General features: G+C 62.9%; 150 protein-coding genes, 1 tRNA gene, 1 rRNA gene and 1 riboswitch (1 of these 153 running past the window's edge). Of the genes, 82 read left to right on the top strand and 70 right to left on the bottom strand.

Translation table 11 applies throughout. The annotated features are described in order from the left end of the window. Nucleotides 1-3 precede the first annotated feature (3 nt). Nucleotides 4-117: ribosomal RNA gene (gene rrf, locus BWP39_RS07720) — 5S ribosomal RNA — on the top strand. A 271-nt stretch (nucleotides 118-388) separates the two neighbouring features. Here rrf and BWP39_RS07715 read toward each other — a convergent pair. Then, nucleotides 389-1582, bottom strand: a complete 1194-nt coding sequence (locus BWP39_RS07715) for a M20 aminoacylase family protein (RefSeq protein WP_096718655.1) — start codon at nucleotides 1580-1582, stop codon at nucleotides 389-391. 169 nt (nucleotides 1583-1751) lie between these two features. On the opposite strand from BWP39_RS07715, the gene BWP39_RS07710 reads away from it, so the two are divergent. Continuing rightward, nucleotides 1752-3830: a molybdopterin-containing oxidoreductase family protein gene (locus BWP39_RS07710; protein ID WP_096718443.1), complete on the top strand. Its 2079-nt coding sequence runs from the start codon at nucleotides 1752-1754 to the stop codon at nucleotides 3828-3830. Between the two features lie 174 nt (nucleotides 3831-4004). After that, complete coding sequence (locus tag BWP39_RS07705) at nucleotides 4005-5678, top strand: long-chain fatty acid--CoA ligase (protein WP_096718441.1); 1674 nt, start codon at nucleotides 4005-4007, stop codon at nucleotides 5676-5678. Between the two features lie 226 nt (nucleotides 5679-5904). Here BWP39_RS07705 and BWP39_RS07700 read toward each other — a convergent pair whose 3' ends face one another. Then, nucleotides 5905-7062 carry a porin gene (locus tag BWP39_RS07700; protein WP_096718439.1) on the bottom strand — a complete coding sequence of 386 codons (1158 nt, stop codon included), beginning with the start codon at nucleotides 7060-7062 and terminating at the stop codon, nucleotides 5905-5907. 304 nt (nucleotides 7063-7366) lie between these two features. Here BWP39_RS07700 and coq7 point away from each other — a divergent pair, with 304 nt between their 5' ends. The 18 genes from coq7 to lpxC all read left to right on the top strand — a co-directional run bounded on the left by coq7 (nucleotide 7367) and on the right by lpxC (nucleotide 27726). Continuing rightward, the gene (gene coq7 / locus BWP39_RS07695; protein WP_096718653.1) at nucleotides 7367-8005 is read left to right on the top strand and encodes a 2-polyprenyl-3-methyl-6-methoxy-1,4-benzoquinone monooxygenase; all 639 of its coding nucleotides are present in this window, start codon (nucleotides 7367-7369) and stop codon (nucleotides 8003-8005) included. 416 nt (nucleotides 8006-8421) lie between these two features. Beyond that, nucleotides 8422-8850 carry a division/cell wall cluster transcriptional repressor MraZ gene (gene mraZ / locus BWP39_RS07690; RefSeq protein ID WP_091010950.1) on the top strand — a complete coding sequence of 143 codons (429 nt, stop codon included), beginning with the start codon at nucleotides 8422-8424 and terminating at the stop codon, nucleotides 8848-8850. A gap of 27 nt (nucleotides 8851-8877) precedes the next feature. Continuing rightward, nucleotides 8878-9819 carry a 16S rRNA (cytosine(1402)-N(4))-methyltransferase RsmH gene (rsmH, locus tag BWP39_RS07685; protein ID WP_096718651.1) on the top strand — a complete coding sequence of 314 codons (942 nt, stop codon included), beginning with the start codon at nucleotides 8878-8880 and terminating at the stop codon, nucleotides 9817-9819. Further along, nucleotides 9816-10166: a cell division protein FtsL gene (ftsL, locus tag BWP39_RS07680; protein WP_096718437.1), complete on the top strand. Its 351-nt coding sequence runs from the start codon at nucleotides 9816-9818 to the stop codon at nucleotides 10164-10166. The genes rsmH and ftsL overlap by 4 nt, the downstream gene beginning before the upstream one ends. Further along, on the top strand, nucleotides 10163-12043 hold the full coding sequence (locus tag BWP39_RS07675) for a peptidoglycan D,D-transpeptidase FtsI family protein (protein WP_096718435.1): 1881 nt from the start codon (nucleotides 10163-10165) through the stop codon (nucleotides 12041-12043). Before ftsL ends, BWP39_RS07675 begins: the two co-directional genes overlap by 4 nt. Beyond that, nucleotides 12040-13587, top strand: a complete 1548-nt coding sequence (locus tag BWP39_RS07670) for a UDP-N-acetylmuramoyl-L-alanyl-D-glutamate--2,6-diaminopimelate ligase (protein WP_096718433.1) — start codon at nucleotides 12040-12042, stop codon at nucleotides 13585-13587. The genes BWP39_RS07675 and BWP39_RS07670 overlap by 4 nt, the downstream gene beginning before the upstream one ends. Next, complete coding sequence (locus BWP39_RS07665) at nucleotides 13584-14996, top strand: UDP-N-acetylmuramoyl-tripeptide--D-alanyl-D-alanine ligase (RefSeq protein ID WP_096718431.1); 1413 nt, start codon at nucleotides 13584-13586, stop codon at nucleotides 14994-14996. Before BWP39_RS07670 ends, BWP39_RS07665 begins: the two co-directional genes overlap by 4 nt. 18 nt (nucleotides 14997-15014) lie before the next feature. Beyond that, on the top strand, nucleotides 15015-16184 hold the full coding sequence (gene mraY, locus BWP39_RS07660; protein WP_096718429.1) for a phospho-N-acetylmuramoyl-pentapeptide-transferase: 1170 nt from the start codon (nucleotides 15015-15017) through the stop codon (nucleotides 16182-16184). A 30-nt stretch (nucleotides 16185-16214) separates the two neighbouring features. Beyond that, nucleotides 16215-17729 carry a UDP-N-acetylmuramoyl-L-alanine--D-glutamate ligase gene (gene murD, locus BWP39_RS07655; RefSeq protein WP_096718427.1) on the top strand — a complete coding sequence of 505 codons (1515 nt, stop codon included), beginning with the start codon at nucleotides 16215-16217 and terminating at the stop codon, nucleotides 17727-17729. Continuing rightward, nucleotides 17726-19006 (top strand): putative lipid II flippase FtsW, encoded by a 1281-nt coding sequence (gene ftsW / locus BWP39_RS07650; protein WP_096718425.1) that lies wholly within the window; start codon nucleotides 17726-17728, stop codon nucleotides 19004-19006. The genes murD and ftsW overlap by 4 nt, the downstream gene beginning before the upstream one ends. Continuing rightward, nucleotides 19003-20118: an undecaprenyldiphospho-muramoylpentapeptide beta-N-acetylglucosaminyltransferase gene (murG, locus tag BWP39_RS07645; protein WP_096718423.1), complete on the top strand. Its 1116-nt coding sequence runs from the start codon at nucleotides 19003-19005 to the stop codon at nucleotides 20116-20118. The genes ftsW and murG overlap by 4 nt, the downstream gene beginning before the upstream one ends. Beyond that, nucleotides 20115-21524: a UDP-N-acetylmuramate--L-alanine ligase gene (murC, locus tag BWP39_RS07640; RefSeq protein ID WP_096718421.1), complete on the top strand. Its 1410-nt coding sequence runs from the start codon at nucleotides 20115-20117 to the stop codon at nucleotides 21522-21524. The genes murG and murC overlap by 4 nt, the downstream gene beginning before the upstream one ends. Further along, nucleotides 21521-22462: a D-alanine--D-alanine ligase gene (locus BWP39_RS07635; protein ID WP_096718419.1), complete on the top strand. Its 942-nt coding sequence runs from the start codon at nucleotides 21521-21523 to the stop codon at nucleotides 22460-22462. The genes murC and BWP39_RS07635 overlap by 4 nt, the downstream gene beginning before the upstream one ends. Before the next feature lie 9 nt (nucleotides 22463-22471). Beyond that, on the top strand, nucleotides 22472-23224 hold the full coding sequence (locus tag BWP39_RS07630; RefSeq protein WP_096718417.1) for a cell division protein FtsQ/DivIB: 753 nt from the start codon (nucleotides 22472-22474) through the stop codon (nucleotides 23222-23224). Between the two features lie 27 nt (nucleotides 23225-23251). After that, entirely contained in the window at nucleotides 23252-24484 is a 1233-nt protein-coding gene (gene ftsA / locus BWP39_RS07625; RefSeq protein WP_091010963.1) for a cell division protein FtsA, read from the top strand. A gap of 121 nt (nucleotides 24485-24605) precedes the next feature. Next, entirely contained in the window at nucleotides 24606-25802 is a 1197-nt protein-coding gene (ftsZ, locus tag BWP39_RS07620) for a cell division protein FtsZ (RefSeq protein ID WP_091010964.1), read from the top strand. Nucleotides 25803-26038: 236 nt separating this feature from the next. Beyond that, nucleotides 26039-26542, top strand: a complete 504-nt coding sequence (locus BWP39_RS07615) for a peroxiredoxin (protein WP_096718415.1) — start codon at nucleotides 26039-26041, stop codon at nucleotides 26540-26542. Nucleotides 26543-26808: 266 nt separating this feature from the next. Beyond that, complete coding sequence (gene lpxC, locus BWP39_RS07610; protein WP_091010966.1) at nucleotides 26809-27726, top strand: UDP-3-O-acyl-N-acetylglucosamine deacetylase; 918 nt, start codon at nucleotides 26809-26811, stop codon at nucleotides 27724-27726. A gap of 96 nt (nucleotides 27727-27822) precedes the next feature. On the opposite strand, the gene BWP39_RS07605 is transcribed toward lpxC, so the two are convergent. Continuing rightward, nucleotides 27823-28299: a DUF721 domain-containing protein gene (locus BWP39_RS07605; RefSeq protein ID WP_096718306.1), complete on the bottom strand. Its 477-nt coding sequence runs from the start codon at nucleotides 28297-28299 to the stop codon at nucleotides 27823-27825. A gap of 302 nt (nucleotides 28300-28601) precedes the next feature. On the opposite strand from BWP39_RS07605, the gene secA reads away from it, so the two are divergent. The 4 genes from secA (at nucleotide 28602) to BWP39_RS07585 (ending at nucleotide 34045) form a co-directional block, all read left to right on the top strand. Further along, a complete protein-coding gene (secA, locus tag BWP39_RS07600) occupies nucleotides 28602-31406 on the top strand; it encodes a preprotein translocase subunit SecA (RefSeq protein ID WP_096718304.1) in 2805 nt (934 codons plus the stop codon). A 96-nt stretch (nucleotides 31407-31502) separates the two neighbouring features. Continuing rightward, nucleotides 31503-32744, top strand: coding sequence for a bifunctional glutamate N-acetyltransferase/amino-acid acetyltransferase ArgJ (argJ, locus tag BWP39_RS07595; RefSeq protein WP_096718302.1), 1242 nt, complete (start codon nucleotides 31503-31505; stop codon nucleotides 32742-32744). 18 nt (nucleotides 32745-32762) lie between these two features. After that, a complete protein-coding gene (locus BWP39_RS07590) occupies nucleotides 32763-33632 on the top strand; it encodes an ATP-binding protein (RefSeq protein ID WP_096718300.1) in 870 nt (289 codons plus the stop codon). Then, nucleotides 33629-34045 carry an NUDIX domain-containing protein gene (locus BWP39_RS07585; protein WP_096718298.1) on the top strand — a complete coding sequence of 139 codons (417 nt, stop codon included), beginning with the start codon at nucleotides 33629-33631 and terminating at the stop codon, nucleotides 34043-34045. The genes BWP39_RS07590 and BWP39_RS07585 overlap by 4 nt, the downstream gene beginning before the upstream one ends. A gap of 25 nt (nucleotides 34046-34070) precedes the next feature. On the opposite strand, the gene BWP39_RS07580 is transcribed toward BWP39_RS07585, so the two are convergent. The 9 genes from BWP39_RS07580 to BWP39_RS07540 all read right to left on the bottom strand — a co-directional run bounded on the left by BWP39_RS07580 (nucleotide 34071) and on the right by BWP39_RS07540 (nucleotide 42119). Continuing rightward, nucleotides 34071-34268: a DNA gyrase inhibitor YacG gene (locus BWP39_RS07580; protein ID WP_096718296.1), complete on the bottom strand. Its 198-nt coding sequence runs from the start codon at nucleotides 34266-34268 to the stop codon at nucleotides 34071-34073. A gap of 95 nt (nucleotides 34269-34363) precedes the next feature. Next, nucleotides 34364-35119, bottom strand: a complete 756-nt coding sequence (zapD, locus tag BWP39_RS07575) for a cell division protein ZapD (protein WP_096718294.1) — start codon at nucleotides 35117-35119, stop codon at nucleotides 34364-34366. 198 nt (nucleotides 35120-35317) lie between these two features. After that, nucleotides 35318-35923, bottom strand: a complete 606-nt coding sequence (coaE, locus tag BWP39_RS07570; RefSeq protein WP_096718292.1) for a dephospho-CoA kinase — start codon at nucleotides 35921-35923, stop codon at nucleotides 35318-35320. Between the two features lie 4 nt (nucleotides 35924-35927). Beyond that, a complete protein-coding gene (locus tag BWP39_RS07565) occupies nucleotides 35928-36860 on the bottom strand; it encodes a prepilin peptidase (protein WP_096718290.1) in 933 nt (310 codons plus the stop codon). Nucleotides 36861-36888: 28 nt separating this feature from the next. Beyond that, complete coding sequence (locus BWP39_RS07560; protein ID WP_096718288.1) at nucleotides 36889-38100, bottom strand: type II secretion system F family protein; 1212 nt, start codon at nucleotides 38098-38100, stop codon at nucleotides 36889-36891. Then, a complete protein-coding gene (locus BWP39_RS07555) occupies nucleotides 38097-39452 on the bottom strand; it encodes a GspE/PulE family protein (protein WP_096718286.1) in 1356 nt (451 codons plus the stop codon). Before BWP39_RS07555 ends, BWP39_RS07560 begins: the two co-directional genes overlap by 4 nt. A gap of 107 nt (nucleotides 39453-39559) precedes the next feature. Next, nucleotides 39560-40864 carry an HlyC/CorC family transporter gene (locus BWP39_RS07550; protein ID WP_096718284.1) on the bottom strand — a complete coding sequence of 435 codons (1305 nt, stop codon included), beginning with the start codon at nucleotides 40862-40864 and terminating at the stop codon, nucleotides 39560-39562. Between the two features lie 155 nt (nucleotides 40865-41019). After that, nucleotides 41020-41096: transfer RNA gene (locus BWP39_RS07545), tRNA-Pro, on the bottom strand. Between the two features lie 30 nt (nucleotides 41097-41126). Then, nucleotides 41127-42119 carry a polyprenyl synthetase family protein gene (locus BWP39_RS07540; protein WP_096718282.1) on the bottom strand — a complete coding sequence of 331 codons (993 nt, stop codon included), beginning with the start codon at nucleotides 42117-42119 and terminating at the stop codon, nucleotides 41127-41129. A gap of 237 nt (nucleotides 42120-42356) precedes the next feature. Between BWP39_RS07540 and rplU the strand changes: the two genes are divergently transcribed. The 4 genes from rplU to proB all read left to right on the top strand — a co-directional run bounded on the left by rplU (nucleotide 42357) and on the right by proB (nucleotide 45474). Next, the gene (gene rplU, locus BWP39_RS07535; protein ID WP_096718280.1) at nucleotides 42357-42668 is read left to right on the top strand and encodes a 50S ribosomal protein L21; all 312 of its coding nucleotides are present in this window, start codon (nucleotides 42357-42359) and stop codon (nucleotides 42666-42668) included. A 24-nt stretch (nucleotides 42669-42692) separates the two neighbouring features. Then, a complete protein-coding gene (gene rpmA / locus BWP39_RS07530; RefSeq protein WP_091010981.1) occupies nucleotides 42693-42956 on the top strand; it encodes a 50S ribosomal protein L27 in 264 nt (87 codons plus the stop codon). Nucleotides 42957-43133: 177 nt separating this feature from the next. Further along, the gene (gene cgtA / locus BWP39_RS07525; RefSeq protein ID WP_096718649.1) at nucleotides 43134-44249 is read left to right on the top strand and encodes an Obg family GTPase CgtA; all 1116 of its coding nucleotides are present in this window, start codon (nucleotides 43134-43136) and stop codon (nucleotides 44247-44249) included. A gap of 106 nt (nucleotides 44250-44355) precedes the next feature. Continuing rightward, nucleotides 44356-45474, top strand: a complete 1119-nt coding sequence (gene proB, locus BWP39_RS07520; RefSeq protein ID WP_091010983.1) for a glutamate 5-kinase — start codon at nucleotides 44356-44358, stop codon at nucleotides 45472-45474. Nucleotides 45475-45548: 74 nt separating this feature from the next. Here proB and BWP39_RS07515 read toward each other — a convergent pair whose 3' ends face one another. Then, on the bottom strand, nucleotides 45549-46106 hold the full coding sequence (locus BWP39_RS07515; RefSeq protein WP_096718278.1) for a CNP1-like family protein: 558 nt from the start codon (nucleotides 46104-46106) through the stop codon (nucleotides 45549-45551). Nucleotides 46107-46187: 81 nt separating this feature from the next. Next, nucleotides 46188-46844 carry an RNA pyrophosphohydrolase gene (locus tag BWP39_RS07510; protein ID WP_096718276.1) on the bottom strand — a complete coding sequence of 219 codons (657 nt, stop codon included), beginning with the start codon at nucleotides 46842-46844 and terminating at the stop codon, nucleotides 46188-46190. Between the two features lie 259 nt (nucleotides 46845-47103). On the opposite strand from BWP39_RS07510, the gene BWP39_RS07505 reads away from it, so the two are divergent. Both BWP39_RS07505 and BWP39_RS07500 read left to right on the top strand, forming a co-directional pair. Further along, nucleotides 47104-48840, top strand: a complete 1737-nt coding sequence (locus tag BWP39_RS07505; protein ID WP_096718274.1) for a proline--tRNA ligase — start codon at nucleotides 47104-47106, stop codon at nucleotides 48838-48840. An 11-nt stretch (nucleotides 48841-48851) separates the two neighbouring features. Beyond that, a complete protein-coding gene (locus tag BWP39_RS07500; protein ID WP_096718272.1) occupies nucleotides 48852-49451 on the top strand; it encodes a MarC family protein in 600 nt (199 codons plus the stop codon). 89 nt (nucleotides 49452-49540) lie between these two features. On the opposite strand, the gene BWP39_RS07495 is transcribed toward BWP39_RS07500, so the two are convergent. After that, nucleotides 49541-50092, bottom strand: a complete 552-nt coding sequence (locus BWP39_RS07495) for a hypoxanthine-guanine phosphoribosyltransferase (protein ID WP_096718270.1) — start codon at nucleotides 50090-50092, stop codon at nucleotides 49541-49543. Nucleotides 50093-50184: 92 nt separating this feature from the next. Next, on the bottom strand, nucleotides 50185-51552 hold the full coding sequence (gene ffh / locus BWP39_RS07490) for a signal recognition particle protein (RefSeq protein ID WP_096718268.1): 1368 nt from the start codon (nucleotides 51550-51552) through the stop codon (nucleotides 50185-50187). Nucleotides 51553-51633: 81 nt separating this feature from the next. On the opposite strand from ffh, the gene BWP39_RS07485 reads away from it, so the two are divergent. From BWP39_RS07485 to ampD, 3 genes are read left to right on the top strand one after another with little or no spacing between them, the layout of a single operon-like run. Then, nucleotides 51634-52560: a cytochrome C assembly family protein gene (locus BWP39_RS07485; RefSeq protein WP_096718266.1), complete on the top strand. Its 927-nt coding sequence runs from the start codon at nucleotides 51634-51636 to the stop codon at nucleotides 52558-52560. A gap of 7 nt (nucleotides 52561-52567) precedes the next feature. Then, nucleotides 52568-52906 carry a PP0621 family protein gene (locus tag BWP39_RS07480; protein ID WP_096718264.1) on the top strand — a complete coding sequence of 113 codons (339 nt, stop codon included), beginning with the start codon at nucleotides 52568-52570 and terminating at the stop codon, nucleotides 52904-52906. Then, nucleotides 52903-53499: a 1,6-anhydro-N-acetylmuramyl-L-alanine amidase AmpD gene (gene ampD / locus BWP39_RS07475; RefSeq protein WP_096718262.1), complete on the top strand. Its 597-nt coding sequence runs from the start codon at nucleotides 52903-52905 to the stop codon at nucleotides 53497-53499. Before BWP39_RS07480 ends, ampD begins: the two co-directional genes overlap by 4 nt. Nucleotides 53500-53648: 149 nt before the next feature. On the opposite strand, the gene BWP39_RS07470 is transcribed toward ampD, so the two are convergent. After that, nucleotides 53649-53915 carry a hypothetical protein gene (locus BWP39_RS07470; protein ID WP_096718260.1) on the bottom strand — a complete coding sequence of 89 codons (267 nt, stop codon included), beginning with the start codon at nucleotides 53913-53915 and terminating at the stop codon, nucleotides 53649-53651. A gap of 64 nt (nucleotides 53916-53979) precedes the next feature. On the opposite strand from BWP39_RS07470, the gene BWP39_RS07465 reads away from it, so the two are divergent. From BWP39_RS07465 to BWP39_RS07450, 4 genes are all read left to right on the top strand, one after another. Then, nucleotides 53980-57006: a ribonucleoside-diphosphate reductase subunit alpha gene (locus BWP39_RS07465; protein WP_096718258.1), complete on the top strand. Its 3027-nt coding sequence runs from the start codon at nucleotides 53980-53982 to the stop codon at nucleotides 57004-57006. 452 nt (nucleotides 57007-57458) lie between these two features. After that, entirely contained in the window at nucleotides 57459-58694 is a 1236-nt protein-coding gene (locus BWP39_RS07460) for a ribonucleotide-diphosphate reductase subunit beta (protein ID WP_096718256.1), read from the top strand. A 97-nt stretch (nucleotides 58695-58791) separates the two neighbouring features. Beyond that, complete coding sequence (locus BWP39_RS32265) at nucleotides 58792-59106, top strand: hypothetical protein (protein WP_091010994.1); 315 nt, start codon at nucleotides 58792-58794, stop codon at nucleotides 59104-59106. A 30-nt stretch (nucleotides 59107-59136) separates the two neighbouring features. Continuing rightward, entirely contained in the window at nucleotides 59137-59682 is a 546-nt protein-coding gene (locus BWP39_RS07450; protein WP_091010995.1) for a histone H1-like DNA-binding protein, read from the top strand. 224 nt (nucleotides 59683-59906) lie between these two features. Here the strand turns inward: BWP39_RS07450 and BWP39_RS07445 are convergent, their stop codons facing one another. The 10 genes from BWP39_RS07445 to BWP39_RS07400 all read right to left on the bottom strand — a co-directional run bounded on the left by BWP39_RS07445 (nucleotide 59907) and on the right by BWP39_RS07400 (nucleotide 68076). Then, the gene (locus BWP39_RS07445; protein ID WP_096718254.1) at nucleotides 59907-60383 is read right to left on the bottom strand and encodes an outer membrane lipoprotein; all 477 of its coding nucleotides are present in this window, start codon (nucleotides 60381-60383) and stop codon (nucleotides 59907-59909) included. Nucleotides 60384-60432: 49 nt separating this feature from the next. Then, entirely contained in the window at nucleotides 60433-61371 is a 939-nt protein-coding gene (locus tag BWP39_RS07440; protein ID WP_096718252.1) for a carbohydrate kinase family protein, read from the bottom strand. Nucleotides 61372-61461: 90 nt separating this feature from the next. Next, nucleotides 61462-61962, bottom strand: coding sequence for a thiol peroxidase (gene tpx, locus BWP39_RS07435; RefSeq protein ID WP_096718250.1), 501 nt, complete (start codon nucleotides 61960-61962; stop codon nucleotides 61462-61464). Nucleotides 61963-62052: 90 nt separating this feature from the next. Continuing rightward, nucleotides 62053-63210, bottom strand: coding sequence for a zinc-ribbon and DUF3426 domain-containing protein (locus BWP39_RS07430; RefSeq protein WP_096718248.1), 1158 nt, complete (start codon nucleotides 63208-63210; stop codon nucleotides 62053-62055). 50 nt (nucleotides 63211-63260) lie between these two features. Continuing rightward, nucleotides 63261-64163, bottom strand: coding sequence for a 50S ribosomal protein L11 methyltransferase (gene prmA / locus BWP39_RS07425; protein ID WP_096718246.1), 903 nt, complete (start codon nucleotides 64161-64163; stop codon nucleotides 63261-63263). 2 nt (nucleotides 64164-64165) lie between these two features. Continuing rightward, entirely contained in the window at nucleotides 64166-65533 is a 1368-nt protein-coding gene (gene accC, locus BWP39_RS07420) for an acetyl-CoA carboxylase biotin carboxylase subunit (RefSeq protein WP_096718244.1), read from the bottom strand. Nucleotides 65534-65664: 131 nt separating this feature from the next. Then, on the bottom strand, nucleotides 65665-66138 hold the full coding sequence (accB, locus tag BWP39_RS07415) for an acetyl-CoA carboxylase biotin carboxyl carrier protein (protein WP_096718242.1): 474 nt from the start codon (nucleotides 66136-66138) through the stop codon (nucleotides 65665-65667). 72 nt (nucleotides 66139-66210) lie between these two features. Beyond that, nucleotides 66211-66666, bottom strand: a complete 456-nt coding sequence (aroQ, locus tag BWP39_RS07410) for a type II 3-dehydroquinate dehydratase (RefSeq protein ID WP_091011003.1) — start codon at nucleotides 66664-66666, stop codon at nucleotides 66211-66213. A gap of 194 nt (nucleotides 66667-66860) precedes the next feature. Then, entirely contained in the window at nucleotides 66861-67412 is a 552-nt protein-coding gene (locus tag BWP39_RS07405) for a TlpA family protein disulfide reductase (protein ID WP_096718240.1), read from the bottom strand. Between the two features lie 10 nt (nucleotides 67413-67422). Next, nucleotides 67423-68076, bottom strand: a complete 654-nt coding sequence (locus BWP39_RS07400; protein WP_096718238.1) for a UDP-N-acetylmuramate--alanine ligase — start codon at nucleotides 68074-68076, stop codon at nucleotides 67423-67425. Between the two features lie 205 nt (nucleotides 68077-68281). On the opposite strand from BWP39_RS07400, the gene mpl reads away from it, so the two are divergent. The 5 genes from mpl to mtgA all read left to right on the top strand — a co-directional run bounded on the left by mpl (nucleotide 68282) and on the right by mtgA (nucleotide 74196). After that, nucleotides 68282-69691 carry a UDP-N-acetylmuramate:L-alanyl-gamma-D-glutamyl-meso-diaminopimelate ligase gene (gene mpl, locus BWP39_RS07395; protein ID WP_096718236.1) on the top strand — a complete coding sequence of 470 codons (1410 nt, stop codon included), beginning with the start codon at nucleotides 68282-68284 and terminating at the stop codon, nucleotides 69689-69691. After that, on the top strand, nucleotides 69688-70290 hold the full coding sequence (locus tag BWP39_RS07390; protein ID WP_096718234.1) for a YqiA/YcfP family alpha/beta fold hydrolase: 603 nt from the start codon (nucleotides 69688-69690) through the stop codon (nucleotides 70288-70290). The genes mpl and BWP39_RS07390 overlap by 4 nt, the downstream gene beginning before the upstream one ends. A 129-nt stretch (nucleotides 70291-70419) precedes the next feature. Then, nucleotides 70420-72543 carry a ribonuclease catalytic domain-containing protein gene (locus BWP39_RS07385; RefSeq protein ID WP_096718232.1) on the top strand — a complete coding sequence of 708 codons (2124 nt, stop codon included), beginning with the start codon at nucleotides 70420-70422 and terminating at the stop codon, nucleotides 72541-72543. Next, nucleotides 72540-73421, top strand: a complete 882-nt coding sequence (aroE, locus tag BWP39_RS07380; RefSeq protein WP_096718230.1) for a shikimate dehydrogenase — start codon at nucleotides 72540-72542, stop codon at nucleotides 73419-73421. The genes BWP39_RS07385 and aroE overlap by 4 nt, the downstream gene beginning before the upstream one ends. Before the next feature lie 49 nt (nucleotides 73422-73470). Further along, the gene (gene mtgA / locus BWP39_RS07375) at nucleotides 73471-74196 is read left to right on the top strand and encodes a monofunctional biosynthetic peptidoglycan transglycosylase (protein ID WP_096718228.1); all 726 of its coding nucleotides are present in this window, start codon (nucleotides 73471-73473) and stop codon (nucleotides 74194-74196) included. 18 nt (nucleotides 74197-74214) lie between these two features. Here the strand turns inward: mtgA and queF are convergent, their stop codons facing one another. Genes queF through ilvA form a run of 3 tightly spaced genes read right to left on the bottom strand, consistent with a single transcriptional unit; the run spans nucleotide 74215 to nucleotide 77504 of the window. After that, nucleotides 74215-75045 (bottom strand): NADPH-dependent 7-cyano-7-deazaguanine reductase QueF, encoded by an 831-nt coding sequence (gene queF / locus BWP39_RS07370; RefSeq protein WP_096718226.1) that lies wholly within the window; start codon nucleotides 75043-75045, stop codon nucleotides 74215-74217. Continuing rightward, the gene (locus BWP39_RS07365) at nucleotides 75042-75950 is read right to left on the bottom strand and encodes a 5'-nucleotidase (protein WP_096718224.1); all 909 of its coding nucleotides are present in this window, start codon (nucleotides 75948-75950) and stop codon (nucleotides 75042-75044) included. Before BWP39_RS07365 ends, queF begins: the two co-directional genes overlap by 4 nt. A 30-nt stretch (nucleotides 75951-75980) precedes the next feature. After that, nucleotides 75981-77504 (bottom strand): threonine ammonia-lyase, biosynthetic, encoded by a 1524-nt coding sequence (ilvA, locus tag BWP39_RS07360; RefSeq protein WP_096718222.1) that lies wholly within the window; start codon nucleotides 77502-77504, stop codon nucleotides 75981-75983. Nucleotides 77505-78057: 553 nt separating this feature from the next. Here ilvA and BWP39_RS07355 point away from each other — a divergent pair. From BWP39_RS07355 to BWP39_RS07270, 18 genes are all read left to right on the top strand, one after another. Continuing rightward, nucleotides 78058-82164, top strand: a complete 4107-nt coding sequence (locus BWP39_RS07355) for a DUF3683 domain-containing protein (protein WP_096718220.1) — start codon at nucleotides 78058-78060, stop codon at nucleotides 82162-82164. Nucleotides 82165-82197: 33 nt separating this feature from the next. Continuing rightward, nucleotides 82198-82626 (top strand): HIT family protein, encoded by a 429-nt coding sequence (locus BWP39_RS07350; protein WP_091011015.1) that lies wholly within the window; start codon nucleotides 82198-82200, stop codon nucleotides 82624-82626. 97 nt (nucleotides 82627-82723) lie between these two features. Then, nucleotides 82724-83137: a gamma-butyrobetaine hydroxylase-like domain-containing protein gene (locus BWP39_RS07345; protein ID WP_096718218.1), complete on the top strand. Its 414-nt coding sequence runs from the start codon at nucleotides 82724-82726 to the stop codon at nucleotides 83135-83137. A gap of 68 nt (nucleotides 83138-83205) precedes the next feature. Beyond that, nucleotides 83206-83937 (top strand): bifunctional demethylmenaquinone methyltransferase/2-methoxy-6-polyprenyl-1,4-benzoquinol methylase UbiE, encoded by a 732-nt coding sequence (gene ubiE / locus BWP39_RS07340; protein ID WP_091011017.1) that lies wholly within the window; start codon nucleotides 83206-83208, stop codon nucleotides 83935-83937. 35 nt (nucleotides 83938-83972) lie between these two features. After that, a complete protein-coding gene (locus BWP39_RS07335; RefSeq protein WP_096718216.1) occupies nucleotides 83973-84962 on the top strand; it encodes a Tim44 domain-containing protein in 990 nt (329 codons plus the stop codon). 135 nt (nucleotides 84963-85097) lie between these two features. Beyond that, on the top strand, nucleotides 85098-85742 hold the full coding sequence (locus BWP39_RS07330) for a ubiquinone biosynthesis accessory factor UbiJ (protein WP_096718214.1): 645 nt from the start codon (nucleotides 85098-85100) through the stop codon (nucleotides 85740-85742). 14 nt (nucleotides 85743-85756) lie between these two features. Then, entirely contained in the window at nucleotides 85757-87334 is a 1578-nt protein-coding gene (gene ubiB, locus BWP39_RS07325) for a ubiquinone biosynthesis regulatory protein kinase UbiB (RefSeq protein WP_096718212.1), read from the top strand. A 30-nt stretch (nucleotides 87335-87364) separates the two neighbouring features. After that, nucleotides 87365-87997 (top strand): methyltransferase domain-containing protein, encoded by a 633-nt coding sequence (locus tag BWP39_RS07320; RefSeq protein WP_096718210.1) that lies wholly within the window; start codon nucleotides 87365-87367, stop codon nucleotides 87995-87997. A gap of 154 nt (nucleotides 87998-88151) precedes the next feature. Further along, nucleotides 88152-88562, top strand: a complete 411-nt coding sequence (locus tag BWP39_RS07315; protein WP_096718208.1) for an FmdB family zinc ribbon protein — start codon at nucleotides 88152-88154, stop codon at nucleotides 88560-88562. A 69-nt stretch (nucleotides 88563-88631) separates the two neighbouring features. Continuing rightward, nucleotides 88632-89291 carry a DUF502 domain-containing protein gene (locus BWP39_RS07310; RefSeq protein ID WP_096718206.1) on the top strand — a complete coding sequence of 220 codons (660 nt, stop codon included), beginning with the start codon at nucleotides 88632-88634 and terminating at the stop codon, nucleotides 89289-89291. A 63-nt stretch (nucleotides 89292-89354) separates the two neighbouring features. Further along, nucleotides 89355-91157 (top strand): aspartate--tRNA ligase, encoded by a 1803-nt coding sequence (gene aspS, locus BWP39_RS07305; protein WP_096718204.1) that lies wholly within the window; start codon nucleotides 89355-89357, stop codon nucleotides 91155-91157. 101 nt (nucleotides 91158-91258) lie between these two features. After that, a complete protein-coding gene (nudB, locus tag BWP39_RS07300) occupies nucleotides 91259-91783 on the top strand; it encodes a dihydroneopterin triphosphate diphosphatase (RefSeq protein WP_096718202.1) in 525 nt (174 codons plus the stop codon). After that, complete coding sequence (clsB, locus tag BWP39_RS07295) at nucleotides 91780-93051, top strand: cardiolipin synthase ClsB (protein ID WP_096718200.1); 1272 nt, start codon at nucleotides 91780-91782, stop codon at nucleotides 93049-93051. The genes nudB and clsB overlap by 4 nt, the downstream gene beginning before the upstream one ends. Before the next feature lie 207 nt (nucleotides 93052-93258). Continuing rightward, on the top strand, nucleotides 93259-93858 hold the full coding sequence (locus BWP39_RS07290; protein WP_096718198.1) for a TetR/AcrR family transcriptional regulator: 600 nt from the start codon (nucleotides 93259-93261) through the stop codon (nucleotides 93856-93858). Between the two features lie 103 nt (nucleotides 93859-93961). Then, nucleotides 93962-95749 (top strand): acyl-CoA dehydrogenase C-terminal domain-containing protein, encoded by a 1788-nt coding sequence (locus BWP39_RS07285; protein WP_096718196.1) that lies wholly within the window; start codon nucleotides 93962-93964, stop codon nucleotides 95747-95749. 207 nt (nucleotides 95750-95956) lie between these two features. Next, nucleotides 95957-98392: a 3-hydroxyacyl-CoA dehydrogenase/enoyl-CoA hydratase family protein gene (locus BWP39_RS07280; RefSeq protein ID WP_096718194.1), complete on the top strand. Its 2436-nt coding sequence runs from the start codon at nucleotides 95957-95959 to the stop codon at nucleotides 98390-98392. A gap of 89 nt (nucleotides 98393-98481) precedes the next feature. Continuing rightward, a complete protein-coding gene (locus tag BWP39_RS07275) occupies nucleotides 98482-99684 on the top strand; it encodes an acetyl-CoA C-acyltransferase (RefSeq protein WP_096718192.1) in 1203 nt (400 codons plus the stop codon). A 406-nt stretch (nucleotides 99685-100090) separates the two neighbouring features. Continuing rightward, nucleotides 100091-100855 (top strand): enoyl-CoA hydratase, encoded by a 765-nt coding sequence (locus tag BWP39_RS07270; RefSeq protein WP_096718190.1) that lies wholly within the window; start codon nucleotides 100091-100093, stop codon nucleotides 100853-100855. A 47-nt stretch (nucleotides 100856-100902) separates the two neighbouring features. Here BWP39_RS07270 and fdhD read toward each other — a convergent pair whose 3' ends face one another. Next, the gene (fdhD, locus tag BWP39_RS07265) at nucleotides 100903-101724 is read right to left on the bottom strand and encodes a formate dehydrogenase accessory sulfurtransferase FdhD (RefSeq protein ID WP_096718188.1); all 822 of its coding nucleotides are present in this window, start codon (nucleotides 101722-101724) and stop codon (nucleotides 100903-100905) included. 160 nt (nucleotides 101725-101884) lie between these two features. Between fdhD and BWP39_RS07260 the strand changes: the two genes are divergently transcribed. Next, a complete protein-coding gene (locus tag BWP39_RS07260; protein WP_096718186.1) occupies nucleotides 101885-102364 on the top strand; it encodes a nitrate reductase associated protein in 480 nt (159 codons plus the stop codon). Nucleotides 102365-102389: 25 nt separating this feature from the next. Here BWP39_RS07260 and BWP39_RS07255 read toward each other — a convergent pair whose 3' ends face one another. Continuing rightward, nucleotides 102390-102794 carry an acyl-CoA thioesterase gene (locus BWP39_RS07255; RefSeq protein WP_091011034.1) on the bottom strand — a complete coding sequence of 135 codons (405 nt, stop codon included), beginning with the start codon at nucleotides 102792-102794 and terminating at the stop codon, nucleotides 102390-102392. 254 nt (nucleotides 102795-103048) lie between these two features. On the opposite strand from BWP39_RS07255, the gene BWP39_RS07250 reads away from it, so the two are divergent. Next, nucleotides 103049-104941 carry an ABCB family ABC transporter ATP-binding protein/permease gene (locus tag BWP39_RS07250; RefSeq protein ID WP_096718184.1) on the top strand — a complete coding sequence of 631 codons (1893 nt, stop codon included), beginning with the start codon at nucleotides 103049-103051 and terminating at the stop codon, nucleotides 104939-104941. Between the two features lie 49 nt (nucleotides 104942-104990). On the opposite strand, the gene murU is transcribed toward BWP39_RS07250, so the two are convergent. Continuing rightward, the gene (gene murU, locus BWP39_RS07245) at nucleotides 104991-105707 is read right to left on the bottom strand and encodes an N-acetylmuramate alpha-1-phosphate uridylyltransferase MurU (protein ID WP_096718647.1); all 717 of its coding nucleotides are present in this window, start codon (nucleotides 105705-105707) and stop codon (nucleotides 104991-104993) included. Between the two features lie 16 nt (nucleotides 105708-105723). Continuing rightward, nucleotides 105724-106779: an aminoglycoside phosphotransferase family protein gene (locus BWP39_RS07240; protein WP_096718182.1), complete on the bottom strand. Its 1056-nt coding sequence runs from the start codon at nucleotides 106777-106779 to the stop codon at nucleotides 105724-105726. A gap of 220 nt (nucleotides 106780-106999) precedes the next feature. Between BWP39_RS07240 and BWP39_RS07235 the strand changes: the two genes are divergently transcribed. The 4 genes from BWP39_RS07235 (at nucleotide 107000) to rsmA (ending at nucleotide 112690) form a co-directional block, all read left to right on the top strand. Then, a complete protein-coding gene (locus tag BWP39_RS07235; protein WP_096718180.1) occupies nucleotides 107000-109381 on the top strand; it encodes an LPS-assembly protein LptD in 2382 nt (793 codons plus the stop codon). Nucleotides 109382-109448: 67 nt separating this feature from the next. Beyond that, nucleotides 109449-110828 (top strand): peptidylprolyl isomerase, encoded by a 1380-nt coding sequence (locus BWP39_RS07230; RefSeq protein WP_096718178.1) that lies wholly within the window; start codon nucleotides 109449-109451, stop codon nucleotides 110826-110828. Between the two features lie 10 nt (nucleotides 110829-110838). Then, on the top strand, nucleotides 110839-111843 hold the full coding sequence (gene pdxA, locus BWP39_RS07225; protein ID WP_096718176.1) for a 4-hydroxythreonine-4-phosphate dehydrogenase PdxA: 1005 nt from the start codon (nucleotides 110839-110841) through the stop codon (nucleotides 111841-111843). Between the two features lie 22 nt (nucleotides 111844-111865). Then, nucleotides 111866-112690, top strand: coding sequence for a 16S rRNA (adenine(1518)-N(6)/adenine(1519)-N(6))-dimethyltransferase RsmA (rsmA, locus tag BWP39_RS07220; RefSeq protein WP_096718174.1), 825 nt, complete (start codon nucleotides 111866-111868; stop codon nucleotides 112688-112690). A gap of 3 nt (nucleotides 112691-112693) precedes the next feature. Here rsmA and BWP39_RS07215 read toward each other — a convergent pair whose 3' ends face one another. After that, a complete protein-coding gene (locus BWP39_RS07215; protein ID WP_096718172.1) occupies nucleotides 112694-113644 on the bottom strand; it encodes a DMT family transporter in 951 nt (316 codons plus the stop codon). A gap of 330 nt (nucleotides 113645-113974) precedes the next feature. Between BWP39_RS07215 and gloA the strand changes: the two genes are divergently transcribed. Beyond that, a complete protein-coding gene (gene gloA / locus BWP39_RS07210) occupies nucleotides 113975-114364 on the top strand; it encodes a lactoylglutathione lyase (protein ID WP_096718170.1) in 390 nt (129 codons plus the stop codon). Continuing rightward, complete coding sequence (locus BWP39_RS07205; RefSeq protein ID WP_096718168.1) at nucleotides 114361-114777, top strand: nuclear transport factor 2 family protein; 417 nt, start codon at nucleotides 114361-114363, stop codon at nucleotides 114775-114777. Before gloA ends, BWP39_RS07205 begins: the two co-directional genes overlap by 4 nt. A gap of 64 nt (nucleotides 114778-114841) precedes the next feature. Here the strand turns inward: BWP39_RS07205 and BWP39_RS07200 are convergent, their stop codons facing one another. The 12 genes from BWP39_RS07200 to BWP39_RS07145 all read right to left on the bottom strand — a co-directional run bounded on the left by BWP39_RS07200 (nucleotide 114842) and on the right by BWP39_RS07145 (nucleotide 128118). After that, nucleotides 114842-115693 carry a M48 family metallopeptidase gene (locus BWP39_RS07200; protein ID WP_096718166.1) on the bottom strand — a complete coding sequence of 284 codons (852 nt, stop codon included), beginning with the start codon at nucleotides 115691-115693 and terminating at the stop codon, nucleotides 114842-114844. A 44-nt stretch (nucleotides 115694-115737) separates the two neighbouring features. After that, complete coding sequence (locus BWP39_RS07195; RefSeq protein WP_096718164.1) at nucleotides 115738-116496, bottom strand: lysophospholipid acyltransferase family protein; 759 nt, start codon at nucleotides 116494-116496, stop codon at nucleotides 115738-115740. 40 nt (nucleotides 116497-116536) lie between these two features. Next, nucleotides 116537-117097 carry a D-glycero-beta-D-manno-heptose 1,7-bisphosphate 7-phosphatase gene (gene gmhB, locus BWP39_RS07190; protein ID WP_091011047.1) on the bottom strand — a complete coding sequence of 187 codons (561 nt, stop codon included), beginning with the start codon at nucleotides 117095-117097 and terminating at the stop codon, nucleotides 116537-116539. A gap of 9 nt (nucleotides 117098-117106) precedes the next feature. After that, a complete protein-coding gene (glyS, locus tag BWP39_RS07185) occupies nucleotides 117107-119212 on the bottom strand; it encodes a glycine--tRNA ligase subunit beta (RefSeq protein WP_096718162.1) in 2106 nt (701 codons plus the stop codon). A gap of 15 nt (nucleotides 119213-119227) precedes the next feature. Then, nucleotides 119228-120235, bottom strand: coding sequence for a glycine--tRNA ligase subunit alpha (gene glyQ, locus BWP39_RS07180; RefSeq protein ID WP_096718160.1), 1008 nt, complete (start codon nucleotides 120233-120235; stop codon nucleotides 119228-119230). A 140-nt stretch (nucleotides 120236-120375) separates the two neighbouring features. After that, nucleotides 120376-122145 (bottom strand): apolipoprotein N-acyltransferase, encoded by a 1770-nt coding sequence (gene lnt / locus BWP39_RS07175; protein WP_096718158.1) that lies wholly within the window; start codon nucleotides 122143-122145, stop codon nucleotides 120376-120378. Between the two features lie 42 nt (nucleotides 122146-122187). Further along, on the bottom strand, nucleotides 122188-123081 hold the full coding sequence (locus BWP39_RS07170; protein WP_091011617.1) for an HlyC/CorC family transporter: 894 nt from the start codon (nucleotides 123079-123081) through the stop codon (nucleotides 122188-122190). 228 nt (nucleotides 123082-123309) lie between these two features. Continuing rightward, nucleotides 123310-123903 (bottom strand): gamma-glutamylcyclotransferase, encoded by a 594-nt coding sequence (locus tag BWP39_RS07165; protein WP_096718645.1) that lies wholly within the window; start codon nucleotides 123901-123903, stop codon nucleotides 123310-123312. A 147-nt stretch (nucleotides 123904-124050) separates the two neighbouring features. Next, the gene (gene ybeY, locus BWP39_RS07160) at nucleotides 124051-124512 is read right to left on the bottom strand and encodes an rRNA maturation RNase YbeY (RefSeq protein ID WP_096718156.1); all 462 of its coding nucleotides are present in this window, start codon (nucleotides 124510-124512) and stop codon (nucleotides 124051-124053) included. Between the two features lie 14 nt (nucleotides 124513-124526). Then, entirely contained in the window at nucleotides 124527-125609 is a 1083-nt protein-coding gene (locus BWP39_RS07155; protein WP_096718154.1) for a PhoH family protein, read from the bottom strand. A gap of 36 nt (nucleotides 125610-125645) precedes the next feature. Next, a complete protein-coding gene (gene miaB, locus BWP39_RS07150) occupies nucleotides 125646-127019 on the bottom strand; it encodes a tRNA (N6-isopentenyl adenosine(37)-C2)-methylthiotransferase MiaB (protein WP_096718152.1) in 1374 nt (457 codons plus the stop codon). A 151-nt stretch (nucleotides 127020-127170) separates the two neighbouring features. Continuing rightward, nucleotides 127171-128118, bottom strand: coding sequence for a LysR family transcriptional regulator (locus BWP39_RS07145; protein WP_096718150.1), 948 nt, complete (start codon nucleotides 128116-128118; stop codon nucleotides 127171-127173). Between the two features lie 113 nt (nucleotides 128119-128231). On the opposite strand from BWP39_RS07145, the gene BWP39_RS07140 reads away from it, so the two are divergent. From BWP39_RS07140 to ribB, 4 genes are all read left to right on the top strand, one after another. After that, on the top strand, nucleotides 128232-128618 hold the full coding sequence (locus BWP39_RS07140) for a VOC family protein (protein ID WP_096718148.1): 387 nt from the start codon (nucleotides 128232-128234) through the stop codon (nucleotides 128616-128618). 16 nt (nucleotides 128619-128634) lie between these two features. After that, on the top strand, nucleotides 128635-129798 hold the full coding sequence (locus BWP39_RS07135) for an MFS transporter (protein WP_096718146.1): 1164 nt from the start codon (nucleotides 128635-128637) through the stop codon (nucleotides 129796-129798). Between the two features lie 198 nt (nucleotides 129799-129996). After that, the gene (locus BWP39_RS07130; RefSeq protein ID WP_096718144.1) at nucleotides 129997-130734 is read left to right on the top strand and encodes a helix-turn-helix domain-containing protein; all 738 of its coding nucleotides are present in this window, start codon (nucleotides 129997-129999) and stop codon (nucleotides 130732-130734) included. Nucleotides 130735-130858: 124 nt separating this feature from the next. Next, nucleotides 130859-131057, top strand: a riboswitch (FMN riboswitch). Nucleotides 131058-131213: 156 nt separating this feature from the next. After that, on the top strand, nucleotides 131214-131963 hold the full coding sequence (gene ribB, locus BWP39_RS07125) for a 3,4-dihydroxy-2-butanone-4-phosphate synthase (RefSeq protein ID WP_096718142.1): 750 nt from the start codon (nucleotides 131214-131216) through the stop codon (nucleotides 131961-131963). A 112-nt stretch (nucleotides 131964-132075) separates the two neighbouring features. On the opposite strand, the gene BWP39_RS07120 is transcribed toward ribB, so the two are convergent. The 4 genes from BWP39_RS07120 to glpD all read right to left on the bottom strand — a co-directional run bounded on the left by BWP39_RS07120 (nucleotide 132076) and on the right by glpD (nucleotide 136998). Next, nucleotides 132076-132762, bottom strand: a complete 687-nt coding sequence (locus BWP39_RS07120; protein ID WP_096718140.1) for an HAD family hydrolase — start codon at nucleotides 132760-132762, stop codon at nucleotides 132076-132078. Nucleotides 132763-132884: 122 nt separating this feature from the next. Next, nucleotides 132885-133739 (bottom strand): MIP/aquaporin family protein, encoded by an 855-nt coding sequence (locus tag BWP39_RS07115; protein WP_096718138.1) that lies wholly within the window; start codon nucleotides 133737-133739, stop codon nucleotides 132885-132887. 71 nt (nucleotides 133740-133810) lie between these two features. Beyond that, entirely contained in the window at nucleotides 133811-135310 is a 1500-nt protein-coding gene (gene glpK / locus BWP39_RS07110; RefSeq protein WP_096718136.1) for a glycerol kinase GlpK, read from the bottom strand. Between the two features lie 155 nt (nucleotides 135311-135465). Beyond that, a complete protein-coding gene (gene glpD, locus BWP39_RS07105) occupies nucleotides 135466-136998 on the bottom strand; it encodes a glycerol-3-phosphate dehydrogenase (protein WP_096718134.1) in 1533 nt (510 codons plus the stop codon). A gap of 187 nt (nucleotides 136999-137185) precedes the next feature. Here glpD and BWP39_RS07100 point away from each other — a divergent pair, with 187 nt between their 5' ends. Further along, the gene (locus BWP39_RS07100; protein ID WP_207556629.1) at nucleotides 137186-137560 is read left to right on the top strand and encodes a hypothetical protein; all 375 of its coding nucleotides are present in this window, start codon (nucleotides 137186-137188) and stop codon (nucleotides 137558-137560) included. 83 nt (nucleotides 137561-137643) lie between these two features. On the opposite strand, the gene BWP39_RS07095 is transcribed toward BWP39_RS07100, so the two are convergent. Next, nucleotides 137644-137841: a hypothetical protein gene (locus tag BWP39_RS07095; protein ID WP_091011065.1), complete on the bottom strand. Its 198-nt coding sequence runs from the start codon at nucleotides 137839-137841 to the stop codon at nucleotides 137644-137646. Nucleotides 137842-138125: 284 nt separating this feature from the next. Next, nucleotides 138126-138905: a DeoR/GlpR family DNA-binding transcription regulator gene (locus BWP39_RS07090; protein ID WP_096718643.1), complete on the bottom strand. Its 780-nt coding sequence runs from the start codon at nucleotides 138903-138905 to the stop codon at nucleotides 138126-138128. 296 nt (nucleotides 138906-139201) lie between these two features. On the opposite strand from BWP39_RS07090, the gene BWP39_RS07085 reads away from it, so the two are divergent. The 4 genes from BWP39_RS07085 (at nucleotide 139202) to BWP39_RS07070 (ending at nucleotide 144166) form a co-directional block, all read left to right on the top strand. Continuing rightward, nucleotides 139202-140839, top strand: coding sequence for a gamma-glutamyltransferase family protein (locus BWP39_RS07085; RefSeq protein WP_096718130.1), 1638 nt, complete (start codon nucleotides 139202-139204; stop codon nucleotides 140837-140839). 172 nt (nucleotides 140840-141011) lie between these two features. Further along, complete coding sequence (locus BWP39_RS07080) at nucleotides 141012-142364, top strand: MFS transporter (protein ID WP_096718128.1); 1353 nt, start codon at nucleotides 141012-141014, stop codon at nucleotides 142362-142364. 344 nt (nucleotides 142365-142708) lie between these two features. Beyond that, the gene (locus BWP39_RS07075; RefSeq protein WP_096718126.1) at nucleotides 142709-143512 is read left to right on the top strand and encodes a ferritin-like domain-containing protein; all 804 of its coding nucleotides are present in this window, start codon (nucleotides 142709-142711) and stop codon (nucleotides 143510-143512) included. A 114-nt stretch (nucleotides 143513-143626) separates the two neighbouring features. Next, on the top strand, nucleotides 143627-144166 hold the full coding sequence (locus BWP39_RS07070; protein ID WP_096718641.1) for a hypothetical protein: 540 nt from the start codon (nucleotides 143627-143629) through the stop codon (nucleotides 144164-144166). Nucleotides 144167-144238: 72 nt separating this feature from the next. On the opposite strand, the gene BWP39_RS07065 is transcribed toward BWP39_RS07070, so the two are convergent. The 4 genes from BWP39_RS07065 to BWP39_RS07045 all read right to left on the bottom strand — a co-directional run bounded on the left by BWP39_RS07065 (nucleotide 144239) and on the right by BWP39_RS07045 (nucleotide 148809). Then, the gene (locus BWP39_RS07065) at nucleotides 144239-145807 is read right to left on the bottom strand and encodes a DEAD/DEAH box helicase (protein WP_096718124.1); all 1569 of its coding nucleotides are present in this window, start codon (nucleotides 145805-145807) and stop codon (nucleotides 144239-144241) included. A gap of 197 nt (nucleotides 145808-146004) precedes the next feature. Further along, the gene (gene trhA, locus BWP39_RS07055; protein ID WP_096718120.1) at nucleotides 146005-146625 is read right to left on the bottom strand and encodes a PAQR family membrane homeostasis protein TrhA; all 621 of its coding nucleotides are present in this window, start codon (nucleotides 146623-146625) and stop codon (nucleotides 146005-146007) included. Nucleotides 146626-146757: 132 nt separating this feature from the next. Continuing rightward, nucleotides 146758-148056, bottom strand: a complete 1299-nt coding sequence (locus BWP39_RS07050) for a c-type cytochrome (RefSeq protein WP_091011073.1) — start codon at nucleotides 148054-148056, stop codon at nucleotides 146758-146760. A gap of 21 nt (nucleotides 148057-148077) precedes the next feature. Continuing rightward, a complete protein-coding gene (locus BWP39_RS07045) occupies nucleotides 148078-148809 on the bottom strand; it encodes a c-type cytochrome (RefSeq protein WP_096718639.1) in 732 nt (243 codons plus the stop codon). Between the two features lie 453 nt (nucleotides 148810-149262). On the opposite strand from BWP39_RS07045, the gene copC reads away from it, so the two are divergent. Then, a complete protein-coding gene (gene copC / locus BWP39_RS07040; RefSeq protein WP_096718118.1) occupies nucleotides 149263-149643 on the top strand; it encodes a copper homeostasis periplasmic binding protein CopC in 381 nt (126 codons plus the stop codon). Continuing rightward, the gene (locus BWP39_RS07035) at nucleotides 149640-150569 is read left to right on the top strand and encodes a CopD family protein (RefSeq protein WP_096718116.1); all 930 of its coding nucleotides are present in this window, start codon (nucleotides 149640-149642) and stop codon (nucleotides 150567-150569) included. Before copC ends, BWP39_RS07035 begins: the two co-directional genes overlap by 4 nt. Nucleotides 150570-150694: 125 nt before the next feature. Here BWP39_RS07035 and BWP39_RS07030 read toward each other — a convergent pair whose 3' ends face one another. The 5 genes from BWP39_RS07030 to dgoD all read right to left on the bottom strand — a co-directional run bounded on the left by BWP39_RS07030 (nucleotide 150695) and on the right by dgoD (nucleotide 155625). Then, on the bottom strand, nucleotides 150695-151765 hold the full coding sequence (locus BWP39_RS07030; RefSeq protein WP_096718114.1) for a CAP domain-containing protein: 1071 nt from the start codon (nucleotides 151763-151765) through the stop codon (nucleotides 150695-150697). A gap of 600 nt (nucleotides 151766-152365) precedes the next feature. Further along, on the bottom strand, nucleotides 152366-152581 hold the full coding sequence (locus tag BWP39_RS07020) for a YodC family protein (protein ID WP_096718637.1): 216 nt from the start codon (nucleotides 152579-152581) through the stop codon (nucleotides 152366-152368). A gap of 49 nt (nucleotides 152582-152630) precedes the next feature. Continuing rightward, on the bottom strand, nucleotides 152631-152933 hold the full coding sequence (locus BWP39_RS07015) for a hypothetical protein (protein ID WP_096718110.1): 303 nt from the start codon (nucleotides 152931-152933) through the stop codon (nucleotides 152631-152633). Nucleotides 152934-153154: 221 nt separating this feature from the next. Further along, a complete protein-coding gene (locus BWP39_RS07010; RefSeq protein ID WP_096718108.1) occupies nucleotides 153155-154483 on the bottom strand; it encodes an MFS transporter in 1329 nt (442 codons plus the stop codon). After that, the gene (dgoD, locus tag BWP39_RS07005) at nucleotides 154477-155625 is read right to left on the bottom strand and encodes a galactonate dehydratase (protein WP_091011081.1); all 1149 of its coding nucleotides are present in this window, start codon (nucleotides 155623-155625) and stop codon (nucleotides 154477-154479) included. The genes BWP39_RS07010 and dgoD overlap by 7 nt, the downstream gene beginning before the upstream one ends. A 133-nt stretch (nucleotides 155626-155758) precedes the next feature. Between dgoD and BWP39_RS07000 the strand changes: the two genes are divergently transcribed. Next, nucleotides 155759-156472: a FadR/GntR family transcriptional regulator gene (locus BWP39_RS07000; RefSeq protein ID WP_096718635.1), complete on the top strand. Its 714-nt coding sequence runs from the start codon at nucleotides 155759-155761 to the stop codon at nucleotides 156470-156472. Between the two features lie 11 nt (nucleotides 156473-156483). Here BWP39_RS07000 and BWP39_RS06995 read toward each other — a convergent pair whose 3' ends face one another. Next, entirely contained in the window at nucleotides 156484-157869 is a 1386-nt protein-coding gene (locus tag BWP39_RS06995) for a tetratricopeptide repeat protein (RefSeq protein ID WP_157915128.1), read from the bottom strand. A 244-nt stretch (nucleotides 157870-158113) separates the two neighbouring features. Between BWP39_RS06995 and serC the strand changes: the two genes are divergently transcribed. Further along, a complete protein-coding gene (gene serC / locus BWP39_RS06990) occupies nucleotides 158114-159235 on the top strand; it encodes a 3-phosphoserine/phosphohydroxythreonine transaminase (RefSeq protein ID WP_096718633.1) in 1122 nt (373 codons plus the stop codon). Nucleotides 159236-159302: 67 nt separating this feature from the next. Here serC and xylB read toward each other — a convergent pair whose 3' ends face one another. The 7 genes from xylB to BWP39_RS06955 form a co-directional block, all read right to left on the bottom strand. Next, a complete protein-coding gene (gene xylB / locus BWP39_RS06985) occupies nucleotides 159303-160769 on the bottom strand; it encodes a xylulokinase (RefSeq protein WP_096718104.1) in 1467 nt (488 codons plus the stop codon). Between the two features lie 49 nt (nucleotides 160770-160818). After that, the gene (locus BWP39_RS06980) at nucleotides 160819-161697 is read right to left on the bottom strand and encodes an AraC family transcriptional regulator (RefSeq protein WP_096718102.1); all 879 of its coding nucleotides are present in this window, start codon (nucleotides 161695-161697) and stop codon (nucleotides 160819-160821) included. A 62-nt stretch (nucleotides 161698-161759) separates the two neighbouring features. After that, entirely contained in the window at nucleotides 161760-162938 is a 1179-nt protein-coding gene (locus tag BWP39_RS06975) for an ABC transporter ATP-binding protein (RefSeq protein WP_096718100.1), read from the bottom strand. Between the two features lie 2 nt (nucleotides 162939-162940). Beyond that, nucleotides 162941-163975 carry an NAD(P)-dependent alcohol dehydrogenase gene (locus BWP39_RS06970; protein ID WP_096718098.1) on the bottom strand — a complete coding sequence of 345 codons (1035 nt, stop codon included), beginning with the start codon at nucleotides 163973-163975 and terminating at the stop codon, nucleotides 162941-162943. A 10-nt stretch (nucleotides 163976-163985) separates the two neighbouring features. After that, nucleotides 163986-164798, bottom strand: coding sequence for a carbohydrate ABC transporter permease (locus BWP39_RS06965; RefSeq protein WP_096718096.1), 813 nt, complete (start codon nucleotides 164796-164798; stop codon nucleotides 163986-163988). Further along, nucleotides 164786-165664 carry a carbohydrate ABC transporter permease gene (locus tag BWP39_RS06960; protein WP_096718094.1) on the bottom strand — a complete coding sequence of 293 codons (879 nt, stop codon included), beginning with the start codon at nucleotides 165662-165664 and terminating at the stop codon, nucleotides 164786-164788. Before BWP39_RS06960 ends, BWP39_RS06965 begins: the two co-directional genes overlap by 13 nt. A 57-nt stretch (nucleotides 165665-165721) precedes the next feature. Next, on the bottom strand, nucleotides 165722-166915 hold the 3' portion of the coding sequence (locus BWP39_RS06955) for an ABC transporter substrate-binding protein (RefSeq protein WP_096718631.1). 81 nt of this gene lie beyond the right edge of the window; the window shows 1194 of its 1275 coding nt (coding positions 82-1275); the start codon falls outside the window, past its right edge; its stop codon occupies nucleotides 165722-165724.

Genomic DNA, 166915 nt, shown 5'->3' with positions numbered 1-166915 from the left:
ATGCCTGATGACCATAGCGTGTCGGTACCACCCCTTCCCATCCCGAACAGGACCGTGAAACGACTCCACGCCGATGATAGTGCGGATTGCCCGTGTGAAAGTAGGTAATCGTCAGGCTCCTCATGCTCCAAACCTCGCCCCCGCCAGCCTTCCCGCTCGCGGGGGCTTGGCGTTTACAGCGCACGGGTTTACCGTGCGGCCAGACGCGTCTCATACCTTGCCCGACGACGCCCCCAGCACTTCACACCCGGGCGGCCATCGTCCCAAGTTGCCGTTCACTCATCTCGTTACGCATGCAGATGAAATACGCTGCATAGCGCGAACTCTTTCCCGACGACCCCGCTAAATCCCTCAGTAGGCACCGAGCGCGATCGTCGCTATGAAAAGCCTACCGCAGCGACAAAAACTGCTGCGCCAACCGAACCCAATACGTTGCACCGATCGGCAATAGCTCGTCATTGAAGTCATAGCTGGCGTTGTGCAGCATGCATGGTCCCGCTCCGTGGCCTGCATCGCGGTGACCACCTTCGCCGTTGCCGAGGAACGCATAGCAACCCGGCTTCGCCAGCAGCATGAACGAGAAGTCTTCCGCACCCATCGTCGGTTCGACGGCATCGTCGACATTTTCCGCACCGACGATCTCCTTCATCACCGCCGCCGCAAAACGTGCCTCCTTGCTGCTATTGATCGTCGGCGGGTAGTTTCGATGGAACGTCAGTTTCGCCGAGCAATCGTATGCCTCCGCGACCGTCTCAGTGATCTTGCGCATGCGCGCTTCGATCAGATCGAGCGTCGCCGTCGTAAACGTACGCACGGTTCCCGCGATCCATGCATCGTTAGGAACGACGTTCACCGCATCGCCGGCATGGATCTGGGTGATGGACAGCACCGCCGTATCGAGCGGCTTCTTGTTGCGGGTGATGATGCCTTGCAGGCCATTGGCGATCTGTACCGCGGTAAATACCGGATCGTGCCCGTTGTGCGGCATCGCCGCGTGCGACCCCGTACCCTTGATCTCGATCCGGAATTCATTGCTCGAGGCCATGATCGGGCCTTCCGTCACACCGAACTGACCGGCAGGCATGCCGGGCCAGTTGTGAATGCCGAATACCGCATCGACAGGGAATTTCGTAAACAGACCGTCGTCGATCATCGCCTGTGCACCGGCCCCACCTTCTTCGGCCGGTTGAAAAATGAATACGATCGTCCCGTCGAACTCCCCATGTTTAACGAGGTGCCGCGCCGCGCCGAGCAGCATCGCGGTATGCCCATCGTGTCCACACGCATGCATCTTCCCGTCATTGCGCGAACGATGATCGAAGGTGTTGAGTTCCTGGATGGGGAGCGCGTCCATGTCGGCGCGAAGACCGATTGACCGTGTGCTGCTACCGCGCTTCAGGATGCCGACAACTCCGGTCTTACCCAGGCCCCGATGCACTTCGATCCCCCAGTCGGCCAGTGTTTTCGCAACAAGGTCGGCCGTCTGGGTTTCTTCGTAACGAAGCTCGGGATGTGCGTGAATCGTTCGTCGCAGGGTCTGGATTTCGCCGCTCGCGGCCTGAATTTCGGGGATCAGTTTCATGATGGAATCGGGCTTCGATGTACGTGATGTCGTCCGAAGCCACTTGCGTGCTTCGAACATCGAGGCGATCCATTCTACGCCCACCGGAATTTTTGGCAGTGCGGCACGGGCTGGCTCGCTGCGGACGTAATAAAATCGGCATTATTCCGCTCATCAACGACCACCGCCCATGAACGCCCCCGCCGAATTCGCCCGCGCCGTCTGTCCGCACGATTGCCCGGACACCTGCGCCATGCGCGTGACCGTCGAAGATGGACGGGCCATCAAGGTCACCGGAGATCCCGATCACCCGCCCACCCAGGGCGTTCTCTGCACGAAGGTGAGTCGTTACGCGGAGCGCGTACATCATCCGGAGCGTTTGACAACGCCGATGAAACGGGTCGGCAGAAAGGGCGAGGGCCGCTTCGAGCCCATCACCTGGAACGAGGCGCTCGAGATTGCGGGAACGCGCCTGTCGGAGATCGCGAGTCGCGCACCCGAGGCGATCCTGCCGTACAGCTACGCCGGCACAATGGGGCTCGTGCAAAGCGAAAGCATCGCCCAGCGCTTTTTCCACGCAATCGGAGCGTCGCAACTGGATCGCACGATCTGCGCCGCAGCCGGCGCGGCCGGGCTCAAATATACCTATGGCGCGAGCCTCGGCATGTTGACCGAGTTCTTCGAAGAGAGCGAAGTCATTCTGATCTGGGGCGCCAACCCGATCGCATCGAACCTGCACTTCTGGACGCGCGCTCAGGAGGCGAAGCGTCGCGGCGCGAAGCTGATTGCAATCGACCCATATCGCTCGCTGACCGCAGAAAAATGCCACCAGCACATTGCGCTGAAGCCCGGTACTGACGGTGCGCTCGCGCTCGGCATGATGCATGTGCTGATCTCAGACAACCTGCTCGACCTGGCGTATATCGCCGACCACACGCTCGGTTTCGACGACCTCAAAGCGCGCGCGCTGACCTATCCGCCCGCGCGCGTCGCGCAGATCTGCGGCATCGACGAGCAGGTCGTCGTCGATCTGGCGCGTTTGTACGGCAGCACCCGCAAGGCGTCGATCCGTCTGAACTACGGCATGCAGCGCGTGCGCGGCGGGGGCAACGCAACGCGGGCCATCGCGTGTCTGCCGTCGTTGACCGGTGCGTGGCGAGATCGCGCGGGTGGCTTGCTGTTGTCGTCATCCGGCTGGGCGCCGGTCGATTCGCACGCGCTCGGGCGCCCCGATCTGATACCGGGCTGGCCGCAGCGTCAGCCGCGCGTCATCAATATGAACGAAATCGGCAATGCGCTGCTGCATCCGGGCGATGCTACGTTCGGGCCGCCGGTCGAGGCCATCATTGTCTATAACTCGAACCCGGTGGCCGTCGCACCCGATTCAGAACGAGTCGCGGCCGGCTTCGCGCGCGAGGACCTCTTCACGATCGTGCTCGAGCATTTCCGCACCGACACCGCTGATTTCGCCGATCTGCTTCTCCCCGCGACAACGCAACTCGAGCATCTCGATGTGCACAAGTCCTACGGACACACCCACGTGATGGCGAATCTGCCCGCGATCGCGCCGGTTGGCGACGCACGGCCGAACACGGAGATATTTCGGGGTATAGCGCGGGCGATGGGACTGCAAGAACCGGCGTTGTTCGAGAGTGACGAGACAGTTGCTGCGAATGCGCTGCACTGGAGCGATCCAGCGCTTGCCGGAACCGACTGGGAAACCCTAAAACAGACAGGCTGGGCCCGCCTGAATCTGCCGGACGCACCGTTTGCGAACGGTGGCTTCCGCACTCCGTCCGGCAAGTGCGAGTTCTCGAGTCAGCGCCTCGCGCAGCAAGGGCTCGATCCGTTGCCGGATTACCTGCCGCCGTATGAATCGGCGGAAGGTTCGCCGGAGCTCGTCGAACGCTATCCGCTAGCGATGATTTCGCCGCCCGCCCGCAACTTTCTGAACAGTACCTTCGTCAATGTCACGAGCCTGCGGTCGACCGAGGGTCATCCGCATCTCGACATCCATCCTTCAGACGCGCAACTCCGCGGAATCACAGATGGCGATCAGGTGCGCATCTTCAACGACCGTGGTTCGATGCAGGCGCACGCTCGCGTGACGGACAAGGCTAGGGAAGGGCTCGTAGTCGGACTGTCGATCTGGTGGAAAAAACTCTCCCCAGATGGACGCAACGCCAATCAGGTCACGAGCCAGCGACTCACCGATCTGGGTGGTTCCGCAACCTTCTATGACTGTCTCGTCGAAGTCGAACGAGTCTGACGCTTGCCGGAAACGTCCTTCAATGGGCTTCTATTACCCGTTATCTGTGAAAAAATCGCCTTGTTGTTCGAGGGCGTCGTCTAACCATGCTGCTTTTCGCGCTTTGCCGTAGGACCCGCATGCTACGATGCGCTTTTTAGCACGATCATTCGAAAATATAGAGGGAGACGCCGCGTGGAAAAAATCTGGTTGAAGTCTTATCCGTCTGGCGTTCCAGCTGAGATCGATCCAACCCAGTACGCATCGATAGCCGATCTGTTCGAAGAAAGTTTTCAAAAATATCGCGCGAAACCGGCGTTCGCGTGCATGGGCAAACAGATTACCTACGGTGAACTCGACACGCTCTCCGCGAAGCTCGGCGGATGGTTGCAGTCGAAAGGCATTGCGCGTGGCGCCCGCGTCGCGATCATGATGCCGAACGTGTTGCAGTACCCGGTCGCATTGGCCGCGATTCTGCGCGCCGGATACGTCGTCGTGAACGTGAACCCGCTGTACACGCCGCGCGAACTCGAACATCAGTTGAAGGACAGCGGCGCCGAAGCGATCATCCTGCTTGAGAATTTCGCAGTGACGTTGCAGGCGGTTGTCGCCAATACGTCCGTCAAGCACATCGTGGTTGCGTCGCTTGGCGATCTTCTGGGACCGAAGGGGCTCATCGTCAACTTCGTGGTCCGACGCGTCAAAAAGATGGTGCCCGCATGGAATCTGCCGGGACACGTCAAATTCAACGCTGCGCTCGCCGAAGGCGCACGCCACTCATTCAGTGCAGTCAAGCAGGGCCCCGACGATATCGCTTTCCTGCAGTACACGGGCGGCACGACCGGGGTGGCGAAGGGCGCCACGCTGCTGCATAGAAACCTGATCGCCAATGTGCTGCAGTCGGAAGCCTGGCTCCAGCCGGCGCGTGCGAAGCGGCCCGATATCGACCAGTTCATCACGGTCGTGGCACTGCCGCTGTATCACGTGTTTGCACTGACGGTTTGCGGCCTGCTGACCATTCGCACCGGCGGCCTGGGCGTGCTAATTCCGAATCCACGTGACATCGCGGGCATGATCAAGTCGCTGCAAGGCTATCCGATCACGACGATACCGGCGGTGAACACGCTGTATAACGCCATGCTCAATCACCCCGATTTCGACAAGCTCGATTTCTCGAATCTGCTGGTCGCGAACGGTGGCGGGATGGCGGTTCAGGAGGCGGTCGCGAAGCGCTGGTTCGAGAGAACGAACGCGCCGATCATCGAGGGCTATGGCCTTTCGGAAACGTCGCCCTGCGCGACCTGCAACCCGTCGAACACGGCGGAGTACAGCGGGACGATCGGACTGCCTATGCCGTCCACGGAGATTTCGATCCGCGATGACGAGGGCAACGAAGTACCGCTTGGCGAGCCAGGTGAAGTCTGTATTCGCGGCCCCCAGGTGATGGCCGGCTACTGGAAACGCCCCGACGAAACCGCCAAGGTCATGACGGCCGACGGCTTCTTCAAGTCGGGAGACGTCGGTTTCATGAATGAACGCGGTTACACAAAGATCATCGACCGCAAGAAGGACATGATCCTGGTGTCGGGCTTCAACGTGTACCCGAACGAAATCGAAGACGTGGTGGCCAAGCATCCTGGCGTATTCGAAGTGGCGGCCGTTGGCGTGCCGGACGAGCATTCGGGCGAGGCGGTCAAACTGTTCGTGGTGAAGAAGGATCCGGCGCTCACGGACGCGGTGCTGTTCGCGTATTGCAAGGAACAACTGACCGGCTACAAACGGCCGCGGATCATCGAGTTCCGCACCGAACTGCCGAAGAGCAATGTGGGCAAGATCCTGCGCAGGGAATTGCGCGACGGGCGCGCGTAACAGCAAGTAGTCGGGCGCCGAGCAACGTTACGGCGAGCGTGAGGGTGCGATCGGGCAGCAGGTCGCACATGACACGAAGACAACTGGATCTGCAAGATCAAACGGCCTGACAGGTTCGATTCCTGTCGGGCCGTTTTTCATTCTCCATCGGCACAACCCGCAAAAGCAGCAGATAAAAAAAGGCGCCCGAAGGCGCCTTTGAGTTGAACTGCTTTTTTACGACTTATTAGAACTTGTGGCGGATACCGACACGTGCCGTCAGCTGGTTCTGGTTTGCCGAAGGCGTCAGGCCGTTGATCGAAGCATCGGCCTGGATAACATTGCCCTTCGAGTCGAGCGTATTGCCCAAAGCGTGCTGGTAGACACCAATTACATAGACGTCGGTCCGCTTCGACAGGAAGTAATCGGCGCCGATCGAACCTTGGTGATACTGCGCAGCAGAGCCGCCGCTGATCTTGCTGCCGCGCGTGTAGTCATACGCAGCGCCGAGCACGAGTGCCGGGGTCAGCTGATACTTGAAGTTCAGTTCGCCGTTGTTGAACGTGGCGGTCTGGCTCAGGAACGCACCGCTCGAGAAGTTCATGAACTTGATGTTCGAGTACGTCGCGCCGATCGTTGCTGCGCCGAAGGTGTAAGCACCGCCCGCACCGATGACCTGGTACGTATTGGCATTTGCGTAACCAGCATAAACCGGCGTCGTGACGCCGGCCGGCGTGCCGCTCGTCGTGTTGTTGCCGAACAGGCCAGTCGACGACGACGGGTTACGTGAGTTCAAATAGCCGACACCCAACACCAGCGGACCGTTGCTGTAACCAGCACCGACCGAGAACGTTTGATTGCGGCTGAAATCGCCTGCCACGCCACCGAAGCTGTACAGGGCGCCAAACGTCAGGCCGCCGTAGTTCACGCTGGTGAACTTGACCGCGTTGTTCACACGGTAAGCGTTATTGAAGTTGTCGAGGTCGCCCGGGTGAGCAGCGATGTAGCCGCCCCACTGGTCGCCGGCTTCGAGCGGGCCGACGTAGTCGACCACGGAGTCGTACTGACGACCCAGTGTGACCGTACCGAACTGGCTCGACAGACCGACGTAGGCTTGACGGCCGAATTCCAGGCCGCCTTGACCGAGCTTGCCGCTGTTCACGTCGAAACCGTTTTCGAGCACGAAGACTGCCTTCAGGCCACCGCCCAGGTCTTCCGTGCCGCGCAGGCCCCAACGGCTGCCTTGCAGAACACCGCTCGACAGGTTGTACAGGTGCTTGCCGCCTGCGTTCGTATTGATGTTGAAACCTTCGTCAATAATGCCGTACAGCGTGACGCTGCTTTGAGCATGAGCGACGCCAGCGAACGCGCCAAAAGCTGCAAGCGCGAGAAGCGACTTTTTCATCGAATGATCTCCAAGGATGCTACGAATTTTTGTCACAAGGCGAGTAGTTGTCTGTGTGGCGGCCTTGCCATTAACTTCGCGAGAAGTTGCCACGTAATGTAACAAAAGGGTTTATCGAGACAAAGGAAAAGCAGACCGCCTGGTCGGTCCCTGTTTCGTTTACGCAACATGGTCTAAAATCGAAAGTCGGCCACCTGATTTGCCCTGTTCCGTGGCCTTGCTGCGCCCGTTTTTTTGTCCGCATACCTTTGCTGGACGGGCGTCGGCGGGTATTGGTGGCGAATTGAAAAAGCAGGAGAACCAGATGTTGCTGGACGAATGGATTAGCGAGTTCGATCGGGGTTTACGCTCAATGACCGGGGTGTCTCGAATGACGCGCCCGATGCCGGTGCCGGCACCTTTAGAGCCAGCTGAAACCGCTATAGAGCTGTCGCCTGCCGAGCGCACCCACGCGGCCGCACTCATGCGGGTCAACCATGTCGGCGAGGTGTGCGCCCAGGCGCTTTACCAGGCGCAGAAGCTGGCCACGCGTTCGCCGACCCTCAAGAACGCCTTCGATCACGCCGCCCGTGAAGAGGAAGATCACCTCGCGTGGACTGCCCGGCGACTCGATGCGCTCGAGTCCCGTCCCAGCCTGCTGAATCCGCTCTGGTACGCCGGCGCACTCGCGATCGGTCTGGTGGCCGGTCGTCTCGGCGATCGTGTGAGCCTCGGCTTCATGGCGGAAACGGAGCGCCAGGTTGAGCATCATCTGAATGGCCATCTCGATGCGTTGCCAGAAGCCGACCGGGAATCGCGCGCCGTCGTCGAGCAGATGCGTGCCGACGAGGCAGCTCACGGTAAGGCCGCGGTCGACGCAGGCGGCATCGAGTTACCGTTTCCCGCTCGCGCGTTGATGCGTGCAGCGTCGAAGGTGATGACTCGTACTGCGTACTATGTCTGAAGGTTTCGTTTGAAGTGGGACGGCGCGAGTCGCGCCGTCTCAAAAATGCGGTGCCCGTTTTACCTCACGCCGTGATCCCACGCCGGTTATCCCGCCTTATTTCCCCCGCCTAGATCGCTTTTCCGCCCGACGCTTCCCTCCTGCTTTTCACGTATCACCTTCACAAGCTTCAGTAGGCCATTCATTTATAACGATTTTCCAATTTTAAGGGCGACGTGAAGGAGTCGCGCTAAGTCCTTGTTCTAACAAACAAATTTCGTTAAAAAACCGCGCATCTCCCTTGACCCGTCTTTAGCGTTCCTCTAAAGTGGGAGACAGTGTGAGAAAGTGTATTTTTGTGTGATTTCCCGGGCTTTTCCGGGTAGATTTTTGAGATCAGGCGAACGGCGGCGGACGCCGGGCAAGGGGAGAGCGAAGTGTTCCAAGGGGCGTCGGCGCTAACACTCGATGCGAAAGGACGGATGTCGATTCCGTCCCGCTATCGGGATGCGCTGCAAGGACAGGCAGAAGGCCGGGTGACGATTACCAAGCACCCGGACGGCTGCCTGTTGCTGTTTCCACGCCCGGAATGGGAGGTCTTTCGCACCAAGATCGCAGCGCTCCCCATGGACGCTCACTGGTGGCGCCGGATCTTCCTCGGTAACGCATCGGATGTCGATCTGGACACGGCGGGCCGCGTGCTCGTGTCACCGGAATTGCGGCTCGCCGCCGCGCTTGAAAAAGAAGTGATGTTGCTCGGTATGGGCAGTCACTTCGAGTTATGGGACGCGCAAACCTACGCTGCGAAGGAACAGGCAGCGATGGCCCAGGGCATGCCCGATGCGTTGAAGAATTTCACGTTCTGATCGCGGTTCACGAATATGGCACCTGCGATGGGAAACGAGTTGCAGCATCGCACGGTGCTGCTGGAAGAAGCGGTCGATGCGTTGCTGACCCGCGCGGACGGCGTCTATGTGGACGGCACGTTCGGACGCGGTGGTCACAGCCGCGCGGTGTTGGGCAGGCTGGGCGAAGCGGGGCGGCTGATCGCCTTCGACAAGGACCCGCTCGCCATTGCCACGGCGCAGCAGATCGCCGATCCGCGTTTCGAGATCGTGCACGAGAGTTTTGCTTCACTGCGTGACGCGCTGGCGGCGCGCGGAGTAGGGCGTGTGTCGGGAGTGTTGCTGGATCTGGGCGTGTCGTCGCCGCAAATCGACGATCCGGAGCGGGGTTTTAGTTTCCGCGCCGACGGCCCGCTCGACATGCGAATGGACCCGACGCGCGGCGAGTCTGCCGCTGACTGGCTCGCGCGGGCCACGGTGCAGGAACTGACGGAGGTGATACGAGATTATGGGGAAGAACGGTTTGCTTTTCAGATTGCAAAGGCGCTTGTTGCTCGCCGGGCAGAGTCCGACCGTCTTGGGCCTCTCGTCAGCACGGGCGAGCTTGCCGAAATCGTGGCTAACGTCGTCAAAACCCGTGAGAAGGGCAAGGATCCGGCAACCCGCACCTTTCAGGCTATACGGATTCACGTCAATCAAGAGCTTGCGGAGCTGCAAGTCGTTTTAGAAGCTGCATTGTCGTTGCTGGAGCAAGGGGGGCGGCTGGTGGTGATCAGCTTTCATTCGCTCGAGGACCGGATCGTCAAGCGGTTCATGCAGGCGCACGCAAGCGCGCCTGTGCTTGACCGCCGCCTGCCGATCCGTGCCGCTGATCTCCCCAGCCCGCCGCTCAAACTGCGTGGCCGCGTGTTCGCGAGCGACGCGGAAGTCGCCGCGAACCCGCGCGCGCGTTCCGCCGTGATGCGCATCGCCGAGCGGATCGCGCCATGAACCGCCTCAATATCTTCCTGCTGATCGTCGTGATGGGGTGTGCGTTGTCGGTTGTCAACGCGACGAACCAGCAGCGCCAGATCTTCATCCAGTTGCAGCGCGCGCTGTCGCAGGAGCGCCAGTTGCAGCAGGATTATTCGCAGCTTCAATATCAGCAGAGCGCGCTGTCGAAGACGTCGCGCATCGAACAGATCGCCACGGCTTCACTGAAGATGCAGTCCGTCACGACCGGCCGCACGCAATATCTGACGCTCGATTCCGGCGCCGTAAAAGCCGAGGATGCACCGATCCCGACTTCGGCACCCACATCGACGCCTGCCATGACCCATCGCGGAGGCGCACGATGAAGAAGTCGTCGAACCGCAAGAGCGTGGCCTTTTCGGCGAACCCGATCCTCTCGGTGCGTCTGCCGATGTGGCGCTCGAAGCTGGTGGTGTTCATGCTGTTCATGGCGTTCGTCGCGCTGACTGCGCGCGCGTTCTGGATTCAGGGGCCGGGTAACGCGTTCTATCAGAAGCAGGGTGAGAGCCGCTACCAGCGCACGCTCGAACTGCCGGCTACGCGCGGCAAGATTCTCGATCGCAACGGGCTCGTGCTTGCCACGAGTCTGCCGGTGCGCGCGATCTGGGCGATTCCCGAAGCCGTGCCGGACGATCTCGGCGCCGACAAGCTCGCATCGCTGGGCAAGTTGCTCGGCATGACACAAAAGGAATTGCGCACCAAGCTGTCGGAGGACAAGACTTTCGTCTACGTGAAGCGCCAGGTGCCGGTCGACGTTGCCCAGCAAGTCGCGAGTCTCGACATTCCCGGTATCTATCAGCGTGACGAGTACAAGCGCTTCTATCCGGAAGGCGAGATCACCGCGCACTTGATCGGCTTCACCAACGTCGAGGACGAAGGCCAGGAAGGCGTCGAACTCGGCGACCAGAAAGTGCTCTCCGGAACGCCGGGCATTCGTCACGTCATCAAGGACCGGATGGGCCATATCGTCGAGGACGTCGACGAGCAGGTGGTCCCGCACAACGGCGACGACGTGGACCTGTCGATCGACAGCAAGGTCCAGTACATCGCGTATACGAACCTGAAAGCGGCCGTAGAGAAATTCAAGGCCAAGGCCGGTGCGGCGATGGTGATCGACGTGCGGACCGGTGAGGTGCTGGCCCTCGTCAATTACCCGACCTATAACCCGAACGACCGCACGCGCCTGACCGGCGAGCAATTGCGCAACCGCATCCTGACCGACGTGTTCGAACCCGGTTCGATCATGAAGCCGTTCACGATCTCGCTCGCGCTCGATCTGCACCGTGTGTCGCCGACTACCCTGGTGGATACGGGCCCCGGACGTTTCGTACTCGACGGCGCGCCGATCACCGACGATAGCGCGTTCGGTGTGCTGACAGTAGCTGGCGTGATCCAGAAGTCGAGCAACATCGGTGCGACCAAGATCGCGATGCAGCTCAAGCCCGAAGAGATGTGGAACATGTACACCAGCATCGGTCTCGGTCAGGCGCCGAAGGTCGGCTTCCCGGGTGCGGTGGCAGGCCGTCTGCGTCCGTGGAAGAGCTGGCGCCGCATCGAACAGGCGACGATGTCGTACGGCTATGGCCTGTCGGCGTCGCTGTTCCAGCTGGGGCGCGCTTACACGGCGATTGCGCACGACGGCCAGGTGCTGCCGGTGTCTATCTTCCGCACGCAAGGCGATGCTCAGGTGACCGGTCCGCAGGTATTCTCGCCCACCACCGCACGCGAAGTTCGCGCGATGCTCGAAACCGTGGTGGCACCAGGCGGCACATCGCCGGAAGCAGCGGTGCCTGGTTATCGCGTCGGCGGCAAGAGCGGTACGGCGTACAAACACGTCGGCCGCGGCTACGATAAATCGAAGTACCGCGCGTCGTTCGTCGGCATGGGGCCGATGCCGAATCCGCGCATCGTTGTCGCCGTGTCGATCGACGAACCGACGTCCGGCAGCCACTTCGGTGGCTGGGTCTCGGGTCCGGTGTTCTCGTCGATCGTCGGCGATACGTTGCGCTCGCTGAACGTGCCGCCCGACATGCCGGTGAAGCAACTGGTCGTGTCGGACGACAGCGCATCCGCGGCACCGTCGGCAGCCACGCCGAAGCCTGCGCTCGCACCCACCGCTGCGAAGAAGCTTGCGACGAACACCACCGCAAAACACATAACCGTCGCCGATAACGCGAAGAACCGCCCCGGAGTCGTGCGATGAGCGCGTTGCGGTCCTCGCACCCGGCGCACCGGCAAATCGCCGAAGCGCTTGCCTGGCTACGCACACGCGCGCAGCCGACGGCGCATCTGCACGCCGATACGCGCTCGCTTGCCGCGGGCGATGTTTTTCTCGCCTACGCGGTGGACGGTGCGGACAACCGCGCGTTCATCGATAACGCGATCGAGCGCGGTGCCGCCGCGGTGTTGTATCAGCCGGACAATTTCGCAAGTCAGCCGGACCCGGCGGTGGCGCACGCGGTGCCGGCGCTGAACGAACTGGCGGGATCGATTGCGAGCGGCTGGTACGGCAACCCCAGCGATGCGTTGCTCGCGATCGGCGTGACCGGCACGAACGGCAAGACATCGTCCACCCAATGGATATCGGCGGCGCTGAGCGCACTGGGTAAGCCTTGCGCGATCATCGGTACGCTCGGCAGCGGCATGCCGGGGCAACTGGTCCACACGGGCTTCACGACACCCGATGCGCCGCAGCTTCAGCGCAACCTTGCCGAGTTGCGCGACGCGGGTGCGCAGGCGGTGGCGATGGAAGTGTCGTCGCACGCGCTGCATCAGGGACGCGTGAACGGGACTTCGTTCGATATCGCCGTCTTCACGAATCTCACGCAGGACCACCTCGACTATCACGGCACGTTCGCCGCCTACGAAGCGGCGAAAGCGCGTCTCTTCGCGTGGCCCGGCTTGCGCTGCGCGGTGATCAATCGCGATGACGACGCGGGCCGCCGGTTGATCGCCAGTGTGCGAGGCCACGCGCGCGTGATCGCTTACGGTCTCGACACCGCGCCCGACAATAGCGCGACGACAGCCGATGCATTGCTGCTCGCCTCGAGCGTACGCCCCACCGCGACCGGGACCGCGTTCCATCTCGCGTCGGACTGGGGCGATGCCGACGTCGAGGTCGCTACGCTCGGCGCATTCAATGTGAGCAATCTGCTCGGCGTGCTCGGCGCCTTGCTTGCTGCCGACGTGCCGTTCGACGCCGCCCTCGCAGAACTGGCGAAGCTGGAGCCGGTGAACGGCCGGATGCAGCGGCTCGGCGGCCGCTTGCAGAACGACGAACCGCTCGTCGTGATCGACTACGCACACACACCGGATGCACTCGACAAGACGCTGACCGCCCTGCGCCCGATGGCAGAAGCACGCGGTGGCGAACTGATCTGCATGTTCGGCTGCGGCGGCGACCGCGACGCGACCAAACGGCCGTTGATGGGCGCGATTGCCGAGCGGCTCGCCGATGGCGTCGTCGTAACCAGCGACAACCCGCGCAGCGAAGACCCGCAGAGCATCATCGACCAGGTCGTCGCGGGCATGCAGGACGCGTCGAAGGCGCGCCGCATCGAGGATCGCGCGAGCGCGATCCTGCAGGCAATCCGCACGGCCGCGCGCGAAGACGTAATCGTGCTGGCCGGCAAAGGACACGAATCGACACAGGAAATTATGGGCAGGAAGCGCGCATTCTCCGATCAGGATCACGCCCGTCTCGCGCTGGCAGCGCGGGCGACCCAGGCGCGCGGAGGTGGCGAATGACGTTGTTCTCGCTGCGTGAAGCCGCTGAACTGATTCCGGGCGCAACCGTCCTCGGCGATGACAGCGTGACGTTCGAACGCGTGTCGACCGACAGCCGCACGGCCGGCCCCGGCGATCTGTTTGTCGCGCTGAAGGGCGATCGCTTCGATGCGCACGACTTCCTTGCCGACGTTGCGGCACGCAAGGTATCGGCGGCGCTGGCTGCACGCAATCCCGACGGCTGGCAAGTGCCGACGCTAAAAGTAACGGATACGCGCGTCGCACTCGGCGCTCTCGCGCGTGGCTGGCGGCGTCGTTTCACGTTGCCGCTCGTCGCAGTGACCGGCAGTAATGGCAAGACGACGGTCAAGGAAATGATCTCGTCGATCTTCGCGGCGGCGGTCGGTGCCGATCTGCGGCTTGCGACTGCCGGCAATTTCAACAACGACATCGGCGTGCCGTTGACGCTGTTTCGTCTCATCGCCGCGCACCGGTTGGCCGTGATCGAACTCGGCATGAATCATCCGGGCGAAACGGCCGTGCTCGCGAAACTCGCGGAGCCGACGGTCGCTGTCGTGAACAACGCACAGCGCGAACACCAGGAATTCATGGCAACGGTCGAGGCGGTCGCGCTCGAACACGCGAGCGTGATCCACGCACTGACTCCCGACGGCACGGCCGTGTTCCCCGCTGACGACGCGTACGCCAGCATCTGGCGCGTGGCCGCCACCGGCAACGCGATCATCGATTTCGCGTTGAACGACGCGAGCCGTCATACAGAAGCCGCGGTGACCGGCACGCTGTCCGGCGGCCAGCTGAGCATCGACACACCGGCTGGCCACGTCGACGTCACGCTGCAGGTGCTCGGCGAGCACAACGCGCGCAACGCACTGGCCGCGACGGCCGCTGCGCTTGCCGCTGGTGTAACGCTCGACGCAATCCGTCGCGGCCTCGAAGCATTCGGTGCGGTGAAAGGGCGCCTGCAGGTGAAGCATGCGACAGGCGGTGCACTATCCGGCGCGACCGTAATCGACGATACGTACAACGCGAACCCCGACTCGATGCTCGCTGCAATCGATGTGCTCGCCGCCCAACCGTCGCCGCGCGTGCTCGTGATGGGCGACATGGGTGAAGTCGGCGACAACGGCCCGGCGTTTCATCGCGAGGTTGGTGCGTATGCAAAAGAGCGCGGCATCGACGAGCTGTTTGCACTCGGCGATGCGACGCGCGATGCGTGCGGTGCATACGGTGCCGGCGCCTATCACGCGGACAACATCGCTGGATTGCTCGCGCAATTGCAGCAGGCCGGCTTCGGCGCCGGTGCAACGATTCTCGTAAAAGGCTCGCGCTTCATGCAGATGGAGCGCGTGGTGGACGCCATCACGAGTCCACAACCCGACGCATCGGGCCGCGTGCCCGGCGCGCACTGAAAGAGAAGGACCGAAAGCATGCTTCTGGCGCTGGCGCAATGGCTGCAGAATGACGCAAGCTTCTTGCGCGTGTTCAGTTATCTGACGTTCCGCGCGGTGATGGCAACCATTACCGCGCTGTTGATCGGGCTCGTCTGCGGCCCGTGGGTGATCCGTACGCTCGCCGCGATGAAGGTCGGCCAGGCTGTACGCAAGGACGGCCCGCAAACCCACCTCGTGAAATCCGGCACACCGACGATGGGCGGTGTGCTGATCCTGATCGGTATCGCGGTGTCGACGCTGCTGTGGGGCGATCTGACCAACCGCTTCATCTGGATCGTGATGCTCGTCACGTTTGGCTTCGGTGTGATCGGCTGGGTCGACGACTATCGCAAGGTGGTCTACAAGGACCCGCGCGGTATGTCATCGCGCGAGAAGTATTTCTGGCAGTCGGTGATCGGCCTGTTCGCTGCGGTGTATCTCGCGTTCAGTGTGTCCGAGGCGAGCAACGTGCGCGTGTTCGATCTGTTCATGGCGTGGGTGAGAAGCGGCCTGTCGATGGGACTGCCCGCACGCGCCGACCTGATGCTGCCGTTCTTCAAGTCGATCAGCTATCCGCTCGGCGTGTGGGGTTTCATCGTGCTGACGTATCTCGTCATCGTCGGTGCGAGCAATGCGGTGAACCTGACCGACGGGCTCGACGGCCTTGTCATCATGCCGGTCGTGCTGGTCGGTGCATCGCTCGGTGTGTTCGCGTATGTGATGGGTAGCGCGGTGTACTCGAAGTACCTGCTGTTTCCACACATTCCCGGCGCCGGCGAGCTATTGATCTTTTGTTCTGCAATGGGGGGCGCGGGGCTCGCGTTTCTCTGGTACAACACGCACCCCGCGCAGGTTTTCATGGGCGACGTCGGCGCGCTCGCGCTGGGCGGCGCGCTCGGCACGGTGGCGGTGATCGTGCGCCAGGAAATCGTGCTGTTCATCATGGGCGGAATTTTCGTCGCCGAGACGCTCTCGGTGATGCTGCAGGTCACGTGGTTCAAATACACGAAGCGCCGTTACGGCGAAGGGCGGCGCATCTTCAAGATGGCGCCGCTGCATCACCATTTCGAACTGTCGGGATGGAAAGAGACGCAGGTCGTCGTGCGCTTCTGGATCATCACGCTGATGCTGTGTCTGTTCGGTTTGTCCACGCTCAAGTTGCGTTAAGCGGTAGCAGGAAGGAAAGGGGAAGCACGGATGTTTGGCGAGAAGTTTCGGGATCGGCAAAAGCCGATGGTGCTCGTGCTGGGACTCGGGGAATCGGGTCTCGCGATGGCGCGCTGGTGCGCGCGCCACGGGTGCCGGCTGCGCGTTGCCGATACGCGTGAAGTGCCGCCGAACCTGTCCGGGCTGGCCGCGCACGGCGTCGACGCCGACTTCATCGGCGGGGCGTTTTCGCCGGCGCTGCTCGAAGGTGTCGAACTGGTTGCCATTAGTCCCGGCCTGTCGCCGCTCGCCGCCGATCTCCTGCCGCTGATCGCCGCTGCGCGTGAACGCGACATCCCCGTCTGGGGCGAACTCGAATTCTTCGCGCAGGCACTGAAGACACTCGGCGAAAGCGGCTACGCGCCGAAGGTGATCGCAATCACCGGTACCAACGGCAAGACCACGACGACGAGCCTGACGGGCCTGCTGTGCGAACGCGCCGGCAAGAAGGTCGCGGTGGCGGGCAACATCAGCCCCGCGGCGCTCGACAAACTCACCGAAGCAATCGATAACACCGCGCTGCCCGACATCTGGGTGCTCGAACTGTCGAGTTTCCAGCTGGAAACCGCCCATACCTTCGCACCGGATGCAGCGGTCGTACTGAATATCACGCAGGACCATCTCGACTGGCATGGTGGGCTCGATGCATACGCGGCGGCCAAGGGCCGCATCTTCGGACCGCACACCGTGCGCGTACTGAATCGCGACGACGCGCGCGTGATGGCACTCGCACCTGCCGCGGAACACGCAGTGCCGACGGTGACGTTCGGCCTGAACGAACCGACCCGCAACGGCGACTACGGCTTGCTGCGCGACAACGGCATGCAGTGGCTAGTCGAGGCGCACGACCGCGATGCATCCGACGAGTCCCAACCGACGCGCCGCCGCAAGAGCGGACCCGTAGCACCGGTGGACATCGGCCTGAAGCGCCTGATGCCCGCCGACGCGCTGCGCATCCGCGGTCTGCATAACGCGGCGAACGCGCTGGCCGCATTCGCGCTTGCTCGTGCGATCGGTCTGCCGGGTGCACCGCTGCTGCACGGTCTGCGCGAGTATCGCGGCGAGCCGCATCGTGTGGAACTGATTGCATCGATCGAAGGCATCGATTACGTCGACGACAGCAAGGGCACCAATGTCGGCGCGACGGTTGCCGCGCTGGACGGTCTCGCACAGCGTACGGTCCTGATCGCGGGCGGCGACGGCAAGGGCCAGGAATTCGAACCACTCGCCGCGCCGGTGACGCGCTGGTGCCGCGCGGTGATGCTGATCGGCCGCGATGCGCCGCACATTCGTACGGCACTCGCGGATACGGGTATCCCGCTCGCCGATCACGCGACACTCGAAGAAGCCACGCGTGCCGCAAGCGCACTCGCTCAACCTGGCGACGCCGTGCTGCTGTCGCCGGCCTGTGCGAGTTTTGACATGTTCACGGGCTATGCGCATCGTGCGGCGGTCTTCCGCAGCACGGTCGAAGACATCGCTGCAGAACGGGGGACGATGCTATGAGCTGGTCCGAACGTTTCGGTTCGCGTCTGGCCGGACAACGCGGCTCGGTCGGTGAAACGGCTACTGCGGGACGCAGCGGCGGTCGCGCGACGGCGAGCGGCCTCGCGAGCGCGGTCAACGGTGTTCGTCCGCTGCGCTCGCGCATGCTCGATTACGACCACTCATTGCTGTGGGTCGTGATCGCGCTGCTAGGGCTCGGCATCGTGATGGTGTACTCGGCGTCGATCGCCATGCCCGATTCGCCGAAGTACGCGTCGTATCGCGACTATGCATTCCTCGTGCGGCAGATCGTCTTCGTGGTGATGGGTTCGGTGGTCGGTGTGATCGCGTTCCGGATTCCGATTTCGACGTGGGACAAGTACGCGCCGAAGCTCTTCCTGCTCGCGCTGCTCACGCTGGTGATCGTGCTGATTCCGCACGTCGGCAAGGGCGTGAACGGCGCACGTCGCTGGATTCCGCTCGGCATCACGAACATGCAGCCGTCGGAAATCATGAAGCTCGCGGTGACGATCTACGCGGCGAACTACACGGTGCGCAAGCAGGAGTACATGCACAGCTTCGCGAAAGGCTTCATGCCGATGGCGGTTGCAGTTGGCGTGGTCGGCGCGTTGCTGCTGCTCGAACCGGACATGGGCGCCTTCATGGTGATCGCGGCGATCGCGATGGGCGTGCTGTTCCTCGGCGGCGTGAACGGCAAGCTGTTCGGCGGCCTTGTCGCGACGGCGGTCGGTACCTTCAGCTTGCTGGTGTGGGCCTCGCCTTGGCGTCGCGAGCGGATCTTCGCGTATCTCGATCCGTGGGATGACCGCTATGCGCAGGGCAAGGCGTATCAGCTGACTCACTCGCTGATCGCCTTTGGTCGCGGCGAATGGTTTGGCGTCGGGCTCGGCGGCAGCGTCGAGAAGCTCAACTATCTGCCGGAAGCGCATACCGACTTCATCCTCGCGGTGATCGGCGAAGAACTCGGTTTTATCGGCGTGCTGGTCGTGATCCTGATGTTTTACTGGATCGTGCGCCGTTCGTTCGAAATCGGCCGCCAGGCGCTTGCACTCGATCGCACGTTCGCCGGGCTCGTCGCCAAGGGCGTCGGCATCTGGTTCGGCGCGCAGACGTTCATCAATATGGGTGTGAATCTCGGCCTGCTGCCGACCAAGGGGCTGACTCTGCCGCTCGTTAGCTATGGCGGCTCGGGCATCCTGCTGAACTGCGTCGCGATCGCGCTGCTGATGCGTGTCGATTATGAAAATCGTGTGCTGATGCGTGGGGGCAAGGTATGAGCGTCGCTGCGCGCACGCTGATGGTGATGGCCGGTGGCACCGGGGGGCATGTCTTCCCGGGGCTCGCGGTCGCGCATCGGATGCAGTCGCAGGGCTGGAATGTCGTCTGGCTCGGCAATCCGGCGGGTATGGAAGCGACGCTGGTGCCGAAGCACGGCATCGCGATGGAATACGTGCGCTTCGGCGGATTGCGTGGCAAAGGCATGAAAACCCGCTTGATGCTGCCCGTTAACCTGCTGCGCGCGTGTGCGCAAAGCCTGTCGGTGCTGCGTCGCGTGAAGCCGGACGTCGTGCTTGGCATGGGCGGCTACATCACGTTTCCGGCCGGCCTGATGACTGCGCTGTCTGGTCGTCCGCTGGTGCTGCACGAACAGAATTCGATCGCTGGCCTTGCGAACAAGGTGCTTGCACGGCTCGCGAAGCGTGTACTCGTCGCGTTCCCCGGTGCGTTGCCGCACGCAGAATGGACCGGCAATCCGATCCGCGACGAACTCACACACGCGGCTGCGCCGCAGGCACGTTATGCCGCGCGCAGCGGTCCGTTGAACCTGCTGGTAGTGGGCGGCAGCCTCGGCGCGGCCGCGCTCAACGAAGTCGTGCCGCGTGCGCTCGCGCAGCTTGCACCGCACGAGCGGCCGCGCGTCGTGCATCAGGCGGGCGCGAAACACATCGACGTGCTGCGTTCGAACTACGCGGAAGCGGGCTTCACACCCGGCGAAGACGTGCAACTGGTGCCGTTCATCGACGACATGACCGCTGCCTACAGCAACGCCGATCTCGTGATCTGCCGTTCGGGTGCGATGACGGTCTCCGAAATCGCCGCGGTGGGCGTGGCCGCGTTCTTCGTGCCGTTCCCCTACGCCGTCGACGATCACCAGACTACTAACGCAGCGTTTCTCGCCGATCAAGGCGCGGCGCTGGTCGTACAGCAACGCGACCTGACGGCGGAAACGCTCGCCGACTGGTTGCGCAGCCAGACCCGCGAAAAACTCGCGGTCATGGCAGAGCGTTCGCGCTCGCTCGCGAAACCCGATGCCACCGAACAGGTCGCGCAGATCTGCGCCACTGTGGCCGGTGGGCTCCCGAGTACGAGCCCGCAAGGAAAGCAATGAAACACATCGTCAAACATATCCATTTTGTCGGGATCGGCGGCGCGGGGATGAGCGGCATCGCCGAAGTGCTCGTCAATCTGGGCTATCACGTGAGCGGTTCCGATCTCACGCGTAACACGGTGACCGACCGGCTGGCCGCGCTCGGCGCGAAGATCGCGATCGGCCACGACGAGGCGAACATCGAAGGGGCGAATGCAGTCGTCGTGTCGACGGCCGTGCGCAGCGACAACCCGGAAGTGCTGGCTGCGCGTCACCGGCGCATTCCGATCGTGCCGCGCGCAGTGATGCTCGCGGAACTGATGCGCCTCAAGCAGGGCATCGCGATTGCCGGTACGCACGGCAAGACCACGACGACTTCGCTTGTCGCGAGCGTGCTCGCTGCGGGCGGGCTCGATCCGACCTTTGTGATCGGCGGTCGTCTGATCAGCGCGGGTGCGAACGCGCGGCTCGGTACCGGCGATTTCATCGTCGCCGAAGCGGACGAATCCGATGCGTCGTTCCTGAACCTGTTCCCAGTGATCGAAGTCATCACGAACATCGATGCCGATCACATGGACACCTACGGCCACGACTTCGCGCGGCTCAAGCAGGCGTTCATCGAGTTCACGCACCGGTTGCCGTTCTACGGCATCGCCGTGCTGTGCGTCGACGATCCGAACGTGAAGGAGATCCTGCCGTTCGTCTCGAAGCCGATCATCCGCTATGGCTTCGCGCCGGATGCGCAGGTGCGCGCGGTGAACGTCGTCGCGCGCGACGGCAAGATGCATTTCACGACGATGCGCGAGGACGCGGCGCCGCTCGATATCGTGCTGAACCTGCCCGGGACGCACAACGTGCAGAACGCACTGGCGGCGATCGCGATCGCGACCGAACTCGAAGTGAAGGACGCGGACATCCAGCGCGCGCTCGCCGATTTCAACGGCGTTGGCCGACGCTTCCAGCGGTACGGCGAAGTGCCGCTCGCTGCTGCGGGTAACCAGACAGGCGGCAGCTACACGCTGGTCGACGACTACGGGCATCACCCGGTCGAAATGGCGGCGACCGTCGCGGCCGCGCGCGGTGCGTTCCCCGACCGCCGGCTCGTGCTGGCATTCCAGCCGCACCGCTTCACGCGCACACGCGACTGCTTCGAAGATTTCGTGAAAGTGCTGTCGACTGTCGATGCACTGGTGCTCACCGAGGTCTACGCCGCCGGCGAAGCGCCAATCGTCGCTGCCGATGGCCGCGCGCTCGCGCGAGCGATCCGGGTGGCGGGCAAAGTTGAACCTGTATTCGTCGAGACAGTCGATGAAGTGCCTGACGCGCTGGCGACAGTCGTGCGCGACGGCGATGTAGTGATCACGATGGGAGCAGGTTCGATCGGCGGCGTGCCGGGTCGGCTTGCGCAAACGGAAGGTGTGAAATGAGCGGTATCGATCCGAAACGGTTCGGCAAGGTTGCAGTCCTGTTTGGCGGTGTGTCCGCCGAGCGCGAAGTGTCGCTCAATTCCGGTCGCCTCGTGCTGCAGGGATTGCGCGAGGCCGGCATCGACGCACATCCGTTCGATCCGTCCGAGCGGCCGCTCGGTGCGCTGAAGGACGAAGGTTTCGTGCGCGCGTTCAACGCGCTGCACGGTGGGTATGGCGAAAACGGTCAGATCCAGGGCGCGCTCGATTTTTACGGCATTCGCTATACCGGCACGGGCGTGCTCGGTTCGGCGCTCGGGCTCGACAAGTTCCGCACCAAGCTCGTGTGGCAGCAGCTCGGTATTCCGACGCCGCCGTTCGAAACGGTGCTGCGCGGCGACGACTACGCGGCGCGTGCACCGGAGATCGTCGCGAAGCTCGGTCTGCCGCTGTTCGTGAAGCCGGCGAGTGAAGGCTCGAGCGTCGCGGTGATCAAGGTGAAGAGCGCGGACGCGTTACCGGCCGCACTGGCGGAAGCGGCGAAGTACGACACGATCGTGCTGGTGGAGAAGAGCATCGAAGGCGGTGGCGAGTACACCGCATGCATCGCCGGTGATCTCGACTTGCCGCTGATCCGCATCGTGCCCGCCGGCGAGTTCTACGACTACGACGCGAAGTACATCCTCGACACGACGCAGTACCTGATTCCGTGCGGCGTCGCGCCGGACGCCGAAGCGAGCCTGAAGAAACTGGCGCGCCGTGCGTTCGACGTGCTCGGCTGCACCGACTGGGGCCGCGCCGATTTCATGCTGGATGCCGGCGGCAACCCGTACTTTCTCGAAGTGAATACGGCGCCGGGCATGACCGACCATTCGCTGCCGCCGAAAGCGGCGCGCTCGGTCGGCATCAGCTACCGGGATCTGGTGGTGAAGATCCTGTCGCTGACCTTGAAGGATTGATCGAACGACATGTGGAACAACGTACGCCAGCTCAACCTCGCCGCCAACGCGTTGCACGCGTTGTTGCTGCTCGTGCTGCTGGCGGCGGGTGCGTACTGGCTGATCCAGCGGCCGAATTTTGCGCTGCACGAGATCCTGATCGACGGCGATGTCGAGCATATCAATGCGCCGACGGTGCGCGCGGGTGTCGTCGGACGGTTGAAGGGCAACTTCTTCACCGTCGATCTCGACAGCGCGCGGCAGGCGTTCGAGCAGATGCCGTGGGTGCGGCACGCAAGCGTGCGGCGCGTATGGCCGAACGCGCTGGCTGTCACGCTCGAAGAGTACAAACCGCTGGGAACGTGGGGCAGCGATCAACTGGTCAGTGTGGACGGCGATCTGTTCACGGCGAACCAGGGCGAACTCGACCAGGACCTACCGGCGTTCGACGGTCCGGACGGCACGGCGAAGGAAGTGGTCGCGCGGTATCGCGACTTCACGAAGTGGTTCGCGCCGCTAGGCGTGACGCCCGACGAAGTCACGCTGTCGCCGCGCTACGCATGGACGGTGAAGCTGTCGAACGGCATGCAGGTGGAACTCGGGCGCGAACGCAATCAGGACACGCTCTTCGATCGCAGCCGCCGGCTGACGGCGGCATGGTCGGCGGTGACGCAACGATGGGGGAAGGATATCGAGTATGCGGACTTGCGCTATCCGAACGGTTTCGCGATTCGCGCAGCAGGTATGCGCTTTCTCAGCGAGCCCGACAAAGGCAAGAAGTAATGAAACATCACACGCAATGAGCACGCTATGAGCAAAGACTACAAGGATTTACTGGTCGCCCTCGACATCGGGACCGCGAAGGTCGTGGCCATCGTTGCCGAGTTGAAAGGCGAAGGTCACTACGAGGTGATCGGTCTCGGCCAGAGCGAGTCGAAAGGGCTCAAAAAGGGCGTCGTGGTGAACATCGAGGCCACGGTGCAGTCTATTCAGCGGGCGCTCGAAGAGGCCGAGCTGATGGCTGACTGCAAGATCACGAATGTGTTCACCGGGATCGCTGGTAGCCATATCCGCAGCTTCAATTCGAGCGGCATGGTGGCGATCAAGGAAAAGGAAGTCACGCAGACCGATGTGGCGCGCGTGATCGAGACCGCGAAGGCGATCAACATTCCGACTGACCAGCAGGTGCTGCACATCCTGACGCAGGAATTCATCATCGACGGTCAGGAAGATGTGCGCGAGCCGATCGGCATGAGCGGCATCCGTCTCGAAGTGAAGGTGCACATCGTGACGGGCGCGGTGAGCGCGGCGCAGAACATCGTCAAGTGCGTGCGCCGCTGCGGGCTCGAAGTGAACGATCTGATCCTGCAACCGCTGGCGTCGTCGCTGGCGGTGCTGACGGAAGACGAGAAGGAACTCGGCGTGGTGCTGGTCGATATCGGCGGCGGCACGACGGACATCGCGATTTTCAGCGAAGGCGCAATTCGCCATACCGCAGTGATTCCGATTGCCGGCGATCAGATCACGAGCGACATCGCGATGGCGCTGCGCACGCCGACGCCGGACGCGGAAGACATCAAGGTGAGTTACGGCATCGCGAAGCAGGCGCTGGCCGATCCGGACGAGATGATCGAAGTGCCGGGGCTCGGCGAGCGCGGTCCGCGCACCTTGTCGCGCCAGGCGCTAGCAGCGGTCGTCGAGCCGCGTGTCGAAGAACTGTTTTCGCTCGTGCAGCAGGTGGTGCGCGAGTCAGGTTACGAAGAACTGCTGAGTTCGGGCGTCGTGCTGACCGGCGGCGCCGCGATGATGCCGGGCATGGTCGAGCTCGGCGAGGACATTTTCCTGAAGCCGGTGCGCATCGGTGTGCCGGAGTATGCGGGCGGTCTGGCAGACGTAGTGCGCAATCCGCGCTATTCGACGGCGATGGGGCTGCTCGTCGAAGGCCGGTCGCAACGGATGCGCGGTCGCAAGGTGGCGGTGCAGTCGGGGTCGATGGGGCAGGTCTTCACGCGGATGAAGGACTGGTTCCTCGGCAACTTCTAGGCATCGATCGATTTCGAAATACGCGTGGGTGCCGGCGGCCCGCGTGCGACAGGAGGTTGCCCGATCTCCTGCCGAATAACGGCCGAAGTAGCTGCAATTTTTTATCTTGACGGAGGCAACAATGGAATTCCAGATGCTGGAAACCGAAACCAACGGCACGATCATCAAGGTGATCGGCGTCGGTGGCGCTGGCGGCAATGCCGTTCAGCACATGATCAACAAAGGCGTGCAAGGCGTCGACTTCATCGTGATGAACACGGATGCGCAGGCACTGTCGCGTTCGCGTGCATCCGCGGTGATCCAGCTCGGTAACACGGGTCTGGGCGCTGGCGCCAAGCCGGAAATGGGCCGTGCGGCAGCGGAAGAAGCCCGTGAGCGTATCGCAGACGCACTGCGCGGCGCGCACATGGTGTTCATCACCGCAGGCATGGGTGGCGGCACGGGAACGGGGGCTGCTCCGGTCGTCGCGCAGATCGCGAAGGAAATGGGGATTCTGACGGTCGGCGTGGTCAGCAAGCCGTTCGAATTCGAAGGCGGCAAGCGCATGCGTGTTGCCGAGGCAGGTTCGCAGCAACTGGAGGATCACGTCGACTCGCTGATCGTCGTTCTGAACGACAAGCTGTTCGAGGTGATGGGCGACGATGCCGAGATGGACAAGTGCTTCCAGTGCGCAGACGACGTTCTGAACAATGCAGTGGCCGGCATTGCCGAAATCATCAACGTCGACGGTCTGGTGAACGTCGACTTTGAAGACGTGAAGACGGTGATGGGCGAGCAGGGCAAGGCGATGATGGGCACGGCGACGGTTGCCGGCGTCGATCGCGCGCGTCTTGCGGCGGAACAGGCCGTGGCGAGCCCGCTGCTGGAAGGCGTCGATCTGTCGGGAGCACGCGGTGTGCTGGTCAACATCACGTCGAGCCGTTCGCTGCGTCTGTCGGAAACGCGCGAAGTGATGAACACCATCAAGAGCTACGCCGCGGAAGACGCGACGGTGATCTTCGGTGCGGTGTACGACGACGCGATGGGCGATGCATTGCGCGTGACGGTGGTGGCGACGGGTCTCGGCCGCGCTGCGAAGAAGCAGCAGTCCGCACCGATGACGCTGCTGCGCACCGGCACGGACAACCAGCCGATCGGCGGAATGCAGCACCCGGCCTACACGCCGCAACACGCTGGCACGGCGGATTACGGTGCGCTCGATACGCCGGCCGTATGGCGCACGTCGCGCGACACCGCGGCATCGCATGTGCAGGCGCTGCAGGAAAAGGGCGTCGACACATACGATATCCCGGCGTTCCTGCGCAAGCAGGCGGACTGACGCACGGGCCAGGCTTTCGCCGCGGCGCGGCTGCATCATGCAGCGCCGTTCGCGAATGCACGGACGTGACAGGTGGACCGGCTGACAAGCCGCGTTTCTTCAGACGCGCGGCAAGGACAGGTGCCCTCTTCGGTTTTGCGAAGTGGAGCGGGCAGGTGTCGCCGCGAGGCGTACCATCCGTCACTTGAGTCACGACAACGTGCGGGCAGGCTGTGTATCGAAGTGAAGGATCGAGCATGATTCAGACAGGCGAAAAGCTGCCTGACGCGACGCTCTTCGAGTTTATCGAAGACGACCGCGCGGGCTGCACGATCGGACCGAACAGTTTCGATGTGCGCGAACAGACGGCGGGCAAGCGTGTGGTGATCTTCGGGTTACCGGGCGCGTTCACGCCGACCTGTTCGGCGAAGCACGTGCCGGGTTATGTCGAACACGCCGGGCAGTTGCGCGCTGCCGGCATCGATGAAATCTGGTGCGTGTCCGTCAACGATGCTTTCGTCATGGGCGCGTGGGGCCGCGATCAGCACACCTCGGGCAAGGTGCGCATGATGGCGGACGGCAGTGCGGCTTTCACGCGGGCGCTTGGTCTGGAGCAGGATTTGTCGGCGCGCGGCATGGGAATCCGTTCCCAGCGCTACGCGATGGTGATCGATGACGGCGTGGTCAAGACGCTGAACGTCGAGGCACCCGGCAAGTTCGAAGTCAGCGATGCGCAGAGCATTCTCGCCACGTTGACCTAGTTGCGCCGGTCTTTGCTGCGGCCTTGCGTTGTGCGAGGGCAACGGCAACATGACCGGGATGTGACAGGCCGTTACGCGGGCCGATGACCGGAAACGCCTCCGTTCCGGACATCGGCCCGTCATGCTTTCCTTTCTTTCAGCGCCCGGGTAATGGCTCGAAACAGATTGATACGTTGCGGGCAAAACGGGTTGCGAGCAGATGGAGTATACTCGCGGCTATGGAATCAGAAGTCCCATTGGGATTTTCAATCGAGTAAAAGATCATCATGTTGAAGCAGCGGACTATCAAATCGATCGTGAAGACGGTCGGCATCGGCGTGCATTCGGGCCGCAAGGTTGAGCTGACGCTCCGCCCGGCGGCGCCGGACACGGGCATCGTATTCGCGCGCGTGGATTTGCCCACGCCGGTCGATATTCCGGCCTCGGCGCTGTCGGTCGGCGATACGCGGCTGGCGTCGGTGCTGCAGAAGGACGGCGTGCGCGTGTCGACTGTCGAACATCTGATGTCCGCGCTTGCGGGTCTCGGTATCGACAATATGTATGTCGACGTCACGGCCGAAGAAATCCCCATCATGGACGGCAGCGCGGCTTCGTTCGTGTTCCTGATCCAGTCGGCGGGAATCGAAGAGCAGGGTGCAGCGAAGAAATTCATCAAGGTCAAGAAACCGGTCGAAATCGTCGATGGCGACAAGTTCGCGCGTCTCGACCCGTATTTCGGCTTCAAGCTGAAGTTCACGATCGATTTCCGTCATCCGGCCGTCGATAAAACCGGCCAGTCGCTGGAAGTGGATTTCGAACACACGTCCTACGTGCGCGATATCGCACGGGCGCGTACCTTCGGCTACGCGCATGAAGTCGAACAGCTGCGTGAACTGGGCCTCGCGCGCGGCGCCAGCCTCGACAATGCCATCGCGCTCGACGAATACCGCATCCTGAACAACGACGGCCTGCGTTACGACGACGAGTTCGTGAAGCACAAGATGCTCGATGCGATCGGCGATCTTTATGTTGTCGGGCATCCGTTGCTGGCGTCGTACACGGCCTACAAGTCGGGCCACGGCCTGAACAACGCGTTGCTGCGCGAGCTTCTCGCACACGAAGACGCCTACGAAATCGTCACCTTCGACGACCTGCAAAAAGCGCCGCGCGGCTTTGGATACGACGCGCAAACGGCGTTTGCCTGAGGCAGTAGAAAGCCAGTAAGTAGCCTGTGTTTTTCCGGTTTTTCCCCGAGTTTTTAATTTTCGGTTGGGGAAAGCCGGGCCCCCGGCAATTCCCCCTCAATCCCGCTTTTTCAGATGCCGGCCCGCCATTCTGGCGAGCGCCGCCTGCAGCGGCGATTTCTCCAGCGATTCGCTGAGCGCCTGCAACGCCGTCGCTCCCGCCGATGTCATCCGTGCCTGTTTCACCGGCGCCGGCTCCTTCACCGGCTGCGGCCGCACCCGAATTTTCAGCGCATTGACTGCCCAGCCGCGCTGTTGCAGATCGGCGATCAGACGCGGCTCCATGTGCCGCAATCGCGCAGCCAGCGCGTTATGTGCGGCGAATAGCGCAAGCACACCATCCTTGATGAATCCCGGTTCGACACTTGCCGCCAGATAGTCGGGCAGCAATTGCTGCAGATCGCGCTGGAGCGCAGCAATCTGCTCGACGCCGGCGCGCAGGGCGGCGAACGCATCGGTACGGCCGAGCACCTCGGCGATCGGTTGCGGGCGGCGCGAATTCTGCGGTCTTGAAAAGGACGTGGAACGGCTCATGTGTGGGAATAAGGGCATGCTCGCGCATTGTGCGCGGCATGCGTGGGAATTGTACCGCGGCTATTGCGCGGCCAGCCCCGTGGCCTGGTTGCTCTTGCGGCTCGCGGCGCCTGTCGGCATGGGCTGCGGGTGGCATTAAGCGGACTCGTGCCTGACACAGGCGCTCACGGACGCGCGTGCTAAAATCCCCGATTCGAATTCACTCTTGGACCTAAGCCGCCGAGGCCCCACCGAACCGGGCGCGCCGGACGTGAAAAACACGCACGACGCCTCGCCGAAGCCGCGACGCAGACACCGATCCGATGACCACCGGTTTTCTCCAGAAAGTTTTTGGCAGCCGCAACCAGCGGCTCGTCAAGCAATATCAAAGGACCGTCATAGCGATCAATGCGCTCGAGCCGCAGATCGAGCAATTGACGGATGATCAGTTGCGCGCCAAAACGGGTGAATTCCGCCAGCGCGTCGCGAGCGGCGAATCGCTCGACAAGCTGCTGCCCGAGGCGTTCGCCGTCTGCCGGGAAGCGAGCAAGCGCGTGCTGAAGATGCGCCACTTCGATGTCCAGCTGATCGGCGGGATGGTGCTGCATTACGGCAAGATCGCGGAAATGCGCACCGGCGAAGGCAAGACCCTCGTCGCGACGCTCGCAGCCTACCTGAATGCGCTGTCCGGCCGCGGTGTGCACGTCGTGACGGTGAACGACTACCTCGCGCAGCGCGACGCCGAGTGGATGGGGCGCCTGTACAACTTCCTCGGTTTGTCGGTGGGTATCAACCTGTCGCAGATGGACCACGGCATGAAGCAGGAAGCGTATGCCTCGGACATCACCTACGGGACCAACAACGAATTCGGCTTCGACTATCTGCGCGACAACATGGTTTACGAGACCGATGCGCGCGTGCAACGAGCTCTGAATTTCGCGATCGTCGATGAAGTGGATTCGATCCTGATCGACGAAGCACGTACGCCGCTGATCATCTCCGGCCAGGCCGAAGATCACACCGAGTTGTACGTGCGGATGAACGCGCTGCCGCCGCTGCTGGAACGCCAGATCGGCGAAGAAAAAGCGGACGGCACCGGTGTCGAGAAGCCGGGCGACTACACGCTCGACGAGAAAGGTCGTCAGGTGTTCCTCACCGAATCCGGCCACGAAAAGGCCGAGCGGCTGCTCGCCGAGTGGGGGCTGATCGGCGAAGGCGAGAGCCTGTACGCACCGCAGAACATCACGCTGATGCACCACGTGTATGCCGCGCTACGCGCGCATACGCTGTTCTTCATCGATCAGCACTATGTCGTGCAGAACGGCGACGTGGTGATCGTCGACGAATTCACGGGCCGTCTGATGTCCGGCCGCCGCTGGTCGGACGGGCTGCACCAGGCCGTCGAGGCGAAGGAACACGTGAAGATCCAGAGCGAGAACCAGACGCTCGCTTCGATCACGTTCCAGAACTACTTCCGCATGTACGCGAAGCTCTCCGGGATGACCGGTACCGCCGACACGGAAGCGTACGAATTCAACGAGATCTACAGCCTCGAAACCGTCGTCATCCCGACCAACCGTCCGCCGAAGCGGACCGATCGTCAGGATCAGATCTACAAGACGGCGAAGGAACGCTACGACGCGGTGATTCGCGATATCCGCGACTGCTACGAGCGCGGTCAGCCGGTGCTGGTCGGCACGACGTCGATCGAGAATTCCGAGCTGCTGTCAAATCTGCTCAACAAGGCCGCACTGCCGCACGAAGTGCTGAACGCGAAGCAGCACGAACGGGAAGCCGCGATCGTCGCCGAAGCGGGCCGCCCGCGCCGCGTCACCATCGCGACCAACATGGCCGGCCGGGGTACCGACATCGTGCTTGGCGGTAACGCCGAGAAGCAGGCGATGTTCCTCGAAGCCGACGAATCAATCCCCGCCGACGAAAAGCAGCGCCGCATCCAGCAGCTGCACGACGAATGGCAGATGCTGCACGACGAAGTGAAGGCCGCAGGCGGTCTGCACATCATCGGTACTGAGCGCCATGAATCGCGCCGGATCGACAATCAGTTGCGCGGCCGTGCTGGCCGTCAGGGCGATCCGGGTTCGTCGCGCTTCTTCCTGTCGCTGGAAGATCCGCTGCTGCGTATTTTCGCCGGCGACCGCGTGCGCTCGATCATGGACCGCCTGAAGATGCCCGAAGGCGAGGCGATCGAGGCAGGCATCGTCACACGCTCGATCGAATCGGCGCAGCGCAAGGTGGAAGCCCGTAACTTCGACGTCCGCAAGCAGCTGCTCGAATACGACGACGTATCGAACGATCAGCGCAAGGTGATCTATCAGCAGCGTAACGAGTTGCTCGAAGCGCATGACATCGCCGAGACGATTGGCGCGATGCGCCACGGTGTGATTTCCGACATCGTTCACGGGTTCGTGCCGGCCGGCAGCATCGAAGAGCAGTGGGACGTGCCCGAGCTCGAGGAAGTGCTGCGCAACGAGTGGCAGCTCGACCTCGCGATCCAGGAGATGATCAACGAATCGAAGTCGATCAGCCCTGACGAAATTCTCGAAGCCGTCACCGGCGCCGCGGACGAATCGTATGAGCAGAAGGTCGAACTGGCGGGCCGCGAGCGATTCAGCGCGTTCGAACGTTCAATCATGCTGCAGACGCTCGACCGTAGCTGGCGCGAACATCTCGCCGCGCTCGATCACCTGCGCCAGGGCATTCACCTGCGCGGTTACGCGCAGAAGAACCCGAAGCAGGAATACAAGCGCGAAGCGTTCGAACTGTTCGCCGCGATGCTCGATTCGGTGAAGCTCGAAGTGACGCGGGTCGTGATGAACGTGCAGATCGAATCGCCGGAGCAGCTCGAACAGGCCGCCGAGGAAATCGAAGAGCAAGGCAGTCATCTGGAAAGTGTAGAGTTTCGCCACGCCGAGTTTGCAGAAGCGGGCACGGCGGTTGCCGCACCGGTTGCAGCGGATGCCGCCATGACCATGATCGACGACGCGATGAGCCACGGCGGCGGGACGCAAGCGGTTCCGGCCGGCACGGTGCCGAAAGTCGGGCGCAACGATCCGTGCCCGTGCGGTAGCGGCAAGAAGTACAAGCAGTGCCACGGCAAGATTGCATAAGACCGAAGGCGGTGCGCCGGCCGTTGTGCCGGCGCGCCAGTTCCATTTCCCAATGCCGGCTTTCGCCGGCATTTTCAGCTCCGACAGGTCGCGACCATGGCTGTCAATTTCCCCTCGATCGATCCCACCCAATTGCATCCGGTAGCCGGCGTGACGCTTGGCTGGGCGGAAGCGCACATCCGTAAGCCGAACCGCAAGGACGTGCTGGTGATTTCCATCGATGATGGCGCGACAGTCGCGGGTGTGTTCACGTCGAACCGCTTTTGCGCCGCACCGGTGACGGTGTGCCGTGAGCATCTCGAGCGCGTGCGTACGGGCGGTAAGGGGATTCGCGCGCTCGTAATAAATACGGGCAACGCGAATGCCGGTACCGGCGAGCCGGGTCTCGTGATCGCACGCGAAACCTGCAATGAACTCGCACGACTGGCGGGTATCGCGCCGGAGCAAGTGCTGCCGTTCTCGACCGGCGTGATTCTCGAACCATTGCCGCTCGATCGTCTGAAGGCCGGCTTGCCTGCCGCGCTCGAGAACCGCAAGGCGGCTCACTGGTACGAAGCCGCGCAGTCGATCATGACCACCGATACGCTGCCGAAAGCCGTGTCGCGTCAGGTGACGATCGACGGTCACACGGTGACGTTGAGCGGTATCAGCAAGGGCGCGGGCATGATCAAGCCCAACATGGCGACCATGCTCGGCTTCCTCGCGTTCGACGCCGCGGTCGCGCAGCCGGTGCTCGACGCGCTCGTCAAGCACGTGGCCGACCGCTCGTTCAACTGCATCACGATCGATGGCGATACGTCGACGAACGACTCGTTCATTCTGATCGCCTCGGGGAAATCGAGCCTGCCGGCGGTGACGTCGACGGATTCGCCCGCGTATGTGGCGCTGCGCGACGCAGTGACCGACGCGGCGCAAGCGCTCGCGCAACTGATCGTCCGCGACGGCGAAGGCGCGACGAAGTTCATGACGGTACAGGTCGAAGGCGGCCGTGACGTCGCCGAATGTCGGCAGATCGCTTATGCGATCGGCCATTCGCCGCTCGTGAAGACAGCGTTCTACGCATCCGATCCGAACCTCGGCCGCATCCTGGCCGCGATCGGCTACGCCGGGGTGAACGATCTCGATGTCGGCAAGATCGATCTGTACCTCGACGATGTACTGGTGGCGAAAGCGGGAGGCCGCAATCCGGACTACCGCGAAGAAGATGGGCAGCGTGTCATGAAGAAGAGCGAGATCGCGATTCGCGTGCTGCTCGGGCGAGGGGATGCACAGGCCACGATCTGGACCTGCGATCTCTCGCACGAATACGTGAGCATCAATGCCGACTATCGTTCCTGATCTGCACTTTCTCTTCTCATGGATAAGCTCGAACAGTTTCTGACCCGCGCTGAAGCGTTGCTTGGCCGCCTCGAGGCCGTGCTGCCGCCTGCCGCGCCCAATATCGACTGGAGCGCAGGCATCGCGTTTCGCTGGCGCACGCGCCAGGGCCGCGGCTATCTGCAGCCGGTGCCCGCCATTTCGACGATTACGCTCGACGACCTGCAGAACATCGAGCGGCAGAAATCGTTGATCGAGCGGAACACACGCCAGTTCGTGCGCAACCAGCCAGCTAACAACGTGCTGCTGACCGGCGCCCGCGGCACCGGCAAGTCGTCGCTGATCAAGGCCTGCCTGAATGCGTTTTCAAGTGAAGGCCTGCGGCTGATCGAAGTCGACAAGGACGATCTGCACGATCTCGGTGACATCGTCGATCTGATTTCGGCGCGCCCCGAACGCTTCATCGTGTTCTGCGACGACCTCTCGTTCGAGGACGGCGAGTCGGGCTACAAGGCACTGAAGGTGGCGCTCGACGGCTCGATCGCTGCGCAGTCGGACAACGTGCTGATCTATGCGACGTCGAACCGGCGTCATCTGTTGCCCGAGTACATGAGCGACAACGAGACCTACAAGCACACTGCGGACGGCGAGATTCACCCGGGCGAAGTGGTCGAGGAAAAGATCTCGCTGTCCGAGCGCTTCGGGCTGTGGGTGAGCTTCTATCCGTTCAAGCAGGACGATTACCTGTCGATCGTCGGCCACTGGCTGCGTCACTTCGGTTGCGACGATGCGGGCGTCGAGGCGGCGCGCGGCGATGCGCTGGTGTGGGCGCTGGAACGCGGATCGCGCTCGGGGCGGGTGGCGTGGCAGTTTGCGCGCGACTGGTCCGGCCGGCGGACGCCCGCATGACCGGCGCCGTGGAGCCTACCCCGGCGCGGCCGGTTACCGAAGTCGCGGTCGGCGTGCTGGTGCAGCCCGATGGCCGCTACCTGCTGGCGCAGCGGCCGGCCGGCAAGCCGTATGAGGGCTACTGGGAGTTTCCCGGCGGCAAGCTCGAGCCGGGGGAATCAGTTGAAGCGGCGCTTGCACGCGAGCTGCATGAAGAGCTGGGTATCGAGGTCCAGACGAGCCACCGCTGGCACACGCTCGAGCACGACTATCCGCATGCCTATGTGCGGCTGTATTTCTGCAAGGTGACGGCGTGGACCGGTGAACCGCATGGCCGCGAAGGCCAGGCGTTCGTCTGGCAGACGCTGCCGGCCGACGTCTCGCCGCTGCTGCCGGCGACGATTCCTGTGCTGGAGTGGCTCGCGGCGGAGTAGTGCCGCACCGGCCGCGCTATAGAGGCTAGTGCGGTGGTCGATCGTCGCCAGGCGCCTCGTCCGGCGGCAGTTCCTCATTGGTCCCGCCGATCCGGTATTTCTCAGCGGCCCATGCGCCGAGATCGATCTGTTTGCATCGCTCGGAGCAGAACGGGCGGAAGCGGTTCTCAGAGGTCCAGAGGACATCCTTTGCGCAAGTGGGGCATTTGACGACAGTGGGCATTCGATCAGGCAGTCAATCTCAAAACGGAGCGGGTAGTTTACCTGAGGGCGTTTCGGGCGGCTTAAAGAGCGGTGCCGACACAGCGCACCGCACGACTACAGGCTGCACAGTGTCAGCTGGAACGGCACATCGACATCCACCGCGCGCGGCCGCAGATCACCGTCCTGCACGGTAAAACGCACCCACAGCATGTACTTGTTGGCGCTGGCTTCGGGGATCACCCGCAGTTCAGGCGTAACGCGGACCTGCATCAACTGATACGAGCGGCCCGACAGCATCTGCTGGTAGCTGCCCTGCATCGCCATCACTTTCGATGCCTGTCCCGATTCGCGCGCGAGACGCAGCACGATTGTCGCGGCATCGCGCAGCGGCAACAGCGGCATCACCCATTTGGCGATGTCCTGGCGACGTTGATCGGGATGGGTTTGCTGCCACGCGAAGTACGACGGAAGATCGAACTTGCAGGTGCCGCCCGGGATGATCGCGCGGCTGCGGATGCTGGCCAGCCATTCATTGTCTGCAAGATGCTGGCCAGTCTTTCCCTGCATCTGCGAGAGGCCCGTCAGCGTTTGCTCGATTTCACCGAGCACAGCTTCGAGCGCATTCTGTTCGATGCCCGGGTTGCCGCGAAACGGCGCGAGCGTTTGCCGCTGCCGCTCCAGTTCCTTCATCAGATCCGATTTCAGGTCCGCGCGCCCCGCGACCTCGGCGATTTCAAACAACGTTGTCAGCGCGACATGATGTTCCCTGGCGTCTTCCTGAGTCAGAAAGAACGTAAAGCGCTCGAACAGATCTTCGAGGCGCAGCAGCGTCCGGATTCGCTCGTTGAAGGGATACTCGTAAAGAATCAAGCGGGCTCGCCTCGGGCGTGGTCGGTGACAGGATTGCAGGACATTCTAATGCCGTGAGACTACCCCCGCAATCACGCACTTTATGCGTGTCCTCACGCAATTTATTCTGTCTGTCATTGCACTGACGAAGTTCCCTGCGAAAGGCGGGCAAGCGTACCTTTCGCGGGCGGCTCACTGCACTGTCGTGAACCCGAAGTGTCAGGTGGTATGCGCGTAAGTGAGATAAGCGCGATGCAGTGCCTCGACCTGAACCTGTAGCGCATCGGGTGGGGCGTCTTCGTTGACGATCGTGTCGTCGGCGGCGGCGAGGCGCTGTTCGCGCGTGGCCTGGCGCGCGATGATCGCCAGCACCTGTTCGCGCGAGAAGGCATTGCGCCGCATCACGCGGGCGATCTGCGTTTCGACGCTGCAGTCGACGGTCAGGACGCGGTCCACGCGCGTCTTCCAGTTGCCCGACTCGACGAGTAGCGGCACCACGACGATGACATAGGAACCCTGCGCGTCGTCGCGTTGCCGCTGGGTTTCCGCACGGATCAACGGATGCGTAATGGCTTCGAGACGCTTGCGCGCGGTGTCGTCGCTGAAGATCAGCGTACGCATCTGCGCACGGTCGAGCGAACCGTCGGTGGCGACGAACGACGGGCCGAACTCCTGGGCGATCGCTGGCATCGCGACACCGTGTGGCGCCGTGATGCGATGCGCGATCACATCGGTGTCGACGAGCGGCACCCCGAGTGCGCCGAACCTGTCGGCCACCGTCGATTTGCCGCTACCGATGCCACCCGTCAATCCAACCGCAAACATGGTGTCAGCCTCCTCCGAGCGCCAGATAGAGCGGCGTGCCGATAAACAGCGTGAGCGCGCCGCCGGCCGCGAGAAACGGACCGAACGGCAGCGGTTCCTCGAAACGCATACGGCCGCGCCACGTTGCCGCGAGTCCGACCACGGCGCCGGCGACGGCCGCTACCAGCACGATCTGCGGCAGCGCGGCCCAGCCCAGCCAGGCGCCGAGCGCGGCGAGCAGCTTGAAATCGCCGTAGCCCATTCCTTCGATACCGCGCACCAGCCTGAATACCCAGTGTACGCACCACAACACGAGATACCCGGCGATCGCGCCGAGCACGGCGTCGTGCAAGCTCGCGAAGAGCCCATCGAAGTTGACGATCAGACCTGCCCACAACAGCGGCAGCGTGATCGAGTCGGGCAGCAGATGCGTATCGATATCGATTGCGCTCATTGCGAGCAGCGCGGCGCACAGGCCGAACGCGGCCAGCGCCATCAGGGTGGGGCCGAACGAGACGAGTGCGGCGACCGCGCAGGCTGCGCTCGCGAGTTCGAGCAGCGGATAGCGCAGGCTCACGTGCGTTCCGCATTGCGAGCAGCGGCCGCGCAGCAGCACGTAGCTCACGACCGGGATGTTCTCCCATGCGCGCAACGTGTGGCCGCAATGCGTGCACGCGCTGCGCGGTAGCCAGAGGTTGTAGCGGATGGGGAGGCCGTCGTCGTCGGGTGGCTGACCGGTTGCGTCGCTGATCTCGTTGCGCCAGGCGCGTTCGAGCATGATCGGCAGGCGGTGTGCGACCACGCTGAGAAAGCTGCCGATCACGAGTCCGAGAGCGACCGCGAAAGCGATCTGTACGCTGACCGGCAACAGGCCGAAGGTCGTACCGACATCGGTGGCGACGCGGCCCCAGGGGCTGCTGAACAGGGAATCGGACACGGTCGGATAGGTAGCCGGCATAACGGAAAAGTGGGATTCGGCTGCGATGCTACACCACGTTGCCGAGTTGAATGATGGGAAGATACATCGCGATCACGAGGCCGCCGACCAGCCCACCGAGCACGACGATCACGAGCGGTTCGCACAGGCTCGCGAGCGTACCGATCTGTTCGTCGACCTGACGGTCGCTGAGCGCGGCGACGTCGAGCAGCATCGTGTCCAGTGCCCCCGATTCCTCGGCTACTGCGACCGGTTGGACCACGTCGGCCGGAAAGCAGCCGGCCGCGCGCATCGCCGCTGCGAGCCGCTCGCCGCGGCGCAGACGCGTGGCGATGTCGGCGGTTGCGCGGTCGAAGTAGGCGTTGCCGGTGGCGTGGGTGAGTGAGTCGAACGCATCGGCGAGCGGCGTGCCTGCCGCCAGTAACGTGCCGAGCGCACGGGCCCAGCGGGCCGCACAAAGTGTTTTCAACAGCGGACCGAACAGCGGTGCCCGCAAGGACAGGCGGGCAACATGTACGCGGGCCGCCGCCGAGCGCCGCATGAGGGCGCCCAGTGCGGCACTGCCAGCACCGATCGCAACGACGGCAGGGATGCTCCAGCGCGCTGCCGCATCGGACAGCGCGAGCACCACCTGAGTCGGCACGGGCAGCTTCGCCCCGAAGCCGTCGAATATCTGCTTGAACGTCGGGACCACCCAGACGAGCAGCGCCGCAGTGATCGCAAGCGCGAGCAGCAGGATCGCTGCCGGATAGGTGAGTGCCGCGCGTACTTTTGCACGCTGGGTCGCACTGCGTTCGCGGTCGTCGGCGATGCGCGCGAGAATGGCCGGCAGCGCACCCGACGCTTCGCCGACGGCGACAAGCTGGCAAAACAACGTGCTGAACTGCGTGGGATGCCGGCGCAATGCCGCGGAGAAATCGAGGCCCGCCGTGATGTCGCGCGCGAGGGCGGCGATGATGCGCGGCATGCCACGCGGGCCTGGGGCCTGGCCGAGCAGATCGAGTGCAGCGGCGAGTGGCAGGCCGGCGCGCAACAGGCTCGAGAGCTGGCGCGCGAACAACGTGACATCGGCGGTACGTGCCTTGGGGCGCAGTGCGGGGCCGCGTACCGCAAGTTCTACGACGAAGAGGCTGTCACGTTTGAGCATCGCACGAGCCGCAGCAGCATCGGGTGCAACGAGCGAACCGCGGCGCGATGTGCCGGTTGCATCGAGCGCCTGCCATGCGAAGCGCAGGTCCTGCGGTGCGGTGTCGGGTGTCATTGGGTCTCCGTGGCGGCGAGGGCTTCGGCGAGGCTCGTCGTGCCGTCGCGCACGCGGGCGAGTGCCGCGTCACGCAGCGTAGCGACGTGCCCGTCCGTCTGCGCATGCGCCGAGATCGCCTGGGTGCCTGCCCGCGCGACGATCAGCTCGCGCATCGACTCCGGAACCGGCATGACCTGGTGAATGCCAATGCGCCCGCGATAACCGATGCCATGACACGCCGTACATCCGGCGGCCGTATAGGGATGCCAGTCGTCGAGCTGTGTCTGCGCGAAACCGGCCGCGAGCAGCGCCGCACGCGATTCCTTCGCCGGTACGCGGCACGACAAGCAGAGACGGCGCACGAGCCGTTGCGCTGTCACGAGCCGCAACGCAGCCGCCAGGTTGTATGGCTCGACGCCGATATCGATGAGCCGCGCGATTGCAGCAGGCGCATCGTTCGTGTGCAACGTGGAGAGCACGAGGTGGCCGGTCTGTGCGGCTTTAACCGCGACATCGGCGGTTTCTTCGTCGCGGATCTCGCCGACCATGATCACGTCCGGGTCCTGCCGCAAAAACGCGCGCAATGCGATCGCGAAGGTTAGCCCCGCTTTCTCGCGCACGCCGACCTGGTTGATGCCGGCAAGCTGGATCTCCGCCGGATCTTCAACCGAGCAGAGATTGCGCGACGCGACATTGAGCATCTGCAGGAAGCAGTACAGCGACAGCGTCTTGCCGCTGCCCGTCGGACCGGTGACGAGCACGAGGCCGTGCGGTGCGCGGATGGCGGCGTCGACGATATCGCGTTGCTGCGCATCGAGCCCGAGCGAGTCGAGAGATAGATCGATGGGCAGCGCTTCGAGTCGGCGCAGCACCAGCTTTTCGCCGAAGAGTGTCGGTAGTGAGTTGACGCGGTAGTCCTCGAACGCACCTTGCGTCGCGGCGAGCCGCAGGCGACCGTCCTGCGGAATGCGTCGCTCGGCGATATCCATCCTCGCGAGCACCTTCACGCGTGAGATGAACGCGTCGCGCAGGTGGGCCGGCGGCTGACCGGTCTCATGCAGCACACCGTCGATCCGCAGGCGAATCCGCCAGCCGTGTTCCGCCGGTTCAACGTGAATGTCCGATGCATTGCGGGTGGCGGCCTCACGCAATGTGTCCGCTAGCAGACGGACTGCGGGGGCGGAGTCGATGTCATCGGCACCGTCTGGAGGTGCGGTGCGCTGGCTTGTTGTGATCCGTGTCGTCGCTGCAGCGCGGAACGCGTGCGGGTCCGGACTGGTGGTGTTGCGGGAAGCTGGAACAGTAGCAGCCGGGTCAACACGTAGCGCTTCGGTTGGGATGGGCGGCGCGCCAGGAGAAGAGGAAAACATCGAAGACCGGCCGGAAGCCGCCTGCAGAACATGACGACTTAATCTTCCGTTAGCGCTCGCACGTCCGCCACCTGGCCGGATGGCCAGAGCGCGACGTGATACTACGCTCAGGCGAGCTGGCCTTTCTTGGGCTTGCTTTTCGGTACAAGCCCCGGACGGAACAGCTTGACCGTGCGAACCGCCTGGTCGTCGCTGCGCATCACTTCGAGCTCCACATCGCCGATGCGCAAGCACACGTCGCCTTCCGGGATCTCTTCGAGCATTTCGAGGATCAGGCCGTTGAGCGTCTTCGGGCCGTCGGTGGGCAGCGTCAGGTGTAGCCAGCGGTTCAGTTCGCGCAGCGGCATGCTGCCCGCGACGATACATTCGCCATCGTCGTTCCAGCCGCCGCGCGACGACGCACTCCGCGGAATCGACGTGGTGAATTCGCCGATCAGCTCTTCGATGATGTCTTCCGGCGTGACGAGACCCTGTAGCTCGCCGTACTCGTTGACGACGAGCGCCGTACGCTGGCGGCTCTCCTGGAAATACTGCAATTGCTGGAAGACGGGCGTGCCGGTCGGCACGAAGTAGGGTTCGGCGAGCAGCTCTCGCAGCGTCTCGCGCTCAAGTTCCTGGTTATGCAGCGCCGACAGCGTCTTGCGCACGTGAAGTACGCCGAGTACCCGGTCGATGTCACCTTGATAGACGATCAGCTTGTTGTGATAGCAGGTTTCGAGTTGATGCAGGATCTGCTCGAATGGCGCGTCGAAATCGAGCGCCTCGATGCGGCGGCGCGGAATCATCACGTCATCGACGGAGATGTTTTCGAGGTCGAACAGATTGAGCAGGATGCTGCGGTGCTTGGTCGGCATAAAGCTGCCGGATTCGAGCACGATGGTGCGCAGTTCCTCGGTTGAGAGGCGTTGCTCACGCTCGCCTTTCGTGTTGATGTGCAGTACGCGCAGGATGCCGTTGGCGAACAGGTTCACGAACCAGATGACCGGTCTCGCGACGCGCATGAGCGGCGCGATCAGCAGGCTGGCCGGCAGCGCGATTTTCTCCGGATAGGTCGCACCGACGATTTTCGGCGTGATCTCCGCGAAGACAATGATCAGGAACGCGACCATACCGGTCGCGATGGACAGCACGACGTTGTCGCGGCCGAACGTATGCAGCGCGATCGACGTCGTGAGTACCGGGATGATCGTGTTGAACAGATTGTTGCCGATCAGGATCACGCTGAGCAGGCGGTCGGTTTGCGCCAGCAACCCTTGCGTGGTCTTCGCGCCGAGCGCGCCCTGGTTGGCGAGATGCTTCAACCGGTGACGGTTGAGCGCCATCATCGCCGTTTCGGAGATCGAAAAAAAACTGGAGCAGACAAGCAGCAGAAAGATGGCGCCGATCTGCGCCCATAAGGGAAGTTGTTCCACGCGGCGTGAAGAGTGAGAGAAGGTGGGGAGAATATAGCAGAGGGTGCCGCGGCGACTTCGTAGGCCGGATGGCACAGGGCGTTCGGCTATCTATTACGACTGCAACCGATGGCCGAAAAAAAACCGCGCAACACGTGCGCGGTTTCTTGCAAATCTGGTCGGGGTGAGAGGATTCGAACCTCCGGCCTCTACGTCCCGAACGTAGCGCTCTACCAGGCTAAGCTACACCCCGATCTGGACTTCTACGACGTTTCAGTCCAGTTCAGGACTGTCTTGCCGTCGAGTAAGAGCATAATTCTAGCAGGCTTTCTTTGTAAATGGAATCTGGGAACGAAGAAATTGCCGCTGCCGCGACCTGGGCTTCCTGCTTCGCGCACTCGAGCGTGTGATCCAGCGCACCCGAGCGCGTGATGGCCGTGAAAATCTCATCGAAGCGGTCGGTGCTGCCCTGTTCGATTGCCTCGCGCGCGAGCGTCGCCTCGGCAGGCGTGCCATGTTCGATCAACCAGATCAGCGGCAACGTGGGTTTACCTTCGCGCAGATCGTCGCCAGCGTTCTTGCCCATCGATTCCGGTGTGCCCGTGTAGTCGAGCCAGTCGTCCATGATCTGAAACGCCGTGCCGATGCGCCGGCCGAATTCGGCCGCGGCCTTTTCGGTCGCGGCGTCGGCGCCGGCCAGAACGGCGCCCAGTTGCGCAGCGGCTTCGAACAGCTTCGCGGTCTTGTAGCGGATCACCTGCATGTAGCGTGCTTCGTCCACGTCGGCGTCATGCATGTTCAGCAATTGCAGGACTTCGCCTTCGGAAATGATGTTCGTCGCTTCGGACAGGATTTCCATCACGCGCATCTTGCCGACACCGACCATCATCTGGAACGAGCGCGAGTACAGGAAGTCGCCGACCAGCACGCTCGCCGCGTTGCCGAACAGCGCGTTGGCGGTCTGGCGGCCGCGCCGCAGATCGGATTCGTCGACGACGTCGTCGTGCAGCAGGGTGGCCGTGTGGATGAACTCGACGACCGCGGCCAGTTCGTGCCGGTGCCCGGTCGTCTCACCCAGCGCGCCCGCGACCAGCAGCAACAGCGCGGGACGCAGCCGTTTGCCGCCGGCGCTGATGATGTATTCGGAGATCTGGTTGATCAGCATCACCTCCGACGCCAGGCGCTGCCGGATGACACGATTCACCTGTTCCATGTCATCGGCGATCGGAGCGAGCAGGGTGGCGGCGTTGGGGGCGGGGGTGGCAGTCGACGACATAGGGCAAAAAAGGGGTGGTGCCGCAGGGTAGTGCCGCGAATTATAAGGCGAATCGCGCTTGTTCCGGGCCGTAGCGTATCGGGTGAGGCCCGGCCGGCTGCGCGCCGGTGCCGGATGGGCCTCGGGGGCGGCCATCCGCGGATGTCAGAGAGTTTTGACCGCGCAGCTAACTCTATGTATAATCACGGGTTTCCGCGCGTGGTGCGTGGGGAAAATGAATACAGAGTGAGGTTCTCAATGTACGCGGTCATAAAAACCGGCGGCAAGCAGTATAAGGTTGCTGTCGGCGAAAAATTGAAAGTAGAACAGATACCGGCAGACATTGACGCTGAAATCACGCTCGACCAGGTTCTTGCAGTTGGCGAAGGCGAATCGATTAAATTCGGTACGCCGCTGGTCAGTGGGGCTTCCGTCAAGGCTACCGTTGTGTCACACGGTCGGCATGCCAAAGTGACCATCTTCAAGATGCGTCGCCGGAAGCACTACCAGAAGCACGGCGGCCACCGCCAGAACTATACCGAACTGCGCATCGACGCTATTACCGCGTAAGCGCACCGGTCAAGGAGCTATCAAATGGCACACAAAAAGGCAGGCGGATCGTCCCGGAACGGCCGCGACTCCGAGTCGAAACGACTTGGCGTAAAAGTGTACGGCGGTCAGGCAATCAACGCCGGCGGCATCATCGTGCGTCAACGCGGCACGCGTATGCACCCTGGCGACAACGTCGGCATCGGCAAGGATCACACCTTGTTCGCGCTGACGGACGGCCACGTCAAGTTCACGACGAAAGGCGCCGACAAGAAGCATCTGGTCAACGTCGTCCCGGTAGCAGCCTAAGCTTAATCAGGCACGGGCTTCAGGACCGGAACAAGGCCCCGCGAAGTTGGCGGGGCCTTTTTTATTGCCGGAGGATTTTGCGGATCAAAGCAATTTCCAGCCGGCCGGCCATTCGGCCGAATGTTCAACGCGCGTGGAGCGCGGCAAAATAGCTGTAAACACGGGACGGAGCAACTCATGAAGTTCATTGACGAAGCGAGAATTGAAGTCATCGCCGGCGACGGAGGGGATGGCAGTGCGTCGATGCGCCGCGAGAAGTTCGTTCCGTTCGGCGGCCCGGACGGCGGCGACGGCGGGCGCGGCGGCAGCGTCTACGCGGTGGCGGATCGCAATATCAACACGCTGATCGACTACCGTTACGCGAAAAAGCACCAGGCGCGCAGCGGCGAAAACGGCCGCGGGGCGGATTGCTACGGCAAGGGCGGCGACGATATCACGCTGCGTATGCCGGTCGGTACGATCATCACCGACATGGACACCGGCGAACTGATCGCCGACCTGACCGAGCACAACCAGTCAATCCAGGTGGCGACCGGCGGTGCAGGCGGCCTCGGCAACCTGCACTTCAAGTCGAGCACGAACCGTGCGCCGCGGCAAAAAACCGAAGGCAAACCCGGTGAGCGCCGAATGATCCGCCTCGAGCTGAAAGTGCTCGCGGATGTCGGTTTGCTCGGTATGCCGAACGCAGGGAAGTCGACGTTTATTTCGTCGGTATCCAATGCCCGACCGAAGATCGCCGACTACCCGTTCACTACGCTCGCGCCGAACCTCGGTGTCGTGCGGGTGGGGCCGAGCCGCAGTTTCGTGATCGCCGATATTCCTGGGCTGATCGAAGGCGCGGCCGAAGGGGCAGGTCTTGGTCACCAGTTCCTGCGCCATCTGCAGCGCACGGGCCTGTTGTTGCATATCGTCGACCTCGCACCGTTCGACGAGGCGGTCGATCCCGTCGCGGAAGCCAAGGCGATCGTCAACGAACTGCGCAAGTACGATGAACAACTGTTCGACAAGGCGCGCTGGCTCGTATTGAACAAGCTCGACATGGTCCCGGAAGACGAACGCAAGACGCGTGTCGCGGCGTTCCTCAAAGGTTTTGGCTGGAAAGGCCCCGTGTTCGAGATTTCCGCACTGACCGGCCAGGGCTGCGAGAGCCTGTGCTATGCGGTGTATGACCACATCGCTGCGCATTCGGACGCGCAGCGCGCTGCCGAAGCCGAAGACCTCGCCGCGGATGTTCGCTTCCGCGAAGGGCCGGAAGGGAAGGCGGCCGGTACCCCGGTTCCGCCGCAGGAATAACAACCGGTAGCACGCTGGTAATAGGCTGGTAGCAAAAAAGGTCGAGCGCGCGGGCGCTGTCACGGTTGCCCGCGGCATCACGCGTCATCTTGGGAGACCGCGCATCATGCGTTCCGTCATCGCAGATTCCCGGCGATTGGTAGTGAAAGTCGGGTCCAGCCTCGTCACGAACGACGGGCGTGGGCTCGATCATGCGGCGATCGGCCGCTGGGCGGCGCAAATCGCCGCGTTGCGTGCGCAGGGCAAGGAAGTCGTGCTGGTCAGTTCGGGCGCCATTGCCGAAGGGATGCAGCGGCTCGGCTGGACGAAACGGCCACGCGAGATTGACGAATTGCAGGCGGCTGCTGCGGTCGGGCAGATGGGGCTCGCGCAGGTCTACGAAAGCCGCTTCGCCGAGCATTCAATCCGCACCGCGCAGATCCTGCTCACCCACGCCGACCTGGCGGACCGCGAGCGCTATCTCAACGCGCGCTCCACGCTGCTTACGCTGCTGCGTCTCGGTGTCGTGCCGATCATCAACGAGAACGACACGGTGATCACCGACGAAATCAAGTTCGGCGATAACGATACACTCGGGGCGCTGGTGGCGAACCTGATCGAAGGCGACGCGCTGATCATTCTCACCGACCAGCGCGGCCTGTATACCGCCGACCCGCGCAAGGACCCTGCTGCGAAATTCGTCGAACAGGCCGATGCCGGCGCGCCCGAACTCGAAGCGATGGCCGGCGGCGCGGGTTCCAGCCTTGGCCGCGGCGGCATGCTGACCAAGATTCTCGCGGCGAAGCGCGCTGCGCATAGCGGTGCCAATACGGTGATCGCCAGCGGCCGGGAGTCGGATGTGCTGGTGCGCCTTGCATCAGGCGAAGCGATCGGCACGCAACTGATCGCGCGAACCGCACGCATCGCGGCGCGCAAGCAATGGATGGCGGATCACCTGCAGGTGCGCGGGCACGTGGTGATCGACGATGGCGCGGTGGAAAAACTGACGGCCGGCGGCAAGAGCCTGCTGCCGATCGGCGTCGTTGGCGTGCAGGGCGTGTTTGCGCGCGGCGAGGTGATTGCGTGTCTGAGCGCGGCCGGACGCGAGGTGGCGCGCGGGCTCACGAACTACAGCAGCGCCGAAGCGAAGCTGATTCAGCGCAGACCAAGCGGTGAGATCGAATCGGTACTCGGCTACATGCTGGAGCCGGAACTGATTCACCGGGACAACCTGGTGCTCGTCTAGCCGGAAAAACAGAGGGGCGGCGCCAGCAGACCGGCGCCGCCCCTTCTCATCCAGCGTTCAGCATGCGGTTCGCGTCAGTGGAGCTGCGAAGTCGCGGTGCGGTGGTATTTGACGTTCTCGACGATCTTCGCGGCGTTGCCGGTCGGCAGCTTGTTCGCGCAGAAGTAATCCTGATAGAGCGTCGCGCGATACGCGTTCAGGTCGCCGTTCTCGATCCGTGTCCAGTCATTCGCGACGGTCCGGTCCCAGCCGTTGTGATCCGCATCGAGGCCGGCATACAGGCGCGATTCGTACGTATCGCAGCGGATGCCTTCGTAGTTCACGTTGCGCGCGCCGGCGGGACTCGTGACCACCACCGTGTAACGCACGACGCCGTCGGACCCGACCGAGACCGACTTCGCATCCAGCGAGAAATGCAGCGGCGTATTACCTGATACATCGAACGCCAGCAGATTGGCCGGGTCCGGCAGCGGCGGCAGCGTATCGACCTTGTTTTCCTTCCAGTTGGAAGGCTCGTCCAGCAGGTACTGGAACGCGGTTTGACCCTGAGCAGGCGGTTGACCCCAATTCGAACAGCCAGCCAGCAAGGCGCCGGTGGCGGCGCACGCCACGACGAGAGCAAGTACTTTCAATATGATTCCTCGAAACACCGGCGCGGCAGCACACGTGCCGCACCGGCAAGAGGCGGCATGCGTAAGCGGCCGCACAGGTTTTTAATCGCGCAGCCCCGGCACGTGGCCGATGACGCTTTCAACAGAGCCGCAGTCGGACTCGATCGTCGTCCGGAGCGTCGCCTCGACCACGACAGTCGAGGTCATGACGGTTCCGTCCGCCGACGTCGCTATCCGGGGATAGCGAGGCCCATGATGCATGCCCGGTTTTTCTGTCCGCGGCGCTGCGCGGCGCAGAAAACGGGACAACTCCGTCAACGCCATCTGATACACATCCCGCTTGAACTCGATCACACAGTCGAGCGGCACCCAGTACTCGTTCCAGCGCCAGGCATCGAACTCCGGATGATCGCAGGCGCGCAGGCAAATATCGCAGTCGCGCCCCACCATCCGAAGCAGAAACCAGATCTGCTTCTGCCCGCGGTAGTGACCGCGGACCTCACGCTTGATGAACTTGTCCGGCACCTCATAGCGCAACCAGTCGCGCGTGCGACCGATAACCTTGACATGTTCCGGCAGCAACCCGGTTTCTTCGTGTAACTCCCGATACATCGCTTGCACGGGGGTCTCGCCGTACTTGATGCCCCCTTGCGGAAACTGCCAGGAATGTTCACGGAGCCGTTTGCCCCAAAACACCTCGTTGTGCGCGTTCAAGAGGATGATGCCGACGTTCGGGCGAAAGCCTTCACGATCCAGCATACAACCACCTTCGAATCCTTTAAAATTGCTTTGATTATAAACAGATAACGGACCCTACGCACCGAATCGACCCAGAATGGGTCGATTCTCCGCCAGCCGGCAGCAAAGAGGGCGTGATCGTGGCGCCCCCGGTAGGGCGCCCGGAGCGCGTCCCTCCTGCTTCGCCGGGTGAGTGCTGGATCGGTGCCGGGTTCGCGATTTCCACCGTTTCATCTTTTGGGCAGCCTGTCCGGGCCGCCGCTTTTGGAAAAAACTCTGAATGAAAGCCTCCCGTTTCTTTATCGGCACGCTGAAGGAAGCCCCCGCCGACGCCGAAATCGTCAGTCACAAGCTCATGATCCGTGCCGGAATGATTCGCCGGGTTGCTGGCGGCATCTATAACTATCTGCCGGTCGGTCTGCGTTCGATCCGCAAGGTGGAAGCGATCGTGCGCGAAGAGATGAACCGGGCCGGCGCGATCGAACTGCTGATGCCCGTCGTCCAGCCGGCCGAGCTCTGGCAGGAATCGGGCCGCTGGGAAAAGTACGGACCGGAGCTGCTGCGTTTCAAGGATCGCCGGCAAGGTGACTTCGTGCTCGGACCGACGCACGAGGAAGTCGTCACCGATATCGCGCGCAACCAGATCAAGAGCTACCGGCAGATGCCGGTGAATTTCTATCAGATCCAGGCGAAGTTTCGCGACGAGATCCGTCCGCGCTTTGGCGTGATGCGCGGCCGCGAATTCATCATGAAGGACGCGTACTCGTTCGATAAGGACATGGACGGCCTGCGCGAGACGTATCGCAAGATGTACGACGCGTATGTGCGGATCTTCACGCGGCTCGGTCTTGAGTTTCGCGCGGTGGCGGCCGACAACGGGTCGATCGGCGGCATCGGTTCGCATGAATTCCAGGTGATCGCCGATACGGGCGAGGACGCGATCGTCTACTGTCCGACTTCCGACTTCGCAGCCAACATCGAAGCCGCCGAAGCATTGCCGTTGCTCGCCGCGCGCGCCGCGCCCACCGAGCCAATGCAGAAAACCGCGACGCCGGGCAAGGCGAAGTGCGAGGCCGTGGCCGAACTGCTGAACATCCCGCTTGAACGCACGATCAAGTCGATCGTGCTCGCGACCGAAGAGGAAGGCGCCGAGCCGACCATCTGGCTGCTGATGCTGCGCGGCGATCACGACCTGAATGAGATCAAGGCGAGCAAGCTGCCCGGTCTCGCCAACCTCCGCTTCGCGACCGAAGAGGAAATCGTCGCGACCTTCGGCACGCCGCCCGGCTATCTCGGCCCGATCGGCACGAAGAAGCCGGTGAAGGTCGTCGCGGACCGCACGGTCGCGAACATGAGCGACTTCGTGGTCGGTGCGAACGAACTCGACTTTCACATTACCGGTGTGAACTGGGGCCGCGATCTGCCGGAGCCGGTCGTCGCCGATATCCGCAACGTGAAGAAGGGCGATCCGTCGCCGGATGGCAAGGGTGTGCTCGAGATCTGCCGCGGCATCGAGGTCGGCCAGGTGTTCCAGCTCGGCACCAAGTATTCGGAGGCGATGAACGCAACCTACCTCGACGAGTCCGGCAAGCCGCAGCCGATGCTGATGGGTTGCTACGGCGTCGGCATCACGCGGATTCTCGGCGCGGCGATCGAACAGAACTTCGACGAGAAGGGCATCATCTGGCCGGAATCGATTGCGCCGTTCGAGATCGTGCTGTGCCCGATGGGCTATGACCGCAGCGATGCGGTGCGCGAGCACGCGGACACGCTGTACGCGGCGCTCGTCGAAGCCGGCATCGACGTGATTCTCGACGATCGCGGCGAGCGTCCGGGCGTCATGTTTGCCGACTGGGAGCTGATCGGCATTCCGCATCGTCTCGTGATCGGCGAGCGCGGGCTGAAGGAAGGCAAGATCGAATATCAGGGGCGCCGAGACACCGAAGCGACGCTGCTGCCGGTCGAGAGCGCGGCGCAAACCGTGATTGAGAAGATTCGTGCGGCGCTCGCGCGCTGACCGGAGCGGACATGGAATATAACTTCCTGTCCGCGACAGTCCTGCTGGTGCTGATCACCGATCCGCTCGGCAACATCCCGCTTTTCATCAACTGCCTGCGCGGCGTCGCGCCTCACCGGCGCGTCGTCGTGATCCTGCGGGAAGTGGCGATCGCGTTTGCGATCCTGCTGCTGTTCATGCTGGTCGGCGACCGCTTCCTGCGGATGATGAGCCTCACCGATCAATCGTTGCGGATCGGCGGCGGCATCGTGCTGTTTCTGATCGCGTTGCGCATGATCTTCCCGCATCCGGATGGTGCGTTCGGCAGCGACAAGCGCGGCGGTGAGCCATTCATCGTGCCGCTCGCGATCCCCGCGCTTGCCGGGCCGTCGGCGCTCGCAACCGTGATGCTGCTGACCTCGCAGGCGCCCGGCAAGATGTTCGAATGGGTCGGTGCGCTGACCGTGACGATGATCGTCTGCGCGATCGTGCTGGTGCTGGCGGAGCGCATTCAGGTCTGGCTCGGCGAGCGCACGGTGACCGCATTTGAACGCCTGATGGGGCTCGTGCTGGTGGCGATTTCCGTCGAGATGATCCTGGGCGGCATCAGGAGTTTCGTGCATCAGCTTTGAGTGCCGATGTGCGCTAGCTAGTCGGTGCAGTAAAGAAAAAAGCGGCCCGCGGGCCGCTTTTTCATTCAGGGTAGAGGAGCCACTGAAGCCTATGCGCCTTCCGTCAGCGCCCGGATAGTCGGCAGATTGCGCCAGTAACCCTTCGCATCCATCCCACACCCGAACACATAGCGGTCCGGCACTTCGAAACCGCAAAAATCCGGATGCAGCGGTTTTGCCTTCGTCAGCGTCTTCTCGCACAGCACGGCGCTCAGGAAGCGCTTCGCGCCCATATCGAGGATGCGGTCGCGGATCGCGGCCATCGTCTCGCCTTCGTCGAGGATGTCGTCGAGCACCAGCACGACGCGATCTTTCACCGACTCGGCCGGCGCAACGCGCCACTGCATGTCGGCGCCGCCTTTGGTCGTGTTGCGATAGCGGGTCAGGTGGATGTAGTCGAATTCGAGCGGGAAATCGAGGTGCGGCAGCAGCATGCCGGTGAACACCGCCGCGCCGCCCATCACCGACAGCACCAGCGGGAATTCCTCGCTGATCTCGGCGCGGATGGCAGTGGCCATCCCGCTGATCGACGCGTTGACGTCGTTGGCCGATACGATTTCTTCGGAGTGGCGGAAAATGTGGAGCGCTTCTTCTCGGTTCATGACGTCTGGCGGGCGGTAACTGTATACATAGTGTGAGAAAAACGGACCGGGCACGCTACAGCATAAACCCGCGTCCCCGCGTTCCTTGACGGTCAGCGCATACCGGGCAGCATACCCTTCATGCCGCGCATCATCTTCTGCAGATTGCCGCCCTTCAGCTTCTTCATCATCGTGCGCATCTGGTCGTACTGGTTCAGCATCCGGTTGACTTCCTGCACCTGCACGCCCGCACCCGCCGCGATGCGGCGCTTGCGAGTCGCCTTGATCAGGTCGGGCTTGGCGCGTTCGAGCGGTGTCATCGAGTTGATGATGCCTTCCATCCGGCTCATCTGCTTTTCCGCCTGGCCCATATTGGCTCCTGCGGCAGCCTGCTGAAACTGTGCCGGCAGCTTGTCCATCAGCGACGACAGGCCGCCCATGTTCTTCATCTGCGAGAGCTGCGCGCGGAAATCGTTCAGGTCGAAGTCGCCGCCTTTCTTGACCTTGTCGGCGAGCTTCTGCGCGGCCTGCACATCGACGCCGCGCTGCGCTTCCTCGACGAGCGCGAGGATGTCGCCCATGCCGAGAATCCGGTTCGCCATCCGGTCCGGATAGAAGACTTCGAGGCCATCGAGCTTTTCAGCGACACCGACGAACTTGATCGGCTTGCCCGTCACGTGGCGCACGGACAGCGCCGCACCGCCACGCGAATCGCCGTCGAGCTTGGTCAACACGACACCAGTGAGCGGCAGCGCGTCGTTAAACGCCTTCGCCGTGTTGACGGCATCCTGACCGAGCATCGCGTCGACCACGAACAGCGTTTCTGCCGGTTTCAGTTCGGTGTGCAGCGCGGTGATTTCCTGCATCATCGCTTCGTCGATACCGAGGCGACCGGCCGTATCGACAATCAGAACGTCGTGATAGTGGCGCTTTGCCCAGTCGACAGCGGCGCGTGCGATATCGATCGGTTTCTGGTCCGGTTCCGACGGGAAGAAGTCAGCGCCGACCTGTTCGGTCACTGTCTTCAACTGCGCGATCGCGGCAGGGCGGTAGATGTCGCACGAAACAGTCAGAACCTTCTTCTTCGACTTTTCGCGCAGCAGCTTCGCCAGCTTGCCGACCGTGGTCGTCTTGCCCGCGCCCTGCAGACCGGCCATCAGGATGACCGCAGGCGGCGTCACCGCGAGGTTCAGCTCGACGGCCTTGCCTTCATAGTCGCCGCCGATCAAGGCGGTCAGCTCGCGCTGGACGACGCCGACGAGCGCCTGCCCCGGCGACAGGCTCGAGATCACCTCTTCGCCGAGCGCCTTTTCCTTCACCTTGGCGATGAAGTCGCGCACGACCGGCAGCGCAACGTCGGCTTCGAGGAGCGCGAGGCGGACTTCGCGCAGCATTTCCTGGGTATTGGCCTCGGTAAGCCGGGCCTCGCCGCGCAGCGTCTTGACGACGCGCGCCATCCGTTGAGTCAGATTGTCGAGCATGGGGAGCGATGAGCAGTGCGGCCAGAACGGTCCGCGACGACGAAGCCGTCGCGGACCGAGGCCCTAGTGTAAACTTCGAACATGGATATTGTACTGTATGCCCTCACTGCGCTCCTGTACGGCGGTCTTGCCGTCGCGGGCTGGCGCGCGCACCGGCAGACCGCTGCGCAGCCGCTGCTCGAGAGCGTTCCGCCGCTGCCGGTCGGGCCGCGCGCCGGGGTTGCCGCCGCGGTGGGCATGAGCACGTCGGGCCGCGCGCTGCTGGTCGTCGCACTGCTCGCGCACGGCGCACTGCTGCACACCACGATCTTCCCGCAGAACGCGATGGTGTTCGGTTTCGCGTTCGCGCTGTCCGCGATGTTCTGGCTTGGCGTCGGCATCTACTGGATTGAGAGCCTGTTTTTTCCACTGGATGGTCTGCGACTGCTCGTTTTGCCGCTCGCCTGTGTGGCGTCGTTGTTGCCGCTCGGCTTCGGTGGTGTGCGTGTGCTGTCGTATTCGGCGGCGCCACTTTTCAAGCTGCACTTTCTGATCGCCAATATCGCCTACGGTCTGTTCGCGATTGCGGCGCTGCACGCGGTGCTGATGTTGCTGGTCGAGCGCCGTCTGCATGCGATGCGCGGCAGCGGCTCGGCGCCGCGGCCGGGCGCGGCGTCTGACAACGACTGGCTGTCGAGCTGGCTCGATTCGCTGCCGCCGCTGCTGACGCTCGAAAAGCTGCTGTTCCGTCTGATCGCCGCCGGCTTCGTCCTGCTGACGCTTACGCTGGTGTCCGGCATCCTGTTCAGCGAACAACTGGTCGACCGCGCGCTGCGGCTCGATCACAAAACCGTGTTCGCGATTCTTTCGTGGCTGATGTTCGGCGCGCTGCTGACCGCCCGCAAGGTGTCCGGCTGGCGCGGCCGCGCAGCGTTAAGATGGGTGCTGGCGTCGTTCGTGGCGCTGCTGCTCGCGTATGTCGGCAGCCGTTTCGTTTTCGAGGTGCTATTGCACCGCCCTGTGGTCTGAGCTTTCCATGCGACAAATCTTTCTACTGATCCTGCTGTTCATCGTCGGCCAATGGCTCGTGAAAGCGCTGCGCCGCGCCGACGCGCGTACCCAGCGCACCGGCGGCGCAACCGGTCCTGCAGGCGCAACCGGTGACGCCGGTAACGCGCGCACCACGGGTGCAAACCCGGCCGGAGCCGGCGCCCCCCGCGCAGCCGCGCAACTCGCCGAGCCGATGATCCGCTGCGTCGAGTGCGGCGTGCATGCGCCGAAGAGCGACTCGGTGGTCGTCGCGGGGCAAGCGTTCTGCTGCGCCGAGCACGCACACCGTCATGCCGCGCGACCGACAGGCCGCGAAGCGCGATGACGGTTCGCTACGCCGTCGAAGCCGACGGCTGGGTATCCGGCGCACGCCGGCTGCCGTCACCGAACTACGAGGCGCGACCCGCTGACGCAGTGCCGACGTTGATCGTCGTGCACAACATCAGCCTGCCGCCCGGCGAGTTCGGCGGTAGCGCGATCACCGATCTCTTCCTGAACCAGCTCGACTGCGATGCGCATCCGTACTACGACACGCATCTGCGCGATACGCGCGTGTCCGCCCATTTCGTGATCCACCGCGACGGCTCGCTCGAGCAGTACGTGTCGTGCGACGAGCGCGCGTGGCACGCCGGCTCGTCGAGTTTTTTCGGCCGCGAACGTTGCAACGACTTCTCAGTCGGCATCGAACTGGAAGGCAGCGACGCCACCGCGTTCGAAGCGCCGCAATACGAGACGCTCGCCGCGCTCGTGAAGGCGCTGGTCGCGCGTTATCCGATCGGCGCGCTCGCCGGTCACGCGGATATTGCGCCGGGCCGCAAGACCGATCCAGGCCCGCATTTCGAATGGCCACGACTGCAGCGCGACACCGCGCTTGCCGATCGGTATTTCCCCTATCTGCATCGTCCCCTCGCTTCCTGACACGCATCGTTCAACGTGCGGCAAAGCGCGATGGGCGCTTGCTTTCCGCATCGGCCCGCCGTTGCGCGGACCATCAAAAGTCAAGCGCATGAGGGCAAATAAAATAATTTGAGATGGTTAGAAAGTTCACTATACTTGGTGCCAGACGTTCAGTTTTCCACTATATGTTGTGTGTTCATGGGTTGTAGATAGACGGCGCTCAGCTCCACGAGCACGGCGCTGTGAGCATGCCCGGCAGTGAAAAATATTCGTGCGGCGCGGCTGGTTGAGGGATCGGCGGCGTCAGCTACATCGAAGAAGGGGGGGCAGCAAGTGATCGCGACATACATGATGCAGACCATGGTCTTTTCAGCTTTGTCGCATCCGGCCACCTGGCCTCGCTGTTCCTTTTCTTCCAGCCTATCGCTCGCGCCCACGGCGGCGCAGCGTTCGTTTTAATCCGCGGTTTCTCCGCATATTCCAGAATCAGGAGCTTTGCACATGCAAACGACCGACAACGTAACGACCCGGTCCGAGGGCGCATCCGCTGGCCATCCCTTCGCCGGGCAGGCAAACAGCGCACAAGGGCTCGCACCGCAGACGACCTTCGCCGACTACAAGGTGATCCGTCGCAATGGCAGCGTGGTGTCGTTCGAACCGTCGAAGATCGCGATTGCGGTGACGAAGGCGTTTCTGGCCGTGAACGGCGGTCAGGGTGCGGCGTCAGCTCGCGTGCGCGAACTGGTGGAGCAGCTCACGCAGAGCGTCGTGCGCGCGCTGGTGCGCAGCCGTCCGAACGGCGGGACGTTCCATATCGAAGACATCCAGGACCAGGTCGAACTCGCGCTGATGCGCGGCGGCGAGCACAACGTCGCGCGGGCCTACGTGCTGTATCGCGAGAAGCGCAACCAGGAGCGCGGCGTCGTGCACGAAGCTACCGACGCAGCCGCACCCGGACTGAACGTGGTCGACAACGGCATCACGCGTCCGCTCGACCTGCAGGCGCTGCACTCGCTGATCGAATCCGCCTGCGCGAACCTCGGGGACGCGGTCAGCGCCACGCCGATCGTCACGGAAACGGTGAAGAACCTGTATGACGGCGTACCGATGAGCCAGGTCTACGACTCGGCGATTCTCGCGGCGCGCACGATGATCGAGAAGGACCCGGCGTACAGCCAGGTCACCGCCCGCATCCTGCTGCATACGATCCGCCGCGAGATTCTCGGCGGGGAAGTGACACAGGCCGAGATGGACGAACGCTACGTCGAATACTTCCCGCAGTTCATCAAGCGCGGTGTGCAGGCAGAGCTGCTCGACGACAAGCTGCTGCAATACGACATGAAGCGCCTCGGCGCCGCGCTCGACGCCGATCGCGACCTGCAGTTCGGCTACCTCGGCCTGCAGACACTGTACGACCGCTACTTCCTGCATAGCGACGGCGTGCGCATCGAAATGCCGCAGGCATTCTTTATGCGTGTAGCGATGGGCCTCGCACTGAACGAAGTCGATCGTGAAGCGCGCGCGATCGAGTTCTACAACGTGCTGTCGAGCTTCGACTTCATGAGCTCGACGCCGACGCTGTTCAATTCGGGCACGCGCCGCTCGCAGTTGTCGTCGTGCTACCTGACGACGGTTGACGACGACCTCGACGGCATCTACGAGGCGCTGAAAGAGAACGCGTTGCTGTCGAAGTTCGCCGGCGGTCTCGGCAACGACTGGACCCGCGTGCGTGCGCTCGGCTCGCATATCAAAGGCACGAATGGCAAGTCGCAGGGCGTCGTGCCGTTCCTGAAGGTGGTCAACGACACCGCGGTCGCGGTGAACCAGGGCGGCAAGCGCAAGGGCGCGGTCTGCGCGTACCTGGAATCGTGGCACCTCGACATCGAAGAATTCCTCGAACTGCGCAAGAACACCGGCGACGATCGCCGCCGTACCCACGACATGAACACGGCGAACTGGATTCCCGACCTGTTCATGAAGCGCGTCATGGAAGGCGGTGACTGGACGCTGTTCTCGCCGTCCAATTGCCCGGACCTGCACGACAAGTTCGGCGCCGAGTTCGAAACGGCTTACGTCGCTTATGAAGCCAAGGCGGCCCGCGGCGAACTGAAGCTGTTCAAGAAGATCCCGGCCGCCCAGTTGTGGCGCAAGATGCTCGGCATGCTGTTCGAGACCGGCCATCCGTGGATCACGTTCAAGGATCCGTGCAACATCCGCAGCCCGCAGCAGCACGTCGGTGTCGTGCACTCGTCGAACCTGTGCACGGAAATCACGCTGAACACCAGTGACACCGAAATCGCCGTCTGCAACCTCGGCTCGGTGAACCTCGTCGCCCACCTCGCGAAGCAGGCCGACGGCAGCTACGTGCTCGACCACGACAAGCTGAAGCGTACCGTCAGCGTGGCGATGCGGATGCTCGACAACGTGATCGACATCAACTACTACGCGGTCGCCAAGGCCCGCAATTCGAACCTGAAGCACCGCCCGGTCGGCATGGGCATCATGGGCTTCCAGGACTGCCTGCACATGCTGCGCACGCCGTATGCGTCGCAGGAAGCGGTGGCGTTCGCCGATACGTCGATGGAAGCGGTCTGCTACTACGCGTACTACGCATCGACCGAGCTGGCCCAGGAACGCGGCCGCTACTCGAGCTACCGCGGCTCGCTGTGGGATCGCGGCATCCTCCCGCAGGACACGCTGAAGCTGCTCGCCGACGCACGCGGCGGCTATGTCGAAGTCGATTCGAGCGAATCGATGGACTGGACCGAACTGCGTTCCCGCATTGCAACGTACGGGATGCGCAACTCGAACTGCGTCGCGATCGCGCCGACGGCGACGATCTCGAACATCATCGGCGTGTCGGCCTGCATCGAACCGACCTTCCAGAACCTCTACGTGAAGTCGAACCTGTCGGGCGAATTCACGGTGGTGAACGACTACCTGGTGCGCGACCTGAAGGCACGCGGCCTGTGGGACGAGGTGATGGTCGCCGACCTGAAGTACTTCGACGGCACGCTGTCGCGCATCGACCGGATTCCGGCCGACCTCCGCGCCATCTACGCAACCGCGTTCGAAGTCGACCCGACGTGGCTCGTCGAAGCGGCGTCGCGCCGGCAGAAGTGGATCGACCAGGCACAGTCGCTGAACATCTACATGGGCGGCGTGTCGGGCAAGAAGCTCGACGAGGTCTACAAGCTCGCGTGGTTGCGCGGTCTGAAGACGACTTACTACCTGCGCACGATGGCGGCGACGCACGTCGAGAAGTCGACGGTTGCGCACGGCGCGTTGAACGCGGTGTCGTCGGGTGACGGCGGCGCATCAGGCGGCGCGTCGGGTAGTGGCTCCGCGGGCGGTGGCATCGGCAATGCGGGCGGCTTCGGCGTGAGCGGCGGTGCGGCGTCGTCGGGTGGTCTGAACGCGGCGGCGCCGGTAGCGGCAGCGATCGCTGCGGCACCGGAAGCAGACGGTCCGGTGTGCATGATGCGTCCGGGCGACCCGGGCTTCGACGAGTGCGAAGCCTGCCAGTAACTTCTATCTATATAGAGAGCATCGCCGGCGGGAACCTGGAACAGTGGGGGATCGCCGGCGCAGCAGTCGAACAGAAGCATCCGAAGAACAACGCGCAGTGCGAGCGCAAGACGATCGCGCGATGTGTGCCGAAGAGAATCACTGCACCTTGAACTTCGTCTCGATCGCACTGACGAACAGGTAATTACCCGAAGCATCCGCTGTGATGCAGACGCTTTGGCAACAGAAATTTTTAAGGCATCGACACGCTTGTGATCGATGCAAATCGATCGCGTGAAGCACTTCTTCGACACGTGTTTCGACTGCGTTGCGCGAAGCGCGCGATGCAGTTGAACGAACAAAGTGTTGTATGAAGGTCGCAACGCGAATCGAAAACAGGATTTTTCGTGAGCGAACTCTTTTAACGCTCGTGAAAAGATGGTACAAACCGTTCTAAATTGATGGTGACATTTATGCTCAACTGGGATGACGAGATCACTGCCGTAACTCCCGCGAGCGTTGCGCAACAAAATACGTTGCGCCACTCGGCGGAAGCGGCTGTCGGTACGCAAGCTGTAACGCGTCCCGCTCATCAGGCTCCCTCGGCGAAAGATATCTTCGCGAACGACATCGCTGTCGCTCCGTACGCCGCTCAGAATTCCACCGCTGCAACACCGGTCGCCGCCTCCGAGGCGCGCGTGAATGTTGCTGACAAGCGCATCATCAACGGCAAGACCGACGTCAACCAGCTCGTGCCGTTCAAGTACAAGTGGGCGTGGGAGAAGTATCTGTCGGGTTGCGCGAATCACTGGATGCCGCAGGAAATCAACATGTCCCGCGACATCGCCCTGTGGAAAGACCCGAACGGGCTGACCGAAGACGAGCGCCGCCTCATCAAGCGCAATCTCGGCTTCTTCGTGACGGCCGACTCGCTCGCCGCCAACAACATCGTGCTGGGCACCTACCGCCACATCACAGCGCCCGAATGCCGCCAGTTCCTGCTGCGCCAGGCGTTCGAGGAAGCGATCCACACGCACGCTTATCAGTACATCGTCGAATCGCTGGGCCTCGACGAAGGCGAAATCTTCAACGCGTATCACGAAGTTTCGTCGATCCGCGCGAAAGACGAATTCCTGATTCCGTTCATCCACACGCTGACCGATCCCGCCTTCACCACCGGGACGCTCGAAGCCGACCAGAAGCTGCTCAAGTCGCTGATCGTGTTCGCCTGCGTGATGGAAGGTCTGTTCTTTTACGTCGGGTTTACACAGATTCTCGCGCTCGGCCGCCAGAACAAGATGACCGGCGCCGCGGAACAGTATCAATACATCCTGCGCGACGAGTCGATGCACTGCAATTTCGGCATCGACCTGATCAACCAGATCAAACTCGAAAACCCGCACCTGTGGACGTCTGAGTTCCGTGCGGAAATCCGCGAGATCTTCAAGCAGGCAGTCGAACTCGAATATCGCTACGCTGAAGATACGATGCCGCGCGGTGTGCTCGGCCTCAATGCCTCGATGTTCAAGAGCTACCTGCGCTTCATCTGCAACCGTCGTTGCCAGCAGATCGGTCTCGATCCGCTGTTCCCGAACGAGGAAAACCCGTTCCCGTGGATGAGCGAGATGATCGACCTGAAGAAGGAACGCAACTTCTTCGAGACGCGGGTGATCGAATATCAAACTGGCGGAGCGCTGTCCTGGGAATGACCCACAGCCCTTCGCGGCAGGAATCATCGATGGGGATGCCGGCCCAGTGGCGCGAGCGCGCCATGCCGGCACACGACGTTAGGAGCAGGAACGCCTGATGCAAAGCATGCCCGGTGCCTTATCGGCCCACAAACATGACAGGCACTTTGCGAGCCCTTCAATGGGATGGGCAAACTTCCCCCCGGAAAACGCCGCTGGCTTGCGAGCCGGCGGCACGATCAAGCGATTGCCGGCGTCCGGAACGGACGCTGAGTGGACTTGGCGCACGGTGCCTTCAGGCACGGTGCGCCTTACCGTATTCATTAGCGTAAGCGCGCAGCACCTGCGTACGCCGATGAATAGCCCGCTTCGCAGCGCGCGCCTTGAGAAGCGCCAGCGAGAAGCGGGTTTTGACGAAGGGTGTGTAGTTTGAACCTCATCTGAAAACCTGAAGGAGCACATGATGGCACTTGCCAAGAAGAAACCTGTTGCGAAGAAAGCCGCTGTGAAGAAAGTTGCAGCGAAGAAGGCACCGGCCAAGAAGGCTGCTGTCAAGAAAGTCGCAGTGAAGAAGGTTGCTGCCAAGAAAGTCGCAGTGAAGAAGGTTGCTGCGAAGAAGGCACCGGCGAAGAAGGCTGCAGCGAAGAAGGTTGCTGCCAAGAAAGTCGCAGTGAAGAAGGTTGCTGCGAAGAAAGCGCCGGCCAAGAAGGCCGCAGCCAAGAAGGTAGCGAAGAAGGCCGCGGCGAAGAAGGCGCCTGCGAAGAAGGCTGCAGCCAAGAAGGTCGCGAAGAAGGCTGCGAAAAAGGCCCCTGCCAAGAAGGCCGCGAAAGCGCCTGCCAAGAAGGCCGCCCCCGCCAAGAAGGCCGCGCCTGCGAAGAAGGCTGTGACGAAGAAGGCTGCACCTGCTCCCGCTGCGCCCGCTGCTGCATCGAGCGCGCCGGCTGCAACGGTGAAGACCGCGTTGAACCCGGCCGCTGCATGGCCGTTCCCGACCGGCAGCCGTCCGTAACAGCGCTGTAGCGATTCGACACATCGCGATGTGTCGATGATTGAGTAGCGCTACTCGATCATCCATCCCGTTACCGGGCGACCGGTGACGGGATTTTTTTCGCCATGGTTTTATCGGTTGCGCAGAACGCCCAGCCGAAACGACGCACGAAAAAAAGCGCATGCACAGGGGAGCGCATGCGCTTTGAGGTCGCCGCAGCGAACTGCGGTTAGGGGAAATCCAGCTTAGTGCGTGACGCGGGTAACGCCGCCGCTCGACAGCAGACGAACACGCTCGCCGGCCTGGAAGATCTCGCCGTTGGCACTCTGGGTGATGGCACGGATGTCGCCGTTGTCGAGTCGCACGGTGATTTCAACGCCGTTGTGCACGGCGACACCGTTCTCGATGGCGTTGCCGGCCACCGCACCGGCGAGACCGCCGATGATGCCCGTCACGATCGAACCACGCCCGCCGCCGATCGCGCTACCGGCCACCGCGCCCAGCGCGCCGCCGCCGAGTGCGCCGAGTCCGCTAGGCTGGCCATTGTTGGAACTGATACGCACTGCGCGCACGCTGTCGACGACGCCCATGCGGACCGTTTCTTCGCGTTGTGCCTGCGATGCGGTGTACACGTCGGCCGAACTGCTGTTGTAGGCACACCCCGACATGGCGAGCGTGCCGACGACGATTGCGGCCACTACGAGGCGATTCGTTGTTTTCATTCCCATACTCCAGATAAACGCCGAACGGGCATTGAAGTGCCCGCTCGAATTACGGCAGGTCGTAACCAAACGCCTGCTTGAATCGTTGATTGATCTCCGCGCGCGATGGCGCGTAGGTTTGCGGGCCCTGAGTTTCGATCTTGAGTGCGCCCATCAGGCTCGCCAGACGGCCGGTGGTCGCCCAGCCGAGGTTCCGCTCGATGCCGTACAGCAGGCCGCCACGGAAGGCATCTCCGCAACCGGTCGGATCGAGCACGCGCTGTGCGGTGACCGCCGGAATGTCTTCGATGCGCCCCGAATGATGGATCTGCGATCCGTTCTCGCCCAGCGTTACGATCAGTGCCTCGACGCGGCCGGCAATTTCTTCTATCGACCAGCCTGTCCGACTACTTACCAGTTTAGCTTCGTAATCGTTGACAGCAACATACGAGGCAAGTTCAATCATGCGCCGTAGCGACGCGCCGTCGAACAGCGGCAAACCCTGGCCCGGATCGAAAATGAACGGTACGCCGGTGGCGGCGAACTGCTCCGCGTGCTGGATCATCCCGTCGAAGCCGTCCGGCGCCACGATGCCGAGCGTGATGCCTTGTGTTTCGTCGACGCGGTTCACGTGCGACTGCATCATCGCGCCCGGGTGAAACGCCGTGATCTGGTTGTTGTCGAGATCGGTGCTGATCATCGCCTGGGCGGTATACGTGTCGGGCAGCACCCGTACGTACTCCTTCGATAGTCCCAGGCGGTCCAGCCGGTCGATGTAGGACTGCGCGTCGGCGGCGCCGACCGTGCCCATGATCTTCGCGTCGCCGCCCAGCAGATGCAGCGAATAGCCGATATTGCCGGCACAGCCGCCGAACTCGCGGCGCATCGTCGGCACGAGGAAGCTGACGTTCAGGATGTGGACCTGGTCGGGCAGGATGTGCTCCCGAAACCGGCCCTCGAAGTTCATGATGATGTCGTAGGCAATCGAACCACAAATCAGCGTAGCCAAGGCGAACGTTCCTGTAGAAATCGAAGAGGGGGCGACGATGTGAAAGCGCCGCGCGGAAGGCGCGGCGCAGGATCGTGTCCGGTAATGAGCTTACTTCAGCGCGCCGAGTGCCGCGTCGTAGTTGGGCTCGTCCTTGATCTCGCCGACGAGCTCCGCATGAACGACCTGGTCGTTTTCATCGATGACGACCACGGCGCGTGCCGTCAGGCCCGTCAGCGGGCCGCTCGTCACGTCGACGCCATACGCCTGGGCGAAATCGTGACCGCGGAACGTCGAAGCCGTCACGACGTTCTCGATGCCTTCCGTCGTGCAGAAACGCGATGCCGCAAACGGCAGGTCGCCCGATACGACAATCACAGCGGTGTTCGACAGCTTCGCCGCGGCTTCGTTGAACTTGCGCGTCGACGTAGCGCACGTCGGCGTGTCGAGGCTCGGGACGATGTTCAGTACCTTGCGCTTGCCGGCGAAATCGGCCAGCGAGACCGGCTTCAGATCCTTGCCGACGAGCGAGAAGGCGGGCGCTTTCTGGCCGGTGGAAGGGAACGTGCCGGCTACTTCGATCGGGTTGCCACCCAGCGTGACTTGACTCATGTTGTGCTCCGAAAATAACTCAGGGATTGAACGGAAAACGAGCCTGCGTTGACCCGGCAGAGCCAGGCACGCGAGGCTGCGAAAGATGCGTCACGGGTAAAAGATCTGGACGCGGAAATTCGTTGCCACTGCGTTGCCGGTGTCGAGATGCACGATCATCGTTTGCGTCGTGCGCGGCGGCAGGCCGGCGGCGATCGGCGTGCCCGGCTTCACATAATCTTGAGGCCACAGGATACGCCGCACCGCCACGTTGTTTTGCGCGTCGAGCAGCGTGAGTTCGATGGCCGGGTAGGCCAGCGCGACGTTGAAGCGATTGTGCAGCGGCATCTTCAGTTCGAGCCGGTGCGGACCGTCCACCTGGCGCAGATCGGATGGTTCGACCTGCAAACCGTCGATGTCGCGCGGCGCCGTCACCGTGCAGCCGAGTTGCGCGCAGGCCTGCCCATACAGCGCCTGCGACTGCGACCAGTAAACCATCACCGTTTCACGTTGCCACCACGCCAGCTGGGCGAGCAGCAGCACGAGCAGGGCAAGCGCGACGAGGCTGCCGAGAATCCGCCAGCCGAGCCGTCGCGGCGTGGGCGCGCGAGTTTCGCGGACAACCGCGAAGTGGTCGCCGCTGTCCTGCGGTAACGCGGTGGCGAAGGGTTCGCTGGAAATCGGGCCGAAATGCGGTTCGCCGTCGAGCGCGGGCTGCCTGAGCAACGCCGTCGACGATGCCTCGGTGAGCGCGGGTTCGGCACCGTGCCATGCGTTGGCGTCGTGGACGACGGGCTGGGCAGCGAGTTGCGGTGCGTTGAATGCCTCGTGTTCCGTAGCGGCTTGCGGATTGCTTTCGACGGCTGGCGCTACATACGGAATGGCAGACGGTACGACGACTGCGGGATTGAACTGCGCCGCCGACGTGTCGTGCAGCAGGTTCTCATCGACTGCTGCGTCGGGTGCCGGTGCCCAGGGGTTCCACGCTTCGGCGCGGAAGTTCGGGGTCTCGGGTGCGCCAACGGTGGAGGAGGCCGATGCGGCATCCTGCGGCACGCTGGTGCCCGACGTCAGCGCTGCCGCCGTTTCCGCAGCAACCGGCACGGCTGTCGAAAAATCGGCGCCTTCAGTGTGTTCATACAGGCCGCTCGCTGCGTCGAATACCTGCTGGCAGTGTCCGCAACGAACGAGACCGCGACGCAGCGCGAGCTGTGCCGGCTGGAGCCGGAAGACGGTTTCGCAAAATGGACAGCGCGTTGCCAGGAGCATATCGAGCCGGGGAGCCTGAGAAGGCCGGTAGGTGAGCAATACGTCCTATTCTAATGGCTTTCGCGGCGCGTTCCTGCAAGGCATACCCAGCCCTCATGTTCGCGCCAGACTTCGATGTCGATCCACGGCTGGTAGGCGCGGGCGACTTCGTCGGCCTGTCGCGCGAGAACGCCGGATAATGCGATCCGTCCAGCCGGTCTGACTTTCGACGACAACATCGACGCCATCAGCTTCAACGGGTTCGACAGGATGTTCGCGACGACGATGTCGAATTCGCCTGGCGGGCAGCTGTCGGGCAAGCCGTAGGTGACGTCGGCATGATTGCGCGCGCTGTTGTACTGGGCGGATTCGACGGCTTGCGGATCGATATCGATGCCGAACACCGGGTCCGCGCCACATTTTTTCGCGAGTATCGCAAGGATGCCGGAGCCGCAGCCGTAGTCGAGCACCGATTGCCCGGGCGTCACGGTCTGCTCGAGCCATTCCATGCAGAGCCGCGTCGTGGGATGGCTGCCGGTGCCGAAGGCGAGGCCCGGATCGAGTTCAAGGATCAGCGCATCCGGATCGGGTGCGTCGTGCCACGACGGTACGACCCAGATGCGTTCGCCGATCGCGATCGGATCGAACTGCGACTGCGTAAGCCGCACCCAGTCCTGCTCCTCGACCTCGCGCACGGTGAACAGCGGTGTCGTGGTGAGCCCGAGCGTGTTGAAGGCAGCGGCCAGCAGGACCGCGGGCTCGGCCTCGGACGCCATCAATGCGATCACGCGCGAGTGCTGCCACGCGCTGCGCTCGGGGGTGAGACCGGGTTCGCCGAAGAGCGGCTGTTCGTCGGGCGTATCGGCGTCGGCGTCTTCTACCGATACCGACAGCGCGCCCAGTTCGAGCAACGCGTCGGACAGCGCCTCGGCGCGTTCCCGCTCCATCTCGACGATCAGTTCCCGGTAGCTCATGCTTACGCTTCTTCCGGTGCTGCCTGCTGCTTCGCGGCGAGACGGTTTTCGAGGTAATGGATGCTCGTGCCACCTTCGACGAACTTCGCGTCGAGCATCAACTCGCGATGCAACGGGATGTTGGTCTGGATGCCCTCGACGACCATTTCCGACAACGCGATGCGCATCCGCTTGATCGCCTGTTCGCGCGTCGCGCCGTAGGCGATCAGCTTGCCGATCATCGAATCGTAGTTAGGCGGCACGAAATAGCCGTTGTACGCGTGCGAATCGACGCGGATGCCGGGGCCGCCCGGCATATGCCACGACGTCAAACGTCCCGGCGATGGAATGAACTTGAACGGATCTTCGGCGTTGATCCGGCATTCGATCGCGTGTCCCCGGAACTGGATATCGCGCTGGCGGAACGAGAGCTTCTCGCCGGCCGCAATGCGGATCTGCTCCTGCACGATGTCGACGCCGGTGATCAGTTCAGTCACCGGATGTTCGACCTGCACGCGCGTGTTCATTTCGATGAAGTAGAACTCGCCGTTCTCGTACAGAAACTCGAACGTGCCTGCGCCGAGATAGCCCATCTTCTTGCACGCGTCGGCGCAGCGGTCGCCGATACGCTCGATCAGACGCCGCGCGATGCCCGGTGCCGGCGCTTCTTCGATCACCTTCTGATGGCGGCGCTGCATCGAGCAGTCGCGCTCGCCGAGCCATACGGCGTTCTTGAACGAATCGGAGAGGATCTGGATTTCGACGTGCCGCGGGTTTTCGAGGAATTTCTCCATGTAGACCTGCGGATTGCCGAACGCGCGGCCCGCTTCCTCGCGTGTCATGTTGACCGCGTTGACGAGCGCCGCTTCCGTGTGCACCACGCGCATGCCGCGACCGCCGCCGCCGCCCGCTGCCTTGATGATCACCGGATAGCCGACCGTGCGCGCAATCTTCACGATCTCCTTCGGATCTTCGGGCAACGCGCCTTCCGAGCCCGGCACGCACGGCACGCCGGTCTTGATCATCGTCTGCTTGGCGGAGACCTTGTCGCCCATCAGGCGGATCGTTTCGGGCCGCGGGCCGATGAACACGAAGCCCGATTGCTCGACGCGTTCCGCGAAATCGGCGTTCTCCGACAGGAAGCCGTAGCCAGGGTGGATCGCCTCGGCGTCGGTGACTTCCGCCGCGCTGATCAGCGCCGGCATGTTCAGATAGCTGAGGTTCGACGGGGCCGGGCCGATACAGACTGCCTCGTCCGCGAGCTTCACGTACTTGGCTTCCTTGTCGGCTTCCGAATAGACGACGACCGTCTTGACGCCGAGCTCACGGCACGCGCGCTGGATACGGAGCGCGATTTCGCCGCGATTGGCAATAAGGATTTTTTCAAACATAGCGGGTTTTCGACTCATCAATGGGCGCTGCGCGAGTCTTGCGAAAGAGCGGCACGCGCAAGAGCCTTAGAGGATCGGACGCGCACCGGACAGCTTCGGGCGCGCGGACGGCGGCTGCAACGCGCGCCGCGTCAGCCGACCACGTAGAGCGGCTGGCCGTATTCGACCGCCTGCCCGTTCTCGACGAGAATTTCCTTGATGACGCCCGATGCGTCGGATTCGATTTCGTTCAGCAGCTTCATCGCTTCGATGATGCACAGCGTCTGGCCTTCCTTCACCGTGTCGCCGACCTGGACGAACGGATCGGTGCCCGGCGATGGCGAACGGTAGAACGTGCCGACCATCGGCGAGGTCACGACATGACCCTGCGGTGCGGCGGCGGCCGGCGTAGCCGGTGCCGCGCCGGCAGCAGGTTCGCCGACGGCGCCCGGCGCCGGTGGCGGCGCAGCGGCGTATTGCGGTGCGTAGGCGGACGGCTGCTGGAGGTAAACCGGTGCCGCATTCTTGACGATGCGGACCTTGCCTTCGCCTTCTGTCACTTCGAGTTCCGAAATGCCGGACTCGGAAACGAGGTCGATCAGAGTCTTCAGTTTACGTAAATCCATCGGGCATCCCCTTTTCAATGCGTGGAGGGTCGGCGGCGTCGGTCGCCGATCCTGAATAGAGTGGTCCTGGAATCAGCCGTGCTGCGTACCGGCGGCAAGCCGGTCGAGCGCGAATTCGAGTGCGTACAGATATCCCTTCCAGCCGAGGCCGCAGATCACGCCTTCCGCCTGGTCCGAGAGATACGAGTGATGCCGAAACGGTTCGCGGCGATGCACGTTCGACAGATGAATCTCGACGAACGGAATGCCAACCCCCGCCAGTGCGTCCCGAATTGCCACGCTGGTATGCGTGTAGGCAGCGGGATTGATCAGAATGAAATCGGTCTTTTCGAGCCTGGCAGACTGGATCCGGTCGACCAGCGCACCTTCGTGGTTGCTCTGGAACGACGTGAATTCCACGCCGGCATCGGCTGCACGGTCGGCCAGCGCCTGATCGATCTGCGGGAGCGTCACACGGCCATAGACCTCGGGTTCCCGGGTGCCGAGAAGATTGAGGTTAGGGCCGTGCAGTACCAGCAGTCGCGTCATGGTCGCTTCGTTTTCCGTGGAATTGGGCGCACTTTAGCGCTGATTAGAGAAATTTGTCTAGTTTCCCTGCGTGACAGGACGATCCGGCCCTGCTTGCGCTGTGCATCGAGGGGCTCATCTCCCGACAATTTCGGGTGATTTGCGGCCAATTCAGTGCGTTCCGACTATAACTGGCCGATAAAAAATTATGAGATCTAGAGCGCGTCGAGCGTTTGTTGCAGCTCTTTCGGCTGGATTTGCCCCAATTTTGTCGAGCGTATGGTGCCTTTTGCATCGATTACCACGGTGAATGGCAGGCCACCCGCCGTGTTGCCGAACGCTCGCGCGAGGTCGGCCCCACCGAAACCGATTACATAGACCGGATAGTCGACCCGGACTTTCTGCAGGAACGCCTGCACGTTCTTGCCGGAATCGACGCCAAGTCCGACGAACTGGATGCCTTTTTTCGCGTACTGGTGGTTAAGTTGCGCGAGCGTCGGCATCTCTTCCACACACGGACCACACCAGGAAGCCCAGAAATTGATGACGACCGGGTGGCCTTTATACAGGCTCAGCGATTGCGCCTTGCCGTCGACGCTGGTGACCGGCGCAGCCCACAACTGCGCGACCGCGTTCGCCTGTGAGGACGACGCGGCGTCGGCCGGTTCGATGCCCGCTCCGCCGCGCAGCCAGTGCCCGGCTGTTACGCCGCCGCCGACGGCGATGGCCGCCACGGCGAGGAACGCGAAAATGCGCCTGGTGTTCATCGTGATCTGTCTAGTTAGTAGTGGGAGGAGCGCCGGTTTCGTCGAGCAGGGCCTGGACCGTCTGCGCAGTCGCGCGGGCCTGGCGGCCGCTTGCATCGGCGCGTACCGCGCCGCGCAGGTCATCGGTATCGTAAAGCGCGACGTGGATGCCGACCGGCTCGGCGTCGCGCGATTCGTTTGTCGGGCGCCACAGAAAACTCAAGGTTTCGACATCGCCGCGGCCGGCGAAATGACGGGTTTCCGATACGTCGTACTGCATGTTCGCGTTGAGCAGATAGATCGCGACTTCCTTAGGGTTGTCGCAAAACGCCTGCAGATGAATATCCGAGTGCCCGCCCGCCGTGCCATTCAATACCGCTCCGGTCAGATAGGGATTGAAAGGCGCAAGCCGCTCCATCCAGTCGAGCGCGATTTCACGCAACCGCCGCAGCACGGCCGGCTGGCTCTCGCCCTGAAAGAGCGACTGATACTCGCGGATTTCGTCTTCGATCTGCTCGTTATCCGGCAGCCATTCGCCGGCAACGCGCGTTTCCCCGATGACCTGTCGCGCAGCCTTGCGCTTGGCAGTCGAGTAATCCAGCCCGTCCTCGGCGATCATCCTGGCAGCGGCGATCGCGATCTCTTCGCGAACCCGCTGCGGATCGAAATGTGATTTGCGAACCATCCGGCAATCATACTAGAGAATGTTGTCGCTCTTTTTGGGGGGCGCCCGGCTGCCGGGCGCGCTCCGGGGCATAGGGCCGCGCGAGACCGTCGGTTACAATAGCGTCCTTTGCAGACGGGCTGCGCGCGAGCTTGACACAAGCGTCATGCCCCTCCTGCGCTCCTCCCTCCCACGCAAAAACACGCCCGCGCGGCACGACAGGCTTATGCACATCCACATCCTCGGCATCTGCGGCACGTTCATGGGCGGTCTCGCGGTGCTGGCACGCGGCGCGGGCCACACCGTGACCGGTTGCGATGCCGGCGTCTATCCGCCGATGAGCACACAGCTCGAGGCGCAAGGCATCCGCCTGATAGAGGGTTACGGCGCCGAACAGATCGATCTGAAGCCCGACCTGTTCGTGATCGGCAATGTCGTCACGCGCGGCAATCCGCTGATGGAGGCGATTCTCGATCGCGGCCTGCCTTACGTGTCCGGTCCGCAATGGCTCGGCGAACACGTGCTGAATGGCAAGTGGGTGCTGGCGGTGGCCGGTACGCACGGCAAGACCACGACGACGTCGATGCTGGCGTGGCTGCTCGAAGATGCGGGTCTGAATCCGGGGTTCCTGATCGGTGGTGTGCCGCTGAATTTCGGCGTTTCGGCGCGGCTCACCGATTCGAGCTTCTTCGTGATCGAGGCCGATGAATACGACACCGCGTTCTTCGACAAGCGCTCGAAGTTCGTGCACTACCGGCCGCGGACCGCGGTCCTGAACAACCTCGAATTCGATCATGCCGATATCTTCCCGGATCTCACATCGATCGAGACGCAATTTCATCACCTGGTGCGGACCATTCCTGGCGTTGGACGGATCGTGACGAACGGCCGCGCCGATGCGCTTGAACGCGTACTTACGCGCGGTTGCTGGAGCGAAGTCGAACGATTCGGCGTCGAAGGCGGCTGGCAGGCGCTACCCGCCGACGAAGGTGTGCCCGTCGATGAGCACTTCGCCGTCTATCACGGTGGGGTGCGCGCAGGCGTTGTCGAATGGCAGGTGCAGGGCGAACACAACCGCATGAACGCGCTGGCCGCGATCGCCGCCGCGCGCCATGTCGGCGTGCCGCCCGCACAAGCGGCACAATCGCTCGCAACGTTTCGAAATGTGAAGCGCCGGATGGAAGTGCGCGGCAGCATCGACGGCGTGACTGTTTACGACGACTTCGCGCATCACCCAACAGCGATCGAGACGACGATCGCGGGCTTGCGCGCGCGCGTCGGCCGCGACCGGACGCGTATCCTCGCCGTGCTGGAGCCGCGCTCGAACACGATGAAGCTCGGCGTGATGAAGGCGCAATTGCCGGCCAGCCTGGCGGATGCGGACCTCGTCTTCGGTTACGGCGCACCGAGCGGCCGCGATGCGCTCGGCTGGAATCTGGCCGAAGCGCTCGCGCCGCTGGGCGGCAAGGCGCAGGCGTTCGACAATCTCGATTCGCTCGTGAAGTCCGTCGCCGCTGCGGCCCAACCCGGCGACCAGGTCCTCGTGATGAGTAACGGCGGCTTCGGCGGCGTACATCAGAAGCTGCTCGATGCGTTGTCCGCCAGCCCGTCGGCAACTGAGCGGGGCACCGCGTGATCCTCTATCTGCATGGCTTCCGTTCGTCGCCGCGATCGTTCAAGGCCTGCGTGCTCGCCGAGCGGCTCACCGAACTCGGACGCAGCGACGAATGGTGCTGCCCGATGCTGCCGGTGTCGCCGTTGGAGACGATCGCGCTGGCCGAATCGCTGGTAGCGGCTGCGCCGCCGCAACCGGTCACGGTGATCGGCAGTTCGCTGGGCGGCTATTTCGCCACGCATCTGGCCGAAAAGCACGGCTGGCCCGCGGTGCTGCTGAATCCAGCGGTCGTGCCGCAGCGCGATCTGAGTCACTATCTCGGCGAGCAACCGTTGTGGCACGGCGGCGGTAGCATCGTCGTCGAGGCGCGCCATCTCGACGAATTGCGCGCGCTCGGCGTCGCGTCGATCACACGGCCCGAACGCTATTATCTGATCGCCGCCACCGGCGACGAGGTGCTCGATTACCGCGAGATGCTCGCGCATTATCCAGGTGCGCGGACCCGGGTGATCGAAGGTAGTGACCACGCGATCAGCGAGTTTCCGCAGTACGTCGACGAGGTCCTCGCCTTTTGCGACCAGATGAACGCACAGCCGCCCGCACCCAAACAGGCGGCCTGAAGCAAACTGAATGAAGCACGGCGACCGCGCGTGGTCTTTGTGATCACGCCGTCGACCGACCAACATGAACCGCCGCTTGCCCTCGATTATGGGCATCGCGGCCGATGCAAGACAGAACGAGAGTATTGAGTGAACGTTTTCTTCGAGGAATCGGGTAGTTTCAAGGCAGGCAGTGTGCTGTCGCGTCAGGGCGATGCGTTTCAGGTCGAGCTGCCCGGCGGACGGCGTACCAAGGTGCGCTCGAAAGACGTGCTGATCGAGTTCGAGAAGCCGGCTGCCGCCGAATTGATGGAGCGTGCCGACGCCACCGCGCAGGGGATCGATCTCGAGTTCCTGTGGGAATGCGCGCCGGAAGATGAGTTTCCGTTTGCCACGCTGGGCGCCGAATACTTCGGCACGTCGTTTGGGCCAGTGGAGCGCGCGGCGCTCGTGCTGCGCATGCACGGTTCGCCGGTTTACTTCCGGCGCAAAGGGCGCGGCCAGTATCAGCGTGCGCCCGAAGAACAACTGAAGATGGCGCTCGCTTCGCTCGAACGCAAACGTCAACAGGCGCTCGTGCAGGCCGGCTACGAAGATGAACTGAAGGCCGGGCGTCTTCCCGAGGCATTCGCTGGCAAGGCGCTCGGTCTGCTGACAAAGCCCGACAAGAACACGATCGAGTACAAGGCGCTCGAAGCAGCCGCTGCTGCGCGCGGCATTTCGATGCCGCGTCTGATGCTCGAATGCGGTGGCATCTCTTCGCCGCGCGCGCTGCACGAGGCGCGTTTTCTCTCCGAGTTCTTCCCGCACGGCACCGGCTTTGCGCCCGTGACAGTGCGCGCGCTGCCCGACGATCTGCCGGAAGCGAATGTCCAGGCGTTTTCGATCGATGACGTGACGACGACCGAAATCGACGATGCGTTCTCCGTCGAGCATCTCGGCGACGGTCGTGTGCGCATCGGTGTGCACATCGCGGCACCGGCGCTCGGTATCGAGCGCGGCGATGCTGTCGATGCGATCGCGCGTACGCGGCTCTCCACCGTGTACATGCCGGGCGACAAGATCACGATGCTCCCCGACGACGTTGTCAACGTGTTCACGCTAGCCGAAGGCGGCTTGCGCCCGGCACTGTCGCTGTACGTGATCGTCAATCGCGAAACCCAGGAGATCGTCGCCAGCGAGACGCGCGCCGAACTCGTGTTCGTGAAGAGCAACCTGCGGCACAACACGCTCGACGAACTCGTGACCGAAGAAGCGCTCGCAGCCGGCACCGGCGAATACGCGCACAAGGACGACATCGCGGTGCTCTGGCCGTTCGCGCAGGCGCTGTTCGAAAAGCGCCAGGTCGCGCGCGCAGGCTATGGCTTGCGGCGCGAAGTGCAGCGCAATACCGACTTCAATTTCTATGTCGATGGTGAGCACGTCACCATCACGCCGCGCCGCCGCGGTTCGCCGCTCGACACGATCGTCGCCGAACTCGCGATCCACGCGAATTCGACGTGGGGTGCGTTCCTGCACGATCACGGCGTGCCGGGTATCTATCGCACGCAGCGCGCGTTCGGTGCGCCGACCGGCCCCAAGCGAACGCGCATGCAGACGAGCGCCGCGCCGCACGAAGGGCTCGGCGTGTCGCAGTACGCATGGAGTACGTCGCCGCTGCGCCGTTACGTGGATCTGGTTAATCAGTGGCAATTGATCGCGTGCGTGCAGCACGGCGTGATGGCGAAGCTTGCTGCGCCGTTCAAACCCAAGGACGCTGATCTGTACGCCGTCGTGCAGGGCTTCGACGACACGTATTCCGCGTATGCCGACTACCAGCGCCGCATGGAGTACTTCTGGTGCCTGCGCTGGCTGCGCCAGGAAAACCGCAAGCACGTGGAGGCATCGGTCGTGAAGGGCGACCTCGTGCGGCTCGATGAAATACCGCTGCTGCTGCATGTACCTGGGCTCGGCGTGCATGCGCGCGGTACGCGTCTGCTGCTCGACGTGATGTCGCTCGATGAGTTGACGGTTGAGGCATCGGTGCGGTTGTTGCAGGTGCTCGACGCGCCGACTGTCGCAAGCGGTACAGAAGCGGAAGAAGTGGAAGAGGCTGACGAAGAAGACGAAGAAAGCGGCAAGGACGTCGTCGATGCGGCGGATGAATCGGCAGAAAGCGAAGCTGAAGCTGAGGCAGAAGCAGACGGTGCAGAAGAAGCCGAAGACAACGCCACGCCGCAGGAGACCGACGAAAGCGCATCCGCCGATCATTCCACCGCGGAGCCCGGACGATGAACGCATCGACGGCCGCGCCGCACGCATCCGCACGCGACCGCTATGCGGTAATCGGCAACCCGGTGGCGCACAGCAAGTCGCCGTTCATTCACGCGCGGTTTGCCGAGCAGACCGGTGAGCCCATCGAATACGGTCATCTGCTAGCCCCGCTCGATGCGTTCGCGAAGCAGGTGCGCGAGTTCATCGACGCGGGCGGCTGCGGCCTCAACGTGACCGTGCCGTTCAAGCTCGACGCGCATGCGCTTGCCGATACGCTGTCGCCGCGCGCGGCGGCGGCAGGCGCGGTTAACACACTGCGCTTCGACGCTGCCGGTATTTATGGCGACAACACCGACGGTTTTGGCCTCGTGCGCGACATCGAAGTGAATCTCGGTACTTCGCTGAAGGGCGCGCGCATTCTGCTGCTGGGCGCAGGTGGTGCCGCACGCGGTGTCGTCCTGCCGATGCTCGATCAACGTCCACATACGCTGACCATCGTCAACCGAACCGCGGTGAAAGCGCAAACACTGGTCGCCCAGTTCGCGCAGGCAGCCCACGACAGCGGCTGCCATCTGACAGGCGGCGGTGCATCGGCGGTAGAGCATGTCGCCTATGACGTGATCGTCAATGCAACAGCCGGCAGCCTCGACGCAGCGTTGCCCGAGTGCGACGAACGCGCCTTTGGCAGCGACACACTCGCCTACGACATGATGTACGGCGCGCAACCCACCGTGTTCATGCAGCACGCGCAGACGCTCGGCGCGCGCGCATCGGATGGACTCGGCATGCTCGTCGAGCAGGCCGCCGAATCGTTCCATGTGTGGCGCGGCGTGCGTCCCGACGGCGCGCCGGTTCTGCAGGCGTTACGCGAGATGCTCGCGGCCTCCGATCGCAGCTAATCTTAGATACTTCGCAGCAGCATCCATCGAACGAAGGAACCCGATCGCCATGACAGCAGACACGCCTGTACGCCGGCCCGGTCCGTTCCGGTGGATCGCTTATGTGATCGCGGTATTCGCCGTGGCGTGGTTCGCGACGCAGGCGTTCTACTTCGCGCAGATCGCCGTGTGGAACTACGTGAACCCAGGTTCGACCGCCTTCATGCGCTCAGACGCGTGGCGTCTGTCCGACGACCGCCCCGATCTGTCGATCCAGCACACATGGGTCCCGTACGACCAGATTTCGCACAACCTGAAGCGCGCGATCATCGCGTCCGAAGATGCGAACTTCGTTAACAACAACGGCTACGAGACCGACGCGATCCTGCAGGCGTGGGAGAAGAACAAGGCACGCGGCAAGATCGTTCGTGGTGGTTCGACGATCACGCAGCAACTCGCGCGCAACCTGTTCCTGTCGCGGGAAAAGAGCTACATCCGCAAGGGACAGGAGTTGATCATCACGTGGATGCTCGAAACGCTGATGGACAAGGAGCGCATCTTCGAGATCTATCTGAATTCGGTGGAGTGGGGTAACGGCGTGTACGGTGCGGAAGCGGCGGCGCACTACTACTACCGCACGTCGGCGGCGAAGCTGAACGGCTGGCAGTCGGCGCGGCTCGCAGTGATGCTGCCGCGGCCCAAATACTTCGACGAGCATCGCGGCTCTGCGTATCTCAGGCAGCGCGCCGGGGTGATCGCACGCCGGATGGGTACGGCCGAACTGCCGGACGATTAAACCTTCTCGTCGCGCGGTTTACTGCCGTGCGGTGCGCAGGTTGTCAGGCATCGGCTGGTTGAAGTTCGTGCGGAACGGGTTGATGTCGAGACCGCCGCGGCGCGTGTAGCGTGCGTAGACCGCGAGCTTCAGTGGCTGGCACTCACGCATGATGTCGATAAAGATGCGCTCGACGCACTGCTCGTGAAAACCGGTGTGATTGCGATACGAGATCAGGTAGCGCAGTAGCCCGGCATGATCGATCTGCGGGCCGACGTAGTGAATCTGCACGCTGCCCCAGTCCGGTTGCCCGGTGACCGGACAATTCGATTTCAATAGATCCGATACCAGCGTTTCTTCTACCGGCGACTCGGCTAACGCGGCTTTCAGCAGCGACGGGTCCGGATGATAAACGTCCGTGTCGAGATCGAGCCGATCGAGCGACAGTCCATCAAATTCCTCCAGTTGCAGCTTGCCGAATTCGAACGGCGACGCGAAATGCACCGAAACGGTCGCACCGCACGCCGCCGATACATCGCGTCGAATCGTGTCGCGTACGGCGTCGGCAGAATCGAACACGGTTTGCGCGAACGAGCCGAGATACAGCTTGAACGACTTCGACTCGACGATGTTCGCTGAATCGGCGGGGACGTAGACGGTCGCGATGGCGATCTGCGGTTTGCCGCGTGCATTGAGCCACGACAGCTCATACGCGTTCCAGATGTCGGTGCCGAAGAACGGCAACTGCGCGCCGATGCCGATCTGTTCGCGCGCGAGGTTGCGCGCGATCGGAAACAGCAGGCTGGCGTCGTACTGTTCGGTGTAAGCGGTGGCTTTGCCTAGCGGCGAGTGTTCGGGAGTCGTGTTCATGGTGATGGTGCGTTGACGATGCCACTCATGACGTGCCCGGTTGCCGTGACGCCGCGGGCCGATTCGCAGTGGCTGATCTGATCGTCGAAGAAAAAGTCGGGCTCGAACTCGCGCAGAAACGCGCCCTTGTCGAGGCCGCCGAGGAACATCGCTTCGTCGATTTCAATGTTCCAGGCCATCAAGGTACGGATGGCGCGTTCGTGCGCGGGTGCCGAGCGTGCGGTGACGAGCGCGGTGCGGATGCGCATCGGTGAGGCTTCGTCGGCGAGTTTTTGCAGGCGGTGCAACGCGCCTAGCAGCGGTTTCAAAGGACCGTCCGCTAACGGCAGATCTTTGTTGTCGATCTCGTGACCGACGAACGCGCGCAAGCCGTTCTTCTGGAACACACGCTCGGCTTCGTCAGAGAAGAGTACGGCGTCTCCGTCGAATGCAATGCGGATTTCGTCCGGATACTTGCCCGCTACTTTGGCCGATTGCGGCAACACTCGCGCAGCCGGGAAACCGGCGGCCAGCGCGTCGCGCACATCGTCCTGATTCGCGGACAGGAACAGCGATGCATTGAGCGGCTTCAGATACGCGAACGGCGGCCGCCCGCGCGTGAAAACGCCACGTTCGACAGTCAGGCCGTGCTCGCGGCACGAACTGAACGCGCGCAATCCGCTGATCGGATCGCTGCGCGACAGGATCACCACTTCGACGTGGTGCTCGCCGGTGTTGAGCGCGAGCAGCTTGCGGATCAGCGGAAACGCGACGCCCGGTTTGGCCGGCACGTTCAGACGTGCGCGCTGTAACGCTTCGTAAGCGCGCAGGTCGCCTTCTTCGTAGACGTGGTTCTCTTCCTCGAAATCGAAGAGCGCACGCGACGAGATCGCGACGACCAGTTTGTCTTCAAGCGAAATCGGCATCTGTGCGGCGGCTCCGGGACGTGCTGCGAGTTACGCGAGGAACAACCGGTACACCGGGTTCGCGCTTTCGTCCCACCAGGGGTAACCGAGCGTGGCGAGAAAGCGGTTGAACGCGGCGTCTTCTGTGGCCGGCACCTGGATACCAACGAGGATCGAACTGGTGTCCGCACCCTGGTTCCGGTAATGGAACAGGCTGATATTCCAGTTCGGCGCCATCGACGACAGGAAACGCATCAGCGCACCCGGCCGCTCGGGAAACTCGAAGCGGAACAGGCGTTCGTCATGCGCGAGCGGCGAATGGCCACCGACCATGTAGCGGATGTGCTGCTTCGACAGTTCATCGCCGGTCAGATCGACGGTGGCGAAGCCGTGGGCCTCGAAATTCCGCGCGATTTCCGCCGATTCTTCGCGGTTCCTGATCTGCACGCCGCAGAAGATGTGCGCAGAACTCGCATCTGCGATCCGGTAATTGAACTCGGTGACGCTGCGTGTGCCGACCAGTTCGCAGAAGCGTTTGAAGCTGCCGCGCTCTTCGGGGATCGTTACGGCGAACACCGCTTCGCGCGCTTCGCCGACTTCGGCGCGCTCGGCAACGAAGCGCATCCGGTCGAAGTTCATGTTCGCACCGGAGGTGACCGAGATCAGCGTCTGGTTTTCGATGCCTTCACGTTCGACATACTGCTTCGCGCCCGCGACCGCCAGCGCGCCGGCCGGTTCGAGCAGGCTGCGCGTGTCCTGGAAGACGTCCTTGATGGCGGCACAGAGCGCGTCGGTATCGACGATCAGGATGTCGTCGAGATACTCGCGGCACAGGCGGAACGTTTCTTCACCGACCAGCTTGACGGCGGTGCCGTCGGAGAACAGGCCGACCTCGTTGAGCGTCACGCGTTCGCCGGCCTTGATCGATTTCGCCATCGCGCAGGAGTCGTCGGTCTGGACGCCGATCACCTTGATCTCCGGCCGGATCGACTTGACGTAGGCCGCGACGCCGGACGCGAGCCCGCCGCCGCCGATCGGCACGAAGATCGCGTGGATCGGACCTTGATGCTGGCTCAGGATCTCCATTGCGACGGTGCCCTGGCCGGCGATCACATACGGGTCGTCGAACGGATGAACGAACGTGAGGCCGCGCTCTTCCTGCAACTGCACCGCATGGGTATACGCATCGCTGTAAGACTCGCCCACCTGCACGACTTCGACCGTCGGGCCGCCGTGCGCACGTACCGCATCGACTTTCACCTGCGGCGTCGTGACCGGCACGACGATGATTGCCTTCACACCCATCCGCGCTGCTGAAAGCGCCACACCCTGAGCATGATTCCCCGCCGACGCCGTAATCACGCCGCGCGCGAGCGCGTCGGCGGGAATGTGCGCCATCTTGTTGTACGCGCCGCGTACCTTGAACGAGAACACCGGCTGATTGTCTTCACGCTTCAGGTAAATCGGATTACGCAGCCGTGCGGACAGATTCCGTGCAGGTTCCAGCTCGGTTTCGCGGGCCACGTCGTAGACGCGCGCGGTGAGGATTTTCTTTAAATAGTCGTGAGAAGCCATGCGAGTGGCGCGCGATGCGCTTGAAAAGGCGGTAAATGACGTAAAAGACCAATGATAGCGCCAACCGCTCGTGCTCAGGACCTTACCGCTGTGCTTGCCGCTTCGGTGGTGCGGGCGCGTTTGCCCTGTGCTGGCTACTCACAGGCCCGCTGATACGTCGGCTGCATAGCCGACCGACCGGTCGCCGAATCGCCCGGCCAGCAGGCCCGGGCGAGGCCCGCGAATGCCTGCTGCAGCGCGATGCAGGCTCCGACGTGAGCGCCGATCATGCGGTAGAATCCGGTTTTAGAACAAGGATCGGAAGATGCACTGGCAGCCTCAGATCGCCCATTTAATGCCCGCACCGCGTGAGTCCCGTCCCGCGGCGCAGCGGCATGTGCGGCACGCACGATCGTGTAGCGGTATCTGAGCGCCGCAAAGCGGCCAGCGTCCGTCATCCGCTGGCAGGGCTTCGCACTCCAGAGAAGAAGATTTTCAAGCATTGCGCCCCACGCGCATCGTCAGCGGGCCTCTCGTCGAGAGGTACGCCGCTGACCTACCGAGTCGTCCGAACATGAACGCACCTCAAGTTTTCGATCCTAACGGGGCCGCTGCTGCGGTGGCCGCCGATCCCGAACCGCGCTTGCGCGAAATTCCCTACAACTACACGTCGTTCTCCGATCGCGAAATCGTCATCCGTTTGTTAGGCGACGAAGCGTGGGATGCGCTCGCCGAACTGCGTGCCGAGCGCCGCACCGGCCGCTCGGCGCGCATGCTGTACGAAGTGCTCGGCGACATCTGGGTGGTGCGTCGCAATCCGTATCTGCAGGACGATCTGCTCGACAACCCGAAGCGCCGCGCGCTGCTGATCGAAGCGCTCAATCACCGTCTCAGCGAAATCGAAAAACGTCGTCGCGCCGATCTGACCGCACATAGCGACGAGGCGGGTGTCGGCCGTGCCACGCGCGTCGAAACGCTGGTTGTGGCGGCGCGCCGCGCGATCGATGCGTTCGCCGGCGAGTTCGACAAGATGGCAGAACTGCGCCGTCGCGCGACCAAAGTGCTGGGCCGCCGGACGCAGAAGGACAACATCAAGTTCGATGGTCTGTCGCGTGTCTCGCACGTCACCGATGCGACCGACTGGCGTGTCGAATACCCGTTCGTCGTGCTGACACCGGACACAGAGGAAGAGATCGCCGGCCTCATCAAGGCCTGCTTCGAACTCGGCCTCACCGTGATTCCGCGTGGCGGCGGTACCGGCTATACCGGCGGCGCGTTGCCGCTCACGCCGTTCTCCGCCGTGATCAACACCGAAAAGCTCGAACAGCTCGGCGCCGTCGAACTGACGGACCTGCCCGGCGTCGCGCGCAAGGTGCCGACCATCTATTCCGGCGCGGGCGTCGTCACGCGTCGTGTAACGGATGCTGCGGAGCAGGCGGGCTATGTGTTCGCGGTCGATCCGACATCGATCGATGCATCGTGTATCGGCGGCAATGTCGCGATGAATGCGGGCGGCAAGAAGGCCGTGCTGTGGGGCACCGCGCTCGACAATCTCGCGTGGTGGCGGATGGTCGACCCGGAAGGCAACTGGCTCGAAATCACCCGGCTCGATCACAACCTCGGCAAGATTCATGACATTCCGGTGGCGCGCTTCGAACTGAAGTGGTTCGACGGCGAATATGCACCGGGCGAGAAGCTGCTGCGTACTGAAGCGCTCGACATCGAAGGGCGCCGGTTCCGCAAGGAAGGGCTTGGCAAGGACGTTACCGATAAATTCCTCGCCGGTTTGCCCGGTGTGCAGAAAGAAGGCTGCGACGGACTCATTACATCGGCGCGCTGGGTGCTGCACAAGATGCCCGCGAATGTGCGCACGGTGTGCCTCGAATTCTTCGGTCAGGCGCGCGAAGCGATTCCAAGCATTGTCGAGATCAAGGACTACCTGTTCGAAACGTCGAAGCAGGGCGGCGCGATACTCGCGGGCCTCGAGCATCTGGACGAGCGCTATCTACGCGCGGTTGGCTATGCGACCAAGTCGAAGCGCAACGCGTTTCCGAAGATGGTGCTGATCGGTGACATCGTCGGTGACGATGCGGATGCGGTTGCCGCGGCGACCTCGGAAGTCGTGCGTATGGCCAACAGCAAGAGTGGAGAAGGCTTCGTCGCGGTGAGCGCGGAAGCGCGCAAGCGCTTCTGGCTCGACCGCAGCCGCACGGCCGCGATCGCGAAGCACACCAACGCGTTCAAGATCAACGAAGACGTCGTGATCCCGCTGAACCGGATGGGCGAGTACACCGACGGCATTGAGCGGATCAACATCGAACTGTCGATCAAGAACAAGCTGCAGCTGCTCGACGCGCTTGAGGTGTTCTTCAAATCGGGCAAGCTGCCGCTCGGCAAGAGCGACGACGCAAACGAGATTCCGAGCGCCGAACTGCTCGAAGACCGTGTGCAGCAGGCGCTCGATCTGCTCAAGGCCGTGCGTGCGCGCTGGGAGTTTCTGCGCGACCGGCTCGACATGCCACTGCGCGAGGCGCAGCACTACATGGTGCAGCTCGGTTATGCGGGGCTTGCGGAGAAATTCGCCGATCGCGTCGACGAGCAGCCGGGCGTGACGGTGTTTCACATCGCGCAGGACCGCACGGTGCGTGTGTCGTGGAAGCAGGAGATTCGCGCGGAACTGCGGCAGATCTTCAACGGCGGCGAGTTCAAGCCGATCCTCGAAGAAGCGCAGGCGATCCACAAGCAGGTGCTGCGCGGTCGTGTGTTCGTCGCGCTGCACATGCACGCTGGCGACGGTAACGTGCACACCAACCTGCCGGTCAACTCCGACAACTACGAGATGCTGCAGGACGCTCATACGGCGGTCGCACGCATCATGAAACTCGCGCGTTCGCTGGATGGCGTGATTTCCGGCGAGCACGGCATCGGTATTACGAAGCTCGAGTTCCTGACCGAAGAAGAGATCAGCGAATTCCGCGCGTACAAGCAGCGCGTCGATCCGCACGGGCGCTTCAATGCGGGCAAGCTGCTCGCCGGCGCGGATCTGCGCAACGCCTACACGCCGAGCTTCGGGCTGATGGGCTATGAATCGCTGATCATGCAGCAGTCCGACATCGGCGCGATCGCCGATTCGGTGAAGAATTGCCTACGCTGCGGCAAGTGCAAGCCGGTGTGCGCGACCCACGTGCCGCGCGCGAACCTGCTGTATAGCCCGCGCAACAAGATTCTCGCGACCTCGCTGCTGATCGAGGCGTTCCTGTATGAAGAGCAGACGCGTCGCGGCGTGTCGATCAAACACTGGGACGAGTTCAACGATGTCGCCGATCACTGCACCGTATGCCACAAATGCGTGACGCCGTGCCCGGTACAGATCGACTTCGGCGACGTGACGATGAACATGCGCAACCTGCTGCGCAAGATGGGCAAGAAGAAGTTCAACGCGGGCAACGCGGCTGGCATGTTCTTCCTGAACGCGACGAATCCGCAGACCATCAACCTCGCGCGCACTGCGATGATGGGCATCGGCTACAAGGCACAGCGCCTCGGCAACGACGTGCTGAAGAAGTTCACGAAGAAGCAGACCGCGCATCCGCCCGCTACCGTCGGCAAACCGGCGGTCACGCAGCAGGTGATCCACTTCATGAACAAGAAGATGCCGGGCAACCTGCCGAAAAAGACGGCACGGGCGCTGCTCGACATTGAAGACAACAAGGTCGTGCCGATCATCCGCAATCCGGGGACGACCACGGTCGATTCGGAAGCGGTGTTTTACTTCCCTGGTTGCGGCTCGGAGCGGCTCTTCTCGCAGGTTGGTCTCGCAACCCAGGCAATGCTCTGGGAAGCAGGCGTGCAGACAGTGTTGCCGCCGGGCTATCTGTGTTGCGGTTATCCGCAGCGTGGCGCCGGTCAGTTCGACAAGGCCGAGAAGATCGTCACCGATAATCGCGTGCTGTTCCATCGCGTCGCGAATACGCTGAACTATCTCGACATCAAGACCGTGGTGGTGTCGTGCGGGACCTGCTACGACCAGCTCGCGGGTTACGAATTCGAGAAGATCTTCCCGGGTTGCCGGATCATCGATATTCACGAGTTCCTGCTCGAGAAGGGCATCAAGCTCGATGGCGTGTCGGGTACGCGCTACATGTATCACGACCCGTGCCACACGCCGATCAAGACGATGGACCCGATCAAGCTCGTGAACGAGCTGATGGGTTCCGCCAACGACGGCTACAAGATCGAGAAGAACGATCGCTGCTGTGGTGAGTCGGGTACGCTCGCGGTCACGCGGCCGGATGTGTCGACGCAGGTGCGTTTCCGCAAGGAAGAGGAAATCCGCAAGGGTGCGGCGAAGCTTCGGGACATTCCGGTGCTGTCGGCGGCCGGCGTAGACGGTGCGGGTGGTGTGGGCAGCGCGGGTGCTGTGCCGCAGGCGGCGGATGCGGTTCAGCAGAACGGCGCGAACGGTGCTAACGGTGCGAACGGCGCCAAGGGCCAGCCCGACGTGAAAATTCTCACGAGCTGCCCGTCCTGCCTGCAGGGTCTGTCGCGCTACAACGAGGACGCGAACATCGAAGCCGATTACATCGTCGTCGAAATTGCGCGCCACGTGCTGGGCGAAAACTGGATGGCGGACTACGTGCAACGGGCGAACAATGGCGGAATCGAGCGCGTGCTGGTCTAATTGCACGCATTACGTATCCGTCCGAGGACGACCATGGACTGTATTTTCTGCCGCGAAGATGGCGGCGATGTGCTGTGGAAGGACGACACGCTGCGTGTCGTCCTCGCCGACGAGCAGGACTACCCGGGCTTTTGCCGGGTGATCTGGGGCGCGCACGTCGCCGAGTTTTCCGATCTTTCCGCCGCCGAACGCGACCGTGTGATGCGCGCGGTCTATGCGGTCGAACGTGCGATGCGGCGCGTGCTGCAACCGGTCAAGGTGAATCTCGCGAGCCTCGGCAACCAGGTGCCGCACGTGCACTGGCATGTGATTCCGCGCTTTTCCAACGACGCCCACTTCCCGCTACCGATCTGGGCGCCGCGCCAGCGCACGGTGTCGGAGGCGCTGCTGGCGTCGCGCCGCGCTCAGGCCACGCTGCTGCGCGACGCGGTACGCAGCGAAATCGAACTTGCTCTAGCGTGAGCGGATTGAGCGCTCCCCAAATCTGTCGCTTCGCGCCAGCCTCCCGAGGGAGTGAGAAAACCCCGGGGTGGCCCGGCGTTTTTCTTACGAGGCCAATATGAGTGGATTGACTCCTGACACGCCGGTGCCAACCGGCGTCGTCGTGCATGCGGTGTCACGCGTGCTGGAACTGCAGTACGCGGACGGCGCGAGCTACCGCGTTCCGTTCGAACTGCTGCGCGTGTATTCGCCGTCCGCCGAGGTACGCGGCCACGGGCCTGGCCAGGAAACGCTGCAGACCGGCAAGCGCGACGTTACGATCACCGCGCTCGAGGGTGTCGGCAATTACGCATTGCAGCCGACTTTCTCCGACGGGCATTCGACGGGGCTTTATTCGTGGGATCTGCTGTACGACCTTGCAGTTCGTCAGGATGAACTCTGGGCCGGATACCTCGCCAAACTGAAAGCGGCCGGTGTCGACCGCGACGCACCGATGGCCGCGCCGGCCGCAGCACACGGCCACCGTCACTGATACGATCCAGCCTGACTGCCGCGACGATGCGGCGCAACAATCGAGAATACGCGAAAGGAACGAGCGCGATGAGCAAAACCCACTTCGGCTTCCAGACAGTCGACGAACAGGACAAGGCGAAGAAGGTGGCGGGCGTGTTCCACTCCGTCGCCTCCAACTACGACCTGATGAACGACCTGATGTCGGGCGGACTGCACCGGGCGTGGAAGGCTTTCACGATCTCGCAGGCGGCGGTACGGCCGGGTTTCCGGGTACTCGACATTGCCGGCGGTACGGGCGATCTGTCGAAGGCGTTCGCAAAACAGGCCGGCCCGACCGGCGAGGTCTGGCTCACCGATATCAACGAATCGATGCTGCGCGTTGGCCGCGACCGGTTGCTCGACAAGGGCGTGATCACCCCGGCGCTGTTGTGCGACGCAGAAAAAATTCCGTTCCCGGACAACTACTTCGACGTGGTCACCGTGGCGTTCGGGTTGCGCAACATGACGCATAAAGACGGCGCGCTCGCGGAAATGCAGCGCGTGCTGAAACCGGCGGGTCGCCTGCTGGTGCTGGAATTCTCGAAAGTGTGGGACCCGCTCAAGAAGGCTTACGACGTCTATTCGTTCAAGGTGCTGCCGTGGCTCGGCGAGCGCTTCGCGAAGGACGCCGAGAGCTACCGCTACCTGGCGGAATCGATCCGGATGCACCCGGACCAGGAAACTTTGAAGACGATGATGGAACAAGCTGGCCTCGATGGCGTCAAATATTACAATTTGTCAGCTGGCGTGGTAGCCTTACACGTGGGGACAAAGTATTAGCACCCGCAACCCATTGTCTTAAAAGGATTTTTATCATGTCTGACGCGCGTTCGTTACCTTCCAAAAAGCTTTCATCATCGTGGGCGAAGCGAATCGGTATGTTCGCGATGGTCGGTCTGATCGTCGCAGGCACGTTTGCTTCGCTCGACGCCGAGGCGCGCCGCATGGGCGGCAGCCGCAGTATCGGCCGCCAGTCGTCGACGGTTACGCAGCGTCAGGCGACGCCGCCTGCGCAGCCCGGCCAGCCGATGCAGCAGTCGGGGCAGGCCGCCCAGGCACAGCGCGGCGCCCAACCCACACCGGCCGCAGCGCCTAATCGTTCGCGCTGGCTCGGACCGATCGCCGGTCTCGCCGCAGGTCTTGGGATTGCCGCGTTGCTGTCCCATTTCGGTCTGGGCGAAGCGTTCGCCGGCGCCATGGCGAATTTCCTCGTGATCGCCGCGATCGCGATGCTGGCCATCTGGCTGATCCGCCGCTTTATGAATCGCAAGCGTGACAACGCAACGCCGGCCTACGCGGGCGGCGCGCCGTCGCTGAACGCGGGGGGCACCGGTTATACGCAGGAACCGCGCTATAACGCGCCGGTGCAGCAGATCGGCTCGTTCGGGACGCAGTCTGCCCCCGGCATTGCAACGGCCGCGGCCGTGCCGGCGGATTTCGATTCAGAGACGTTCCTGCGCAATGCGAAGGTCTATTTCGTACGACTGCAGGCAGCATGGGATAGCGGCAACATGGCCGATATCCGCGAATTCACCACGCCCGAAATGTTTGCCGAGGTGAAGGTGGATCTGGATTCGCGCGGTTCGCAGGCAAACCAGACCGATGTGGTCCAGTTGAACGCCGATCTGCTCGGCGTCGAAGAGCGCAGCGACGAATATTTCGCCAGCGTGCGTTTCTCGGGGCTGATTCGCGAGACGCCGGGTGCCGCCGCCGAGTCGTTCGTCGAGGTGTGGAACCTGTCGAAGTCGACGCGTTCTGGCGAAGGCTGGTTGCTCGCGGGCATCCAGCAGGTCGCCGAGCATTGATGCCTGGCCGCTGAAGCTTGCCCACTGAAGCGGGTCCGTCCGGCCGTTTGGCATAGCAAGGCTGAAAGCGAACGGACGTTACAATAGGAACCCGCGCTGGCACATCGCTGGCGCGGGTTTTTCTTTCCACTGCCGATGACCCTCGCCGCCAAGCCCTTCGCTGCTGCCGTCAACCATCTACTCGCCCGTGAATCGTGGGCTCGCGAGCGCCTCGCTCCTTATGCCGGCAAGACTGCCCGGCTGTCCTGTCCACCCGTCTCGATGATCCTGCTGGTTCAGCCGGACGGCTATCTCGTCGCCGTCGACGAAAGCGAAGCGCAACAGTTCGACGTCTCGGTGACGGTGGCTGGCGATGCATTGCCGGCTTTCGTCCAGGGTGGTCAGGCCGCGGTGATGAAGCACGTGAAGATCGAGGGCGACGCGGAGTTCGCCACTGCGATTGCGAAGCTGGCCGAGCATCTGCGTTGGGAGCCGGAAGAAGATCTGGCCCGGTTGATCGGCGATGGCCCGGCATGGCGCGTCGCGACGTTGGCGCGCTCGGTGGGCGATCATGCGCTGCGTACGGGACGCAACCTCGTCGATTCGGTGGCGGAATATCTGCTCGATGAACAGCCGCAACTGGTCCGGCGCGCTGCGCTCGACGATTTCAACGCCGAACTCGCGCGCACCCGCGACACGCTGGCAAGAGCCGAGAAGCGTGTTGAGCGTCTGGAACAGAAGGTCGAAGCCCACGGCGCGTCTGCGCCGGGCGGCGCCGCCACGTCGCGCGGCACGCGCTAGTCATCGGGCTCACCATGCGTTTTCTGCGTTTCCTCAAGATATTTTTTACGGTCATCCGCTTCGGTCTCGACGAGATGATGCTGAGCCGCGTCAACGACCGCCGCGTGCGATTGCTGCTGCGGGTGACGACGATCGGCCGGCACTTCGATGAGCCACGCGGTGTGCGGCTGCGTCTGGCGCTCGAAAGTCTCGGGCCGATCTTCGTGAAGTTCGGGCAGGTGCTGTCGACACGGCGTGACCTGCTGCCGGTCGACATCGCCAACGAACTCGCCAAGTTGCAGGACCAGGTCCCGCCGTTCGATTCCGATGTGGCGATCGGTCTGGTCGAGAAATCGCTCGGCGCACCGGTCAACGTGTTGTTCGACGAATTCGAACGGACGCCGGTGGCGAGCGCGTCAATCGCGCAGGTTCATTTTGCGAAGGTGAAAGCGGGCCAGCACGCGGGCAAGCCGGTCGCCGTGAAAGTACTGCGTCCGAACATGCTTCCCGTGATCGATTCCGATCTGGCGCTGCTGCGCGACATCGCGATCTGGGCCGAACGTCTGTGGGCCGACGGCAAGCGGCTCAAACCGCGCGAAGTCGTCGCGGAGTTCGACAAGTACCTGCACGACGAACTCGACCTGATGCGCGAGGCGGCCAACGGCAGCCAGTTGCGGCGCAACTTCGCGGGGCTCGATCTGCTGCTCGTGCCAGAGATGTACTGGGAGTTTTGCACGCCCACCGTACTCGTCATGGAGCGCATGGTCGGCGTGCCGATCAGCCAGATCGAGACGCTGCGCGCGGCGGGTGTCGACATTCCGAAGCTCGCGCGCGAAGGCGTCGAGATCTTCTTCACCCAGGTGTTCCGCGACGGTTTCTTCCATGCGGACATGCACCCCGGCAACATCCAGGTCAGTCTCGACCCGGCGCATTTCGGGCGTTATATCGCGCTCGATTTCGGCATCATCGGTGCGCTGTCGGACTTCGACAAGAACTACCTCGCACAGAACTTCCTCGCGTTCTTCAAGCGCGACTATCACCGGGTGGCAACGCTGCATCTGGAGTCCGGCTGGGTGCCGCCCACTACACGCGTCGAAGAACTGGAAAGCGCGATCCGCGCGGTCTGCGAGCCTTACTTCGATCGGGCGTTGAAGGACATTTCGCTGGGGCAGGTGTTGATGCGGCTCTTCTCCACGTCGCGCCGCTTCAACGTCGAGATCCAGCCGCAACTGGTGTTGCTGCAGAAGACCATGCTTAACGTCGAAGGGCTCGGCCGCTCGCTCGACCCCGAACTCGACCTGTGGAAGACCGCGAAGCCGTATCTCGAACGCTGGATGAACGAGCAGATCGGTCTGCGCGGCTGGTACGAACGTCTGAAGATCGAAGCGCCGCAATGGAGCAAGACGCTGCCGCAGTTGCCGCGCCTGATCCACCACATGCTGGCCGAACGTCACGAAGCCCAGCGCGGCCCGAACGACGACATGGTCCGACAGATCCTGCTCGAGCAGAAGCGCACGAACCGGTTGCTGCAGGGCTTGCTGATCTTCGGTATTGCGGTGGGTGTCGGCGCGGTGCTGGCGCGCACCTGGATGGCATTGGCCTATGGCGGTTGATGTGATCGCCGGATTCGACGGAGCCCGCTCATGACCGAACCCTCTCGCCCGAACGTGCCCGCTTTCGCTACACGCGATCCCAATTCACCCGATTTCTGGGACGAGCGCTTCGAACACGGCTTTACGCCCTGGGACCAGGCGGGGGTGCCGGCCGCGTTCCAGTCGTTCGCTACCCGGAACGCCGACGCGGCCGTGCTGATTCCCGGCTGCGGCAGCGCCTGGGAAGCGCTGTGGCTCGCGAGCCGCGGCCAGCAGGTACGCGCCATCGATTTCGCGCCGGCCGCCGTCGATGCGGCGCGCGCGCAGCTTGGCACACATGGGAATGTCGTCGAGCAGGCAGATTTCTTCGCGTACCAACCGCCGTTCACGCCGGGCTGGATTTACGAGCGCGCGTTTCTGTGCGCCTTACCGGTCGCGCGCCGAGCCGACTATGCGCAACAGATGGCCCATCTGATTCCGCCAGGCGGCTTTCTGGCAGGGTTTTTTTTCTTCGGCACAGAGCCCAAGGGACCGCCGTTCGGCATCGATCGTAGCGAGCTGGACGCATTGCTCGCGCCGCATTTCGAGCTGATCGAAGACGAACCGGTTACCGATTCGATCCCCATCTTCGCGGGCCGCGAGCGCTGGCTGACGTGGCGTCGCCGCGATTCCCGCCAGGCTTGATTGAATTTCCCCGTCGTCGCCCGCACTTGAGGCGGCAAGCGCCGCGCTGGCCGCGCGTTGATCATCCGCTCCCGAAAACCGGAGGCCGGTAGTCTTTTGCGGCTATAATTCAAGGCTTTGCAAGCGTTTTCAAGAATTCCGCAGGGAAAGAAACATGCCGATCTACGCTTATCGTTGCGAGTCATGCGGCTTTGCGAAGGATGTCCTTCAGAAGATGAGCGACGCGCCGCTGACTGACTGTCCCGAGTGCGGGAAATCCACCTTCCGCAAGCAGGTGACTGCCGCCGGCTTCCAGCTGAAAGGCTCGGGCTGGTACGTCACGGATTTCCGTGGCGGTAACACGGCGAAGACAAATGGAACGGCCACCGGCGCGAATGCCGCATCGGACGGCGATGCAGCCGCCGCGAAAGGCACCAGCGACAAGGCCGAGACGGGCGCGTCATCCAATGCTTCCGGGGCTTCCGAGGCATCGGGCGCATCCGCGAATACGGCAGCGGTGCCCGCTGCAGCACCGGTCGCCGCCGCAGCAAGCAGCGCGGGTAGCAAGGGCAGTGGCAGTACATAAGGCTTGCCGCCTTCGCGGCGGCATACATGCCGAACCCGGCCTCGCCGGGCAGGCTCTCTGGCGGTACACATGACGACGAAGAAAGCGACGCTCAAATCGGTGTTCCTGACCGGCCTGCTGGTGCTGGTGCCTCTCGCCATCACGCTGTGGGTGCTCGGCCTCATCATCGGTACGATGGACCAGACGCTGTTGCTGCTGCCCGAAGCGTGGCAGCCGGAGCGCGCGCTCGGCTTCCGTCTGCCTGGCCTCGGCGCGGTGCTGACGCTGGCGTTCATTTTCATCGTCGGACTGTTCACGCAGAACTTCATCGGCCAGAAGCTTGTGAAGTGGTGGGAATTGCTGGTGCGTCATATTCCGGTGGTCGGGCCGATCTATACGAGCGTCAAGCAGGTATCGGACACGCTGCTGTCCAGCAACGGCAACGCGTTCCGCAAGGCGCTGCTGATCGAATATCCGCGCAAAGGCTCGTACACGATCGCGTTTCTGACCGGTATCCCGGGTGGTGATGTCGTCAATCACCTGAAGGAAGAGCACGTCAGCGTGTATGTGCCGACCACGCCGAATCCGACGTCCGGTTTCTTCCTGATGTTGCCGAAGAGCGAAGTCGTCGAACTCGATATGACGGTCGACGCGGCGCTCAAGTACATCGTCTCGATGGGCGTGGTCGCACCGTCCGCGCCGCAGCCGGCGCAGGTGCGCCGCAGCAGCGTCATCGAGCCTCCGCTGTAATGCCGGCGCGCGCCGTTCGCGGATGCGCGCCGTTCAACTAATGCAAAACGAAAGACGAACATCATGTCGATGAGATCTGAATACTGCGGTCTGGTGACCGAACACCTGCTGGGCCAAACCGTGTCGCTGTGCGGCTGGGTGCAACGCCGGCGCGATCATGGCGGCGTCATCTTCATCGATCTGCGCGATCGCGAAGGTCTCGTCCAGGTCGTGTGCGATCCGGATCGTGCCGACATGTTCAAGACCGCCGAAGGCGTGCGCAACGAATTCTGCGTGCAGGTAAAGGGTCTCGTGCGCAACCGCCCGGAAGGCACCGCTAACGCGGGTCTCACGAGCGGCAAGATCGAAGTGCTGTGTCACGAGCTGACCGTGCTGAACGCGTCGGTTACGCCGCCGTTCCAGCTCGACGACGACAACCTGTCGGAAACCACGCGTCTCACGCACCGTGTGCTCGACCTGCGCCGTCCGCAGATGCAGCACAACCTGCGTCTGCGCTATCGCGTCGCGATGGAAGTGCGCAAGTATCTCGACGCGCTCGGGTTCGTCGATATCGAAACGCCGATGCTCACGAAGAGCACGCCGGAAGGCGCACGCGACTACCTCGTACCGTCGCGTACCAACCCGGGCCAGTTCTTCGCGTTGCCGCAGTCGCCGCAGCTCTTCAAGCAGCTGCTGATGGTCGCGAACTTCGATCGCTACTACCAGATCGTCAAGTGCTTCCGCGACGAAGACCTGCGCGCCGACCGTCAGCCGGAATTCACGCAGATCGACTGCGAAACCTCGTTCCTCGGCGAGCAGGAGATTCGCGATCTGTTCGAAGACATGACGCGTCACGTCTTCAAGGAAACGATCGGCGTCGAACTCGCGTCGACCTTCCCGGTGATGAAGTACTCGGAAGCGATGCAACGCTTCGGTTCGGACAAGCCGGACCTGCGCGTGAAGCTCGAATTCACCGAACTGACCGACGTCATGAAAGATGTCGACTTCAAGGTGTTCAGCACGCCGGCCAACACGAAGGACGGTCGCGTCGCGGCGCTGCGCGTGCCGAAGGGCAGCGAGCTTTCGCGTGGCGACATCGACAGCTACACGGAATTCGTGCGCATCTACGGTGCGAAGGGTCTCGCGTGGATCAAGGTCAACGAAGTCGCGAAGGGCCGTGACGGTCTGCAAAGCCCGATCGTGAAGAACCTGCACGATGCATCGATCGCCGCGATTCTCGAGCGCACCGGTGCAGCGGACGGCGACATCGTTTTCTTCGCCGCCGACCGCGCGAAAGTCGTCAACGACAGCCTCGGCGCACTGCGCCTGAAGATCGGTCATTCGGAATTCGGCAAGGCGAACGGCCTCGTCGAAACCGGCTGGCGGCCGCTGTGGGTGATCGACTTCCCGATGTTCGAATACGACGAAGAAGACAACCGCTACGTCGCTGCACATCACCCGTTCACATCGCCGAAGGACGAGCATCTCGAATATCTCGAAACCGACCCGGCGCGTTGCCTCGCGAAGGCTTACGACATCGTGCTGAACGGCTGGGAAATCGGCGGCGGCTCGGTGCGGATTCACCGCGAGGAAGTGCAGAGCAAGGTGTTCCGTGCGTTGAAGATCGGTCCGGATGAAGCGCGTGCGAAGTTCGGCTTCCTGCTCGACGCGCTGCAATACGGCGCGCCGCCGCACGGCGGGATCGCGTTTGGTCTCGACCGTATCGTCACGATGATGGCCGGCGCCGATTCGATCCGCGACGTAATCGCCTTCCCGAAGACGCAACGCGCGCAGGACCTGCTCACGCAGGCGCCGAGCGAAGTCGACGAGCGCCAGTTGAAAGAGTTGCACATCCGTCTGCGTCAGCCGGAGCAAAAGGCGCAATAAGCTTCGCTGACCGACAACGGCTTGCTAGATGGAACGGAAGAGGCGCTCATGCGCCTCTTCTGCTTTTTGCGTTACAGTCGCCGTAGCGTCCGCTGCCCGACATGCATCGTGCGTCCCACGTGTCCCGTCCGATCACCATGCCGAAACCGCCGAAGATTCCAGAATCCGTTCTTGTCGTCATCTACACGCCCGAACTCGATGTGCTGATCATCGAACGGGCGGACCATGGGGCCTTCTGGCAATCCGTGACCGGTTCGAAAGACAGCCTCGATGAACCGCTCGCACAGACGGCCGTGCGCGAAGTCGCAGAAGAGACCGGCATCGTGATCGGTAGCGACGAGGTGCCGCGCGGCGCGCTGCTCGACTGGCAGCATCAGATCGAATACGACATCTATCCGGTGTGGCGTCATCGCTATGCGGAGGGTGTCACGCGCAACACCGAGCACTGGTTCAGCCTGCGGGTGCCGTATTGCATGGACGTTACGCTCGCACCTCGCGAACACACCGCCTACCAGTGGCTGCCATATCAGGAGGCGGCCGCCCGCTGCTTCTCGCCGTCGAACCGCGAAGCGATCCTGCAACTACCCTGGCGGCTCTACGCGCGCCGCGACGAGCGTCAGCGATGAGCGCCGGCGGCGCGCGGCGTTTCGCGCGGCTTCGACATAGCCTGTTCAATCGACGCTACTGGTCGAAATACCGCTTCACCGCCGGCAACGATGTGCGGCTGTTCTGCTCCGGGGACGATTTCTTCGGTGCGCTGATCGCCCGCATCGACGCGGCGACCCGCGACGTCGCGCTCGAAACCTACATCTTCAGCGACGACGAAGCCGGTCTTGCTGTCGCGGATGCATTAAAGCGCGCTGCTTCGCGTGGTGTGCGGGTACGCGTCATCACCGACGGCATCGGCACCGCGCGCCTGCCGATGTTCAACGACTGGCCGCCGGCCGGCATCGAACACCGGATTTACAACCCGCATCTGTTCGGCCGCTTTGGTTTTTCGCGCACGCATCGCAAGCTGGCGACCGTCGACGACACCTACGCGTTCTGCGGCGGCATCAACATCGTCGACGACTTCGACCAGAACGGCACGCGTCTACCGTATTCGCGCTGGGACTTCGCGGTTGAGCTGCGCGGTCCGGTAGTCGCCGATGTACGCGATGCATTCGAACAGCAGTGGCAGCGAATTCGCAGCGGACATCGCACCGCGGAATCGCTGCGTCCCGACCTCACGCCTTCACCCGATGATCACCGCAGCCTGCGCCGCGCGCGCCTGCGCACCAGCAGTCATGCGCGGCGTCCGGATCTGCGCAGCGCGGCTGAGCCCTACGTGGCGTTCATCGCACGCGATAACCTGATCAATCGTCGCGCGATCGAGAAGGCGTACCTCACTGCAATCGGCCAGGCGCGCACCGAAGTGCTGCTCGCCAATCCGTACTTCATGCCCGGTCGCAAGCTGCGTCGTGCGCTGGTGTTCGCGGCGCGACGTGGCATCGATGTGCGGCTCGTAATTGGTCGCAAGGAATTTGCGGCGCTCGATTACGCGGTGCCGTTCCTGTACCGATCGCTGCTGAAAGCCGGCGTGAAGATCGCCGAATATGAAAAGACCATGCTGCACGGGAAGGTCGCGGTGGTCGACTCGAACTGGGCGACAGTCGGGTCATCGAATCTCGACGCATTGAGTCTCGTGCTCAACAACGAAGCGAATGTGATGCTGGTGCAACATAGGGAAATCGACGAATTGCGCAATGCAATTCTTTCGGCCTTCCGCGATGCGCGCCGTATCGACCTTGCGCGCTACGAGGCCCGCCCGGCGGGCGAACGGCTCATCAACTGGCTCGCTTACACGGCCTATCGGGCGGTCATGAAACTGCTCACCGTAGGTGGTTACGATTAGCACCACGCGCTGCTACATCGGTATCGAGCTGGCAGGGAAGGCAAACGGCTCTAAAAAATCGCTCAGTCCCCACTGGGCGTATGCCGCAGAATTGGAGTCCGGTTAGAAACCGGTTTCTAATAAAGTCCTTGTTTCGTGGGCGGTCGCACCCAATAATAGTACGGCCGTTCGATTTTATTTTGGTCATACCGGAACGGTAAAAGAGCTATGCGAAAAGGCGAACAAACGCGAGTAGCGATTCTCGATGCAGCACTCGATCTGGCAAGCCGCGACGGACTCGAAGGTCTGACGATTGGCTTGCTGGCCGAGCGCATGCAGATGAGCAAGAGCGGCGTGTTCGCGCATTTCGGGTCGCGTGAAGATCTGCAGGTTGAGGTCGTGCGCGAATATCACCGTCGTTTCGAAGACGAGGTGTTTTTCCCGAGTCTGCGCGAACCGCGCGGATTGCCGCGTCTACGCGCGATGCTGTCGCGCTGGATCGAAAAACGCATTCAGGAAGTCACCACCGGCTGCATCTATATCAGCGGTGCAGTCGAGTACGACGACCGCGCGGACAGCCAGGTGCGCGAGCAACTGGTGTTGAGCGTCACGATGTGGCGTGCCGCGATGATGCGGGCTATTTCGCAATCGATGGAAGAAGGGCATTTGCGCGCGGATACCGATCCGCAACTGATGCTCTTCGAACTGTACAGCTTCTCGCTCGGTCTACATCACGACGCGCGTTTCCTGCATCTGCCCGATGCGGTGCGTCTCACGTGGGCCGCGCTGGAAAAACTGATTATTTCGTATCAAAGCGAAAGTCGTTAGCGTAGCCGGCCCGGTCCATCGGGTTCGACGACGCCGGCAACCCCACACCCGGGGCTGCGCTGACAGCCGAGCTTAAGTCAACACCTTTGGATTGGAGAGAGTCATGGGACAGTACGCCGCGCCGCTGCGCGACATGCAATTCGTGTTGCACGAGTTGCTCAACGTCGAAGCCGAGATCAAGCAGATGCCGAAGCACGCGGATCTCGACGCGGACACGATCAACCAGGTACTCGAAGAAGCCGGCAAGTTCTGCTCCGAGGTGCTGTTCCCGCTCAACCAGAGCGGCGATCGCGAAGGCTGCACCTATGTGGGCGACGGCGTCGTCACCACGCCGAAGGGCTTCAAGGAAGCGTACCAGCAGTACGTCGAGGCAGGCTGGCCTGCGCTCGGTTGCGATCCGGAATACGGCGGTCAGGGGCTGCCCGCGTTCGTCAACAACGCGCTGTATGAAATGCTGAACTCGGCGAATCAGGCGTGGACGATGTACCCGGGTCTCTCGCACGGTGCATACGAATGCCTGCACGAGCACGGCACGCCCGATCAGCAGAAGGTCTATCTGCCGAAGCTCGTATCGGGTGTCTGGACCGGCACGATGTGCCTGACCGAACCGCACTGTGGCACCGACCTCGGCATCCTGCGTACCAAGGCCGAACCGAACGGCGACGGCTCGTACGCAATCAGCGGCACGAAAATCTTTATCTCGAGCGGCGAACACGATCTCGCGGAGAACATCGTTCACCTGGTGCTCGCGCGGCTGCCGGATGCGCCTCAAGGCACGAAGGGCATCTCGCTCTTCATCGTGCCGAAGTTCATTCCGAACGCAAGTGGCGAACCGGGCGAGCGCAACGGTGTGAAGTGCGGCTCGATCGAACACAAGATGGGCATTCACGCCAACGCAACCTGCGTGATCAATCTCGACAATGCGAAGGGCTGGCTGGTCGGTGAGCCGAACAAAGGCCTGAACGCGATGTTCGTGATGATGAATGCCGCGCGTCTGGGTGTCGGCATGCAAAGTCTCGGCCTCACCGAGATCGCCTATCAGAACTCGCTCGTGTACGCGAAGGAACGGCTGCAGATGCGTTCGCTGACCGGCCCGAAAGCACCCGAAAAAGCAGCGGACCCGATCATCGTGCATCCGGACGTGCGTCGCATGCTGCTCACGCAAAAAGCTTATGCAGAAGGCGCGCGCGCATTCTCGTACTGGTCTGCGCTGCACATCGACAAAGAGTTTTCGCATAGCGACGAAGCGGTCCGCAAGGAAGCCGCCGATCTCGTCGCGCTGCTCACGCCGATCCTGAAAGCGTTCCTGTCGGACAACGCGTTCGAAGGCACGAATCACGCGATGCAGATCTACGGCGGCCACGGCTTCATCACCGAATGGGGCATGGAGCAATACGTGCGCGACGCGCGGATCAACATGATCTACGAAGGCACGAACTCGATTCAATCGCTCGATCTGCTGGGCCGCAAGGTGCTTGGCGACATGGGCGCGAAGCTGAAGCGCTTCGGCAAGCTCGTCACCGATTTCGTCGAAGCCGAAGGCGTGAACCCGGCGATGCAGGAGTTCATCAATCCGCTCGCGGATATCGGCGACAAGGTGCAGAAGCTGACGATGGAAATCGGCATGAAGGCGATGCAGAACCAGGATGAGGTCGGCGCTGCCGCTGTGCCGTATCTGCGCACCGTTGGCCACCTGGTGTTCTCGTACTTCTGGGCACGCATGGCGCGCATCGCGCTCGACAAGCAGGCATCCGGCGATCCGTTCTACAAGGCGAAGCTTGCTACGGCGCGCTTCTATTTCGCCCGGCTGCTGCCTGAAACGGCATCGACGATCCGTGCGGCGCGCGCGGGTTCGAAGACGCTGATGGAAGTCGACGAAGCACTGTTTTAAGCGAACAGTGCGGGTGCCGCGCGTAGACCGCGCGGCGCCCGCTACAACTGCTAACGGTACTCGCTCGCAGCGCAACGCCGCGACGGCATCGCGAAACAACGACACATCGTAACGAACCACAGGTAGTCCGCTTCGACGCTCATCCGTAGCAGCAGCCGACCCGACCACCCAATCCGCTCCATTTGCAAATTCCGCTGGAGGAACGACGTGAGCAATCTGATCATTCGCAAGGTAGCCGTGCTCGGCGCCGGCGTGATGGGCGCGCAGATCGCTGCGCACCTGATCAACGCCAAGGTGCCGGTGCTCCTTTTCGATCTGCCGGCCAAAGAAGGCCCGAAGAACGCGATCGCGCTGAAGGCGATCGAGAATCTGAAGAAGCTGTCGCCGGCGCCGTTTGGCGTCAAGGACGACGCGCAGTACATCCAGCCCGCGAACTATGACGACGACATCGAGAAGCTCGCCGAATGCGACGTCGTGATCGAAGCGATCGCCGAACGGATGGACTGGAAGCACGACCTGTACAAGAAAGTGTCGCCGCATCTCGCGCCGAACGCGATCTTCGCGAGCAACACGTCGGGTCTGTCGATCACCGAACTGTCGCAAGGCTTTTCGGACGAACTGAAAGCGCGCTTTTGCGGCGTGCACTTCTTCAATCCGCCGCGCTACATGCATCTGGTCGAACTGATCCCGACCACGCACACGCGGCCCGAGATTCTCGATCAACTCGAAACCTTCCTGACGAGCGTCGTCGGCAAGGGTGTCGTACGGGCGAAAGACACACCGAACTTCATCGCTAACCGCGTCGGTATCTTCTCGATCCTCGCGGTGATCACCGAGGCCGCGAAATTCGGTCTGCGCTTCGACGAAGTCGACGATCTGACGGGCAGCCGTCTCGGTCGCGCAAAATCGGCGACGTTCCGCACCGCCGATGTGGTCGGCCTCGACACGATGGCCCACGTCATCAAGACGATGCAGGACAACCTCACCGACGATCCGTTCTTCCCGGTCTACGAGACGCCTGCCGTGCTCGCCGAACTCGTGAAGAAGGGCGCGCTTGGTCAGAAGACGGGTGGCGGCTTCTACAAGAAGGAAGGCAAAGCAATCAAGGTGCTCGATCCGAAGACCGGCACCTATGTCGACGGCGGCGCGAAGGCGGACGAACTGGTCGGCCGGATCCTCAAGCGTCCGGCGGCCGAGCGGCTGAAGCTGCTGCGCGAGTCGGAGCACCCACAGGCGCAGTTCCTGTGGTCGATCTTCCGCGACGTGTATCACTACATCGCCGTGCATCTGGAGTCGATCGCCGACAACGCACGCGACGTCGATCTCGCCATCCGCTGGGGCTTCGGCTGGAACGAAGGCCCGTTCGAAGGCTGGCAGACCGCCGGCTGGAAGCAGGTCGCCGAGTGGGTGCAGGAAGACATCTCGGCGGGCAAGGCGCTCGCGAACGTGCCGCTGCCTGCATGGGTGCTCGAAGGTGCGGTTGCGGAGAAGGGCGGTGTGCACAGCGCCGAAGGTTCGTGGTCGCCAGCTGCGAAGTCGTTCGTGCCGCGTTCGTCGCTATCGATCTACGATCGCCAGGTGTTCCGTGCACCGCTCGTTGGTGAGACGGGTGCCGATCCGAAGACCTACGGCAAGACGCAGTTCGAGACCGATCATGTTCGTGCATGGGTCGATGATCGTGCAGGCGAAGACGATGTGCTGATCGTGTCGTTCAAGAGCAAGATGAACACGATTGGTCCCGGTGTGATCGACGGTCTCACGCAGGCTATCGAACTCGCGGAGAAGGAGTTCAAGGGCCTCGTGGTGTGGCAACCGACTTCGCTGAAGCTCGGCACACCGGGCGGTCCGTTCTCAGCCGGTGCGAACCTCGAAGAGGCGATGCCCGCGTTCATGATGGGCGGCGCGAAAGGCATCGACCCGTTCGTGAAGAAATTCCAGCACGGCATGTTGCGCGTGAAATACGCGAATGTGCCGGTGATTGCCGCGGTGTCGGGTATTGCGCTCGGCGGTGGTTGCGAACTGGCGCTGCATAGCGCGAAGCGGGTTGCGCATATCGAGAGCTACTTCGGGCTCGTCGAAGTCGGCGTCGGTCTTGTGCCGGCCGGTGGCGGTTTAAAGGAAGCGGCGCTGCGCGCAGCCGAGGCGGCGAGCGCGGCCGGTGCGACGAACGATCTGCTGAAGTTCGTGCAGAAATCGTTTGAAAACGCGGCGATGGCGAAGGTTTCGTCGTCGGCACTCGATGCGCGTGCGATGGGTTATCTGAAGCCGACCGACACGATCGTCTTCAACGTGTTCGAACTGCTCGACATCGCGAAGAAAGAAGCGCGTGCGTTGTCCGCCGCGGGTTACCGTGCGCCGCTGCGCGTCACGCAGGTACCGGTGGCAGGGCGCTCGGCGATCTCGACGATCAAGGCATCGCTCGTCAACATGCGCGACGGCCGCTTCATCAGCGATCACGATTACCTGATCGCGAGCCGCATCGCGGAAGCGGTGTGCGGCGGCGATGTCGAAGCGGGTAGCCTCGTCGACGAAGAATGGTTGCTGACGCTCGAGCGCCGCGCCTTCGTGGATCTGCTCGGTACGCAGAAGACACAGGAACGGATCATGGGCATGCTGCAGACCGGTAAGCCGGTTCGCAACTGACCTGACTGAGCGAGCGAACAAAGCAACCCTACGCATGAGGTCGGAGTAAGTGCCAAGGCGCGAACTCCTGCTGACAAGGAGCTGATGACATGAGTAACAAACAAGTGCAGGACGCGTACATCGTCGCCGCCAGTCGCACGCCGATCGGCAAGGCGCCGCGCGGCATCTTCAAGAACACGCGCCCGGACGAACTGCTGGTGCACGCGATCCGCTCGGCGGTGGCGCAGGTGCCGGGTCTCGATACGAAGCTGATCGAAGACGCGATCATCGGTTGCGCGATTCCCGAAGGCGAGCAAGGGCTGAACGTCGCACGGATCGGCGCACTGCTGGCCGGCCTGCCGAACACGGTAGGCGGCGTGACGGTGAACCGCTTCTGCGCATCGGGCGTGACGGCGCTCGCGATGGCGGCCGATCGTATCCGCGTCGGCGAATCGGACGTGATGATCGCGGGCGGTTGCGAATCGATGAGCATGGTGCCGATGATGGGCAACAAGCCGTCGCTGTCGCCGCATATCTTCGAGCGCGACGAAAACGTCGGGATCGCCTACGGCATGGGTTTGACCGCCGAGCGCGTGGCCGAGCGCTGGAAAGTAAGCCGCGAGGCGCAGGACCAGTTCTCCGTCGAGTCGCATCGCAAGGCGCTTGCCGCCCAGCAGTCCGGCGAATTCAACGACGAAATCGCTGCGTTCATGCTGAACGAACGTTTCCCTGATCTCGCTAGCGGCGAAGTGAAGGTGAAGACGCGCGAGATCGCACTCGATGAAGGTCCGCGTCAGGATACGTCGCTCGAAGGTCTGGCGAAGCTGCGGCCGGTGTTCGCGAACAAGGGCTCGGTGACGGCGGGTAACAGCTCGCAGACGTCGGACGGTGCCGGTGCGCTGATCGTCGTGTCCGAGAAAATTCTCAAGCAGTTCAATTTGACGCCGCTTGCTCGGTTTGTGAGTTTTGCTGTGCGTGGGGTGCCGCCTGAAATTATGGGGATTGGGCCTAAGGAAGCCATTCCTGCCGCACTGAAGGCGGCTGGGTTGAAGCAGGATGATCTCGACTGGATCGAGCTCAATGAGGCGTTTGCTGCGCAGGCGCTGGCCGTGATTCAGGATCTGGGGCTTGATGTTTCCAAGGTTAATCCGCTGGGTGGGGCGATTGCTTTGGGGCATCCGTTGGGGGCTACTGGGGCTATTCGGGCTTCTACTGTTGTGCACGGGTTGCGGCGGCGGAATTTGAAGTATGGGATGGTGACGATGTGTGTGGGGACTGGGATGGGGGCTGCGGGGATTATCGAGAGGTTGTAGGGTTTTCGCTGCGCTCGGCTGGTGGTTTTTTGTTTGCCTGTGCAGGCGGCTTTTCTTTAGCGCCTCGCGGCGCAGGCGTTGCCCCTGTGCGGGGCGGCACTTCCTTTCTTTGCCGCGGCAAAGAAAGGAAGCAAAGAAAGCCGCTCGAGACGATAGCGGGTCATTTCCGTGTGTTGCCTTCGTGGCCCGCGCCTAAGTGTCGCCCTCGCACTGAAACGGTAGTGGTCCGAGACGAGATCATCCCGCGCACCTTCAGCGCTAGTGACAAGGCCGTCATTCATCCCGCTCGCACTACGTGCTCACGGTTGGGTGACCACTTCGGAAGGCAGCGAGCGGGTCGAGATCCAACAACTAGTCTGCCGCTGCGAAATGAATCAGCAAGAGTGAAGCGAACAGGAGATGTGACGTGGAAATCAAGACTGAACGTACCAACGGTGTGATGACAATCACACTCAATCGCCCCGAAAAGAAAAACGCAATCACGGCGGCGATGTACCAGACCATGGCCGACGCACTCGTCGATGCGCAAGCCGATACATCGGTGCGAGCCATCCTGTTTCGCGGTAGCCCCGGCATCTTCAGCGCCGGCAATGATCTCGAAGACTTCATGAAGGCGCCGCCCATTGGCGAAGAAGCGCCCGTGTTCCAGTTCCTGCGCGCAATCAGCTCGGCGGAAAAGCCGATCGTCGCGTCTGTTGCTGGCACCGCAGTCGGGATCGGTACGACGCTATTGCTCCATTGCGATCTCGTTTATGCAGCCGACTCCGCTAACTTCTCGCTGCCGTTCGCGCAGCTCGGCCTGTGCCCGGAAGCCGCATCGACGTTACTCCTGCAACGCGTCGCCGGTTATCAGGGCGCCGCCGAGAAGCTGCTGCTTGGTGAGCCCTTCGATGCGCACGAAGCGCAACGCATGGGCTTCGTCAACCGGCTGTTGCCGGCCGCCGAAGTCGATGCGTTTGCTTTCGCTCAAGCGGAAAAGCTGGCGGCACTGCCGGCGTCGTCGCTACGTGTGACGAAGTCACTGATGAAGCGCGCGAGTCAACAAGAACTGCGCACGCAGATGTCGGAAGAAGGTACGCACTTCAGCAAGATGTTGATCGCTCCCGAAGCGCGCGAAGCATTCAAGGCGTTTTTCGAAAAGCGCAAACCGGATTTTCGTCAGTTCGATTGATGGTGCAGCGGATGGGCACGATTGATGTGCCCACCCTACGAAACCCATCAAACCGTCCCGTAATCGACGTAACTCGTCTCGCGGCAGAAACTCACAAGTCGCACACCGGCCCGCTGCGCAATCGTGATCGCCAGCGACGACGGCGCCGAAATCGTCGCCACCATCGGTATGCCGACGCGCGCCGCCTTGCGCACCAGTTCGTAACTCGCCCGGCTCGACAGAAAAACGAAACCGTCCTGTGTGTCGGTGCGATCGAGTACGAGCTGGCCAATCAGCTTGTCGAGCGCATTGTGACGACCAACATCTTCGAAGGCATAGCGGATCGCACCTGATGCATCGCACCACGCGGCCGCGTGCAGGCCACCCGTCAAACGCGTCAGCGCCTGGTGTGCAGGCAGGTCGCGCGCGGCGCGGGCGATCGCGTCCGGTGCAAGTCGTTGCAGGAAGCCAGTGTCGGGCACGCGCTCGGGTTGCAGATCGAGCAGGTCGATGCTCTCGACCCCGCACACGCCGCAGCCAGTGCGTCCCGCGAGCGCGCGGCGCCGTTCCTTCAGCGCCGCGAACGCCTGCTGCACGACGGTCAGCTGGATCTCGGCATGCGGCAGATCGCCGTCGTGCAATTCCACCTCGATGTCCTGAATGTCGCTGCTGCGCGCGACGATCCCTTCCGAAATCGAAAAGCCGACCGCGAACGCTTCGAGGTCGCGCGGCGTGCACATCATCACCGCATGCGAAATACCGTTGAACACCAGCGCGACCGGCCATTCCTGACCAACTTGGTCGGTCAGCGCTTCGCTCGTGTCGCCGCGCTGCCGGCGCACCTGTTGCGCGATGGCGCCCGGTTGCTCGGCGCCTTCTAGTGGGTTCAAGCGTGTTCTCCTTACGTCCTTGACGCAGCGCCCTGACACGCGCCGTCGTGTTGCGGCGCGGTCGTGCTGCGCGAATCAGGATCAAAAAAGGATCAAAATAAGGTTCTAAAATACCTCAAGCGGGCATCGCGCGTCGTCCGCGGCCAACGAGGGTACTGCCATGGGACTCAACGAAGCACCTCTTCTGTTCGACTTCGAAACGCAATCGTCGGAGAACCTCACCTTCATTCCAATGGTCGTGCGCTTCAATCTCGACCGCTTCGGGCTGCGCATTTCGCTCGTTCAATGGCAGTTGCTGCCGCACGAGGACCGTAAGCTGCTGGCGCGTTTTCCAGTCAACGATGACGCCTCGATCGAGCCGAATTTCGATCATGCGCTCTTCGAAATGCTGCGCACGCACGCGAATGTCGAGCCCGAGTGGTTCACGCCCGAAGATGCGCCCGCCTGGACCCGCACGGACACCGTGCCGGACGGCGTTGCAAGGCAGGCGAGTCTCGCCGGGCTACCGGCGCCGACACCCGAACAGTGGGCGCAGCTCGATCCGTTCAGACGTTATGTGCTTGCCAAGCTGTCGCGCAAGCCGGAGAGCAACCACGATTTCGTGCCCGCGATGAAGGAGTTCGGTCTCGTGGGCCGATAGTGCTGGTTTCTAGCGTTTGCCCGGGTCACTCAAGCGCAGGCAAAAGACGCGGACGCCGGTCACTGCCGGTGGCGACATACGTCAACGTCGCTTCGGTCACCTTGACGACCTCCTGCGCGAGGCTCAACCGCTGTGCGTACACTTCGACTTCGACCGTGATCGAGGTCTTGCCGGTCTTCACGATGTCGGCATAGAAGCTCAGCAGATCGCCGACGAACACCGGTTGCTTGAACACGAATGAATTCACCGCGATCGTCGCGACACGGCCGTTCGCACGGCGGCTGGAGGGAATCGATCCGGCGATGTCGACCTGCGCCATGATCCAGCCACCGAACACGTCGCCATGGACGTTCGCATCCGACGGTTGAGGTACGACGCGCAGCGCGCAGGATTTTTGTGGGAGTTGCATCGGATTGGCGGGAGTGGTCATCGGGCACCCTTGTCAGACGGTTAGGCTCGGCCAGCAGGCGGCGATTTCACGACAACGGTGGACAACGCGGTGAGCCCCGGTGTCCGGCCGGCTCGTGAAAAGCGGCGCCAGCCGGCTTCTGCGACAATAACAGCGATCAGGAATTGTACGGGAAAGCGGCGGGCCGGGCAGACCGGCCAAAAACCCCCGGTTGCACGCCGGCGCTGCATCTCCTGACCCAACCCACATACGCCCGTCCGTCCCAAGCCCATCTCATGCGCCGTTCCGCCGCTCCCTCCGACCCTGTGCCGATCTCCTCCTCGGCGCGCAACGACTGGCAGACGATCCTCTCGTTGATGCCATATCTCGCGACCTACAAGTGGCGCGTGATCATCGCGCTCAGTTGCCTGATCGGCGCGAAGGTGGCGAATCTCGGTGTGCCGATCGTGATGAAGCGGATCGTCGACGGTCTTGCGTCGGTGCAGCATCTCACCGCACTCGGCCGCGCGCAGCACGCGCCGGGCATCGTGCTGTTGAGCGGGGTCGGGCTGCTGGTGGTCGCCTATGCGATCGTGCGGCTGTCCACGTCGCTCTTCACCGAGCTGCGCGAAATCCTCTTTTCGAAAGTCACCGAAAGTGCCGTGCGGCAACTGGCGCTGAAAGTGTTCAGGCATCTGCATGCGCTGTCGCTGCGGTTCCATCTGGACCGGCAGACCGGCGGTATGTCGCGCGATATCGAACGCGGTACGCGAGGCATCACGCAACTCATTTCCTATTCGCTGTACAGCATTCTGCCGACGCTCGTCGAAGTCAGTCTCGTGCTCGGCTTTTTCGTCGTCAAGTACGAGGCGTACTACGCGGTCGTGACGTTCATCGCGCTGGCCGTGTATATCGTGTTCACGGTCAAGGTGACCGAGTGGCGCACGCATTTCCGGCGCACGATGAACGAACTCGATTCGCGCGCGAACTCGCGTGCGATCGACTCGCTGCTCAACTACGAAACGGTCAAGTACTTTGGCAACGAAGAGTGGGAAGCGCAGCGCTATGACGAGAACCTCAAGCGCTATCGCACGGCGGCGATCCGTTCGCAGAACTCGCTCTCGGCGCTGAACTTCGGCCAGCAGGCGATCATCGGGACCGGGCTCGTGTTTATCCTGTGGCGCGCGACCGAGGGCGTGATGGCAGGGCGCCTCACGCTCGGCGATCTCGTGCTGATCAACACGTTCATGCTGCAACTCTACATTCCGCTGAATTTTCTCGGTGTGATCTATCGTGAGCTGAAGCAGAGTCTGACCGACATGGACCGCATGTTCTCGCTGCTCGGCGCGGCACGCGAAGTCCCCGATGCGCCCGATGCGCCGGCGCTTGCGGTGCGCGGAGCGCAGGTGCGTTTCGAGCATGTGAATTTCGCTTACGAGCCGGCTCGGCAGATTCTGCACGACGTCAGCTTCACGATTCCCGCGGGCACGACGACGGCGGTCGTCGGTCATAGCGGCTCCGGCAAGTCGACGCTCGCGCGGCTGATGTTCCGCTTCTACGATCTCGATCGTTCGACGGGCGGTGCGATTACGATCGACGGTCAGGATATCCGCGACGTCACACAGGATTCGCTGCGTGCATCGATCGGCATCGTGCCGCAGGACACCGTGCTGTTCAACGACACGATCTATTACAACATCGCCTACGGGCGACCCGAGGCGACGCGCGACGAAGTGATCGCAGCAGCGCGCGCGGCACATATTCACGACTTCATCGAGACGCTGCCGGCCGGTTACGACACGCCGGTCGGCGAGCGTGGCTTGAAACTGTCCGGTGGTGAGAAACAGCGTGTGGCGATTGCGCGTACGGTGTTGAAGAATCCGCCGATCCTGCTGTTCGACGAGGCGACGTCGGCGCTCGATTCGCGTTCTGAACGCGCAATCCAGCACGAACTCGATCAGATCGCCCGCGAGCGCACGACGCTGATCATCGCGCACCGGCTATCGACGGTGGTGCATGCCGAGCAGATCATCGTGATGGACCGTGGGCGGATCGTCGAGCGCGGCACGCACGCGGAACTGCTGCGGGCGGATGGGCTTTTTGCGCAGATGTGGGCGTTGCAGCAGCAACGCGCGGCGCTGCCGGATGAGACGGCCGAGGCTGCGGTTGTGAATGGTGGTGAAGCGTGAAGTGAGTGAGGTGGGTGGCAGCGAGCGTTGTGAATGAGCCGGACAATCGTTAATGCCGCCCACGCAAATGCCGATCAAGCACATCTAGTTGCGCCGGCGTGCCGACGTTCTCCCACAATCCTTCATACAGTTCACCGCTCGCACGCTGCTGCAAGATCGTCTCGTGGTAATACGGCGTCAGCGCACGCCGGGTACCAGGCGCTAGATCGCGAAACATACGCGTGTCGTACAAACCGATGTTGCCAAACGTGTAACGCGACGCCGCATCAAGCGACAGCATTCCGTCTACGAGCCCAAAATCGCCCACAGGGTGGAACGGCGGGTTCGGCACCATGATCAGATGCATACCGGGATCCGGTAGCGCTGCGAGCCGCGATGCATGCATGCGTAGCGACGAATATTCGAAGTCCGCATAAACGTCGCCACTAACTGCAACGAACACACGCTCTTCCCCATCCTCCGCAAGCAGCGGCAGCGCCTGCGCGATACCACCCGCAGTTTCGAGCGCAGTAGATTCAGCGGAATAACGCAACTCGATCCCCCAACGCGAACCGTCACCAAGCGCCGCTTCGATCTGCTCACCGAGCCACGCATGATTGATCACGACGGTCGTAAAGCCGGCCTGCGCAAGCCGCTCGATCTGCCACACGATCAACGGCTTGCCACCCGCTTCGAGCAGCGGCTTCGGGCGAGTATCGGTAAGCGGGCGCATCCGGTCGCCGCGCCCGGCGGCGAAGATCATCGCAGTAGTCAGGGCAGGGTTCATCGACGCAGGCAGCCGGTCAGAACGTGTAGCCGACTTCGTCGGCACGGCCTTCAAGTTCATCGAGCAGCTTCGCGAACGGCCCGAGTGGCCGGTAGCGTTCGGCGACCTTGCGCGCATAACCGATGAAGCGCGGCAGGTCCGGCAGGTAGTGAGACTTGCCGTCGCGGTAGTAAATCCGGCAGAACAGCCCCAGCACCTTGATGTGCCGCTGCAAACCCATCCATTCGAGCTGCCGGTAGAACTCGCCGAAATCGGCATCGACGGGTAGACCCGCTTTTTTCGCGCGTTCCCAGTAATACGCGAAGCAGTCGAGTTCGAAGGCTTCGTCCCAGCTCAGAAACGCATCGCGCAGTAACGACGCGACGTCGTAGGTGATCGGGCCATACACGGCGTCCTGGAAATCGATGACGCCGGGGTTCGGCTGCGTGACCATCAGGTTGCGCGGCATGAAATCGCGCAGCATGAACACCTGCGGCTGCGCCCGCGCGCTTGCAACCAGCAGCGCAAACGTCCGGTCGAGCACGCCGCGCATCGTCTCGTCGACCTCGCGACCCAGATGCCGGCCAACGAACCACTCTGGCATCAACTCCATCTCGCGGCGCAGGAACGCTTCATCGAATGGCGGCAGCACGTCTTCGCGCGACGCGAGCTGCCAGCGGATCAAGGTATCGAGCGCGTCGCGCATCAGCGGGCGGGCGTTGGTGTCGTTGAACGCGCGCAGATACAGCTCGGTACCGAGGTCGGTGACGAGCATGAAACCCGCATCGAAGTCGCTTTCGAGCACGCGCGGTACGTGGACGCCCGCGACCTCCAGCAGACCCGCGACCTGCACGAACTCGCGGCATTTTTCCGGCGGCGGGGCATCGACGGCGATCAGCGTCGTGGCCGCAGCGCCTTCGCCAGCCGTGCCGGTCAGCCGGAAATAGCGGCGAAAACTCGCATCGGCGGAGGCGGGAACCAGCGTGGCAAGATCGAGGCTGTAGCGCTCGCCATGGCTGCGCAACCACGTGCGTAGCTGCTCGAGGCGGGTGTCGGGGGCGTCGGAAGGGGAGGGAGCAGCGTTCTGCGTCATGAAAACCGGGGGAGAAATCGGGGTGGCAACCGTCTTGCCATATAATACCCCACGACTTTTTTGACGCGGCTCGCGTCGGCTTTGCCTGGACGTTCGACTGCCCGCCCATCATCCGACTGGTGGTAATAATCTGTGTGCTTTCCGACTGTTACGGTTCGATTGCGCCGGCGGCCAATCGTGACGCGGAAGCTGACGGCTGGACCGATTCGCCAAACCATACATGCCGCCTAGACAGCTTTTCCGACGCACTCCCACTGCTGACGCCCTGCCGCGCAGACGGCGACTCGTCGCGGCGTTGATCGCCGTGCCGGGCCTCATGCCCGCGCTTGCGCACGCCCAGCTGGCGGGCGAGGCTGCCCAGGCGCAGCCGCTCGACGCACCGTGGGGCCTGCGGCTCGCCCCGCAACTCGAAGAGCATCAGCTGGAAAGCGGGAAGAAGCCCGCCACCTTCGTGCTTGGCGACACTACGACCGGTACCTCCGACCAGGACATGGCCGCGAAGGGCGCCGCCGAGATCCGCCGCAACACCGCGGTGATCAAGGCCGACGCGCTGCATTACGACGAAGACACCGACATGGCCGATGCTTACGGCAAGGTGCATGTCGTGAGCAACGGCGTGACCTTCGTCGGGCCCGAAGCGCACATGCGGGTCGAGTCGAACGAGGGCTACATGCCCGTGCCGAAGTACCACTTCAATGCGACGGGTGGCTCGGGCAGCGCGCAGCGGGTCGACATGCTCGACAGCGAGCGTTCGATATTCAAGAGCGGTACGTACACCGCGTGCCAGTGCGAAACGAACCCCGCGTGGTACATCAAGGGCACCGAGTTCAACTTCGACACCGGCGCCGATGAAGGTGTCGTGCACAACGGTGTGCTGTTCTTCCAGGGAGTGCCGGTATTTGCCAGTCCCTGGCTGTCGTTCCCGCTCTCGGGCGCCCGCCGCAGCGGCTTTCTGCCGCCCACCTACTCGTTCGGCGGGACCAACGGGTTCGAGCTGTCGGTGCCGTATTACTTCAACATCGCACCGAATCGCGACCTGACGCTGACACCGGACATCATCTCGCGGCGCGGGTTGATGACGGACGCGTCGTTCCGCTACCTGTCGGCGACCTATTCCGGTTCGATCACAGGCCAGTTCCTGCCGCACGATGCGATTACCAAGACGAACCGCTACTCGCTGTCGATCCAGCACAACCAGAACTTCGGGAACGGGTTCGGTGGCTACATCCACTACGACAAGGTGTCGGATAACAGCTTCCCGGAAGATCTCGGTTCGGTCACGTCGCAGATCCTCAACGGTACGCAGCTGCTGTATCAGCAGGAAGCCGGGCTGACCTACAACAACGGTCCGTGGTCGGTGCTCGCGCGCGAGCAGCACTGGCAGACGCTGACGCCGTCGGTGGCGCCGTACGGGCGCGAGCCGCAGTTAAACGTGAAGTACACGAAGTACAACGCCGGCGGTTTCGACTTCGGCGCCGAAGCCGACTACTCGCGCTTCCGCATCACCACGGCGGATACGACCCAGGGCGACCGGTTGATGTTCAACCCGTACCTGTCGTATTCGATCGTCGGGCCGGGCTACTTCGTTACGCCGAAGATCCAGTACCACTTCGCGTCGTACGACCTGAGCAACATCGGCAACTCGATTGCCGGTCAGGCGCCGATACCGGGCCAGCCCAAGAACTTCACCGAGTCCATCCCGACCCTCTCGTTCGACACGGGCCTGATTTTCGATCGCTCGGTGCGCCTGTTCGGCCACGACTACATCCAGACGCTCGAGCCGCGCCTGTATTACGTCTACACGCCGTACCGGAACCAGAACTTTGCGCCGCTGTTCGATACCGCGGATGCCGACTTCGGACTCGCGGAAATCTTCACGCCGAACACGTTCGTCGGCAACGACCGCATTGCCGACGCGAATCGCCTGACGGCCGCGATCACGACGCGCTTTATCGATTCGGCAACCGGCGACGAACGCGCGCGTTTCGTACTCGCGCAGCAATATTATTTCCAGGACCAGCGCGTCACGCTGCTGCCGACGCAGACGCCTGCGCAGGCCACGCACTCGGACCTGATCGCCGGGGCGGCGCTGAAACTCGGCGCCGGTTTTCAGTCGGAAACCGCAGTCCAATATAATGCGGACAACAATCAGCTCGTGCAGGCCAGCGCCGGGTTTGGTTTCAGTCCGGACGCGGGCAAGGTGATCAACCTTTCGTATCGTTACACGCGTGCCGAAACCACGCTGAACAACACGCCGATCCGGCAGATCACCGTGTCTGCACAGTGGCCGCTGACGCACCATGTGTATGGGGTGGCGCGGATCAATTACGATCTGGCCGGGCATGCGCTGGTCGACAGCCTGATCGGCATGCAATACGACGCGGACTGCTGGACGCTTGGTCTCGGCGTGCAACGCTACGCGGATGCGGTGAATTCGGCGGGGCAGCCGACTCAAGGTACGCGGTTTCTTGCGCAGATCACGTTCAAAGGCCTGAGCAGCATCGACAACGGGCTGATCACCTCGTTCCGCGCTGGCGTGCCGGGGTACACACCGCTGCCGCCGCCGCTGCCGCCCGAAGCACGTTTCACGAATTACGATTGACGGTCGCCCGATCATCGACAAACGAGCAAAGACGGGCGAGGGCGCGCCCGGCATCATTGGAGTATCTGTGGGAATCATGAAAAAGCTTCGCTTGGCATCGCTCGCGGCCGGACTGGTTGCCGCCGCGTCTTTCCTGTCGGCCGTGCCGGTGCAGGCGCAAGCCTTGCGCCCGATAGACAACGGTCAGACCGTCGACATGATCGCCGCCGTCGTCAACGACGGTGTTATCACCCAGCGCGAGCTCGATCAGCGCATGGGCCTGATCACGCGTCGCCTGAACCAGCAGGGCGCGCCGGTTCCGCCGATCGACCAGTTGCGTCAGCAGGTGCTGAACCAGATGGTGCTCGAGCGCATCCAGCTGCAGAAGGCCCGCGAAGACGGCATCAACGTCGACGACACGGCCGTGCAGCGCACGCTGGAGCGGCTCGCGCAGGCGAACAACCTGACGCTCGATGTCTACCGCTCGCGTATCGAGGCCCAGGGCGTGCCCTGGTCGACCTTCACCAACGACGCCCGCACCGAACTGATCCTCTCGCGTCTGCGCGAGAAGGAAGTGGATAGCAAGGTCGTCGTGTCGGATGCGGAAGTCGCGAACTACATCGCGAGCCAGCGTGGACCGAACGCCGGGCTGACGAGCGACCTGCGCTTCGAGCACATCCTGCTGAAGGCGCCGCTCAATGCGTCGCAGACCGACATCGAAGCGGCCCAGCAGAAAGCCCAGGCGCTGCTGAAGGAAGCGACTGCCCCCGGCAGCAACTTCGAGAAGCTTGCGAAGGCCAATTCGCAGGCCGCCGATGCGTCGAAGGGTGGCGACACGGGCTACAAGCCGCCGTCGCAGCTACCCGCCGATTTCGTCAAGGCGGCTTCGTCGCTGCGTCCGGGACAGGTCAATCCGGATGTGATCCGCACCGGCGACGGTTTCGAAATCGTTCGTCTCGTGGACCGTCGCACGGGCCAGGGTACGTCGTCAGCTGACGCGCCGAAGCTCGTGCAGACGCATGTGCGGCACATCCTGCTGCGCGTGGGCGACGGCATGTCGGAACCGGCGGCGCGCCAGAAGCTGCTCGACATCAAGCAGCAGATTGCCCAGGGCGGCGACTTCGCGAAGTTCGCGCGGACCTACTCGCAGGATGGCTCGGCGTCGCAGGGCGGCGATCTCGGCTGGATCAGCCCGGGCGAAACCGTGCCCGAGTTCGAGCGTGCAATGAACAGCCTGCAGGACAACCAGGTCAGCGATCCGGTGCGCAGCGAATACGGCTATCACCTGATCCAGGTGCTCGGCCGTCGTGACGCAGAAGGCTCGGTCTCGCAACAGATGGACCTCGCCCGTCAGGCGATCGGTCAGCGCAAGGCCGAACAGGCGTATGCAGACTGGCTGCGTCAGTTGCGCGACACCGCGTACGTCGACTACAAGGTCGGCTCGGCGCCTGGCACGCCGCAGCAATAACCCAATCACCATGACGAACGCTGCTCCGTCGTCCCACGCACCGCTGCACATCGCGATCACAACCGGCGAGCCCGCCGGCGTCGGTCCCGAGCTGACCGTGCTGGCGATGGCGGCTGCAGCCGCGCATTGGCCCGATGCGCGCTTCACGGTGCTCGGCGATGTCGGGTTGCTCGAAGCGCGCGCGAAAGCTGTAGGGGTCGATTGGGCGGCATTGCCGGCCGATCGCGTGACTGCCGAACATCGGCCGCTTGGCGTGCCTTCGCAGGCCGGCAAGCTCGACGTGGCGAATGGCCGCTACGTGCTTGGCCTGCTCGATGCGGCGATCGACGGTGCACTGGCCGGTACGTACGACGCGATCGTCACTGCGCCGCTGCAGAAAAGCACGATCAACGATGCCGGTGTGCCGTTCACCGGCCACACCGAATATCTGGCGGAGCGCACTCATACGCCGCAGGTCGTGATGATGCTGGCCGGCACCGGCGAGCGACCGCTGCGCGTTGCGCTCGCTACGACACATCTCGCGCTCAAGGACGTGCCCGCAGCATTGACGATCGATGGTCTGCTCGACACGCTGCGCATCATCCATCGCGATCTGTGCCGGCACCTCGGGTTGTCCGCGCCGCGCATCCTCGTGACCGGGCTCAATCCGCATGCAGGCGAGAACGGTTATCTGGGCCGCGAAGAAATCGATGTGATCGCGCCAGCGCTAAAGCGCGCGAACGACGAAGGCATCGATGCACGCGGCCCCTATCCCGCCGACACGCTGTTCCAGCCGCGCTATCTGGCCGACGCCGATTGCGTGCTCGCGATGTTCCACGACCAGGGTCTGCCGGTACTCAAGTACGCGACCTTCGGCGAAGGCATCAACGTGACGCTGGGTTTGCCCATCATCCGCACGTCGGTCGACCACGGCACCGCACTCGATCTGGCCGGCACTGGCCGCGCCGATGGCGGCAGCCTGATCGCGGCGATCGACGCGGCCGTTTCGATGGCGCGCCATCGCCGCGCCATCTGATCTCTTTTTAAGCGCTTCTTCGATGTCCACCAGCCGACAGCATCAAGGCCATTTCGCGCGCAAACGCTTCGGGCAGAATTTTCTGGTCGACATGGGCGTGATCGATTCGATCGTCGACCTGATCCGCCCCAAACGCGGCGAACGCATGGTCGAAATCGGACCGGGGCTCGGCGCGCTGACCGGACCGTTGATCGAACGCCTCGCCACACCCGAAGCGCCGTTGCATGCGGTCGAACTCGATCGCGATCTGATCGGCCGGCTGCAAAAGAAATTCGGCGAGCTGCTCGAGCTGCATGCGGGCGATGCGCTCGCGTTCGATTTCGGCGCGCTTGCCGGTGCCGGTGAAGAACCGGTGCTGCGGATTGTCGGTAATCTGCCGTACAACATTTCGAGCCCGCTGCTGTTCCATCTCACCGAGTTCGCGCCGCGCGTCATCGATCAACACTTCATGCTGCAGAACGAGGTCGTCGAGCGGATGGTCGCGGAACCGGGTAGCAAGGCATTCAGCCGGCTGTCCGTAATGTTGCAGTACCGCTATGTGATCGACAAGCTACTGGATGTGCCTCCCGAATCGTTCCAGCCGCCGCCCAAGGTCGACTCGGCGATCGTCCGGATGATTCCGTACGCGCCGCACGAGCTGGCCGCCGTCGATACACACGTGCTCGGCGAAGTGGTCACCGCGGCGTTCTCGCAGCGTCGCAAGATGCTGCGCAACACGCTCGGGGCATATCGCAACACGGTCGATTTCGACGCGCTCGCGTTCGATCTGCAACGCCGGGCGGAAGACGTGCCCGTCGATGAGTACGTGCGCCTCGCGCAGGCCGTGGCCGCGGCGGCCGCGAAGTAAGGCTCAAGCGCCGCGCCGCTCGCCCGATGGCGTCGGCGCGTTGACCAGCACGATACCGCCCAGCACCAGCAGCGCCGCCATCAGAAAGCGCCCGCTGAACGACTCGCCGAGCAGCAGCACGCCGAAGGTCACGCCAAACAGCGGTGTGAGAAACGAAAACACCGACAACCTCGACGCCGTATAGCGCGTCAGCAGCCAGAACCACACCAGGTAGCTGACGAACGCGACGATCACCGCCTGATACGCGAGGCTGATCGTGGCCAGCGGTGTGATCGTGTCGATTCGGGCTTCGCCAAGCGCGAACGCCAGCGCGAGCAGCACAACCGCCGATACCGCCAGCTGATAGAACAGCGTCTTGCTCGCACTCGCTTGCGCGAGACGTGTCGCGCGCACGACCACCGTCGTCGCGGCCCACGCGATTCCCGCGAGCACACCGAGCGCATCGCCGATCACCCCCGTCACGGCCGACCCGCTGTGCCCTGGAACCGCGCGCGTGAAACCATCGGCGAAGGCGAGCGCCATCCCTGCAAACGCAACGATGATGCCAATCCACTGGATGCGCCGCATCCGCTCGCCCGCCACGAACGCGTGCAGACCGAGCGCGGTGAAGCACGGCGCGGTGTAGAGGAACACGGCCATGCGCGATGCGCTCGTCAGCGTGAGACCGAGGAAGATGCAGACGAACTCGGCGGCGAACAGCAGGCCCGCGAGCAACCCTGCGCCGAGCGTACCGTCCGCGCGAAAGAGCGGCGTGCCGCGAGCGCGTGCCCAGCCCCACACCAGCAGCGTCGCGATCGCGGAGCGCAGACCGGCCTGGAACAGCGGTGCGAGCGCCGTATTCGTACTCTTGATCGCCACTTGCTGCAGGCCCCAGATCGCACACAGTACGACCATCAGGATCACAGCGAAGCTGTCGGGTGCGCGGCGCGTGGATATCGTCGTTGCAGTGCTCATCGCATTGCCGCCGTGAGAAGGGAAGGACAGGTCATCGGATGGGAAACCGCGTGCAGGGAGTGACGGCCGATGGTATTGGCCTGGTGCATCGAGCTGGGTCCTGTACGCGTTTGTCTCCGTTGTGCCCCAGCTTCTTCGTACGATATCAAACCGGACCGGTGGGCGCCGCGATGACCCCTCGGCGTGCGTGTGCATCGACTGATTTGCGAACCGCCACCAACCGCGTCATGACGCGCAGAAACCGTCCCGGCGGAAAAGCGCGTCCGCGAGCAACGGCGTGCGTTTCCGGGTACATTTACGTCCTCGATATCCAGCAACAGGGAGTGCATCATGCGCCTGCTTCACACCATGCTTCGGGTCGGTAATCTCGACCGTTCGATCAAGTTCTACACCGAGTTGCTCGGCATGAAGTTGCTGCGCCGTCACGACTATCCGGAAGGCAAGTTCACGCTCGCTTTTGTCGGCTATACCGACGAGCGCGATGGTACGGTGCTCGAACTCACGCACAACTGGGACACGGAATCCTACGATCTGGGCAGCGGCTTCGGGCATCTCGCGGTCGAGGTCGAAGACGCGTACGCGGCATGCGACCTCATCAAGGCGCAGGGCGGCACGGTGGTGCGCGAAGCGGGACCGATGAAGCACGGTACGACCGTGATCGCGTTCGTCACGGACCCGGACGGCTACAAGATCGAATTCATCCAGAAGAAGACGCAATGACGGTGGCTGAAACACATGCCGAGGCAGCAGCCTGCATCGACGAACTTCAATCGATCCATGTGCAGATTGCCGCATGGTTTGACGGCACGATCGGCGCCGATGCGCTCGACGCGATCATGGCGCACTTCGCTGACGATTTTACGCTGGTCACCACTGCAGGCGCGGCGCTCGATCGTGCGGGGCTCGCGCAGTTGTTCGGTGGTGCACATGGTGCGCGGCCTGGCTGCACGATCACTATCGACGATATCGCCGTCATCGCATCCTGGCCGACTGGCGCGGTGCTCGGTTACACCGAACATCAGACGAGCAGCGCCGGCAGCAACGTGCGTCGCTCCACAGCGGTATTCGAGGTAGATGCACAGCGCAACGTGCGCTGGCGCCGTCTGCACGAAACGTTCACGACGGCGGCGTAACGCCATAAAAAGGCATCGCTGCGGGGCACGTGCGCCGCAGCCGCAGCCACAACGCGCCGCAACCCTAAAGCGTCGGCAACAGCTCTGGTGGATGATGCTTCAAGGTCTGCCGCGCTTCGCGGAACTCCGGAAAAATCGACTCGACAGTTTGCCAGAAACGCGGACTGTGATTCATCTCGCGCAGATGCGCGAGTTCGTGAGCGACGACGTAGTCGATGATCGACAGCGGAAAGTGGATGAGTCGCCAGTTCAGGCGAATCTTGCCGTCACTTGAACAGCTACCCCAGCGCGTCGCAGCCGACGACAACGCATACGCGCGATAGTCGACGCCGAGTTTCTGCGCGTAGACGTCGAGCCGTTCACCGAAGATGCGCTTCGCTTCGCCCTGCAACCAGCCCTGCACACGGTCCTTGATCTGCTGCTGCTCCGCGTGCGACGACAGGGGCAAACCCAGCGTCGCGGACGGCGCATCGAACGCAAGATTTGGCGCACCAAGCGCGACGCGCACCGGCTGCCCGAGATACGGCACTTCAGCACCATCTTTCCAGTCGATGCGCGGCAACGCACGCTGCTCGACACGCGTCTGCCATTCAGTGAGCTTCGCGAAAATCCAGCGCTGTTTTTCGGCGATCGCGATTTCGATATCGGCGATCGTCACCCAGCGCGGCGCAGTGATCGTGAGACCCGTACCGTCGATCGCAAAACCGATCGAGCGGCGTGCCGAACGTTTGAGCAGGTAGGGGAGCGTCTGCGCACCCAGCGTCATGCTGCGCAGTTTCGTGCCGTCCGGTGCGCGCAGCACCGTGGGTTTCTGTGGCGCGGACGGCGGCGCGATGCCGGGCTCGTTGAAGAGCGGCAGATCGAGTTGCCGGCTATCGAGCGCCGCAGCGGGCTGCGGTGGTGAGGACTTCTGCATCGGATCCGGTTTCGCGCAAAAAACGCCCGTCAGGCGTGGGCGCGTCAGATTTGGGCGGCGGCGGGCGTGCTGTCCGCAGCGCGGTACGCTTCGGGATCGATGCGGCGCATTTCAGCTTCGATCCACGTTTCGACGCGCGTGTTCACTTCGTCGGGCGTGAGCCCCGTTGTGTCCATCGGCTTGCCGATCGACACCGTGACTATACCCGGATATTTAAAAAACGAGTTACGGGGCCACACGCGTCCCGCATTGTGTGCGATCGGCACGACGGGTGCGCCGGTTGCGATCGCAAAGCGTGGGCCGCCGGTCTTGTACTTGCCCTGCTTGCCGGTCGGCGTGCGCGTGCCTTCTGGAAACATGATGACCCATGCGCCTTCTTCCATGCGCGCCTTGCCTTGCCGCGTCACTGAATCGAAAGCATTCTTGCCTTCCTTGCGATCGATATGGACCATCTTCAGCATGCCGAGTGTCCAGCCGAAGAACGGCACGAACAGCAACTCGCGCTTGAACACGTAGCAGAGCGGACGCGGCATCAGGGCCGGGAACGCGAACGTCTCCCACGCCGACTGGTGCTTCGAGAGCAGCACGGCAGGCCCGTTGGGCAGATTCTCGAAACCTTCGATCCGGTACTTGATGCCATTCAGCCAGCGCGCCGCGAAGACCGTCGAGCGGCACCATCCCGTCACCATCCAGTAGCGCCTGTCGGCGCGCAGGAACGGAAACACGATAAAGCAGGCGATCGCGTACGGCGGCGTGTAGACGACGAAGAAGATCAGCAGAAGGAGCGAACGGAGAAAGCGCATCGGCGGGGTCGGTCAGTAGGAGTGATGTGCGGCGTGCCGGTCACTCGTGTTCTTCGGAGAGAAAGTCGAGCGCGAATGCGCGCAGGTCTTCGTGTACGGTCGTGCCGTCAGGCAGGCCGCCTGCGGCGAGCGTCTTGCGGCCTTTGCCTGTCAATACCAGATGCAGCTTCATGCCGAGTGCGGCGCCCGCCTGCAGGTCGCGCAGCGCATCGCCGACCACCGGCGTTTGCGTTGCGTCGACGTCGAAACGTTCGACCGCCATCTTCAGCATGCCGGGCTTCGGCTTGCGGCACTCGCAGTGGTCCTGGGCCGTATGCGGGCAGAAGAACACGGCGTCGATGCGTCCGCCGACGGCCGCGGCCGCCCGGTGCATCTTCACGTGCATCGCGTTGAGCGCGTTCATGTCGAAAAGACCGCGGCCGATGCCCGACTGGTTCGTCGCAACCGCGACACGATAGCCGGCCTGATTGAGCCGGGCGATCGCTTCGAACGCGCCGGGCAGCGCGATCCATTCATCGGGAGATTTGATGAACGCATCCGAGTCGACGTTGATCACACCGTCCCGGTCGAGCACGACGAGTTTTCTGGTGGAAGTCCCCATGGTGCGCACTCAGGCGGCAAGCCGAGAAATGTCGGCGACGCAGTTCATCTGCTGATGCAGCGCGCCGAGCAGGGCCAGACGGTTGGCGCGCAACGCCGGGTCTTCGGCGTTGACCATCACGTCGTTGAAGAACGTGTCGACCGGTTCGCGCAACGCGGCGAGCGCGGATAGCGCGCCGGTGTAGTCGCGTTGTGCAAGCTGCGACTGCACGCGCGGCGCAACCTGTTCGAGCTGGGCGTAGAGCGCTTTTTCGGCGGTTTCGGTGAGCAGCGCAGTCTGCACGCCGCCCGACGTTGACACGTCGGACTTCTTCAGGATGTTCGAGATGCGCTTGTTCGCGGCTGCCAGCGAGCCGGCCTCCGCAAGCAACGCAAACTCGCGTACGGCTTCGAGGCGCGCGACGAGGTCGTCGAAACGCGTCGGATTCAGCGCGAGCACCGCGTCGATTTCGGCGGCTGCGAAACCGCGTTCGCGCAGCAGGCCACGCAGACGATCGAGACAGAATTCATAGATCGCCGTTGTCGCATCGACGACGTTCGGCACTGCGGCGAACTGCGCATGCGCGGCACGCAGCAGCTCGACGAGATCGACCGGTAGCTGCTTTTCGACGAGGATGCGCAGCACACCGAGTGCGTGACGGCGCAGTGCGAACGGATCTTTTTCACCGGTCGGCTGCAGGCCAATACCCCAGATACCGACGAGCGTTTCGAGTTTGTCCGCGAGCGCGACGACCGTGCCCGTTGCGGTGGCCGGTAATGCATCGCCGGAAAAACGCGGCTGATAGTGTTCCGAACACGCGAGTGCGACTTCTTCAGGCTCGCCGTCGTGACGTGCGTAGTACGTGCCCATCGTGCCTTGCAGCTCGGGGAATTCGCCGACCATGTCGGTGATCAGGTCCGCCTTGGCAAGGTAGGCAGCGCGCTTCGCCAGTGCCACGTTGGCGCCTGCCAGCGCAGCAATCTCGCCGGCCAGCGCCTCGACGCGTTCAACGCGTTGCAGTGTCGAGCCAAGCTTGTTGTGATAGACGACGTTCGCAAGTTGCGGCACGCGCTCGGCGAGCGGTTTCTTCTTGTCCTGCTCGAAGAAGAATTTCGCGTCGGCAAGACGCGGACGCACGACCCGCTCGTTACCTTCGATGATCTCGCCCGGCGTCTTCGTCTCGATGTTCGACACGATCAGGAAGCGCGGACGCAGCTTGCTTGCAGCATCGGTGAGCGCGAAGTACTTCTGGTTCGTCTGCATCGTGAGAATCAGACATTCCTGCGGCACCTGCAGATATTCGTCTTCGAACGTGCACGCATACACGGCCGGCCATTCGACCAGTGACGTCACTTCATCGAGCAGCGCCTCGGGCATCACGACCTGATCGCCGTCGGCCTGCGCAAGCAACTGTGTGCGAATCGTTTCCTTGCGCTCGACGAAGCTCGCGACCACATGGCCTTTTTCGCGCAGCGTGTGGGCGTAGCTATCGGCGTGCTGGATCGCGATGAAGCCTTCGGACAGGAAGCGGTGGCCGAGCGTCGTGTCGTCGGCATCGATGCCGAATGCGCTGACCGGCACGACGCGCTCGCCATGCAGGACGGTGAGCCGCTGTACGGGGCGCACGAACTGGATGTTGGTGCCGTCCGGGCGCTGGTACGTCATACCCTTGGGGATAGGCAGCTTCGAAAGCGTGAGCGTTTCGTCGAGCGCGGCTTGCAGACCTTCAGCGAGCGTCGCGCCGGGCGCGGCGTAGCGTAGGAAGAACGCATCGGCCTTACCGTCCGACGCACGTTCGAGATCGCTTACCGAGAAATCGGGGAAGCCGAGTGCGGCGAGCTTCTTCGCGAGCGGCGCGGTGGGCTTGCCGTCGGCGTCGAGCGCAACCGATACCGGCAGCACTTTTTCGCGCACGTGCTTTTCAGGCGCGACGGCGCGCACGTTGCGGATCATCACCGCGAGCCGGCGCGGTGTCGCATAGCGTTCGAACGACGGTTCGCCTTCGATCAGGTCGCGCGCCGCGAGGCGCTGCGCAATGCCTTCGGCGAACGCGTCGCCGAGACGCGCGAGCGCCTTCGGCGGCAATTCTTCCGTGAGCAGTTCGACGAGCAGGGTGGCTTGGTGGGCTTGAGTCATTTCTTCGGGGTCTCGTCAGTCCGGATCGATCTTGCGTTCGACTTTGAGCGGCGGCGCCCAGGCGGGCTTCGCGGCGTCCTGTTCGTCGGTGGTGAGGCCGGGTACGGCGTGCACCGGATTGCCGAGCATCGGGAAGCCGAGCTTTTCGCGCGAGTCGTAATATGCCTGCGCGACGAGACGCGACAGTGCGCGGATGCGGCCGATATACGCGGCGCGTTCGGTCACGGAAATCGCACCGCGCGCATCGAGCAGGTTGAACGTGTGGCCGGCCTTCAGCACGAGTTCATACGCCGGCAGCGCGATCTGCGCCTCGATCATGCGCTTCGCTTCGGCTTCGTAGCTGTTGAAGAACGTGAACAGCAGATCGACGTTCGCATGTTCGAAGTTGTACGTGGACTGCTCGACTTCGTTCTGGTGATACACATCGCGGTAAGTGAGGCGGCGCAGCTCGGGGCCGTTCGGGCCTTGCTCTTCCCACTCGGTCCATGTCAGGTCATAGATGTTGTCGACCTTCTGCAGATACATCGCGAGACGCTCGAGCCCGTACGTGATTTCGCCGAGCACCGGCTTGCAGTCGAGCCCGCCCACCTGCTGGAAGTACGTGAACTGCGTCACTTCCATGCCGTTCAGCCACACTTCCCAGCCGAGACCCCACGCGCCGAGCGTCGGATTTTCCCAGTCGTCCTCGACGAAGCGCACGTCGTTCTGCTGTAGATCCAGACCGAGTGCTTCGAGTGAGCCGAGGTACAGGTCGAGGATGTTTTCCGGCGCGGGCTTGAGCACGGCCTGGTACTGGTAGTAGTGCTGCAGACGGTTCGGGTTCTCGCCATAGCGGCCGTCCTTCGGTCGGCGCGACGGCTGCACATAGGCGGCTCGCCACGGCTCCGGGCCGATTGCCCGCAGGAACGTATGAACGTGGGACGTGCCCGCGCCGACTTCCATGTCGATTGGCTGGAGCAGCGCGCAGCCCTGCTTGTCCCAGTAGGATTGCAGCGTCAGGATGATTTGCTGAAACGTGAGCATGAAGTGCCTTTCAGGCAGACCGCGCCCACGGCGCGATTGCTGCGCGGCGCGAGCCGGCGGCAACCGGCCGGTGGCGCGGCCCAGGTGCTAAAACGTTGAATTTTACCGGATTGACGGTGCGTTGAGACTTTCTGCGGAGCTCAGGTGTTGCGGCTGTCGTCGGCGGTGGTGGATGTCGTGGTTTTTTCGCTCTTAAGAGCGTTGCCGCGGCGCCCTGGCCGCCTCAGCCGCCCTGGTCCAAAGGCGAAGCCGAACGCGAGCAGGATCAGCGAAACGACGAGCACCGTGTTATTGCCGCTCGTCACGTAGGGTGTATTGCCGGTCATGCCTTGCACGGTCGTGTCGAGCGCGCCGATGGTGAACGGCCGCAACCGTCCGGTCACGTTGCCGTGTGCATCGATGGCAGCGGTGGTGCCGGTATTGGTGGCGCGCAGCATCGGCCGGCCGGTTTCCAGCGAGCGCATCCGCGCAATCTGCAGATGCTGGTCGAGTGCGATGGTATTGCCGAACCAGCCAAGATTCGTCGAATTGATCAGCACGCTCACGGGCGTCGCGTTTTCGCGCACGGTGCGCGCGATTTCCTCGCCGAACAGATCCTCGTAGCAGATATCGACGGAGATCGCGTCGTTGTGGACCATGAACGGCTTTTGCACCGGTGCCCCGCGGTCGAAATCGCCGAGCGGGATGTTCATCATCTGGACGAACCAGCGGAAGCCCCAGGGCACGAACTCGCCGAACGGCACCAGGTGATGCTTGTCGTAGCGATAGAGGTCACGCGTTCCCGGCGTCATACCGAACAGGCTGTTCGTGTAGTCGACGATGCGGCGGTCCGGCGTAACCTTGCCGCCGATCGCGCCAAACACGATCGACGTACCGGTCGAATCGGCGAAATTGCGCACGGCGACGCCGAAGTCCTCGGGCACATCCTGGACGAGCACGGGGATCGCGGTTTCCGGTGTGACGACGAGGTCGGCGGGCTTTGCGGTGATCATCCGCTCAAACTCGCGGATCGCACCGACTACACCGGCTTCGTCGAATTTCATGTCCTGCGGCACGTTGCCTTGCAGGAGCCGCACCTTCAGCGGTGCATTTGTCGGTGTGGTCCACGCGACGAGCCGCAGCAGCGGGCCCGCTGCGATCAGCGCGAGCGCGACGATTGCGGGCGTGGCGATGCGCGCGGTGCGTGAGCTGCCGTTGCTGTTGCTGCTGTTACTGCCGCTGCCGCGCGGTTCACGTGCTCGCACCCACGCTTGCACGATCAAAGCGGCAATCAGCGCAAGCACCCAGCCGATGCCATACACCCCTGCCACCGGAGCAAACCCGGCAAGCGGCCCATCGACCTGCGGATACCCGCTCGCAAGCCACGGAAAGCCCGTGAAGATCGTGCCACGCAGCCATTCACCGATCGCCCACGCGCTCGCGAACGCAAACGCGCCGTGCCACGTTGGCGCGAACGGCCGGTCGTCGAGTGGGGAGAGTGCGCCGTTGCGCGCGTGTCCTGCGCAGAATGACCAGATACCGGCAGCCAGCGCCGGATACAAAGCGAGGTACAGCGAGAACAGCGCAACCGCCGCGCCCGCGAGCACCGCGGGCATGCCGCCGTACACGTGCATGCTGACGTACAACCACCACACGCCCGTGACGAAGTTGCCGAAGCCGAATGCACCGCCCGTGAGCGCCGCGCTCTTCCAGCCGGTCGTCCGCGTGAGCCACGCGAAGAAAAACACGAACAGCACGATTTCGAGCCAGCCGCCGTGCGGCGTCGGCGCGAACGACAGCGTGTTCGCCGCGCCAGCAAAGAAGGCTATTAAATAGTGCGAGCGAGGTAGCGTGCGGCCGTTGCGGACCGGAGCAATGGCTGCGGCCGGCGTTACACCAGGCTGCAGACGGGAGGAGATCGGGTCGGCCATCGTTACGCGGTCGGCGGGAAAGGTGAAGGGAGAACGGCGGGCTCAGGTCTGCACGTGCTGCGCGTCGCGCTCGCGCTGACCGGCCATCGGGTCGCGGCGCACGAGCAGCATGTGTATCTGACGCGCATCGCCGCGCAGGATCTCGAAGATCAGGTCATCGAGGCGAACCTTCTCGCCCCGGTGCGGCACGCGGCCGAAATGATGCGTCACGAGTCCGCCGATCGTGTCGACTTCATCGTCGGAATAGTGCGTACCGAATGCCTCGTTGAACTGCTCGATCTCCGTGAGCGCACGCACGCGGAAACGGCCGTCCGGCGACGCAATGATGTTGCCGCTTTCCTCGTCGAAATCGTATTCGTCCTCGATGTCGCCGACGATCTGCTCGAGCACGTCCTCGATCGTGATGAGGCCGGCAACGCCGCCGTACTCATCGACGACGATCGCGATGTGATTGCGGTTCACGCGGAAGTCGTGCAGCAGCACGTTCAGGCGCTTCGACTCGGGGATGAACACCGCGGGGCGCAACATGCCGCGCACATCGAATTCTTCTTCGGCGTAGTAGCGCAGCAGATCTTTGGCGAGCAGCACGCCGATCACATTGTCGCGATTGCCTTCGTAGACCGGGTAGCGCGAGTGCGCCTTGTCGAGCACGTACGGCATGAATTCGTCGGGGGTCTCGGCGATGTTGATCGCATCCATTTGCGCGCGCGGAATCATGATGTCGCGTGCGCAGAGTTCGGAGACCTGGAAGACGCCCTCGATCATCGACAGCGAGTCCGCGTCGATCAGATTGCGCTCATGCGCATCCTGGAGGATTTCGAGGAGTTCGCCGCGAGAATCGGGTTCGGGCGAGATGAAGTCGGTCAGTCGCTCGAGTAGCGAGCGCTTTTCCTGGGGTTTGCCTGTAGAGCGTCGACTGGGATAGGTGTCGTTCATGGTGATGCGCCCGGCCAGACTGGGCGCGCTGTTGCAGAGCACTTAGGATACACCACGCACATGGCGCGACCGTGTCTCAGGGACACCGGCAGCGAAGGCCGCCGGGCTGGGCGCGACCGCCGTGCGAGGCGGGCTAGGGCCATCCTAACCGATCGAAACGAAAAAGGCGTGATGGAGAAAAATCGCGGCGAGTCGTGATCGCTCGGTGGCCACGGAGTGACGAATCAACTAACGGCAGCGTGCGAGCAACGCTTCGAGTGCGCGATCCGGCATACCGCTTTCGCGCAGCGCGACGACGGTCCGGCTCACGTAGTCGAGTGTCGTGCCGTAGCGGCCGTTCGCGCAGCCGAGCACCGTTTTCACGACCTCGTCGGGCAGCTTGCCGGTGTAGGTCACGACATCGCGACGCATCACGAACGCGAGCGCGGCGATGCGCCGGCCGTCGGCGAGCACGCACGGCAGCCACGCGGGCCGGTACGAACCCATCGCCATTTCGCGGCGCCACAGCGCTTCGAGATGCGGCATTGCGCCTTCGGCGGCGAGCCGGAACGCGATGCCGCTACACGAGCCGCCACGATCGAGTGCGAGCACGAGCCCCGGCTGCTCCGGCGTGCCGCGATTCACGCGCGACCACAGGTACAGCCCGCGATGGTAGCCGTGCACACGTGAGCGCATGGATTCGGCGGTCGGCAGGCCGGGATTCCAGATCAGCGAGCCATAGCCGAAAAGCCACAGGTCACTCGTGCGGTCCCAGCCGGCTAGCGTCGTGTCGAGCGACGCGCGCAGTTCGCTTTCCGTCAGCAGTCGCGATTCACCGAGCATCGGCGGATAGCCGGGGTTCGGCAGCGCGGTGTTGCTTTCGTCATTGACGCTGCTGTTGGAGGCAGCGGCAGGAGCGGGGTTGCGGGCGTTCACGGCGATTTCGCGGGACGGTGATGTGGGTGGTTTTAGCGTGCAGCGATAATGCGGTTACCGGTAAGGATCCGGAAAGCCCAGTTCCTCGAGGATACCGGTTTCGATCGCTTCCATCTCTTCGGCTTCCGCCGCGACCTCGTGATCGTAGCCCTGCGCATGCAGCGCGCCATGCACCAGCAGATGCGCGTAGTGCGCGACGAGCGGCTTGTTCTGCTCGGCGGCTTCTTTTTCGACCACCGGGCAGCACAGGATCAGATCGCCGGTAACCGGATCGTCCTCGGATTCCGCATACGCAAACGTCAGCACGTTGGTCGCGTAATCCTTGCCGCGGTATGTGCGGTTCAGCGTGCGACCCTCGTCGGCATCGACGAAGCGCACCGTCAGTTCCGCGTCCGCGAACAGCGCGGCCTTCAGCCATCCCGCGACGCTCGCGCGCGGCAGCACCTGCTTGTGCTCCGGCCACGCTTTCGCGGCGGGGAACTGCAGGTTCAGCGTCAGTTTCGGAGCGCGGCTCATGGTCCTCAATGTCCTCAGCGCGCGTTGCCGGTGTCGTCTTTCTTCGAATGCGCGTCGTACGCTTCGACGATGCGCGCGACGAGCGGATGCCGGACCACGTCCGCACTCGTGAAGCGCGTGATCGCGATACCGCGTACCTCCGACAGCACCTGCTGCGCTTCGATCAACCCGCTCTTGTGGCCGCGCGGCAGATCGACCTGAGTGGTGTCGCCGGTCACGACCGCCTTCGAGCCGAAGCCGATCCGCGTGAGGAACATCTTCATCTGTTCCGGCGTCGTGTTCTGCGCTTCGTCGAGGATGATGAACGCATGATTCAGCGTGCGGCCGCGCATGTAGGCGAGCGGCGCGATTTCGATCATCTGCCGCTCGAACATCTTCGCGGTCTTGTCGAAACCGAGCAGGTCGTACAGCGCGTCATAGAGCGGCCGCAGATACGGATCGACCTTCTGCGCGAGGTCGCCCGGCAGGAAGCCCAGACGCTCGCCGGCTTCGACGGCCGGGCGCGTCAGCACGATGCGCTTGACCTGGTCGCGTTCGAGCGCATCGACGGCGCACGCCACCGCGAGGTAGGTCTTGCCGGTACCTGCCGGCCCGATGCCGAAGGTCACGTCGTGCGACACGATCTGCTTCAGGTATTCGCGCTGCACCGGCGTGCGGCCGCGCAGGTCGGCGCGCCGCGTATAGAGCTTTGGACCGAGATCCTCGCCATCGTCGTCGTCGCCGCTGCGCGGTGCTTCGTCGAACGGATGATCGGGGTCGCCGGGAAAGCGTGCGTCGGCATCGGTGCCGTTGTGCGCGGGCCCCTGACGATGCGCCGGCGCACGGCTCGCGGGATGGCGCGCTTCAACCAGCGCGAGCTGGATGTCGTCGATGGACAGCGGCTTGTGCGCATTGCTGTAGAAATCTTCGAGCGCCGTCAGCGCGACTTTCGCACCGCGACCGCGGATAGTCATGCGATGGCCGCGACGCTGGATCGTCACATCGAGCGCCTGCTCGATCTGCCGCAGGTTCTCGTCGAGCGGTCCGCAGAGATTGGCGAGCCGCGCGTTGTCGTCGCGCGGTGCGGTGAATTCCAGATGCTGCTGAGAGGTCTTCAAAGCGGTGGGTCGCTCCTGTGCGCGCTTAAGGGATGCCTAGTGAGTGCTGGCCGGCACGGCGTCGTGCAACAGCACGAGCTCGCCGCGCAGCGAGTGCGGATACGCGAGGTTGATCTTCACGTCGACCATCTGGCCGATCAGCCGCGCATGCGAGGCGAGCGGCGCAGGGAAGTTCACGACGCGGTTGTTCTCGGTGCGGCCGGCGAGTTCGGTTGGATCTTTGCGCGACGGTCCTTCGACCAGAATCCGCTCGACCCTGCCGACCATCGCCTGGCTGATGCGCACGACGTTCTCTTCGATTGTCGCCTGCAAATGTTGCAGCCGTTTGAGCTTCACTTCGCGCGGCGTGTCGTCGTGCAGGTTGGCGGCCGGCGTGCCGGGCCGCGGGCTGTAGATAAACGAGAAGCTCGTGTCGTAGCTCATCTCGTGAATCAGCGCCATCATCTTGTCGAAGTCTTCTTCGGTCTCACCGGGGAAGCCGACGATCATGTCGGTAGACAGCGACAGGTCAGGGCGGATCGCACGCAGCCGGCGAATCACCGACTTGTATTCGAGCACCGTGTAGCCGCGCTTCATCGCCATCAGGATACGGTCGGAGCCGTGCTGCACCGGCAGATGCAGGTGATTCACGAGCTTCGGCACTTTCGCGTAGGTATCGATCAACCGTTGCGTGAATTCCTTCGGATGCGACGTCGTATAGCGAATGCGCTCGATACCGGGGATATCGGCGACGTATTCGACCAGCGTCGCGAAGTCGGCGATATCAGACGAGTGTTGCGTCAAGGCGCCGCGATAAGCGTTCACGTTCTGGCCGAGCAGCGTGACTTCGCGCACGCCCTGATCGGCAAGTCCGGTGATTTCAGTGAGCACGTCGTCGAGCGGCCGCGAGACTTCCTCGCCGCGCGTGTACGGCACGACGCAGTAGCTGCAGTACTTGCTGCAGCCTTCCATGATCGAGACGAACGCGCTCGGACCGTCGACGCGCGCCGGCGGCAGATGATCGAACTTTTCGATTTCCGGGAACGAGATGTCGACTTGCGGACGGCCGCTCGCGCGGCGCTGGTCGATCATCTGCGGTAGACGGTGCAGCGTTTGCGGGCCGAACACGAGATCGACATACGGTGCACGCGCAACGATCGCCGCGCCTTCCTGGCTCGCGACACAACCGCCCACACCGATGATCAGGTTCGGATTCGCTTCTTTCAGCTCACGCACGCGGCCGAGATCGGAGAAAACTTTCTCCTGGGCCTTTTCGCGCACCGAGCAGGTATTGAAGAGAATGACGTCCGCGTCTTCCGGGGAGTCGGTCTTGATGAGTCCTTCGGCTGCGCCGAGTACGTCGACCATCTTGTCGGAGTCGTACTCGTTCATCTGGCAGCCAAAGGTCTTTACATAAACTTTCTTGGTCATTGAGATTCGCCGTTCGCAGTGGTTAACCTGGGGGCGTCTTCAAGTAAAACGGGTGAACAGAGGGCGAAAAACGTGGGCGGCCCCGGCCAGCGGGACGGCGCAGTAGTGTTCGCAACGGAATCCCGCATTATAGCCGCTCATAACGGCGGTTTCATGCTGCCGGCTTCGATGCGGGCGCGCCGAGCAGCGCCTCCAGCTCGTTCGTGACTTGCGCGAAACGCTCGCTCAGGAAGTCGAGCAGCACGCGCACCCGCGGCGCCATGAACCGGTTGCGGTGATAGAGCGCGTGCAGCGGCGCGTCTGGATAGCGCCATTCGGGCAGCAGCACACGCAGCCCGTCGGCGCGCAGGTCGGCTTCCACATCCCACATCGACTTGATCACGATGCCGTAGCCGCGCAGCGCCCATTCGCGGGCGATGGCGCCGTCGTTGGTTTCGCGCGAGGTGTCGAGCGGCACCGTGTAGTGCTGCACCTCGTCGCCGCGTGTGAAGCGCCATTCGTTGACCGGCCCCGAGGCGGTGACGAGCACGATGCAGTGAAAACGCGCGAGATCGAGCGGGTCCTTCGGCTCGCCATACCGCGCGACGTATTCCGGCGACGCGCATAGCACCCGTGGGTTCGGTGCGAGCGGGCGCGCCACTAATGAACTGTCGGGTGGCACGCCGAAGCGGATCGCGAGGTCGATGTCTTCCTGCACGAGGTTCGATAGCGAATCCGACAGCGTGAGCGCGAACGTCACCTCGGGGTAAAGCTCGTTGAACGCGTCGAGCCAGTGCATCAGCAGGTTGCGGCCGAAATCGGAGGTGGCAGAGATTCGCACCTTGCCGCGCACGACGTTCTGGCCGGCCTGCAGCGCGGCTTCGGCGTCGTCGAGCGCCTGTAGCGCCTGCTGGCAGCAGCTCAGATACAGACGGCCTTCGTCGGTGAGGCGCAGCTGGCGTGTGGTGCGCTCGAAGAGCCGCGCTTTCAACTGCGCTTCCAGCTTGGCGAGCCGCGCGCTGGCGGCCGCGGGCGTGAGACCGAGCTTGCGGCCCGCCGCAGACAGGCCGCCCAGCTTCGCGGCCTCGACGAACAGGCGGATATCGCCGAGGTTATCCATCGATTATTCCAAATATTTTGAAAATGATTCAAATGCTACGCCAATTATCAAATTGACGAGTAACGCGGAGAATCCGCACTTCTGAATGCCTTTTGCCGGAGCGATGTCGTCCCATGCAGCTCGACCACGCAACGATCGTTACTCCCGATCTCGAAGGCGCGCGGCGGTTTTTCGTCGACGTGGTCGGGCTCGTGCGTGGCGTGCGGCCGCCGTTCGGGATCGACGGTGACTGGCTGTATGCGGATGGCCGTCCGGCGATTCATCTGGTCGCGGCGACGGTGCCTGGTTCGACCGCTCGCGCGGTGCCGCGTATCGACCATGTGGCGTTTCGACTCGATACCGCCGCCGAATGGGGCGCACTGCTTGCACGGCTCGCTGCTGCCAAGGTCGATTACCAGCTCGCCGAAGTTCCACTCGCCGGTGAATTGCAATTGTTCGTCGCGCTGGCGCCGGGCGTCGTCATCGAATTCGTGACGGCCCTACAGCACGCGCGCTTCTGAAATCTGGAGAGTTTCGATGCCTATTCCGCTCCTTGCGCTCGCCATCAGTGCGTTCGCTATCGGTACTACCGAATTCGTGATCATGGGCCTGCTGCCCGAGGTCGCACACGATCTCGCTGTTTCGCTACCCTCGGCGGGTTTGCTCGTGAGCGGCTATGCGCTCGGCGTCGCGGTCGGTGCGCCGCTGCTCGCCGCGATCACGAGCAAGATGCCGCGCAAGCTCGCATTGCAGCTATTGATGGGCGTGTTTATCGTCGGCAACGTGCTGTGCGCGGTGGCGTCCGGCTACACGGTGCTGATGATCGCGCGCGTCGTTACGTCGTTTGCGCACGGTTCGTTCTTTGGCATTGGCGCAGTGGTTGCTGCTTCGCTCGTGCCACAGGAAAAACGCGCTAGTGCGATTGCGCTGATGTTCACCGGCCTCACGCTCGCGAACGTACTCGGTGTGCCGTTTGGCACGTTTATCGGCCAACTGTTCGGCTGGCGCATGGCGTTCTGGATCGTCGCGCTGCTCGGCGTGATTTCGCTCGCTGGCGTGGCGGCGCTCGTACCGAACCGGCATGACACGGGGCCGGCCGGTCTCGGTCACGAAGTGCGCGTGCTGAAGGATCCGCAGGTCTGGATCGCGCTGCTGATGACGGTGCTCGGGTTCGGTGGCGTGTTTGTCGTGTTCACCTACATCGCGCCGATCCTCGAACAGGTGAGCGGTTTCTCGCCGCACGGCGTGACGCTGATTCTTGTGCTGTTCGGTATCGGTCTGACGATCGGCAATACGCTTGGCGGCAAGCTGGCGGACCGCGCGTTGATGCCTTCGCTGATGGGTATTCTGATCGTGCTTGCTGTCGTGATGGCGGTCTTTGCACACACGAGCCATTCGCAGGTTGCGGCCGCGGTGACGGTGTTCATCTGGGGTATCGCGGCGTTCGCGACCGTGCCGCCGCTACAGATGCGCGTCGTCGAGAAGGCGACGGCGGCGCCGAATCTGGCGTCGACGTTGAATATCGGTGCGTTCAATGTCGGCAATGCGGGCGGTGCGTGGCTTGGTGGTCTCGCGATCGGTCACGGCTATGGGCTCGACATGTTGCCGTGGGTGGCGGCTGCGGTGACTGTTGCCGCGTTGCTGTTGACGTGGATCGCGGCGCGGATGGATGCGCCTTCGGCGGTAGTGCAGCAGGCGTAACTGTGACGCTTTATGCTGCCGGCATGACGTTTCATCCAGCGCCCGCCTTATAAGAAATCCGCACAAGCATTCTCAGAATCGTCCTCCGCGATGCTGATAACAGTGTGAAGATAACTTCGTTGGGCGGGGCGAAACGCGATGCTAGTCTAGCCTCCACTAACGCTCGTCCGCCTTCCGGCGGCGCTCCTGGAGGCAATCATGCATTCCCCGCTTGCGCTGGTTCGCGATCCCGCGGCTGAGGCCGCAGCCCTGTCCGCTCATCAGGGTACGCATTTCGTTCATGACGGTTCGCGCAGCAACGAATCGTTCGATACGCTCGAGCATCTGGTCGGTGTGAATCTCGCGCGATTGCGCGCAGAACGGCAACTGTCGCTCGATGCGCTGGCGCGTGCATCCGGTGTCTCACGCGCGATGCTTGCGCAGATCGAGTCGGCGCGCAGCGTGCCGTCGATCAAGGTGCTTTGCAAGGTCGCAGCCGCACTGAAGGTATCGGTGTCGGCGTTCCTGCGTCGTCATGCGTTGAATGGTTTCGAACATCTTCCCGCCGATCGTGCAGCGCGCGTCGTCAGTGCGGATGGCCGCTATTCGGCGCGCTCGCTGTATCCCGATGCAGAGCCCGCTGCCGCCGAGTTTCACGAGTTGCGTATTGCACCGCTGCACACGGAACCCGGCACACGCCGCGCGCCGGGCACGACGGTCAATCTCGTGGTCAGCGAAGGCACGCTCGAAGTGAGCGTGCACGAGCAGCGGCAACTGCTTGCCACCGGCGATGCAATCGTCTTCGACGCGGACCAGCCGTACAGCCTGCGCAATCCCGGCGACACTGAAGCACGCGCGTTTCGCGTGACGCTCAATGCGGAAACGCCGCCGCGCTGGGACGTGCCGCCCGAAACGCTGCGGCACGCAGCGGAACGTGTGGCCGAAGCGGGCCGGTGATGTTTGTGAATCGGCGCGGCCAGCGGGCGCGCGCAGATTCAATCCTCTAATTTGCCCTTGCCGCGCAGCATGACGTGCGTGGCTGTTGTATCCTTTGCCGGCCGGATATTTCGTCCGGCAATCAGTGCGTCTTCAGGGCGGGGTGAAATTCCCCACCGGCGGTATGCCGGCAGCGCAGTCATCACTGCGCGAGCCGACGAGCCCGCGAGCGCCCGTGTTGTTCTGTCTTGCGAAGCCTCACGGCATCGTTAGACAAAACGGGGTCAGCAGATCTGGTGCGATGCCAGAGCCGACGGTCATAGTCCGGATGGAAGAAGATGTGCAGATAGTCATGTGCGTTCCGTTGCACCGTCGGCCGGGTTTGGCGGCGCGTGGCGGTTTGTGGTCGTGCCGTTCGCGGTGCGGCCCGCGGAATGCGTTCTGCCTGTTTGCAATGCCCTGAAACGTTTTTCGCCCAACTCTCGCGAGGAGCGTTTCACATGTCTCTTACTACTGCTGTTTCCGCTGTTTCTTCCATTGCTGCTTTTCCAGCACCCACGACGTTCGCCCCCGATGCGTTCGCCGATCTTCCTCAACTCGCTTTAGAACCGGTACCTCCACGTATCGCCGCCGCATTGCAGGCGATGCGCGACGGTCGCGCGGTCGTGCTGCAGGACGATCACGATCGCGAGAACGAAGCCGATCTGATCGTTTCTGCCGAACGCCTGAGCGTCGAAACCATGGCACTCCTGATCCGCGAATGCAGCGGCATCGTCTGCCTGTGTCTGCCCGACGAGAAAATCCGCGCGCTCGAATTACCGCCGATGTCGATCAACAACGAGAGTCGTCATGGCACGGCGTTCACGGTGTCGATCGAAGCACGCGATGGCGTGACGACTGGCGTATCGGCCGTGGATCGCGTGACGACGATCCGTGCAGCGATCGCCCAGCACGCGCAACCGGCCGACATCGTTCGACCGGGCCACGTGTTTCCGTTGCGCGCGATGCCGGGCGGTGTGCTGGCGCGGCGCGGCCATACCGAAGGCACCGTCGATCTCGCGATCCTCGCGGGCCTGCAACCGGCCGGTGTGCTGTGCGAACTGATGAACGAGGACGGCACGATGACGCGCGGCGCGGACGTCGAGCGTTTCGCAGCAAAACACAATCTGCCGATACTGACGATCGCCGAGCTGGTTGAATTCCGCACGGCGCTGGCGGCCGCACGCGAGTATTGCGAGGACTGTGTCTGAGCGGAGACTACGCTTAGGTCGCTTCGGTTAGCTTCATTCAGGTAGCAAAAGCGAAAGCCCGGTGACACTGTCGTGCCACCGGGCTTTCTCGCGCTTGCTGAACGGAATCCGCTTAAGACTGCACGCTACCGAACTCACCACGCACACCCGCTTCGACAAGCGCAGGCAGTTCGTCCATGCGCTCGATGATGCGCGTGATGCCGATCTTGCGCAGCACGTCGGCGTAACCCGACGGAATATGACTCGCGCCGACGAACGCAATCGTTTTCATCCCCGCCGCGCTCGCCGCGTTCAAGCCCGCGATGCTGTCCTCGACGACCACGCAACGATCGGGCGCAATGCCGAGCTGTTGCGCAGCGAACAGATAGACGTCGGGGTAGGGCTTCGGTCGGGCGACCTGTTCGGCGCTGAAGATGCGCTCCGCGAACACATCGCTGAGCCCTGCCCGCCGCACGGATGCGGTTACGCGTGCGAGGTGACTGTTCGATACGACAGCGGCCGGTAGCGTTATCCGGTTCAACGCCTCGCGCACACCGTTGATCGGACTGAGCGACCTGGTGAGTTCGACTTCGGTGTTGCGCTCGACAGTCTCGAGAAAATCGGCGGGCAGTTTGATATCGAACGATGCTTCGACGCCCGCGAGAAAGCGCGAGGTCTGCTGGCCGAAGGCCGTTTTGACGACCGGCTTGAAATCGAGCGCGGGAAAGAGCGCGGTCAGCGTGTCGAACATCACGCGGTCGGCAATGATTTCGCTGTCGACGAGCACGCCGTCGCAGTCACAGATGAGATGGTCGATCATGCGGAAAAAGAAGAGGCGGGCGGAACATCCGTCACGCGTAAAGACGTCATGATACGTGCTTTACGCGTGCCGTCGTTCCGTGCCGCCTGACGTGTCGCTCTATCTGCCTCGGCTAACCCGGGCTAAATCTGCTCCGCACGCGCCTCGATCGTCTTCTCACCCTGAAGCGCCCGCACACGCGCCGGCAGGAACGGGTGAATCAGCAACTGATACGCCCCGCCGCCAATCACACCGCCGATCAACGGCGCAACGATCGGAATCCACCAGTAGTTGTCGGGCGACGGCAGCGCCGACGACCCCCAACCGGCAAAGTAAGCGAACAGACGTGGCCCGAAATCACGCGCCGGATTCATCGCCCACGCTTCGAGATATCCCATCGACGCACCGAGTGTCGCCACGAGAAAACCGATCATCAGCGCGCCGACATTTGCCTTGGGCGCCATTTCGTTGAACTGCTCGGTGATTGCAAAGATGCCGAACAGCAGCAGCGCAGTCAGGATCACTTCATCCGAGAACGCGTGCATCGGTGTGATGGCGAGGCCCGGATGCGTGAAGAACACACCGGCTGCACCGCCGTCCGCGCGCGTCAGATGATGCAGCGTGTTGAAGTGGTCGATCACCGGTGCATACAGTGCGTAGACGAGCATTGCGCCCAGCACACCGCCGATCACCTGCGCGACCCAGTACGGCAACACCTTGCGCCACGAGAAGCCGCGAAACAGCGCTAGCGCCAGTGTGACCGCCGGGTTCGCATGCGTGCCCGAAATCGAACCCGTGACATAGATCGCAATCGTCACCGCGAGGCCCCATGCCATACAGACGCCCCAATAGGCGTTCACATAGGGACTCGGATCGTAAAGCACGTACATGCACGCGACGGAATCGCCGAAAGCGATGATGATTAGCACCGCGATTGCCTCGGAGATCAGTTCTCCTATGAACTGACGCCTCGCCAGGTGTGTAGTTATGGTTGACATCGAAAATACTCCTGAATTGGATGAACGAATCTGATGGGCGGGCGAGGGCGCGAACGCCCTGCGCGTCAGCGTCAATCAGCGTCGGCCCACGACTTCGCAGCATTCACCGCGCGTTGCCAGCCGTGTACGTGGCGCTTCACATCGTCTGCGGCGAGCGACGCCTTGAAGCGATGGTCGAGCTTCCACTGATCCTTCAGTTCGTTCACGTCTTTCCAGTAACCGACGGCGAGACCTGCCAGATACGCAGCGCCGAGCGCCGTGGTTTCGCTGATCTGCGGACGCACGACATCGACGCCGAGCACGTCAGACTGGAACTGCATCAGCAGGTTGTTCGCGCAGGCGCCGCCGTCGACGCGCAATTCCGCGATGCGGATGCCCGAGTCGGCTTCCATGGCTTTCAGCACGTCGAGTGACTGATAGGCGATCGAATCGAGCGCGGCGCGCGCGATATGCGCGGAATCCGTTCCGCGTGTCACGCCGAACAGCGTGCCGCGTGCACGGGCGTTCCAGTGCGGCGCGCCAAGTCCCGCGAACGCGGGTACCAGATAGACACCGTCTGAATGTGCAACGCTGCCCGCCAGCTTCTCAATATCCGCTGCGCTCTTGATAATTCCGAGTCCGTCGCGCAGCCACTGCACCACGGCACCGGCGATAAAGATGCTGCCTTCGAGCGCGTAGTTGATCTGGTCGCCGATCTGCCACGCGATGGTCGTGACCAGGTTGTTCTTCGACTCGATCGGTTTGTCACCGGTGTTCATGACGAGGAAGCAGCCCGTACCGTAGGTGTTCTTCACCATGCCCGACTGCGTGCACATCTGGCCGAACAGCGCCGCGTGCTGATCGCCGGCGATACCCGCGAGCGGAATCTTCGATGCGAACACGGTGGTCACCGTCTGCCCGTAAACCTCCGACGACGAGCGCACCTCAGGCAGCATGCTGCGCGGAATGTCGAGCGCTTCGAGCAGCTCGTCGTCCCACTTCAGCGTATGAATGTTGAAGAGCATCGTGCGCGATGCGTTGGTGACGTCGGTAACGTGCAGCCCTTGTTTCGTGAAGTTCCACACGAGCCAGCTGTCCACCGTACCGAACGCGAGCTTGCCTTGCTTCGCTTTTTCGCGGGCGCCTTCGACGTTGTCGAGAATCCAGCGGATTTTCGTGCCGGAGAAATACGAATCGATCGGCAGACCGGTTTTGGCGCGCACCTTCGCTTCGAGCCCTTTTGCTTTCAGCTCGTCACAGAAGTCGGCGGTGCGGCGGTCTTGCCAGACGATCGCGTTGTAGATCGGCTGCCCGGTTTCGCGATCCCAGACGATGGTCGTTTCGCGCTGGTTCGTGATGCCGATCGCAGCGATCGAGGTGCCGTTCAGACCGGCACGCGTGACCGCTTCGGCGGCGACACCCGCCTGGGTCGACCAGATTTCCTGCGGGTCGTGTTCGACCCAGCCCGGACGCGGATAGATCTGCTGGAATTCCTTCTGGGCAACCGACACGATATTGCCTTGCCGGTCGAACAGCATTGCGCGTGAGCTCGTAGTGCCTTGGTCTAGCGCGAGGATGTATTGATCCTGCATTGTCTCTTCTCCATGCGTTTTCATGATGAGCCGGAGGGTGTCCGGCGCTCGGAACGGCTTGTTGTTCTAGTGATGCAACTGCCGTGATGCTTGTTAAGGATTTCGCAGACGCGGCAACCACGCGGCGCTAGCCGCGCAGCCCGTCGCGGGTGTGGTTATGCGTGCTGGCTGGCCGGTTCGCGTGCGAACCACGCGTCGATTTCGCCGGCCACGCGCTCGAGCGTGCCCGGCTCGACATGGAGGCCGAGCTTCGAACGGCGCCACAGCACGTCTTTTGAGCTGCGTGCCCACTCGACGTCGCGCAGATAACGCAGCTCGGCTTCGTAGAGGCCCGGGGTGAATGTCTGGCCGAGATCGTCGAGCGAACGTGCAGTGCCGATCACCTTCGGTGCGCGCGTGCCGTAGGCGCGTGCATAGCGGTGGGCGAGCGCGGCCGGCAGCCACGAATATTGCTGCTGGAACTGCGCGAGAAAGCGCTTGAAATTGGCTCCGGCGATATCGCCGCCGGGCAGCGGCGCGCGGGCGGCGGTCCATGCAGGAGCGTTCTTCTGCAACGCGCGGGCGAGTTCGTCGACGGCTTCTTCCGCGAGCTTGCGGAAGGTCGTGATCTTGCCGCCGAACACCGATAGCAGCGGCGCCTCACCGGCCGGTGCGTCGAGCTCGAGCCGGTAGTCGCGCGTCACCGCCGACGGGTTATCCGCGTTCTCGTCTTCGAGCAGCGGGCGCACGCCGGAGTAAGTCCAGCTCACGTCGCGCGGCGCGATCTGCCGACGGAAGTAACGGTTGATCGAATCGCACAGGTACTGGATTTCGTCTGGCGTGATCGAGACTTCGGCGGGGTCGCCGTGGTATTCGATGTCGGTGGTGCCGATCAGTGTGAAGTCGTGTTCGTACGGAATCGCGAAGATGATGCGCTTGTCCGGGTTCTGGAAGATGTACGCGTGGTCGTGGTCGAACAGTTTGGGTACGACGATATGACTGCCTTTCACGAGCCGCACGCTGTGATGCGCGCCGCGTCCCAGCGGGCCATGCAGCAACTCGCCGACCCACGGGCCCGCGGCGTTGGCGATTGCACCGGCGCGTACGTCGAGCACGCTACCGTCCTCCTGCTGGAGTTGCGCGTGCCATTCGCCGCCGGCACGTACCGCGCCGATCAGCTTCGTGCGGGTGAGGATGGTTGCGCCATGCTCCTGCGCGTCGAGCGCATTCAGTACGACGAGCCGGGCGTCATCGACCCAGCCGTCGGAATACACGAAGCCGCGTTTGATCGATTCGACGAGCGGGGCGCCTGCCGGGTGGCGCCGCATGTCGATGCCGCGCGAACCCGGCAGCAGTTCGCGGCGGGCAAGGTGATCGTAGAGAAACAGGCCGGCACGGATCAGCCAGGCGGGGCGTAGATCGGGCATGTGGGGCATCACGAAGCGCAACGGCCACATGATGTGCGGCGCAGCCCGCAGCAGCGTTTCGCGCTCCTGCAGCGCCTTGCGCACCAGTCCGAACTCGCGATACTCCAGGTAGCGCAGACCGCCGTGAATCAGCTTGGTGCTGCATGACGAGGTGTGCGCCGCGAGGTCGTGCTGCTCGCAGAGCAACACCGACAAACCACGACCGGCGGCGTCGCGGGCAATGCCCGCACCGTTGATTCCGCCGCCCACGACGAGCAGGTCGTATCTAGAACCTTGCGTCACCGGCTGTGCTCCCGATCCATGGAGAAAACATGAAGGAAAATCTATCGAACTGATAGTGTTCGTTTTCGAACTTTAATGAACAAATTCGAAAAAGTAAAGTTCATCTGGAGAATCGGGGAAGCCTGGTGACTGGCGTAACCGGTTGCCGCGGACGATACTCTCGGCAGCAGCTTTCTTGAGGTGAATCATGCGTGGAATCTGGATGATCGGCGCCGCGGCGCTGGTCGCGGGATGTGTGGGGACGCCGCAGCTCGGCGGGACATGGGGCGCGCCGTCGTTCGCGGCGCTTCAGCAGATGTGCGGCCCGCAGAGCGTCGATTACGGCAGTGACGCGCAGGGCGTGTATTCGACGGTGTTCGACGCTTACGTCGCGAGCCGTCATGGCGGGTTATCGAAGGACGGGTTCTGCGGGTTCCAGGCAACGCTCGCGCAGCACTACGCGACGCTCGGCGCAAGCAGCGATCCGCAGGCGCGCAACCAGTGGGTGGCGTTCCTGCTCGATCAGCGGGTGAAGGCGTTGAGCTGGCGGGCGGCCGTCGATCCGACCTTGCGCAGCGGCTGAGCGCGTCGCGCTATCCCAACGCAACCGGCGCAGCCTGGGAAGAGCCGGGCGCCGGCGCTGCATCGAGCCGCGCCGGAGGGGAATCAGGACAGCCGTTTGATCGCTCTGAGCGCGGTATCGCCGGTTTCGGTGAGGCTCCATTGGCGCAGGCCGGATGCGAGCTTTTCGAGCTGAACCAGCTGTCGTTCGAGCAGGGCATCCAGTTCATCACGCTCCATCTCGACCTGATTCGGAGCGTCTTTCACTAGCAACAGTGTGGCGAATTCATGCGGACTCAACATCGTTTTCTCCGTGTGAACTGCACCCGTATCACCAGAACAGCCAGCCTTGGGCTGGCGCGAACCGCAGGGCGATGCATGCGCGAGGGCAGCGTATGCCGCCGACGCAGCGGGCGGACATGCGTCGGGGAACTGGAGTTTAGTCAACTCAATAGAGAACGCCAAACCCGCCCCGTAAAATTTTCCATTTGACAACTGTCGCCTGGAGCGGCGGTCGGGCTGTGCGGCCAAATCCTTGATTTCACTCGAAGTTTAGCGTGCGCTGCAACATGGCTGCACAGCGAACCTTACGTGGCGACGTAGACCTGAATGCCGGCGCTGGCGAGCGTTTCTTCCATCTCGGCGGGCGGGGGAGCGTCGGTGAACAGCGCATCGATCTGGTTCAGATGGCCTTGCCGGACCAGTGCCGGACGGCCGAACTTCGAGTGATCGGCGGCGAGAAAGGCGGTGCGCGCATGCTCGATGATCGCCTCGGCGACGCGCACTTCGCGCGTGTCGAAGTCACGCAGCGTGCCATCGGGTTCGATGCTCGACGTGCCGATGATCGCGAAATCGACCTTGAACTGGCGGATAAAGTCGATTGCCAGCTCGCCGACGATCCCCTTGTCCCACGGCCGCACGATCCCGCCCGTCACCAGCACTTCGCAATCCGGATAGCCGCTCATCATGCTCGCGACGTTCAGGTTGTTAGTGATCACTCTCAGCCCGCGATGACGGTTCAACGCGCGCGCGACTTCTTCGGTCGTGGTGCCGAGATTGATGAACAGCGATGCCTGATCGGGAATGTGAGTCGCCACTAACGCGGCGATGCGCCGCTTCTCTTCATGGAACATCCGCTGGCGCGCGGTGTACGAGACGTTCTCCGAGCTGGTCGGCAGACTGGCGCCGCCGTGATAGCGGCGCAGCAGGTTCATGTCCGCGAGCCAGTTCACATCGCGCCGGATGGTCTGCGGCGTCACGTCGAAATGGGCGGCGAGATCTTCCACGGTGACGAAGCCGTCGCGTTGCACCCACTCGAGCAGTTCCTGTTGGCGCGCGTTGAGGGTCAGGCGAGGGTCTCGGGTCATGGCGTTCTGGTGTGCAGCGCGTGCCACGCACGCGAGCGAGGGTTGGCGAAGTGAGCGCGAAGTTTGAGCGCAAAGTGAGCGTATTGTAAAACCTTCCCGCGGGTTGTCTGCCCGGCTGCGCGACATCCCTTGCCTCGCGCGCGACTTACTCAGATGCCCAGCGCATTTATTCATTTGATAAATGAATTTGTTTTTAGCGGCGGTTCGCGCTGCAATCTTCCGTTCTTCGCTTCTGCATTCCTTCAGCGGTTCCGGCTTGCGATACCGCCGGTCCGCGCTTTCCGAGAGCCTTCGACATGACCCGCTTCAACTGGCAAAACCCGTATCCGACGCCGCGTCTGCCTGTATTCGCGCGCAACATCGTTTCGACTTCGCACCCGCTTGCAGCCCAGGCCGGGCTACGGATGCTATGGAAGGGCGGCAATGCAGTCGATGCGGCCATTGCTGCGGCCGCGGCGATCACGGTCGTCGAACCGGTGTCGTGCGGGCTCGGTGGCGATGCGTTTGCGCTCGTGTGGGATGGCAAGAAACTGCATGGGCTGAATGCATCGGGCGTGTCGCCGGCGGCGTGGAACGTCGATTACTTCAAGCGTAAGTATGGCGAGGAGAACGGCCTCGCGAAGCAGCCGAAGCGCGGCTGGGACACGGTGACGGTGCCCGGTGTGATCGCGGGCTGGGAAGCGTTGCACGAGAAATTCGGCTCGCTGCCGTTTGCCGACCTGATGGAGCCGGCCATCGAAATCGCCGAGCGCGGTCATGCGGTGGCGAGCATCGTTGCTTACAAATGGGCGGCGGCCATCCCCGATCTGAAGGATCAGCCCGGTTTTGCGCAGACCTTCATGCCGCGGGGTCGCGCGCCCGAAGTCAGCGAACTGGTGCGCTTGCCCGGCCACGCGAAGACACTGCGCCTGCTCGCCGAACAAGGCCCGCGTGCGTACTACGAAGGCGAGATCGCTGAACGTATCGCTGCGTTTTCGCGCGAGGGCGGCGGAGCGATGACGGCCGGCGACCTGCGCGGCTATCGCGCCGACTGGGTCGAACCGATCGGCAAGGATTATCGCGGCTATACCGTTCATGAAATTCCGCCGAACGGGCAGGGCATCGCGGCGCTGATCGCGCTCGGTATTCTCGAGCAGTTCGATGTGAACTCACTGGCCCTCGACGGGATCGAGTCGCAGCATCTGCAGATCGAAGCGATGAAGCTCGCGTTTGCCGATGTGTACCAGTATGTCGCCGACCCGCGCTCGATGGACGTGACGCCCGAACAGATGCTCGACGACGCGTACCTGAAGTCGCGCGCGAAGCTGATCGATCCGAAGCGCGCGACGCATTTCGATTTCGGCATGCCGAAGGCTGGCGGGACGATCTACATGTCCGCCGCCGATGAGAACGGCATGATGGTCAGCTTCATCCAGTCGAACTACATGGGCTTTGGCTCGGGCGTCGTCGTGCCGGACACGGGCATCGCGCTGCAGAACCGCGGCTGCGGTTTCTCGATGGATCCGAAGTCGCCGAACGTCGTCGAAGGCGGCAAGCGGCCGTTCCACACGATCATTCCGGCGTTCCTGACACAGCAGGTCGACGGCCGCCAGGAGGCGGTGATGAGTTTCGGCGTGATGGGCGGCGACATGCAGCCGCAAGGCCACCTGCAGTCGATCGTGCGGATGCTCGATTACGGCCAGCAACCGCAGGCGGCCTGCGATGCGCCGCGCTGGAAGGTCAACCGCGACTTTACGATCGACGTCGAGTCGACGCTCGATGCGGATACCGCGAAGGCGCTCGAAGGTCTCGGCCACACGATCAAGTCCGTCGACGATCCGTATATGGACTTCGGCTCCGGCCAGTACATCTGGAAGCTCGACCGCAACGAGCCGGAACGCGGCTATGTGGCCGCCAGCGATAGCCGCCGCGACGGACTGGCCGCCGGTTTCTGAAACGGTATGAACGATTAGGCCGGTTTTCGCGGTGCGTCCCCGTTCCCCCGGGGCGCGCCGCGCGACGGTTCGATCCCGCCCGAAAACCAGATATACGATTTGCATCGTTCGCCGGAATAGCCACACCGGATAAACAGACCCGCTCGCCCAGGAGCGGGCAGGAGACCTCCCGATGATCCCTTCGACGCCGCAATCCGCGACGCCCGCCGTGTCTGCCGTACCTTCCTTGCCGCATCTACCCGCGCCGTTATCGCGAGCCACGGTGCGGCGGATTGTGTTTTCGTCGTCGGTCGGCAACGCGCTCGAGTGGTTCGATTTCCTCGTTTACGGCTATTTCGCCGCGATCATTGCGAAGCAGTTCTTCCCGTTGCACGACGAGTGGCTCTCTACATTGCTCGCGATCGCCACCTTCGGCATCTCGTTCCTGATGCGTCCGTTAGGCGCGGTGGTGCTCGGTATCTATGGCGACCGAAAGGGTCGTAAGGCGGCGCTGACGCTTGCGATTGCGCTGATGATGGTGGGCACGTTCGCGATGGCGGTCATGCCGTCGTATGCATCGATCGGCATCGCGGCACCGCTTCTCGTGCTGTTCGCGCGACTCGTGCAAGGCTTCGCGGTGGGCGGCGAATTCGGTAGTGCGACCGCGTTCATGGTCGAGCATAGCCCGGCCCGGCGAGGCTATTACGCGAGCTGGCAATTCGCGAGCCAGGGTCTCGCGGCGATTACTGCGGCCGCCTTCGGCTCGCTGCTGACGGTATGGATGTCGCCGGAATCGCTTACCAGCTGGGGCTGGCGCATCCCGTTCATCTTCGGTCTGCTGATCGGGCCGGTGGGGTATTACATCCGCGCGCATCTCGACGAGACGCCGGAGTTCGTCGAGGCGCAGCGCGAGCGGGCCGCAGCGCCACTGAACACCGGCAAGCAAGATCTGGTTTCGTTCGGCAACCAGTGGGCGAACCTGATTCTTGCGATCGGCATCGTGGCCCAGTCGACAGTCGGCGTGTACGTGCTGCAGCTCTACATGCCGATGTACGCGGTCAAGCAGCTGCATATGGCGGCCGCGGCCTCGTTCGGCGTCGTGGTGTTGAACGGCGGCTTGCAGTTCCTGCTGTCGCCGGTAATGGGCGCGCTGTCCGACCGCATCGGCCGGATCAGGATCATGCTGACGACATCGGTCCTGATGGGCACGCTGATCTATCCGATGTTCGCGCTGCTGCAACGTCACCCGACCATCGGCTGGCTATTGTTGCTGCAAGCGATGGCCGGCATCTTCAAGGCCGCTTACTCAGGCCCGATGCCGGCGTTGCTCGCTGAGATTTTTCCGACCCGCGTGCGCTCGACCGGGCTGTCGATCGGCTACAGCATCGGCGTCACGATCTTCGGCGGCTTTGCACCGACCATAGTAGAGACTTTCATCCATTTGACCGGCGACAAGCTTGCGCCGAGCTACTACGTGCTGGCGGCAGCGGTGCTGTCGGGGGTATCGCTTGCGATTGTCGGGTGGCGCATGCGGCGCCATCGGTAACTCGCCAGACCTTACGTACCGGACATTCGCAGCGCGATTGCCGGTAGAATCCACGGGCGGCCCGACATCGGGCCGCCTGTTTTTTTATGCACCGGACTCCTGCCGTTTTGATTCGAAAGAATTCGATCGTCTATGGATGGAACTGTCGAAAGCCGGTACGGTCTGTGCTGGCATATCTGCACATTTGCGTAACACCAGCTAAGATGCAAGATAGAAACGGGTTACCAATTTCAAAGCGCTGTCATTGACACGGTGGGCCGCCGGGCGAAACGAGGCGTTTGAGCAAGCTCCGCGAGTCAGTACAGTTTTGGGAGCACCAGAGAATGCAAACACCCAACCATGTAATGCCATGGCGTATTGAGGATATCGACCTGACCCGCATCGACCGCCAGCGCGCGGTCGCCAACGAAGACCTGCTGTTGCTGCTGTGCGCATCGTCCTTCATCGAAAGCGGCTCCGACCTCTACACGGCCAACCTCAGTACATTTTTTAACGGCGACCCGGAAGTTTCGGCGTGGCTCAACAACGAATGGGAACCAGAAGAGCTTCAACACGGCCGGGCGCTGAAAACTTACATTGCCTACGTGTGGCCAGAATTCGACTGGGATACGGCGTTTCGTAATTTCTTCGAAGAGTATTCGAAGACCTGTTCCGTGGAAGATTTCGAAAAGACCCGTGCGCTCGAACTGGTCGCACGCTGCGTGGTCGAGACCGGCACGGCGACGTTGTATCGTGCGATCGGCGAGTGCTCGGATGAGCCGGTGCTCAAAGAGATCACCGACAACATCCGGACCGACGAAGTCCGCCACTACAAGCACTTTTTCAAATATTTCAAGAAGTACAACAAGATTGAAGGTAACGGCCGGCTTGCGGTGCTCGGTGCATTGATGCGTCGCGTGATGGAAATCAAGAACGAGGACTCGGAGATCGCGCTGCGTCACGTGTTCGCGATTCGCTATCCGGAGCGCGTGAACGATTCGGCTTATAACCGCGAGAAGGCGGCGCGTGTCAATGCGCTGGTGCGGCGTAATCTTTCGGCCGACATGTGCGTGAAGATGCTGCTGAAGCCGCTCGATCTGCCCGCGAAGATTCAACCGGGCGTGCACTATCCGCTGGCGAAGATCACACAGCACGTGTTTTTCCGCTGATTTACAGGGTTTTTCGTGCGGTGCTGAAGGTGCCGCACGCAACCGGTAGCCGCTACTTACATGGCCCGCTTTAGCGGGCCATTCTCGTTGCAGACCGTCGCCAAGGAACTGTCGATGTCCGATTCTTCCGCTTCCTCCGCGTCCTCTAACCGCGAACGCATGCTTGAACAGCAGACCTTCGATGCATGGCCGCAACCGTTGCGCATGCTGTTCGATGGCACATCGCTGGCCGCGAAGATGGGCTTCACTGCGTCGCTCGTGACCGTCAACGAGAGCGGTTCGATTCGCACCTCGCTGCTCGGACCGGGCGAGCTATACGCGCCCGATGCGCAACGGCTCAGCATCGCGCTCTGGCCGCAATCGCGAGCCGCCAATGTACTCGCGCAAAGTGGCCGCGCGGCGTTGACGTTTGTATTCGACGAGGCGTTTTATCAGGTGCAGCTTCGCATGATGCCGCTCGCGGCAGCCGATGCGACGCTCGCGTACTTCATCGGTTCGATCGAGACAGGCGAAGCGCAGCGCGTGGGTTACGCGCGGCTGACAGGTGGGATTTTGTTTGAACTGGGCGCGGATAGCGCCGCGGTACTCGCGCGTTGGGAGCAACAGATCGGTGATCTGAAACGTGCCGCCGATGCCGCAACGCGCGGTGGCTAGCTGCTGCTAGCAGCACCGCGGTCGTACAACAGCAAGCGACACAACCTGCTTTAGAACGCCTTCAACGCACCATTACCGGCCGCGTTGCCCGCCGTTGCGCGGCACACCACCCGGGGTGGTGTTGCCAGTGCCACGCGGACGATTACCGCTGAGCAGCGCGCCCGCATTGTTCGACGGTTTGCGCGGCGCATGCTGTGCAGCACCGCCGGTGTCGTGCGAGGCCGCGCGCGGCTTGTCCTGACTGCGCGGCGCATCCTTGCGAGGCTGGCCTTGCGTCGTCCCTGCCTTCGCGGCATGACCGGGCTTCGCACCACCGCCTTGTGCCTTCGGCCTGGCTTGTTGTGCGCCACCAGCAGCAGGCCGTTGACCCGAACGCGGCGCCGGCTTGGCCGATCCCGATCCACCTTCGCGCTTCGGCGCACCCTGACTCTGACGCGGCTGACGTCCGCCTCCGCCGCCAGCACCCTGGCTGCGACGCAGGATCGGTTCGGGCTTCGCGGTCGGATCCGGTTCGAAGCCCGGAATCACTTCCTGCGGCACCGTACGCTTGATCAGCTTTTCGATGTCCTTCAGCAGTTGCAACTCGTCGACGCATACGAGCGAAATCGCTTCGCCCGTCGCGCCCGCACGGCCCGTACGACCGATACGGTGCACGTAGTCTTCGGGCACGTTCGGCAGATCGAAGTTGACCACGTGCGGCAACTGGTCGATATCGATACCGCGCGCGGCGATGTCGGTGGCCACCAGCACCTGCAACGTAGCGTCCTTGAACTCGGCGAGCGCGCGCGTGCGTGCCGACTGGCTCTTGTTGCCGTGAATCGCGAGTGCGCTGATACCGTCCTTGCCGAGCTGTTCGGCAAGACGGTTTGCGCCGTGCTTGGTACGCGTGAACACGAGCACCTGGAACCAGTTGTACTGACGGATTAGATGCGTGAGCATCTCGCGCTTACGATCGCGATCGACCGGGTGAATCTTCTGCGCGACGAGTTCGGCCGTCGTGTTGCGACGCGCGACTTCGATCAGCGCGGGCGAGTTGAGCAGGTTGTCGGCGAGCGTCTTGATTTCATCGGAGAACGTCGCGGAGAACAGCAGGTTCTGACGCTTCGGCGGCAGCTTGGCGAGCACACGCTTGATGTCGTGGATGAAGCCCATATCGAGCATCCGGTCGGCTTCGTCGAGCACGAGGATCTCGAGATGCGACAGATCGATGGTCTTCTGCTGCATGTGATCGAGCAGACGCCCGGGCGTCGCGACGACGATGTCGACGCCGCGGCGCAGCGCATCGATCTGCGGATTAATGCCGACGCCGCCGAACATCACGGTTGACTTCAGCTTCAGATACTTGCCGTACGCCCGCACGCTTTCCTCGACCTGAGCGGCGAGTTCGCGCGTCGGCGTGAGGATCAGGGCGCGCACGACGCGCTTGCCCGAGGCGTGCGGCGGCATGCCGGTCAGGCGTTGCAGGATGGGCAGCGTGAAGCCGGCGGTCTTACCGGTGCCGGTCTGTGCGCCAGCCAGCAGATCGCCGCCGTTCAGGACCGCGGGGATCGCCTGCAGCTGGATCGGAGTAGGGGACGTGTAACCCAGTTCGTGCACGGCACGGACGAGGGGTTCGGACAAACCGAGGGAATCAAATGACATAAATACTCTTTGCAATGCAATTGGAGCGACAGGCGCACATGTTGCCGGTTGGCGCGTCTCGACTCGAGATGCGCGCGGACTTCGGCTTGCTGGCCGGTCGCAGGGAAAACGGGCGGCGCGCGGTGTGCGTGCCGGATGCATCGACGCGCTATGCAGACACGTCGACTGGCGTTAAGTTGCATTCGCCGCGGTAGGCATCACGCGACATAGCGCGCGACGGTGACGAATTGACACAGGCTGCCGGCCAGCACGAACAGGTGCCAGATGCCATGCCCATGCCGGATGCGCTCGTCGTTGATGAAGAAGTAAATGCCGGCGCTATAGATGAGACCGCCGGCGACGAGCCATGCGGTGCCTGCGGCCGGTAATGCTTCGACCAGCGGGCGGACGGCTACGAGCGCGAGCCATCCCATCAATACATACAGCACCATCGAGACGCTACGGGTACGGCGCCCGAGCGTGAGTTCCTGCACGATGCCGAGAACGGCGAGCCCCCAGCTTACGCCGAAAAGCGACCAGCCCCACGGTCCGCGCAAGGTGACGAGCGTGAACGGCGTATAGCTGCCGGCGATCAGCAGGTAGATCGCCGAATGATCGCACTTCTGCAACACCGCTTTCACCCGCGGGTTGCGAACGCTGTGATAAAGCGTCGAGATCGCATACAGCGCGAGCAACATCGCCCCGTACACACTGAAGCTGACGACCTTGTACGCGTCGCCCTGCAACGCGCCCATCGTGACGAGCGTCGCCAGTCCCGCCACCGACAGCACCGCGCCGACGAGGTGGGTAATACTGTTGAACCGCTCACCAACGTGCACGCGTCGCTCCTCTACTGGTTTGCTGTGCGCATCGTCATGCCGTCTTGCGCACGTTTCATCCTATGGTCCTGCAAAAAACGAAGGGCGCGGCCGCGATGCTCGCAGGCCGCGCCCCGATGCGATCGGGCGCTATCAGTCGAGCGGCGCCGAACGCAGATCGCTGACCTGTTGCGGCGACACGGCCGTGCCGTGGTTGCCCCACGTCTGGCGAATATACGTCACGACAGCGGCGACTTCCTGGTTCGACAGCGACTGCGCGAACGGCGGCATGCCGTACGGCTTCGGATTGCCGAACGTGCTCGGCGGATAGCCGCCGTTGAGCACCATGCGGATCGGGTTGACTGCCGACGGCATCTGAATGGACGGATTGTTCGCGAGCGGCGGGAAGTGCGGCGGCATGCCGAGACCGTTCGCCGCGTGACACTTCGCGCAGTTGTCGAGGTAGATCTTCTTGCCCTGTTCCGCGAGCTGGCTGGCGAGCTGCGGCGACGTTTGCAACTGCAGCGATTCCGGCGCTTCGTCCTTCTGCGGAATCGTCTTCAGGTACGTCGACATCGCCTTGATATCGTCGTCCGACAGATACTGCAAGCTGTTGTGCACGACTTCCGCCATCGGACCGAACACCGCACCACGCTGCGACACGCCGGTCTTCAGCAGGTCGGAGATGTCCTTGATGTCCCAGTCGCCGAGGCCGGCTTCCTTGTTCGACGTCAGCGACGGCGCGTACCAGTTCTGCAGCGGAATCAGGCCGCCGGCAAACGCCGCCGAGCTGACCGGGCCACCCATCATGTTGATCGACGTGTGGCACATGCTGCAGTGACCGAGACCTTCGATCAGATACGCACCGCGATTCCACTCGACCGACTTGGTCGGATCCGCCTTGTACTCGCCTTCGCGGAAGAACAGCGTGCGCCAGCCGATCAGCAGGTTGCGATTGTTGAACGGGAAGCGCAGTTCATGCGGACGGCTCGGCAGCGACACCGGCGAAACCGAGCGCAGGTACGCGTAGATCGCATCCGAATCGGCGCGCGTCACCTTCGTGTAGCTCGTGAACGGGAAGCCCGGATACAGCAGGCTGCCGTCCTTCGACCGGCCCGTGTGCAGTGCGCGGTAGAAGTCGTCCTGGCTCCACTTGCCGATACCGAACTGGTCGTCAGGCGTGATGTTCGGTGTGTACATCGTGCCGAACGGCGTCGCCATCGGCAGGCCGCCGGCGAATTCCTTGCCGCCGCGTACCGTGTGGCACGCGATACAGTCGCCGGCGCGGGCGAGGTACTCGCCCTGCTTGATCAGCGCGGCCTGGTCGGCGGGCGTGGCTGCAACGGCCGTGCCGTTATGCAGGTGATCGCCGCCCGACCACAGGACCGGGACGAGCGCGGCGGCTGCAACAACGACGACAGCCGAAAGAGCGAACAGGGACTTGCGTTTCATTTGGTTATCTCTCCCGGTGCCTTATTGCGGTTCGCTGCCGCAGGCAAGCGGAGTCTTCATCGAGCCAGCCGGAGCAGGCACGGGGTTTTGCGGAGCATGCTGCGAGGACAGCCACGAGGCGACGGCATTCACGTCATCGTCGGTCAGGCGCGTGGCGATTGTGTGCATGCAGTCAGGTTCGACGGCATGACGTGTACCCGAGCGCCACGAGCCGAGCTGCGCGCTGATGTAGTCGGCGTGCAGGCCCACGAGACCCGGGATAGCCGGTTGCATACCGGTCAGCACCTTGCCGTGACAGGCCGCGCAAGCGGGAATCTGCTTCGACGCGTCGCCGTTCAGCACGATTTCCCGACCGCGCGCGAGCGTCGAGGTCGACACGGTCGGCGTGGCCGGTGCCGGATACGGCGGGCGTTGCTGCGAGAAATACGTCGCGATCTCGTGCAGGTAGTCGTCCGAGAGATACGTGACGAGGTAATTCATGGGCGGATACCGGCGGCGAGCTTCGCGGAAGTTCACGAGCTGGTTGTACAGATAGTCGGCCGGTTTGCCCGCAAGCCGCGGGAAGTAATCGTTGTCCGTCCCTTGCCCATGCACGCCGTGACACGCGGCGCAAGCTTGCACGCGCGCTTCCATCGTGTCCGGAGCCTTGGGTTGGGTCTGCGCATTCGCAGCGCTATAGACGCCTGCACAGCCGATCAGCAGAAGGGCGAGCAATGGGCGGAAAATGCGTCTTGAAGACACGCGTAACTCCATCATGAGCGGGGACCTGACCGAACTTCGAACGGCTCGGTGAGAAAAAGTAGCCGGCGCTGCGGCGACGCAGCATTCTATCATCGATGGGTGATGGTGACTATTTGCGCAATCCGACGCGGATCCGCCCGCAAACGTCCATGCGTCAGTTTGACGCGGCGTGGCTGGAGCGGTCTCTAGTGCTTCCGGATCTGGCGATCGAGCGTTTTCGTACAGGCATGGCCCGGATACGCCGAGACCCGCTGGCAGATCGATTGAACCGGCGCGCAGCGGCGCCATCGAAGCGTACACTGCCGGTTCCGCGGCGCAGGCGGTCCTGGGTGCGTCCCTCAGCTCAGATGTATCCCGACACCCGCGTTGCTCGCCTTACTCGCTTACTCCTGTGGATCTGGCATTTCCAGATTGCTTACGAGATCCTTTGTTTCCTCTTTCAATGCGTCTCTTCGTTTGTTCTCAATGACCACCTCCGATTCATTCCGCCCGTTCCTGCGAGCGCTGGCGACCGGCGTTGCGGCGTTTGCCGTAGCGTCCACTGCCTTCGCTCACGCGTTGCCGACTTCGCGCGAGCCCGCGCCTGACTCGGAAGTCGCCGCGCCCGCCCAGGTGACGATGCGCTTCAGCGAGCCGCTCGAACCGGCCTTCAGCAAGATCGTCGTGAGCGACGCGGCGGGCAAGCCCGTCAGCGCGGGTGCATCCGCGGTCGAGGCCGATGATCACAAGGCGATGCACGTCGCGTTGACGCCGTCGCTCGCGCCGGGGCGCTACAGCGTGCACTGGAATGCGGTCGCGACCGATGGTCACCGCACCCAGGGCGACTATGGGTTCATCGTCAAATGAGGCCGGACGGACTGTGGATCGGGCAGGTCGCCATGGCCGCGCTCATGAATGTCGCGTTTGCTTTTGCGCTCGGCTCCGCGCTGCTCGGCGCGTGGCTCGAGAAAGATGCGCGCACCGCGGTCGCGCCGGCGCGGCCCGCATGGTTGCGCGCGCAACGCTCGATGCGGGCGGCGACGATCGTGCTGCTGCTCGCCGACCTCGGCTGGCTGTGGTACGAGGCTGCGTCGATGAGCGGTAGCGCGTTGCCGGCCGCGTTCGGTGTGATACCCACGGTGCTCGTGCAGACGCATGTCGGGCATGCATGGGGTGTCGCGTTCGCGGGTGCGGTGCTGTTGCTTCTCACGGCTTTGGCTGACCACGGCACGGTGCGCAACGCGTTGCTCTGGCTGGCGGTGATCGTGGTCGCGGCGGGCAAGGCATCGCTTGGACATGCGGCCGATGAGGGCGTCGTCTCCGCCGCGATCGGTGTGCACACGCTGCATATCCTCGCGACCGGCGTATGGGGTGGTCTCGTGATCGCGGCCGGTCTCGCTGTGTTGCCGGCGCTTGGAGCGTCGACGGCGCGCGGGGTATTGATCCGCACCGGGGTGCAGTTGTCGAGTGTCTCGCTGGTGGCGTTCGTATTCGTGCTCGCGACTGGCGCGTTCAATACCGCGCGCGGCTCGGGTGGTTCACTCGAGGTGATCTGGACCAGCACCTGGGGTCACGTGCTGCTGCTCAAGCTCGCGCTCGTCGCGCTGGCGCTGCTGTTCGCCGCGTTCAGCCGCTTCTCGGCGCTGCCGCGGTTGCGCCGTACCGCATCGACCGTCGATGCGCACACAGTGGTCAATCTGCTGTACTTCGAGGCGCTGGCGATGATCGGTGTGTTCGTTGCGGCTGCGGCGCTGTCGCATAGTGTGCCGGGGTTCGCCGCGCTGGTTGGCTAACCGGCCGGTCACGCGACACGCAACACGTGACAGCACCGCGGGGCAGGGCGTGAATCTGGAAGAATGCTCTAGGCCAGAAACCCGCCCCGCAAATTACTACCGCCAGCCCCGGCGCTGCATACCGGTCACCGTGTCGTAAAGCGCCACGTGAGGTTCACCGGCCTCGTGCCCAGTGTGCCCTTCAGGCTCACCACGTACGTCGTTCTGGCAGCTAGCGGCTTGATTGGCGTGCAGATCGCGCTGCCCCGCAACTCACTACCGAAGCCTGCGCTGCTACTGTCGACCTTCAGGCACGGCACGTCCTTACCCGACGCATCGGTCAGCGTGAAGGAGGTCACGGCAAGCCGGAGGACATGGCTGAATGACTGGACCGAAACCGAATAGCCCAACGTCTCACCCGCATGCCCGGGGGCAGGATTCGGGTACTCGTTATTGGTCCAGCTAGTCGGCACATCGGCCTGACCGTCGTACGGGTATGCGAGGAGTTGCGAATCGCTGCCGATTTCGAGGGCATCCGCCAGATTGATCGTCTGGTAGAAATCCCCACGCGTACCGCCCTCGACCGGCTGTGTGATGTCTTGAGCGTATCCCGTTCCTCCCGACCTGAAGCTCCCAAATAGACCCATCCGATGAAACGGTGCGTGGATCAGTTCGGCGACCATCATGTCGTTCGACGGCAGTCGGGGCTGTGCGTTGAGACGCGGTATCCGTTGACTCACATGCACCAGTACTTCGCCCGTGAAGTTGGTCGGGTAGAGCTTCTGGATACGGTCATCTGGCGTGGCGCCCGTGAAGCCCGGACCAGGCGTCTCATTGTGTCCGGCCGTGCGACGCAGCAGCATGTAATCCGTGTGGTTTTGCGCGGCCTCGGCCAGTCTGGCTTGAGGCTCTAGAGCGGGAAGCCCGATCAGCGCGCGGCGGTAATTCGCGTAGCAAAACCCCGCCGACTTCGGATCGCCCAACACCCGGTAATCGACGACTTGCGCGGCACCGCGCGCAGGGAACAGCGTGACATTGGCCGTTATGCTGCTGGCGGGAGGGGTAGCGTCTTTTAGCGTGTAGCACTGCGTTTCGTCTGCCGCGGTTTGCTGGGGCGCCGTATCGAGGCCGGTTTCAGATGTGATACCTGGCGCGGGTTCCGATGGGCCGGGCGGCACATTCGAAGCGGCCGACGGATCAGCGTCCGATGAAGCCACCGGGGCGGCGTCTGCCGTTGCCGAAGGTGCGTTGTTTGCCGCGGAGGAAGCCGGCCCGCCAGGCGGCGTCGGCGAAACCGCGCTCCTGTCGGGCGGACTGCCTACTGTCGTTTGGGATGAGTCGCTGCCGTTTCCGCCACACGCAGATAAAGCGAGCACCAGGCACAGCCCGGTCGCTGCCCGTTTAGCTTCTTTCATAAATCACCATTCAATGAGTTGCCCGACGCATGATCTGCTCGTGCTAACCGCCCACAGCATGGATGGCCAGCACGACGGGCAACGTGTAAGTGTGAATTTCGATGCGGGACGCCGTGATCCTGATCAGGAGGCATCCGTAGCCCGGCAGGTCGAGGCAGAGCCTGTCAACTGGGCGCGGCAGTATGCCGTGTGAAGCGCATGAGAATCTGAATCTTTGTCACATGCTTTGCCGGGAGGCGTTGAGCCTGGCGGCAGCCTCAACGCTTGAGATTGGCGCTCAAGGCAAAGATGGCGCGGGCAGCAGTCGATGTGACAGCGCCAACAAAAATGCGCCGCACAGCGTGGCTGTACGGCGCAAACACACGGTCACCCGGCGGGGAGCCGGCTGTCCCATACTGCCCGTCATGCTACGAGCGCGTCGTGCACCCGTTCCAGCGTTTCTCCCGGAAACATCTCCTGATGCAGTTCGCCATCGTCGCCGAACCACTGGCAGATCAGCCAGGTGCCCGACGCGAAGAGGACCGGTCCTACCCAGGTGGCGGTCATCGGCTGTCCGCCTGATTTCAGCGTGAGCACGTCGCCGGGTTGGTATGCGGTGGTCGTGGTGGCGTATGTCATGGTGCGTGCGCGTTCGTTATCGGCAGTCGCGGAGAAAACCGCGGGCAGTCTATTCATAACCAAGCTTGTGACCCACGATCGGCGCACAGAACAACGCAATCGCGCCGCCCGCAATCTTGCCTTCCAGTTCTGCCGAGGCAATGCGCGCGGTGTACAGATGCGTGAGCAGATCGAACAGCTGCGGCACACAGTAGAGCGCGACAGCCGCAATAAAACATTTATCGACGGTCGCGATGCGCCAGCCGCGTTCGTACGCGACCATGGCGGCGATCACGCGCAGGATCGCGAATACCACTAGCGTGCCGACCGCCGCCTGTTCGCGGATCAGATAGTCGGGAAGAAACTCGCCCATTGCCTGCCTCTCGAATTGCTGTTTTAGTCGTATCGAGCAAAGAGCGGGCCAGGTTGGCGCGGTTGGCTGGGCGGAACGCAGAAAAGCCTTGTTTGACAAGGCTTTGCGGAACAGAGGTGGGATGCGGGAGAAGGTAAGAAGCGGCAGCGGAAGCGGTTCCGGCCCCCGATGTTACGTAACCGCCGAGCCGCCCGAGCGATGTGCCGTAACGTCGGGGCGGTCTATTCGATCCGCTCGATCCGTCCGACGACGAACAGATACGACAGCGCACCGACCACGCCGACCGCGCTCATGAACACGAGAGCGGGCGCGAAGTCGTCGCCCTTCACGAGCAGGCCGATCACGATGGGTACGCAGATCGACGACAGGTTGCCCATCAGGTTGAACATGCCGCCGGTGAGGCCGAGCAGTTCCTTCTTCGCCATCGACGACACGAGCACCCACGTGATCGACGCGACGCCGCTGCCGAAGAACGCGATCGCCATGAACACGATGACCATCGACGGCGTCTCGACATAGTTGGCCCCGACGATCGCCGTCGACAGCAGCAACCCACTGACGATCGGCACCTTGCGTGCGACAGTCGCCGACGCGCCGCGGCGGATCATCCAGTCAGACAGCAACCCCGATACGAGAATACCGACGAACGCAGCAAGAAACGGCACGGCCGCCATGAACCCGGCCTTCAGGAAGTCCATGTGACGGTATTTGACGAGGTAGGTCGGGAACCACGTGAGGAAGAACCACAGCGTCGACGTCACCGCGATCTGGCCGACGTACACGCCCCACAACTTGCGGTTGCCGAGCACGGCGCGCCAGTCGCTCGTCGTATAGCGGCGGCGTGCAGCGCTTGCCTTGTGTGCGTCGCCGAGTTCGACGAGCCCGCCGCCCGCGCGGATCGTATCGAGTTCCTGCTGGTTGATGCCCTGCGCGTCGGACGGATCGCGATACAGCGCATACCAGACGAAGGCCCACGCCACACCAACCAACCCGGTCAGCACGAATACGCCATGCCAGCCGAAGCGTTCCTGTGTCAGCACGAGAAGCGGGGTGAGAAACGCGAGGCCCACGTATTGCCCCGACGTATAGATCGCGATGGCGCGGGCGCGCTCGCTGTCGGGAAACCACGTCGTGACGACGCGGTTCAGCGTCGGATAGGCCGGGGCTTCGAGTACGCCGAGCAACACGCGCAACGACAGCAGCGCGACGAACGCACCGGCGAAACCCTGCAGGATCGTCGCGAGCGACCACAGCCCGACGATCGCCGCCATCATCAGCCGCGGACGCGTGCGATCGACGAGCATGCCGCCCGGAATCTGCAGCAGCGCATACGACCAACCGAACGCGGAGAACACGAGCCCGAGTTGCGCAGGCGTCAGCGCGAGCTGACGACCGATCGCCGTCGCGGCGATCGACAGGTTGCTGCGGTCCAGATAGGTGATGACGACGGTGACGAACAGCATCGCCAGTAGACGATGCCGTTTGCCGGTCGCGCGCGGCGCGGCGCTTCCCGTCGCCTCCTCCACCGCGCGGCCCTGCTGGCTCACCATTCCGCGACGCTACCGTCCGCGTGGCGCCACACCGGATTACGCCAGCGATGGCCCACCTTCGCCATCTCGCGCACCTTCTCTTCGTTCACATCGATGCCGAGGCCCGGGCCTTGCGGAATCGACACGAAGCCGTCTTCATACTTGAAGACTTCCGGGTTGCGGATGTAGTCGAGCAGATCGTTGCCCTGGTTGTAGTGGATGCCGAGGCTCTGCTCCTGGATGAACGCGTTGTAGCTGACCGCGTCGATCTGCAGACAGGTGGCGAGTGCAATCGGACCGAGCGGGCAGTGCAGCGCGAGCGCGACGTCGTACGCTTCGGCCATCGATGCGATCTTGCGGCACTCGGTGATACCGCCCGCATGCGACGCATCCGGCTGGATGATGTCGACGTAGCCGCCGGCGAGGATGTGCTTGAAGTCCCAGCGCGAATACAGACGCTCGCCGAGGGCGATCGGCGTGCTGGTCTGGTTGACGATGTCGCGCAGTGCCTCGACGTTCTCCGACAGCACCGGTTCTTCGATGAACATCAGCTTGTACGGATCGAGTTCCTTCGCGAGCACCTTGGCCATCGGCTTGTGCACGCGGCCATGGAAGTCCACGCCAATGCCGACGTTCGGTCCCACCGCCTCGCGCACCGCGGCGACGTTGTTGATGACGCCTTGCACCTTGTCGAAGGTATCGATGATCTGCAGCTCTTCCGAGCCGTTCATCTTGATCGCCTTGAAGCCGCGCTCGACCACGGCGCGCGCGTTGTTCGCGACGTCGCTCGGACGATCACCGCCGATCCACGAATACACCTTGATGCGATCGCGCACCTGGCCGCCGAGCAGCGCATGCACCGGCACGCCGTGATGTTTGCCCTTGATGTCCCACAGTGCCTGGTCCACCCCGGCGATCGCGCTCATCGAGATCGGGCCGCCGCGATAGAAGCCCGCGCGGTACATCACTTGCCAGTGATCTTCGATTAGCAGCGGGTCTTTGCCGATCAGATAGTCGGAGAGTTCATCGACGGCGGCCGCGACCGTATGCGCACGGCCTTCCACGACCGGTTCGCCCCAACCGACGATGCCTGCATCGGTTTCGACCTTCACGAAGCACCAGCGCGGTGGAACGATAAAAGTCTCGATTCGGGTAATTTTCATGGCGGCGTCTCCTTGTCGCGCAGCTGCAATGTTGGGCGTGGGGCGCGAATGCGGGTGCCGTTCGGGCGGGCTCGCGAACCCCTGAGGAGTGAAATACTACACAAAATCGACGTTTAATACTATTAATAGTACTATTTGGGACGCAGCACATTTAACAGGGAGAAAAGCCATTCAGCACGACCTGCACGGCCGCGTTGCGTATGAGCTTGCGACCGCCATCCTGCGCGGCGACTACGCGCCCGAATCGATCCTGCCGCGCGAAGCGGAATTGATGGATGCGTTCGGCGTGAGCCGCACCGTGTTGCGCGAGGCGCTGCGTACTTTGACGTCGAAGGGGCTGATCGAGTCGCGACCGCGCGTCGGTACGCGGGTGCGGCCGCGCACCGCGTGGAACCTGCTCGATGCGGATCTGCTCGACTGGTACTCGCGGGTAGCACCGGCAATGGCGTTCGCGCTCAAGCTGCAGGAAATGCGCGAAATGATCGAGCCGTATGCGGCATCGCTGGCCGCGGCATCGCACGACGACGAAACGTTTGCCGAACTCGATGCCGCGCATACCGCGATGGTCGAAGCCCGCAACGTCGATGAATGGGTGCGCGCCGACTTGCAGTTTCACCTGAGCGTGCTGGCCGCGTGTAGCAATGAGTTGCTGGTGCCGCTCGGCACGCTGATCGAACGTACGCTCGAAGCGCAGCTTCGCCTGAACGCGAAACGCGCGGGTGTGTTCAATGCATCGCTGGCCGAACACACGGCGGTGTTCGATGCGATTCGCGACCGGGATGCGTCGCTTGCGCGTCAGGCGATGGCGGCGCTGCTGGGGGTGACGCGCGAGCGGATCGAAGGGTGAGGAGCCCGGTGCTACAAGGTACTTAGCGCCTCGTGCGCAGTTCGATCGAGCAATGAATGGAATTGCTGCCTGATCCGGCTGACCGCTTCGGTCTTGTACGGAAAGCGGTCGTTCTCGCCATGCACCAGCATCGTCGCGTTGACCTCGAACACGACGACCTCGCCCGCAGGCGTCAACGCGCAGTCGATGCCGAAGTAATCGAGGCCGATGGTATTCCGGATCGCGCGCAACGCCGCTTGCTGGGGCGCGGCGAAGACACGCCACGGATCGTCGAGGAACGCCCGTTCTTCGTCCTGCATCCATTGAATGCCCGCCATCGATGTCGTCACGTGATGGATCTTCCACTTGTCATCGATCGCGAGGTGATACGGAAGAATTTCGTCTCCCACGAAGATAAACCGGTACTTGCGGAAATACCCGTCTTCGGACCGGTAGTCGACGAACGGCGTGACGTAGTAATCCGACTCGCCAATGCAGTTCACAAACTCATTGAGCTGATTGCGATCGTCGACCTTCTCGAAGTCTTCGCCACCATGCGTACCGGCGCGTCGAACGAGTAGCGGAAACTGTAGTTCCGCCGTTTCGTTTTTGTTCAGCATGTGCAGCAGATCGACGTTCGAAAACGTGCATGTGTGCGGAACGACACAGCCGGGTGTTCCCGCGAGACGCATCGAAATCGACGCCCGGTCCGTACCGACAATCCCTCGCGGGTGATTGAACACCGGCCTGCCGATACGTTCCGCGAGCGCTTCCACGGTATTCAGAATGGCGCGACTCTGGTCGACATCGGAAACGAGATTGACGACCACGTCTGCATGGCAACGCAGCAGATCGATGTCGTACTCGACGCCGTCGAGCACGGTGAGGATGCTGCTTTCGAAACGCGCGCGACTAACGAAATAGTCGGGCGGTGTGTTGCCCGCGCCCGGCGCGAACATCCACAAGACGCGGAATTCCGGCGGCGAGACTGCGGCAGGCATAGTCCACAACGGCTTCACTTCGACCGCATCGCGATAGGTTGCCGCGGCCTGGTCTGTGAATCCTGACGCCTGCTCCAGATTGGCGATGCTGTGCAAGACCTGCCCGTTGCCGGGTTCAAGTTCAAGGGCATGCCGGTAGTACATGATCGCAGCGCCTTTTCTATCCGCAAACGAATGTGCGAGTGCGAGCCTTCGATACACCTCGGCATCGGCGAGCCCCTCATCGGCAAGCGGCTCGAGCACGGCGACCGCTTCATCGTAGCGACCGCTCAGTATCATCACCCGCGCGAGTTCGAGGCACGCTATCTGATGCTGTGGTTCGATGGCGAGTATCTGCAGCAACAGCGGTTCCACGAGATCGAGCTGTCCCGCCTGGGAGTGCCTGGCCGCTTGCAACACGAGAGCGTCGATGGACATGAGTGAGCCGATCCGGAAGTCGAAGGGAATAACCACAGGGTATCGACGGCAGATACTGCGCACTGGCAAGAATGCGAAAGAGCGTCCCGAATCCCGCTCGCCTACGCCATTTGCCTGCCTTCGCGTGTGACAACCGTTCTTCGCATCGCGCGCTGTGCCAGGCGCCGTTTGATTCATGCTTCGTTATCGGTATTGCGGTAGTGCGGCAGCGAACGGCAGCGCCAATCTCTCAGGCGAGGAGCATATGAACCTTCAGTACAACTTCTCCGGCGGACCGGGCGCGCTTCCTCTGCCCGTCCTGATGCAGGCGCAGCAGGCCATCCAGGAGGTGCCGGAAGTCGGTCTTTCGGTGCTTGGAATCAGCCACCGTTCCGACTGGTTTCGCGATGTCATGGACGAAGCCGAAGCGAACATCCGCCACCTGCTGAAGGTTCCGCAGAACTATCACGTGCTCTTTCTGCAAGGCGGCAGCACGTTGCAGTTCGCGATGCTGGCGATGAATTTCGGCGGTATGGGCGAGGATCCGCCTTCGTATGTTTCGTCGGGATACTGGAGCCGCAAAAGCGTGTCGGATTCCGGGGTGGGGTCGAGCATGCGCATCGTGTGGGATGGTGAAGCGAACGGTTTCCACCGGATGCCGAAGGTTGCGGAACTCGATATCGATCCGCGATCTAGCTACCTGCATTACGTGTCGAACGAAACGGTGGAGGGGTTGCAGGTCACCGACGGTCTATACGCCGGCGATGTCCCGGTGTTCTGCGATATGTCCTCCGACTTCATGTCGCGGCCCATCGACGTCTCGCGCTACGCGATGATCTATGCACACGCGCAAAAGAACCTCGGCCCAGCCGGCGTCACGATCGCGATTCTGCGTGACGATCTGGTCGAGCGGGCGAAAACCGGCCTCGCGAGCATCCTCGATTACCGGACCCACATCGCTGCACGGTCGATCTACAACACGCCGCCTGTTTTCTCCATTTATATCGTCCTGCTGGTGACGCGGTGGATGCGCGAAACGTTCGGCGATCTCGACAACCTCGATGCAGTGAACCGGCGCAAGGCGAATCTGCTGTATGACGTGCTCGACGCAGAACCCGGGTTCTACAGCGCGCATGCCGAGCGTGAATCGCGTTCGGTGATGAATGTCGCTTTTAGATGCCAGACGCCTGAACTGACCGCGCAGTTTCTGCTAGAGGCACGTGATGCGGGTCTGCACGGACTGGAAGGACATCGTTCGATTGGCGGGGTACGTGCGTCGCTGTACAACGCGTTGACCGAGCACGAGGCCAGCGTGCTGGCGTCGTTCATGAAGATTTTTAGTAGGCGTCACGCCGAAGCACACGAATTTTCTCTGGCCGACGCATAACAGCTGACGCAATCGAGCTGTTATGCCCCGGCCGAGCATGGTCTGAACGCGGCGGGCACCCCACCCGCTATCCAGCCGCAGCAAACTCCGGCTTCAGCGCCACATACAACCTGCGATAACGCGCAAGACGTTGCGCAAGCAACGGCTCGCTCGCCCGATCCGGCTCGCACGATTCGATGACCGACGGCGCCGTGCAAACCTCGGCAACCGTGTCCTGCGTGACCGCAAGCCGCGCGAGCCGGGCCGCGCCGAGCGCCGCACCGATATCGCTACTCGCATGCCGCCGCATGGTCACACCCATCGCGGTCGCACAAAGCTGCGCCCAGAAGCGGCTACGCGAGCCACCACCGATAAACGAAGCCTGTTCGAGCGTCGTGCCCGCGCCCTGCAGCGCGGCATAGCCATCGGCCATGGCGAACGCGACGCCTTCCATCACGCTGTATGCAAGATCGGCGGTCGTATGCGCCGCCGTGAGTCCCCAGAACATGCCGCGTGCGTTGGCGTCGTTGTGCGGTGTGCGCTCGCCGCTCAGATACGGCAAGAAGATTGGCGCGCTGGCCGGATCGACCTGCGCGGCCAGCTCAGGCAGCGTCGAGACGGCGGTATGCGCGACCTGCGAGAGCCAGCCGAGGCTCGCGGCCGCCGACAGGATCACGCTCATCTGATGCCAGCGCTCGGGAAGGGAATGGCAGAACGCATGCACGCCCTGTTCCGGATTCGGCGCAAAGCGGTCGGTACCGGAGAACAGCACGCCCGACGTGCCAAGCGATAAAAACGCGCCGCCTGCGCCCACGACGCCCATGCCGATTGCACTGGCCGCGTTATCGCCCGCGCCACCGCACAGCGTGACCGGACCTTCGATACCCCATTCCCGGCGCAACCCGTCGCGCAATTGCGCAGCCGGCGCGCTGCCTTCGACGAGTTGCGGCATCTGCTCGCGCGACAGACCGGTGGCGCTCAGCATCCGGTCCGACCAGTCGCGCTTCGCGACGTCGAGCCACAGCGTGCCCGATGCATCCGACATGTCCGACGTGAATTCGCCAGTCAGCCGCCACGCGACGTAGTCCTTCGGCAGCAGCACTTTATGTATGGCGCGAAACACCGATGCTTCGTATTTCGCGAGCCACAACAGCTTCGGCGCAGTGAAACCAGGCATCGCGAGATTGCCGGTGATGGTCCGGGATTCGGGCACCAGTGCTTCGAGTTCGACGCATTCGGCGAATGCCCGCGTGTCGTTCCAGAGGATCGCGGGACGCAGCACCTGGCCACTGCGATCCAGCAGTGTCGCGCCGTGCATCTGACCCGACAGGCCGATGCCGCGCAGTGCCGCGAAGCCGCTGGGGTGCGCCGCGCGAATCGCGGCGATCGCATCGAGCGTTGCGTGCCACCACGTCTGCGGGCTCTGTTCGGACCAGTGCGGATGCGGATGGTCGACGATGAGCGGAGCATTGGCCGTTGCCAGCGGCGCGGAGCCGTCGTCGGTCAGGACGGCTTTAACCTCGGAAGTACCGAGGTCGATTCCAAGAAAGGTCATGGAGAGGCGTCGAAATAATAGTAAGAAATGGGCCCGGCGCGGTTGCGCATCAGGCGGCGATCATGTGTTCGTTGAGTTGATGCAGTGCGCGGAACTGCGACGGCGGCATCCCTTTCATCGCGCGAAACTGCCGGTTGAAGTTCGACAGGTTGTTGAAGCCGACCCGGTAGCAGATATCGGTCACGCTGAGCGTCGAACACATCAGCAGTTCGCACGCTTCGTTCAGACGCAGCCGGTTCAGGTACTGGACGAACGTCGAACCCGTATGGCGGCGGAAAAAGCGCGTAAACGTGCTGACGCTCATACCGACCAGATCCGCGACATCGGTTTCGCGCAACGTGCCCGGCAAGTTCTGCTGGATGTAGGAGAGTACCTGATTGATCGTCGACGACATGTAACGTTGTGCATCGATGTGATACGCAGGCCCGGCGAGTACACGTCGCTCGGCGCAGGATGACAGCCGGTCGAACAGCGACATCAGCAGCTCGACGCGGTGGCAGCCGTGCGCGTCGGCGAGTTCCATCATCAGTGGAACGAGCGCGAGGCCGACGTGATCGGGAAACTGCAGGCCGCGCGAAGCGTCGTCGATCATGCCGACCACCGGCTGTAGTTCCGTGAAGGCCGCGACCATCTGCTGCACGGCTTCGCGCGAAAACTGCAGTACGATATCGCGCGACGGCACGCATTCGCCGGGACCGATCTCGCTGATCCAGTTGTGCGGCAGGTTCGGTCCGGTGATGACGAGGTTGCCCGGCGCGAACTGTCCGATGTGGTCGCCGACGAAGAATTTGCCGCTCGAAGCGGTGATCACGTGAATTTCGTACTCAGGGTGGAAGTGCCACTTGGCGACGTCGTGCGGATAGCCGTGCACCCATGCGCGAAAGGTTTCGTCGCGTCGCGTATGTACGACTTCGAGATCGGGATTCATTGCGTGGCTCCTCCACTGCGCTTCTACGGCCGCCCGCGCCCTGCTTGCACCTCGCTTGCAACTCAGGTGGCGGGCTGTGCCCGCTGCGGTGTCGCGGCCGTGCCGGGTGTATGCGCCATCGTGTGTTGCATGTCGCCCGGCGGCGCCGGCAGCGTGACATTGCGCCCGGTTTGCTCGTCGAAAACATGCAGTTCGTTGTCTTCGAAGTGGAACGTTACCATGTCGCCGAGCGTTGGCACCGCATTCGCAGGAACCAGCGCGGCCAGCCGTTCGCCCGCGAAATCGAAGCTGACGAGCGCTTCGGCGCCGAGCAACTCGACCAGTTCGATCCGGCCGTCGATCCGCAGCGGCCACGGCGCATGGCCCTCGGCGATCTTCAGATAGTTCGGCCGGATCGCCAGCTTAACCGCCTGCCCCTCCTGCAAACCGGCGAATCGCGGTGCCGCGAGCGGCCAGCTCCGGTCATGACAGCGCGCCTGTGGCACGCCGTTTTCGATGCTGACGGTGGCGTCGATAAAATTCATCGCCGGCGTGCCGATGAATCCTGCCGCGAAGACCGTATGCGGATAGTGATACAGATCGGACGGCGTACCGGCCTGTTCGATATGGCCGCCGCGCATCAAGATCACGCGGTCGGCGAGCGTCATCGCTTCGAGCTGGTCGTGCGTGACATAGACCGTCGTCGTCTTGAGCCGCTGATGCAACCGCTTGATGTCGCCGCGAAGCTGCGCACGCAGTTTCGCATCGAGATTCGACAGCGGTTCGTCGAACAGGAACACCGCGGGAGTCTTGATCATCGCGCGTGCGATGGCCGCGCGCTGCTGCTGTCCGCCGGACATTGCGCGCGGTTTGCGTTCGAGCATCGCATCGAGGCTCAGGACCGCTGCGACCTCGCGCACACGCCGGTCGATCTCGGGCGAGGGCACTTTCAACCGGCGCAGGCCGAACGCAATGTTGTCGTACACCGTCATGTGCGGATAGAGCGCGTAGTTCTGGAACACCATCGCGACGTTGCGCTCGCGTGCGGGCAGTGCGTTGACAACCGCGTCGCCGATCGACAGCTCGCCGCCGGTGATGTCTTCGAGGCCTGCGATCATCCGCAGCATCGTCGACTTGCCGCAGCCCGATGGGCCGAGCAGCACGACGAACTCGCCGTCGCGAATCTGCAGGTCGAGCGGGTGCAACACCGGCGGGCCGCCGTCGTAGCGCTTCGTGAGTCCCTTGCAAACGATCTGTGCCATGGTCAGTCCATTTCGATCTGGATCTTGACGTCGTGCGGATGACCCGCCGCCGCCTCTTCGAATGCGCGCAGGCCGTCGGCGAACGCGAACTTGCGCGAAATGAACGGCTTCACGTCGATCATCCCCGAGCTGATCAAGGCGAGCGCGCGCGGAAAAATGTTGGCGTAGCGGAACACCGATTCGATGCGCGCTTCCTTCGCCTGCAGCGCAACGACGTCGAGCGGGACCGGGTCGACCGGCATGCCGACCAGTACCGCGCAGCCACCGGGACACAGCAGATCGATCAGGCTGTCGTAGACCTTTGCGTTACCGCTCGCTTCGAAGACTACGTCCGCACCCCAGTCGCCGGTCGCGGCGCGCACTGCGTCGAGCAGCGAGTGCGCGCGCACGTCGACGGTCGTGACCGCGGCGTGGTTCGCAAACAGCGCGAGCTTTTCCTTGATCACGTCGGCGAGAATTACGCGCGATGCACCGCCGGCCAGTGCCGCCAGCGCAGTCATCGCGCCGATCGTGCCCGCGCCGATCACCACGGCCACATCGCCCGGTTTCATCGCGGCTTTTTTCGCGGCCTGCAAACCGATCGACAGCGGCTCGACGATTGCGCCTTCGGCAAACGACACGTTGTCCGGCAGCCTGAACGTGAACGCTGCCGGATGCACGACGTACGGCGTGAGGCAACCGTGGACGGGCGGCGTTGCCCAGAAGCGCACAGCGGGATCGAGGTTGTAGAGACCGCGCATCGTAGCCGGTGAATCGAATTGCGGAACACCGGGCTCCATGCACACACGGTCGCCGACGCGCAGATGCGTGACCTCGCGCCCGGTTTCAACCACCGTGCCGGAAGCCTCATGCCCGAGCACCATCGGGCTGTCCACCTTGAATGGGCCGATGCGTCCATGCGTGTAGTAATGCACATCGCTACCGCACACACCGACCGTATGAATCTTGATCTTCACGTCGCGCGGACCGACCTCGAGCGGAATGTCGATGTCGCGCAGCGCCAGTTTGCGTGCCTGTTCGAGTACCAGAGCTTTCACACCCTTCTCCTTACTTGCCTTTGAGCATCGAGTTCAACAGCCGGCTCAGAATGCCGACGAAAATCAGTGGGGGAAGCGCAAGCAGCACCGTCGACGCATTGATCACGCCCCACGGCACTTCCTGTCCAAGCGACGTGAACGCGGAGGCGACGACGGGCAGCGTCGCGCTTCGGGAAGAGGTGAGGGCGAGCGCGATCATCAGTTCGTTCCAGACCAGCACGAAGCTGAAGACGATGCCGCCCATCAGCGTGTTCGAGCAGATCGGCAGCGCGATGCGCCAGAACACTGCGTACGGACCGTAGCCGTCGAGCGTCGCCGCCTCCTCGACTTCGCGCGGCAGGCGCTGGAACACCGGAATCGATAGCCACGTGATGGTCGAGAGCGTGACGAGCAGATACGTGATGATCATCGACAGCTTCGTGTCGTACAGACCGAGATCGACCCAGATCGCGATCAGCGGAATGGCGACCGCGACGGGTGGCAGGAAACGCAGCGACAGCAGGAAAAACTGGATGTCGCGCTTGCCCGGCACGTTAAAGCGGGCGATTACATAAGCAGCCGGCACACCGAGCAGCGCGCCGATCAGCACCGAGCTACCGACGATCGCAATGCTATTGCCGAGCCCGATCAGAACCTCTGGACTCGACAGCACCTGGCGGTAGTTGTCGAGTGTCGGGGTGAAGAAAAAGCGCGGCGTCGGCGTGACGATATCGAGCAGATTCTTTAGCGAGTTGAGCAGCGCCCAGAAAATTGGAAACACCGCAACGATTGCAATCGCGCCGCCAACCACCACCGTGACGCTGCGCGAAATCAGTCTTCCCATTTGTTCACCCGCTTCCAGATCAGCGTAAAGATGGCTGTGGTGGCGATCATCATCAGCACGGCCATGCTCGACGCGTACGAGACCTTGCCGGACAGGCCGATGCCCTGCGAGTACGCATACATGTCGAGCGTTTCGGTGGCGATGCCGGGGCCGCCTTTGGTCATCACGTAGATCAGGTCGAACGAGCGCAGCGATTCGACCATCTTGATGAACACGAGGCTCATGATCGGCACCTTGAGCATCGGCAGCGCGATGTAGGCGTACACCTGCCACGTCGATGCGTAGTCGAGGCGCGCGGCTTCGAGCGGTTCGGGCGGCAGCGTTTCGAGCAGCTTCAGGACGACCACTGCGAAGAACAGACCCCACTGCCAGATATCGACCAGCGCGATCGCATACAGCGCGGCGTGCGGGTTCGACAGGAATGCGGTGTTCTCGATGCCGAGTGCCCCGAGCAGCCAGCTCAGGACGCCCGTCAGCGGCGAATACATGAACTTCCAGATGAACGCCGCGGACACGCGCGGCAGCAGCACCGGCATGATCAGCAGCAACGCGATGACGTTGCGCATGCGGCCGTGAATCCGTTCGAACAGATAGATGGCGAGCAGCACACCGACCGCGACCGCGCCGAGCACGGTGACGATTTCCCAGACTGCCGATACCTGGATCGCATTCAGAAAGCGGCGATCCGACATCAGCCGCGCGAAGTTGCGCAGCCACACGTATTCGCTGTCGGGATAGCGCAGTACGCGGTTTTTCAGCGCGAGGTTGATGGCTGCGACGGTCGGGATCAGGCCGAGCAGCGCCATGATGGCGAGCGGCGGCCCGAGAAACACCCAGGGCAGACTCGTTTTACCGCGATTGAACATCGATGTCTCCAGCAGCGCCGCGCGAGCGGCCTGCGATTGCTTGCAAGATCACGCGTGCTACTTCTTCGCGCCGTGTTCCACCGCATCCTTCGCGTACTGCACCGCGTCGGTCAGCGTGCTTTGCACGTCGGGTTGTGTGCCCGTGAAGATCTCTTCGAGCGCAATACCTAGGTTGTCGCCGATATCGGGCCACTGCGGGCTCGCCCAGATCGTCACTTTGGTGACCGGGTTCGTGTCGTTCAGGCCGCTCAGAATTTGCGGCTTCACATGTTTCTGGAAGTAATCGCTCTGAATCGTGCTCGTGCGGTTGTAGTCGCTGAAGACGTTGTCGCGCAGACGGGCCTGTTCCTGCTCCTTGCTGGTCGCCCACGCGATGAACTTGCCCGCGGCCTGGCGCGTGCATTCGTCCTTCGCCCCGACCGACGAAATCGCGAGACCGTGACCGTATGCGGCGGACGGCAACGGCGCCGGCGGCCGCACATAACCGACCTTGTCGGCGACGCTCGATTTGGTCGGGTCTTCCATCCAGTCCGCGAACGGCGTCGACTCGATCATGAAGGCGACCTTGCCTGAGCGGAACGCTTCGAGCGCATTGCTCCAGTCGTAAGTTGCGGCGCCCGGCGGCGCGTACTTGAACAGCTCGCTATAGAGCTGCGTGGCCTTGACCGCAGCCGGCGAATCGAACGCCGGTTGCTGGTTCTTGTCGGTCCACGTGCCGCCTTCGGCGAGCATGAACGGCGCCCAGCGCCAGACGTTCATGCCCGAGCCGCGCTGGCCGCGTGCGACCCAGCCGTACATGTTCGGTGGCGCGTTCAGTTTCTTGATATCGGCGACGAGTTCGTCGAGTGTCTTCGGCACCGGCAGATGCGCTTTTTCGAGCAGATCGCGCCGATAGAACAGGAAATCGCCGCCGCCGATCAGCGGCGCGAAATAGGCCACGCCCTTGTAGTTTGCGACCGCGCGGCGGCCCGGCAGGAAGTCGTTGTAGTCCGAGTCCTTCGGGTAGTACTTGAGCAGCGGCACAACCCAGCCCGCCGATGCAAATTCGGCGAGATTCGCTTCGTCGACGTAGTAGATCTGATACGAACCGGCACCCGTCGATGCATCGAGCCGCGACTTCGCGCGCCGGTCGTTTTCGCCGAAGTAATTGATTTCGACCTTCGTGCCGCTGCGTTTCTCATAGTCCGGCAGCGATTTTTCCATCACCGACAGGCCCAGACTTTTCTGCGCCAGCACTCTGAGCACCGGCAC

Source organism: Paraburkholderia acidicola, from assembly GCF_002362315.1.
Classification (GTDB): domain Bacteria; phylum Pseudomonadota; class Gammaproteobacteria; order Burkholderiales; family Burkholderiaceae; genus Paraburkholderia; species Paraburkholderia acidicola.
This window is presented reverse-complemented; position numbering and strand designations above follow the sequence as displayed.

Excerpts from the sequence above, each read along its gene's own strand:
- BWP39_RS07020 (WP_096718637.1), bottom strand. The coding sequence starts at position 152,581 with ATGACATACGCCACCACGACCACCGCATACCAACCCGGCGACGTGCTC.
- BWP39_RS07275 (WP_096718192.1), top strand. The coding sequence starts at position 98,482 with ATGAGTAACAAACAAGTGCAGGACGCGTACATCGTCGCCGCCAGTCGC.
- BWP39_RS07065 (WP_096718124.1), bottom strand. The coding sequence starts at position 145,807 with ATGTCATTTGATTCCCTCGGTTTGTCCGAACCCCTCGTCCGTGCCGTG.
- murD (WP_096718427.1), top strand. The coding sequence starts at position 16,215 with ATGTTTGGCGAGAAGTTTCGGGATCGGCAAAAGCCGATGGTGCTCGTG.
- BWP39_RS06960 (WP_096718094.1), bottom strand. The coding sequence starts at position 165,664 with ATGTTCAATCGCGGTAAAACGAGTCTGCCCTGGGTGTTTCTCGGGCCG.
- BWP39_RS07250 (WP_096718184.1), top strand. The coding sequence starts at position 103,049 with ATGCGCCGTTCCGCCGCTCCCTCCGACCCTGTGCCGATCTCCTCCTCG.
- glyS (WP_096718162.1), bottom strand. The coding sequence starts at position 119,212 with ATGACTCAAGCCCACCAAGCCACCCTGCTCGTCGAACTGCTCACGGAA.
- BWP39_RS07215 (WP_096718172.1), bottom strand. The coding sequence starts at position 113,644 with ATGAGCACTGCAACGACGATATCCACGCGCCGCGCACCCGACAGCTTC.
- BWP39_RS07145 (WP_096718150.1), bottom strand. The coding sequence starts at position 128,118 with ATGGATAACCTCGGCGATATCCGCCTGTTCGTCGAGGCCGCGAAGCTG.
- BWP39_RS07465 (WP_096718258.1), top strand. The coding sequence starts at position 53,980 with ATGCAAACGACCGACAACGTAACGACCCGGTCCGAGGGCGCATCCGCT.
- ftsL (WP_096718437.1), top strand. The coding sequence starts at position 9,816 with ATGAACCGCCTCAATATCTTCCTGCTGATCGTCGTGATGGGGTGTGCG.
- BWP39_RS07615 (WP_096718415.1), top strand. The coding sequence starts at position 26,039 with ATGATTCAGACAGGCGAAAAGCTGCCTGACGCGACGCTCTTCGAGTTT.
- clsB (WP_096718200.1), top strand. The coding sequence starts at position 91,780 with ATGAGCGCCGGCGGCGCGCGGCGTTTCGCGCGGCTTCGACATAGCCTG.
- BWP39_RS07560 (WP_096718288.1), bottom strand. The coding sequence starts at position 38,100 with ATGACACCCGACACCGCACCGCAGGACCTGCGCTTCGCATGGCAGGCG.
- BWP39_RS07330 (WP_096718214.1), top strand. The coding sequence starts at position 85,098 with ATGACCCTCGCCGCCAAGCCCTTCGCTGCTGCCGTCAACCATCTACTC.
- glpK (WP_096718136.1), bottom strand. The coding sequence starts at position 135,310 with ATGCAGGATCAATACATCCTCGCGCTAGACCAAGGCACTACGAGCTCA.
- secA (WP_096718304.1), top strand. The coding sequence starts at position 28,602 with ATGACCACCGGTTTTCTCCAGAAAGTTTTTGGCAGCCGCAACCAGCGG.
- aspS (WP_096718204.1), top strand. The coding sequence starts at position 89,355 with ATGTCGATGAGATCTGAATACTGCGGTCTGGTGACCGAACACCTGCTG.
- BWP39_RS07540 (WP_096718282.1), bottom strand. The coding sequence starts at position 42,119 with ATGTCGTCGACTGCCACCCCCGCCCCCAACGCCGCCACCCTGCTCGCT.
- queF (WP_096718226.1), bottom strand. The coding sequence starts at position 75,045 with ATGAACACGACTCCCGAACACTCGCCGCTAGGCAAAGCCACCGCTTAC.
- BWP39_RS32265 (WP_091010994.1), top strand. The coding sequence starts at position 58,792 with ATGCAAAGCATGCCCGGTGCCTTATCGGCCCACAAACATGACAGGCAC.
- ffh (WP_096718268.1), bottom strand. The coding sequence starts at position 51,552 with ATGCTCGACAATCTGACTCAACGGATGGCGCGCGTCGTCAAGACGCTG.
- ftsZ (WP_091010964.1), top strand. The coding sequence starts at position 24,606 with ATGGAATTCCAGATGCTGGAAACCGAAACCAACGGCACGATCATCAAG.
- BWP39_RS07605 (WP_096718306.1), bottom strand. The coding sequence starts at position 28,299 with ATGAGCCGTTCCACGTCCTTTTCAAGACCGCAGAATTCGCGCCGCCCG.
- BWP39_RS07355 (WP_096718220.1), top strand. The coding sequence starts at position 78,058 with ATGAACGCACCTCAAGTTTTCGATCCTAACGGGGCCGCTGCTGCGGTG.
- BWP39_RS07555 (WP_096718286.1), bottom strand. The coding sequence starts at position 39,452 with ATGTTTTCCTCTTCTCCTGGCGCGCCGCCCATCCCAACCGAAGCGCTA.
- BWP39_RS07590 (WP_096718300.1), top strand. The coding sequence starts at position 32,763 with ATGGATAAGCTCGAACAGTTTCTGACCCGCGCTGAAGCGTTGCTTGGC.
- BWP39_RS07290 (WP_096718198.1), top strand. The coding sequence starts at position 93,259 with ATGCGAAAAGGCGAACAAACGCGAGTAGCGATTCTCGATGCAGCACTC.
- aroQ (WP_091011003.1), bottom strand. The coding sequence starts at position 66,666 with ATGACGCGACTGCTGGTACTGCACGGCCCTAACCTCAATCTTCTCGGC.
- BWP39_RS06975 (WP_096718100.1), bottom strand. The coding sequence starts at position 162,938 with ATGGCACAGATCGTTTGCAAGGGACTCACGAAGCGCTACGACGGCGGC.
- BWP39_RS06995 (WP_157915128.1), bottom strand. The coding sequence starts at position 157,869 with ATGTCCATCGACGCTCTCGTGTTGCAAGCGGCCAGGCACTCCCAGGCG.
- BWP39_RS07045 (WP_096718639.1), bottom strand. The coding sequence starts at position 148,809 with ATGGAGTTACGCGTGTCTTCAAGACGCATTTTCCGCCCATTGCTCGCC.
- BWP39_RS07205 (WP_096718168.1), top strand. The coding sequence starts at position 114,361 with ATGACGGTGGCTGAAACACATGCCGAGGCAGCAGCCTGCATCGACGAA.
- BWP39_RS07285 (WP_096718196.1), top strand. The coding sequence starts at position 93,962 with ATGGGACAGTACGCCGCGCCGCTGCGCGACATGCAATTCGTGTTGCAC.
- BWP39_RS07405 (WP_096718240.1), bottom strand. The coding sequence starts at position 67,412 with ATGAACACCAGGCGCATTTTCGCGTTCCTCGCCGTGGCGGCCATCGCC.
- BWP39_RS07130 (WP_096718144.1), top strand. The coding sequence starts at position 129,997 with ATGCATTCCCCGCTTGCGCTGGTTCGCGATCCCGCGGCTGAGGCCGCA.
- BWP39_RS07100 (WP_207556629.1), top strand. The coding sequence starts at position 137,186 with ATGCGTGGAATCTGGATGATCGGCGCCGCGGCGCTGGTCGCGGGATGT.
- BWP39_RS07170 (WP_091011617.1), bottom strand. The coding sequence starts at position 123,081 with ATGAACGACACCTATCCCAGTCGACGCTCTACAGGCAAACCCCAGGAA.
- coaE (WP_096718292.1), bottom strand. The coding sequence starts at position 35,923 with ATGTTTGCGGTTGGATTGACGGGTGGCATCGGTAGCGGCAAATCGACG.
- BWP39_RS07120 (WP_096718140.1), bottom strand. The coding sequence starts at position 132,762 with ATGATCGACCATCTCATCTGTGACTGCGACGGCGTGCTCGTCGACAGC.
- BWP39_RS07235 (WP_096718180.1), top strand. The coding sequence starts at position 107,000 with ATGCCGCCTAGACAGCTTTTCCGACGCACTCCCACTGCTGACGCCCTG.
- lnt (WP_096718158.1), bottom strand. The coding sequence starts at position 122,145 with ATGGCCGACCCGATCTCCTCCCGTCTGCAGCCTGGTGTAACGCCGGCC.
- rsmH (WP_096718651.1), top strand. The coding sequence starts at position 8,878 with ATGGGAAACGAGTTGCAGCATCGCACGGTGCTGCTGGAAGAAGCGGTC.
- BWP39_RS06980 (WP_096718102.1), bottom strand. The coding sequence starts at position 161,697 with ATGAATCCCGATCTCGAAGTCGTACATACGCGACGCGACGAAACCTTT.
- BWP39_RS07460 (WP_096718256.1), top strand. The coding sequence starts at position 57,459 with ATGCTCAACTGGGATGACGAGATCACTGCCGTAACTCCCGCGAGCGTT.
- BWP39_RS07365 (WP_096718224.1), bottom strand. The coding sequence starts at position 75,950 with ATGCCGATTTCGCTTGAAGACAAACTGGTCGTCGCGATCTCGTCGCGT.
- BWP39_RS07070 (WP_096718641.1), top strand. The coding sequence starts at position 143,627 with ATGTCCGATTCTTCCGCTTCCTCCGCGTCCTCTAACCGCGAACGCATG.
- BWP39_RS07140 (WP_096718148.1), top strand. The coding sequence starts at position 128,232 with ATGCAGCTCGACCACGCAACGATCGTTACTCCCGATCTCGAAGGCGCG.
- BWP39_RS07195 (WP_096718164.1), bottom strand. The coding sequence starts at position 116,496 with ATGCGCTTTCTCCGTTCGCTCCTTCTGCTGATCTTCTTCGTCGTCTAC.
- BWP39_RS07200 (WP_096718166.1), bottom strand. The coding sequence starts at position 115,693 with ATGCAGAAGTCCTCACCACCGCAGCCCGCTGCGGCGCTCGATAGCCGG.
- cgtA (WP_096718649.1), top strand. The coding sequence starts at position 43,134 with ATGAAGTTCATTGACGAAGCGAGAATTGAAGTCATCGCCGGCGACGGA.
- BWP39_RS07675 (WP_096718435.1), top strand. The coding sequence starts at position 10,163 with ATGAAGAAGTCGTCGAACCGCAAGAGCGTGGCCTTTTCGGCGAACCCG.
- BWP39_RS07635 (WP_096718419.1), top strand. The coding sequence starts at position 21,521 with ATGAGCGGTATCGATCCGAAACGGTTCGGCAAGGTTGCAGTCCTGTTT.
- BWP39_RS07345 (WP_096718218.1), top strand. The coding sequence starts at position 82,724 with ATGAGTGGATTGACTCCTGACACGCCGGTGCCAACCGGCGTCGTCGTG.
- accB (WP_096718242.1), bottom strand. The coding sequence starts at position 66,138 with ATGGATTTACGTAAACTGAAGACTCTGATCGACCTCGTTTCCGAGTCC.
- BWP39_RS07080 (WP_096718128.1), top strand. The coding sequence starts at position 141,012 with ATGATCCCTTCGACGCCGCAATCCGCGACGCCCGCCGTGTCTGCCGTA.
- mpl (WP_096718236.1), top strand. The coding sequence starts at position 68,282 with ATGCACATCCACATCCTCGGCATCTGCGGCACGTTCATGGGCGGTCTC.
- BWP39_RS07505 (WP_096718274.1), top strand. The coding sequence starts at position 47,104 with ATGAAAGCCTCCCGTTTCTTTATCGGCACGCTGAAGGAAGCCCCCGCC.
- argJ (WP_096718302.1), top strand. The coding sequence starts at position 31,503 with ATGGCTGTCAATTTCCCCTCGATCGATCCCACCCAATTGCATCCGGTA.
- BWP39_RS07075 (WP_096718126.1), top strand. The coding sequence starts at position 142,709 with ATGCCATGGCGTATTGAGGATATCGACCTGACCCGCATCGACCGCCAG.
- mtgA (WP_096718228.1), top strand. The coding sequence starts at position 73,471 with ATGACAGCAGACACGCCTGTACGCCGGCCCGGTCCGTTCCGGTGGATC.
- nudB (WP_096718202.1), top strand. The coding sequence starts at position 91,259 with ATGCATCGTGCGTCCCACGTGTCCCGTCCGATCACCATGCCGAAACCG.
- gloA (WP_096718170.1), top strand. The coding sequence starts at position 113,975 with ATGCGCCTGCTTCACACCATGCTTCGGGTCGGTAATCTCGACCGTTCG.
- BWP39_RS07585 (WP_096718298.1), top strand. The coding sequence starts at position 33,629 with ATGACCGGCGCCGTGGAGCCTACCCCGGCGCGGCCGGTTACCGAAGTC.
- BWP39_RS07310 (WP_096718206.1), top strand. The coding sequence starts at position 88,632 with ATGACGACGAAGAAAGCGACGCTCAAATCGGTGTTCCTGACCGGCCTG.
- murG (WP_096718423.1), top strand. The coding sequence starts at position 19,003 with ATGAGCGTCGCTGCGCGCACGCTGATGGTGATGGCCGGTGGCACCGGG.
- lpxC (WP_091010966.1), top strand. The coding sequence starts at position 26,809 with ATGTTGAAGCAGCGGACTATCAAATCGATCGTGAAGACGGTCGGCATC.
- BWP39_RS07565 (WP_096718290.1), bottom strand. The coding sequence starts at position 36,860 with ATGCCGGCTACCTATCCGACCGTGTCCGATTCCCTGTTCAGCAGCCCC.
- mraY (WP_096718429.1), top strand. The coding sequence starts at position 15,015 with ATGCTTCTGGCGCTGGCGCAATGGCTGCAGAATGACGCAAGCTTCTTG.
- BWP39_RS07480 (WP_096718264.1), top strand. The coding sequence starts at position 52,568 with ATGCGACAAATCTTTCTACTGATCCTGCTGTTCATCGTCGGCCAATGG.
- murC (WP_096718421.1), top strand. The coding sequence starts at position 20,115 with ATGAAACACATCGTCAAACATATCCATTTTGTCGGGATCGGCGGCGCG.
- BWP39_RS07400 (WP_096718238.1), bottom strand. The coding sequence starts at position 68,076 with ATGGTTCGCAAATCACATTTCGATCCGCAGCGGGTTCGCGAAGAGATC.
- murU (WP_096718647.1), bottom strand. The coding sequence starts at position 105,707 with ATGAACCCTGCCCTGACTACTGCGATGATCTTCGCCGCCGGGCGCGGC.
- BWP39_RS07665 (WP_096718431.1), top strand. The coding sequence starts at position 13,584 with ATGACGTTGTTCTCGCTGCGTGAAGCCGCTGAACTGATTCCGGGCGCA.
- ubiE (WP_091011017.1), top strand. The coding sequence starts at position 83,206 with ATGAGCAAAACCCACTTCGGCTTCCAGACAGTCGACGAACAGGACAAG.
- BWP39_RS07630 (WP_096718417.1), top strand. The coding sequence starts at position 22,472 with ATGTGGAACAACGTACGCCAGCTCAACCTCGCCGCCAACGCGTTGCAC.
- BWP39_RS07085 (WP_096718130.1), top strand. The coding sequence starts at position 139,202 with ATGACCCGCTTCAACTGGCAAAACCCGTATCCGACGCCGCGTCTGCCT.
- BWP39_RS07165 (WP_096718645.1), bottom strand. The coding sequence starts at position 123,903 with ATGCTCGGTGAATCGCGACTGCTGACGGAAAGCGAACTGCGCGCGTCG.
- BWP39_RS07700 (WP_096718439.1), bottom strand. The coding sequence starts at position 7,062 with ATGAAAAAGTCGCTTCTCGCGCTTGCAGCTTTTGGCGCGTTCGCTGGC.
- BWP39_RS07510 (WP_096718276.1), bottom strand. The coding sequence starts at position 46,844 with ATGCTGGATCGTGAAGGCTTTCGCCCGAACGTCGGCATCATCCTCTTG.
- BWP39_RS07050 (WP_091011073.1), bottom strand. The coding sequence starts at position 148,056 with ATGAAACGCAAGTCCCTGTTCGCTCTTTCGGCTGTCGTCGTTGTTGCA.
- ftsA (WP_091010963.1), top strand. The coding sequence starts at position 23,252 with ATGAGCAAAGACTACAAGGATTTACTGGTCGCCCTCGACATCGGGACC.
- BWP39_RS07035 (WP_096718116.1), top strand. The coding sequence starts at position 149,640 with ATGAGGCCGGACGGACTGTGGATCGGGCAGGTCGCCATGGCCGCGCTC.
- ampD (WP_096718262.1), top strand. The coding sequence starts at position 52,903 with ATGACGGTTCGCTACGCCGTCGAAGCCGACGGCTGGGTATCCGGCGCA.
- ilvA (WP_096718222.1), bottom strand. The coding sequence starts at position 77,504 with ATGGCTTCTCACGACTATTTAAAGAAAATCCTCACCGCGCGCGTCTAC.
- BWP39_RS07115 (WP_096718138.1), bottom strand. The coding sequence starts at position 133,739 with ATGTCAACCATAACTACACACCTGGCGAGGCGTCAGTTCATAGGAGAA.
- BWP39_RS07090 (WP_096718643.1), bottom strand. The coding sequence starts at position 138,905 with ATGACCCGAGACCCTCGCCTGACCCTCAACGCGCGCCAACAGGAACTG.
- BWP39_RS06965 (WP_096718096.1), bottom strand. The coding sequence starts at position 164,798 with ATGGGAAGACTGATTTCGCGCAGCGTCACGGTGGTGGTTGGCGGCGCG.
- BWP39_RS07335 (WP_096718216.1), top strand. The coding sequence starts at position 83,973 with ATGTCTGACGCGCGTTCGTTACCTTCCAAAAAGCTTTCATCATCGTGG.
- accC (WP_096718244.1), bottom strand. The coding sequence starts at position 65,533 with ATGTTTGAAAAAATCCTTATTGCCAATCGCGGCGAAATCGCGCTCCGT.
- prmA (WP_096718246.1), bottom strand. The coding sequence starts at position 64,163 with ATGAGCTACCGGGAACTGATCGTCGAGATGGAGCGGGAACGCGCCGAG.
- ubiB (WP_096718212.1), top strand. The coding sequence starts at position 85,757 with ATGCGTTTTCTGCGTTTCCTCAAGATATTTTTTACGGTCATCCGCTTC.
- BWP39_RS07670 (WP_096718433.1), top strand. The coding sequence starts at position 12,040 with ATGAGCGCGTTGCGGTCCTCGCACCCGGCGCACCGGCAAATCGCCGAA.
- BWP39_RS07500 (WP_096718272.1), top strand. The coding sequence starts at position 48,852 with ATGGAATATAACTTCCTGTCCGCGACAGTCCTGCTGGTGCTGATCACC.
- ribB (WP_096718142.1), top strand. The coding sequence starts at position 131,214 with ATGTCTCTTACTACTGCTGTTTCCGCTGTTTCTTCCATTGCTGCTTTT.
- BWP39_RS07015 (WP_096718110.1), bottom strand. The coding sequence starts at position 152,933 with ATGGGCGAGTTTCTTCCCGACTATCTGATCCGCGAACAGGCGGCGGTC.
- copC (WP_096718118.1), top strand. The coding sequence starts at position 149,263 with ATGACCACCTCCGATTCATTCCGCCCGTTCCTGCGAGCGCTGGCGACC.
- dgoD (WP_091011081.1), bottom strand. The coding sequence starts at position 155,625 with ATGAAAATTACCCGAATCGAGACTTTTATCGTTCCACCGCGCTGGTGC.
- BWP39_RS07715 (WP_096718655.1), bottom strand. The coding sequence starts at position 1,582 with ATGAAACTGATCCCCGAAATTCAGGCCGCGAGCGGCGAAATCCAGACC.
- BWP39_RS07350 (WP_091011015.1), top strand. The coding sequence starts at position 82,198 with ATGGACTGTATTTTCTGCCGCGAAGATGGCGGCGATGTGCTGTGGAAG.
- xylB (WP_096718104.1), bottom strand. The coding sequence starts at position 160,769 with ATGACCTTTCTTGGAATCGACCTCGGTACTTCCGAGGTTAAAGCCGTC.
- aroE (WP_096718230.1), top strand. The coding sequence starts at position 72,540 with ATGAACGCATCGACGGCCGCGCCGCACGCATCCGCACGCGACCGCTAT.
- proB (WP_091010983.1), top strand. The coding sequence starts at position 44,356 with ATGCGTTCCGTCATCGCAGATTCCCGGCGATTGGTAGTGAAAGTCGGG.
- BWP39_RS07255 (WP_091011034.1), bottom strand. The coding sequence starts at position 102,794 with ATGACCACTCCCGCCAATCCGATGCAACTCCCACAAAAATCCTGCGCG.
- miaB (WP_096718152.1), bottom strand. The coding sequence starts at position 127,019 with ATGACCAAGAAAGTTTATGTAAAGACCTTTGGCTGCCAGATGAACGAG.
- serC (WP_096718633.1), top strand. The coding sequence starts at position 158,114 with ATGAACCTTCAGTACAACTTCTCCGGCGGACCGGGCGCGCTTCCTCTG.
- pdxA (WP_096718176.1), top strand. The coding sequence starts at position 110,839 with ATGACGAACGCTGCTCCGTCGTCCCACGCACCGCTGCACATCGCGATC.
- BWP39_RS07495 (WP_096718270.1), bottom strand. The coding sequence starts at position 50,092 with ATGAACCGAGAAGAAGCGCTCCACATTTTCCGCCACTCCGAAGAAATC.
- rplU (WP_096718280.1), top strand. The coding sequence starts at position 42,357 with ATGTACGCGGTCATAAAAACCGGCGGCAAGCAGTATAAGGTTGCTGTC.
- tpx (WP_096718250.1), bottom strand. The coding sequence starts at position 61,962 with ATGAGTCAAGTCACGCTGGGTGGCAACCCGATCGAAGTAGCCGGCACG.
- coq7 (WP_096718653.1), top strand. The coding sequence starts at position 7,367 with ATGTTGCTGGACGAATGGATTAGCGAGTTCGATCGGGGTTTACGCTCA.
- BWP39_RS07445 (WP_096718254.1), bottom strand. The coding sequence starts at position 60,383 with ATGAAAACAACGAATCGCCTCGTAGTGGCCGCAATCGTCGTCGGCACG.
- gmhB (WP_091011047.1), bottom strand. The coding sequence starts at position 117,097 with ATGGGGACTTCCACCAGAAAACTCGTCGTGCTCGACCGGGACGGTGTG.
- ybeY (WP_096718156.1), bottom strand. The coding sequence starts at position 124,512 with ATGAGCCGCGCTCCGAAACTGACGCTGAACCTGCAGTTCCCCGCCGCG.
- BWP39_RS07580 (WP_096718296.1), bottom strand. The coding sequence starts at position 34,268 with ATGCCCACTGTCGTCAAATGCCCCACTTGCGCAAAGGATGTCCTCTGG.
- BWP39_RS07315 (WP_096718208.1), top strand. The coding sequence starts at position 88,152 with ATGCCGATCTACGCTTATCGTTGCGAGTCATGCGGCTTTGCGAAGGAT.
- BWP39_RS07710 (WP_096718443.1), top strand. The coding sequence starts at position 1,752 with ATGAACGCCCCCGCCGAATTCGCCCGCGCCGTCTGTCCGCACGATTGC.
- glyQ (WP_096718160.1), bottom strand. The coding sequence starts at position 120,235 with ATGCTCACGTTTCAGCAAATCATCCTGACGCTGCAATCCTACTGGGAC.
- rpmA (WP_091010981.1), top strand. The coding sequence starts at position 42,693 with ATGGCACACAAAAAGGCAGGCGGATCGTCCCGGAACGGCCGCGACTCC.
- BWP39_RS07450 (WP_091010995.1), top strand. The coding sequence starts at position 59,137 with ATGGCACTTGCCAAGAAGAAACCTGTTGCGAAGAAAGCCGCTGTGAAG.
- rsmA (WP_096718174.1), top strand. The coding sequence starts at position 111,866 with ATGTCCACCAGCCGACAGCATCAAGGCCATTTCGCGCGCAAACGCTTC.
- BWP39_RS07485 (WP_096718266.1), top strand. The coding sequence starts at position 51,634 with ATGGATATTGTACTGTATGCCCTCACTGCGCTCCTGTACGGCGGTCTT.
- BWP39_RS07320 (WP_096718210.1), top strand. The coding sequence starts at position 87,365 with ATGACCGAACCCTCTCGCCCGAACGTGCCCGCTTTCGCTACACGCGAT.
- ftsW (WP_096718425.1), top strand. The coding sequence starts at position 17,726 with ATGAGCTGGTCCGAACGTTTCGGTTCGCGTCTGGCCGGACAACGCGGC.
- BWP39_RS07430 (WP_096718248.1), bottom strand. The coding sequence starts at position 63,210 with ATGCTCCTGGCAACGCGCTGTCCATTTTGCGAAACCGTCTTCCGGCTC.
- BWP39_RS07240 (WP_096718182.1), bottom strand. The coding sequence starts at position 106,779 with ATGACGCAGAACGCTGCTCCCTCCCCTTCCGACGCCCCCGACACCCGC.
- BWP39_RS07010 (WP_096718108.1), bottom strand. The coding sequence starts at position 154,483 with ATGGTGAGCCAGCAGGGCCGCGCGGTGGAGGAGGCGACGGGAAGCGCC.
- BWP39_RS07260 (WP_096718186.1), top strand. The coding sequence starts at position 101,885 with ATGGGACTCAACGAAGCACCTCTTCTGTTCGACTTCGAAACGCAATCG.
- BWP39_RS07095 (WP_091011065.1), bottom strand. The coding sequence starts at position 137,841 with ATGTTGAGTCCGCATGAATTCGCCACACTGTTGCTAGTGAAAGACGCT.
- BWP39_RS07135 (WP_096718146.1), top strand. The coding sequence starts at position 128,635 with ATGCCTATTCCGCTCCTTGCGCTCGCCATCAGTGCGTTCGCTATCGGT.